Origin of the sequence: Arthrobacter zhaoguopingii (assembly GCF_009828595.1) — a bacterium.
GTDB lineage: Bacteria > Actinomycetota > Actinomycetes > Actinomycetales > Micrococcaceae > Arthrobacter_D > Arthrobacter_D zhaoguopingii.
Map to the genome: position 1 here is coordinate 56,183 of NZ_WPNY01000007.1, position 161,527 is coordinate 217,709.

Below are 161,527 nucleotides of genomic sequence, written 5' to 3' on the forward strand. Positions count from 1 at the left end.
CGCCTCGCTGTCGACCAACAGCCTGCATCGGGTCATCGACGGGGCCACCCATGCGTCGCTGGTCACCGACCGGGAGGACGCGGCGGCGACCGCCCGGGGGATTCTCGACGTCGTCTCTGCCGTGCGGACCGGAAGCCCCATGGATTCCGGGCGCTCGGCGGAGAGTGAGCGATAAGCTCAGAGAGCCAATGAGCTTCCGCAGCCCGTCGGGCGCGGGGCGGTAATCGGCGACCACGGCGTCCGTGGGCTACCGTGCGATGGCGCCGAGGATCTCCTCGTTGGAGAGCCTGCGTTCTCCAACGTAGAACAGGACAGCGCTTTCGGGCAGCCGCGTCTCCCAGCCGGGGTTGATGATGGCGCCCTCGTGCTGCACGGCGAGCACGGTGGCGGTGAAGCTGCGTCCGAGGGCTTCCTGGATCTGTCCGAAGTTCACCGGCGGCAGCGCATCGGGCAGCCGCGTGCTGTAGGTGTTGCGGCCGCCGTGGCTCATGAGGTCGGCGTACACGACGGCGATCCCGGGATCTTCGAGCTCCTCGGTGGCGAGGCGGGGCGAGTGCCACTGGACGCAGCGCACGTTGTCGTCGACGTAGGAGAAGTTGCGGGCCCGGCCCATATCGCGCAGCGTCACGACCGTGTGCGCGGTGGGGTTCACATGCGTGACGGCGACGGTGACTGCGAGCGCTTCATTATCGTCGCGGGCGTCGATGAGCACGCGCGCGGCCCGGTGCACCCCGGCGCGCCGCAGCACGCCTTCATCGGCGAGGTCACCGCGGACGAAACCGAGATCGGCCTGCTCTGGCATGGGATTCTGCCCAACGTCCTCCGCGGCGCACAGGACAACCGAATGGGCATCGTCAGCGGTGATTTCCTGGATCAGCCGTTCGGTGCGTCCGGGCGTGTAGCCCACGATCACGAGGTGGTCCGAGAGCTCCACAGCCCGGTTGCCCTTCATGCGTTGTCCTTTTGCATTCTCGATCGCCACGGCGATCCTGGTGAACAAGGTGGTCAGGGTGACGATGCCGCCGACAATGACGTAAATCCCGACGAGGCGGCCGCCGACCGTGGTCGGGAAGAAATCTCCGTATCCCACCGTGGCGGCGGTGACCAGGAACCACCACCAGTAACTCTCAGCGGAGGTGATGGAGTTGCTCGACGGCTCGGCCCAGACCATAAGGGGCCAGCTGGTGAGGAAGACCGCGGCGATGATGAAGGCCGGCAGGATCCAGATACGTGCACGCCCGAGCTGGCGGATCAGGCGGAACAGTACAAATGGCACCTCTGCGTTCCTTTCCGAGTCGCGGGACAATGTCGCTGCACAATACCGTCTGACCCTACCCTCCAATCTCCGTCCGGCCCGCTGCCCTTCAGCCAGCGCCTCCGCGGAGTACGTCCACGTGGACGTGGTCGAGGTGGCGCAGGATCTCGTTGCCGGGATCGGGTGCGTCGTAGTCGTGCCACCGGCCTCGGGGAAGATGTGCGCTCCAGAACTGGTCGTCGAAGATGACGTACTGGATCTCGAGGTCCTCCGCATGGGCGACGAGCCAATGCGCGAGTATCCACCCCTGGCGCCGGTTCTCCTCGCTCACCGGGCGGAAGAAGACGTCGATGGCGCGCCCGTCGTAGTGAGTCGATTCCGCCCCGTGCCCCCGGTCGACACCGCCCGGAAGGAATCCACCCAGGCTCTGCTCACCGAACACCTCGGTCATCGCCGTCCGCACCCGCTCGGCGCGCGGCGTCAGGCCGGCGGCAGTCAGTTGCTGTTCCGGCAGGCCATCGGCGGCGGAGCCCCGGCAGCTCAGACTTGGACCGGCATCCTCGGACGGCCCCTCGGCCAGCCGCTGCAGCACCGCTTCGTCCATCCCCGAGGTGTCCGGGGCCTCAGCCCCGCGCGCCCGGAGTGCCACCGCAGTCGTCGCCAGCCGCGCCTCCTCCCGGTTGAGCCCGATCCCTCCCTCCGGAGTCTGCACATTGCACTCCGGGCCCGCGAGCGGCGAGCCGTCCCCGTTGCGCAGACCGCTGAGCAGACCGGGCCCGAGAAGGACCAGCACGGACAGCAGGATCCCGAGCAGGAGCAGGCCCACTATCGGCCGCGTGCGGCGGCGGAGGGGTTTGCTGGTGTTCACGGCTGTGTCCGCCCGCGAACCGGATTGCAACCTCGTGCACCGCCCAGATCTCGGTGACTTCTCCGCTTGTCCGGGGCAGCTCGCGTACCAGCCTGCCTACCCGGGAATGCCGGCCGGTCCGACGAGAGTCTCACCTCCCTCGGGCGCAGCCCGTCAGAGCGGGAGCGGTTCAGAGCTGCGAGGGCGTGGCGGTCCATGCTTCAATCATGAACCGTTCCTGTGGGCGAAGGGCCCTCGGGGAGAGAATGCGTACGCGGCGAACCGTTCTCCGATCATCTGATGGGTGGCCGTATCGGGATGGAGCGCATCCGGCAGCGGATGCTCGACGGCATCGTCTTGACCGTACAGGCGAAGGCCGTCGAGGAAATGGAGGTTTCCGTCGTCGGATCGGCGTTCAACCACTGATGCAAGGCAGGCCCTGATCGTGCGAAGTGTGAGGCGGCCCTGCGCGGACTCCGCCTCGTCGCCGGTCGCCATGAACCGGATCTGGTCCGTGCCGAAGCTGGCAGGATCGATGGCTCCCGGGCCCGGGGTGTCCTCGTGGATGCCGCAGAAGATAGGAGAGATAAGCAGGAGCGGTGTTTTGGGGTGCCCGTCGCGGATCGTATCGAGGAACCCGTGAACCGCGGATTCGAACGCCCTCATCCTCATCACGTCCAGATTCACCAGGTTGATGCCGAGCTTGACGCTGATGAAATCAGCGGGGGTGTCACGGATCACCCGGGCGACAAAAGGATCAGCGAGTGCACTTCCACCGAAGCCGAGGTTGTGAAGCTGGGCTCCGCCTGTGCGCGCCGCGACTGCCGGCCAGGTCCCTGTCGGAGTACTCGAGTTCGAGCCCTGGCTGATGGAGCTGCCGTGGTGAACCCAGACCGGACCGGCCGGGGCCACTGCAGCAAAGGGAGCGTCCGCCCGAAGTTCCACCAATTCGACGGACTCATTGTGAGGCAGCCACAGCTCAATCAGCTTGTCGCCCTCTGGCAGGTCCGCGAAGACCGAGACATGCGAGACGCCTGAAGTGAAGCTGGATGCCCCCGTCTGTAGGTCCACTTCTGTCACATCGCCTCCGGAGAGAACGTCACTTCCAACCACGATGCCGTTGCTGGTGAGGTCCACGTGTCCGCGCGGGCGATCAACCCCGCGATAGGCAAGCCGCGTCGAATGCGTGACAAGTTCCAGATGACCCGCGGACGTTTTCCCCACCACCCTGATTCCCGAAGGCTGCGCCTCCATCATCATGAGCTGCGGGTCCGGGAACCGCGTGCGTATCCACGCCGGCAGGCGGTGCGGACGAAGACCGCGGGGCGTGCTTTCCACTTCCTGCGCGCCGCGCAGATGAGCTGGGGTGAGAGGGATGCTGATCAATGAAGCTTCCTTGCAGGGTCAGGGTCATCAATGGATGGCCAACTTGAAAAGAGGGCGTGCATAGCGTCGATCGCAATGTCCCACGACGATTCCGGTCCGGGACTACGGTGACTGAAGCTGCCTGATCCAGCCAGCGCAATGAAGCCGTTGATGAAGCTTCCGAGCATTCGAGTGGCATGCACCTGCCACTCGGGATGCAGCGCGTACCGGTGCAGCACGGATTCGGTCAGAGCGACAAGGCGTCCCACCGCAGCGGAACCGGCCATCCCGCCATCGGTGAGATGCTGAAGAGATTGCCACCGCCCGGGTGAGCGCGACGCATACAGCCGGTGTGCTTCGGCGAAGCCGAAAAGGGCTTCCCGCCCGCTTCTGCCGGCTATCCGGGTCGAAATAGCGTCCGACAGCTCCTCCAAGGCCAGAGCGGAAACGCCCGCTCTAAGCGCTGGAAGGTCCCGGACATGGGAATACAGACTCGGCGCCGCCACTCCCAGACGGCGGGCAACGGCAGAGATCGACAAGGAATCGAAGCCCAGCTCGTCAGAGAGGTCAGCGGCGCAGAGGATGACGGAGTTCGTGGTGAGACCTGAGCGCATAAGACCAGCCTATACCCTATAGGCAGTTGCCTACTAACTATAGAGTGATGGTCCAGTCGGATCATCGGACCCGGATGGGAAGCAGCGACCTGGTTGACGCGAATTGAAATTCATCTTGTCCGCGGCACCGACCGCGGCACGGCAGTCAGTGCGGGCTCGCGATGACCGCCGGCTTCTCGCGATGACCGCCGGCTTCAGGTCTGGCCGAACGAAACAACAATCACTTGCTTCGCGGGTGCGCGGCCCGGACCCCAGCACCAATAATGGAGGAGTGGGCAAACGCCGGGCGTGGTTGGTGTGGGGGACCGGTGTGGTCGCCTACCTCATCGCCGTGACCCAGCGGACGAGCTTCGGCGTCGCGGGGCTTGAAGCGACCGAACGCTACTCGGCCACCGCCTCCGCACTTTCCATCTTTACCGTGGTGCAGCTGCTCGTGTACGCGTCGCTGCAGATTCCTGTCGGGGTCCTGGTCGACCGGGTCGGCCCGCGGCTGCTCATCCTCGCCGGAGCCGTGCTGATGGCCTCGGGCCAGGTGCAGCTTGCTCTTTCGGAGACCGTCGCCGGAGGGATCGCGGGAAGACTGCTCGTAGGCGCCGGCGACGCCCTGACCTTCATCTCGGTGCTGCGGCTGCTTCCGGCCTGGTTCGAGTCCCGCAAGATCCCCGTGCTGACCCAGTTCACGGGCATCATCGGACAGCTGGGCCAGGTGGTGTCGGTGGTGCCGTTCGCCGCGCTGCTCGGCGCGGCCGGGTGGAGCACAGCGTTCCTGTCCGCCGCCGGGCTGTCGGCGCTCGCCGTCGTCCTCGCGGTGGCCGTCATCAGGGATGCCCCGCAGCGCCAACCCCGGGCAAGGACCGGGCTGCGCCAGACCGGGATCTCCCTCGCGCAGGCCTGGCGCCAGCCCGGAACCCGCCTCGGGCTGTGGTCCCACTTCACCGTGCAATTTCCCGGCACCGTGTTTGTCCTGATCTGGGGCTACCCGTATCTGGTGCGGGCCGAAGGGATCGACCCCGTGGCTGCGTCGGCGCTCCTGACGCTGTTCGTCGGCGTGGGCATTGTGTCGGGACCGATGCTGGGACTCTACGTGTCCCGGCACCCCCTGCGCCGCTCGACCATGGTTCTGGCCATCGCGTCCGGGATAGCCGGCTGCTGGCTCGCCGTCCTGTTCGCGTCCGGGCCCGCACCCCTGTGGCTGCTCACACTGCTCATTGTGGCGCTGGCCCTCGGCGGTCCCGGCTCGATGATCGCGTTTGACTTCGCACGCACCTTCAACCCGTCGTCGCGGATGGGAACGGCCACGGGCATTGTGAACATCGGCGGATTCGCCGCGTCCCTGGTCGCGATGTACGGAATCGGGGTGATTCTCGACGTCCTGTACGCGCGGGGACTGTCCGGGGGCGACCTGTATGCCCTCGGCTCGTTCCGGATCGCGATGGCTTTCCAGCTTGTGATCCTTGCGGCAGGAGCTGCGGCGATCCTGATTGTCCGGCGCACCGTGCGGCGGCGGATGGCGGAGCAGGGCGTGGTCGTGCCGCCGCTCCGTGAGGCGCTGGCGCGGGAACGAGCACGACGGCGGGCCGCCCGGTCCGAGCGAACCGATGATGGCAATTCCACCTAGGCCGGGTGTGGGGCGACCATTGAGGCCGCAGCAGGCAGGGAACCCTAGACCGGTGGGTGCGCAGACAGTGCCAGCACACGCCGCCCCTCGGTAGTGGTGACCGGGGCCCGCGTGTACGGAAGCAGCCAACCGAGTACCGGGTCCACTTCGCCTGTGCCAAATTCGCTTGTGCCAAACTGGGCCCAGCGAGAGCCGAACCAAGGGGGGGGAGACGTGGCGGGTACGGTCGGCAAGGGGGCAGAGCGGCGGTCCGTTCCTGTGAGGGACAACGGCATCGGGCAGGCGCTCCGGATTCTTACACCCGGTACCTGTTGATCGGCAGACCGCTCCTCCTGACCGTAGGGGCCGCCGGCTCGTACCTGCTGTTCGACGACGGGGCAAACCGGTGGGACCGGCGGCAGGGCCGCTTCCTCGAGGGAACCGCTCATTCCGACTCCCGTTAGGAGAACCAGCTGCAGTCCATTCCCCTCAATACCGGCGCCGAAATGCCGGTCCTCGGCTTCGGCGTGTACCAGATCCCTCGGGCGTCTCGGCCTGGACTACGTCGATCTGTACCTGATCCACCGGACGGCATTGACAGGCAGGTCTTCCGGGCGCACCCTTCGCATACAGGCGTCGCCGGCGGGATTTCTCCATCAGTGCTTCAACTGATGGGGGCCTAATCTGGGCGCAGAGCTTTCTCGGCCGTCCTGCCAGCCGAGAGACAAACGTAAGGACCACGGCATGTCATTCCAGGCGTACCTCGACACCATCGAAGACAGGACTGGGCTTACGCCCCGCCAGCTGCTGGACATCGCGAACAGCAAGGGGTTCGACGAGCAGAACGGGAAGGCCGGCGAGATCCTCGAATGGCTGAAGGCCGACTACGGGCTCGGGCGGGGCCACGGCATGGCGCTGGTTCACGTTCTAAAGAAGGGCCCCGGAATCGACAAAAAGCACGTGGGAACGACCGGGACGCACAGGGACGAGTCCGAAACCCTGTGGCTCGATGGAAAGGAGAACAAACCCTCATGACCTCGATTACCGACCGTGAGCAGCTGCGCCGAAACACCACCGGGACGGCGTTGTTCGTTGGGGCAGACCACGGCGCCGGCGTTTCTTTCTTCTGGGTGGACACGCCGCCCGGCGGAGGGCCGGAAACCCACTGGCACCCCTACACCGAGACGTGGGTGGTGCTCCAGGGTGAGGCAGTCATCGAGTCCGACGGCGAAGAGCTCCGCGCGGGCGCCGGCGCGATTGTGACGGTCCACCCTGGCGCACACCACCGCTTTCGAAGCAGCGGTACCGGAAACCTGGAGATGATCTGCATTCACGCCTCTCCCGAAATCATCCAGGAGTTCGTGGCCACCGCACCCGGTGCAACCTAGGCCGTCCACCCGCCGTGTGCCCGCATGTTGACTCCGGCATGCGCCGGTCAGGCTGTATCAAGGCCTCCACGCGGCAGGTGAAAGCACATCAGCATCACGGCTGAGCATGCGGGATGCATCCCTGGTCTGTCAGGCCCGGACAGCAGGACATCATCTCCTTTTCCGTGCGGCAACAAGTTGTCCTAGACCGCCATGGGTGGCGGGCTTTAACCTTCAAAAGTACGGCTTCGTCGTGGCTCCTGAGTTGCTGGGCCGGGGATCCGACGACTGTATAAGCGCCAACACGGTGTTCCTGGCGGGTGGCGTTTACATTCGCCGGATCTGCATACAGCAAAGAGGCAAGTGGTGAGGCATGTGCCTGTTTCAGTCCAGCTCCCGTCTTCGATAGCTGCCCGGCCCGTAGCGCCGGCATGTTCCGGAGAGGCGAATCTTCGGGCGGTCCGGAACGGGCAGGCGCCGGGGATGATGATCCGTGAACGCCTCATGAGGGCGGGATGAAATGCCCGACGTCCCATTCCCCACCGTGACAGTGGTTATCTGCGCCTATACGAGCGAGCGTTGGGACTGGCTGCTGAAACTTCTCGAGTCGCTACGCACCCAAACCCACTCCCCAAAAAAAGTCGTTGTGGTCATCGACCACAACGAGGCACTCTACAGGCGGCTCGCAGGAATCGTCGATGACGTCACCGTCCTAAGGAACACCCGTCCGCGCGGACTCTCCGGGGCACGCAACACCGCGCTGGACGCGGTGGACTCCGACATCGTGGCGTTCATCGATGACGATGCTGAGGCCGCGCCGGATTGGCTCGAACGCCTCACCGCCCTGTATGACGACCCTGACGTGCTGGCGGTCGGCGGAAGAGTGGATCCGATCTGGGAGGTAGGACGCCCTGGTTTTTTCGGCCAGGAACTCGACTGGATCGTGGGATGCAGCCACCGGGGTATGCCAAGGGTTGCCTGCGAGGTCCGTAATGTCATCGGCGCGAACATGTCCTTCCGCCTCAGCGTCATCCGCCAGGTGGGCGGGTTCAATCTTTTCCTGGGCCGGCAGGGTTCTGTCCCCTCGGGCTGTGAGGAAACTGAAATCTGCATACGGTCGACAATGGGGGCGCCAGGTTCCCGGATTGTCTATGAGCCTGCAGCAGTGGTGCGCCATCATGTGCCAGCGAACAGGGGGACTTTCCGCTACGTGCTCGCCAGGTCCTGGGCCGAGGGCGTTTCGAAAGCGCGGGTCAGCCATGTGGTGGGCTACAAGCGGGCGCTGGGTCCCGAACGCCGGTACGTCCGCAGCGTCCTGCTCCGTGCTTTTCTTGCTGGTTTGTATGACTGGGCTCGGCATGGGAAATTCGTCGGGCTCGGACGCGCAGGGGTGGTCCTCACGGTACTGGTCACCGCAACCGCCGGTTATCTCTGGGGCCGCCGGCTTGTGCATGTGTCAAGGAGGCGCCCACGCCACCCTGCCCAACCATGGCGCGACGTGCAGTAGGCTGCCCGAGCAGGAGCACTGCTGTACCAGCAGGTGACGCCGGCGGACCGCTCGGACGTCGTAACTGCGCACCGGGGGAGGGGTTCCGGGTGGCCTGCGCGCACGGGCGGGCGTTCCGATGGAACATGGCGTTGAGCCGCATCAGCGGACAGTTTACCCGCAATTCTCCGACGGAACCCGAAATCCTCCGGCGCCAGGCAGGCAGACTCCTTCGATAGCCAGAACGGTGTTCGCCGTGCATCCTGTAATTGTCCGTTCTCCGCGGACGGCTTTTCCGCCCGGTGCTGGTCTCCCGAGCAACTCGGGCTCACCTTGAGGAGGTTGCTTCTGCCCGTGTCGCAGCCCAGCGGGTGGTGTCTCGAACCACGTTCCGCGGTTGCTGCGTTGAATGCAGGATCTGGAAGGGACGTGCGCCTTGAAGCCGGATGCGCTTGATGTCTCGGTTGTAATTCCCGCGCGCAACGCCGCCCGGTGGTTGCCCCAATGTCTGGAATCGGTGTGGACCCAGCGGCCGCGGGAAGTGATCGTCATCGATGGGTGCTCCGAGGACTCAACGGTGGAGATTGCGCGTTCCTACGGCGCACTAGTCCTTTCCGACGAGGGACGCGGCCTGTCGGCTGCGAGAATGCTCGGCGTCAATAATGCAGCCTGCCCGATTGTGGCCCTGATTGATTCCGACGTAGTGCTGCCGCGCGACTCTCTGAAGCAACTGGTCGCTGAATTCGAGCAGGGTGGCTACGACGGACTCCAGTCGGGCTTGGTGAGCGAGTCCGATGGAGCCGGGTACTGGGGGGAGGCACTGGCATGGCACCACAATCGCAGCCGGGCCCGCTTGCGGTTCGGAGTCTGCGCCACACTGCTGAGACGCGATGTGCTTCTGCAGGCAGGCTTCGACGAGGAGTTCGCCTCTGGGGAAGACATAGACCTGCGGTTGCGGCTACGGGAAGCCGGGCGGCAGTTGGGCGTGTCCACCTCCACGTTCGTGAGACACCGCTTTCGTGACGACTTCGCTTTTGCCCGCGACCAATGGCTTCAAGATGGCGCTGGACTGGCTCTCAACATTCGAAAGCACCCGCGCTGGGCTGGTTTGCTGGCTGCTTCACCACTCCTCGCAACCGCACGTGGTGCAGGGCTGGCGCTGTTGGGAGCCCCCCGCTTTCTGCCTTATTGGGCGGCGTTCCTCTTTTACACCTACCGCGCCATGTTCAAGGAACTTTCCCGTCCGGCCGACAGCGGTCTCTCCCTCGGCGGCAACGCACTGTGGTTGACCGCAGCCAGAGTCGCGCCCATGGCCGCGGGCTTCCTCTTCTGGATTCTGGCCGCACTGCTCCTGGCCCCACCTCAGCTCGGTTTGGGTTCTGCAGTAGTGGCGTCGGCACTGTTGACAGTACAGATCGGGATGCTCGGAGTTGGCCCGGCCACGCTAACGCTGCTGCCTGCCCAGAACGACCGGCGGCGCCGGCTGATAGCCACAGGACTGCTCACGGTGGGACTCGCGTCATTGATTGTTGCTATAGCGCTGCTCAACATCACGCGTGCCCTCGGTCCCGGCGTCGGTCAGGCCTGGGACGATCCAGCGGTCACGGTGGCGTTCCTGGCTGCCGCCGTCTTTGCCAGTACCGCGTACCAGCTTGATCACATCAGTGTGGCATTGTCGCGTGCCGACCTGGTGTTGGTGCGCAGCGTGCTGCAGGCTCTCATCCAGCTCACGGTTCTCATTGTCTGCCTGACGGCGGGGTACCGCAGTGTGATCGCCGTCGTCGGCGCCGTCGCCCTTGGAGCGGGGGCCAGTGTGGTACTCGGCATGCGCCAAATCCGTCGCGCCGGTCTCGGCCCCCAGTGGTGGGCCGGCGCCCGGTTCGACGAAGTGGTGCGTCTGTTGCGCCCGGCTTTGCGAAACTATCCCCTCGTGCTCGCCGACCGCGCGCCTGCCTACCTCCTGCCCCTGATTGTCGCCGCGACACTCAGCACCTCGGCCGCGGCGACCTGGTACGTGGTCTGGATGCTGACGACGGCAGTGTTTTTCGTCCCTCAATCCGCCGGTTATTCCCTTCAGGCAAAACTTGCCGAGTCGGGACCCGTCTATTTGCTGATCAACCGGGCCCTGAGAATCAGCCTGTTGCTCACCTTCGCAGCCGGAGGGATACTCCTGGCGGCGGGCCCCTCAATCCTGCAAGTGCTCGGCCCGCAGTATGCCCCGCAATGGGTGCTGCTGCCGTTGCTGGTCCCGGCGGTAGTACTGAGCTGTGTGACTCAGGTCTATTACGCCGTGTGCCGGGTGTATGGCTACTTCACGGAAGCCACGGCGGTTGCAGTTCTGGCGGCCGCCGTCGGCTTGGTGCCGGCGGCAGCCGTAGTTCAAAATTCGGCCCTACCCGGACTGGCCGCGCTGTGGCTCCTGGCCCAATTGTCGGCTGCAGTTGTTGCCGCGTTGCGTCTACGGCGTCTGGTCAACGGGACGGGACGTCTGGGTCCCCCAGAAGATCTCGACTCAGCCTTCGGGGCGCGAACGGGTTGAGAACGCAACGATGCGAAAGAAGTCGAGGGCGCCGGGCCTCGCAGTCGACTGCCTCCCTCGGCGCGTGCGGTTGCTCAGCCGGACGCGCATTGCGGCCGACAGGTCGCCGGAGGGATACGGTGTCCACGCCTGAGAAATCCGGATACACCTAGTCCTTGGCCCAGATCGCCACCCAGTCGACGTAGACATGGCCGCGGGTGTCCGGATCGGGACAGGTCGTCAGGCAGGACTCGGTCTGCAGGATGTAGTGCATCGGGGTGTCTGGTATCGCCGACGTGCTGGTGCCGATCAACTTTCCGTCGAGGAAGAATTCCACGCGGTCGGGGCTCCACTCGATAGTAGCTATATGCCAAGAGGTGAAGGTGGACGTGGTACGGAACTGATCGAGCATCGTGTCCTCTTCACCAGGTCCGTGCAGGGCAGCGTAAATGGTTTTCGACAGATCCCCTTCCGGAAAATCTATCTCGCCGTCCTCCGGCCATTGCTTACTATCAGGCCACAACAGCCACGCTAGTTTGAATCCCTTCAATTCGTCGGCCTTGAAACGCACGGAGTACCGGCCGTAGGTTTGGCTGTTGAAGGGCCGCTTACCGCCCTTCTCGAATCGAGGAGATGGTGCGGCACCCATCGAAATCCCATTTTCAGTGTGAAGATACATGTCCAAGAGACCGTCATGAACACTGAGGACCTTGGAGGGATAATATCCAGACTTTGTCTTGAGAGTCTGAGCAGCTGTATCCGGTGTGCCATCGAAATAATTTGCGCTCCATCGCGCCCTGTAGGTCCGGTCAGGAAATTCGCCGATTGGGACATCTCCGTCGGTGAAGTCTTCGGTGAAGACCTGTCTCCAACCCGGCAGATCACCGACCGGCATGGCCGCCGTGGCAGCAGAGATGTCGTCGAGGCGGTCTTCGGTTGGCTGCGACGAGTTCGAAGCCGCGCTTGGGCGGTCCCTTGCTTCCTCGTCAGAGCTTTGGCCCGGCATTGAATCCGAGACGAAACCGACCAGGGCGTAGGTGGCTGTGAACAGAACGACTATTAAGACGACGATGCGAGCCCGCACGTGATGTCCAATCCTCTTCAAGGTGCCGCTCCGAAAAGGAGGTCATCTCTTCGATCTGAAACGATTGGTATTATCCAGTCGCTCGGGAGGGACTCCCTCATCGTGCGGAAGCGGAGCATCCAACCTGTGTTGCACGCCCCGCACCACCCGAGCTCTTCGTGCCGCGGGGAGCATTGTCATGCTCCTCGTGGCAGATGCATCCAGGCCGATTTGCAACGGCCCGATGTTAGTAATTTACCGAAGCGGCCCGAAGTGGAACAGTAGCGGCCGGTACTGGAAAATATTCGAGCCTACTCGGATGGAGCGGCAAGCACAGCTCAGCTGCTCAACGGCCTCGGCGGTGTATCTCGGAAAAGGATGCGACCCTGCGGGGATCAGTTGCGGATATCGGCCACGCCGCCGGGTTCCGGGCCGCGCCGCGGTAGAAACGGAATTCGGTCGAGGTCGTTGGCGGCAATGACCGATGCAGACCCTGCCGTGTCCTGCGCCTGCGCAGCCAGGACGCCGGCGTCATCGTAGCGGGCCGAAAAGTGGGTCAGCACCAGCGTTCCCGCGCCCGCCGTGCCTGCCAGGGCGCCCGCCTGCCCCGCCGTGAGGTGGAGGTATTGCAGGGCCAGGGCGGCATCTTCATCCCTGAAGGTGGACTCGGACACCAGCAAGTCCACCCCCTCCGCGAGCTCCTCGGCACCGCCGCATGGTGCGGTGTCCATCACGAAGGCGAAACGCCGGCCCGGCCGGTGCGCGCTGACATCCTCGAATCGAACGCCTCGGAGGCTTCCCCTGCGCTGAAGGTCCCCGACATCGGGCCCCGCAATGCCGGCTGCAGCGAGCCTGTCGGGCAGGAGGGTGCGGCCGTCGGGCTCAGTGAGCCGGTAGCCGTACGCCTCAATGCGGTGCAGCAGGGGCCGCACCTCGAGGCCCTCCGCAACAGCGCCCTGAGAACCGTGCGGGTGGAGCCGGAGGTCGAGACCCGGCGTGGCCAGCGCGACGAGCGCCCGGACGACGTCCTCGCCGGATGCGGGGTAGTGAAGGTGGACCGGGTGGGCCACGCCGTCGAGCACCATGCGCGACAGCACGCCCGGCAGGCCGAAGCAGTGGTCGCCGTGAACATGCGTGAGGCAGATCCGCGTAATGCGGCTCGCTGATACGCCCGCCCGGATCATCTGGCGCTGCGTTCCCTCGCCCGGATCGAACAGGAACCCTTCGCGCTCCCAGCGCAGGAAGTAACCGTTGTGGTTGCGGGTCCGGGTGGGCACCTGGGATGCGGTGCCGAGAATGACGAGCTCACGCATCGCCCCAGTCTGCCATCGTGCCGGTAGTCGCTGCGACGCCGGGCCGCCCAGCCCTGCCTGATGCCGTTCCAAAAGGCCCACCCACGATTGGTCAGCCCTTACCTGTATCAGGAAATCTGATGGAACTGCGGGTGCAGGAGGCGTTTACCGGGCGTACCGTAATTCGTACCGCACTTATTGCGCCTCCCTTGCTCCCGGAAGGAGATTGATGCTCGTATCATTCGCAGCGGCGTATAGGGATCTAGCGGCGATGATGATTAACGCCTTATGGGCCGCGCGAAATTTCGAGCAAAAAGGGGGAGTTGATCGATCAGGAGCGAAGGCTTCGGATTACCATCACTCTTCTCGGGGCAGGGCCGTTCATTCCCCTTTTCTGTCGCTGGCGAGCGTCTGCGGGGCCGCGTGAGGGTCGATAATGCCGGACCGTGGCTGATGACCAATGGGCTCATCCTTTTGCTCATCGGGTTGTGGTGGCTGGCTCTTCCCGGCACGTCGCAGGGAGCAATCGTTGTCCTGGTGGGCGGCGCCCTGCTGCTGACTGGAGGCAGTGTGAAGTGGCGTGCCGACCGCCGGCGTCGCACAAATGAACGTTAGGGACCGCGGACGTCACGACGGCAGGGTGGTCGTTGGTCCTTCGGTTCCTTCCCACGTCGCGCTGTGTGCTGGCGAACGGGGTACCCCTGCGCTGGCCGTGGATTCTGACAGCGGTGCTCGCCGTCGTTCCCGTCGTCGCCGCTCTGATTGTCTTGCGGCTGGCGGGGAGACGGTACGCGGTTTCCGGGGACCGGTTTGCGATTTCCTCACGCCTTGCCCAGAGTTCAGGACACCTGGTGCTCGACGTCAGGGCCGCTGATGTGCCGAGGATCCTCCGTGCCGCAGTGGTGGAGCTTCCCCGGTTCCAACTGCAGACGGCTGACCCGGGTGGCGCTGAAATGTTCACCAGAGCGAGCATCAGGACCTGGGGCATCGTCGTCGGCTTGGGGTTCGAGCCGATGGACGCGGCAAGAACCCGGATCAACGGCGTCGGCGGCGCCGTTGATCACTCCACCGGTTCTGGACTACGGTCAAAGCCGGGCTAATCTGCGTGACTTGTTCGATGCCCTCACACGCTGCGCGGCAAAGGCGGAACCATGACAGGCAGTGGCCGGTGCCGATCCACCACTTTCCTGCGAACTGGAGGCGTGCTCCTCCCGTCAGTTTCTCATTGGGACGGGACCTGGCGTTGTCGACTCCGTCTCCCGATAACTGGTCGAGGCGGACCTGAAGGTACTTCCTAATCCGGGCATTAGGTGGGCTGGACGCCTGTGGATATCTTCCGGCCCACTCTTCCTCCACAATCGCCCTTCCCGGGGGTAAATAGAACACCTGTTCGATAGAATGGGGGTATGGCAACGGCACCGGTCGAGGAGCATGCGGGCACCGGGGAGTCTCTTCCCGGTACCGGGGAGCTGCTTTCCGCGGTCCACGCCGGACTCAGGGGATTTGCGGCCGATTTTTCCGGGCGGTTCCTGCTGCTGGGGCGCCGGGAGGTGGCCGATACGGTGGCCCGCATCGAGGAGCTCTCCCGGATCGTGGACCATCTGCAGGTCCTGGGCGCCCATGCCGCCGAGCAGCACCGGCTGGCCTGTGCCGGGGACGGTCCGTGGCCCACTCCCGGCGGCGGTCCGTGGCCTGCTCCCGGCGGCGGGCACTGGGCTGCTCCCGGCGCTGCTTCCGGGGCGGCTCCCGGCACCGGGCCCGGGGGCGGCGGTGCTGCCCGGGCGGAGTTTAGGGATACCGCCGATTACCTGCGGGGCCGGCTGCGGATCAGCCGCGGCGAGGCGGCCCGGCGGCTGCGCCTGGCCGCGGCCATCCTGCCGGCGGTGCCCGCCGGCGGGCTGGAGGCGCCGGCCGCGCTGGAGGTCCTCGGCGCGGCCTGCGGCGCCGGAGAGGTCAGCGGGCGGGCCGCGACCCTGATCCGCGATGCCATCGAAAGGACCAGGCCCGCCGCCGCACCGCCGGACCTTGAGGCGATGGAACGCCACCTCACCAGTCAGGCAACCCAGAGCGATGAGGACCTGCTGCGCGCGCTCACCCGGCGCTGGGAGAGCGTCCTGGACCAGGACGGGGACGAACCCTCGGAGAAGCTGCTGCGGGCCCGCCAGGGCGTGTTCCTGCGCGGGCGCCGCAACGGGCTGCACTTCCTGGAGATCGGGGCCACGGATGAGCAGTTCGAACACCTCGCCACGGTGATGAACACCGCCACCAACCCCCGCCTCCCCGGCACCGGTGCGGGCCCGGACACCGGATCCGGTGACGAGCCCGGCGGTGGAGGTACCCGTAACGACATAACCGGTGACACCCCGGATAGTGGATCACACCGCGCCTCCCCGTTTGGCGCAGACGAGCGGCCCACCCGGGCGCAGCAGCTGCTGGCGGGCCTGGTGGGCGCCTGCAGGATCGCCCTGGCCACCGACGGCCTTCCGGCCGCCGGCGGGCACCGCCCCCAGATCATGGTCACCATCGATTACCGGACCCTGACCGGCGAGCTCGACCACGCCGGCGATGCGGTGTTCGCCCAGCAGATCCCGGCCCGCAGCATCCGCCGGCTCGCCTGCGACGCCGACCTGATCCCCCTGGTCCTGGGCGGCAAAGGCCAGGTCCTGGACCTTGGCCGCGCCCAGCGGCTGTTCCCACCGCACCTGCGCCGGGCCCTGGTGGCCCGGGACAAGGGCTGCGCCTTCCCCGGCTGCACCATCCCCGCCACCTGGTGCGAGGCCCACCACATCACCCCGTGGGAAAAGGGCGGCACCACCACCCTCGGCGACGGGGTGCTGCTGTGCTCCCACCACCACCACCGCATCCACGACGGCTCCTGGACCGTGCACTCCCGGCACGGCATCCCCTTCTTCCTCCCACCCCACCACCTCGACCCCGACCAAAAACCCCGCCGAAACAGCTACTGGACAGCCCGACCCCCCAAGAGAACCACCGACCCCCTACGTGAATGAGCAGGAGAGCACCTCCTCGCCGTCCCACCCGGCCAAGCGGCCCGACGGCGCGGCTCATCCAAGCGGCTCATCCCAGTGGCCCGATCACGCCGCCCGACGGCGCGGCTCATCCAAGCGGCTCATCCCAGTGGCCCGATCACACCGCCCGACGGCGCGGCTCATCCAAGCGGCCCGACGGCGCGGCCCGATCACGCCGCCCGATCGCCCCGCCCAACCAGGAGACTTTCCCGGTTTCGGATGCAGTCCATCGATCCAGCTTGCGGCGCAAGTCAGAACCCGCCCTAGGGTAAAAGACATGAGTGCCGCCGCCGACTTCATCGACGACTCCCTTCAGTACGAAAGCACCGAGGAACGCGCGGAGGACTACACGCGGCGCCTGGGGGAGTCCCTCGAGTTCTATGGAGCGTCCGCGGGCGCCATCCGGGGCACCATCCGCAACGCCTCCCGGCGCTACCCGGAACTCCAGCACGACGCAGTCACCGCCCTCGCGTCCGAACTCTGGAGCCGGCCCGTCTTCGAGCGCCGGCTCGCGGCCGTGGTGATCCTACAGTCGAACCTCAAACTGCTCCACGTTTCGGACCTCACCCGCGTCGAGGGATTCCTGCGCTCGGCCGCCGTGCGCGACCTTGCTGATCCGCTCGCGGTCGACGTCGTCGGAGCACTCCTCCTTAGGCTTGGCGGGCAGGACGCCCTCCGGGCACGGGCGGTCCTCGAACGCTGGGCGGCCTCGGAGAACATCTGGCTGCGCCGGGCGGCGGTGCTGGTACACCTGCCCGCTTTCCGGAAGGGCGAGGGCGACGAGGCGGTCTTCCGCCGCACGGTCCGGCTGGTAACGGGGGCGCAGGACGGGCGGGTCGAGGAGGTAGAGGAGGTGATGCGGCTCGTCCGTGAGGCTATCGGGTCTTGAACAGCGGTGGTGTCACGGCGCCGCTGCGGCGCTCGTCCGAATCATGATGCTCGTCCGTAAGATGAGGCATGACCTTCTCGGACGCGGTCTGGACGGCGGCGGGTGCCGGGCTCATCCTGCTGATGCTCGCCGACGTCCTTTACACCCTCCTCTACCCTCACGGGTCCGGTCCCGTGTGCCGGGCCATCATGCGGGGGTTCTGGCACGTGTCACGAACGGTGAGCGGGCGGTCCTCCGCCTTTGCCGCCCCCGCGGCAATGGCTGCCGTCATTGCGGCGTGGGCTGCGCTGGCGGTCGTGGGGTGGGCCTTCCTGTACCTACCGCACCTGCGGGACGGATTTGTCTACGCCGATGGGGTGCCGCAGGAGGGAAATTTCAGCGAGGCGCTCTACATTTCCATGGTCGCACTCTCCACCGTTGGATTCGGCGAGATTGTTGCGGAGGACGCCGGCCTCAGACTGCTCACCGCATCCGAGGCGATTACCGGCTTCGGCCTGTTGACGGCAGCGGTGTCCTGGATCCTGCAGGCCTATCCGGCGCTGGGCCGCCGCCGCGCGCTCGCCCATGAACTGAACCTACTCCGGGAGGCGAGCGGTCCGGAGGGTCTGACTCCTCTGGACCCACACCATGCTGCCGGCCTCCTTGAATCGCTGGCCCGGCAGGTCTCGCTGGTAAGCATCGACCTGCTGTCGTTCTACGAAAGCTACTACTTCCATGAGGTGCAGGAGAGGGGCTCCCTGCCCGACACCGTCTCCTATGCCCAGCAGCTCGCCGATGATGCCCAACGCAGTGGTGACCCCGAACTCCGCTTCGCGGGCAGGATGCTTACCTCGGCCTTGGATGACCTCGCCCAGGTTCTCCGCAACCGGTTCGGCCATTCCGGGGCGACCTCCTCGGCGGTCTTTGACCACTACGCCGTGCACCACCGACACCGCCGGGTCCGCGCCGGGCGCACCCCGTAGCAGTCGGGCGCACCCCCATAGCAGCCGGGCGTGCATCCGGGTCCGCGCCGGGCGCACCCCGTAGCAGCCGGGCGGCGCCAGCAACAGTTGCTACACCCCGTAACCGCCAGCGCACCCAGGAGCAGCCCGACGCCTCCGGTCAGCGGCGGAGAGCCGTGTTCAGTCGGGCGGCCTGCCGCGTCAGGTGATCCCGTTCCGGGAGGTTCGGTGCCTGCCGTGCCGCCTCCGTGTAGAGCCGTGCCGCGGCCACCCGATCGCCGTCCCGCTCGTGGAGGTATGCAGCGGCGGCAGTATGACGGGGGATGGCGGGATCGAGCGACGCCAGCGCGGCCAGGCCGGCCCGGGGCCCGTCGGCCTCGCCCACCGCAACGGCCCGGTTGAGCCGGGCCACCGGGCTGTCTGTGAGGCGCACCAGTTCGTCGTACCACTCCACGATCTGCACCCAGTCGGTCTCGGCGGCCGTCCGGGCATCGGCGTGCAGCGCGGCGATGGCTGCCTGCGCCTGATACTCGCCCAGCCTGTCACGGGCCAAGGCTTTCTGCAGCACATCGACACCCTCGGTGATCAGTCGGGTGTCCCATAGGCTGCGGTCCTGCTCCGCGAGCGGCACCAGGCTGCCGTCGTTCCGGGTCCGTGCGGATCGCCGGGCGTGGTGGAGCAGCATGAGCGCCAGCAGCCCGGCGACCTCCTGGTGGTCAATCCGGGCTGCGAGCTGCCGGGTCAGCCGGATCGCCTCGGCAGCTAGGTCGAGCTCGCCCGAATAGCCCTCGTTGAAGACGAGGTAAAGGACCCGCAGCACGGTAGCCACGTCACCGGGCTGGTCGAACCGGATGCCGGCGACGGTCCGCTTGGCCCGGCTGATCCGCTGCGCCATGGTGGCCTCACCGACCAGGTAGGCGCGTGCAATCTGCCCGGTGGTGAGACCTCCAACAGCGCGCAGCGTGAGCGCAACCGCCGACGACGGTGTGAGGGACGGGTGGGCGCATAGGAAGTAGAGCTGAAGCGAATCGTCCCCGCCCGGGCCGGAGCCGGGGGAGGGCTCGGCCACGACCCGCTGCTCCCGCAACCGACGCGAGGCATCGGCCCGCACAGCGTCGAGGAACTTCCGCCATGCCACCGTCACCAACCAGCCCTTCGGGTCACGCGGCGGTCGCTCCGGCCAGGTGTGCAGGGCCTCGATCACGGCCTCCTGCACCGCATCCTCGGCCGCCGCGAAGTCGGCTCCGCGGCGGACGAGGACGGGGATCACCTCAGGGGTGAGGCTCCGAAGGAGGACCCCATCCATGGGTTACTCCGTCACGGTGGGAGGCATGGCAAGGAACGGACGCAGCTCGAGCCACTCATGAATCGGCCGGCCGCCGGCCCCCGGAGCCGCTGACAGCTCCCCGGCAAGCTCGAGCGCGCGGTCGTAGCTGTCGACGTCGAGCACCATCCACCCGGCAATGAGGTCCTTGGTCTCCGCGAACGGGCCGTCGGTGACCGGGGGTCGTCCCTCGCCGTCGTAACGGACCCAGGTGCCCTCGGGCGACAGCGCCTGGCCGTCGATGTACTCGCCGGTTTCCTGAAGCCGCGCGGCGAAATCGTCCATGTACTGCAGGTGGGCCGAAATCTCCCCGGGCGTCCACTGGTCCATCGGCACGTCATTCACCCCGGTCGGTGCCCCGCGGTAGTGCTTGAGCAACAGGTACTTGGCCATCGTCGTCTCCTTCTCGTTCCTAGAACACAGCCCATTGTGGCTGTATTCACTCCAGGGACGAAGCAGCACGGGAAATCTCGACATCCGTCTGGAAATTCTCTTCGGTACGGTGCTTCCGCCCGCGGGGGACCGCGGCTACGGCATTCCGGATCCGACGTCGGAGCTGCTGTGAACGGTGACATCTCCATAGGAGGAGTTGGCGCGCACCTGAACCGCCGCGTGGCCGTCGTCGGGTGCATCGGCCGGGTCGAGCCCGCTGCGGACCTGCCCAAACTTCGTGGTCAGTCCCAGCCAAACCGCAGTGCCCGGCCGCACGCCGATATCAATCGACCCGGCGGAGGTGTGCGCGGTGATGACTCCGCGGTGCACCTCCTGAATCCGCACTGCACCGTTGGAGGCCCTGGCGTTCACATTGCCGCCGGCTCTGTGAATCAGGATGTCGCCGTTCGCCGCCTTCACCTGCAGGTCTCCGGTGACCTCGCCGACGAAGGTCTCGCCGTTTGAATTTCGAATGCTGCCGGACCCCTCAAGGCTGTCGACGTCAATCCTGCCGGTACCGCTGGTCAGTTCCGCTGGGCCGGTTGCCCGCAGGACCGTTATATCGCCCATTCCGGTCTTGGCCCTGAGGGCGGCGCAGGTGCCGACGCGGATCTCGCCCACACCGGTGGACAGCGAAACGTCACCGAACTCCCCGTCCACGCGGAGGCTCCCCATCCCTGAGGACACCTCCAACGACGAGCCGATCGGGACCTCGACGGCGGCGACGACGGCGCCCCCGTCGCTGAACCAGCTGTGGCGGCGCCATTGCTTCAACTTCACGCTCAGCCGGCCGTCGACGAACTCCACCGTTGTCTGTTCGGCGGCGTCGATGTCCAGGGACCGTGACGGGTTCCGCGGGCGGACGTCGACGGTCACCTCCGCCCGGTCGGTGGCGCCGACCCAGATGTCACCCCGGGCGCCAATGTCGATGCGCGCTCCAACGGGTCCGGAGGTTTCAAAGAGCGTCATGAGCGTGCCCATCCTGTGATGCTTCGGGTGCCGGGAATCGGCCTGGAAACGGGCCGTCCTGCACTGGAATCGAGTGACGCGGCGACCGCGCGTACCAGCCAGGTGTTCACCGACAGGCCCTCACGGCCCGCCGCGGCTTCAACCCTCGCCTTCAGGTGGTCGGGCAGCCGCAGCGTCGTCCGGGTGGAGCCGCCCTCCTCGGATAGGGCCGGGATGCCGGCCTCCACTCCCGCTGCTGGACCGGCAGGTTCGTCCGGCAGGCTGACGACGAACTCTGGATCGACGCCCCGAAGGCGGACCTCGACCGAACCCGGTGCCAGGTCATCGGTGATCTCGCCGGCCGCGTTGGACAGGGCATCGAGAAGCATCAGGCGAGCGGCGGATTCGAGCGGAGTCACCAGGCGTTCTGCGACATCCCGGGCATCCCCGCCCCCTGCCTCCGCTGCGACGAGCAGCTGTTCACGGAGCCGCTCAAGATAAGGGAGAAGGTTCATGACACCAGTATGACACCATGTGGTGTCAGCGTAAGGGCTCGGGAAAATAGTCCGCCGGGCCGGCGGGCTATTCTTCGCGTTCAAACGTCAAGGAGCCGCGGTCATTGCTCAGAATAAGGGTCTGTCCGTCCCAGCTGTAGCTCAGCGGCCGCTCGATGAGGTGGTGCAGCCACAGGTCGTAGTCGCCGACCGGCGGCGCGCAGTACTGCGCCTCTATGGACATCCTGCGGGTGTCAACGACCAACCTGTCCTCGGTCACTCTGACAGGGGCCTGGAGCCCGCTGCACGGCGGCCGGATGGAGGCGGTTCCCTCCCCTCCGGCGTTTGTCATCCGCCAATGGATCGGATGATCCCCAAGCCACTGGAGGTCACCGGCGGGATCCGTGCCGGAGACGGTGCGGAACTGGATATCGTCCAATCCATGGGCGGCCGGGCCACCACAACCCGATACCGCGCCGGCGAAAACCGCCAGCATGCCGAGCAGGATCCGCCGCGCTGGAATTCCGACCAGAGCGATCCCGGTGCGGGGGCGGCGGCGATCCGGCGGTCCTGCCACCGGCTAGAACCGCGACACGTTCAAAATCGGCTCCGGGAAGCCATCGAGGTCGTTCAGGAGAGGCCCGGGCTCCCCGGAACTGACCAGCGCGCCCTGGACCTGCTCGGGCGGAGCGCCCGGATTGTTGGCACGGTACAGCGCGGCACCGCCTGCGACCAGGGGAGCGGAGAAGCTTGTTCCACTACTGGCTGCGTACTGGCTATCGAGAAAGGTGGAACTGAGGCAGGTGCCCGGTGCGGTGATGTCGACGGCCGGACCAAAGTTCGAGTAGAACGCAAGAGTGTCGTCCGTCACACCGGGTATGCAGGCCTCGGTGGGTCCGAGGCCGCCCGGCCGACCGTCGGTGTCGGACATTGCGGAGACGGTGATGACTGAGGAAAAGGCGGCCGGTTCCAGGAAGCCCGCGTCGCGGGCCTCATTTCCTGCCGCTGCCACCACGGTGACACCGGCGGTCGTGGCTGCACAGACGGCCTCGAGGATCATGCTGTCGTTCGGGGGTGCGCAGTCGACGTCATAGCCGCGCAGGGGTCCGCCGAGGCTGAGGTTGGCGACGTCGACGGTGGCGGCGTTGGCGGTGACCCAGTCCAGCCCGCACAGGAGGCTTGAGTCGGTGACGATTCCCTGCGGGTCGGCCACCCGGACCGCCCACAGCCGCGCGCCGGGTGCTGCTCCTACCCGTCCAATCGCATTGTCAAGGGCGGCGGCAAGACCGCCGACCATCGTGCCGTGGCCGACGACGTCCTCGTGCCCGTCCCCGGGCGCACAGTCAGCGCCGCCGACGACGTTGAGGTCGGGATGATCCGACTGTAGGCCGGTGTCGAGGACCGCGATGTCGGCGTCGACCCGCTCGTCGATGCCGTCGATCCTCGCCGTCGGACTCTCCAACGCGCCGATCCGCTTCACGCCGTTCGACACGAGCTGGGCCGGCTGCGGCGGATTCTCAACCGCGCCGATCTGGGGAGCAGCAACGGTCCGGTCCGGCAGGATTTCGCTGACGCGCGGATCGGCCTGCAGCTGCCGGGCCTGGGCCTCGGACAGCACGGCCGAATAGCCCTGGAAGGCTGAGCTGTAAACGATGTCCGGCTGGACTCCCGAGGTCTGTGCATGCTCTGCCGAGACCTGGCCCGCATCAACGCTCGAATTGAGGATGACGATGACCGGCCCGGCAGCGGCCGGTTCACTGGGCTCCACACCGCCCGCCGGCGAGGGTCCAAGGGTTACGGCGAGCAGTGCCGTGAGGATAGTTCCGAAAATTCGTGAAGCGTTCACAAGACGCCTTCCTGGCCTGCAGATGGGGCAAGGTTCGGGGAGGATCGCTCACCGTTGTGCCCATCTTAGGTGCGCCGGGGCCATGCAACAACGGGCGAAAGGCCCGCTGGTTTCCCTGGACCGCCTTCAGAACTTCCCCGCGGACGGCGTGCCAGCACGCCGCCGGGCCCGACGACGGGGACGTCCACGCCCTGCCGCTAGGCCGAATCGGCAAGTTGCCGGGCGAAAAACCGCGCCTCGGCCTCGATTTCGAACCGCGGCACGGCGGTGTGGCCGCCGGCGTTCGCATGAAGCGACTTTTCGGTGGACGCGAGGGCGTCATACACCCCGAGGCCCACCGCACGGTCCACGAATTCGTCATCCCATTGCAGCAGGAACTGGACGGGCACCCGGATACGGCGGGCCTGCTCCCTCAGCTGATCGCTGCCGGTGAGTCCCAGGACGGCGGCGGTGATCCGCCGTTCCCCGGCGACGAAGGGGATCCCGATCGTTGCCCCCAATGACAGTCCCCAGAACCCGATGCGGACGTCTGCGCCGATCTCGTCGAGCGCCTGGACAGCGGTGAGCACCTCGAATAATTCGGGCAGGGCCTGGGTGGCGATGTCGGCGTTGTATCTCTCCATCAGGTTGCGCACCGGGGTGCCGTCGCGTCGCGCTTGCGTCAACTGCTCGATGAACAGCGTGTCGCGCGCGCTCCGTTCCCGGTCACCGTGGCCCGGGGCGTCGATGGCGACGATGGCGGCATCCAGCTCCTTCAGGTACTGCCGGGCGCGGCCCGCCACGGCCGGTGCGCTCTTATGCTGGCCGCCGCCGTGGGCCAGCAGCACCAGCGCCGTTCGCTGGCCCGGCTGGTCCCGGGTCCACATCACCCCCGGGACCGCCCCGAGCCGGAAAGGACGTTCGAGGATGCCGTCGGCCTGGGTCCCTCCGATGAATTTCATGGGTTCTCCCGCTCGGCGATCAAGGTAACTCCCGGTGCGGGGTCCAGCCAATAGGGAGCGGGCCCGTGATGTCCGCGCGGCGCCGGTCGGCGGCCGCCGACCAGCCCTGCGCCTCCCGGGCGCCCGGTTCACCGACCGCCCCCCGCGCCACCCGGAAACCAATATCTTCAAGGACAGCGTCCGGGGCGCTGCCCCGGCGGACCGACGCGCGGGTGCTCCACGCCTTGTCGGCCCACCCACCTCCACGGAGGGTCCGGTAGTCGCCGTACCGGGCAGTGTCGGCATAGTCCCAGCACCATTCCCAGACATTTCCGATCATGTCGAACAGTCCAAAGGCGTTTGGAGCCTTCAAGGCCACTTGCCTGGGTGCTTCGACCCGGTCCGCCGCCGTCCACGCGATGTCCGGGAGCGGCCCGTAGGTCGGGGTCAGCGTGCCCGCCCGGCAGGCAAACTCCCACTCCGCTTCGGTGGGGAGCCGGTAGCCGTCCGCACCAACGTCCCAGGTGACTTCCCGCGAAGAGATGGTGTAGGCCGGCCGAATCCCGGTCCGCGACGACAGGTTGTTGCACCACCGAATGGCGTCGAACCACGTTACCGGGTGAACGGGAACCAGTCCCGCCCGTTCCGGGGCTTCCGGTGAACCGCTGGCCTGCGCCCACTCGGCCACCGTGATCTGCGTTCTTCCGATCGAATACGGAACCAGGGTGACCGCGCGGAAGGAGCCGGACCGGGCATCGCGCATTTCGAGGGTGCCCCCGGGAACCAATACCAGCGGGACAGCCCCGGCGGGCGCGGCAGGAAAGTCTGGCTGTGCCGGGAGGGCGGGATTCTGCCGGTGGAGGGCAGCGCCGTCGTCCTCATTCGCCGTCGTCATCATTCACCATCGCTCCCATTCGCCCCCCCTCATCCGACTGTCCTTTGTCGCCATGGCCCTCATTGTCCACCGGATTTCCCTTGTCCACCCGGATTCACCCAGGCGTTGGATGCCTGTCTCCGGCTGGCCACCTAGAGCCGGAAGAGTCTCGTGGGTCAGCTGTTACGGCTGAACACAACGAGAACCTGCTTGTCGACCAAGGAGATTGCCTGTGACGCATCCCACCGCGAAAGTAAGCACACCCCGGCGGAAGGAACCCCTTCGGGCCCTCCTCACCGGCGTGATGACCCTGGCGACCCTCGCCGCAGGCATCAGCGGAGCCGCCGCCGAATCCGCAAAGGAAGGCCGCACCACCGTGATCGCCCACCGCGGGGCCTCAGCAGACGCCCCGGAGAACACGCTTCCCGCCGTCGACCTCGGAGCGGCTGTGAAGGCCGACTTCGTCGAGATCGATGTCCAACGCACCCTCGACGGCGAACTCGTAGTCATCCACGACACCACCCTCGGACGCACCACGGACGTGGAAACCAAGTTCCCCGGCCGGGCCCCCTACCGCGTCGCCGACTTCACCTATGCGGAAATCTCGACGCTCGATGCCGGATCCTGGTTCGGTCCGGAATTCGCAGGGACACGGGTTCCGACGCTACAGCAGGTCCTCGATACCCTGCATGGCCGGGCGGGGTTGCTGCTCGAGGTCAAGAGTCCCGAGCTCTACCCGGGGATCAGCGCCGATATCGCAGCCGAGCTTGACTCGGAGGGTTGGCTGAACGCCGACGAGCGGGCCGGACGCCTCGTCGTCCAGTCGTTCAACTGGGACTTCATGAGGGAGTTCAATGCCCTTGCTCCCGAGGTCCCGGCCGGGCTGCTGGGTGGCCCGCCCGCACCGGCCGAATACGCCGAGCTGTCCACCTGGGCCGATCAGATCAACCCCAGCCACACCCGGCTCACCAGCGGGTTCGTGGATCTGGTCCACCAGTACGGAATGGAAACCTGGCCGTACACCGTCGATGACCCGCAGCGCATGCGCGCCCTGACCGCCCTCGGCGTCGACGGCATCATCACAAACAAGCCCGCCCTCCTCAGTGACCTGCTGAAGGTGGACGCCGTACCCACCCGTTAGGCCGATGCCACCGGTACGGGGATCCGACCGCCCCGTACCGGTGGTTCCACCGGACGTCCCGCGGTGCTGCGGTTACGACCGCAGCCGGATGCTGCCGTCATGACCGCAGCCGGAGGCTGCCGTTGCGGCCGCGGCCGGATGATAGCCTTCACCACCGCGGTGCGGAAGGCTATCATCCGGGAAAACGCCGGATCGAGGAGGGCATCACCAATGAGGACTGCTGCCGACTTCGAAGCCGCGCTCCGTGCGCTCGCCACCGAGGACCAGCGGGTCAAGTACAGGCGGTTCTTCCCCGGGGACAACTCCTTCATCGGCGTGCGGATGGGAGACGTCTTCAGCCTGGCCAAGACCGCCCTTGACCTGCCGGTAGCGGAGCTGGAGGCACTGCTTGAAAGCCCCACCCACGAAGTACGCGTGGGCGCCTGCTCGATCATGGGAAAGGCGGCCATGGCCAGGAAGATCCAGCCCGGGCGCCACCTCGAGTTATATGAGCTGTACCTGCGGCGGCACGACCGCATCGACACCTGGGACCTGGTGGACCTCGCCGCGCACCAGGTTCTCGGCACGTGGCTCCTCGACAAGCCCCGGACCCCGCTCGACCGGCTGGCCGAATCCCGCTTCTGGCCCGAACGGCGCAGCGCCATCGTCGCGACGGCCGCGTTCTTGAAGCGGAAAGAGGTGGATGACACGCTGAGAATCGCTGCAGTGCTCGCAGGGGATCCCGAAGAGCTCGTGCAGAAGGGGGTCGGGTGGATGCTCCGCTATGTCGGAGACATCGATCGGGCGAGGCTGCTGGCCCACCTCGACCGGTACGCGGGCGCGATGTCACGTACAGGAGTCCGGGCGGCCATCGAGAAGCTCGATACCCCAACCCGCGACTCCTACCTCCGATCCCGCTGACGCGGTGGGCGCCTATCCGGAATCAGCACGTCTGCCCGTGGAAGGCCGCGGCCTGCTCCACCCCTGCCACTCCCACCCGGCCACTGCCAATCCGGCCACTGCGATCCGCTACCCTAGCCCGCTACCCCAGCCCGCTACCCCAACCCGCTACCCCGACCGGACATACGCACCCCGGCTCCTACCCGCCCCAGCCCGATGCGCCCAGCACGCCCAGGGTCTGCAGCGCCGGGTTATCGATCCTGAGGAGCGATGCACCAATCCCGCCCACCGCATACAGCGAGACCGGCACCAGCAGGCACCACTCCCGGAGGGATCCCGCGTTGCCCAGGATGGGCACGGCGAAATGGCCGTTCCGCTTCCACATCCAGCCCACCACCGGCAGTGACGCCACGACCCGCGGCGGTCGAATCCGAAGCGGGTAGAGGAGGTTGCAGCCCCCCGTCGTCATCATGTCGCCGGCGATGTGCACGACGACGCCGAGCCCGACCGCGATCGGGAACCAGAACTGCTCCTCGGGTGCGAAGGCGGTGACGAAGGCGCCGGCGGCCAGGCCCACCGCCCAGGGGAACTTGCGCATGGTGTCCGGGATGATCTTCAGCGCCTTGGCGGCGAAGGAGACCAGCAGGACGGTCAGCACGCCCGCTCCGGGATAAACAGTCCCATACGCTGCGGTTTCCGCGGTCCACATGCCTGCCAGCCAGGCCACGCCCACGAAGGCCAGCACGCCGAGCAGGGAGTGGGTACCGCGGCGGTGCCCACCGGCGATCCTGCCGATGCCGGTGCAGACGAGGTTCGACACCGGGGGCAGTGAGTTGGCGATCGTTGCGCTGCGGTGGTCCGCGTCCGGGAGAAGTGCGGCCCCGGCGGTCACCAGGGCGCCCGTCACGACTCCGATGGGGCTGACGTCGAGCAGGCCGAGCCCGAGGCTGAGGGATCCGGGTGCACCGGCAAGCAGCCCGGCCACCTCAATCCGGGTGGTCACAGCGACCCAGGCGGCTGCGCCGCAGGCTGCGTGGTGGGCTCCCATCATGGAGCGGTCCCTTCTGGAGAAACTTCGCCTTGCCGCAGATCTGCGGGCCGGGCGTTTGGCCTCACCATCGTTGCCGCTGCCACTGTCATTGTGCCCGGCAGGGCCATTGCCGGTCGGGCGGCGGGCTGGCATTCTTGAGGGAACCGCGGCCGCCAGCAGCACATGGGAGGAACCGAGGATGCCGCTCTACCTGTCGAAATTCAGCTACACCCCCGATGCCTGGGCCCGGCTCATCGGCAACCCGGAGGACCGGCGGGAGGCCGCCCGGACCTACATCGAATCGGTTGGTGGAAGCCTCCACGGCTTCTGGTACGCCTTCGGATCCTCCGACGGCTACACTCTCTGGGAGGCACCGGACAATGTGTCGATGGCCGCGGTGGCCATGGCTCTTAGCGGAGGCGGCGCCCTCAGTTCGCTGGACACGACGGTGCTCATGACGATCGACGAAACCCTCACCGCCCTGCGCCGCGCCGGGGATGTCCGATACCGCCCGCCCGGCGCCTGAGCTCACCCGTAACCGAGCCGCCGGTGGGCCCGCCGTCTGAGAGGCGGAGCTACCGCTCCTGCAGCACGGACAGCACGTTTCCCGACGGATCCTTGAACCAGGCGATGAAGGGCCCTCCGCCGCGGTGGACGCCGGCGTCATCCTGCTCGATGCCGTCGTAGCGTTCGAGGCGCACTCCGCGCTCGGCGAGCGCGCCGACGGCGGCGTCAATGTCATCCACCTCGAAATTCAGGACCGTGTAGCTCGCCGGAGTGGAGTCGGGTTGTTCGTAGACGAGGGTGTCCCGTCCTCCGGCGAGGTGGAGCCACATCAGGCCGTGCTCCTCGGAGGTCCTGAGCCCGAGGGTGTCACCGTAGAACCGTCGGGCATCCTCAAGGCTGCGGACCGCCAGGCCGCTGAAGGCCTTGGTATCAGCGAACATGGTTCATCTCCTCCTCATTGGGGCCGCTGCACCGCGGCCGGTAGCCCCAGAATGGCACTGTGCGCGCCCGCGCAACAGGGGAGACTGCGCAGCTCCCGTGCCCCGCGGCCCGCAAGGGGCAGGCGTCATCCAAAATTTCGGCCATTGCTTGTTGCCAAGGGGCCCGCAAGGGAGTGAAGTAGGTCCCATGTTCACGCCGGGGTCCGGCCGCTGTCCGGTGCCGGAACCGCGCACCCGCTAGGGAGGTCACCATGAGCACGACTTCTGAACCAGTAACCGAGCCGGCCCGCGAGGGTGAAGAGCCGGCGCTTAAACGGGTCCTCGGGCCAAAACTTCTGCTCCTGTTCATTGTCGGGGACATTCTGGGAGCAGGGGTCTACGCCGTCACCGGCACCATGGCCGGGACGGTCGGCGGCATCGTCTGGCTGCCGTTCCTGCTGGCCTTCATCGTGGCGACGATGACCGCGTTCTCCTATCTCGAACTGGTCACCCAGTACCCCCAGGCGGCCGGTGCGGCGCTCTACTGCCACAAGGCGTTCGGGATCCACTTCGTCACCTTTCTGGTCGCTTTCGCGGTCGTCTGTTCGGGCATCACCAGCGCCTCGACCTCGGCCAACGTACTGGCTCAGAACTTCTTCGGGGGCCTCGAGATCAACGGCTGGATGGATGTGCCCGGCCAGGGCGTGATCACCGCGGTAGCGATGGGCTTCATGCTGCTGCTCGCGGCGATCAACCTTCGCGGGGTGGGGGAAAGCGTGAAGTTCAACGTCCTGCTCACCCTCGTCGAGATGATCGCCCTGTGCATCGTGATCGGGGTCGGCTTCTACGTCATCGCCCAAGGGGAGGGGAACCTGCAGCAGGTCACCGTCTTCTCCGACTACCAGGACAAGGGACTCTTCCTTGCGGTCACAGCGGCCACCTCCATCGCCTTCTTCGCGATGGTCGGCTTCGAGGATTCGGTGAACATGGTCGAGGAGGTCAAGGATCCTGAGCGGATTTTCCCGCGGACCATGCTGACAGGCCTGGGCATCGCAGTGATCCTCTACATGCTGGTGGCGGTCTCCGTGGTCACTGTGCTCACCCCCACGGAGCTCGAAGGGATCCGGGAGGCCGAAGGCGCCGCGCTCCTCGAGGTGGTGGAGAAAGGCTCCCCGGACTTCCCAATCGACAACATCTTCCCGTTCCTTGCTGTCTTCGCAGTCGCGAACACTGCCCTCATCAACATGCTCATGGCAAGCCGCATGATTTACGGCATGGCCCGCCAGAACGTCCTGCCGCGGCCTCTGGGGAAGGTTCTCCCGGGACGCCGTACCCCGTGGGCCGGTATCGCGTTTTCCACGATTCTCGCCCTTGGGTTGATCTGGTACGTCACAAGCGACCCGGACAGCAACGTCGTCGCAAACCTGTCCGGCACGACCGCGTTCCTGCTGCTGTGCGTGTTCACCGTGGTCAACGTCGCCTGCGTCATCCTGCGCCGCAAGCGGGACCCCAACCGCAAGGTATTTTTCACCTCGCCGGGGCCGCTGCCCCTGATTGCGGCGGTACTGTGCGCCTTCCTCGCCGGACCCTGGGTCGGCCGGGACGTGATCCAGTACCAGATCGCCGGCGGACTGCTGGCGATCGGCGTGGTGCTGTGGGCTATCACCTGGTTCGTCAATAAGAAGACGAACACCGGCGCCTCCCAGCGGGGGTGACGTCCTGACGGACAACTGACGGCGATGGCGCGGCACCGCGGAGGCTGGGCGACCAGTACCGCGCAGGGGGGCTAGACGACGAGGAACACTGCCAGTGCCGCCATGAGGACGGCGATTCCCCCGTCCAGGACGCGCCAGGCGCTGCGGCGGCGGAAAACGGGTGCGAGGAACCGGGCGCCGACGCCGAGGGCGGAGAACCACACGATGCTGCCCACGCCTGCACCCGCGGCGAACCACCACCGGCCGTCCGGGCCGTGGGAGCTCGCCAACGACCCGAGGAGAAGGACCGTATCCAGATAGACGTGCGGGTTCAACCAGGTGAGCGCCAGACAGGTGCCCAGGGCGGCCTTCCAGGTGCGCTTCTCCTGCGCGCCGACGACGTCGAGGTGCTCCCCGCGGATGGCCCGGACGGCGGCAAGGACCGCGTACCCAAGCAGGAATGCGGCACCGGCCCACCGGACGACCTCGAGAAGCAGCGGGGCCCGCTCGATGGCCACGCCGAGCCCGCCCACGCCCAGCATGATGAGAAGAAGGTCCGACAGGGCGCAGACTGCGACCACCAGGGCGACATGGGAACGTTGCAGCCCCTGCCGCAGGACGAAGGCGTTCTGGGCCCCGATGGCAATGATGAGGGACAGGCCGGCGGTCAGGCCGGCTGCAGCAGGAAGAATCACCCTTCCACGGTAGGCACCACACCAAAATTAGGACAGCTCAGCTTTCTAAAGAATGATAAGAAGAGCTAATGAGGGAGATCGACCCGCACCAGGCCCGCACGCTGGCCACCATCATCTCCACCGGCAGCTTCGAGGCGGCTGCGGCGGCCCTGTCCGTAACGGCGTCAGCGGTGAGCCAGCGCATCCGGGCCCTCGAAACGGCCGTCGGGCGGCCGGTGCTCCGGCGGACCCGTCCGGTCGAACTGACCGACGCCGGCCAGGCCGTGGTGCGCTTTGCCCGGCAGCTCGAACTGCTTTCCGCCGATGTCCTCACCGAACTGGGATCGGACGATCCGGCCGCGGGACGCGGCCTCACGATCGTCATCAACGCCGATTCGCTCAACACCTGGGCCCTGGCGGCCCTGGCGCCGCTGGCCCTGACACTGCAGCTTGAGGTGCTCCGTGAGGACCAGGAACACTCGCTCGAGCTGCTGCGCAACGGTGCCGCCGCTGCCGCCATCACCTCCACAGGCGCCCCGATCCCGGGATGCTCCGCCCAGCCGCTGGGCGTCATGCGCTACCTCCCGGTGTGCACCGCGGAGTTCCGACGGGAGTGGTTCGCGGACGGAGTTACTCCCGCGGCGCTCACCCGCGCCCCGGTGATCGTTTTTGACCGGAAGGACGATCTGCAGGACCGATACCTGCGGGGGCGGGGCGTCCTGTCAGGCACCCCGCCCCGCCACTACATTCCGGCTGCCCATGAATTCGGGGAGGCCATCGCGTTAGGCATGGGGTGGGGGCTGCTTCCGGAACTGGAGCTGGCCCGCGATTCCCGCCGACGGAGCCTTGCCGCCTTCGACGCCGGAACATTCGTCGACGTTCCCCTGCACTGGCAGCAATGGCGCCACGGTTCGGCGGCGCTCGACGAGGTGGCTGCGACCATCCGAGGGGCCGCAGCGGTACTGCGCTAGGGGGACGGTGCGGCGCGGTCCGGGTTGCGGGGCGGTCCGGGTGCTGCGTCGTCCGCAGCGCGGCCGGGCGAGGGCTCGGGAGGCCGTGCAGCCCGCCCGCACCAGGAAGCGCCGTAACAGTACGCCGCCGTAACAGTACGCCGCGGTTCGGGCGGTGCTTGGGATCCTCCGAGGGGCGGCGGAGGATGGATCGGAGACCACGAAGGCCGGACCACCGAAGCCCGGACCACCGACGAGAGGGAGCAGCAGATGGTGCGTATCACCGTACTGGGCGGAACCGGCTACACAGGAAGCGCCGTCGCCAGGAAGGCGCAGCGGCGCGGCCACGAGGTCGTCGCGGTGAGCCGGAACCGGCCGGCGGACCCGCTTCCGGGGGTCACCTACACTCCCGGGTCGGTGCTTGACCCGGACTTCCTTGAAACGGTCGTGGCCGGCAGTGATGTTGTCTTCGAGAGCGTGGCCCCCCGCGGGGAGATGGCGGGCAGGGAGGAAGGCGTGGTGGAGCGCCTGATCGCCCTGACCGCCGGGACCGGGATCCGCCTCGGCGTCATGGGAGGCGCTTCCTCGCTCCTCGTCGCACCGGACGGGCCCCGGCTCTACGATGTCAGCACGGTACCCGAGCCCGTCCGCCCGGAGGTGGAGACCGGCATTGCGCTCCTTGAGATGCTCAAGACTTCCCCGGAAAACGTCGACTGGTTCTACGTCAGTCCTCCGGTGACATTCGGCGTCTGGGCCCCCGCGGAGGAAAAGGGCAGCTACCGTCTCAGCGACGACGTCCTGCTCGCCGATGCCGAGGGGAAATCGACAATCTCAGCGGCGGACCTCGCCCTCGCGGTCCTCGACGAGATCGAGGAGCCCCGGTACCGCCGCCGGCGCTTCCACGCCGCCCACTGATCGCGTGGCCCGGTGCGCCGGCGGTGCGTGAGCGCGCAGCGGGGAAGAGTTCCGGGCATCGGTGCTCAGGCGCAAAGTTCCGGGGCAAGAGTTCCAGGCACCGGTCCCGCCTTCAGTCCGGGGCGCTGTAGTCGATTCGGAAGTTGCCGATGAAGGTGAGGGTGTTGCCGTCCGGGTCCTGAAGGGAGCACAACGTCACGTTCCTGTTCGCGGTGACGACCGGGCCCGGTTCGATTCCCTGTGCCGCAAGCCCGGCGATATGGGAGTTCAGGTCATCGACGGCGAAGTTGAGCAGGCCGGATCCCGCCCGCACAGGGTCGAGCGTTACCTGGACCCATCCCTGGCCGGTGATCCGCCACTCCACCAGGGACTCCGGCATCGGGACATTGGTCGGGGGAGTTCCCAGCACCCGCTCGTACCAGGCGCGCGCCGCAGCAAGGTCTGAAACGGGAACGACGGCGAGGACGTGCTGGATCGCCACGGCCTCTCCTTCCGATAACGGGGTCCGCGGGCCGGACCGGCTCGGGCGCAGCCGGACCGCCCCAGTATCACCCCCGTTCGGGGGTATCCGCTAGGTGCCGTTCGGCCAGGTCTCCATCTCGCGCCCATGCCTGCCCTCGTGCCCTGACGGTTCGCTCTGGGGCTGGTGGGCCCGGTCCGACCAGCGGTGCTTCGCGGCAGACTTTTCCGCAGGCACTGGTCCGGCGGAAATCCGGTGGCTACCGTGGTGGGCACAAGGGAACCGGTACCGCCGGCCTGCGGTACCCGCGGCCAGGACGCAAACGGAGCCGCGACGCGCCCGCGACAAGAAGGAGTAGACCCATGAGCACCATCGCCGCAATGCTTGAGACGTATCCCAAGGACCTGGGCGGTATTGACCGGGATCGGCTCATCGAATGCATCACGGCGTGCTTCGAGTGCGCCCAGGCCTGTACCGCATGCGCCGACGCGTGCCTGAGCGAGGACTCGGTGGCCCACCTCACCAAGTGCATCCGTACGGACCTCGACTGCTCCGACGTCTGCGTGTCGACCGGCAAGGTGCTGTCCCGCCACACCGCCTACGACGCTAACCTCACCCGGGCGGTCCTCGCGGCCTGTGAAGCGGTGTGCCGTGCCTGCGCCGACGAATGTGAATCCCACGCCTCAATGCATGAGCACTGCAGGATCTGCGCCGAGGCCTGCCGACGGTGTGAGAACGCCTGCCGGGAACTGGCCGCAGTGCTTGGCTGATCCGCTCCCAGGCCCCGCACTGGGGCGCGGGAGCGGATCCCGGCCGGCGCAGGCCCGCCGCCGAATTGGGCGGTCACCGTCCCGCCGGTGTGACGCGTCCGGTCCGGCCGCGCTCAGGAGAACCCGAAGAGGGGCGGGAAGGCCAGGACCACGACGGCCGCCCACAGGGCATACACCGGAAGGTACCGGGTCTGCCAGCGCTCGAGGGCGGTGAACGGACGGCGTCCGCGGAGGAATCCGACCGTGAGCCAGCCGGTGCGGACAAGATGGACAAGCAGCAGCAGGTTCAGCCCGAGCGCCGCGATCTTGTTGGGACTGAGACCGAACTCCGCGATGCGCGTCAGCATCGCCGTCAGCATCACGGCGTCAACGGCGAGGGCCGCGGCGACAAGCACCAGCTGCAGCACGTCGAATACGCCGGGGGGCGCCAGCGAGTTCCGGGCCGAGATCGCGTAGAGCAGCAGGCAGAGCACCAGCACGAGGATCGCATCCATGAGGATCAGCAGGCCGCGGTCGACTTCCGCAAGTCCGCCGACGGCGGCGAGCACGGCCAGCACCGCCAGCAGCATGGCGATCGTCAGGGGGGTGAAGACCCGGGTGAGGACCGGGGCGATGTTCTCGACGACGTTCTGCTTGGCCTCCACGAGCCAGGCCGCGACGACGAGCGCCCCGGGAACGGCAAACGGCAGGATCCAGTTTTCAAGGACCGGTTCGAGGTCGGCGCCGACCAGCTGCAGGACGGCGAAGGTGAGCCCGGTCAGGACGGCCCCGCCGAGGGCCAGCAGGACGAAGTAGATGACGAGCTCGCCGGTGAACCGGGCGAAATCCATGCGCCGGCCGTCGGAGCGCCACCTGCCGCCGACGTAGGCGATTCCGGTCAGCAGCCACAGCACTACCGGTGCGTGAAGCACGGCCAGCAGTTCGGTGGAGCCACCGGGTGCGAACGGATAGGCGTTGAGGACGACCGCCAGGACGGCGAAGGGGACGAGGATCCCCACCACCACCTGGGCGCTCAGCCGCCGCTTCCAGGCGAAGTACCCGGCGAGGAACGGGAGGACGAGCAGCCCAAGGTTCCGGGCCAGCACTCCACCACCCTCGATCCAGGCCAGGCCCGCCTTGACCGCGAGGCCGGCGCCGACGGCGAGCGCGAGCACGATTGCCAGTTCACGCCACGGCGGCGCCCCGGCGTCCGCCGGGTCCTCGGGCATCAGGACCAGCTGTTTCCAGAGCCGGTCGGAGTGTTCCCGCGCGAATTCGCGAGAGACGGCATCGAGGTTGCCCAGGCGCTTGATGGCCACCAGGAAGGCCTCCTCGTCGTCCAGCCCGGTGGCCTGCCGGTCGGCGACCTGTTCCCGCAGGTGGTCCTCCAGTTCGTCGACGTCGGCGGGTGAGATGGCCTGGCGCCGCTGGACGTAGCCGCGCCACCTGTCGATCTGGGCCTCAAGCTCCGCGTGCTCCATCACGCCCACCCCTGCGCGACGGCGGGCGGGCGCTGCGCGGTGTGCCAGACCTGGCGCAGTGCCTCGGCCACGACCGTCCACTGCTCCTGCCGGTCGGCGAACGCCTCCCGGCCCGCGGGGGTGATGGCGTAGTGCTTGCGGCGGCGTCCGGCCTCCGAGGTGCCCCACGACGATGAGACGTAACCGAGCCGTTCCAGCCGGTGCAGCAGGGGATAGAGCATCCCGTCGGTCCACTGCATGCCGCCGCCGGACAGCTCGCCCACGCGTTTCAGGATCGCGTACCCGTACAGGTCACTGTCCGACAGGATCCCCAGCACCAGTGGGGTCGCCGACGCGGCGACCAGGTCCTTATCAATGCGCATTGCGCCTCCATACCTAGAAGTAAAGGGTATCGAACCATAGCAGTGCTAGGTATGACAAGTTGGGGCGGTTGCTCCTAGCCCGGAGCACCGGCCGGAGGCAGCGCCTCGACGACGGCGCCTTCCTGCGGCAGGCCGGAGTCCCGGATCCGGGAGGAGCCCGGCCCGCGGGGCCATTCCCGATACCGCGCGAACGCCATCGGAATGCCGCGGGCGGTGGCGGCGTCCGGCCCGTCCATCACCTGGAGGTGTACGTGCGGCTGGGTCGAGTTGCCCGAGTTCCCGCATGCGGCGATGGGTTGACCGGCGGCAACCTCCTCACCGGGCGTCACAACGATGGATCCGGCCCGGAGATGCGCCAGGGCGACGAAGGCCGGTGGATGCCTCAGGCGGATTACGACGTGGTTGCCCGCCACTGCGGCCACCCCCTCGCGCAGGCGCGCAGGCTGCCCCAGGGCGTAGGGCAGGAGCGCAAGCTGCGAGCGCCGGGCGGCGTGGTCCGGTTCGCCGTCGTGGACTCCGACAACGACGCCACCGGCAGGGGCGAGTACCGGCTGCCCCCAGGCGACAAACCGATCGGGCGGTTCGGTGGCGGCAAGGGTCCGCCAGTCGCTGGCGAACGCCGTCCGGTGGCGCGGGTCGACGCCGATGAAGTCGATGGCGTACCGCCCGCCCAGCAGGTCGGTGCCGTGGCTCGGCACCCGCCGTGCGGGACTGTTCCGTGCCAGCCACCTGCCCTCAAAGGGCAGCCGGAGCATTACCGGCGCACCGGGGCCGCCGGGCCGATTCTCCTCGTTCATGGACGGAAGTCTAGGTCCGCCGCGCCCCCGGCGCCCGTCCTCATCCTGCAGGACCCTTCCGGCTGCCGGTCTCAGCTCCCGCCGGAGCCGTCGGTGACGGGGGAGTAGGCGCTGCCGGTCCGGGTCCTTTCGAGGAGTTCGGAATCCACCAGGTAGCGGCGCAGCGTGACGGCGTCGGAGGTGTACCTGCCGAGGCGTTCATTGACGTCCTTCTCCGACAGTTCCTCTCCGGGGGTGAACGCCTTCCCGGCGATCCACCGCAGCAGCTCGTAGCGCTGGCGCTTGTTCGCCGGGTACTGATCGATCCTGCCGGCCACGAGGAAACGCTCGACTCCCTCCCTGCGTCCGGCACCTCCGGAGGCCTCCAGCAGCGTGCGGAAGATCGAGGGATTGGGGGACCAGCCGTCCTCCCGGACAGCCAGTCCGGCGGCAGCAAGCTGGTCCAGCGCCTTGGTGCGCTTCGGCTCGGACACCACAATGCCCCGTCGGCGCGCGTCATCGAGCACCAGTTCAGCAAACACAATGCGGAGCTTCTCGTTGGCCAGGGCGGCCAGGACCTGTCGCCAGCTGTTCACCGTGGATGACCCGTTCCTGGAGTGCTCTTCCCGCCCGGCGGTCCGGCGCGGCATCACCGGCCGGTTGCCCGGCGTGGTGCATCCCGTTAAATGTCCGGCGGCCCGGCGGGAAAGTAAAGCGGCGCGCCGCATGCGGGACTCAGCATGCGGGACTCCTGCCATTGCCTGGGCGCCGCGGCAAGGGAAATCGCGTCCACCCGGCGCCCGGACCTGATCGCTTTCGGCGTGCGAGGCTGGGAGAGCGCCGGCCCCCGGCGGGCGGCCGGGAGGAGCGCCCTTGTGGTGCGGTCATCGACACAGGCTCCGGAGGGAGAACATGGGACTGCCAACCGATGCCCAGGCAGACCGGCCGCTGCGCCGCGACCGCACGATGTGGGCTGGAGTGATGATCGGGCTGGGGTTAATGGCCGCCGTCGACGAAATCGTCTTTCACCAGCTGCTCGCCTGGCACTCCTTCTACGACCGGGCCGGAGGCACTGTCGGCCTGGTCTCGGACGGTGTGCTGCACGCCGCTGAACTGTTCCTGCTCATCGCCGGGTTCTTCCTGCTGGCCTCAACGCTCCGCCGTGAGACGGCGTCGGCCGGCGCCGCCCTGGCCGGACTGTTCCTTGGTGCCGGCGGGTTCCAGCTGTTCGACGGGCTCATCAACCACAAGGTGCTCCGATTCCATCAGATCCGGTACGGCGTCGACGTGCTTCCCTACGACCTTGCCTGGAACGCGGCGGCCCTGGTGCTGCTCCTGGTCGGCGCCGTCCTTGCCGGAGTTGTTGCCCGCAGGCGGCGGAGGAGCGGAAGCGGCACGACGGCGGACCGGCCCGATGCATGAGCACCCCGGCGAGGGCCTCGGCGTCCTGCTGCTTGGGTCACTCCCGTTCCTGGCCGCGCTAATGCTCTACCTTGCAGCGGCCGCCGGATCCCGGCGCGCCGGACGGCCCTGGCCGGTGAACCGCAGCGTGCTCTGGTCGACGGGGGTGGGGGCGGCCGCCCTCGGCTTCCTCGGCCCGGTTCCCGGGAGCTTTCCGGCCCATATGAGCGCCCACCTCCTGGTGGGCATGGCCGCCCCCCTCCTGCTGGTTCTGGCCGCACCGGTCACCTTGGCCCTGCGGACGCTCGCCGTCGGACGCGCCCGCCGGCTCTCCCGCCTCCTCAGGTCTCCGCCCCTGCGCCTGCTTGCCCATCCGGTTCCGGCCGGCGTCCTGAACACCGGTGGGCTTTGGCTTCTGTACACCACCCCGGCCGCGGAGGTCCTCGGCTCCGGTGCCGGGCATGCGGCGGTGCAGCTCCATTTCCTCCTGGCCGGCTGTCTTTTCACCAACGCCATTATCGGCGTCGACCCGAATCCGCACCGGGCCGGGTTCGCCCTGCGGACGGCGGTGCTCCTTGCCGCGCTCGCCGGGCACGGCATCCTCGCAAAATACCTCTACGCGTATCCGCCCCCAGGGGTTCCCGCCGGTCAGGCCGAAACCGGGGCCTCCCTGATGTACTACGGCGGCGCACTGGTCGAGACCGCACTGATCACCGTGTTCTGCGCCCAGGAGTATGCCCGCGCCCACCGGGGTGGCCGCGGAGCCGGCGGTCTGGTCAGCTCCAGGGCGTCCGGCGGCGCGGCTGCGGCACGCCGTCCAGCAGCAGGTCCGCCCTTTCCTCGAAAAAGCAGACGAGCCCGTGAAGATCGGCGGTTTCGATGAACGGCTCCGCATAGGTCCAGGCGAAATCGGGGTAGGTCTGTTCGGGCAGCTCGACGTTCCAGTACCGGGCCCGGCCCTTGTACGGGCAGATCGAGCGGGTGTCACTGGGGACAAGCGGCACCCGGACGGCGTCCGCCGGGAAGTAATAGCGCACGGGCAGCATCGTCTCGAACACCAGCAGCGGGCGGTTCGTCGAGGCGAGCGTGTGCCCGTCGAGCCGCAGCTCGACCTCCTGGGAACTGCGGCGCCGGTCGACCCGCCAGTAGGGATCCCGGGGATGCCCGATGATCTCCTCATCCTCTTCAAGCCACGCATCGAGTGAGTCGAAGGAAAAAAGAACGTAGTCCCGGAGGTCGGCATCGTCCGGGCGGAACGCCTCGGCGGCCACGGAGCTTCCGGGCATCCACGCCTTCAGGGCAACGCCGGCACCGGCGTGGATCCGGAACGGGACGGCGGGACTCAGCACCGGAGCGCTCGTCGCGACGTCGGGAAGTTCAACCACCGCCTCGGTGCGCGATGCAGCCGGCGCGGCGGCCTCCGGCACCAGCTCGCAGGCGACGTCCGCCACCGGGACGGCATAGGTGGGAAGGACACGCCGTGGTTCCCAGACAAGCAAGGCCTTCCGGCTGTCGAAGAGGGTCTGGCCATCGAGCATTCCCCGGATGCGCTTGGCGGTCGGTTCATACCGCAGCTCGCCCAGGTGCCTGCCCAGGAGGTCCCTGATGCGTACGCCCATCCTTCTTCGCCACCCTCCGCGATGATGGTGCTGGGCCCGGGAAGCCGGAGACCGGACCGCAAAATAAGCCTACGCCGGTTCCTCCCGGTGTGCCCCGATGGGGCGTTCGCTACCGGGCGGGCTCAGGAGCACGCACCGGCCGCGAGGGTGATCCCGAAGTCGTACGTCAGCGTGTAGCTGCGGAATCCGGTGGAGTAGGTGATCCGGGCTCCGTCGGTGACGCCGCCGCCACCGGCACCATCGGAGACCGCCAGAATGAGGTTCCCGGTGGCCCCGGCAGGAATTTCGCCGCCCACGGCCGGCTCGGCCGCGTCCCACCACCGGCGGTGCTGGTCGTCGGGCGGAACTGTCGACCCGGCACCGAAGGTGGCACCGGCGCCCTCCGGCACCATCAGCAGGTGCGCCTCGACGAGGTCAAGGCCCTGCGGCTCCTGCAGTTCGACCTTCTCCAGCGTCACGGGGTGCCGCGAGCTGTTCGCCAGGAGGATCTGGCCCGCCGCCGCATAACCCTCGGCCTGCTTCGGCATGCACACACCGGCACCCGAGTCATGGGTCCTTCCCAGCGGTCCGGGATCGAGCAGCCAGGCGGCGGCGGCCAGGCCCCCAGCGGCAAGCCCCACTGCTGGGAGGAACCTTCGGGACAGGTCCTTTCGCGATGGGGCCTTTCCGGATTGGGCCTTTCGGAAGGGCGGAGGAGGGGGCGCCGAGGGAGCGCCTGGGGCCCCGCCAACCGTTGAAGCCGTGTCGGTCCCGTACCCTGCGCTCATGGCTTCCCCTCGTGCCCGGATGAGTCGGCGGTACGCGCCGGACGGCCACCGGACCGCCTGGTGTGCTGAAGCATAACGGCACAGGCGCCGAAAGCCTATGGTCCGGCCCGCCGGCCCCTGACTCCCGCCGCGGGGAGCGGGTATCGTGTGGCGGGTGGAGATGCCGACCCATTCAGCCTTCCCCGCAGGGACCGCATCCGGCGGCCGGCCGGGCGGCACCTACGCGGCAGCACCGCCGCCCTCCGAAGGCCGGCGGATGCTCCTGGCCCGGCGGATCCGTCTCCTGGTGGCGGCCACCATCACCTATAACGCAATTGAAGCGGTGGTGGCGCTCGGCGCCGGAACCGTCGCCTCGTCCGGAGCGCTGTTGGCGTTCGGGCTCGACTCGGTGGTCGAGGTGCTCTCCGCAGCGGCCGTGGCCTGGCAGTTCGCCGGACCCGATCCCGAGGCCCGCGAACCGAAGGCGCTGCGGTTCATCGCGTTCTCCTTTTTCGGATTGGCCGCCTTCGTGACGATTGACGCGGTGCGCGCGCTCGCCGGCGGCGGCGAAGCCCAGCACTCGCCGGTCGGCATCGCCCTGGCGGCGGCCAGCCTCGTCGTCATGCCGTTCCTCTCCCTGGCGCAGCGGCGGGCCGGACGCGAGCTCGGGTCCCGCTCCGCCGTGGCGGACTCGAAACAGACCCTGCTGTGCACCTATCTCTCCGCGGTCCTGCTCGGAGGGCTGTTGCTCAACTCCACGCTGGGGTGGTCCTGGGCCGATCCGGTCGCCGCGCTGATCATCGCGGCGATTGCCGCAAAGGAGGGCCGGGAGGCGTGGAAGGGGGACACCTGCTGCGCGGCCCCGATGGCGTCGGCGGCGGTACCGGCGGCCCGAACAGCCGCCGGCCCAGGGGAGCGGGCGGTCCCGGCAGCCGCCGAAGCGCCGTCGTGCGCATGCTGCTCCGCCAAGCCGGCGGAACCTTCCGAATGAACGCCATCGGTCCCGGGTCGTCAGGAGTCTGGTGCTTCCGCGACGACGTGGACACCGTTCTGGCGCTGGCCCGGTCGGGTTTCGACTGGGTGGCCCTTGACGCTCAGCACGGCAGGTTCGACCGGCGCTCGCTGATCGACAACGGGCGCGCTCTGGCCGGTGCCGGTCTCGCCTTCGCGGTCCGCACTGGGGGCCCGGACCCGGCCGGCATCGGACTTGCCCTGGATGCCGGCGCTTCCGCGGTGATCGTTCCCCAGATCGACACCCCCGACGAGGCACGCCAGGTGGTGGACGCCGGCAGGTATCCACCGCTGGGTTCCCGCAGCTGGGGCCCGTTGGCACTGCTCTGGGGCCTCGAGGCGGCACCGCCAGCTGCTGCTGCTGCCCAGCTCGGTGTCATGATCGAATCCGCAGCCGCGTTGGCAAACGTCGGCGCGATTGCCGAGGTACCCGGCGTCGACCTCCTGTTCATCGGGCCGTTCGACCTCGCGCTGTCCCTGGGCACCACCGTTGACGCCCTGCTGGCCGAAGGGGACGGGCCCCTGGCCGAAATCGCCGCCGCGTCGTCCGCGGCCGGGAAGGCGGCAGGCATCTTCGCCGGCGATCCGGACCGCGGCCGAATCCTGCGAGCCCGCGGCTTCGACCGAATCGCGGTGGCGACGGACTCCGGCGTCATCGCGGCAGGGGCGCGCGCCGTCCTCGGCGGACCCTGACCGGCCTGTCCTGACCGGCCAGTCCTGACCGGCCCGTCCTCGGCGGGCCATCCTGACCAGGCCGCGCTGATTGGACCGCGCTGATTGGACCGCGCTGATTGGGCCGCGCTGATTGGGCCGCGCTGATTGGGCCGCGCTGATTGGACCGCGCTGATTGGACCGCGCTGATTGGACCGCGCTGATTGGACCGCGCTGATTGGACCGCGCTGATTGGACCGCTCTGATTGGACCGCGCTGCTAAGGCCGGGCTGATTAGACCGCGCTGATTAGACCGCCGGACCGCGGAAGCGGGCCCGGATCTCAGCCGCAGGACCGGGTGGGGCCCGTCCTCAACCGGAGGGCGCCGCGCCGCCGATGGCCAAAGATATGAATGCCAAAGTGCGCCCTCAGGTGCAGTAAAACCAGCCGGGCGGCCGCCACCCGGAGGGGACCTCGTGGCCGCCCGCCGACCCGCAGCGCGTACATGTGTAGAACGTCCGTGCCGGCTCCGTACCTCCGTCCGGCACCTTTGCGGGCGGCAGGTAGGAGGAGTAGATCAGGAAGTCGTCCGTGCCGCACTGGGGGCAGGAGGGAATCCGTGCCTGCGGCGTCGGGCTTTGTTGGGTTGGGGCGGGCCGGGTGCGTGGCGCTGTGAGAGCGCCGTTGGAGGAGGGCATGGAAGCGGCGTCCGATCCTATGGTTTTTCGGTTCTGCGGGTCCGGGAATCCAGGACCCGCACTGGAGTGTCGACCAGCGGCCCGGTATGAGACCGGACCGGTCCCCTGCATCAGTATGGTCTTCCCGGGCGGCAGACAGGAGGGCCATTGGTCCCGATTCGCCATCCACCGGCCGGCGCCGGCGGACACCGGCTTGCGGGGATCGGTGACCTTCGGCCCTAGGCGGCGATGTGCGACGGGGTCACCCTGTGAGGACGGGTCACCGTGGACGGAAAGTCTGCTGCGGAAGGAACAGTCATGGAGCGTGGGGTTCGGGGACGTGTTGTGGTGGGCCTTGATGGCTCCGCTCAGTCGGTGAAGGCGCTCCGTCTTGCCGCGCGGATTGCGCCCGCCCTGGATGCCGACATTACGACGGTGGGCGCCTGGGAGTACCCGGAAGAGTATGCCGGGTACGTCCCGCTGGGCAGCGACAACTTTGCCGAAGTGACGAAAAAACGGATGGACGACGCCATCGCCGAGGCCTTCGGTGCGGAGGTCCCCCCTCAGCTTGAGCGGAAGGTGGTGTTCGGGCGGCCGTCAAAGGCCCTGGTGCGGGAGGGCAGGGATGCCGACCTGCTCATCGTGGGGCGCCGCGGACACGGCGGCTTCCGAGGCCTGCTTCTGGGCTCGGTCAGCGCCGCCTGTGTCTCGCACGCAGCGTGTCCGGTGTTGGTCGTCCACGAGGATTCTGACTAGCGCTTCCGCGCCGGCCCGGCGGAGGGACACCACCGTGATTTCACTGGTCGGCAGACCCGGTGGAGCCCTCCGGGCGGTCGAAGGGGTTGGGGAAGGCCGCGGTAGGGGCGCCGGTGATGGCCTGGCGGTTGGAGGAGGGCAGGTTGCCGTCCTCGTCGCGCACCCCGTAGGCCGCGGCCGCCTCGGCGGCGACCAGGGCGAGGCCGCTGAGGCGCAGCACGTCCGGGTCGGCGGCCAGCGCGGCGACAGTCCGTCCGACGAACAGCGGAGTTTCCCGGTTGGTCTCGTGCTCAAAGTACTGAAGGTTGGCCACCACGCTCTCGGTGAGGACCAGCCCCGGATAGAGGGCGATTGAAGCGACACCGTGGTCCCGAAGGTCGAAGGCCATGCCGGCGGCCAGGCGGTCGATGGCCGCATGGGCGACGCCGTAGGGGACCGGAGGAACGAAGACCTGCCCGGCGAAGGAGGAGAGGGTGACGATCAGGCCCTTCCCGGCGCGGACCATCAGCGGGGCGGCGAGCGAGGAGGCGGCGTAGTGCGCCCTCAGGCCCGCGCGGTGCATGGAATCCCAGAGGCCGAGCGGCTGTTCCCAGAACGGGCCGGGATTGAAGTCGCTTCCATCGGTGAACCGCTCGTACCCGCCCCAGGCGGTGTTGGCAAGGACGTCAAGCCGGCCCTGCTCCGACTCGATGCGGGCGAACGCCTCGGTGAGTTGGGCGTCGTCGGTGACATCCAGACGCAGCGGGATGCCGGTGCCGCCGGCCTCGGTGACGAGCCGTGCCGTTTCGGCAATGGTCCCGGGCATCCGCGAGGGCGCGGTCCCCTCCTCGGTGGTGCGCCCGCCGACGTACACCGTGGCACCTGCCTCACCGAAGGCGGAGGCGATGCCGCGGCCCACGCCGCGGCTGGCTCCCGTGACGAAGACGATCTGCCGGTCGGTGCTGGTCATGGGGCTCCCTCGTCGGTGCTGCTGGCTACCGCACCAGCATGGCGCACCTCAATCCGGGGACCAACCCGGACGGGTCAGAGCCCGGTGTTGAGGGTGGTCCCGGCCACCGGTGCGCCGCCGGAGAGCACGGTGGCCAGGTCGAAGCTCACGGGCTCCTCAAGCTGGCCGAAGGTGCAGGAGGCCGGATCCCGGTCCGGCCGCCAGCGGTTGAACTGGGCGGTGTGGCGGAACCGGGCGCCTTCCATGTGGTCGTAGCGGACCTCGAGGACCCGCTCGGGGCGCAGGGGAGTGAAGGACAGGTCCCGGCCGGCGGCCCAGCGGCTGCCTTCGGCGTTGAACGGCGTGCGGATTCCGTCGTCCTCCCGGGCGGCGGCCCAGGGGTGCTCCTCCGGCGAGGTGACCAGGGGCTGCAGTTCCTGGAACAGCTCACGGCGGCGGGCTGCGGTGAAGGCGCCGACCACCCCGACGGCCATCAGGTCCCCGTCGTCGGTGTAGAGCCCCAGCAGCAGGGAACCGATCCCTGCTGCGTCGGCCTTGTGGGTGCGGTAGCCGGCCACCACGCAGTCGGCGGTGCGCTCGTGCTTGACCTTGAACATCGAGCGCTTGTTCGGCTCGTAGGGCCCGTCGAGCGCCTTGGCGACGACCCCGTCCAGGCCGGCGCCCTCGAACTGGGAGAACCATTCACCGGCCACGGCGGAGTCGGTGGAGGCGGGCGTGAGGTGCACCGGCGGACGGGCGGCGGCCAGGTGCTTCTCCAGCAGCGCCCGGCGTTCCCGGAAGGGCCTTCCCGTGAGGTCCTCGTCATCGAGGGCGAGCAGGTCGAACGCGACGAAGTGGGCGGGGGTCTCGCGGGCAAGCAGCGCCACGCGGCTTGCAGCGGGATGGATGCGCTGCTGGAGCGCTTCGAAGTCGAGCCGTGCCCCGCTGACGACGATCAGTTCGCCGTCGAGGACGCAGCGCGCCGGAAGGTTGGCCCGGACCGCCTCGACCACCTCGGGGAAGTACCGGGTCATCGGATTGCCGTTGCGGGAACCGATCTCAACCTCGTCCCCGTCGCGGAAGACGATGGAGCGGAACCCGTCCCACTTCGGCTCATACAACAGCCCGCCCTCGGGGATCCGGGCAACTGACTTGGCCAGCATCGGGCGCACCGGCGGCATCACGGGTAGGTGCATGCTGATCGTTCTCCTCGGAAGATGGGGTTCAGTGGTCAGGGGGTCAGGGGGTCAGGGGGTCAGGTCCGGTGCCCGGAAAGTGTCGCAGGCGTTGATGTCGCCGGCGCGGTAGCCCCGGAGGAACCAGGCCTGGCGCTGTTCGCCGGATCCGTGCGTCCACACCTCGGGATTGACCTGGCCGGTTGCCGCCTCCTGGATGCGGTCATCGCCGACGGCCGACGCCGCCGACAGCGCATCGCGCAGGTCCTCGGTGGTGAATTCCCGCAGGAAAGGCTCACCCGTCTCGGGGTCGGGGGTGCTTGAGGCGTGCGCGGCCCACAGGCCCGCGTAGCAGTCGGCCTGAAGCTCGACCCGGACGGCCCCGGACTCCGGCCCCTGGGGATCCTGCCGGCCGGCCTCGAGGGTGTTGGTGAGGTTCTGGATGTGGTGCCCGAACTCGTGGGCGATCACGTACTCCTGTGCCAGCGGCCCCCCGGAGGATCCGAACCTGGTGACGAGGTCGTCGAAGAACGCGGTGTCGTAGTAGGTCTGCTGGTCCACCGGGCAGTAGAAGGGACCGACGGCGCTGGTGGCGCCGCCGCACCCGGTATCCGTCTGGCCGCTGAACAGGGCCACCCCGGGTGCGCTGTACTCGACGCCGTACTGGTCCAGGTAGGGCAGCCAGAAGCTGTCGAGGCTTTCAGCGGTGGCAAGGATACGGCAGTCGAGGCGTTCGTTGGCGTCGGCGCCGGTCTGGCACGACGTGATCGCCTCCGGCGCGCCGGCACTGCTGCCCTGGCCCTGGCCGGTTCCGTCGTCGAGGCCGAGCTGGCCCACCACCTCGGGTCCGAACAGGAGGGAGAGGATCAGCACCAACCCTCCGCCGAGACCGCCGCCCACCGCCAGGCCGCGGCCGCGGCCGCGCCCACGCCGGTCGCTTACGCGTGAAGGGTCAAGGCGGACGTTGTCGTTGAAACTCATGGAACCAACCATAAGCCAACTGATGATTCCGTGAAGGGAGAAGGAGGAGGAGAAGTTGTGCGGCAACCGCGCGGCAAGGCAGCGGCATTGTGCCAGTGCAGCTTCGTTGCTCCAAGGGAAATTTAGCTTCGGTCCGGCGGCTTGCGGCACCGCGGGCGCCACGGACAATAGGGGTTACCGCCCTGCGGTTTCCCGGCTCGAGGGAGCCCTGCGTGCGCCGCCGACCAGAAGGAGATCCCCGTGAACCTGCTGCACTCGATGGTCGAAGCCCTTGAGAATTTCAAGCCCCTCGATACTGTCGCTGCGCCGGTCGCCGCGGCCGTTGAGAAGACCCTGAGGCCGCGGGTCCTGCGCAACGCCCTGAGCGGCAAGGCCCTGGGGCACCGACTGCACCCGGTGATGACCGACATCCCCACCGGGGCCTGGACCATGGCGACCCTGCTTGACCTGGTGGGCGGCCGGGACTCGGAGCACTCTGCGGACCTCCTCGTGGGAGTGGGCATCGCCTCGGCCCTGCCGACGGCGCTCACCGGAGCGAACGACTGGGCCGACACCGTCGGCAAGGACAGCAGGGTGGGCCTCGTCCACGCCGTGGGGAACAGTACCGCCCTGACCCTCTACAGCCTCTCGGCGGTGGCCCGGCGCCGGGGCAGCCGCACCGCCGGCACCCTGCTGGGTGTCGGCGGGTGCGGGGCCCTGCTGTTCAGCGCCTATCTCGGCGGGCATCTGAGCTATGCGCGCGGGGTCAACGTCAACCGCACCGCCTGGCGGGAAGGCCCAGAGGCATGGACGCCTGTGCTGACCGACGGTGAGCTGGCCGACGGCGAGCGCCGCGTGGTGGAGGCCGACGGCGTCTCGATCCTGCTGTACCGCGACGGCGGCACGGTCCGCGCCATGGACAGCGTGTGCAGCCACCTTGGCGGACCGCTTGAGGAGGGCGAAATCTCCGATGGCTGCGTCACCTGTCCCTGGCACGGCAGCACCTTCAGGTTCGACGACGGGACCGTGGTCCGCGGCCCGGCGAGCAACCCGCAGCCCGTGTACGAGGCGCGGGTCGACGACGGCATGATCACCGTCCGCCGGGCCGGTGCGGAGGAGAGCATCAGCTCCTCCTAGGCCGGAGCCTAGTGCGCCGGCACGGCCGAGGGGTCCGGCGCGTTCTCGGGCTTGCGCACGAAGATGGCCGCAATCACCGCGCCGAGGGAGATGACGGCTCCCCAGACGAAGGCCACCTGGATGCCGCCGGCCAGGGCTGCTGTCTCCGACTGCCCCGCGGCCGCCAGGTTGCCCGCGACGATGGTGGTCACCGAGATGAACAGTGCCGTGCCGACGGCGCCGGAGATCTGCTGCACGGTGCCGAAGACGGCACTGGCGTGGGAGTACAGGCTCGGCTTCACCGAGCCGAGCGCCGAGGTCAGCAGCGGGGTCAGCATCAGGGCAAGGCCGAGGCTCCAGACGATGTGGGTGATCAGCACGAAGTAGATCGGCGTGGTTTCCGAGGCGAAGCTCAGGGCCACGAAGGAGACCCCGATGAGCAGCGCCCCGGGTACGAGCAGGACGCGCGGTCCCCGGCGGTCGAAAACCCGTCCCGCCCACGGTCCGAGGACACCGATCAGGACGCCGCCGGGAAGCAGCAGCAGGCCCGCGACCAGCGGTGACTCACCCAGCACGCTCTGGACGTAAATCGGCAGGAGGATGATCGTCCCGAACAGGCCCATGAAGGCGAGGAACGTGGTCAGGATCGCGAGGGTGAAGTTGCGTGAGGAGAAGGTGCGCAGGTCGAGCAGTGCGCGGTCGGCGCGCTGAAGCCGGATCTGGCGTGCGATGAACAGCGCGAGGAGGACGATGCCGGCCGCCAGGGGAATCCAGGCGGGAACCGCGGCTTCGGCGCCGGCCTCTCCGAGCTGGCTGAAGCCGTACACGATGCCGCCGAAGGCCAGGGCCGAGAGAATCACCGACAGCACGTCGATCGCACTCTTGTGGGGGGAGGTGACGTTTGTCATCTTGGTGGCGCCCAGGATGAGGGAGACCAGCGCGATGGGCAGGACGAGCCAGAACATCCAGCGCCAGTCCAGGACGCTGAGGATGGCGCCCGCGGTGGTGGGGCCGACGGCGGGGGCCACGGAGATCACGATCGAAATGTTGCCCATGGTGCGCCCGCGGGAGGCGGCCGGCACCAGGGTCATGACGGTGGTCATCAGCAGGGGCAGCATGATTGCGGTACCGCTGGCCTGGATCACCCGGCCTGCCACAAGGGTGCCGAAGCCCGGCGCGAGGGCGGCGAGCAGAGTGCCGGCGCTGAACAGCGACATGGCGACCAGGAACAACGGACGGGTGTTGAAGCGCTGCAGGAGGAAGCCGGTGATCGGGATAACGACTGCCATCGTCAGGAGGAACGCGGTGCTGAGCCACTGCCCGGCGCTCACGGTGATGCCGAGATCCTGGACCAGGCGCGGAATGGCGACGCCGGTGATCGTTTCGTTGAGGATGACGACGAACGCCGAGATGATGAGGAGGCGGATGACCAGGCGGTCCTTCGCCGAAACCCCGGGTTCGGCCGGCAACGGTGCCGGTTCCGCCGAAGGTGGATCTTGGGACACCTGTGGTGACGTGCTGCGAGGCATGAGTTCTCTTTCTTCTAAGACGGCGCCTACTTTTGCTTCTGCCGCGCATACCGCGGCGGCCCCACTACTCCCGGGCGGGAGCGCCGGCGCTTGGCTGGGCCTAATTCTCGATAACCCGGCAGTCCTCCGCTCTATTCCGACGATGGAGAACGGTTTTCCGGCGCTGCGGCATCCGCGCCGAAGCCCCGCCCGGGCGGCGCGCGGGTGAAACGGTGGGCTGCACTAGCATGGTGCGGGTGCGCCGGAGCAGGGCTTGGCGCCTTCCACCTGCAGATGCCCGAAGGAGTAGCGCATGTCCGGCTCGTATTACCGCTCGTTGGGGGAGGGCCGGTTCGAGTCGACCGTCCACGCCCAGGGGGCCTGGAACCCCGGTGAGCAGCACATGGCGCCCGTTGCGGGACTGCTCGTGCAAAAGCTGCTGGACTGCGAGCCCCGTCCGGACCTGCAGCTGGCCCGGGTGGGTTTCGACATCCTGGGAATGATTCCCGGCGGCGAGTTCGAGGTCTCAACCCGGGTCCTCCGGCCCGGACGCACGATCGAGCTGCTCGAGGCCGAGCTGCGTGCCCAGGGCCGCACTGCGGTCACCGCGAGGGCGTGGCGGCTGGCCAAAACCGACACCGCCGAGGTCGCCGCCGTCGAGGATACCGGCATGCCCGGGCCCGACGAGGCGGGACCCTACGACGGCATGACACAGTGGCCCGGCGGCTTCATCGAATCCCTCGAGTTCCGCGTGGTGCCCGGCCACCGCCCGGGCCGCGGCCGCATCTGGCTGCGGACACCCTTGGAGCTCGTCGATGACGGGCCGACGCCGGACCTCGTGCGCCTGTGCGGCATGGTGGATGCGGCGAATGGGATCGCCGCCAGGGTCCGGCCGGGCACGGGCAGCTGGATGTTCCCCAACGTCGACCTCCAGCTGCACTTCCACCGCCCGCCCTCCGGGCCCTGGCTGGGCCTGGATACGAGGGTGACGTTCGGGGCGGACGGGGTGGGGCTCACCTCCAGCGTCCTGCACGATCAAGACGGGCCTTTCGGCCGGTCCGAGCAGATCCTCACGGTCCGCCCGCTGTAATTCCGGAATGGTCGGTGCCGTCCGGTCGTTGGGACAAGTGGGCCGGAACGGTCCGTGCGCACTAACCGCAAAGGAACATGAACTATGCCAAAGGCAGTCTGGAACAACCAGGTCATCGCGGAATCCGCAACTACGGTTCTGGTCGAGGGTAACCACTACTTCCCGAAGGACTCCGTCAACGAAGAGTTCTTCCGGGCAAGCCCCACGCAGACCACCTGCCCGTGGAAGGGCCAGGCCCACTACGTCACCCTCGAGGCGGACGGCAAGCAGAGTGTCGACGCCGGATGGTTCTACCCGCAGCCCAAGGACGCGGCACAGAACATCAAGGACCACTACGCGTTCTGGCGCGACGTCGTCGTCACTGACTAAGGTCGGAAGCAGCGGGAACGCCCGGACCCAGCCCGGGCGGTCCCCTCGCACCGCCTGCACCGCCCCGGTCCCAGGGCCGGGGCGGGGCTATGGTGCCGCCCGCAGGACCAGTGCAATGGAAGGGATCGCATGGAGTACCGGAGACTTGGCAGCAGTGGCACCTCAGTATCGGCGCTGGCCCTTGGCACGATGACGTTCGGGGCGGAAGCCGACGAGGCCGAGTCCCACCGCATCCTCGATGCCTACGCCTCCGCCGGCGGAAACCTGATCGACACCGCCGACGTCTACACCGCCGGGATGTCCGAGGAGATCATCGGGCGCTGGCTGGCTCGAAACCCGGCCGGGCGCGACTCGATGGTGATCGCCTCCAAGGGCCGGTTCCCCATGGGCAAAGGGGTCAATGACCTGGGCCTGTCGCGCAGGCACCTGCGCCGGGCGCTCGAGGCCTCACTGACCCGCCTCGGCGTTGACCACCTCGACCTCTACCAGGTGCACTCCTGGGATCCCCTCACACCGCTCGAGGAAACCCTCGGGTTCCTCGACGAGGCGGTGCGCAGCGGCAAGATTTCCTACTACGGCTTCTCAAATTACACCGGGTGGCAGCTGACGAAGGCCGTGATGCTGGCACGGGCTTCCGGGTACAGCGCGCCGGTCACGCTCCAGCCGCAGTACAGCCTGCTGGTGCGCGAGATTGAGGCCGAGATCGTCCCTGCCACTCTTGACGCCGGCATGGGTCTGCTGCCGTGGTCACCGCTCGGCGGCGGCTGGCTGAGCGGAAAGTACTCGCGGGACACCCTGCCCACGGGAGCCACCCGGCTGGGGGAGAATCCTCAGCGCGGGATGGAGGCCTGGGAGCAGCGCAACGCCCAGGAGCGCACGTGGCGGATTGTTGACGCCGTCGGAGAGACGGCGAAGGCCCGCGGCGTCAGTGCCTCGCAGGTGGCCCTGGCCTGGGTGGCGGGCCGGCCGGCTGTCACCTCGGTCATCCTTGGGGCGCGGACAGTGGACCAGCTTGAGGACAACCTCGCCTCCGCAGGGCTTGAACTGACGCCGGAGGAGGCCGGCCGGCTGGACGCCGTCAGCGCGCCCCAGCTCAGCGACTACCCCTACGGCGGACCGGCGCTGGAGCAGCGCAGCCGGGAGCTCGACGGAGGGCGCTGAGCCGAGCGCAGCGGGTCCGCCCGCTGCGCCGGTCGACGCCTACCGCGGCCCGGCCGTGCCCGGTTCGCCGGCCAGGTCCACGAACTTTCTTTCGCGCCCGTCCGCGCGCCGGGCCGGACCCCGGCTTAGCCGAGGACGGCCAGGGCGCGAGGGGCGGCCTCGACCAGAACCTTCGTCTCTGCCGGAGCCGATTTGACCTCGCCGTCGAGCTGGTAGGGCATGGGCTTGACGGTGGTGAACTCGTACCTGCTGACGCTGGGCTGCTTGCCGAGCCCCTTGGAGGCGGCGCGCAGGGCTGTCAGCAGCACCTTCCACTTCGCCATATGGGGGAAGACCACCACTTCGAACTGTCCGTCGGACGGGTGGTCCTCTGCCTCGCTGAGGGTTGCGTACTTCGCCATCTCCGGGATGTTCGCCAGCACGAGGCTGTCGAATCTGCGGTGGACCCCGTCGGTCTGGCGGATTTCGAAGGGCTTGAACTTCGCGAAGGTACGCACCACCGTCACCATTTCCTTGAAGGCGCCCTTGCTTCCCTTTTCGAGGTCGATCGCCACCACGGGCGTGAGCCCGAAACCGATGTAGGAGTGGGCGTAGTGCGTCTCGGCCTCCGCTTCCTCGCCAATCGTGATTTTCAGGAGGTCGAGGCGCCGCACCTCGCCCTCGGCAATCGCCTCGGGAAGGGATTTGGTCCCGGTGGTGCGGCGGTGGTCGTTGGCGTTCCCCGCGGCCATGACGGCGCAGACGGTGTCGCTGCTGCCGCTCTGCATCACCCCGTTGACCACCTCGTTGTACCCGCCGTCGCCGCTGACCGAGACCACGAGGGCATTGCCCTGCCGGGCGGCCTCCCGGGCGAGTTCCACGGCATGACCGGCGCGCTCGGTGGGCCGCAGGGTGATCTCCGGAGCGTAGGACAGGAGCCGGGTCAGGTCATTGTGGAGCCCGTCGGCGAGCCGTGGCGCGTCCCCGGTGCTGTTCGGGTTGAAGATGATCGAAACGGAGTCGAAGCTGCGCGCTGAGTCCATGAAGTGCCCCCGGTGGAGTTCGGTGCTGCGAGACGGTTCCGGTGCGCCTCCGGCAGTGCATCGGGGCGGTCCAGACCTTACAACTCCAAGAGTGTCATATAGATTGGGCGCGGGGCACGCTGCCGGGCGCAGGCCGCCTCGGGGCGGGTTGATCCGCCCGCGGGAGAGCCGGAGCGCCGGTGCACGACGCGGAACGGGACGACGCGGAACGAACGGACGGAGCCGGAGGCCATGGGGAACCCCTGGGAGGGAGCGGACACGCTTGAGGTGTATCAGCAGCGCCGCACGTCGGGTGCCTCCGAGGACCTCGACGCGGGCATCGCGCTCCTGAGGGAGGTGGCCGCAGGGCGGCGCAGCCCCACGCTGCGTCTGTACCGCCCGGAGCCGACGGTGGCCTTCGGACAGCGCGACGCGCGGCTTCCGGGATTTCCCGAGGCCGGCGGCAAGGTGCGGGCGGCGGGATTCGAACCGGTGGTGCGCCGAGCCGGCGGAAGGGCCGCCGCATACCACCGGGGCTGCCTGGTGGTCGACCATATTGAACCGGCATCCGATCCGGTGGCCGCCACGCGCGCGCGCTTCGAATTCTTCGGAGGCCTCTTCGCCCGGGCGCTGCGGGACGCCGGTGTCCCCGCCGCCGTGGGCGAGATCCCGGGGGAGTACTGTCCCGGGGAATTCAGTGTCCACGGCCCGGCGGGCGGGCGGGGGCAGGTCAAGCTGGTGGGAACAGCGCAGCGGGTGGTGGCCGGGGCGTGGCTGTTCTCCTCGGTGCTGATCGTTGTGGATGCGGCGCCCCTGAGGGCCGTGCTCACCGACGCTTATTCGGCCCTCGACCTGAAATGGGACCCGGCCACCGCGGGAGCGGCCGAGGATCTTCGCCCGGGCATCCGGGTCCGGGACCTTGAGGAGACGGTACTTGGCGCCTACGACCGGCACGTGCGGCTCGTTCCGGCGCCGGATCTGTAGGGCTGGATCAGTTGGGCGGCCTGGACCTGCTGGACCGGCAGGCGGGGGCAGGAGCGGCAGCCGGCGGGACGCGCCCGCCGGCCGGCCGCTGCGGCCTAGACGCCGAGGCGGGTCTTGACATCCGCCACGGACGGGTTCGTCGCCGTGGAGCCATCGGGGAAGATGACGGTGGGGACCGTCTGGTTTCCGCCGTTGAGCGAAGCGACCAGCTCGGCCGTCCCCTCGGTCTCCTCGATGTTGATCTCGCGGAAGCCGATGCCCTGGGCTGTGAGCTGGGACTTCAGCCGGCGGCAATAGCCGCACCACGATGTCGAGAACATGGTGATGGTCCCGTTTTCTGGTGTGTAATCCACGGTGCTCCTCCTGGGATGGCTGCAAAAAATGGTGCTGTTGTGGTTTCAGTACCTACAGGTGCAACGCCGCTGCACGGGTTTCGATTCCGTCAGGCGATTTCGACGATGGAAACGGTGCCGTCCGGCTCGACCCGCAGGCCGGGGTTGTAGCAGACCTCCCACCGGAATCCGTCGGGATCCGCGAAGTACCCGGAATAGCCGCCCCAGCTCATCTGGGTGCCCGCCGCCACGATCGACCCGCCGGCGGCTGCGGCCTCGTGGAGCACCGAATCGACCGCCTCCGGTGAGTCAACATTGTGGGCCAGGGTGAACAGCTGCGGATTGCCATGCCCGCCTCCGCCGGCCTCCGCTGCGAGGTGGTCAAGGCGGAACAGGGACAGCAGCAGTCCATGGCCCACCTGGAAGAAGGCCACCTCCTCGGGAACGTGGAGTTTGGGCGTCCATCCCAGCCCGTCCGCGTAGAAGGCGAGGGAGGCCCTGAGGCTGCGCACCCCGAGGGTGATCACATTCACCGTTGAATCCATTCCCCGATCCTCTCACCGCCACCGCCCGGTCCCCGGACGGACGCCCGGGCGTGGCGCGGCGGTTGTTGGTCGCGCCCGAGCGCAGCGGATACGATCAGAGGACCGCGGCGACGCCCGATTCCGGGTGCGCCTGCCCCGGATGCACGCCAGTCATTAGCTCGTACCACTTTCGCAAGGAGACCACTGTGTCAGCGCCCCTACCTATCACCCTCATCGTCGATGGCGAAGAGAACCAGGTGACCGCGGGCACGACCGGTGCCGATCTCTTCCGGGAACGCCGCGACGTCGTCGTGGTCCGGGTCGACGGTGAACTGAAGGACCTCGACCAGCCGCTGCCCGAGGGCGCGCAGGTCGAGGCCGTCACGATGGAGTCGCCCGAGGGCCTCCAGGTGCTGCGGCACTCGGCCACCCACGTGCTCGCCCAGGCGGTGCAGCAGCTGCGTCCCGGTGCCCGGCTCGGCATCGGGCCCTACATCACCGACGGCTTCTACTACGACTTCGACGTCGACGAGCCGTTCACCCCCGACGAGTTGAAGCAGCTCGAGAAGATGATGCAGAAGATCGTCAACGCGAACCAGCTCTTCGTGCGCCGCGAGGTGTCCGAGGATGAGGCGCGTCTGGCCATGGCCGACGAACCCTACAAACTCGAACTGATCGGGCTCAAGGGTGATGCCTCCGACGAGGAGGGCGCCTCCGTGGAGGTCGGCGCCGGCGGGCTGTCGATCTACGGCAATGTCGATCGGAAGTCCGGCGACGTTATCTGGGAGGACCTGTGCCGTGGTCCCCACCTGCCCAACACCAAGCTGATCTCCAACGCCTTCGCGCTGACCCGCTCCGCGGCCGCGTACTGGCGCGGCAGCGAGAAGAACAAGCAGCTGCAGCGGATTTACGGCACCGCCTGGCCCACCAAGGAGGACCTGGTGGCCTACCGGGAGCGCCTGGCCGAGGCCGAGCGCCGCGACCACCGCCGCCTCGGCACCGAGCTCGACCTCTTCTCCTTCCCGGACGAGCTCGGCTCGGGGCTGCCCGTGTTCCACCCCAAGGGCGGCGTCATCCGCAAGGCGATGGAGGACTACTCCCGCCAGCGGCACACCGAGGCCGGGTACGAGTTCGTTTACACCCCGCACATCACCAAGGGCCACCTCTACGAGGTGTCGGGCCACCTCGACTGGTACCGGGACGGCATGTTCCCCCCGATGCACGTTGACTCGGAGCTCAATGAGGACGGTTCGGTGCGCAAGCCCGGGCAGGACTACTACCTCAAGCCGATGAACTGCCCCATGCACAACCTGATCTACAAGTCGCGCGGGCGTTCCTACCGGGAACTGCCGCTGCGGCTCTTCGAATTCGGTTCGGTGTACCGGTACGAGAAGTCAGGCGTCATCCACGGCCTCACCCGGGTCCGCGGCATGACCCAGGACGACGCCCACATCTACTGCACGCGCGAGCAGATGAAGGAGGAGCTCACCGGGACGCTGAACTTCGTCCTGGGGCTCCTCAAGGACTACGGGCTCGATGACTTCTACCTTGAGCTCTCCACCCGGAACGAGGAGAAGTCCGTCGGTGCCGACGACATCTGGGAGGAAGCGACCCGCACCCTCGCCGAGGTGGCCGAGGAGTCCGGCCTCGAGCTGGTTCCCGACCCGGGGGGAGCCGCGTTCTACGGCCCCAAGATCTCCGTCCAGGCCAAGGACGCCATCGGCCGCACCTGGCAGATGTCGACCATCCAGCTCGACTTCAACCTGCCCGAGCGCTTTGAGATGGAGTACCAGGCCGCCGACGGCACCCGCCAGCGCCCCGTGATGATCCACCGCGCCCTGTTCGGCTCGATCGAGCGGTTCATGGGCGTGCTCACCGAGCACTACGCTGGTGCCTTCCCTGCCTGGCTCGCACCGGTGCAGGTCCTCGCCGTCCCCGTGGCGGAGGCATTCAACGACTACCTGTACGACGTCGTCGACCGGCTTAAGGCCGAAGGCATCCGCGCCCAGGTCGACGCCGGCACGGACAGGTTCCCCAAGAAAATCCGCACGGCGAGCAAGGAGAAGGTGCCCTTCGTCCTGATCGCCGGCGGCGAGGACCAGGAGGCCGGCGCCGTCTCGTTCCGCTTCCGCGACGGAAGCCAGGAGAATCAGGTGCCCGTCGAGGATGCCGTGAAGCGCATCGTCGATGCGGTCCGGACCCGGGATAAGTCTCTCTGATGGAGCGGACCCCAGACGCCGGAATGGACTATCCCGGGGACGCGGCGGCGACGGATGACTTCCAGCTCGCCGGGGTGCCCGATGCCTTCCAGCGCCTGTGGACCCCGCACCGCCTCGCCTACATCAAGGGTGGCCAGGACCAGGTCACCGGCGAGAACGACTGCCCGTTCTGCGTGGCTCCGACCCGCAGCGACGAGGAGTCTCTGATCGTCCACCGGGGCGAGCATTGCTACGTGGTGCTCAATCTCTACCCCTACAATCCCGGCCACCTCCTGGTGGTTCCCTACCGCCACCTTCCCGACTACACCGATATCGACGGGGCCGAGACGGCGGAGTTCGCCGACCTGACCCAGACAGCGATGCGGGTGCTTCGGACGGTGTCCAACCCCACCGGCTTCAACATCGGCATGAACCAGGGCCGCACCGGGGGTGCGGGCATCGCGGCGCACCTGCACCAGCACGTCGTCCCCCGCTGGGGCGGGGACGGGAACTTCCTGCCCATCATCGCCCAGACCAAGGCGGTGACGCAGACCCTGGACGAGGTGCGCCGGCAGGTGGCCGAGGGCTGGCCCGCCTCCGGGGCCGCCGCGGGTGCGCGGAATGCCAATGCTGCGGAAGGGCGTGCCTGAACCATGCTCAACAAGTACGCGAGGACATTTTTTACGACCCTGTTCACCCCGCTGGCTGCGCTGCTGCTGCGGTGGGGGGTCAGCCCTGACGCCGTGACCATCGCCGGCACGGCGGGCGTCGCCGTCGGCGCGCTGGTCTTCTACCCGCAGGGCGAGCTCTTCTGGGGCACGCTGTTCATCACCGCGTTTGTCTTCTCCGACGTGATCGACGGCATCATGGCCCGGCTGCGGGGACCGGGCGGCCCCTGGGGGAGCTTCCTCGATTCCACCCTCGACCGGGTGGCCGACGGTGCAGTGTTCGCGGGCCTGGCCGTTTGGTACTTCACCGGCGGGGACTCAGTCCCGACGGCGGTCGCGGCCCTGCTGTGCCTCGTCCTCGGAATGCTCGTCTCCTATGCCCGGGCCAAGGCCGAGGCGCTCGGCTTCGACGCCAGTGTCGGCATCGCCGAACGCGCCGAGCGGCTCGTGTCGGTGCTCGTCACCGCAGGACTGACCGGCCTGGGCCTGCCGGGGGAGTTCCTCCTCGGCGTCCTGGTCCTGCTTGCCCTTGCGAGTATGGTCACCGTGTTTCAGCGGGTCGCCGCCGTGCGGCGCCAGTCGATGGACCCCCGCCCGGCCGGGCAGGGCTGAACCCGGTGCCTTCCAACGGCCGTACCGCCCTGTGAGCGTGCCGCCGGCCGCCGCGCCCGCCCCGCTGCGGGCCCTGCTGATCGTCAACCCGACCTCCGGCCGCGGCCGGAGCCTGAGATTTCGGGCCCGGGTCCGGAGTGCCCTGGCCGCGCAGGGCTATGACGTCGTCGAGCATGTGACCGAAGGGCTGGCCGACGCCCGCGCGGCCGCCGCCACCGCCGGCCCGGGCACGCTCGTCGCCTCCCTCGGCGGTGACGGGCTGCACGGGGCCGTCGCCGCCGGCGTCCGGGGCACCTCCGCGGTGCTGCTGACCCTTGGCGGCGGGCGGGGCAACGACACGGTCCGCCGGCTCGGGCTGCCGGTCAACCCCGTCAGGGCCGTCCGCTCGGTGCCGGCCCTGACGGTGCGCCCCCTCGATCTCGGTTGTGTGAACGGGGTGCCGTTCCTCGGCGTCGCCCACATCGGGTTCGACGGCTTCGCCGCGGAACTGGCCAACGCCGCCCGGGTCGGACTGGGCCCCCTGAGCTACCTCGCCGGGGGAGTGCGGGCACTTCTCACCTGGAAGGGCGTCGGGTTCGTCGTCGAGGTCGACGGCGACCGGGAGGAGTTTCCCGGCTGGTTCGTCGCCGTCGGCAATGTCGGCCAGTACGGCGGCGGCATCCGCATCGCCCCCGACGCCGTCGCTGACGACGGCCTACTCGACGTCGTCCGGCTGCGCGGCGGCGGCAGGGTCCGCCTCGCCTCCGTGTTCCTCTGCGCCTTCCGCGGCGCCCACGTCACCCAGCCGGGCGTCGCCTCCTCCCGGGGCCGGCGGATTCGGCTGACCGCGGCGCCGGGCCTGAACGTCTACGCCGACGGGGAACTGGTCGGGCCCGCCCCCGCCGAGGTCACGCTGCTTCCCTCGGCCGTGCTGGTCATGGTGCCGCGCTCCTCCCCGGCGCTTCGGGAAAACTCGGCGGCGGCACCCGGGCGCCCGCGCGCCGGCGCGGGAGGGTAGCCTCCCTTTCCAGACGGCGCGCCGAACCAGCGGAAGGGGCCGGAACGGGCAGCGGTGCGCCGGCCCGTCCGGGCGTATTATGGGATGCGTTACCTTTTACCAATCTTTAGGGGCTTTCTGTGTCCACCGTTGACGACAATTCAACAACCGCCGCTTCGACCGGCGGCAGCCGCGTCAAGCGCGGAATGGCTGAAATGCTGAAGGGCGGCGTGATTATGGACGTCGTCACGCCGGAGCAGGCCCGGATCGCCGAAGATGCCGGCGCGGTGGCTGTCATGGCCCTCGAGCGGGTTCCGGCCGACATTCGCGCCCAGGGCGGGGTCTCGCGCATGAGCGACCCCGACATGATCGACGGCATCATCGACGCCGTGTCCATCCCGGTGATGGCCAAGGCACGGATCGGGCACTTCGTCGAGGCGCAGGTGCTGCAGTCGCTCGGCGTCGACTACATCGACGAGTCCGAGGTGCTGACCCCGGCGGACTACGCCAACCACATCGACAAGTGGAAGTTCACGGTGCCCTTCGTCTGCGGCGCCACGAACCTGGGGGAGGCGCTGCGCCGCCTCAACGAGGGTGCGGCAATGATCCGGTCCAAGGGCGAGGCCGGCACCGGCGACGTCTCCAACGCGACGATGCACATGCGCAAGATCCGCTCGGAGATCGCCCGGCTCTCCTCAATGGCCGAGGACGAACTCTACGTCGCCGCCAAGGAACTGCAGGCGCCCTACGAGCTGGTCAAGGAGGTCGCCCGGGAGGGCCGCCTGCCGGTGGTGCTCTTCACCGCCGGCGGCATTGCAACCCCCGCCGACGCCGCCATGATGATGCAGCTCGGCGCCGACGGCGTGTTCGTCGGTTCGGGCATCTTCAAGGCCGGGAACCCCGCCGAGAGGGCCGCCGCCATCGTCAAGGCGACGACCTTCCACGACGACCCCGACATGGTCGCCAAGGTCTCCCGCGGCCTGGGTGAAGCCATGGTCGGCATCAACGTCGACGAGCTGCCGCAGCCGCACCGCCTCGCCGAGCGCGGCTGGTAGCCACCGGCGCAGCAGGCTCAAGGCACAAAAGAAGGGGCACCGCCACCAGGCGGTGCCCCTTCTGCGTTCCCTCTGGGGGCGGGTGGGTCAGTGCCGGCCGCGGCCGAGGTCGCCGTCGGCCTCGATCTGCTCCTTACGGACCTCCTCGTTGACCGTGTGCTGCTCGGTCACTGTCTCCTTGTCGAGGCGGACCCGTTCGACCGGAACGGCTTCCTTCTCCACGACGGGCCGCTCCTCGTGCAGGACGACCTCGTGCTCCTCTTCGCTGATGGCCGGACCGGCCATTGCGGCATCGCGGTTGGCATCGGTGATCGGCTCACGCTCGAGGCGGACCTCTTCGCGCGACACCGGAACCGTCTGGGACACGTTCTCGGAGACGACGAACTTGCGCAGGCGCACCCGGCCGGCTTCGCGCGACTCGGTGCCCACGCGCAGCTGCTCCTCCGAGCGGGTCATCGCCTCGTCGGTGGTGGGGCCGGAGGTGTCGTGGCCGACGGCTTCACGGCCGGTGGTGGTGCCGGTGGTGTCGTAGTCGGCGCCGCGGGTCCCGTCGGAGCCGCCGTTGAGGCTGTAGTGCCGGTAGAGGCGGTCCTCCTCCTCGGGGCTCAGGTGGCCGTCCTTCTCCACCTTGGGAGCGTCCTTGACGAGGTCCTTGGAGTAGGGGACGCGGACGTCGTTGCCGTCAACCGATGCGGCCTGGAGCGGAACGAAGGACTCGGAGGTGCCGAACAGGCCGGTGTTGACCGTGACCCAGCTGGGCTGCCCGGTCTCGTCATCGACATACAGCTGGCCGATCGAGCCGAGCTTGCTGCCGTCATTGGTGTACACGTTTCCGCGGCCGGCGGCCAGGTCGTTCAGGTTTTCCTGGGAAATCATGTTTCTCCTTGGTGTTCACGAAGGTGTTCACTGGCTCCGCCGCGGTGGGCGGCGCCGTAGTGGAGGTCATGGGCGCGGGGCCCCGGGCTGCTTGCACCGCCCACTCTAGGGGCCCCGGAAATAATTGGCAAGCCTGCTTACTACTAGGCGATCTAGCGGTAGAATACTGGCGTTGAAACGGCGATCGGCACCCTGCGTCCCGGACGGATCTACCCGCATCCACCGCAACGTTCGAGGAGAGTTTCATGGCACAGCACAACACTTCCGGGCCGAGTACGCCGGAGGGTAGACGTGACGAGATCGCCGCCGAGGAACGGCGGCAGTTCGGCGGAATGAAGTTCGGCTCGGCATTCTTCGGCTGGATGACGGCCACGGGCATCGCGGTGGTCCTGACCGCACTTCTCGGCGCCGTCGCCGGCAGCCAGTTCAACGTCCTCGGGGGCCTTAACGGCTTCCCCCGCATCCCCGTCAATGAGGGTGCGCTGACCACCGGTGGGATCATCGCCCTCGTCATTGCCGTCATCGTCCCTCTGATCGGGGCCGTGCTCGGCGGCAAGGCCGGGATGCGTTTCCGCGGCAAGGTCGACCAGGTCGACGCGAACTCTGCGGCCGGCCTGAACGTTTAGCTGACACGGCCGGTGGCAGCTCCGCCGGATCGAGGCACTCCGGCAGGCCGGTGAAGCAGCAGCAGGCTAACACTTTGGAGGATTTGAATGGCGCGGTTCGCGGGACGGACTCGACCCCGGGGCGCAAAACGCGTGGCCGGGCTGGTCGTGGGCTGGCTCCTCGTGGCCATTGGGCTCGCGGCCCTCGTCCTCCCCGGCCCCGGGCTGCTGGCACTCGTTGCCGGCCTCACCATGCTCGCCCAGCAGTACGAATGGGCCCGCCGGTGGCTGCAGCCGGTCAAGACCCGGGCCTTCGCGGCCGCCGCCCGAGGCGTTCGGACCCGGCGCAACATCGCGCTCAGCTTCGCCGCCGCCCTGGTGCTGGCCCTCGTCGGCGTGCTCTGGTGCATCAAGCCGGCCGCACCCGGCTGGTGGCCGCTTGAAGCGCAGTGGTGGCTACCCGGCGGTTGGAGCGTCGGCTCGGGGCTGATTCTGTCGGCACTGCTCGCGGCGGCGTTCATCGCCTACAGCATCCGGCGGTTCCGTCCCCGCAGTGCCCCGGACGCCGCCTAGGGTCGCCGTCCGCCCTGCCGTCCGGAGCTTAGAGTGCCATCCACAGTGTCTTGCCCCGGCCCACGAGGTCGAAACCCCGGGCCGCGAAGAACTCCGACCCCGAGGGCGCCGCATTGACCGCCAGATGCCGGGCCCCGGATGCGGCCGCCGCCTTGGCAGCGCGGCTCAGCAACGCGGTGCCGAGGCCGCGGTGGCGGTACTCCGGCAGGACCTCGAGGGAGAAGATCCCGCCGAGACCCCGGAGCCCCGGGACCCCCGAGGGGTAGAACGCGTACGCCGCGCCGACGACGTTCCCGCCGGCCCTCGTCTCGGCGTGCCAGGCCTGCCGGGGCTGGGACCGTACCACCCGCAGTTCCCGGGCCAGCGGCCCGAGATACTCAGGCACCTCCGTCGACAGTTCGGCGGCGCCGTCCTCATAGGCGGCCGGTACCCCGACGGGCGCGGCCATCCACCACGGCTGCCACCCCGGCGAGAACCCCAGTGACGACAGGGCGCTGCTGCGCACCGCGCCGTTCAGCCAGACGCCCACCGTCTTCGCTCCCAACCTGCTGCCCTCGGCGAGGCCCGGGCGGATGCCGGCCAGCGAGACCTCCTCCGGGAACAGGAGCAGAAGCTGCGACCGCGCCGGAAGCCACGCCCACGTGCACCCGTGGGTGGAGAAGGTCTTTCCGCCGGTGGCGGTGGCAAGCGCCGCGAACCAGGCGGTGTGCAGGCGCTGGACCTGGGCAATTGTGACCATCCGGGCTCAGGCCAGGCCCCGCCGCTTCAGCAGCGGCTCCAGTTCGGCATCCCGGCCCCGGAAGTTGCGGAACGCCTGAAGCGGGTCGATGCTGTTACCGCGTGAGAGCAGCTCGGTGCGGAAGGTGTCGCCGTTGGCCCGGGTGAGCCCTCCTGAGGATCGAAACCACTCGACGGTGTCGGCGTCGAGGACCTCACTCCAGATATAGGCGTAGTAGGCGGCGGCATAGCCGCCGGCGAAGATGTGCTTAAAATAGCCGGTCCGGTAGCGCGGGGGAACCAGTGCGAAGTCGACGCCGGCCTCCTGAAGCGCCCGCTGCTCGAAGGCCGACGGGTCCTCAACGGTGGTGCCGGGCGGCAGGGAGTGCCAGGCCAGATCGAGCAGGGTCGCCCCGAGGTACTCGGTGGTAGCGAAGCCTTCGCCCCACGTCGACGCCGCCGTGACGCGGTCGATGACCTCCTGCGGGAGGGCCTCCCCGGTCTCATGGTGGCGGGCGTAGTTCGCCACGACCTCGGGCCACAGCATCCACATCTCGTTGACCTGCGATGGATATTCGACGAAGTCACGCGGAACGCTGGTGCCCGAAAAGGTGGGGTAGGTGACGTTGGAGAACAGGCCGTGCAGGGCGTGTCCGAATTCGTGGAAGGCGGTGACCACCTCGTCGAAGCTGAGCAGCGTCGGCTCCCCGGGCGGGGGCTTGGGAATGTTCAGGTTGTTCACCACGACCGCGCGGGTGCCCTGGAGCGCGGACTGGTCAACGAAGGAGTTCATCCAGGCGCCCCCGTTCTTCGTGTCGCGCGTGTAGTAGTCGCCGAGGAACAGGCCCAGCCCGGATCCGTCCTCGTTGAAGACCTCCCACACCTGCACCTCGGGGTGGTAGCCGGTGAGGTCGGGTCGTTCAGTGAAGCGCAGCCCGTACAGCTGCCCGGCCGCGAAGAAGATGCCGTCCTTCAGGACGCGGTTCAGCTCGAAGTAGGGCCGGAGCGCGGCGAGGTCGACGTCGTACTTCGAGCGCCGGACCCGCTCCGAGTGGAAGGCCCAGTCCCACGGCTCGAGCGGGTGCCCGGCGTCGGCCCCGAGCTCGGCCGCCTCCGCCCGGGCGTTGCGCACGGCGGGACCGGTGAGGGCGGCGAGGCGCTCCCGGATGGCCCCGAGCGAGGGTGCGGTCTGGTCGTCCGTGGCGGCCGCGGCGTACGTGTCGAAGCCCAGCAGGGCAGCGCGGTCGGCGCGCAGGGCCGCCATGCGTGCGGCCAGCTCCAGGGTGTTATCCGGGCCGTCGCTGAAGCCGCGGTTCACCGACAGTTCATACAGCCGCCGGCGCACCGCGCGGTCGGTCAGCAGCGCCATCGCCGGCTGGTTGGTGGGAAGGATCAGGGTGAGCAGGTACCTGCCGGGGTGGCCCGCCGCTTCGGCTGCCGCCGCGGCGGCGGCGATGTCATCGGCGGGGAGGCCGTCGAGCTCGGCCGCGGTGTCGAGCAGGAGCGCGGAGGCATTGGTGTCCCGCAGCAGCCGCTGCTGGTACTCGGTCGAGAGTTCGGACAGCTCTGCGTTCAGCGCCCGCAGCCGGGCCTGGGCGGCGTCGTCGAGTTCGGCGCCCGCGGCCGTGAACCGCCGAAGGTACTCGGCCAGCAACCGGGCCGGTTCGGCGTCGAGGCCGTCCGCCGGGACCGCCTTGAGGCGCTCGAAGAGGGCGCGGTTGAGGTGGATATTGTCCTGGTGCTCGGCAAGGCGCGGCGCGATGCGCGTCTCAATGTCCTGGATGGCGGCCGTGGAGTCGGCCGAGGAACGGTTATGGAAAGCGGCGGCCACCCGCTGCAGGACCTGCCCCGAACGCTCAAGGGCGGTGATGGTGTTCTCGAAATCCGCGGGTTCCGGGCTGGCGGTGATGGCCTCGATCTCGGCAAGCTGCTCCGCGAATCCCGCCTCGAAGGCCGGCAGGTAGTGGCCGTCCTCGATGCGGTCGAAGGGCGGCAGCTGGTAGGGGAGCGTGCTCGGCTCGAAGAAGGGGTTGCTCATAAGCCTTAACTTTTGCATGCCGCGCCACCGGCGGGGAACTGGTTCCCCTCCGGGGCCCGTACCGGCCGGTTCAGGACCGGATGACCAGCCCGGACCAGCCCGCTGAACTATCGGGCGGGGCCGGCACGAAGGTCAGTGCGGACCGAGGTCAGCGCGGGCGGCTGCCCGCCTGGCGCCGGGCGAGGTCGGCGAGGGTGTCGTCGACCTCGCCCGGCTCGAAGATCCCGTACTTCCGCTCGACCGCGGTCCGGATGAGGAAGTCCGCGATCGCCGGGTTCTTCGGGAGCAGCGAACCGTGGAGGTAGCTTGCCACCACGTTGTGGCGGCGCGCGCCCTCGTGGTTGTCCCGGGCGTTGTTGCCCTCGCCCTTGGTGACGGTGGCCAGCGGCGTCACTCCGGCGCCCAGGAAGGTCTGCCCGCTGTGGTTTTCGTACCCATGGATCTCGCCGAACTCCCCGCTGGTGGCGACGACGTTGCCGATGAGGCGCTCCTTTCCACCGTGGGTCTCAAGGTCAAGCACCCCGATGCCCGGGATCACCGTGCCGTCCACGGTCTTAAAGAACCTGCCGAACAGCTGGTAGAGCCCGCAGATGGCGAGCATGGGCTGTCCATCCTCGGCCAGCCCACGCAGGCGGGGCCCGATGGCCTGCAGGTCCTCCTGGATCACCAGCTGCCCGCTGTCCTGGCCGCCGCCGCCGATGATCAGGTCGGCGTCGTCGGGGAAGCTGTCTCCTGCGTTGTGTTCGGAGATGACGGCGTCGTACCCGTGCCAGGCCAGGCGCTGCTTGAGCACCAGGACGTTGCCCCAGTCGCCGTAGATGTTCATCTCCCGGGGGTACAGCTGCAGGATGGAAATCGTGCCCTTGGACATCAGGAAACCACCTCGACGGTCGTAATTTTGGCGAGTTCGCGCCGCACGGCGAGCATCGCCGTGTAAGTGCAGAAGATGCGCTTGGGCTGCCCGGGGCTGGCGGCGATGAACGCCTTGAGCGCCGCCGGGATCTCGGGCTCGATGCCGCGGACCTCGACGTCGTCGTATTTCAGGCGCAGCGCCATGTCGTAGGCGCGCACCCCGGTGACGTGGTCGACGCCCGCGGCGCGCAGCGAGTCGAAGTCAACGTCCCACAGCCACGACATGTCGCGGCCGTCGGCGTAGTTGTCGTTGATCGCGATCATCGTGGCAGTGCCGGCCGGATCGAAGGACTTCAGTCCGAGCCGGAAGCCGCTGGGGTTCTTCACGAGCACCAGTTCGAGGGGCTGGCCGTCAACGGTGACGCTCTCGCCGCGCCCAAAGGCCGGTTCGACGGCCGACAGCGAGGCGAACAGGGCATCCTGGTCGGCAGCCCCGCCAAGCACGGTGCGGGCCGCGGCCAGGGCAGCGGCCGCATTGAAGATGTTGTAGACCCCGCGCAGGCGCAGGTCGGCCGGCACCGATGTCCCGCCGACGCCGAACACCGCGCCGTTGCCTTCGACCTGCTCCAACACGACGTCGGCAGGGAGGTCGGAGGGCGCCGGAACGCCGGTGGCGCCGCGGAGTTCGTCGTCATTCGGGAAGGTGCTCCGCAGCGAGGGGTCGAGGCCGAAGTAGACCACGCCGGCGTCCCGCACCGTCGGCGCGAGGCCGGCCACGCGCGGGTCCTCGCGGTTGAGGATCACCGTGCCGGTGGTGGCGGCGGCGATCTTGCCCAGCAGGCGGGTGGTCGCGTCGATCTCACCGAACCGGTCGAGCTGGTCCCTCAGGACGTTCAGCAGCAGGGAGTACTTCGGGCGGACAAGGTTCACGAAGTGCACGGCGTGGGCCTCGTCGAGTTCAAGGACGGCGATGTCGGCATTCAGGCGTCCGCGCCAGTCCACCTCGCCCAGCAGGGCCGCAGCGACGCCCCGGGTGAAGTTGCTGCCGGTGCGGTTCGTGAAGACCTTCAGGCCCTGCCCCTCGAGCAGCTCAACGACCATCTTGGTGGTGGTGGTCTTTCCGTTGGTGCCGCTGACCACCATCACGCCGTGCTCAAGGGTGGACAGGGCCCTTCCCATGAAACCCGGGTCAAGGCGTTCCACCACAAGGCCCGGCAGTGCGGACCCGCCGCCGCGCAGCCTCGAGGCGCGGCGCACCGCTTTTCCAACCAGCACGCTCAGGGGATTCATGCCTTTAAACCTAGCGCAAGCACCGGAGGGAACCGGTCAGTGGGCCCGCGCCCGGCGCGGAATGGGACAACCTAGAATTGGACCATGGCCTCTTCCTCACCTTCGCCCTCCTCAGGCGTGCGCATCGGCGTGCTGGCCGTCCAGGGGGACGTGCGCGAACATATCCGAACCATCGAGTCGCTCGGCGGTACCGCCACCGCCGTCCGGCGGCCCTCCGAGCTGGAGGGGATCGACGGGATCATTCTTCCCGGCGGCGAATCCACGACGATCGACAAGCTCACCCGGGCCTTCGACCTCGCGGAACCGCTGCGCGCGCGGATTCTGGGCGGGCTGCCGGCCTACGGTTCCTGCGCCGGCATGATTATGCTCGCCGACGTCATCGCCGACCCCTCCACCGACCGCCAGGGCAACCCGCAGCAGACCCTGGGCGGGCTCGACATCGTGGTGCGGCGCAATGCCTTCGGCCGCCAGCGCGAATCCTTCGAGACCGACCTCGCCTTCACCGGGCTCGCCGACACCGCCGGCGCTGGCGGAGACGACCCGGTGCGGGCCGTGTTCATCCGCGCCCCCTGGGTGGAGAAGGTCGGGCCCTCGGTGGAGGTCCTCGCCGAGGTGCCGGCGCCCGCGACGCCCCCGCCCGGCGGGTCCGGCGACGGCGGCCCGGATAAGTCCGGGACGGTCGCTAGAATTGTGGCAGTGCGGTCGGGCAACCTGCTCGCGACGAGTTTCCACCCGGAAGTCACCGGCGAGCGGCGGGTCCACGAGTTGTTTATTCGAATGATCAGAGGAGAAGCGTAGGCATGTCGGGGCACTCTAAATGGGCTACAACCAAACATAAGAAGGCCGCGATCGACGCCAAGCGCGCGAAGTCCTTCGCCAAGCTGATCAAGAACATCGAGGTGGCGGCGCGGGCCGGGGGCGCGGACCTCGCCGGCAACCCGGGCCTTGAGCTCGCGGTGTCCAAGGCGAAGAAGACCTCGGTCCCGATCGACAACATCAACCGCGCCGTCAAGCGCGGCGCCGGGCTCCTCGGCGACGCCGTCGACTATCAGACCATCATGTACGAGGCGCGCGGGCCCCAGGGCTCGGCCCTGCTCATCGAGTGCCTCACCGACAACAAGAACCGGGCCGCCTCCGAGGTCCGCCTCGGCATCACCCGCAACGGCGGCAGCGTCGCCGATCCGGGGTCGGTCGCCTACCTGTTCACCCGCAAGGGCGTCGTCACCCTGCCCAAGAACGGCCTGTCCGAGGACGATGTCCTGATGGCGGTCCTCGATGCCGGCGCCGAGGAGGTCAAGGAGTCCGCCGACACCTTCGAGGTGGTCTCCGAACCCCAGGACCTGCGGGCCGTAGTGGCCGCGCTCGAGGAGAACGGCATCGAATACGACACGGACGAGGCTGAATTCGTCCCCTCGATGCAGGTCCAGCTCGACGTCGACGGCGCGAAGAAGTTCCTCAAGCTCGTTGACGCCCTCGAAGAGCTCGACGACGTGCAGAACGTCTACTCCAACGCCGACCTCTCCGAAGAGGTCCTCGCCGAACTCGAGACCGACGATTAGCAGCTGCCGGGAAGGCCTCGGGGAGGAGGCGCCGTGACGATCCGCGTTATGGGCATCGACCCCGGGCTGACCCGGTGCGGACTGGCCGTCGTCGACGTCGAACCGAACCGGCACTCGACGCTGGTCGCCGTGGGCGTGGTCGGCACGGAGGCCGGACGCAGCCTCGACCAGCGGCTTCTGGTCATCGCCGAGGCCGTCGATGAGTGGCTCGACCTTCACTCCCCTCATGTGCTGGCCGTCGAACGGGTCTTCAGCCAGCTCAATGTCAGCACCGTGATGGGAACCGCCCAGGCCTCCGGAGTGGTCATCGCCGCCGCGGCCCGGCGTGGAATCCCCGTTGCACTGCACACCCCCACCGAGGTCAAGGCCGCGGTGACCGGCAACGGGCAGTCCGACAAGGTGGCCGTCACCAAAATGGTCACCAAGATCCTGCGGCTCGACGCCCCGCCGCGGCCGGCCGACGCCGCCGACGCCCTGGCCCTGGCCATCACCCACGCCTGGCGCAGGGGGGTGGGCCTGCAGGGTGCGGCCGCCGCCGCCGGTGCGGGAGCCGCCACGCCTGCCCAGCGCATGTGGGCCGAGGCTGAGGCGAGGGCCCGGCGTCGCTGACTGGCACCGCGGAGGACCCGCCGGCCCACGGACGGACCGGTGTGGCGTTGCACGCCCGGGGCCCCGGACCGGTAACGTAATAGAAAGTATGTTCGGACGCTGGTTCGGGCGATCGATCCCAACACCTCTCTGGAGCTCCCCGACATGATCAGTTCCCTCCGCGGCACGGTGGCCTCCGTGGGCCTGCAGTCCGCCGTGCTCGACGTTCACGGTTTCGGCATGCAGGTCCAGGCGACGCCGCAGACCCTGGCCACGCTCCGGGTGGGCGGCGAGGCCCAGGTCTTCACCACGATGGTCGTACGCGAGGACTCGATGACCCTCTTCGGCTTCGAGGACGCCGAGCAGCGGGAGGTCTTCGACACGTTGCTGGCCATCAGCGGCGTCGGCCCGCGGCTCGCCCTGGCCGTGCTCGCCGTGCACACCCCCGAAGCCATCCGCATCGCCGCATCCTCCGGGGACGACAAGGCCTTCAGCAAGGTGCCCGGCATCGGGCCCAAAGGGGCGCGCAGGATCGTCCTCGAACTCGCCGGCAAGCTGGTGCCCCTCGAAGCGCCCGGCGTGCCGAAGAACACCTGGCAGGGCCAGGTGCTCACCGCCATGATCGGCCTTGGCTGGTCCGAGAAGGACGCCGGGGCCGCCATCGACGCCGCCACCGCCGAGGCGCCAGAGGTCGCGGCCACCGGCGACGTCGCCCAGATCCTCAAGCTCACCCTCCGCCGGCTCGGCTCCGACGGCGCGCGGAGCTCGGCCCGGGCGAAGAGCCTCTGATGGCACCCGCGCAGCAGCCCGGCGACGCTCCGCTGGTCGCGGCCGGCTCCGACCCCGAGGACCGCGCCGTCGAGGCTGCGCTCCGGCCGAAGAACCTCGACGACTTCGTCGGCCAGAAACGCGTGCGCCGGCAGCTGTCCCTCGTGCTCGAGGCCTCACGGCTCCGGGGCCGCAGCGCCGACCACGTGCTGCTCTCCGGCCCGCCCGGGCTGGGCAAGACCACGCTCGCCATGATCATCGCCGCCGAGATGAACGCCCCGCTGCGCATCTCCTCGGGCCCGGCGATCCAGCACGCCGGAGACCTCGCTGCGATCCTTTCCTCGCTCACCGAGGGCGAGGTGCTGTTCCTCGACGAAATCCACCGGATGTCCCGTCCGGCGGAGGAGATGCTCTACATGGCGATGGAGGACTTCCGCGTCGACATCGTCGTCGGCAAGGGCCCCGGCGCCACGGCCATCCCGCTTGACCTCCCCCCTTTCACCCTCGTCGGCGCCACCACCCGGGCCGGGCTGCTGCCCGGGCCGCTGCGCGACCGCTTCGGCTTCACCGGCCACCTCGAGTTCTACTCCACCGACGAGCTCGAACTGGTGCTGCGCCGCTCGGCCATGCTCATGGACATGAAGGTCAACTCGGCCGCCTTCGCCGAGATCGCCGGCCGCTCCCGGGGCACCCCGCGCATCGCGAACCGCCTGCTGCGCCGGGTGCGCGACTGGGCGCTCGTCCACGGCATCGACCTGATCGACGCCGGCAGCGCCGGGGCGGCCCTGGACATGTACGAGGTTGACGAGAAGGGCCTGGACCGGCTCGACCGCTCCGTGCTGACCGCCCTGATCACCAAGTTCAACGGCGGACCGGTGGGCCTGTCGACGCTCGCCATCGCCGTCGGGGAGGAACCGGAGACCGTCGAGACGGTCGCCGAGCCGTACCTGGTGCGCGAGGGCATGCTCGGGCGCACCCCGCGCGGCAGGATCGCCACTGCCGCGGCCTGGCACCACCTCGGGCTGGTGATGCCGCCCTCGGTGGCCGCAGCGATGCCCGAGGACCTCTTCACCGCCGCGCAGGAGGAGGAGGTTTCCGGCGGGGACCCGGCCGGGGACTGGATGACCTGACCCCGCCTGACCGGCCGGGGGCCGGTTTCCCTTTACACTGGGAGGACACGCGGCGTGAGCCGGCTGAATCTGCGCCGGCTGTGCCGACCCCAGTTATAGGAACGGAACTTTTCTGTGTTCGCAAACGTAGTAGCTTCGACCGCCACGGAAGCCGGCGATGCCGCCGGTTCTTCGTTCGACATCTTCAACCTGATCCTGCCGCTCGCGCTGGCGTTTCTGATCTTCTCCATGTTCCGCCGGCAGCGCAAGGCCAAGCAGCAGGTCACCGAGATGCGTTCGCAGATGGAGCCCGGCACCGAGGTGATGACCCAGTTCGGTCTCTTCGGGACCATCGTGTCGATCGATCAGGAGAACAACAAGGCCGTCATCGAACTCTCCCCGGGCAACACGGCCACCGTGCACACCCAGGCCCTGAGCAAGGTCGTCCGGCAGGAGCCGGCAGAGGACCTCGCTGACGAGCCCTCGGTTGCCGCGCCGGACACCATCGCCACCACCGGGGCCGCCGGCACCGGGGGAAGCACCGCCGCCGAAACCCCCGAGGAAACCGTGGCGCGCCTCAACCGCGAGAACAACAGGAACAACGACAACTAGCACGCGGCCCCGGCCCCGGGCAGTCCCGGCGGCCGGGTCCCACCGGCACGGCGCGGACACCGCGCTCCACTCCTAAGGACAATCGACAATGCCACGTACCGGCCCCGGCACGGCAGCCAAACGAACCCTCGTCTGGCTGGGCGTACTTCTTGCTCTGCTCGCCGCGCTGCTGGGCGCCGGCTCCGTCTGGAGCAACGCAAGCTGGACCCCGAAGCTCGCCCTCGACCTCGAGGGCGGCACGCAGCTGATCCTCTCGCCCAAGCTCCAGGGCGGCGGCTCCGAGATCAGCCCCGAACAGCTGAACCAGGCCGTGGAGATCATCCGCCAGCGGGTCGACGGCAGCGGCGTGGCAGAAGCCGAGATCTCCACCCAGTCCGGCCGGAACGTCATCGTCTCCCTCCCGGGGACCCCCGACTCCGAGACCCGTGAGCTGATCCGGGCCTCGGCGCAGCTTGAATTCCGCCCCGTGCTCGCGGGCGGACCGGGCCAGGCGCCCGCCGCGGAGACCCCCACGCCCGCCGACCAGCTGCCCAAGCCCACGGCCGAGCCCACCAACGCCAGCGACCCCAACTGGATCACCCCGGAGATCTTCACCGCGTTCGAGACCCTTGACTGCCTCGACCCCGCCGCGCTTGAGCCGAGGACCGAACCGGCTCCCGCCGACCAGCCGATGGTCGCCTGCGAGCCCGAAACCCAGGGCAAGTACATCCTGGGGCCAGTCGAGGTGCCCGGCACCGACATCGACGGCGCGACCCACGGGCTCGCCCGCGGCCAGCAGGGACAGTCCCTCAACAGCTGGGTCGTCAACATCGACTTCAACGACGACGCCACGAAGGTCTTCCGTGACGTCACCGAGCGGCTCTTCGCAATCGGCCAGGGCGACCCGCGCAACCAGTTCGCCATCGTCCTCGACGGCCGGATCGTGTCCGCCCCGACGACGAACGCCGTGATCCCCGACGGCAACCCGAGCATCAGCGGCAGCTTCACCGAGGAATCGGCCGCCACCCTCGCCGAGCAGCTGAAGTACGGCGCCCTGCCGATCAGTTTCGAGATCCAGAGCGAGCAGCAGATCTCCGCGACCCTCGGCGCCGACCAGCTGCGCCTTGGCCTTATCGCGGGCCTGATCGGCCTGGTGCTCGTGGCCGTTTACTCGATGTTCCAGTACCGTATGCTCGGCCTGGTCACCATCGCCTCGCTCGTCGTGGCCGGCGTGCTGACCTACCTGGCCATCGCGATCCTGGGCTGGACCGAGAACTATCGGCTGTCGCTGGCGGGTGTGGCGGGCCTGATCGTGGCCATCGGACAGACCGCCGACTCCTTCATCGTGTACTTCGAGCGGATCCGCGACGAACTGCGTGAGGGCAGGGGCATGATCTCCGCCGTGGAGAACGGGTGGCGCCGCGCGAAGCGGACGGTGCTCGCCTCCAAGGCGGTCAACCTCCTCGCCGCCCTTGTCCTCTACTTCGTGGCCGTTGGCAACGTCCGCGGCTTCGCCTTCACCCTGGGCCTCACGGCCATCGCGGACCTCATCGTCGTCTTCCTGTTCACCCACCCGGTCCTGCGCCTGCTGGCACGGACCCGGTTCTTCGGAGAGGGCCACAAGTGGTCCGGGCTGGACCCGGAACGGCTGGGCGTGGCGTCGCTCTACCGCGGAGCCGGACGCTTCCGCAGCCCCGCCGAGACGGCCGCCCGGCCGGCCGTGGCAGCCAAGACGAAGAACAAGGCGGCCGCCGGCGAGGCGGAACGCCGCATGACCATTGCCGAGCGTCGCATCGCGGAGCAGCAGAAGGCATTGGCCGGACGCGGCCCCGCCGAAGAGAAAGAAGAAAACCGATGAAGCGCAGCAGCTTCGCCGACTTCGGTAACGAGCTCTATTCCGGCAAGCGGTCCTACCCCTTCGTGGCCAAGCGGAAGCTCTGGTTCATCATCGCCGCAGCCGCCGTGCTCCTCTCCCTGATCATCCCGGTGGTCAAGGGTGGGTTCAACCTGGGCATCGACTTCCGCGGCGGCTCCGAGTTCACCGTCTCCGATACCGAAAACACCGACATTGCGGTGGGGGAGCAGGCGGTCACCGACGTCGTCCCCGGGGCCGTCCCGCGGGTCACCAACATCGCGGCCGAGACCATCCGTGTCCAGACCGAGCGGCTCAGCGACGACCAGACGCTGAGCGTGCGGGACAACCTCGTGGAAGCGTACGGCGTGGGGCCCGAACAGGTGACCTCGAGCTTCGTCGGGCCCACCTGGGGCGAGGACGTCAGCCGGCAGGCGCTGATCGGCCTGGTGGTGTTCGTCCTGCTGGCCGCGGTGCTCATGGCCCTGTACTTCCGCACCTGGAAGATGTCGCTGGCCGCCATGAGCGCCCTGGTGGTCGTCATGGTCGTGACCGCCGGCCTGTACTCGCTCAGCGACTTCGAGGTGACCCCCTCGGCGATCATCGGCTTCCTCACGATCCTCAGCTACGCCCTGTACGACACGGTGGTGGTGTTCGACAAGATCCGGGAGAACACCGCGGAGCTCTCCGTGACCTCCAAGCGCACCTTCGCCGAGCAGGTGAACCTCGCGGTCAACCAGACGCTGGTGCGCTCCATCAACACCTCGGTCGTGGCCGTGCTGCCGGTCGCCTCCATCCTGTTCATCGGCGCCTACCTCCTCGGCGCCGGAACGCTTCGGGACCTGTCCCTGGCGCTGTTCATCGGCATCATCCTGGGCACCCTGAGCACCATCTTCATCGCCGCGCCGATGTACGCGTGGCTGCGGCTGAATGAGCCGGAGATCAAGGAGCAGGAAAAGACAGTCCGGCAGCGGCGGGCCCTCGAGGCCGCAAACGCCTGATCCGGAGGTGCCGGCGGTGCAGCTCGTGCGCCGCCGGCACCGCTAGACTTAACGGTGTGCACTCCCGAAGGGCATGAGAGGTAGCCGACGCGCTGAGGATAAGGGCTGAAATGGCTGAAGCGGTAACACCCGCAGAGCGGTCCACCACCGGCCGGACACCACCGCCGGCCGCTTCGCCGCGTCCTGTTCCCGGTCCGCCGTCCGCCGCTCCGGCCGCCGGACCGAACTGGAGTGCGGCGCCGGTCGCTCCGGCCGCTCCCGCAGCCGCACCGGCCGCTCCCGCAGCCGCATCGGCCGCTCCCGCAGCCGCATCGGCCGCTCCCGCAGCCGCACCGGCCGCTCCGTCCCGCATGCCCGGGTCCGAACCGCCCACCCCCGGCCGCCGCGGGCGTACCCGCGCCCGGATCGCCCGGCTGACCGGGCGCGGATCGAGCGGCTACTCGCCGGTGCTGGAGCCGCTGCTGCGCACGGTGCGGGCCAACAACCCCAAGGAGGACCTGGACCTCATCCAGCGCGCCTACCTCGTCGCCGAGCGCAGCCACGAAGGCCAGATGCGCAAGAGCGGGGACCCGTACATCACCCACCCCGTGGCCGTCGCGACGATTTTGGCCGAGCTCGGCATGTCGGGGACCACCCTGGCCGCGGCGCTGCTCCACGACACCGTCGAGGACACCGCCTACACCCTCGATGAGCTGCGCCGGGACTTCGGCGCCGAGGTCGCCATGCTCGTCGACGGCGTCACCAAGCTGGACAAGGTCTCCTTCGGCGACGCGGCGCAGGCTGAAACGGTCCGCAAGATGGTCGTGGCCATGGCCAAAGACATCCGGGTGCTCGTCATCAAGCTCGCCGACCGCCTCCACAACGCCCGCACCTGGCGCTTCGTCTCACCCGAATCCTCGGCCCGGAAGGCCCGGGAAACCCTCGAGATCTTCGCCCCGCTGGCTCACCGGCTCGGCATGAATACCATCAAGTGGGAGCTCGAGGACCTTTCCTTCGCCGCCCTCCACCCGAAGGTGTACGAGGAGATCGTGAGGATGGTCGGGGACCGCACCCCCGAGCGCGAAAAGCACCTCAACCTGATCCGCGACCAGATCGACGAAGACCTGCGCGCGGTGAAGATCAAGGCCACCATCACCGGCCGGCCCAAGCACTACTACTCGATTTACCAGAAGATGATCGTCCGGGGGAAGGACTTCGACGACATCCATGACCTCATGGGCGTCCGTGTCCTCGTGGACAGCGTCCGCGACTGTTATGCCACCCTCGGCTCGCTGCATTCGCGCTGGAATCCGCTGCCCGGCAGGTTCAAGGACTACATTGCGATGCCGAAGTTCAACATGTACCAGTCCCTCCACACCACGGTGATCGGCCCCGGCGGCAAGCCCGTCGAGATCCAGATCCGCACCCACGACATGCACCGGCGGGCCGAGTACGGTGTGGCGGCGCACTGGAAGTACAAGAACGGGGCAGGAAAGGCCGCCGAGGCCCCCGACAGCGGAGACCTCGGCTGGCTGCGCAGCCTGGTCGACTGGCAGCAGGAGACGGCCGACCCCAACGAGTTCCTCGATTCGCTGCGCTTCGAGATCAACGCCCGCGAGGTGTTCGTCTTCACCCCGAAGGGCGAGGTGATGGCCCTGCCGGCCGGCTCGACCCCCGTCGACTTCGCCTACGCGGTGCACACCGAGGTGGGGCACCGGACGATCGGCGCCCGCGTCAACGGCAAGCTGGTGCCGCTAAACAGCGAACTGAACCACGGTGACTGGGTCGAAATCTTCACCTCCAAGGCCGAGGGCGCCGGGCCGAGCCAAGACTGGCAGGGCTTCGTCAAGAGCCCGCGGGCCCGGAACAAGATCCGGCAGTGGTTCACGAAGGAGCGCCGCGAGGAGGCCATCGACAAGGGCAAGGACCTGCTCACCCGCGCCATGCGCAAGCAGAACCTGCCCCTGCAGCGGATGATGACCCATACCGCGCTGCTCTCCGTGGCCCAGGAACTCCACCACCAGGACATCGCCGCCCTGTACGCAGCGGTCGGCGACGGGCACACCTCCGCGCAGAACGTCATCGAGCACCTCGTGGCACTCATGGGCGGCCACCAGGAGGCCGAGGAGGACCTGGCCGAGCCCGCGGTCGCCAGCCAGCCGCGCCGGCCCAAGTTCTCCGACTCCGGGGTGACGGTGCGCGGCGTCGGCGACGTCTGGGTGAAGCTCGCCAGGTGCTGCACGCCCGTTCCCCCCGATCCGATCATCGGATTCGTCACCCGCGGCTCAGGGGTGTCGGTGCACCGCTCGGACTGCCGGAACGTCCAGGAGCTGCGGGACCAGCCGGACCGGATCGTGCCGGTCGAGTGGGCGCCGACCCAGTCCAGCGTGTTCCTCGTGGAGATCCAGGTGGAGGCGCTGGACCGGAAGAGTCTGCTCTCCGACGTGACCCGGGTGCTTTCGGAGAACCAGGTCAACATCCTCGCCGCGAGCGTCAACACCTCCTCGGACCGGGTTGCCATGTCGAAGTTCGCCTTCGAGATGGGCGACCCGAAGTACCTCAACCACGTGCTGGCCGCCGTGCGGCGGATCGACGGCGTATTCGACGTCTACCGGACGACCGGCTCGCAGCGCCGCACCTAGGACCGCCTGCCGCGGGCCCGGCCACCCGGCGCCCGAGACTGCGTGACGGATGCCCGGTGACGGATGCCTGACGACGGCTGCCTATGCCCGGCGCCGCGCAGGAGGCGTTCCGTGGGGGGAGGCCTCCCGGACACCCGTGCCGCCGGCCTGCCCGAGGCGGGCGAGGGCACGGGCCTTGCCCGGCACCCTGCGTGTGCTCGCCAGAGCCGCCTCCACCAGCCGCAGGGGACACTCGAGACCCGGCGCGGAGGCCAGGGCGGCCAGGATGTCGATGGCGGTCGCCTCGGGACCGTGGATTGCGATGTCGAGGGCGGTGCGCAGCGGCGTCGTCACCGGCACGCCGCCGACGAGGTTGACGTCGAAGGGCCCCAGCGCCACCTGGTGCATCGTGGTGGCACCGAACGCAGGGACCGCGGTGGTGCGCCGGCGGTGGTCCGTGACCACGCTCAGGAGCGGCGGCGGCGGTGCACACCCGTACACCCAGGCTGCGCACTGGCGGGCCAGCGCCACCCGGCCGCGCAGCGGTCCCGGAAGCGCGTTCGCTGCGGCACAGGCGCGCGCCACCGCATCCTCCGGGCAGTCGGTGCGCCGGTAGGTGTCCCGGTAGACCCGCCGGACCAGGCCGTCGAAGGTCATTCCCTGAAGCTCGACTGCGCTGAAGAAGTCCCCGGCGTGGAAGAGCACGGCCTCACCCTGCGGCTGCCGCACCGCGGGCCCGGCACGCGCCCACGTGTCCCGGACGACCCGGACGGGTGGAACAGCGGAGCCGGTGCTCAGCGGTGACATTGCTCAAGCATTCCGAATCCGGCACGGCAGACAAAAGCCCCCGGGTCCCGATGTGGAAAACCGGGCTCCAGGGGCTTTCGTTCGGACCCGGGTTAGGAGAAGTCCTGGGCCGACCGCTGCAGCATCTCGAGCCACTGCTCGCGGGCGGAGAGGGCTTCCTTCGCGGTGGAGATCCGCTTGGCATCCCCTGCCTTCTCGGCCGCCGCCAGGTCATCCTTCAGTGTGGCGATGGTGGACTGCAGCTGGCTCAGCGCACTGTTGGTGCGGGCCTTGGTCTCGGGATTCGTCTTGTGCCAGTGCTCGTCCTCGGCGGCCTTGACGGCGTCCTCAACGCGGCGCAGGCCGGCGTCCATCCTTCCGATGTCGGCGCGCGGCACCTTGCCCGCCTCCTCCCAGCGGTCCCGGATCGACTGCAGCGCCTTTTTGGCCGCGGCGACGTCCTTCACCGGCAGAAGCGCGGCGGCCTCCTTCAGGAGGGCCTCCTTGGCCACCAGGTTCGCGCCGTACTCCTCGTCGACCGCTTCGTTGGCCGACTTGCGGGCCTCGAAGAAGCGGTCCTGAGCGGCGCGGAACCGCGCCCACAGGGCGTCGTCGTCCTTGCGGCTGGCCCGCTTCGAGGCCTTCCACTCGTCCATCAGGCGGCGGTATTCGGCAGCCGTTGCACCCCAGTCGGTTGAACTGGAGAGGCTCTCGGCGCGGGCGATCAGCGTCTCCTTGGCTCGCTTGGCCTCGGCGTTATCGCTGTCCAGCTGGGAGAAGTACGCGCGGCGGTGCCGGTCGAAGATCGTCCGGGCGGAGCGGAACCGCTTCCACAGGGCATCCTCGGTGCCGCGGCCCAGCCGCGGGCCGTTCTTCTGCGCGGCCTTCCACAGCTCGAACAGCTCGTTCATGCGCGTGCTGCTGACCTTCCACTGGACGGTCGCCGGGTCGCGGCCCGCCAGTTCCTCCGCCTCGGCGACGATCGCCTCGCGGGCAGCGAGTTCCTTGGCCTTGAGCTCGTCCTGGACGGCCCGCTCGGCCTTCTCAAGGCCCGAGATGGCCTCGGTCAGCATGTCGATCCGCGCCTCGAGGGCCGCGACGTCGCCGACGAGCTTGTGCTCGGACACCTGGCTGCGCAGGTGCTTGGCGGTCTTCAGCATGTCCGCCGACGGCGCCTTGCCCCTGACTCGCTGCTCAAGCAGCGCGACCTGGCTGACGACGTCGTCATACTTCTTCACGAAGTAGGCGAGGGCCTCCTCGCGGGAGGCATCGGGGTACTGGCCGACCGGATGCTCCTCGCCGTTGAGGAGCAGGAAGACGTGTCCGTCATCCTCGACGCGGGCGAACTTCTCCGCCTCGGCCAGCGGAGTGCTGTGCGCCGGGGGGACCGCCAGCGGGGTCTGAGCCTTCTTCAGCGGCCGCGGCGCCATCGCTGTCGGCAGGGGAGCGCGCGGGGCGGCCGGTGCGGCTGGCCTTGCCGGGGCGGCGGCCGGTGCAGGAGCTGCGGGGCTTTCCGCAGCCGGGGCGGCCGGGGTCTCCTCGGCTGGGGTCTCTGGAGCTGACGGGGTGTCCTCGGCTGCCGGGGTGTCCGTAGCGGCCGGCGTCTCCGGAGCTGCCGGGGTGTCCGCAGCTGTCGGTGTCTCCGGAGCTGCCGGGGTGTCCGCAGCTGCCGGTGTCTCCGGAGCTGTCTGGGTGTCGGTGGCCGGGGTCTCACTGTCCGAGGTCACCGCAGCTGCCGGGACGGCTGCTGCGTCGGTTCCCGGTGCTGCCGCGGTCTGCTCCCCGGCGGCCGGGGCGGCGTCGGCCGGACCCACAGCGGCGGGGGTGTCGGCGCTGGCGGTCTCCTCCGCTGGCTCGTCAACGGCCGAATCCACGATGGGGTCCTGGGCCACTGATTCGTCGTTGATGGTCATTTCGTCGGATTGCTGACTGTCTGTCACCGCTATAAGTCTTTCGCTCGATGGATGGCACGGACCGGTCCGCCGCCATTTCGTTCAGAGATAAGGAGTCTATCGTTCCGGGGGCCGCAGGGGTTCCGTGTGTAGCGGTGCACTTCCAGGGGCCTTCACCGCGTTTTCGCCGGGCACCCGGTCAGCCCCTAAAATGAGTGCCGCACCGGTGGAAGCGCCTCCCTGGCTGCATCGAGCAAGGAGAAACGCCCATGGCCCGTAAGGCATCACTGTCCGGCTTCCCGGAATGGCTTCCGCAGGAGCGGCTGATCGAGCTGCATGTGCTTGACACCCTGCGCCGCGTGTTCGACCTCCACGGCTTCTCCAACATCGAAACCCGGGCCGTTGAGACCGTTGACCAGCTGCTGCGTAAGGGCGAGATCGACAAGGAGGTTTACGCCGTCTCCCGCCTGCAGGCCGACGAGGCCTCCGCATCCGAGGCGGGCCTGGCCCTTCACTACGACCTCACCGTGCCGTTCGCCCGCTACGTCGTCGAGAACGCCGGCCACCTCGCCTTCCCCTTCCGACGGTCGCAGATCCAGAAGTGCTGGCGCGGGGAGCGCCCGCAGGAGGGGCGGGCCCGGGAGTTCACCCAGGCCGACATCGACGTCGTCGGCGACGGTGTCCTGCCGTTCCGGTACGACGTCGAACTGGCACTGGTGGTCGTCGAAGCGCTTGGCGCGCTGCCGATTCCCGACTTCACGCTGCGGGTCAATAACCGCAAGCTCGCCGAGGGGTTCTACCGTGGCATCGGGCTCACCGATACGGCCTCGGTGCTGCGTAGCATCGACAAGCTTGAGAAGATCGGCGTCGCCAAGGTGGGGCAGCTGCTGCGTGAGGAGCTCGGCGCCACCGACGCCCAGGTCGACGCCGCCCTCGCCCTTGCCGCGATCCGCACCCCGGATACGTCCTTCGTGGCCCAGGTCAGGGCGCTCGGTGTGTCCGACGACTTGCTGGAGGAAGGGCTGACCGAGCTTGAGCAGGTCATCGCCGAGGCGTCCAAGCGGGCGCCGGGGCGCGTCGTGGCGGACCTGAGCATCGCCCGTGGCCTCGATTACTACACCGGCACCGTGTACGAGACCGTCCTCAACGGCCACGAAAGCCTCGGCTCCATCTGCTCCGGCGGGCGCTATGACAGCCTCGCGGCGAAGGGCAACCGCACCTTCCCCGGCGTCGGGCTGTCCATCGGCGTCACCCGGATCGTGTCGCGAATCCTCAGCCAGGACTTCGCGGCCCCCTCCCGGCAGGTTCCCACGGCCGTCCTGGTGACCCTTGCCGATGAGGACTCCTGGTCGGCCGCGCAGGACGTCGCCGCGTCCCTGCGGGCCCGGGGCATCTCGGCCGAGGTGGCTGCCAGCGCCGAGAAGTTCGGCAAGCAGATCAAGTTCGCCGACCGCCGCGGCATCCCCTTCGTCTGGTTCACCGCTGCCGACGGCACCCACGAGGTCAAGGACATCCGCTCTGGGGCGCAGGAGGCCGCCGATCCGGATTCGTGGACGCCGCCGGCCGAAGACCTGGTCCCGCAGGTGCTGCAGGTCTCCTAGGGCGGCCGCCGCACCCGAAAACGACAGGAACGCCCGAAAACGACAGGTACGCCCGAAAACGACAGGCGAGCCCGTTATTTCCGGTCCGAAAGTCGCTTTCGGGCGCGATTTCCGCCGTCGGGACGTTCTCTCCGGAAGGTCGGCCCGCGGCCGGGTCAGCCGCGGGCGGAACGCCGGTTCCGCCGCCGGAGCACGACGGCTCGGCCCGCAACGCCGACCGCGAGGATCGCCGTCATGGTCAGCACCGACGCCCCGGGCAGCGTGAACGCCAACAGCAGGCACCCCGCGGCGCCGACGACGTTGAGGATCTTCGGGGCGTACCACTGGCGCTCGGCGAGGGTGAAGGCCGCCGCATTGGCCACCGCGTAGTACAGCAGCACGCCGAAGCTCGAGAAACCGACGACGGTGAGCACATCCGTCGTCAGCAGCAGGACAATCACGACGGCGGCGGTTGCGGTATCCGCCGCCCACGGCACCCCGAACCGGGACCAGATCCCGGCGAGGGCCCGGGGCAGGTCGCCCTCCCGGGCCATGGCGAGTGTCGTGCGGCCCACCCCGGCGATGAGCGCCAGCAGGGCACCAAGGCTCGCCAGGGCGGCGGCGAGCGTCACGGCCAGCACCGCGGTTCCGGCGGCGCTTCCCCCGGGCCCGCCGCCGGCAGCACCGGCCGCGAGGACGGCGTCGCGCAGGGGTGCCGCGGAATCGCCCAGCCGCCCGGCGCCCAGGGCCGTGAGCAGCGCGGCGGCGAGGACGAGATAGAGCACGAGCGTGAACCCGAGGGCACCGAAGATCGCCCGGGGAATGTTCTTGCCGGGCTCGCGCACCTCCTCGCCCATGGTGGCGATGCGGGCATACCCGGCGAACGCGAAGAACAGCAGGCCGGCCGCCTGAAGCACGCCCCACGGCCCTCCGGCCGGTGGCGTCCACGGCTGCGGGGCCGTCGGTCCGGCGAAGGCCACGACGGCGGCAAAGGCCAGGACCGGCACCACCAGGGCGACGACCGCCCGCGTCATCAGGGCGGTGCGGGTGACGCCGAGCAGGTTGACCGCCGTCAGCCCCACGACGGCGGCAACAGCGGCCGGAGTCTCGTACCCGGGGGCGGCGTACAGCCCGAAGGTGAAGGCCATGGCGGCGCAGGAGGCCAGCTTGCCCGTGACGAAGCTCCAGCCGGCGATGAAGCCCGGCCACGGCCCCAGCTGGCGCCTGCCGTAGATGTAGGTGCCGCCGCTCGACGGGTGCACGGTGGCAAGGGCGGCACTGGCGGCGGCGTTGCAGTAGGCGATGAATCCGGCCAGGACGACGGCGGCGGGAAGCAGGCTGCCTGCCGCCGCCGCGGCCGGGCCGAAGACGACGAACACGCCGGCACCGATCATCGACCCGATGCCAACGGTCGTGGCGTCGAATCCGCCCATTGAACGCCGCAGCCCCGGAATGTTGCTCATCTTCAGTGCCCTCTCGTGGGATGCGGCCCGGTGGCCGCCGTACCGCCGTGCCGGGCCGGACCGCCGGTCGGAGGTGCGGCTGCTGGCCGGGACAGCCGCGGTGGACCGGTAAACTCGGACACGTTTGATCTAACACTAAGCAGGTGAAGCTCCGCCTGCGGTACTTCGGTAGGAAGGAATGCTGTGCTGCGCACGCATGAACTCGGCTCGCTCGGATCCGGGCATATTGGACAGACCGTCACCCTGACCGGCTGGGTGGCCCGGCGCCGGGACCACGGCGGCGTCGCCTTCCTGGATCTCAGGGACGCCTCCGGCGTGGCCCAGGTCGTCGTCCGCGAGGAGGAGGTCTTTTCCACCCTGCGCAACGAGTACGTCCTGCAGATCACCGGCACCGTGCAGAAGCGGCCCGAGGGCAACGAGAACCCCGCCCTGGCCACCGGTGAGATCGAGGTGATGGCCGATCAGGTCGTCGTCCTCAACACCGCCGATCCGCTGCCGTTCCAGATCGACGAGCACGTCGAGGTCGGCGAGGAGGCGCGCCTGAAGCACCGCTACCTCGACCTGCGCCGCCCAGCGCCCCAGAAGAACCTGCGCCTGCGCTCCGAAGCCAGCCGGGTGGCCCGCGAGCTGCTTCACGCCGACGGCTACGTCGAAATCGAGACCCCGACCCTCACCCGCTCCACCCCCGAGGGTGCGCGCGACTTCCTGGTGCCCGCCCGTCTGGCCCCCGGTTCCTGGTATGCCCTGCCCCAGTCGCCCCAGCTGTTCAAGCAGCTGCTGCAGGTCGGCGGGTTCGAGAAGTACTACCAGATCGCGCGCTGCTACCGCGACGAGGACTTCCGCGCCGACCGCCAGCCCGAGTTCACCCAGCTGGACATCGAGGCGAGCTTCGTCGAGGAGGACGACATCATCGCCCTGGGCGAGCAGCTGATCACCCGGCTGTGGAAGCTCATCGACGTCGAAATCCCGACCCCGATCCGCCGGATGACCTACGCCGACGCCATGGCCAAGTACGGCTCCGACAAGCCCGACCTGCGGTTCGGGCTCGAACTCACCGAGCTCACCGAGTTCTTCAAGGACACCGGCTTCGGCGTCTTCAAGGCACCCTACGTCGGCGCCGTCGTCATGCCCGGGGGAGCCTCCCAGCCCCGCCGCACACTCGACGCTTGGCAGGAATTCGCCAAGCAGCGCGGCGCCAAGGGCCTCGCGTACGTCTTGATCGACGACGACGGCAGCCTGCGCGGACCGGTGGCTAAGAACCTCAACGACACCGAACGCGAGGGCCTCGCCGCCGCGGCCGGGGCGAACCCGGGTGACTGCATCTTCTTCGCCGCCGGAGAGAAAACCTCCTCCCGCGCCCTGCTCGGCGCCGCGCGCGTCGAGATCGGTCACCGGACCGGGCTGATCAAGGACGGCGACTGGGCCTTCGTCTGGGTGGTCGACGCCCCCATGTTCGAACCCGCCTCGGCCGCCGTGGCCGCGGGCGACGTCGCCGTCGGCGCCGGCGCCTGGACGGCCGTGCACCACGCGTTCACCTCGCCCAAGCCCGAGTTCATGGACACCTTCGACACCGATCCCGAGAACGCGCTGGCGTACGCCTACGACATCGTCTGCAACGGCAACGAGCTCGGCGGCGGCTCCATCCGTATCCACCGTCGCGACGTGCAGGAGCGCGTCTTCGCCGTCATGGGTTTGAGCGCCGAGGAAGCCCAGGAGAAGTTCGGGTTCCTGCTCGAAGGCTTCAAGTACGGCGCGCCTCCCCACGGCGGCATCGCCCTGGGCTGGGACCGGGTCGTCTCCCTGCTCGCCGGCACCGACTCGATCCGGGACGTCATCGCGTTCCCGAAGTCCGGCGGCGGCTACGATCCGCTGACCGCCGCTCCGGCGCCGATCACGCCGCAGCAGCGCAAGGAAGCCGGGGTGGACGCCCGTCCTAAGTCGGCCGAACCGTCGAAGCCGGCCGAGGGGAAGCCCGCACCGGCGGAGGCCTAGTTCCGGTCTCCAGGGCCAGCCCACTCGATTCCGCAGCTCACCACGTTTTCGGCCCCCGAAGCGTGGTGAGCTGCAGTTTCGGTGGGCATTCCTGCGTCCGGCCGTCGCCCGCCGTCGCCCGCCGTCGCCCCGCGCCTCGCCCCTCGCCTCGCCTCGCCGAGTATGCAGTTCACCACGTTATGCGGCCGGGAAAGCGTGGTGAGCTGCAGTTTCAGTGGGGTTGGGGGTGTGGGGACTCCTTGCGGCCCTCGAAGGCGCCTGCAGGACCCCCGGCGCGCCCGCATTCCGCGCGTCACGGGTGTGCCGTTCGCCACATCTCCACGTCGGAAAAGGGGGAGCGCTGCCGTTTCGGGACGTAAGAGGGTGGAAGGCGGCCGGATTTCGCGCGGTTTTTCCGGCTTCACCGGCCGCGGTCCGTCGGAACCCCCCGGCCGGTGATCGCCGGGAGGGAAATAACGCGGCCAGGTCGCGCGTTGTGGAAGAATCATACAAGTACGTGCTCCGGGGTCGGTGTAATTCCGAACCGGCGGTTATAGTCCGCGACCCGGTGGTGACTGCGCATCCGCGCGGGAGCCCTCGGTTGAGCCGGTGAAATTCCGGCACCGACAGTTAAAGTCTGGATGGGAGAAGCACGAACAGCAGGACGTCGCGGATGCGTCCCCTCCTTGGGGGACCATGCCGCGGAGGTCCACGCTGGCGTCTCCGCCACGCGTGGCCTGAGTCCTTCCAGCTGTCGTCACCCCGAGCCGTTGAGACGGTTAGGAACGACATGGATCTAATTCAGTGGCTCTTCGAAGCCCGCATCCCCGTAGGCAGCAGTTCCCTCCTGCTGCGTGAGGTCATCGGAAACGTTTTCGGTCTGCTCAGCGTCCTTGGCGGCATGCGCCGGCGCGTCTGGGCCTGGCCCGTCGGCATCGTGGGCAATGTCCTGCTCCTGACCGTCTTCCTCGGCTCTGCCTTCGGCGGAGCCGGCACCGTCGACCTCCTCGGCCAGGCCGGCCGTCAGGTCATGTTCATCGCCGTCTCGGTCTACGGCTGGCGCCAGTGGCAGGCAGGCCGGCAGGCCGCCGGTTCGGCCGTCACCCCCCGCTGGGCCTCCGGCCGGGCGCGCATCGGGCTGGTCGCCGGGATGATCCTCGGCACCGTGGCTCTCACTCCGGTGTTCCGTGCCATGGGCTCGTACGAGCCGGTGTGGGCCGACGCCTGGACCTTCGTCGGCTCCCTGCTGGCCACCTTCGGCATGGCCAAGGGCTGGGTCGAATTCTGGCTGATCTGGGTCGCCGTTGACATCGTCGGTGTTCCCCTGCTCTTCAGCGCCGGCTACTACGCAAGCGCCGTCATGTACCTGATCTACGGTGCCTTCACGATCATTGGATTCGCCGTGTGGACCCGCGAGCGCCGGCGGGCGGAGGCCCGGCTGGTGTCCGCGGTCGATGCCCCGGTGAAGCAGGCGCTGTGACGTCAGCAGCACAGGATCCGCAGGCGCTGGATCCGGCCGGGGTGAACCCGGCCGAGGTCCGGGCCATGGACCGCGCCCTCGAACTCGCTGCACAGGGAGTGCGGGGGGCCAACCCCCTGGTCGGCGCGGTCGTGCTCAGCCCCGAGGGGCAGGTGCTCGGCTCCGGGTATCACCGCGGGGCCGGTACGCCCCACGCCGAGGTCGCCGCCCTGGCCGACGCCCGCTCCCGCGGCGCGGATCCGGCCGGCGGCACCATGGTGGTCACCCTCGAGCCGTGCAACCACCAGGGCCGCACCGGACCCTGCTCCGCGGCCATCCACGAGGCGGGCATCCGCAGGGTGGTCTTCGCCGCCCCCGACCGCACGGCCCAGGCCGCCGGAGGCGCGCGCTGGCTGCAGGACCACGGCATCGAGTGCGACGGCGGCCTCCGCCAGGCACAGTCGGAACACCTCAACGGCCGGTGGCTGCGCGCCACCGCCGAATCGCGGCCGTTCGTCACCCTGAAGACCGCGTCGAGCCTCGACGGCCGGGTCGCGGCGGCCGACGGGACGAGCCAGTGGATCACCGGCAGCCGGGCCCGCGCCGACGGCCACGCCATCCGGGCGAGGGTCGACGCCGTGCTCGCCGGCACCGGCACGGTGCTCGCCGACAACCCGCGCCTGACCGCCAGGCCGGTCCCGACGGACGAGGCCGGAGCGGCCGGAGACGCCGGCAGCCCGCCCCCGGCCCAGCCGCTGCGCGCCGTGATGGGACTGCGCCCGGTACCCCAGGACGCCGCCGTGCGCGGACCGGGCTTCCTCCAGCTGGCCACCCACGATGTCCCCACGGCCCTGGCCGAACTGCACGGCCACGGCGTCCGGCACGTCCTCGTCGAGGGAGGCCCCGGAATCGCCGGGGCGTTCCTGGCGGCGGGGACCGTGGATGAGCTGGTCAGCTACATCGCGCCGGTGGTGCTGGGGGCGGGGACGCCGATGTTCCCGCCGGTCGGCGTGCCGACGCTGACCGCCGCGCACCGGTGGGTCCCCGACCCGGCCGGTGGCGGCGCCGTCACCCAGCTCGGGCCGGACGTGCGCCTGCGCCTGCGCCCCGCCGACGGGGACGACGGCGACGACGCCGCAGCCGACGGCACCGCAGCCGACCGCACCGCAACCGGTCGTACCACCGCCGCAAGTACCACCGCCGCCGCACCTACCTCCGCCGGCACCGCGACCGGCATACCGGTAAACCCGTCCACCCCCCAGCACAACCAGGAGTAAGCCATCTTCACCGGAATCGTTTCAGAACAGGGACGCGTCGTCTCCCTCGACCTCGCCGCCGACGGGGAAAGCGCGGTGCTCGTCTTCGAGGCCGCCGCCACCGGCACCGACCTGACCCCGGGTGCCTCGATCGCCGTCAACGGGGTCTGCCTCACGGCGGTTCAGCTCGACGGCGCCCGGGTCGCGGTCGATGTCATGGGCGAGACCCTGCGCCGCACCACCACCGGCGCCCTCACACCGGGGGCAGCGGTGAACCTCGAACGCTGCGTCCCCGCCGGAGGCCGGCTCGACGGGCACGTCGTCCAGGGCCACGTCGACGGTCTCGGCGTGCTGCGCGAACGCGAGGACCTCGGGGCGTGGCACCGCCTCCGCTTCTCGCTGCCCGCCTCCCTGGCCCGCTATGCGGCCGAGAAGGGTTCAATTGCGATCGACGGCGTCTCCCTGACGGTCACCGCGGTCAGCGCCCCCGAGGAGCAGGACCCGTGGTTCGAGGTGGGCCTGATCCCCACCACCCTCGCGGAGACCGGCCTCGGCACCAAGGTTCCCGGAGACCCGGTCAACCTGGAGATGGACGTGCTGGCCAAGTACACCGAACGCCTGCTCGGCTTCGCCCGCGGAGCGACAACGTGACCTTCGGAGCCGCCATGGTGCGGCTCGACGGGATCGACGAGGCGGTCGCGGCCATCGCGGCCGGGGGAGCCGTCGTCGTGGTCGACGACGCCGACCGCGAAAACGAAGGCGACATCATCTTCGCCGCCGAATCGGCAACCCCCGCGCTGATGGGCTGGACCATCCGGTACACCTCGGGCGTGCTGTGCGTTCCGCTCGAGCAGGCGGCCGCGGACCGCCTGAACCTGCCGCCCATGACCGCGGTCAACGAGGACGCCAAGGGCACCGCCTACACCGTCTCCTGCGACGCGGCGGCCGGTGTCACCACCGGGATCAGCGCCGCCGACCGGGCCCGCACCGCCCGCGTGCTCGCCGACCCGGCCAGCTCCGCCGGAGACCTCACCCGCCCGGGCCACGTCTTCCCGCTGCGGGCCGCGCCCGGCGGGGTACTCCAGCGCCCCGGCCATACGGAGGCGGGGATCGACCTGTGCAAGCTGGCAGGCATGCAGCCGGCCGCGGTCATCTCCGAGCTGGTCCACGACGACGGCGGCATGATGCGCCTGCCGGCCCTGCGGGCCTTCGCCGACGAGCATTCCCTCCCCCTGATTTCCATCGAGGACCTGGCCGTTCACCTGCGGTCCGCGGCCAACACCGCGCCGTCCCCAACCCCCACAGAAACACCAAGGAGAACCCCATGAGCGGCCACGGAGCACCGGTTATCGACATCAGCGGCGTCAGCACGCAGGAGGCCCCGCTGAAACTGGCGGTCATCGCGGCGAGCTGGCACACCGAGATCATGGACGGGCTGCTCGACGGCGCCCGCCGCGCCGCTGCGGAGGCCGGCGTGGAGACCACCGAGGTGCGGGTCCCGGGCAGCTTCGAACTGCCGGTGGCAGCGGCGCGGATGGCACCGCACTTCGACGCCGTCGTCGCGCTCGGGGTCGTCATCCGCGGCGGCACCCCGCACTTCGAGTACGTCTGTTCCGCGGCCACCGACGGCCTCACCGAGGTCAGCGTGCGCACCGGCGTGCCCGTCGGCTTCGGCGTGCTCACCTGCGACACCGAGCAGCAGGGCCTGGACCGCGCCGGGCTGCCCGGGTCCAAGGAGGACAAGGGCCACGAGGCGGTCACGGCGGCCCTCGCCGCTGCGGCCGCCCTGCGCCCCTGGAAGATGTAAGCGCGGCCCCGGGGGCGGAGGTTTTTGTCACACCCCGCCCCCCGGATGCGGAACCCGGCGGGGAACCCAGTAACGTTGGCATGGTGAAAACCTTTGATTCCCTCTTCGAGGAGCTCAGCGCGAAGGCCACAGCCCGCCCCGCCGGGTCCAAGACCGTGGCCGAACTTGACTCCGGCGTCCACGGAATCGGCAAGAAGGTCGTCGAGGAAGCCGCCGAAGTGTGGATGGCCGCCGAGTACGAGTCGAACGAGAATGCCGCCGAAGAGATCTCCCAGCTGCTCTACCACCTGCAGGTCCTTATGCTCGCCAAAGGCCTGACGCTCCAGGACGTCTACAAGCATCTGTAGCCGCACCGCGGCGCTGATCCCAGACCCTCATCCTCTTCGAGCGAAAGACTCCCCAATGCTTCGAGTAGCAGTTCCCAACAAGGGCGCGCTGTCCGAATCGGCAACCGCCATGCTGGCCGAGGCCGGCTACCGCCAGCGCCGCGATCCGCGCGAGCTGGTCCTTGTCGACCCGGACAACGACATCGAATTCTTCTTCCTCCGCCCACGCGACATCGCCGTCTACGTCGGCTCAGGCACCCTCGACGTCGGCATCACCGGCCGCGACCTGCTGCTCGACGCGCAGGTCAAGGCCGAAGAGCTCCTGCAGCTCGGCTTCGGTGCCTCCACCTTCCGCTTCGCCGGGCCGGTGGGCGATTTCTCCTCCCTCGAGGAGCTCGCCGGTAAGCGCCTGGCCACCAGCTACGACGGGCTGCTGCGGGACTACCTCACCGAGCGGGGCGTGGACGCCACCGTGGTCCGCCTCGACGGCGCCGTGGAGTCTTCGGTCCGCCTCGGGGTGGCCGACGCCATCGCCGACGTCGTCGAAACCGGGAGCACCCTCAAGGCCGCCGGGATGGAGATCTTCGGCGAGCCCATCCTGCGCAGCGAGGCGGTGCTGATCGGCCGGGCCGAGGGCGAGGCGCCCGCCGGGCTCGACGTCCTCCTGCGCCGGCTGCAGGGCGTGCTCGTGGCCCGCCAGTACGTGATGATGGACTACGACATCCGCAAGGAACTCGTCGACGAGGCCGCCGCCCTCACCCCGGGCCTGGAGTCGCCCACCATCTCCCCGCTGCGCGACTCCGACTGGGTCGCCGTGCGCTCCATGATCAAGCGCAACCAGACCAATCAGGTGATGGATGAGCTCTACGAGTTGGGCGCGCGCGCCATCCTCGTCAGCACCATCCACGCCTGCAGGATCTAGGGGGCTCCCATGGCTGTCGCAATCCGAGTCATCCCCTGCCTCGACGTCGACGCCGGCCGCGTGGTGAAAGGCGTGAAGTTCGAGGACCTCCGCGACGCCGGCGACCCGGTGGAGCTGGCGCACCGATACGACCGAGCCGGGGCGGACGAACTGACCTTCCTCGACGTCACCGCGTCCTCCTCCCAGCGGGAGACCACGTTCGACGTCGTCGGCCGCACCGCCGAGGAGGTCTTCATCCCGCTGACCGTCGGCGGAGGGGTCCGCAGCACCGCCGACGTCGACCGGCTGCTGCGCTACGGCGCCGACAAGGCCTCGATCAACACGGCCGCGGTGGCCGAGCCGGCCCTCATCGACGACATCACCCGGCACTTCGGCTCCCAGGTGCTGGTCCTCTCCCTCGACGCGCGCCGCACGCGGGACACGCAGACGCCGTCGGGCTTCGAGGTGACCACGCACGGCGGGCGCACCGGCACCGGGATCGACGCCGTCGCCTGGGCGCGGGAAGCCGCCGACCGCGGGGTCGGGGAGATCCTGCTCAACTCGATCGACGCCGACGGCACCAAGGACGGGTTCGACCTCGAACTGATCCGCGCGGTCCGCGCGGCGGTCGGGGTGCCGCTGATCGCCTCGGGCGGCGCGGGCGCACCGGAGCACTTCCCGCCGGCCGTGGCGGCCGGGGCCGATGCGGTGCTGGCGGCCTCGATCTTCCACTTCGGGCCTCCCGACGCCATCGCGCAGGTCAAGAAGGCCATCCGGGACGCCGGGTACCCCGTCCGCTAGGACCCCGGGCGGTTGCCGGCGGGCCGGGAACCCGGGACCGTCAGACCGGGATCCGTCAGGGCCCGACGTCGGCGCTTTCGAGCAGCGCGACGGCGTCGGGCCGGCCCTCGAAGGTGACCAGCGCCTGCCGCCGCCGTCCGTGGGCGTGGAGGAGCAGTTCGGAGGGTTCGCCGACGATCGCCACCGACACCGGCGCGCGGCGCGCCACGTGGCGGGGCCCGTCGGGGCGCACCAGCACGACACCCACGTCCACGCCCCGGTAGAGCAGGGCGGCGCGCTTGATCAGCTCGGTCCACAGCGTCGATGAGTACCCCTCATCGAGGGCCCGCGGCGCCCACCGGCTTCCGGCCCGCCGCACATCCTCGGTGTGGACGAAATACTCGACGAGGTTCGCGTTCCGGGCGATCCCGCCGATCCGCAGGGGCGACAGCGCGGGAGGGCCGGCCCGGAACTTCTCCACCAGGGCGGCGTAGTCCTCGGGGGCCGCCGCGGCCTCGGCCGTCCTGCGCACCGCCCGGTCCGCGGCCGGCGCCAGCGGCTTCACCATCAGGCCCAGCCCGTGGGCCGGCCGGTGCTCCCGCAGGTAGAGGTGGGCCGCGAGTTCCCGGGTCCGCCACCCGTCGCAGAGCGTAGGGGAGTCAGGGCCTGCCGCCATCAGCGTTTCGGCCAGAACCTCGCGGGACGGAGTTACGTAGCGCATCACTGGAAAAGCTAGCATGAAGCGGCCTCCGTGGGGACGCTGCGCGGGGCGCGTTGGCGCGGCACTAGAATTGGTTCCGATGTCTTCTCCACAGTCCGGCCCCCCGACCGCCGCGGACCCCGCCCTCCGCCTCGACCCCGGTGTCGCCGCCGCGCTCAAGCGCGACGACGCCGGACTCGTCGCCGCCATCGTGCAGCAGCACGACACCCTCGAGGTGCTCATGCTCGGATGGATGGACGAGGAGGCCCTGCGGCGCACCCTCACCACCGGCCGCGTCACCTTCTACTCCCGTTCCCGCCGGGAGTACTGGCGCAAGGGGGACACCTCCGGACACACGCAGTGGGTGAAGTCGGTGTCCCTCGACTGCGACGGCGACGCCCTGCTCGTGGCCGTCGACCAGGTCGGCGCGGCCTGCCACACCGGCACCCGCACCTGCTTCGACGGCCGGGAACTCGACGCCGTGACCGGCAGCAGGGACGACGCCGTCGCCGCCGGAAGCAGCGCCGACGGAAGCAGCGCCGACGGAAGCAAGGAAGGCTAGGCGGATGCAGCAGCTCGGAACGATTAGCCCCACCCTCGAGGAGTTCCGCCGTCTGGCCGCGGACCGCCGGGTCATTCCGGTCTCAGTGAAGGTCCTGGCCGATGCCCACACGCCCATTGGGGTGTACCGGAGGCTGGCCGACGGCCGGCCGGGCACCTTCCTGATGGAGTCGGCCGCCGGCGGGGGAGTCTGGTCACGGTATTCGTTCATCGGCTCCAAGTCCCGGGCCACCCTGACCTCCCGCGGCGGCGAAGCCCACTGGCTGGGCGAACCTCCCGCCGGGGTGCCCACCTCGGGCAGCCCCGTGGAGGCGGTCCGGCTGACCGTCGAGGCGCTGCGCACCGAACGCTTCCCCGGGCTTCCCCCGTTCACCTCCGGCCTCGTCGGATTCGTCGGCTGGGAAGCGGTCCGGCACTGGGAGCGCCTGACCAGCCCGCCCGAGGACGACCTCAACCTGCCCGAGCTGGCCATGTGCCTCGTCACCGACATGGCCATCCACGACAACTCGGAGGGCTCCCTCACCCTCGTCGCCAACGCCATTAACTTCGACGACTCCGACGAGCGGGTGGACGAGGCCTGGCACGACGCCGTGGCGCGCATCGAGCGCATGCTCGCCGCCCTCGCCGAGCCGGCCGACCAGCCGGTCTCCGTGCTCGACGCCGCACCCGCGGCGGAACTGATGCAGCGGGTCCGCGAACGCTGGGACGAACCGCTCTACCTTTCGGCCATCGAGCGCGGAAAGCAGGCGATCGTCGACGGCGACGTCTTCCAGGTGGTGATCTCGCGCCGCTTCGAACTCGACTGCGACGCTTCGGCGCTCGACGTGTACCGGATCCTGCGCACCACCAACCCGAGCCCCTACATGTACCTCTTCAGCCTTGAGGACGCCGACGGCAGGGAGTACTCGATCGTCGGGTCTTCGCCCGAGGCCCTGGTCACGGTCACCGGGGACGAGGTCATCACCCACCCGATCGCCGGATCGCGCCCCCGCGGGGCCGGCCAGGAGGAGGACCGGGCGCTGGCGGAGGAGCTAAAGGCCGACGATAAGGAAAAGGCCGAACACCTCATGCTCGTGGACCTGGCCCGCAACGACCTCTCGAAGGTCTGCCGGCCGGGCAGCGTCGACGTCACCCAGTTCATGGAGATCGAACGGTTCAGCCACATCATGCACCTGGTCTCCACCGTCGTCGGGCGCCTCGCCCCGGGCCGGAGCGCCTACGACGTCCTCGCGGCCACCTTCCCCGCCGGAACCCTCTCCGGGGCGCCCAAACCGCGGGCCCTGCGCCTGATCGATGAGCTCGAACCCCATCGGCGGGGCATCTACGGCGGCGTCGTCGGCTACCTCGACTTCGCCGGCGACATGGACCTGGCCATCGCCATCCGCTCCGCCCTGCTGCGTGACGGCCGGGCGTTCGTGCAGTCAGGCGGCGGCATCGTCGCCGACTCCGTCCTGGCCGACGAGGCCCTCGAAACCGTCAACAAGGCCGCCGCCCCGCTCCGGGCCGCCCTGGCCGCCTCCGGCCTCCGCCCGGCCGGCAGTTCCGTTCCCGTCTCTCCGGCGGCCGGGCGATGAGCGCCGACCGGCCCCCGCGGGGCCAGCGCCGCGGGACGGTGGTGCTGGTGATCGTGGCGGTGGCGCTGCTGGCCTTCGGCACCACCACCCAGACCTGGCTCGAGGTGCGCCTGCCCAGGGAGGCGGTGCAGACCCCTGACCTCGCCGTCCCCGGCAGTGAGGCCGCCACCCCGGTGAGCGCCTTCGCGCTGGTGGCCCTGGCCGCCGCCCTGGCCGTCTCCATCGCCGGACGGGTGGCCCGGTGGTTCGTGGCGGCGATCCTGCTCATCGCCGGCGGAGGCATCCTCCTGACCAGCATCCGCATCGCGCTCGACCCCGCCGCGGCCGCCGCCCCCGCCATCGGCGAGGCCATCGGCATCAGCGGCGGCGCCGGCGCCACGGCCGCCGCCACCGCCCTGCCCTGGCTGGCCGCCGGCAGCGGGCTGCTCCTGGCCGCCGCAGCGGTCTGGGTGGCCCTGGCGGGCCGGCACTGGGAGCGGGCCCGGCGCTACGAGAGGACCACCGGGCCGGCTCCGGCGGCCCGGGCGGCGTCGTCCCACGCTACGGACATCGACAGCTGGGACCGGCTCACGCACGGGGAGGACCCGACCCGCTGACTCCGGTCCCGGAGGCCGGACGTGCAGGGGTGCGGCGGGTCGGTGGACCGGCGCCAGTAATGGCAGAATGTACGAAGACACCCAGAAGGAGAATCACCATGGCAGAGAACACGACCGCAGCCACGAACCGGAACTCGCCTGAGAGCCATGCCCAGATGGGTGATGAGACGATCGGCCATGGCAACAGCCCGGCGGCGTGGACCTGCGTCCTGGTCATGATCCTCGGCGCTGCCATCTCCTCGTTCGCCTACATTTTCGCAAGCACCGAGGGGAACTTCGAGACCGGAACCGTGCTGTTCTGGATCGGGATCGTCGTGATGTTCGCCGGCCTGCTCGTCGGCTTCGTCATGCGCAAGGCCGGCTACGGCGTGGGCGGATCGAAGCTCAAGAACAACGGCCACTAGGTGAGCGTTCTCGACGACATCATCTCCGGCGTCCGCGAGGACCTGAGCGCCCGGACGGCGGAGGCGCCCTTGGCGCAGGTGCGCGCCCGCGCCCTCGACCGGGCACCGGCGGCCGACGCCCTGGGCGCGCTGCGCGGCGACGGACGCACCCTTTCGGTGATCGCCGAGGTCAAGCGCAGCAGCCCCTCCAAGGGTGCGCTGGCCGCCATCGCCGACCCGGCCGCCCTCGCGGCACGCTATGAGGCCGGCGGCGCCGCAGTGGTGAGCGTCCTGACCGAACAGCGCCGGTTCCACGGCTCCCTGGCCGACCTCGACGCGGTCCGGGCGAGTGTGCGCATCCCCGTGCTCCGCAAGGACTTCACCGTCGAGGACTACCAGATCTGGGAGGCACGCGCGCACGGCGCGGACCTGGTCCTGCTCATCGTCGCTGCCCTGAGCGACGCGCAGCTCGAGCACTTCCTCGGCCTGACCCACGAACTGGGCATGAACGCCCTCGTGGAAACTCACACCGCCGACGAAGTCGAACGCGCCACGGCCGTGCGATCCCGGATCATCGGCGTCAACGTGCGCAACCTGAAGACGCTCGACATCGACCGGTCGGTCTTCGCCGACCTGGCCCGCCGGATCCCGCAGGACGCCGTGACCGTCGCGGAGTCCGGTGTCCGCGGCATCGGCGACGTCGAGGAATTTGCCGCCCAGGGTGCCCGGGCGGTCCTCGTGGGCGAGGCCCTCGTCCGCGGGGAGGACCCGGAGGCCGCGGTGGCGCAGTTCCGCGCGGTGCCGGTGCGCGATCTCCCCGGACTGCAGCAGCGATGAGGCGCCCGCCGCTCTGAGGCGGGCACAGGAGCCCCCGCCGGGGCCCCGCGGAAGCGAATCCGGCCGGCAGCAGCCGGCCCCGATGGATCCAGAACAGGAAAGCTCATGACACACCAGCACACCGGCGGCCGGGCATCCGAGCCGGCCGCGCAGATCGACGGCGACGCCGCAGCGGCCTTCCTGAGCCACGAGGGCCGTCCGGAGAGCCTGCGCCACGCGCCCGGACCCTACTTCGGGGACTACGGCGGACGCTGGATGCCGGAGTCGCTCATCGCCGCCCTCGACGAGCTGCAGGAGACCTTCGAGGCGGCCAAGGCCGACCCAGAGTTCACCGCCCAGGTCGCCGAACTCAACGCCACCTACGCCGGCCGGCCGTCGCTGCTGACCGAGGCGAAGAGCTTCGCCGCCCACGCCGGCGGCGTCCGGGTCTTCCTCAAGCGGGAGGACCTGAACCACACCGGGTCCCACAAGATCAACAACGTGCTCGGGCAGGCCCTGCTGGCCAAGCGCATGGGCAAGACCCGCGTCATCGCCGAGACCGGCGCCGGCCAGCACGGGGTCGCCAGCGCCACCGCGGCCGCCCTCCTCGGACTCGAATGCGTCGTCTACATGGGTGCCGAGGACACCCGGCGGCAGGCCCTGAACGTGGCCCGCATGCAGCTGCTCGGCGCGGAGGTCATCCCCGTGACCAACGGCTCCCAGACGCTCAAGGACGCCATCAACGACGCCCTGCGTGACTGGGTGGCCAATGTCGACACCACGCACTACCTGCTCGGCACCGCCGCCGGTGCCCACCCGTTCCCGGCGATGGTCCGCTACTTCCACGAGGTGATCGGCGAGGAGGCCCGCGCGCAGATCCTGAAGCAGACCGGCAAGCTTCCCGACGCCGTCTGCGCCTGCGTCGGCGGCGGGTCAAACGCCATCGGCATCTTCCATGGCTTCCTCGACGACCCCTCCGTGCGCCTCTACGGCTTCGAGGCCGGCGGCGACGGCGTCGACACCGGCCGCCACGCCGCCACCATCACCCTCGGCCGGCCCGGGGTGCTCCACGGCGCCCGCTCCTACCTCATGCAGGACGAGTACGGCCAGACGATGGAGTCCCACTCCATCTCCGCCGGCCTCGACTACCCCGGTGTGGGCCCCGAGCACGCCTACCTCGCGGACATCGGCCGGGCCTCCTACGAGCCGGTCACCGACCGCGAGGCCATGGACGCGTTCCAGCTGCTGTGCCGCACCGAGGGAATCATCCCCGCCATCGAAACCGCTCACGCCCTGGCCGGGGCGCTGAAGGTCGGCCAGCGCCTGGCCGCGGACCTCGCCCCCGGCGAACAGGCGGGCGACAAGGTCATCATCGTCAACCTCTCGGGGCGCGGCGACAAGGACGTCGCGACGGCGGCGGAGTACTTCGACCTGCTGCCCGACGACAGCGCCGAGCAGGAAATCGCCCAGGAAGGGGAGCAGCTGTGAAGACCCTGTCCTCCAAGGCCGCAGCGGCGGTCGAGAAGGCGCGCACCGAGGGGCGCGCGGCCCTGATCGGCTACCTGCCCGCCGGGTTCCCCGACGTGCCCACCACCGTTGAGGCAGCCCTGGCCATGGCGGCCAACGGCGTCGACCTGATCGAGATCGGCATCCCCTACTCCGACCCGGTCATGGACGGCCGCGTCATCCAGGACGCCACCGTCCAGGCCCTCGCCGCGGGGTTCACCGTGCCCCAGATCTTCGACGTCGTCCGCGGCATCACCAGCGCCACCGATGTCCCGGTCCTCGTCATGACCTACTGGAACCCAGTGATGCGCATGGGCGTGCGCGAGTTCGCCTCCCGCCTGGCCGAGGCCGGCGGGGCCGGACTGATCACCCCGGACCTGATCCCAGACGAGGCCGCCGAGTGGATGGCCGTCTCCGACGAGTTCGGCCTGGACCGCGTGTTCCTCGTGGCGCCCTCGACCTCGCCCGCCCGGATGCGCAGCACCGTGGAGGCCAGCCGCGGCTTCGTCTACGGCGTCTCGGTCATGGGCATCACCGGCGCGCGCACCTCCGTGGGCGCCGCCGCCCGCGCCGTCGTCGATGACGCCCACGCCGCCGGCGCCGAGCGCGTCTGCGTCGGCCTGGGCGTCTCGAGTGCCGCGCAGGTCGCGGAGATCGCACGCTACGCCGACGGCGTCATCGTCGGCACCGCGCTGGTGGCAGCACTGCGCGACGGCGGGGTGCCCGCCGTGGCCGCCCTGTGCAAGGACCTCAGCACCGGAACCGGAAAGAACCCCTCATGAACGCCGCCTCTGCCCTTCCCCTGCCGGTCCCGGCGTCGATCCCCAGCCCGCCGGCGGAGTGGGCGAGCTTCAGCCTCGGCCCGCTGACCATCCACCTTTACGCCCTGTGCATCCTGCTGGGCATCATCCTGGCCCTGTGGCTGACGCAGAAGCGATTCGCCCGCTACGGCGGCCGGCCCGAGGCCGTCTGGGACGTCGCCGTCTGGGCCGTGCCCTTCGGGATCATCGGCGGCCGGCTTTACCACGTGTTCTCCTCGCCCGACGCCTACTTCGGCCCCGACGGGGACCTCTCGCTCATTCCCCAGATCTGGCTGGGCGGCCTCGGCATCTGGGGCGCCGTGGCCCTCGGCGCCGTCGGGGCGTGGATCGGCTGCCGCCGGGCGGGGATCCGGCTGTCGGCCTTCGCCGACGCCGCCGCCCCCGGGGTGCTGCTCGCCCAGGCCATCGGCCGCTGGGGCAACTGGTTCAACCAGGAGCTGTACGGCGCGCCGACCGACCTGCCGTGGGGGCTTGAGATCGACGCCGACAACGCGTCGTTCCCCGCCTCCGCCGAGCCCGGCACCCTGTTCCACCCCACCTTCCTCTACGAGTCCCTGTGGAACCTCGCCGGGTTGGCGCTGCTGCTGCTGGCCGACCGCCGCTTCGGGCTGCGCGGCGGGCGGATGTTCTGGCTGTACGCCGCGTACTACACGCTCGGACGGGTCTGGATCGAGGCGCTGCGGATCGACGACGCCGAGATGATCTCCCTGTTCGGGATCACCGCACGGCTCAACGTCTGGGTCTCCATCGTGGTGTTCCTCGTCTCCGTGGCCATCCTCGTCTACCTCAGCCGCCGCCTGCGCGGGGCCGGCACCCCCTCGGTGTACCTGCCCGGCCGGGAGCCGGCCGCCGACGCCGTTGGCGACGGGACGGCCGGAGCGAACGCCGCCACCGACGCGAAGGCCACCGACGCGGAGGGCACCTCCGGCGCCGCGGACGACGCGGATGTCCACGGGGCGGACGGTTCGGCGACGCCGGAAAATGACCGTGGTAATCTTTCGGAAACACATGGCTCCTCAGTGACCCTCGAGTCGCAGGACCCCGCGAAGGCGGAGCCACGGGACTCGGCCTCCCGAATCCAGTCCCCGGGCCACCGCCCCTAAAGGACGCTTCCGGACCACACCGACGTGGCTCACCGGGTACCGGCCGGGCCACCCCTCCGGCGCCGCTACCTACGGCTTGCCAGCGCGGCACGGCGACACCTGTCTCCGCCCGCGCCACCGCCTGCCCGGAACACTCGATCAACAAGAACTACCGGCGCCCGCCGGCTCCCGTGGGCGCCCTGGGGCCAAGGCCGTCCCCTCCCGACGCTCCATTCTGGGGGAAGGACTCTTCGAATGACCGCTGAACACCCGAACACCGCTCCCGTTCCGGGGGAGGCCACCGGCTCCGCTCCGTCCGACGGGGAGACCGGCACCGTTCCATCGCCCTTCGAGCGTTTCGCCGCGCTTCCGCCGGTCTCGGGGCTGTACAACCCGGAGAACGAGAAGGACGCCTGCGGGCTGGCGGTCATCGCCACCCTGCGCGGTGTACCCGGCCACGACATCGTCGACGCCGCCCTGACCGCGCTGCGCAACCTCGAACACCGCGGCGCCGTGGGCGCCGATGAGGGCACCGGAGACGGAGCCGGGCTGCTCACCCAGGTCCCTGACGAGTTCTTCCGCGCCGTCGTCGACTTCGACCTGCCGCCGGCCGGCTCCTACGTCGTCGGGACGGCGTTCCTCCCGGCCGAGGACAAGGAGCAGGAAACGGCGCGCGCCGGCATCGAGTCGATCGCCGCGTCCGAAGGGCTGGCCGTGCTCGGCTGGCGGGTCGTGCCCATCGTCGCCGACCTCGTCGGCGCCATGGCCCGGGCGTGCATGCCCCACTTCGAGCAGGTGTTCCTCGCCCCCGTCGACGGCGCCGGCACCGACCTCGACGCCATGGCGTTCCGGGTGCGCAAGCGGGCCCAGAACAAGTACGGGGTCTACTTCCCCTCGCTCTCCTCCAAGACGATGGTCTACAAGGGCATGCTCACCACCGCCCAGCTTGAGCCGTTCTACCCCGACCTGTCGGATTCCCGGTTCAAGACCCGGCTCGGCATCGTCCACTCCCGGTTCTCCACCAACACCTTCCCCTCCTGGCCGCTGGCCCAGCCGTTCCGCACCATCGCGCACAACGGGGAGATCAACACCGTCAAGGGCAACCGCAACTGGATGCGGGCGCGGCAGTCGCAGCTCGCGAACCCGCTGCTGGGGGACTCGCCCGAGGAGCTCTTCCCGATCTGCACCCCCGGCGCGTCCGATTCGGCCTCCTTCGACGAGGTTGCTGAACTGCTGACCCTCTCCGGCCGGCCGATCACCCACTCGATCATGATGATGATCCCCGAGGCGTGGGAAAACCACGCCACCATGGACCCCGCCCGCCGGGCCTTCTACCAGTACCACTCAATGCTCATGGAGCCCTGGGACGGACCGGCCGCCGTGTCCTTCACCGACGGCCGGCTCGTCGGGGCCGTCCTTGACCGCAACGGGCTGCGCCCGGCGCGGTACTGGGTCACGGAGGACGGCCTCGTGGTCCTGGCCTCCGAGGTGGGCGTAGTCGACATCGCCCCCGGGCGCGTGGTCCGCAAGGGGAGGGTCTCCCCGGGCAAGATGTTCCTGGTGGACACCGAGATCGGCCGCCTGATCGAGGACGAGGAGATCAAGGCCGAGGTCGCCGCCGCGAACCCGTGGGCCGACTGGGTGCGCGAGAACCTGATGTCCCTCGAGGACCTGCCCGAGCGCGAGCACGTCGTGCACACCAAAGCCTCGATCAACCGCCGGCAGCGGACCTTCGGCTACACCCAGGAGGAACTGAGGATCCTGCTCGGGCCGATGGCGAGGACCGGCGCCGAACCGCTGGGCGCCATGGGCTCCGACACGCCCGTGGCGGTGCTCTCCAAGCGGCCCCGGCTGCTGTTCGACTATTTCGTGCAGTCCTTTGCGCAGGTGACCAACCCGCCCCTTGACTCCATCCGCGAGGAACTTGTCACCTCCATGGGCCTGTCCATCGGCCCCGACGGCAACCTGCTCTCCACCGGGCAGGTCCGCTCGAAGCAGGTGGCACTGAAATTCCCGGTGATCAACAACGACGAGCTCGCCAAGATCGCCAACCTCGAATCCGACGACGGGGACCGCCTCACCGTCCGGGTGCGCGGGCTCTACCGGCACGACGGGGGAGAGGCTTCGCTGCGGGCGCGGCTGGCCGAGATCTGCGAGCAGGTCTCGAGCGCCCTGAACCGCGGCGTGCAGTTCGTCGTCCTCTCGGACCGCGACTCCAACGCCCAGTGGGCGCCCATCCCGTCGCTGCTGCTCACCAGCGCCGTCCACCACCACCTGCTGCGCAGCGCCAACCGCACCAAGACCTCCCTGGTGGTCGAGGCGGGCGACGTGCGCGAGGTCCACCACGTCGCGGTCCTCATCGGCTACGGCGCCTCCGCCGTGAACCCCTACCTCGCCATGGAAAGCTGCGAGGAACTGGTCCGCAACGGCGACATCACCGGCGTCACCGCCGAGGCGGCCGTCGCGAACCTCATCAAGGGCCTGGGCAAGGGCGTCCTGAAGATCATGTCGAAGATGGGCATCTCCACAGTGAGCTCCTACTGCGGCGCGCAGACCTTCGAGGCGCTCGGACTCGCGCAGGAGCTCGTCGACGAATACTTCCACGGCACGCAGACCCAGCTGGGCGGCGTCGAACTCGACGTGATCGCCGCGGAGGTCGCAGCACGCCACGCCGCGGCCTATCCGGAGGACGGCATCGAGGACCCGCACCGCGGCCTCGACAACGGCGGGGAGTACCAATGGCGCCGGGAGGGCCCGCCGCACCTGTTCAACCCGGAGACGGTGTTCCGGCTCCAGCACGCCACCCGTGAACGCCGGTACGACATCTTCAAGACCTACACCCGCGGCGTCGATGACCAGTCACGTGAGCTGATGACCCTGCGCGGGCTGCTGAAGCTGCGCGGCGGGGAACGCCCGCCGGTGCCGCTCGAGGAGGTCGAGCCCGTCTCGAGCATCGTGAAGCGCTTCTCCACCGGCGCCATGAGCTACGGCTCCATCTCCAAGGAGGCCCACGAGACCCTGGCCATCGCCATGAACCGGCTCGGGGCGAAGTCGAACACCGGCGAGGGCGGGGAGGACACCGACCGCCTGCTCGACCCCGAGCGCCGCTCCGCCATCAAGCAGGTGGCCTCCGGCCGGTTCGGCGTCACCAGCCTCTACCTGACCAACGCCGACGACATCCAGATCAAGATGGCCCAGGGAGCCAAGCCCGGCGAGGGCGGACAGCTGATGAGCCAGAAGGTCTACCCGTGGATCGCCCGGACCCGGCACTCGACGCCGGGCGTCGGACTGATCTCGCCGCCGCCGCACCACGACATCTACTCCATCGAGGACCTCGCGCAGCTGATCTACGACCTGAAGCGCTCGAACCCCTCGGCCAGGGTGCACGTGAAGCTCGTCTCCGAGGTCGGCATCGGCACGGTGGCCGCCGGAGTCACCAAGGCCAAGGCCGACGTCGTGCTGGTCTCCGGCCACGACGGCGGCACCGGCGCCAGCCCGCTGAACTCCCTGAAGCACGCCGGAATGCCGTGGGAGCTCGGGCTTGCGGAAACCCAGCAGACCCTGATGCTCAACGGGCTGCGCGACCGGGTCGTCGTGCAGGTGGACGGTCAGCTGAAGACCGGGCGCGACGTCGTCATCGCCGCCCTGCTGGGAGGCGAGGAGTTCGGCTTCGCCACCGCGCCGCTGGTTGTCTCGGGCTGCGTCATGATGCGCGTGTGCCACCTCGACACCTGCCCGGTGGGCGTCGCGACGCAGAACCCCGAGCTGCGCAGCCGCTTCACCGGCAAGCCGGAGTTCGTGGTGAACTTCTTCGAGTTCATCGCCGAGGAGGTCCGCGAAATCCTCGCCGAGCTCGGCTTCCGTACCCTCGAGGAGGCCATCGGCCGCACCGAGGTCCTCGATCTGAAGCAGGCGCTCGACCACTGGAAGGCCGACGGGCTCGACCTCGAGCCGATTCTGCGCGGCGGCGAAACCGGCCCGGACACCCCGCGGCGGAACCTCACCACCCAGAACCACGAGCTGGACAAGCACTTCGACAATCGGCTGATCAGCATGAGCGCCGAGGCTCTAGCCAACCGCTCACCGGTGCGCATCTCCGTGGACGTCGTCAACACCGACCGCTCGGTGGGCACCATGCTCGGGCACGAGGTGACGCGGCGGTTCGGCCTCGACACCCTGGCCACCGACACCATCGACGTGACCCTCACCGGGCAGGCCGGGCAGTCCCTGGGCGCCTTTCTGCCCGCCGGGATCACCCTGCGGCTGCTGGGGGACTCCAACGACTACGTCGGTAAGGGCCTCTCCGGCGGCCGGATCATCGTCCGCCCGGACCGGGCCAACCTCTTCCACGCCGACCGCAATGTGATCGCCGGCAATGTGATCGGCTACGGCGCCACCAGCGGCGAGATGTTCCTCCGCGGACAGGTGGGGGAGCGGTTCCTCGTGCGCAACTCCGGGGCCACGGCGGTGGCCGAAGGCATCGGGGACCACGGCTGCGAATACATGACCGGCGGCCAGGCCCTCATCCTGGGCCGCACCGGCCGCAACTTCGGTGCCGGCATGTCCGGCGGCACGGCCTTCGTCCTCGACCTCGACCGGACCCGGATGAACAAGCAGAGCCTCGACAGCGGGGAACTGCTGCTCGTTCCCCTTGACGCCGAGGACATCGAGATCGTGCGCCGGCTGCTGATCCAGCACTCCGAGGAGACCGAGTCCGCCCTCGCGGCGAGCCTGCTGGAGCGCTTCGACGAAACCGTCGGGCGCCTCACTAAGGTGCTGCCCCGCGACTACGCCGCCGTCCTCGATGCCAGGGCAAGCGCCGTCCAGCAGGGGCTCGACCCCGACGGCGAAGAAGTATGGACCAAGATCCTGGAGGTAACCGGTGGCTGACCCACGTGGATTTCTGAAGGTACGCGACCGCGAGACCCAGCCCCGCCGCCCCGTTCCGGTGCGCATCATGGACTGGAAGGAGGTCTACGAGGCGCAGGAGAAGGGGGTGCTCAAGAGCCAGGCCGGGCGCTGCATGGACTGCGGCATCCCGTTCTGCCACCAGGGCTGCCCGCTCGGGAACCTGATCCCGGAGTGGAACGACCTGGTCTACCGGGACAAGGGCCGGGAGGCCGTCGAGCGCCTCCACGCCACCAACAACTTTCCCGAGTTCACCGGCCGGCTCTGCCCTGCCCCGTGCGAGGCCTCGTGCGTGCTGGGCATCAACCAGCCAGCCGTCACCATCAAACAGGTCGAGGTGTCGATCGCCGACCTCGCCTTTGCCGAAGGCATGGTGGAGCCGCACCCTCCCGAGCGCCTGACCGGGCGCACCATCGCCGTCGTCGGCTCCGGCCCCGCCGGCCTCGCCGCAGCCCAGCAGCTCACCCGCGCCGGGCACACCGTGGCCGTCTACGAGCGCGACGACCGCGTCGGCGGGCTGCTGCGCTACGGCATCCCCGACTTCAAGATGGAGAAGATCCACCTCGAGCGTCGCCTCGACCAGATGCGGGCCGAGGGCACCCGGTTTCGCACCGGCGTCGACGTGGGCCGGGACATCAGCTGGGACCAGCTGCGGCGCCGGTACGACGCCGTCGTCGTCGCCACCGGGGCCACCGTGCCCCGCGACCTGCCCATCCCGGGCCGGGAGCTCCAGGGCGTGCACTTCGCCATGGACTACCTGGTGCAGGCCAACCGGGTGGTGGCCGGGGAAACCGTCGACAACCAGATCTCCGCCGAGGGCAGGCACGTCGTCATCCTCGGCGGCGGCGACACCGGTGCCGACTGCCTGGGCACCGCCCACCGCCAGAAGGCGGCCTCCGTCACCACCCTCGCCATCGGGCAGCAGCCGCCCTCCGAGCGGCGGCCGGACCAGCCCTGGCCGACCTTCCCGAACCTCTTCGAGGTGGCCAGCGCCCACGAGGAGGGCGGGGAGCGCACCTACCTCGCCTCGACCGTGGAGTTCCTGGGCGAGAACGGGAAGCTGACGGCCCTGCGGGTCGCCGAGACCGAAGTCGTCGACGGGCGCCGCCGCGCGAAGGCCGGCACCGAACGGGAAATCCCGGCGGACCTCGTCTTCCTCTCCCTCGGGTTCACCGGCCCCGAACCGGCGGGACTCACCGAGCAGGTGGACGCGGCGTTCGACGAGCGCGGCAACGTCGCACGGGACGGGTACTACATGACGAACACCCCCGGCGTCTTCGCCGCGGGCGACGCCGGCCGCGGGCAGTCGCTGATCGTGTGGGCCATCGCCGAGGGGCGCGCCTGCGCCGCCGCCGTCGATCAGTGGCTCATGGGCTCGACGCGCCTCCCGGCGCCGGTGGCCCCCACCGACCGCTCCATCACGCTCATTTTAGAGCGCCCCTGACATTCGACCCCCCAAATCACGACTAGGCTAGGTTTTATGAGACGCGCGAAAATTGTTGCAACATTCGGTCCGGCTATTGCCAGCTATGAGAACACTCTCGCTGTGCTTGAGGCCGGGGTGGACGTGGCCCGGATGAACATGAGCCACGGGGACTACGAAGTCCACGCCAAGACCTACGAAAACGTCCGGAAGGCCTCGGCCGAGCTCGGCAAGCCGGTCGGTATCTTCGCCGACCTCCAGGGCCCCAAGATCCGCCTCGGGCGGTTCTCGGACGGCCCGCACGCGCTGTCGCGCGGAGATGTGTTCACCATCACCACCGAGGACATCCTGGGCACCCAGGAAATTTCCTCCACCACGTTCAAGGGCCTCCCGCAGGACGTCAACGTCGGGGACCTGCTGCTCATCGACGACGGGAAGGTCTCGCTGCGGGCCACCGCCGTTGACGACGTCAAGGTGGTCACCGAGGTCGTCGTCGGCGGCATGGTCTCGAATAACAAGGGCATCAACCTGCCCGGCGTTGCCGTCAACGTGCCGGCCCTGAGCGAAAAGGACGAGGACGACCTGCGCTGGGCCATCCAGACCGGCGTCGACATGGTCGCCCTGTCCTTCGTCCGCAACGCCTCCGACGTCAACCGGGTCCACGAGATCATGGACGAGGAAGGGCGGCGCGTTCCGGTCATCGCGAAGATCGAGAAGCCGCAGGCCGTCGAGGCCCTCGAGGAGATCATCGACGCCTTCGACGCCATCATGGTGGCACGCGGAGATCTGGGCGTCGAACTGCCGCTGCAGGAGGTGCCGATCGTCCAGAAGCGCGCCATCGAACTGGCCCGCCGCTGGGCCAAGCCGGTCATCGTCGCCACGCAGGTGCTCGAGTCGATGATCGACAACCCCCGCCCCACCCGCGCGGAGGCCTCCGACTGCGCCAACGCGGTGCTCGACGGCGCGGACGCCGTCATGCTCTCGGGTGAGACGAGCGTGGGCAAGTACCCGATGGAAACCGTGAAGATCATGAACGACATCATCGAGTCCACCGAGCAGCACGGCCTCGAGCGCGTTCCCGCCTTGGGCAGCAAGCCCAGGACCCGCGGCGGCGCCATCACGCGTGCCGCCGTCGAGATCGCCGACCAGCTGGACGCCAAGTACATCTGCACCTTCACGCAGTCCGGCGACTCCGCGCGCCGGCTCTCCCGGCTCCGCCCGAAGAAGCCGATGATCGCCTTCACGCCGGTCCAGTCGACGCTGAATACCATGTCGCTCATCTGGGGCATCCAGCCGCTGCTCGTCGAGTTCGTCGCCCACACCGACGAGATGACCGCGCAGGTTGACCGGACCCTCTTTGAATCCGGTCTCGTCGAGGTCGACGACCTGGTGGTCATCGCTGCCGGGTCTCCTCCCGGACAGGCGGGGTCGACCAATTCGATCAAGGTGCACCGTGTCGGCGACATCACCGACGCCGGGCAGCGCCCCGACGACCACACCTCGCCCAGCAAGGAGAAGGTCGGCCCCTGGCCGGTCAAGGGCAAGAAATAAAGCCGCCTGACCCGGTAAAAACGGAAGGACCCCGCCCGGTGGGCGGGGTCCTTCTGCGTCGCAGGTCGTTCTGCGTCGTTGGAGGGCCGGCAGATCCGGGCCGGGTCAGTTGACCTGGTTGATGATCGTCTCGGCGACCTCGCGCATGCTCAGGCGGCGGTCCATCGAGGTCTTCTGGATCCAACGGAAGGCCTCGGGTTCGGTCAGGCCCATCTTCGTGGTGAGCAGGCTCTTGGCGCGCTCCACCAGCTTGCGGGTGGCGAACTGCTCCTGCAGGTCCGACACCTCGTTCTCGAGCGCACGGATCTCATCATAGCGGGACACGGCGATCTCGATGGCCGGCATGAGGTCCGCCGGGGTGAACGGCTTGACCACGTAGGCCATGGCGCCGGCCTCACGGGCCCGCTCAACGAGTTCCTTCTGGCTGAACGCGGTCAGCAGCACGACGGGGGCGATGCGCGCCTTGGCGATCTGCTCCGCCGCGGTGATGCCATCCATGACCGGCATCTTGACGTCCATGAGCACCAGATCCGGCTTGTGTTCCTTGGCGAGCGCCACGGCCTTCTCGCCGTTGTCGGCCTCTGCCACCACCTCGTAGCCTTCGCCCTGCAGGATCTCCACGATGTCGAGCCGGATCAATGTCTCATCCTCTGCGACGACGACCCGTCGGGCGGGACGTGAGGCGGGCGATTCCTTTGATTCAGACACGGTTGCTCCTTGGCTACTACTTCGTACCGACCGGTCGGAGGCGTCCCAACCGGTTCTCCGATCCAGCCTATCGGCATGTAGAGTTGTTTCGCGCACCGATGAATATGTGACTCCCTCGAATGGGGGTCTGCCGGGCGTGGTAGAGGCCCGAATGGCGGAATTGGCAGACGCGCTGCACTCAAAATGCAGTATCGAAAGGTGTGTGGGTTCGAGTCCCACTTCGGGCACCGTATTCCCGCAGGTCAGGGGCTTTTTCAGCAGCAAGTGTGGACAAAAGGCCCGAAAGTGTGGACAGCGGCGTAGCATTTTTCCTATGGCCAGCATCCGGAAACGCACGAAGAAGGATGGATCGACGTCCTTCATGGTGTGCTGGCGGGATCCGGTCAGCCGCACGGAACAGGGCATCACGCTGCCCTCGGAATCCGAAGCAATCACTCTGAAGCGGCTGCTCGACGCCAATAACCAGTCCTTCGAAATTGCCCAGCATGCGATGGTGACCAATCAGACAAAGGCTCCCACCGTAGCGGCGGTGATTCAGGAGCATATTGGCCTTCTGGTCCGGCCTTCCGTTGGCACGATCGACACGTATCAGTCCATGCTGAACCTGCACATCGCGGACGTGATCGGGCATATCCCAGTGGACAAGCTCGATTACCGGCATTTGACCTACTGGATCAAGACGATGCAGACCAAAGGACGTTCGGCTAAGACCATCAAGAACAACCACGGACTGATCTTCTCCGCAATGGAAACTGCGGTTCGTCTTGGGTACCGGAAGGACAATCCTTGTCGGGGCGTGCAGTTGCCGTCAGGCGAAAAGGCTGAGGACGAGGCCAGGTTCCTCACCCATGCGGAGTTCGGTCTGATCCTGGAGTGCATGGGGGAGCGATACAAAGCCTTCACAGAATTCCTGGTCATGACCGGAACCCGTTTTGGTGAGGCCACGGCGGTGACTGTTGCGGATGTTGATTTGATGTCCCGGCCGGCAACCATGCGGATCAACAAGGCCTGGAAGCGCGGGTCCGAGTCCGAGTACTACATCGGTGCCACCAAGACCGGCGCCGGGAAGAGGACAGTTTCTCTCAATCCTCATCTGGTGGAAGTCCTAATCCCGCTGGTGGCCAGCCGACCAGGGTCGGATCTCCTGTTCACTACGCCCAAGGGCGAGCGTGTCATTCACAAGCTGTACTGGCACCACTACTGGATTCCCGCAGTAGCCGAGGCCCAGGCCCGTGGCCTTAAGAAGTCACCCCGGATTCACGACCTGCGCCACACCCATGCGTCCTGGCTGATCCAGGACGGCGTACCGCTCTTCACTGTCTCCCGCCGCCTGGGGCACGCATCCACCCGAACAACGGAGCAGGTGTACGGGCACCTGATGCCGCAGGCGCTCCAGGATGCCGCCGACGCCGTCGAGCGTTCCGCCGTTGTGTGGCGGGGGTAGCGCATGGGCGGAGGGCTAGTCTAAGAAGAGATGCTGCGGCCCTGCGCTCGTGTCCCGATCACCCGGACGGACTGCGCCGTAGGGCCACTGGTCCGGACTTCCCGTAACGCTGCAATCTCCCTGAGGTGGGCAGAGGTGAAGATGATCTTCCCCTTGCCCCAGACAGCGTGTGGGAACTCACGTCTGGCGGCCCCGTCTCTGAGCCACGCCTCGGAACACTTCAGAATGCTGGCGGCCTCGGCTGGTTCAAAGAACTTTAGTTTCATGGCCCTGTCCGATCCCTCCGTGATTCTGCGGTGACGGTCCACGCTAGTCCTACCCCAGTTCATGGCACCCGGGAATCAGTGCGGCATGACGTGGAAGCTGGCTTCCAGGGCCGCGGTATGAAGCCGAACCTGTTCGGCGGATGCACTAAACCGAGGCGATGAGTGCTGCACCAGTCCGGCATCGCGGAGCAGGCCGAGCTGCCTGCGGATGGCCGAGGGCGAGGCAGATAGTCCATGGCTGATTTGGCCACAAGTGGAGGGCCCGTTCCTGAGCAGGAAGCGAACGACTCGGCTTCGCGTTTGATTCATCAAGATGCTCGACATGGGAGCTCACAACTCGGAACGGGGAACGAGGGCCTTGTAGACGGGTCTACAGTCGAAGGGTACTCCGGATAATCTGGTGTTGGAAGACCGCAGCGCGTAAGTGAAGTCTCGAGGGGATCGGACATGGGCCTATAGAAAACCAACCGCAGATCAGCGAAGTCAGTGATGTGGCCGAGCTTGTCCTAATGCTTTCCCTAAGCCTTCAGACCAGGCAGTCGATTGCCGCGTCGGACTACTCCCGCGATACTGGGGCGGAAGGGAGTCGTGGCGCCTGACCAGGCTTTCGGCCCGAATGACATCGAGAGGGGGACAGTGAGAATGGACGAGACAGACCGCGGGGACCAGTTGCCCCCTCAGGCCCAGTTGGCTCGTCGTCTCAATCTGTTGCTTGATGTCGTGGCTGCCGAACGTGGCAGGCCTGTGACCTTCCGTGAGGTCCAGGCCGAGCTCGACGGGAGGGGAATCAAGTTGTCCCGCGCGCGCTGGTTTTATATGAAGGAGGGTACTGGGCGCCTGGTTAGCGATCCGGTGCTCTTGGCAGAGCTGTGCAACATCTTCAACGTCGACCCCTCGTATCTGGCCGGCGACAGCGCCGATCTACCCCAGCGAATCGATTCGCAACTCGAGTTCGTGAAGGCCCTCCGTGCTGCCAGAGTGAAAACCTTCGCCGCGCGGACGTTGGGGGATGTCTCCCCGGAAACCCTGAAAGCCATCACTGAATACCTTAACCTGGACATTGATCGCCATCCTGGAGCGGACAAGGGTGCAGCTAGTCCTCCAGAAGATACTCAAGATGGGCCGCCAGCAACTCCTTGATCCGCGTGGGATTGGCCGAATAGCGCGGTGACCGCCCGTGCCGTCGGCCGGGCTCGAGGTCCACCGCGATGGCGCCGGTTTCCTCGAGTGCAAGCAGGTGTTTGGCCACGCTCGGCTCACCGGCGCTCACTGCTGCCACAATGTCACCGCGGGTCGCCGGACCGTGCGACGAAAGGTAGCGGAGGATCTCATTCCGTGACCTGTTGCCAAACGTCGCAACAGCGGCTTCGACGTCACTCGACCAAGCGTCGTCGTGAGGCTGCGTGATCCTAGGCATGGATCCATTCTGGCCGAACGATCCGAAAAAAGTAAGACCGGCAGTCTTGACGATACTTAAAGTATTCTCGACAATAGGTTGCATAGCGTTCTCACGGCAGTGGCCGGCCGCAGTTGGTGCCGCCACTCTTCGGGCGTTGCTCGTGGCGACGCTGAAATTTATCGGAATCGTTTAGTTAAAGCGGTGAACACCATGCGAGTCGAAGCCAGAGCGAGTCAAAAACCACCAGATCAGCCCTCCATAGCAAATATTGATATCTCGCTGCAGGGTGCTCCCGAGCCTGCCGCAGCTGCAGTCCCGGTAGATCGAATCATGATTGCCGTCGACGGCGTTCAACCGTATGTGGTCTCGCGTCTGCGGCGGATCGGTCGGGTTAGCGACGTAGACGACGTCATGCAGGACGTCCGGATCGCGGTATGGGATGGCGTGGCCCGGGGGCGTTATCGCCAGCTCCCCGGTGTTCCCTTCGAGGCATGGGTGCAAGGTGTGTGCGCGAATGTATGCGCCGCCCACGTACGTCGGGAGCTGAACCACCAAACGCTCCCGCTGATCGTCGAAGCGGGGAATGCAGACGGGCCGACTTCCTTTGTTTCTTCAGCGGTGCTGGGTATGGACCGGAGCGACGGTCGAAGTGCTGAATTGATAATTGACCAGCAGTGGGCACGAACGATCATCGAACTGACCCGGGTCAGCGTGCCGACAGGGGTTTGGGACCTTGCCGCCGATAGTCTCACCGGGCCGCGGCAATACGGTCCGCCATCACCGCAGGACCGCCGGCGCTGGCACGCGGTGACCGTGGTGCGCCAGACGGCGAGAACTGTTCAGAACGCACTCGAAGTTGAGCCTATGGCCGTCCGGAACATCGGAGACCTTTGCCAGCAGGCAGCACGCTGCCTGCCCACACCGGTACTCCGCAGAACAGCCGAATGTATCGTTCGCCCCGGTCTACAAGGAAGCGACAGAAAGAGGGCTCTGGAGGCGTTGGCACTCGAGTTGGGCGTCACCGAGCGCTATCTGGCTGTCCAGATCGGCTCAGCGCGCCGGTTGTATCAAGCGGCATGGAGAGTTATCCGGGCCGGAACGCGGGCTGCCTTCTAAGTCACGTTGTGGACCAGTTCTTTCGCCATGAGCAGGCGAGGAGGACATCCGAATGCTCGTATTGCGAAGAAGGGTTCTGCACGGTCCCATCGGGCGGCACAGGTGGTGGATCGCAGTGATCGCGCTGCTCAGTGTGATCATGGTGCTTTTCGCTTTTGCGGGGCCGGCGACCGGGCCCTCAGCGGCTCCGGTTACACCGCCGTCGCCTGAACCCACTCCATCAAGTGCAGCGAGCGCTTCCACGGCCGCGAAGGCGCCATCCCCGACGGTGGCTCCTGACCCTGTGATTGCTAATCCAGGGGACCCACCTCGCACTGCTGACTTCCGCACGCTCGCCGCCGCGGCAGCGACGGCGATCTACACCTGGGACACGCGAACGTCTTCCTATTCGGAAGTCTATTCACGGCTCCGTGACTGGTGGGAGGTGTTGCCGGGCGGGTCCAATCCCTTGGCGGTTCTGGTTCAGGAGTTCGAAGCCACCGGAGTCAATGCGGGAAGCTACGCGACCTTGGTGGATCAACAGGCGTTCCGGTCGGCCACGGTTGAATCCCTGCATTGTGACAGTGAGCTCGCCGAAGTTCAGGAGCGGCCGGCGCCCTGGGCGGGACTGCATGTGTGCACGGCCTCTGTACGCGTTCTGGACCAATCGACTTCTGCTCGCATTACCTACACGGCCCCTGTCAGCGTCATGGTGAACTGTCCGCCGGCGGTGACGGCCCCTACCGACCACTGTGCAATGGTCGGCTTTTACACCACGCCGAGCAGGATTGTTTACTGATGTCAGCTGCGGTGGTGTCTGCTGGCGTGGTCAAGCGACGGGCCATTAGACGGGTCTCGCTGGCCGCGGCCTCGATTCTGATCCTGATTCCTTCCATGGCGTTCAGCGCTGCCGTGGCAATGATCGGTCCGGGCATGGCCGACGTTCCGCCCGTCTGCTTGGAGGGCGGCTCGCTTCGACCACTTGTGCCTGAGGCGGGCGCACCGAGTGACCGCACGCGAAGCCGGGCCCCGGTCAGTGTGACAGCCAGGCAGATGGCCGTTGCAGGGGATTACGTCTCCATCGGCCGGCAATTGGGGGTTCCCCGAGAAGGCCAGATTATCGCCATCATGATGGCTCTGCAGGAATCCGGCCTCAGGGTCCTCGCTAATGTGAACGTTCCTGCCTCGCTCGAATATCCGCATGACGGTCTCGGCAGTGACCACGATTCGCTCGGCACCGCCCAACAACGTCCCGCGGCTGGCTGGGGCACGGTTGAGCAGTTGATGGATCCCACGTACAACGTGCGCGCCTTCTACGGGGGACCAGCGGGCCCCAATCGGGGCAGTCCACCTGGGTTGTTGGATACACGAGGTTGGCAGTCCATGGAAAAAGGCCAAGCTGCACAAGCTGTTCAAGTGTCGGCGTTTCCGGAGTTGTACGCGCGGTGGGAGGCCGAGGCAACGGCGATCGTTGAGGCGCTCGACGGCAGGACAGCACCCGCAATGTGCACTCGCACGGCGGATTCCGCGACGGACATGGTCGCGCCCGCAGGCCTGAGCGAAACCCGTCAACAGATCCTTCGGTTCACCGAAGAAGGAGTTGGGGGCGACTACGTATGGGGAGGCACGGCTTTCAAAGCATGGGACTGCTCCGGTTATGTTCAGTGGATCTACAGGCAGGCTGGGGTCAACCTGCCACGGGTTGAGCAATGGAGGGTCGGAACACGGACCGAGAGCCCCCGCCCGGGGGATCTGGTGGTCCAGAACGCAAAGGGTCCGGGCGATTGGGGACACGTTGGCATCTACGCGGGTGACGGGATGATGTACAGCGCGCTGAATCCGACAGTGGGTACGCTGCTGCATCCGATTGCGTGGAATAGCGATACTGCGTATTTCGATCTCTTGGCATGACGTGCAGATATTCCAAGCACCTGAAACCGATCTGAGCTCGCATGGGTCCGGCTTGATCAGTAGACAGCTGGTGGTGCGTGGAGCTTCCGCCCTTCAGCGCCAGTGCCTTCAATCGGGAACGGGATCGGCACGCCCTCACACATAGCGGGGGCGACGTATCTCGACCGCAGGTAGTCCCTCTCAATGGATCTTCGGCGAAGCTCCCGTGCGGGGTGTCCGGGGCGGTCATGTCGCCCCGCGGCGCAGCCCCTATGTACTCGTGAACCCAAAAGATTCATTCCCTGCGACGACAGATGGAGCGCGCCATGTTGATAGCAGCTGTTGATCCCGGAATTGTCCCGAACCCCAGCTTCCCGTTCTTGGAGTCGCTGAAACAAATTGGTGGCGGCATACTCGTCGGTGCCTTTATAGTCATCGCGATTGTGGCGATCATCGGAGCCGCGATGCTGTTGGCGGGCAAGCTGAGCCAATCGTCGCGCCTGGCCTCCGGCGGGGGCATGATCTTGCTCTGGACGGGGCCCGTGGCAGCTATCCTGGGTGGCATTAACGGCTACATACTTTGGTCTCAGTCTGCGTTCAATCTGGGATTCTAGGTCCGAGCTGTCATGCCGCTCGAATGTGATCTCAATGGATGGTGGCCGCCCGGGTGCGGGCTCGCCTCCCAAGCAAACGATGGGATCCAGGGTTCAATCACATCGCTCTTCGCGAACATTCTCCAAAATATTGCTTCCTGGATCTGGTCCTTCATCACGGGCGCGTTCAGCTCCTCAGACGTGGACGACTCACAGTGGACCGCCATCGAAGGACTCACGAGCTGGTGGGTCGTCGTCATGATGACACCCCTTGTCGTGGTCATGACCCTCCAGCTGGTGTCCGCTTTCATCAGCCAACAACCCCGCCGTCTTGTGCGTGCCCTGATAGGCGGGGCTGCCGCTGTCCCCATGGTGGCAGGTGCGGTGTACTTGGTCCGCCAGCTCACCAAGGTCAGTGATTCGGCGTCGGAGGCGCTTCTTGGCTCAATGGGAACGGATCCCTACCTGCTGTTCATGAGGCTTTTCGGCTTCGAGAAGGCTCCTCCCGGCACCGGCAGAGACTGGAACGTCATCGCGTTGGCTCCGGGGTCGAGTCAAGGCGCGGTCGGAGCGGTTGTCGTCACCGCCATGGCAGTCATCGTTGTCTGGGTTCTTGCGTTCATCCTCATGTGTTCAATGATTTTTCGGTCTTTTGCACTCATCGTGCTCGCCGCAGTCGCGCCGGTCGCTCTGATGCTCATACCGTGGGAAAGGACGCAATCGTGGGCTAGGCGGTGGTGCGAGATTGTCGTCGCGTTGCTCCTCGCGAAACCCTTGGCCGCAACCGTTCTGGCAGTAGCCATCAAGCTCTTTGCCGAGTCGGAGTCATTCGCTGGACTGGCAGCGGGCGTCGTGGGTATGGCCGTGGCATGTGGTGCTCCGCTCATGGCGTTACGCCTGGTTAGTTTCGCCGGCGGTGAGCTTGCAGCAGCCGCACAAACTGCGGGAGGCGGTCACGTACTCTCGCGAAGCTCGGGCTTTGCCGCCCGGCAGATCAGCAGACAGGCCGGCGGCCGCTTCACGCTTGCGGGCCTGGCATCGCACTCAACTGCGACTCGTCCAATACAGTCGAGCCGACCGCAGTTTCCCACTCGCGTGCTGCCACCCCCGGCGCCACCGCCGCAAACACAGGCTGGCGCGATGTCGCCCCAGACCCCCGCGAGCAATGGCGCCGCATTGATGCTCGACGCCAGCACCGCAGCTAAGGAGCGACCGTCGCCCCCTGCGCGCGGAGGCGGCCGTGGGACGTATGCGAGTTCGGGTGCACCGAGCGCTGGAGCGAGTTCGCCTGCAATCGACGAGCAGCCCCACCAGTCGAGCCAGTCGGCTGATCCGGCGGCCACTCGCGCGACACCGCCGCCAGCCTCCCCGCCGCCACCTCCAATGGCAACACCGGCCCGCCCGCCCATCCGACAGCAAGCAGTTGTCCAGCACCTGAATGACGGTGATTCCCATGTCTGACAATTCACGCGCCCTCGAAGCCGTCAAGTTCCCCAGGCACGAGCGCCGCGGCTTGTTCCTGGGCTTGAAGTGGTATCAGCTGTTGCTGATGGCGGCCGGGGTCCTAGTAGCCAGTACGGCCTCGGCAGTCCGCGGACCGGTCGGGCTCTTCGCATCGGGACCCCTGTGGGTGTCGCTCATCCTCCTGGGGTTGCTCCAGTACTCGAGGATTCCCTTTCCGGTATGGGCCGGGCATGCAGCCGTGTTCTCCTACCGGTTGGCCGTCAAACAGACCCGCTTCCTGGTCCGGCCGGAGCGCCCCGCCTTGCTGGGGTGTTTGGCGTTGCCGGGAGGACTGGGAAACCTGGAATTTCGTCAGACCTCAAGCGGTGAGTCGTTCATTGTGGACGCCCGTGGCAGGGAAGCGATCGCCGTGCTGCGCTGCAGCACCAGGTCATTTGCGCTCCTAGACTCCGATGACAAGGCTTGGGCGGTTCAAGCCTGGTCCCGTGTACAGGCAGGCATGGCCCAGCGCAGCAGCGTCGCGCGAATAGCAGTACAGGACTATACCGTCCCGTATCCCTCGTCAGCGTTGCGGGACTTCTATGAACGTACCGCCCCAGAGCAGGTGGCAAATACCGGCAATCCCAGCTGGGGGCAGCGCGCGTATGAGGACCTCATTGCTGCAGCGGGGTCGGCGATGAGCCATGATCTCCTGCTCGCCCTTGTCCTAGACACCGGCAAAGCGCGACGTCGAATCAGGGAGTCCGGCGGAGGATTGGCCGGCATCGAACAGGTGATGCGGCTGGAGGTTGAGGCTATGACCACCGCGTTGCGAACTCACAATGTGAGGGTCGAAGAGTGGCTTTCGGAGACAGGCCTCCTTGATGTCGTGCGTGACGCCTTTGACCCCGCCGCCCCAGCCCGGCAGCCCGTACTCGGCACGACGCCCCGGGGGGCCCAAAACGATACGGGGTCCAAGTCACCGGGAGGGGCTGCCGCGCCAATGGCGGTCGATGAGCACTGGACGTATCTGCGCACCGACTCCGGATTCCATCAAACGTTTTGGATTGCCGAATGGCCGCGGCAGAAGGTCTTTCCAGGATTCCTCCACCCCCTGATCTATGTCGGCGAATTCCGCCATACGGTCACCGAGGTGATCCGGGCCGTACCTACAACCGAGGCGCTGCGGGACATTCGCTCCGCTCAGGAGGCCCACGAAACGCGTCGGCGGATCAACACCCGCTTTGACAGACCGCTCACCCGGGAGCAGCGAGCAGAGGAAGAAGAGGTCACCCAGCGGGAGGAAGAAATCGTCGCAGGTCATGGAGACGTACGGCCCGCCGCCTACGTCACCATCACGGCGGGCACCCTCGAGGACCTAGCTCGACACCGGCAGGAGCTCGAGTCGGCGGCGGCGGGAGCCTTCGTCGAACTGCGGTTGCTGGCCGGTCAGCAATGGGCTGCCTTTGTTGCCGCTGCACTCCCGTTTGGGCGGGGACTGCGGTGAAGAGGACAAGCCAATCGGTTCAGTACGTGCCGGCGGGCAGGAACGGCCAGGAGCGGAAGGAACGACGCCGACAGGACGCCTACGCCCACAACCAGCCATGGAAATCCGCACTCCGCAGCGTAGGAGAGACGGTCGTCGCCAGCCTTGACAGGCGCGAGCCCGGTGGCGACTGGGGGAGCCGTGAAAGGAATTCCCTGCGCGGGCCGCACCGCCTGCGCCTGGCACCGCACCGGGCGTCCACCATGACCTTCGCCGCGGCATACCCGTTCATCACCGAATCCGGCCTGGGTCACGAGGGGACCTACATTGGTACAGACGTCTTTGGCTCAGGTGCGTTCTCCTACGATCCGTGGATTCTCTATGACAAGGGAGTGATTAGCGGCCCGTCGATCGTCGTTATTGGCACCGTGGGAACCGGGAAATCCATGTGCGGAAAGTCCCTGGTGGCCCGGTCGATCACGCTGGGGCGGAAGGCTGCGGTCGCCTCTGACCCTAAGGGTGAGTGGGTTGCCGTCGCGAACGCCGTCGGTGGGAAAGTCATCTCTGTAGGTCCTGGCCGGGCTGCCCGGGTCAATCCTCTCGATGCCGGCCCGCGGTCCAGTGCGCTGAGCGAAGCTCAGTGGCAGGCCGTGGTCCGTCAACGGCGCCGCTACCTGCTGGTGGCGCTTGTGTCCCTCATGCGGCAGGGGACGCCGCTGCATCCGGTCGAACACACAGCCCTGGACATGGCGCTTATGGAAACCGTGGCCGAGAATTCGAATCCCACCCTGCCAATGGTGCTGGACCACCTGCTGAACCCTTCCAGGGAAACCATTGGGCTGGTCGGCAAGGACGGAGGACAGGCCGTCAGCCACTCGCTGCGGCGGACAGTGTCCGGCGACTTGGAGGGTATGTTTGATGCCCCCTCCACGGTCTCCTTCGATGCCGATGCTCCGATGATGGTCATGGACACATCGGCGCTGATCGGGGCCTCGGAGCAGGCGCTGTCCCTCGCCGCGGCGTGCGGCGCCACCTGGCTGGAGGCCGCTGTCACTAACCCCGACGGCGGCAAGCGGCTGGTGGTCTACGACGAAGGTTGGCGCATGCTGGCCGACCCCTACATGCTCGCCAAGATGAGCGAACAATGGCGGCTGGCCCGTACGTACGGCATCGCGAATCTGCTCATCATGCACAAGGTCGCCGACCTCAACGAAATCGGAGACAGCACCAGCGGCCACCGCCAGAAGGCACTCGGCCTGCTCACGGAAGCCGACACCAGGATTATCTACCGCCAGAAGCACGATGCAATGCGCCTGACGAAGGAGGCCCTGGGGCTGTCCGAAGCCGAATGCGAGCACGTGGAGAACCTTCCCAAGGGCGTCGGCCTATGGAAAGTTGGGAACCGTTCCTTCATCGTCGCCAACCGCGTCACCACCGATGAACTCGCGGTCTTCGGCACCGACGACCGGATGATCTGACGACCGGTATGAATCGGCGTGCGGGAGACAGCACACCATTCGTCACGGCCGGCCTTATCGCAACCTCCGGCTACGTAGGCCTGTGTGTCATCGTCCAGAGCGCAGCGCACCTCCAGATGCTCTGGCGCTGCGGCGGCAGGCCGCCACCGCAATTCAACCCGGCCGCCGCCGTCGGGCTTGTTGTGGGCCGTATGGATTGGATCAGCGGTGAACCAGAGGGATGCGACGTCGGCGTCGCCGGGGTCTGGTGGGTGGTCGGTCCGATGCTCCTTGTGATGGCGGCGCTCGCCGTCGGCTCCGTCGTGGCGTGGCGGCGGTGGAAGCAATCAGGCGCGTGGCTGCGCCAGGACATCCTGAACCGTGAGGGTATCGCCCGGCGCTCCGAGATCCTCCACGACTTCGGAGCACGGGCCGTCCGAAGGCGGGGAAAATTCACCCGGCCAGGTTTGGTCAAACCCCGGATCGAGGACGTGGCCTGGACGTTGGGCCGATCCCGCGGTGTAACGGTTCACGTCTCCACGGAGGAGTCCATGGTCATCCAAGGCGCTCCACGATCCGGCAAGGGCCTTTACGTGGTCATCAATGCCATCCTTGACGCGCCGGGGGCCGTAGTGACCACGTCTACCCGCGCCGACAACCTGGTAGTCACCATGAAGGCCCGGGCCAAGGGGAGCAGGCCGGTAACAGTCTTCGATCCGCAGGGCATGTCCGGGCTGCCTTCGACGCTTCGTTGGTCTCCCGTCCGTGGCTGCCGGGACCCGGATATTGCTACCCGCCGCGCACTCGTCATCTCCGCCGATACCGAGATGAAAGGCGAAAACGCGGCCTGGCAAAAGCGCTCGCTGATTATTCTGCAATGCCTCTTGCATGCTGCGGCACTGTCCGGGGAAGGCGTCCGCGCGTTTCGCCGGTGGTCCTCGAGTCCTGTACTGGCACGTGAGGCTCTGGAGGTACTCAGCAGTGCGGAGGCGGCGATGGGATGGCAGGCCGATCTCATGGGCATCCTCGAAGATGACCCGAGGAATACATCGAACTCCTGGATCGGCGTTTCGGCGGCTGTTGCGCCGCTGTCATCGCCGAAAGTACTGGCAGCACTTGACCCGTTGGACGAATCTGAGGAATTTGATCCAAAGTCATTCATCAGGGATCGCGGCACCCTGTATCTGATTGGGACCCGCGCCGGAGCCGCCGCGGCGGGTCCGTTCCTTTCAGCCCTGATCGACGACATCGACAATGCTGCCCGCGAGATGGCCTTCATCGCCCCTGGGGGCAGGTTGGATCCCCCGCTGTCCCTCATTCTGGATGAGATTGCGAATCTGGCACCGTGGCCAGGCTTGCCCATCGCACTCTCTGACGGTGGCGGCATCGGCATTTCCACTCTTGTGGTCTTGCAGTCCCTGTCCCAGGCGCGGACAGGCTGGTCGATCGAGGAGGCCGCAACCATCTGGGATTCGGCCATCATCAAGGTGATCTTTGGCGGCGGCTCGGACGAGCGAGACCTTCGTTCGCTCGCCGGGCTGCTGGGGGAGCGGAGCTTGATTCTGAACACCCGATCTTGGTCCGCTCAGGGCCGCCAGGACGGCGAACAGATCAGGGAGAGCCCAGTCCTGGCGCTGCATGAGATCCGGCGCCTGCCGACTGGCACGGCCCTCATGCTGGGGCGGCGAACCCGCCCTATCCTTTTGGATCTTCGCGAGTGGCACAAGCGCAAGGACGCGGCCGAACTCGGCCGGTCGAAGCTGGAGCTTGAACAAGCTCTCGCGGCCGGACACCGGCTCCGGCAGCAAACGCCGGTGGAGGTGGGCGATGGCGAGCCGGGATGACCCCGAACGCTTCGAAATTCCCTCTGCGGGAGGCGAGGACGACGACCTGACGGCCGAGCTTTTCCGATCCGCATTCCGGCCGCCCGGGAGCGTGGCCGGCGTGACCTACCGTTGGCGGGACCTAACGGCTGCGCAGGCCGTGATCGTGTGGAGCGACCTGGCGGTGTGGGTCAGATGGTTTGTCGCCACGTATCAGCTGACGACGTCGGTGGTTCCGGATTGCTGGTGGCGACACACGGACATCGTTGCAGAGCTCTACGCGCTGCACCGGGCGGAACTTGCCTCCTACGCCAGCGACGATCCCGGCTTCGGTCCGCTCGCCTTTCACGAGCGGCTGCCCCACGCCGTCGAGCGTCTGCGGACCCATGCCCGGACGGCAGGCTGCGTCGGCCTTCAAGCGCACAAGGAGCCCACATTGAGAATCCTGCGGTTGAATGCGCCTGGCTTCGTCGAGTGGCAGGCCGATTCCCACCAGTTCGGTGACGACCACTGAAGTCATGCTGTTCGGGCCTTACAGGACATGAACAGGTATCCGCACGGTGCTCCGGCGGTACTTCTAGAAGTATGGAGGGCGCCCGTCATGGCCCCTGGGACTGATCACGCGCCCCGCGATGGGACAGTGAATGCCGCCCTCCACGGTGGCGATACCGGCAATGCCCATATTAGACCGGAAGAACGCATCGCGGCCTTGACGGACGGTCTCCATCTGATGATGGACGAGGCCGTTGAATGTCCGTCGCACTGGCAGGTGCTGTTGGACGCTTCAGCAACATTGTGGCGTTACTCGGGCGGCAACGTCGCGCTGCTCATGATCCAGATGGCCCAGCGCGGCACCGAAGAACCAACCCTGGTGGCCGGCTATAAGGAATGGGCTCGCCACGGCCGCACCGTGTCACGGGGTGAGCGCGCACTCTGGGTGATCGCTCCCCGCACGGCCAGAGTTCAGCAGGCGACACCTCCCGACGGTACCCAGCAGCGTGTTGCGGTGGGGGATCAGTTGCCGCGGGGCGCGGTCGACGATGGAAAGAAGACCGTCATTACCGGTTGGCGCGGGCAGGCAGTCTTCGACGTTTCGCAGACGCAGGGCAAACCGCTGTTGGTACCACGCGGCGTTGCCGCTGCTGGTGCGGACGTGAGTGAGCTTTGGCAATCCCTTGCTGCCGTAGCTGACAGACACGGGTTCGAAGTCGATGTAACGGACGCTCAGCATGGCCTGACAAGCGGCTTCACTGACTTCGCCGGACACCGGGTTCAAGTGGGTGGCTGGCTGGGCCAGCAAGAGCGCACCGCGGTCCTTGCCCACGAACTGGGGCATGTGCTACTACATGGACCGGACGACGAGATCGGGCGACTCTACGGCAGCGGCGCGGACCACCGGGGGTTGGCCGAAGTCGAGGCGGAATCCGTCGCCTACACGGTGCTGAGGGCCCATGGGATCGACCGCGGCCCGCAATCCGCCACCTACCTGGCCGGGTGGGCTGACGCCGTCATCGAGGCGGAGAATGACGCAATCGCTCACGACGCCGGCTATAGGCGGCCAAGGTCTCGTGCGGATATTGCCAAGTCAGTGCTGGGTCGCGTCACCGGCGCCAGCAAGGGAATTCTCGAAATCTCCCATCCGCCGGGATTCGGAGGCAAGATCTCTGCATCTGACGTGGAACCCCGCATCGATCCCGCAGTGTCCTACCTGGGCATGGAACAGCCCGTGCCGTCTGTAGACGGGCCAGGGATGGCCGGGCCGTAATGACGGCCGTACCAATTCTGTCCGGCAGGAGAGTCCCGCCGACAACTGAAAGGACAAGGGCAATGAGCACCAAGATCCCGGTCAACATCGCAGGCAATCTCGTCGCCGATCCCGAACTGAGCTTCGGCGAAAGCGGCGTGGCCCACGCTAAGCTTCGTGTCGCCGTCAACCAGCGACTCCAGGGGGCAGACGGCTCTTGGCACGACGGAGAACCCGTCTTCCACAACGTCTCCGCCTTCCGCGCGTTGGCAGAAAACGCGGCGACCTCGCTGAAGAAGGGCGACCCCGTCACTATCGCCGGGGAGCTGGAATTCCGCTCCTACGAGAAGGACGGTGAGCGCCGCGAAGCCCGCCGAATCCTCGCCGACACCATCGGACCGGACCTTCGCTTCGGCACCGCGGTGTATCAACGCTCTTCTCACGCAGCAGTGGTTGGGCCAGACGCTGAAGTTCAGTTCGGTTCCGGGACAGCGAGAGTGGAGAAACCTGCGTCCCCGGCCTACAACTTAACTTCTAAAGGCCCAGTGGCGGCGCCCACTTTCGGCGTAGCGGCGGGAAATGAGATGACCTAGTGAACTTGGGAGGCCTTACCGAATGACGGGGCTCGAAGGTATACACAGCGAGTGAGGCTGAAGTTCGGCTGTGTTTACATGCCCCGATCCCGGCGGCGCGGGAGTCGATTCGGGGGCGAATCGGAAGCTTTTCGAGATGTCAGGCGATCGCTGGCAAGCTGCAAGAGCACAACATGATGTCGGTTATGTTGTGTCGTTGACGTCGCCCTGCTCGTTGGAGGAGCGACCCCCTTGCGCTCGTCGACCAACTAACAGCCAACCATCATATTGGAATCGGTCAGTCGGAATAATCGCGCCGCCGGTGACAGGTTTTTTGGAAGGCGTTTCGTGGCGGACTCGCGGTACCGGTGTCAGTCGTCGTCCGCACGGAACCCCAAAGTCGTCATCACTCCAGTCGGGTGCCGCGGGCGGCCCTCACGGGCAGCTAACCGTCAGACTCCATGCCTGAGCTTCAGAATCTAAGGAACGCGTTGATCCTCTTTATTAGAAGCTCTGCGCGGTCCAAGGTGGCGGATGGGATCTTCAAGGAGTTTTGCTTTTGAAGAAGATGCTTGGCCGGAGAGTAGTGGTTCAATCTGCCCTTATTGATGCCGCGTTCCTTGAAGACGCTGGCGATTCGATGGGTGACTCGGTCCCCCGTGGGCAGGTCCGCCACCTTCAAAGGCTGGTCATTCAGTTGGTCGGCGTAGGCCCCGTTGACCAGTTTGAGGTAGAAGCCAGTGTCGAGGATATCTTCTACATCAGCCTCATCCCGTCCCACCACTTCACTGATTAGGACGATGCCAGCGTTGGCGAGTTTTCCTGCTGCTCTGAGTTTTTGGACGGCCTCTTGATCGTTGAGTGAGGCGTCGGCTAGGACCGCGATGTTGAGTTTGTTTGCGCCCAAGAGAGTAACGAAAGCAGGTAGCTTGGTGATGCCGCCAATTGGAGCGAGGGCCCATCGAGGGTCTAGACCCTCACGTCCGGCTGCTTCCAGAGCGCTTGATAGGACTTCTAGGTAAATGATGTCGGACGGTCCCTCGACAACGAGAGTATCAGGGGCGACGAACAGCGTTTGTGCAAGGTCTATACCCATTGCTGCATGAAGGGGAAACGAAGTCTCCGAGTCGGCGTACATAACGTCGGAAGAGACCTTGGTGCCAGCTCCATCCTGGTCGATAACCGTTCGCACTCTTCCAAAGGCATGAGGATTAATCATGAAGGGCGAGTGCGTTGTGAAGAGCACCTGATGCTTCGGGGCCAGGCGCTCATCAATAAAGCGAAGGAGGTCGGCTTGAGCGGACGCATGAAGATTGATCCCTGGTTCGTCCAACAGCAAGATGAGAGGCTGCTCGGACTCCGACTCCAGGTGTGAGAAGTATGCGAGAAACGAGAAAAACCAAACGAAGCCCCTGGACCTCTCATCAAAAGGGACAGTGACCCGGTGCCGCTGATTTTCAACACGGATTTGGAGCAGTGGGACCGAATCTAAGGGGGCGACGGCACCCTTCTCAGCCTTCTCGATTAGGTTGATTTTCACAGCTAGGTTCTGGTTTTGAGACCAGTACTGGAATACCTCCTCTGAAATACTGTTAGAGGCATTCTCGGAGTCCCTAATCAGATGTTCGTGACTCTCGGGGGATAGGAAGTCCTCCAGTTCAACGTCTGCAGCATCGAGCAGAGAAACTACTGCTTGCTCACTTCGCGTCAGGGTCTCTTCATCGCGCTTTGCAACAAGGTCCGGGATCGAAACCATACCCGGCATTGAGTCGTAGTCATCGAAATAGACGAACTTCGGGCGTCGCACACTCAAAGTGTCGATGGCCTTCAAGGACGCCCGTGAGTCTCGCCAGCTCCTGATTGTCGCCAGGACCTCTGTAGCAGCGGCAGTTTGCGCCTCTACTGACGACAAAATCTGGAGGAGGCTCTTGGCATTGGTGGCTGCTTTGAGACGGGCTTGGTCCGAGGGCGGCAGCTCGATATCTCGCGTCAAATGGGCGACAACAGCCGCGTCATTGATGGAGACATCCCACGTTGTGCTTGCGTTGTAGTTGTAGCCCGTGGTTACCTTCACGACAGTGGATTTAAGGGCACCCTTGCCGAGGTGAGACTCGACGGCAGCTATGTCGGCTGCTTCCAGTTCGTATGAAAGAACCGTTACCTGGATTTTGTCAGCGTTCTTGCGCTCTCGGGCCTTCGTCGTCGGGTAATCGAGACCAATGTCGAAGGTTGCCTTTTTCTCGATGGGATTGCTTTTGTAGAGTGCCTGCAGCACTGCAGATTTGCCGGACTCGTTCTTGCCCACGAGGGCAGTGACATCACGTTCGACGCTGAACGAACTTCCGTCTTCGATGCTTCTGTATCTTCTGACATTGGCGTTGATAAGTTTCATAGTTCCCAGCCTTCGTTTTAATCAGGTTATCGGATGGGTCGCGCATTGGCCGAGTGTGAGCCGCCAAGGTCAGCTGTCCCGACCACTGTAGCTGGGGACTGCCCAACTTTTGTAGTCTCCTCGGCTTAGCGAGCTGAGTCTTTCAAATGTGCAGCACCCGCAACAATTCAATTCGCGCAGGCAAACTGTCATCAAACCCTCAGGAGCCCCGACTAACGGGCGCGAAGGCATGCATCCGTTTCAAGGTGGGCCGCGGCAGGAGGTGCCCGCCCGGCCCGGCTGGAACAGATGACTACCTACGGCGACGCGCCGATCAAGTTCGGGATTTCGGTCTTAACCCTGGTCACGGCTCTCGTCGCTCTGCCATGCACGCCGAACACGCTCCTGAGGAGCGAAGACTTCTGGTCGCCGTTCGGAAGCGCAAGCGTCAGCCACGGAAGGTGCAGATACACCTAATGGGTTGTCGTAACCGCATGGCATTTGACATGGGTCTTTCTCCTAGCCGAGCAGCACCCGGCATGAGGAATCCGCTACAAAACGGCTGGCCGTCGTGCAGCTGTTGCCGGAACCTCTGGCCGGCCTCCATCTCCTAAGGCCGACTGGGCCGTGATTGAGGGGTGAATCGGCCGCCTCGGTTCACTACCCAGGCGTCGGCTAGCCGCGAGGTTTTGAGATTGATTTGGCTACGCTGCCCGGCGCCCACGCGAGGCAGTCTTGAGCTCTTATCTGGTAGGTCAACGGCCATGGTTCCCCTGGCATCACCTGGGCAGGGTCCGGTGCAATCAATAGTATGGATCCGGTCCATAGCGGGTCGGGCAACGCTTCTATCCATGCCCGTTGAACGTGGTCGAACCGGTTCCACCTTATGGTGATCCAAGACCCTGTTGGGTCGAGGGAATCCACGCTGAGGAGAGTGATTTCTGTCGTCGTCCCGCGCGTTCGCCTCATGTCGTCGAAGTGGAGCCACATTTCGTTCGCAGCTACCGTCCAATCACGCCGCCGACGGGCTCGGGCGAACCAGATCGCGCCGATCACTGCCGCAAGAAGGCATGAAACCAAAGTGGCTAACCCGAAAATCAAGGAGGTCTGCCTGCTGGCTGTCACGGATTCGATAGAGAAGACGACGCAGCAGGTGATTGCCACGCTACTGAGGACCAACGCGGGTGTTGCAAGTTTCGGCTTCAGGGCTGGGTTTGCATCCATGACTACCTTCTCGACCAGTTTAGATTTGCCAGCCGACATTGATAAGCCGGGCCTTCCCCTCAATCGGGTTATGAAGCGACTTCGAAGTCTGGTGGTAACTGGCTGACGATGGAGCCGTTTGGTGAAGAAGGCGGGTGATCCTTGCGCGCTGCTCCTGTTGTTCCCAGTCGTAGGATTCAGGAAGCGGCCCGAGCGGAAGGGGGGAGTCATCAATACCCCACCGGTCCCTGTGGATGGCGATCTGGCGAATAACGTTCGTCGCGTGCGCGGGAAGTGTGTCTGGACCCAAGGCCTCTATGAGCGCTTGTTTCCATTTGGTGTCACCCATCAGGGCGTTGCGGGAGACATGGTTCATTCGTTGCTGGATCCTGTCTTGGACCTGGTCAATCATGTTGGCGAGTTCGGGGCGAGAGGTGCGGACAGGTACAGCCAAAGGATCTTCGCCAATGGTGGGCATCTCAGTTAGAAATTGACGGAGTCGGGAGTGTACGACGGCCGCCATGTCTCCCACGAGCTCCTTCGAATCCAATGCGGTGGCGACAATACGCTTCGTGCTTGGACGGCTAATGCAAATCGAACGGCGCCACGCCGCGACCGTTGCTCCCCACGAGGGCGACTGCTGGAGTTCGGACGCCCTGCCGGGCGAGTAGGCCTCAAGGAACTCGGTCATGTCTTCGGAGGCTGCGATTTGGGAGAGGTAGTCAAATTCAGAACTCAGGCGCTCCAGGCTGTCCGCCTTCGAACGCTCTGTGTCGCGGACTTCGTGGGCTGTTCTTTCCGCGCCCTCGGCGGCTAGGACCTCGCCAAGGATCTGGCGCCATGAGGTTTGCGCTCCGGAATCCATGGGCTCATCGTCCGAAGGATCGTTCCCACTGACATACGCATGGTTTCCCGATCGTCCGCGGGTCATGCTCACGTACAGCAGCTCACGCGTGAGCCGGCCCTGAGTAACAACGGTATGTCCGGTGTCCACGGTGATGCCCTGCGAACGGTGGGCAGTCGTCGCATATCCCAGTTCAACCGCGGCCTCAACGTATTCCCGGCCTAGTGCAATCGTGGCGCCGGTGTCACGGCGCACCGCCGTGAGCGTGCCGTCGCGCCTACCAGTACGGACGACGTCGAGCATGGTCCCGTTCCGGATGAAGTCGCGGCTGCTGTCGGTGATGCTGCGGTCATTTTGGCGGGCAATGACGGTGTCGCCAGGGCCGGCCCGTGATCCGTCGCTGAGCGGCACAGTGTGTTCCGCGTCGACGGAACCTTGCATGACGCGGTCGGCCTGGGCGCGCTGGTTGAGCATACTGACCGTGTCGTTGTCGGCCGCGATGAGAATGGACGACTTGCCTGCTCGGAGGTCGGAGTGCCAGCTCAGGTAGGCCTCGTCGACCATTTCGACGTACGAGCCGTGTTCGATACGTTGGTGTTGGTCATAGTCGGCGATAGCCCCGAAGTCCCCGGCACGCAGTCTGAGCGACGCGTCCTGCTCCCACTCCTGTTCGAACCGCCAGATCGTGCTAAGGCGCACCGTCTTGTTCTGCCTGTCGAGCCACCCGAGCGTACCGCCGGCGTCGATGGCATCCAGTTGCCCGGGATCTCCCACCAGCAGCACCTTCGCCCCGGCCTCCCGGGCCTGCTGTACCAACGCAGCCAGCTGAAGGGTTGAGACCATGGAAGCCTCGTCGACGACCACCAACTGGTTCGGATGGAACCTCCACCTGTCCTGTTCGGCAGTGAGTCGGGCGGCTCTCTGTGCGAGCCGAAGGGCCCGAGGACCGGGAGTAGCACCGGAGGCGAGCTGATACTCCGTGTCGAAGAACTGCGCCGCCCGATGTCCAGCTCCCTGTCCGACCGACTCGTAGAGCCACTTCGCGACGTTTTCTGTGGCCAACGACAGTTCGCGCCCGAGGACCTCAGCGCTCGCCGCAGCGGGCGCCAGCCCGACGACGGAACCGGCCCCAAATTCCGCCTCCCACGCAGTCTGGACTGCGCCGAGAGTGGTGGTCTTGCCGGTGCCGGCTGGACCGACGACGGCATCAAGCCGGTTGCCGCTGAGCAGCACCTGAGCCGCCGCCGCGCGCTGGTCGCTGTGGAGCTCGAACCGACCGCGGTGTTTATAGCCGGCGAGCAATTCCAAAGCGACGGCCGCACTCACGGCCGGTCCGCCGTCGTCGTCCCTTGCCGCCATGACGACACGCTCGTTAGCGAGGGTCGTCGTGTCCGTGTAGAGAAGGGAGCCGTGGAAATCGAAGATGCTCCGGTTTGCGAATCGAAGGTCGGGCGGGGCGCTGACGGGAACGGTGTAACGGTAACCGTTGAGTGGAACTGACTGGTTTTCAGCGGCGGTGGCAACGGCATCGACCATGGCGTTGCGGTCTGCCGGCATATCACAGCGGATCTCGGCGCAGACCCGTTCCGCTTCAGCCAGAAGGTTCCATCGGTTCCAGGTAGCGCGTTTCGTTGCTACACGCTCGCGGGTCAGGGAGCCGACCGCGTCGATCCAGGCGGCCGTGAAGTCATCCATGCGGTACGGGGTTGCGTGAGAGCGTCGCACGGTGTTCGCGAGCACGAGACTGGGCTCGAAGCCTTTGGCGGCTGCGCGGGTGCGCCACTGTGCAGAGAGCTGATGGAGTGGTGTGGGCGATTTCGGTTTCGAGGTGCGGGTGGAAAGAGTTGCCTGCTGGCGAAGCTTGATGGTGGTGGTAGAGGTTGGGGGAGTGCCGTGGCTGGCGGTCCATTCGCCGATGAGACGGTCGGTTTCAAGATCGATGAGGCGGGAGCGGTTGGAAAATTCGCTAATCAGTATCTCGTCAACACCGGTGAGTTGCTGGCTGGGGTTGTGTGTATTCATGGCGGGCTTACGGATGTCTGTGTCGGTGCCGAGATTCCGGTGGAGTGCGTCGAAGAGGAGCCCGTTGTAATGCTCGCTGGCGGCGACAGCGGCCTTGTAGAGCGTCCGTGAATCCAGTGTGGCCCACGCACCGTCGGTGACCCGCTGGACCCGGTTGGCGACGACGAGGTGAGTGTGAAGCTGCGGATCCCCGTCACGTGATTCCCAGTGGTCGAAGGCAGCGGCAATGGCTCCCTGGGTGCCGAGGCGGGCGACGCCGTTGCGGCCGGCCCGCGTATGGATCACCGATTCCTCAATCCATTGCAGGGTCGCCTTCACTGCGTCGTGGTGGGTCTGGAGGATGTGATCCTGGATGCTTCTGGGGCTCAGAGCCCAGACGACGGACACGGATTTGGGAACGCTGAAGGTGAGGTCGAAACCGACGACAGCGTGACGCGTTTCGGTTAGGCCGTGACTGTTCTGGGCGAGAGTGGGTGGGCTGTGCGGACGCCCTAGGGAAGCGCCGGTATCCGGGTGGACCGCGTGGTCGAAAAGCGCTTTGGCGTCGGATTCCGAGACGACCTCCCCGCTGGTGCGACTGATGCCCGGCAGGCCGGAGCCAAGCCAGTGTCCCTGTGGCGTTCCCGCCTTCGTGTAGTAGGCGGTGACATCTGTGGGAGTGACCGTCAGGTCGTCCACCATGGTGGTCTTGAAAAGATACTTCAGGCCCGACTGGGCGGACAGTCGGGCGATGGACATGGTCATCGTTTACGTGCTTCCTGATGGCGGCCGGTAGCTGTCCACCCGCGCCGGCGGAATATCGCTTTGGAGGCGCTGTCGAGTTCAAGGCCGGTGGCCCGGGCGAGAGCCAAAAGCTTGCCCGCGAGGTGGACCAACTCCTGGGAATCGGATGTGTGGACGCTTCGGGAGCGGTCGAGGTCGACGCGGAGACTCTTGATGATGCCTCGTAGTTCCGCGTTGTCGGCCGCCAGGCGTTCGCTGTCTACGGCTTGGAACCGGAGCTGCGCCTGCAGCGATTCCTGGAAGCTGTTTCTTCTCGCGAGGGCCGCATCGATGCGGGTCTCGGCGCTGTGCGGACGTTCCGGGTGGGGCGATGCGCTGGCGCCCGAGTTGAGCGCAACATCCGCACCGGGCGCGGGCAGCGCCCTCTTTGATCCTTGTCGCCGTCGACGATCACGCTGCCGGTTGGCGCAGCGCGTGGAGCAGAACCGTTGCACCGCGCGTGACGGCTCGAAGCGCTCGCCGCATGACTCGCAGATCTTTCCGCTCACAGTCGTTCATCAACGCCGATGCACCCTGCAACATGACTTGCCGTGAGTACGTGCTCACGGCGAGTGCCTTGGATGCCAGAGGTGTGAGGGTGGTGGATTGTAGTGCTCTGGACATGTCCAGAGCACAGGCGTTCAATGGTGGTAGCGATTCTTTTGCCCCATATGACCGAGTTGATCGTTGAAGGGCAGCGGCATCGATACGAGCCAGCAGTCCAGACGATGGGATCTCCATGGGACGTTTCGCTGATTCTGAAAATTCGCCAGGGCGAAGCGCTGCGGAAGGCTTTCGAGCGCTGAGATTGCCCGGCCGCCTTTCCTTGGACCGTCTGATCTCGATCATCGAGACAGTCCGCGGACGGCGGATTGAGATTGACGTGTTTGAGTCGCTGAGCAGCGGAACGATCTGTGGACTGTGGCTGTCGACGAACACTCGGGAGATCATCCTGCACGCGCCAACACAGTCGGCGCTTCACCGCCAGCAATTCATCCTCCACGAACTTGGACATATGGTGCTCCGCCACGATGAGGCCGTCGTGTCCGCGAACTACGCCGAGACACTATTTCCCAATCTTTCCGGGGAGAAGGTCTCACGCATTCTCGGGCGCAGCGACTTCCTGGATCACATCGAAGCCGCTGCCGAAACCCTGGCGGATCTCTTTGCCGCTGCAATTCGGGACAGCACTATCGAACCCCGGTCGTTTGAAAGGATCCTGGGGTGATCCAACTCTTTGTTGCCGCAATGATTTGGGGCCTGGTCCTTTGCCTCCTTCCGCGCATGAAGCGGCGCAGCGACCACAGCGTCATGGCGGCCGCCGTGACCATTGCCACCGCACTAACCCTGAACGTCGACGTTATCTACCTCGAGGGGGACCGGCTTCTCGGCGCCCGCAATATCTTGGACCTGGTGTCCAACATCTTTCTGGTCGTGGGGATCTTCTTCCTGTCCCAGGCGGTCCTGCGGGCTGCCGATCCCGGCGAGACGTCGCAACGCCGGAACAGGGTCGGCCTCATTTTTCTGGGACTGGTCGGCGTGGCACTGATTATCAGTTTCAGCTTGGTTGATGCCTCGCGGACGTCCACCTCTTTTATGGAGGACTTTGGCAGCCAGTGGGCGGCTGCCGCGTATTCAAGCATCCAGTTCCTCTACCTTGGGGCTGTTGTGACCGTCACCGGCTATACGTGCTTCAAGTTCCGCGGCGAAATGGCAAGACCGTATTTCCGCCTCGCACTCACCTTCATTGGTATTGGCTGTTGCCTGGCCGTGGTGCTCGTTCTTGCGGTGCTGGGCATGAATGTCCTGCACCTGATGGGAGAGATTGACCCGATGCGGCGGCTCTCTTACGTGTACGACGCCGCACTATTCGGAGCCATGACGTTCCTTTGCATCGGACTTGCCATGCCGCCCGTCGCACGTGGCCTCGAACACAGGTCCGATTCGCGGACCGCCGCTGTCCTCCTCGACCGCCTGGCTGAACCCTGGGAACGAATCACCGCGGCTCGCGCCGGCGTCCGGCTCAACGTTTCGGCGGCCGGTTGCCCGCGTGATGTCGCCAAGCAGCGTCTCCACCGGACGATAGTCGAGATTCAGGACGCCCTTTTGGTCGACCCAGAGCTCGTGAAGTCATTAGGGGAGGGAGACATTCATGCGTTGGCTGAAGCGGAGGCGTATCTCGGAACCCGGGAGTCCAGACCCGGGCAGGAGAGAGTCGGTACTTCGATCAAAAGGGTGTTGAAGTCGTGACAGCCAACGACGGCGGGCTCGCCGAAACGCCGCAAGCACGCCTTGCGCGGAAGTTGAATCTCCTCCTTGATCTTTTTGAGGCTCAAGGCTCGTCACCGTTGACCTATCCCCAAGTCAGCCGGCATATGGAGGAACGGGGAACACCCTTGTCCCGCTCCCGGTGGGCCTACATGCGCAGTGGTGACGGTCCCATGGCGACGGACACGGCGCTTCTGCGAAATTTAGCCGAATATTTTGGCGTTGACTCCCGGTATCTCCTCGACGACACCGGGGAGATTCCAGACCTGATTGATGCCCAACTACAGCTGTTGCGGACGCTAAGGGAAAACCGGGTCCGAAATTTTGCAGCCAGGCAACTCCAAGAGATTTCCCCCGTCACGCTCCTGCGTCTGCGCCAAGTAATCGACGACCGTATGAAAGAACCAGAGGACGACGGCGGTGCGTAGGGTCATCGCGGGTGTGGTCATGGGTGGTGTCGTGGCGGGCGCCGCAGTACTTCTCGCGTCGGCCTATTTCGCGCGTCAAGTCGTGTTGCCCACCTCGCGGCGAGTCGAGGATCTGCCAATCCGTAGGGTTTTCCGCGATAGCAACGATTCGTTGTTGATCGAACTGCCTGCATCGGCCCGGACCACGGTCCCGGGCCGCTACAGCATCTGGTTTGCGAATGGAGCCGGTCACGCCTGCATCGGAGAGATCGTGGCCACCGACGACGGCGCAGGGCCCGCTCCCGCCGGAACGGTGACGCGACTGGTTGAACGGGTTGACTCGGGGGACCTGACGAGCGCCAAGGCCGGGATCTGGAGCGGGTACGTCTACCCAACGCCCGATCCGCTGGGCCTTCCCTTCCACGACGTGGTCATTCCAGTAAAGAACGGCAGTGCGCCTGCCTGGCAGTTCTCACCAAATGCGACGCCAAAAGGAGATTCCGGTATGTGGGCCATTCATATTCATGGCTTAGGGGGCACGAAACCTGGTGCGCTCCGTGGGGTACCCGTGGCGAATCGGCTGGGTTACACCTCGCTGGTAGTGTCATTCCGCAATGATGGGGAAGCGCCGGCGTCGGCGGATGGCCGCTACCACCTGGGGCAGTCCGAATGGCACGACGTGGAAGCAGCAGTGTCGTACGCCATGGATCATGGCGCGAGCAGGATTGTGCTGTTCGGGTGGTCCCTCGGCGGCACCATTGCACTTCAGCTCACCCTGAAGTCGCAGTTCCGGGACCGCATTGCCGGGCTCGTTCTCGATGCGCCGGTCGTCGACTGGACGAGCACGCTGATGGCCAACGCCCGATCCAGCAAGCTTCCGCGCTGGAGTGCAGACCTCGGGCTGCAGATTCTGAAGTCACCTCGATTGCGTTGGATCACCGGGCTGGAAACACCGCTCAATTTGAAGGCTTTGGATTGGGTGGGACGAACCGACGAACTTCGCCTTCCCGTACTGGTGATCCACAGCGAGAAGGACCGGTCAACTCCCTTCGCGGTTTCCCGCCGGTTCGTCGACCGCCATCCTGATTTAGCCACCATGGTGACGTTCCCCTCTGTGGAGCACACTCAGGAGTGGAACGTCGACCCGGAGGGGTGGGACAGTGCGGTTTTCGAGTGGCTCAGAAATCGTGTGGCGTCAGTCTGATTTCGGGTTCCGCGCGTGATTCGACTTCTCGGTGCGTGCTCACGAGGCGCCAAGTCCGCGATTCCGGTACGCCGTGTTCCTGTCCATGGTCCAGCCGGCCACCGTTCCTCGACCGATCACCTGGTCACCGAGCCTGGCCAGGCGGTAGTCAGGGTCGGCCTCGAGGGCGAGTTGCAGGTACTGATGAGCCTTGCTTCCTCTGCCCTCCCACCAGCTAATGAAGGCAATAGCGGTCAGGATTGGGGCGGAATGTGGGGTGCTGCTGCGCGTGTATGCGTGCAGTAGCAGTTGCTCTGCCCACTCGACCCGTGCCCAGTGCGGTTTGCTGTTCGTCTGGGCTAGGAGAACGCGGTCCATGGGTTCGTCGATTCCGGGGATGTCCGCCATGAGTTGATCCCGAATAGTGGGGAACTGGAGGCTCGCGATCAGCCTGATGATTCGCTCATCGGTCGGAAAGGATTTTGCTTCCAGCATTTCTTTCCAGAGGGCCCGCGCTCTGTCCGTGGCATCTCGGACACCCAGTTTCTGCATCGATTTCGCGCAACTCTCGACAGCGTCCGCCGTCTGGAAGTCTTCGGTCGAAGCCGGCAAAGCAATGCGATTGGTTGGGGCGATGGTGCTGCCGCGGTAGACGAACTCGGCGTTGATCTGGCTGGCCTGCATCGATGTTAGGGGCAGGGACGGTTTGCCCGGGGGATCACTGTCGTACGGCGACACTGTGTCGTCTCCTACGAGGAGCCCGTCACGGATGGACATTCCTTGCTCGGCCAGGGAACCGGTGAGTGCCGCGATGGTTGCGGCGTGTGGCCTTGCCTGTCCGGACTCGGCGGGCATCGATGTGTATAGTGCAAAAATCACGCCAACCGCATGACCGTCGTGTGCCAGGTATTCAGCGATGGTTCGAGCGTGGCTGATCTCCGCTCCCGGCTTCGGCAGGTCAACGCGCAGGGTGGCCCCGACGTGGTTGTCGACGAGGGTGACGCAGACGAGGCTCTCGTGGGGCCAGAACCCCAGGGTGTGTCCGATGAAGCTGAGTACGTCTGCAGGCGTTTCGATCGTGAACCTTTCCATGTTCCTTCTCCTTCACCGACTGGGCGAAACGGTCTACGCCCGTTCAATCTGGGCGTCGTTCTGATAAAGGAATTACCGCTGGGTATGAGGGGCCGGAGTGCAACTTGGGGAACCGGGAGCGATCCAGAAGTTCGCGAGGAAATAAGCGACGCAGGAGCGCCGAGTGCAACTTTGGGATGGAAACCGGCGCAGGGCGCCCTGGTTGCGCGAAGGGCCCGCCCAGCGATGATGGGTATCAGAATGACAAACAGCGGAGATGCGTCTGTTCGTTCATGGGTGGTTCTCGGTGACGCGGCATGACGTCGACGGCTATTTGAATGCCTCCAACAACATAGACCGCTCCTGGTTTCATCAACGAGAGTCCGGGCCTACTTGTAGGCCCGACACACCAGGAACCACCACGTCAATCGAACGAACCTGTGAACCCGGTCGGCTCCCTCGGGAACACCGCTCTCTTCCTTCACCGGTTTCCGGGCCGCGGCTCCTCTGGCGGGGCCGGGGTGACTGCACCCCGCCATACCCATCCCTCGCGTTGGATCATGATCAGCGGCTCGAAGAACCGAATCTTTAGCGCCGTCCTGGTGTAGGCCAGGGCGTGCGCTTAGACCCGGATGGCCTTGGAGGGGTAGCGGATCCACGCGTACACCCGCCGAGGCCCGGGGAAGTCCACGGGTGGGGTGTTGTCGAGGTCGAGTTCGGCCGCGGTGAGCATGATCAGCTCCTCACGCATCACGAATTCCTCGATCCGGGCATCCATCAGTTTCGCGTAGTAGGCGCGGTACCTTTTGCTGGAACCCATGACCGGTACCCGCCCACCAGTTGCCGCCCGGTCAGAAGCCGGTGGGGCCGGCGACGCGGTGCAGCCGCCAGCCCTGCCAGCGCGGATCGGCGCTGATATCGAACTCCAGGACCGGGGAGGCCGGCCCGGTCTGGGCACGGAATCGCCAGGACCGGGTGGTGATCACGCTGCCGCTTCCGCCCAGGGGCGTGGTGTCTGGTTCCCACCAGCTGTTCGAACTGGACCACTGCATTGGCTCGCCGATGACCTGCCAGATGCTTCCCCGCCACCGCAGGGCCAGCGGTACTCCGGTGCCGGTGAACCGCACGGCCGCCGGTTCATCGAGCGTCTGCCGGTCGGTGCTGGGGGTACCCATGGATGGACCCGATGGTTGTGCTGTCATCGCCTCTTGTCCTTCACCTCAACGCTCGTACTTCCGGGTCAAATAGAACACAGATTCGATTTTTTTGGAAGCCGGCAGGCCGGGCGGTGGCCTCCGAAGCGAGGGTGCCCGTTCGGGCCTGCGCTGAGAATGCCTCCGCTTGGGGGTCCGCGACGTCCCGGAACTGGATCTCCTGTCACCGGCAGATGGATCGTGGTCAGGACATGATCCCCGACAGCTAATGCGGGATGGTTGCTCTGGTCGACGATACCAACAGTGAAGTCGAACATCGCGTCGCCGATGTCAAGGGGGAGTGGTCGCTGTTCGCGTTCCCCATAAGGATCCCATTGGAGGGGTCCAAGGAGACCAGGGTCTTCCGCACGGGCACCTGCCCCTGGGCCGGGACAGGCGCCCGTCCGTCCTCGATCCTGAAGTTGCTTCCCTTCGGATTTCCATGCGGTCGCGCTGCGAGGACGAGGCGTCGATTCACCTGCGGGCTCAAATGCGTTCCTTTCATGAAGGAGGGCCGTAGTGCCGCTATCTGAGAAAGTCATGGCAGTGATCCCAGCCAGTACCCTCGAAGACCCGGGTAGTGGCAGGGCCCTCCCTCATCGTTCCCAGCGCTGGGTACCGTAGCGGTATGACCGACAACGCCAACCACCTGGGTGAATACCTCAAAGCCCGACGAGAACTCGTGACCCCCGAACAGGCGGGCATTCCCGATCACGGGAAGCGGCGGGTACTGGGGCTGCGCCGTGAAGAAGTTGCCATGCTCGCGGGCATCAGCGTCGAGTACTACCTGCGCCTCGAGCGAGGACGTGACCGTAAACCCTCGGTGCAGGTGCTCGAGTCCATCGCCCGGGTCCTCCGTCTCGATGACGAGCATCTGGCCCATCTCCTGAGCCTGGCCGCGGACCAGCCGAGCACCCGCCGGAAGGGCGGCACCGAGGCGGTACCCGGCGGCATCAGGATCCTGCTGTCGACGCTGCCTTACCCGGCCTTCGTCGAGGGACGGTACTTCGACATCCTGGCGGCGAACGCCCTGGCCGCAGCGTTGTCACCGCGCCTGTCAGTCGGGCGTAACCAGCTTCTCGACGTGTTCCTAGACCCAGCCGAGAAGTCCCTCCATCTCAACTGGGACGGCACCCTCAAATGCTACGTGGCGAGCCTGCGTCAGGCCGTCGGCCCGGACACCGGGGACCGCCGCTTCATTGACCTCGTCGGCGAGCTTTCCCTCGCCAGCCCGCGCTTCCGCGACCTGTGGAACCGCCACGACGTCGGCGCCCAACGCGGCGCGTCGGTTCTTTTCGACCATCCGGAAGTCGGAGAGATCACCCTGCACCGCGAGCGGCTCACGATCAGCGGAGCCAATGGAATGACGCTCGTGGTGTACCACGTCGAGGCGGATTCCGAGGATGCCGATAAGCTGGCGCTGCTGGCCTCCTCCATGCTTGAACCTGCGGACGGCAGCGGGCCGGACCGCCGGTCGCCCATCCGACGCCCGGCATCTGACAGGCGGGACTAAGACCTTCTGACGTTTGCGCAGGCATATTCGTCTGGGCAACCGTCAGACTTGCGTACCGAACGGTGCGCGGCACCCGCCTCCACATCCCTTGTGTTCTATGGCGCGGCTCGCAACACGTCACAGGTGGTGCCTTAATGCGCTGAAATTGCGGAAGGCGATCAGATGAGCCCTCTGGCCGCTCGGGATTGAGCCGGAGCACTCCCGCCTTAATTCTGAGGGCGGTTGGAGGCGGGACGCGGCTTTTCCGACCAGGCTTGATGCAGGGCATCCCCGTTGTCGCGTTCCGGCCCCACCCGGGAGCCAACAACGCCCCCTCGGTGGGAACGGCGAATGCTCTCGGCGCGTATCTGCGCGCCCGACGGGAACTGATCAGCCCTACGCAAGCAGGTATCCCGATGTCGGGGTCCGCCGTGTGCCCGGACTGCGCCGGGAGGAAGTCACCATGCTCGCGGGCATCAGCGCCGACTACTCCCTGAGGCTCGAGCGCGGACGTGACCGCCGTCCGTCCTTGCAGGTACTTGAGGCCATTGCCCGCGTCCTTCAACTCGACGATGACCACCTCGCCCACCTGCTGTCCCTGGTCGCCGAGGTCCCGCGCCGGAGCCAGCGCCGCCCGGGCGCTCAAACCTCTCGAGTCCCTTGCCCAGCCTGCATTTATCGAAGGGCGGTACTTTGACATTCTGGCGTCCAATACCCTCGCGAGGGCACTCTCGCCGCGACTCGACGCCGGGGGCAATCAGCTCAGGGATATGTTTCTCGACCCTGCAGAACAGGCGGTGCAACCCGACTGGAAATTCGTTGCAGAATGCCTCATCGCCAACCTCCGGCGATCCGTCGGCACCGACATCGACAACCCCAGGTTCGTCGGGCTCGTCGGCGAGCTTTCGCTGGCGAGCCCTCTGTTCGGCCAGGTTTGGGCCCGCCATGAAGCCCGCGGGCAGCGAGGAACCCTGATGCGGTTCAACCATCCGCAGGTGGGCGAAATGATCCTCAACCGGGAGAGACTGAGCATCGGCGGTGCCGAGGGCCTGATGCTTGTCGTGTACCACCCGGACGCCGATTCCCGGGACGCACACAAGCTCCCGCTGCTCGCTTCCGCCGGCCTTCCGGCCACATCACCGCGAACGGTTCCTCAGTAGACACTGACGGGCGTACGCACGAAAAACACCGGCGGTCAGGCCGGAACGATGCGGAGAGCAGCGCCCGAAGTTCACGCCGGCCGCTCACCGTGACCGCCCTCCGGCCCTCGACGATGGATCCCCAAGGATAAGTACGGCCGGTGCGTGGACCTCGTCGAACCCTGCCGGTGCGGCGATCAGTTCGGCCACGCCCTCCGCCCGGCCTGGGCGCGCCGGACGGACAAGGGCGGCCCGGACCTGTGCCCGGCCGGGCGATCAGGCTGGGCAGGATCCACGGCGGAGGAGCGCAGGGGCCGCAGCACACATACGCCCGCCCTTCCAGGGAGAAGGACGGGCGCCTGCCTGTGGTGACGAAGAATCACTCGGTGCCGGAGAGCTCCGAGATTTCCTCGGCGGAGAGTTCCAGTTCCGATGCCTTCGCGGAGTCCGAGATGCTTGCCGGACGCGTAGCGCCCGGGATCGGGATGACCGTCGGGGCCAGCGCGAGCTCCCACGCGAGGCAGACCTGCTGCGGGCTGGCGCCATGCCTGTCGGCGACCTGCTGGAAGGATGCGAAATGGGTACCCAGTCCACCGGCGTTCTGAATGCCGCCGAGCGGGCTCCACGGAAGGAAGGCGATACCGTTCTCGCCGCAGTAGCGCAGCTCGCCCTCGCTGGAACGGAACGCGGGGGAGAACTGGTTCTGCACCGCGACGAGCCGTCCGTCCAAAATCTTGTTGGCCTTCCTGATCTGGTCCACGGTGGCGTTTGAGACGCCGGCCATACGGATCACGCCCTCGTCGAGCAGGTCCTTCAGGGCGCCGACCGAGTCCTCGTAGGGGACTCCGGGATCTGGCCGGTGGAGCTTGTAGAGGTCGATGGCGTCGCCGCCGAGCCGCTTCAGGGAGGCCTTCGCGGCTTCCTTGAGGTAGTCCGGGTGGCCGTTCTGCGTCCACGAACCGTCACCGGGGCGCAGGTGTCCGCCCTTGGTTGCCACGAGAACACCGGTGGAGTCCGAGCCGTAGCTTGAGAGGGCCTCAGCGATGAGTGACTCGTTGTGGCCGACTTCGTTCGCTTCGAGGTGGTAGCAGTCCGCGGTGTCGATCAGTGTGACGCCGGCATCGAGCGCGGCGTGGATCGTTCGGATGGAACGGTCCCGGTCGGGGCGTCCCTCGATCGACATGGGCATCGCGCCCAATCCGAGGGCGCTGACCTTGGTTCCGCCGAGTGAGCGTTGCTGCATTGTCGTTCTCCTTTGGGTGGATGCGCGCGTGCGCGTGGTGGATTGGTTCCGATGCTACGGTGTGGACTGCCGGGTAACTCCTGAGTGAATCTGAACGGAGCCCCGCCCCGGGCGGAGCGCACCAGCTGCGGTCGTTCCCGGGGCGTGCAGGATGCTCCGCTGCACAGCCGCCGGCCGGAATGCTCGCCCGAAGCTGAGCTGGCTCATGGTTCACAGCTGCACTCGTCGGCCCGTCGCGGCCGAACGTAGGACCGCGTCGAGGAGTCGGTGCCGCCTGACCGCGTGGGCGAAATCAGGCACGGCCGGTGTGCCGCCCCGGAAGACGTCGCCGATACCTGAATAGGCGTGTGTCAGGGAGTGGATTGCCGTGTCAGCCAGATGCGGATACCGGTCATAGCTTTCCGGAAGCATCAGTGGGGCCAATCGATCGCGGCCGCGGCCGCCCCGAACCTTGACCGGGCCAATATGGGCGTGGTGGGGCGCCGAGATCTCCAGGGTCCCGTCGGTGCCGTCGATCACCATGAGGAACCCTGAGCCCGACGCCGTCCCGCCGCGGTGGTGAGCCGACAGGACGGCGCCCCCGGCAAGAGTGCCCACCACAGCGATCTGGTCCTCGGCTGTCATGGCGACCATTCGCCCGGATTGGGCGAGCGGGACCTCGGGGTGCCGTACTGCGGTCGCCGCCATCACATCCTGAAGTTCGCCGACAACGAGCGCCGCGGTATCCATCGCGTGGCCGAAGCCAATGCCCAACATTGTCGCGCCCTGGTCGCGGTCCAGCATGTAGAGCGACTGCTCGTGAACGGGGCCGCCCCACTCGTCAAAGGTCGCAAGCACGGTCGCCGAAAGGACCTGACCCACATAGCCCTGCGCCACGAGATCAGCCAGCCAGCGAAACTTTGGTGACGATCTACCCTGCAGACCAACGAACGTCGGGATGCCCTGGGCAGCCCGGGCCATCTCCTCGGCCTCCGGCAGGTTGACGGCGAAGGGCCATTCGCCGAGCACCGGCTTTCCGGCCGCAAGCACCGGAAGGATGAGCTCGCGGTGGCGGGGCGTCTTGACGGCCACCACGACAAGGTCAATGTCAGCGGCCCCCGCAAGCGCCGCCGCTGAATCATAGGCATCCACCCCGAAAACCTCGCTTGCAGCCCGGCCTGAAGCTGAAGAGCTTCCCACAAGCCCGCGGACTTCGAAACCGCCGACGGCTGACATGGCCGGCAGGTGTGCTCCGGCCCCCCAACCGCCGCCCGCGCTCAATCCTATGACTCCCACACCGACCATCCGGCCAAGTCCTGCCGGGGGATGTGCCGGGCGCGTCTTATTGGCCATTTCCGTCCTTCCAGGTTCCATTAAAATTCCTCCTTCGACCGCATTGCCCGCGTCATGCCAGTCAGGCCGGGGGAGATTCGGCTGTGGCCGTGTTCCGTCCCGGCCGCAGGCAGCCGGTCGGAGGAGCCGGCCGGGTGCGCAGGGCGAGATCCGGAACTTCCCATTTTTCACCTGCGTGAACCGTTGCCTGCGGGATGAGGTGGAGGCTGTCCGTTCCTCCGCTGGGCTGGCACGCGGCCGTGACAGCCGGCGGGATCGCGGGCGGGTTCATGGGATTCCAATCGTGGGGCAAATCAATCGATGCCTCCAGTAGATCCGTATCCATGATCTCCAACCAGTTCCCTGCGGGACCCGGGTAGCGGCAGGGTCCCCTTCACCGGCGGTGCGCACCCCAACGGGACCCGGCGATAAGACGGACCCGACGGACCCGACGGACCCGACGGATCGAACCAGAGCGGGCCGGACCGTGGTGCCGAGCGGGCGCCGCCCGGGCCGCTGGTGCGCCGAGGTTCCTGTCAGTCAGGGTGATCACGATCTTGCCGGTCCCGCCCGCGGACGGCCCGTGCGCCGTGCTCATCGAGCCGGGAGGCAGCGCGTGGTCGACGCGGGGGCTGCGCGGGTCATCCATTTCTCCGGGACAGCACCTCGTCACCTGTCTGCGGGCTTGCTACGCCGAAAGGGTCAACGCGGCGCCGGGTCACAACATTCAATCGTTGCGTCGTCGTGGAATCATCCCGACTAACCGGGAACGCGTATCTGGCGGTAATGGCGAGCTTCCCCGGAGCCGCGGACACTACCCCGGAGTTTTCCATTGCGAAGCTGCGGTCAAGGCCGGCGACAGAGGCCGAATCCTCGTATCCGGCGCCTGCCCCCGTTACCTTTTTCGTAGCCCGGGTCCTGTTGCAGGATGAGGGTGTGTTGGCCGGTCGGTCCCGGCATGGTTGCTGCCCCCAGTCATAAATGATCCGGGGGGTGTTGTCACCGGGACCGGCTTGGGCGGCAGCTGATCGCTGATAGAGGCACGACGAGGGTCCTTCGTAACGTGGATGCCGACACCTGCCGCCGCTGACCGGCCAGCACGCGACTGTGACAGTGACAGACGAACGAGGGAGCGGGCATGGCGGTGATCGTGGATCAGCAGGACGTGGACGTATTCATCGGTTTGGACGTCGGCAAGTCCGGCCACCATGCGGTGGCCGTGAACCGGTCCGGCCGGAAGCTTTTCGATAAGGCCCTGCCCAACGATGAGGCGAAGCTGCAGGAGATCCTCGCCGGGCTCACCGGGCACGGGAAGATCCTGCTGGTGGTGGACCAGCCGGCGACCATCGGGGCGCTGCCGGTCGCGGTCGCCCAGGCCGCCGGCGCCGCCGTGGGCTACCTCCCGGGCCTGGCGATGCGCCGGATCGCGGACCTGCACCCGGGCCAGGCCAAGACCGATGCCCGGGACGCGATGATCATCGCTGAGGCCGCCCGCACCATGCCCCACACGCTGCGCTCGATCGCCCTGGATGATCAGCTGCTGGCCGAACTCGGGGTCCTCTGCGGCTTCGATGATGATCTCGCCGGGCAGATCACCGCGGTCTCCAACCGGATCCGCGGGCTGCTCACCCAGATCCACCCGGCCCTGGAACGGGCCCTGGGCCCGCACCTGGACCACCCTGCCGTGGCGGACCTGCTCACCCGGTACCCCACACCGGCCGCGCTGCGCACCGCCGGACGAGGCCATGTCCGGGCCCGGCTGAAGAAACACGCACCCCGGGCCGCCGAACGCCTCACCGAGGCCGTCTTCACCGCGCTCGGGCAACAATCCGTCGTGGTCGTAGGCACCGGCGCCGCCGGGATCGTGCTGCCGAAACTGGCCGAGCAGCTGCTGTCCCTGCGGCGCCAGCGCGATGAGATCACTGCCCAGGTCGAGGCCCTGGTGGAGGCCCACCCTCTTTACCGGGTCCTGACCTCGATGCCCGGTATCGGCGTCAGGACCTGCGCCCGGATCCTCACCGAAGTCACCGGCAAACACTTCGCCAGCGCCGCCCACCTGGCCTCCTACGCCGGCATCGCCCCGGTCACCCGCCGCTCCGGGACCTCGATCCGCGGCGAACACACCAGCCGGCGCGGAAACAAGAAACTCAAACGTGCCTTGTTCCTCTCGGCCTTCGCCGCCCTGCACCACCCGCCCTCACGGGCCTACTACGACCGCAAACGCGCCGAAGGCAAACGCCACAACCAGGCCCTCATCGCCCTAGCCCGCCGACGCTCCGATGTCCTCTTCGCCATGCTCCGCGACGGAACCCTCTACCAAGACCCACAACCACGGAACCTGCCATCAGCGGCTTGACGAAAACCATAGAGGCACCCCCCGGGGCCGGTTCGGAACGCCGATCGAGGAAACGGCAGGGGCTGCCGCCGAGTTGATCAGCGAGGGCAGTGCTGCAATTCGGGTTGTCCGAAGCATCCCCCGCCACGATCCGCCCCGCCCACGCCGTGCTGCCGGTGACGGCGCTGCAGACAGAGTACTCGCTGTGGACGCGCGACGTGGAAGAGGAGATCCTGCCCCTGCTGCGCGAACTTCGCGTCGGTTTCGTTCCCTACTCACCACTGGGACACGGCATACTCACTGGGCAGATCCGGACCGTCGAGGACTTCGCCGACGACGACTGGCGCAAGACCAAGCCCCGCTTCACCGGGGAGAACTTCACCCGGAACCTCCGCATCGTCGATGAAGTCCAGAGCGTCGGCGCCGAGATCGGCGCTACCCCCGCCCAGACCACCCTGGCCTGGATCCTGACCCGAGGCGACGACATCGCGCCGATCCCACCCGCCGTGTCTCCCGAGTCGAGGAGAACACCTCGGCCCACGCCGTCGAACTCAGCGCAGACCAGCTCCAACACCTGAACTCACTGCAGCCCGCAGCGTTTCCCTTAGCAGTGCTGCCGACCTCACCCGTGGTCGTCGAATACGCCATCACGCCTCTTGGGGAATCGCTGCGAGAACTATTCGGGCATGCCTACGACTGGACTGTGACCAACGCCCCGTCAATCCGCCGCAAGCAGATCGCCTATGACCAGCGCAAAGAATCCGGTGCAACCTGATTCGTCCGCTGGAAGGCCCCACCCGAAACCGTTCGAGCCGCCTCACGGTGGCGCGCATGCAGTATGTAAGGCGGTTGAAAATCGACGGGCACAGGGTGCAGGAGAACCACGCGGACGCCACGGCGGCAAGGGACCGGCTTCCCCGTCAGGGCCCTTCCCTGAAGAGGAGCTGAACCCATCCGGAGGATTTCCCTATGCGGTTATTGCACAACCCATCTACCGGTCCATCTACATTACGGAGCGCGAAGCCGTCGCACGGTGTTTAGGCCGTGCGTCGCGGTATCTGCGGCCGGGCGCACGATGGGGGGGGCGCGGCCCCGCGTGTAAGCAAGCACGGGCGTTGTAGAACGTGGTCTCCATCCACCACCAGCCAGCACATATAGCGGAGCGGTCCGAGGGGGCTATCTGGGAGGGAGACCTTGTAATGGGCAGGCGCCCGTGGGCTGTCATAACCTTGGTTGATCGGAAGACCCGGTATGTGCAGCTGGTCGAGCTGCCGGCGGTAATCACAGCCGACGTCATCCGACAAGCACTAGCGTTGAGCTTCCGCGGGTTACCAGCCCGGCAACGCCGCTCGCTGACCTGGGATCGGGGCCGGGGACCGACTGCTCATCAGGGCTCACATCGGAGCTGGGTTTGTCGGGCTACTTCTGCGACAAGCGCAGTCCCTGACAGCGGGGCACGATCTAGAACACCAGCCGGCTACTGCGCTCGTATCTGCCGAAGAACAGTGACCTGCGCCGGCTAACCCAGCAGGACCTTGAAGAAATCGCGGACAGGACCTGCACCAGCGCGCAACGTCCTGGACTGGAAGATGTCCGCAACCGCTGTCCAACCCTCTGCGCGGCCCGCCGCCGGTGTTTCATAGACAGCGTCCGACTGATGCCGGAGTGGGTGACACCGGAATCGATAACCTGCCGGTTCCGTGTCCGCTCGGTCAGCCGCGCCCCCGTGGCAAGAAGGCGGGCAGTTGTCCACCGCCGCGTATCCATCACGTAGCGACTTTCCTTCTCAACCGGAACCCCGAGTGTAAGAAGCCTACCAAGTTTGGATGGCAGCAGCGGCCGACCATCCTCCACGCCATCTGCTTCGTATTCGCCGCGAGAATATATTGTCCAGCAATTCCAGCACAGCGTTCGTCAGCGGATTGCTTACGGGCACCCAGACTCACGTCATGGTCTGCTAGTGCGCCTCCGACCAAGCAATAATCTCGTCCTCGGGATAGTAGAGCTGCTGTTGTCCCGTGAATCGCACGAGATACTTCTGCTGGTCCTCGTAAAAGCCGATGATGATGCCATAAAGCCCCTTCAACGGCCCTTCCGTCACACTTACGCTGTCTCCAGGGCTGAACTTGTGCATAATTCTCTCCGATTGTATTGGTTCCGAATCCGGCTTCACTTCATCTTCCACACCACAACCATTTACAGCGAGCATTCCGGCGAAAATCGACCCAGCCACTGCAAACCCACGGATCTTCACGATAACTTACAACCTTCCCCCAATATTCCTAGCCAACACACGGCCTCCAAGATGCATCATCACCTGATGCCCGCTCATCGGTGCCGCGGCTCCTAGCCTTACGTTCAGGGTGCCCGCGTTGTACAGAGAAGGCCGGGAGGTCCCGCTGTCATTCAGTGTCAGTATTGCCCGCACGCCCCAACATGCGTGGCGCCCAGTATCAACCAAGGACCGATCGACATCTCATCGTGTAGTGCGTCTGTGCCTTCTGACGCCTAGCGAGGCGTGTCGGCGGCCCGAATGGCAGGTGCCGTGGTCCCAGCAAGGAAGTCACGGAGCTGTGATCGGGAAGTGATTCCAAGCTTGGGAAAGACACGGTATAGATGTGAACTGACTGTGCGGGGTGACAGGAAGAGTTTCTCGCCGATCTCACGGTTGGTAAGCCCAAGCGCAGCAAGCCGGACGACCGGCCATTCCTGGGGGGTGAGCCCGGTAAGCACATCGGGGGCGTGGCCAGTGACATCCATCCCCGCGGCGCGCATCTCCGCCTGAACCCGTTCGATCCAGGGACGGGCGCCGAGGCGGCTGAAGATCTCCAGAGCCGCGGTGAGCCCTGGCCGGGCTTCGGCAATGCGGCGACGGCGCCGCAGCCACTCCGCGTAATCAAGGAGCGTCTGAGCCCATTCAAAAGGCCACTGTCTGAACGCACGATCGGCCAGAGCGGATTGAAACCAGGTTTCGGCATCTTCCGGATCGGAGAGCAGCGCCCGGGCACGGTCGATCAGTGCCTCCAGGCGCAAGGAGGCGCCGCCGCCGAGCTGGTGCGCGGCGCGCTCGACAATAGCGGCGGCCTCGCTGCTGTGGCCGCTGCGAGCAGCTGCGGCGGCCAGTTCGGCCAGGGCTGCGTAGGAGGCGTGGTAGTGCAGCGGTGCACCGTCGGAACGAAACACCTGGCGTAGCTGCTCGAAGGCGGTGCCATAATCGCCTTCTGCCACCGCGGCTGCCCCGAGGGCCCGCCGGGCGTAGACGGCGACCGACCGGCTCACGAGCGGGTCGATGAGGGCAAGGGCGTTTCTGGCCAGCCCGCGGGCCTTGCCTGCGTCGCCTTCCAGCGCGCACACCATGGCCTCCACGGCCGACGCGCAGGCCCTCGCGTGGTGGAGCCCGGTCACCGCAGCCACGGAGGCGACCTCTATGCACACGGCCCGCGCCTGAGACCACCGGCCGTATTCGAGGTATGCCAGGGCGGCAGCACACGTCAGGCCGTGCGGCAGAGGCTCCCGGCTCCGCCACTGGTCGAACGTCACATCAAATGTCCGCACCGCGAGAGGGGTTTCGTCCAACAGCCACGCCGTGATGGCAAGAATCAAAAGACGCTCGGGGCGGTCTGTCTCCGCCCGTATCATTACCGGCAGGTCCGGTGCGATGCCTGCCGCGCTTCCGAAAGGATCGGTGAGCGCGCTCACCCACGCCCGCAGTGGGGCGTCGGGAGGCTCCTCGGCGATTGTGGAAAGGAGCTCCTCAACCTGAGGGCGGTGCGTTTCCTCGCCCGCGTAGAACTGAGCCACGACGGCCTCACCCAACACATTCAAGGCCTCTCCCGGTTCCGCCTGTGACAGGTGCACCGCGGTACGCCTGAGCTCAGCGAAAGCCAAGGAGTGATGCATGGTCATGGTCATCAGCCTTGCCGCCTGGTGCGAGGCCGCCCCCCGAAGGGCCGCGTCATAGGTGAGGGCCCGGGCTCTGTCGGTCAGTTCCTTCACCCATGCGAGTTGTCCGGTGAAGACGGCAGCGCGGGCGGCCGCCACCAGCAGCCGGGCGCTCTCTTCCCGTTCCGGGGCGAGCTCGGCAGCCCTCTCCAGTGCCTTGGCCGCTGCCACGTGCCCACCGCGGCGTCTGGCCCGGTCCGCCGTTTGTTCGAGCGCAGCGGCAACGTCCGCGTCCTGCCGGCTGGTAGCCGCAGCCAGGTGCCAGGCACGCCGGTCGGGCTCGGCCCGCAGCGTTTCGGCGAGCCTCAGATGGGCGTCGGACCGCGCGTCGAATGACGCTGCGTGATAAACCGCGGCGCGGATCAAAGGGTGTCGAAACGTGATCTGCCGGCCAACCTGCCGGATCATGCCCGCCCTCTGGGCGGGAAGCCATGCCTTGTCTCCAAAGTCGGGAAGCCCCTTGGATATGGCTGTTGCCGGGTCCGCCGCATCTGCAGCGGCCAACAGCACCAGAGCACGTTCCGTGGCTTCGGGCAGCTCGTCCAGGCGCGCGGCGAACGTCCGTTCCAGCCGCAGGGTCAGTGGCAGCGGGCCGCCTCCCAAAGCGTCCGGCAGACCCTTCAAAAGCGGCTCCGCACCTGCAAGCTCCAGCAGTGCGAGAGGATTCCCGGCCGCCTGATCGAGAATCTGCATGCGCATCCGGCCGTCAGGCACGCGGGGTCGACGTGCATCGAGCAGACGGCTGGCCGCTTCTTCATCGAGTGGCTTCAGCAGCAGTTCCGGATACCCCTGGAAGCCCGCGATCGGATTGTCACCATCGACAGTCAGCAGCATGGTCACCGGCTCGTGGGCCAGCCGCCTGGCGACGAACGCCAGGATGTCCAGGGAAGCACGGTCAATTAAGTGAGCGTCGTCCACCAAGATCACAAGGGGTTGTCGGTCAGCCAGCTCAGACAGCAGGGCAAGGACCGACACGCCCAAGAGCATGATGTCCGGCGGCTCCGGCGCAGGTTCGAGGCTGAACACCCCCAGCAGGGCTTCGCGCTGCCGGACCGGCAGATCCGCCGCTGCGCGCATAAGGGGCCGCAGTATCTGATGCAGTCCAGCGAAGGCCAGGTGAGATTCTGTTTCGCTGCCGACCGCGGTAAGCACGCGGTAACCGGCCGCGCGTGCACGACGGCCGGTGCCGTTCATGAGGGTGCTCTTACCTGCCCCGGTATCGCCGACCGTCAACAGGACCTGGCTCGCTGATGGGACGCGCTGCATCAGAATACCGAGTCGTTCGGCCTCTTCCGTCCGCCCGACGAGCGGGTGGCTGAGGCCGCACTCTGCTCCCGTGATTGCACCGTGGTGGGACAGGTGGTCATCCACGAGGGCCTCCAAAAAACTGCAATGTCAGCAAGCACCCATCATAGCCAGCCGCCGGGGAACGTCGGATGCAGCACAGTGCAGGCAGGATAACCTCACCCACCACCAGTGAGTACGAGGTGACCATTCTGCCCAAGTCCTCCATCTCCGTTGGAACTGAACATGTGCTGCTGCGAAGGTGCGAGCTACAATCGCCGCCGGTGAAATCCGCTGTGCAGCCCCAGTTCCTAACGCCGACGCCTCCACTCCCGCGCCAGGGCCTCGCGGAGGGGAGGAACGACGACGCCCTGCTGGGCCATCTGCTGCCGTACGCGGCGCCGAACGACAAAAATTGCGCTCGACCCCGCTGCGAGGATAACGAACTGCACAGCCAATGCGAGGCGGAACGACGGGAGCGCATACAGGTCGCCCCCGGAAAAACCGCTGTCCAGCAGCAAGTCCAGGACGATCCCAACGGCAAACATGGCCACGAGCGAGGCCAGGAATCCGCCGATGTTCACAATGCCCGTCGCTGTCCCCATCCTCGCTGCGGGGTTGAAGGTACGTGCGAAGTCGAAGCCGATGATCGAACCGGGTCCTCCGACGGCCAGCGCCACCACGAGGAAGATGAGCAGCGGCAGGGGGGCGGGACCCGGGTAGAGCAGCACGGCGAGCCATGCCACGGCAATGACGGCGGCAATGCCCAACACTATGGTGGACCGACGGAGTGGATGAAGGGCGACGTACCTGCCAAGGAGCGGACCGCACGCGATCCCGACAAGCACGAAGAGCGTCAACAGGGCCGACGCCATTCCCTCCCCGACCTTCTCGGCACGGACAAGGTAGGGGTAGCCCCACATGAGGGCAAAAACCGTGCCGGGAAACTGAACCGTAAAGTGGGACCACAGGCCAAGCCGCGTGCCCGGTTGTGTCCAGGCGGCGGCGAGCGACGCACCGGTCTGGCGGAGCGTCTGGGACACCCTGCCGCCTCCTGGAAGCGGTGAATCCCGGATGATGGAACCGGCGAGGACCGCGGTGAGGACCGACAATGCGGCGGCCGACATAAAAGCGGTCTGCCATCCGAGCGCCGAGAGCAGGGCGGCGAACGGGATGACCGAAACCACCTGACCGAGCTGACCGACAATATAGGTCCACTGTGTGAAGACTGGCATGCGGCGCGGCTCGAACCAGGCGGGCAGCAGCCGGATGACGCTGACGAACGTGGTCGCATCACCAGCCCCGACGAGCAGGCGGCCAACAATTCCGGCACCGACTGAGTCCGCGATGGCCAGCTGAGTCTGACCAATGGCCATGAGCGCGGCGCCGGCAACTATAAGCGTCCGAGGCCCCCAGCGGTCGACGAGGATACCGACGGGTACCTGCAACGCGGCGTACACGAGCAGTTGCACCACGGTGAATATCGACAGCTGGGATGCCGAGGCACCGAATCGTTCCGTCGCGTCGAGTCCGGCGACGCCGAATGTAGTGCGCTGTGTTACCGCCACGAGGTACGCCAGTACTCCGACTGCCCATACCAAGAGTGCATTCGAGGGATTTACCACTTCTTTTACCTGCCTGCAGGGGTCCTCACCTCCTCGGGGAGGTGGATGCCATCGGCGCGGTCCCGCAGACCACGCCGATGGCCTTCCTGGTGCCTACGTCACACTGACGTGAAGCCTGTTGTCACGCGGCGGAGAGGCCGCTGTCCCAGCAATCCTCCCGCAAAGTCGGCCAGCACCGATTGTAGGCAGTGGCCGGGTTGGTGCACCGTGTCTAGTCGGTGAGCACCGCCAGGGCATCGATCTCGACCAGCAGGCCGGGAGGCAGCTCCATGTAGACGGTGGTGCGAGCGGGGTAGGTTTCGCCCACTCCCAATGCGTAGGCGTCGTTCATCTCCGCCAAATGAGCCGGATCGGTGAGATACACCCGCAGCATGACGACGTCTTCCATGCCCGAGCCGGCCGCGTCCAGGACCGCGGTGATGTTCCGCAGGACCTGGGCCGTCTGCTCAGCAACCGTCGTACTGACGATTGCGCCTGTGTGCGGATCGAAGGGCAGCTGCCCGGACACCTGAAGAATTGGGCCCTTGCGCACGCCCTGGGCCAGGGGTGCGTTCAACTTCGGCGCGTGGTCCGTGCTAATGATGGTTCTGCTCATGTCAATCTCCTTCGAGGGGAGTAGATGGAGGTTGCGGCTGCCGTCCTGATCCGACGGGCGGACTGCACCGGATCAGGACAGCAGGCCAATCAGCGCCAGGCGATACGTTCGCTGCCGCGGGGGTCTTCCTGGACGTCCCATGCGTCTGCGTCCATGACGAGCGTCGCACGCCGACGTGTGTCGTAGCGGCTCCAACCGGGATCACCGGTGGTGGCGAAGGCCACCCATGCGGCGTGAGTGCGCGCCGCCAGGTCCGCAGGCGGCTGCTTCGACCCAAGGAGTGCTTCACTGCCGTGCAACCGCGGAAGCCCGATCACATCGAAAACGAAGGGCAGCTCCATGGTGTGGGCAGCCCCGAGCTCACCCCCAAGGCTGTCAGAGCGCCAGGCAAACAGGTAAGCGTACGTGGCAGAGGTGGAACCCGCAGCGTGCGCATCGGCAAGCCGCCAGCTTCCGGCTTCGAAAAGGGCGGCGCCCATGATGGCTGAGCGCAGCTCGCCGAAGCTCGCCCCGGGCCGGGCCTTACGGTAGATCTCCACAAGCCGTTCCGGGTCATGATGGGAGCGCTCCGCCGCCGCCTGGAGATCCGCCTGCGTCGACGTCGAAAGATTGCCGAACGGTGCCAGATAGAGGTTTCCCTCCTCCGCGGTGGTTCCCACCATCAGATCGACAGCGCTTCCGCCTCCGGCGGCGACCGCCTCTGCCGGCTGCTGGTCAAGTACGACGCTGAACGGGCTGAGGCCGATCAACGGGTCTCCATCGGTTGCGGTGCGAAGATCGATGCCCGACAGCCTGGGCATGACGGCCACCAGGTCCTCATCGGAAACGGCGGCAAACGCACCAACCGTCGGCTCGATGCCCAGCGCCTCGGCGGCCACCCCGGTGACCCAGGCGGCCTGCTCGGGCGTGAAGGCGCCCAAGCCACTGCCGCTCTGAACGATCGCTCGTGTGAACAAGCCCTCAGCCGTCGGGTCTGCCAGGATGGCGCCGACAATCGTGGCTCCGGCGGACTGCCCGAAGATGGTTACGCGGCCGGGGTCTCCGCCGAATGCGCCGATGTTGTCCCGCACCCAGCGTAGGGCCGCGATCACGTCGAGCATCCCCCGGTTCGCCGGTGCGCTGGGAAGGTCGAGAAATCCATGAATGCCCAACCGGTAGTTGAGTGTCACCAGCACGACGTTGTCCCGTGCGAAGGTGGTGCCGTCAAACAGCTCGGACTGGGTGGACCCCGCGACGAAACCGCCACCGTGCACGAAAACCATCACCGGCAGTGGCTCGCCACTGGTCCGGGGCGTCCAGATGTTGACGGTCAGGTAGTCCTCCCCGCGGATCCAGCCCGGTCCGAAATAGGCGGACATATCGACCGACCCGAGCCTGCGCTCGGCCTGGGGCGCATTCGGACCCTGATGGGTCGCGTCCCGTACGCCCTGCCAGGGCAGGTGAGGCTCTGGAGCCGAGAAACGGCCCGCTCCCACCGGGGGGGCGGCGTATGGGATGTCGAAAAAGGCAAGGACTCCGTCGTGGATCGATCCCTGGACCGCACCCTGCGCGGTGCTCACGGTGGTGCCGGTGCCATTCAGAGCGGCATCAATGGAATCTTCAGGAGCGTTGTGGCGTGTTCGCTTCATAGTGTGCTCTCCGCGGTCTCGGCAGGGGCGTAAAGGTCAAAAGGAGCCCAGCCCTTGATGGCAAACTTATTCCCGTCACGGCTCACCTCGGCGGCACCCTGACCGCCAAGATGCGCAGGAACGACCAGTGCGTTGTTGTCGGCAGCCCATCCGAGAATTCTGCGGCGCGTCGCCTTGGCGCCGGCGGGGTCCTCGCAGAAGCAGCTGTTCGAGTCCGGCTCGATGATTTGAACCGGGTTGTGCAGCATGTCGCCGACAAACACAGCCCGGTCCGATCCGGAAGCCAAAGTGACCACCGAAGACCCCGGGGTATGTCCCGGTGCTGTATCCAGCCGAAGGTTCTCGTCGATGGTGTAACTGTCCTCCCACAGCACCGACATGCCCGCCTCATGGACGGGGGCCACGCTGTCTTCGAACACGTTCTGATTGCCCCGTCCCAGCAACGGCTTATAGCCATTCACCGGGTTCCAGAAGTCGAAGTCACGCTTGGGCATCAGGTACGTCGCGTTCGGGAAGGTCGGAACCCACGCCTTGCCGTCCAGATACGTGTTCCACCCGACGTGGTCGATGTGGAGATGCGAGTTGATGACGATGTCCACCTCCTCGGGCAGCACGCCGGCGCGGGCCAGATTGCCGAGGAAATCGGTGTTGAGGTGGCTCCAAACCGGGGCGTAGGGCCGCTCCTTATGGTTGCCCACCCCGGTGTCGATGAGGATGTTCTTGCCCCCGCTGCGCAGCAGCCAGGTTTGGATCGCGGAATTGACGATCTGCGTCTGAGAGTCTAAGAAGTGCGGTTCCAGCCACGCGGCATTTTCCGTCCACGCCTCCGGTGGACTTCCCGGAAAAAAGACATCGGGTTTCATGTCCACCGGTCCGAAATACTCCCACACCCGCGTGACGGTCACATCGCCCAACGTGATCTGATTCATGACTGATCCTTAATTTTTGCACCGATACTCACGGTCTTCTCCGGCTGACAGTTGCTACTCGATCCAGCACCCGGGAGGCTCCCGCGTACCAAGGGAATGTCGTCCTTCGATCATGGTTCACCGGGAAGGGCACGGGTATCCGTCAGGTGACTGCAACCGGCCGCCCTGGCTCGGGCACCAATGCGGCGAGGCACTCCCCGGTGCTCGGGTACAAATCCACCGCTGGTGAAGGAATCAGACTAGGTTGCAACCCGGCCTTCCCTATCACTCCATGTCTGAGCACTTTCTGAAGGATGGCGGTATATCCGCGCGTTCGATAGGGGAGGGGTGGATGCGGACCTCATCGCGCTGCTTACTGACCTGGGCCCGTGGATCGGACAGTGATTTATGCCGGCGATACCCGGGGGTTCGGGCTCCATGTGGGCTCGAGGAAGCCCGCGCCGTCGTTGGGATTCCCGTCATCGGGGCAGGTTCCGCCGCAGCAGCGGCTGCCCTCGCCTACGGTGGCCGCGTCGGCGTGCTCGGACTGAAAAGCCCGGTGCCCGCCCCGATTTCCAGCGCGCTGGTGGAGCGGATGATCCTTCTCGATGGATCCGATGGTGTGGAGATTTCCGATGGCTTCCTGCTGCCCACCGGCATCCTCGGCTCCCCGTCAGGAGCGTAGATGCTTGCCGAGGCGGGAGCAAGTGTCATTTTGCAGGCGAGAACAGGCCTGTGCAGCGTCGGCATGGCAGAGGTACTGCGCGGTAAGCTCGGCCTTCCGGTCATTGACGCTGTGACGGCCGCCGGCTCCATGCTGACCGCAGCCGTATCGACGCGCCCCCCCGCCCGTGGAGGAAGGACCCCCGGCAGGTGCGCCCCCATCCTGCAACACGACCCGGGCTCTGGCATGGTCCAATTTCAGAGGTGGTGCGGCCCGCGGGCGGAATTCTACCGGGTAGATATGAGCGGAGGGGTTTGCTTGGGGCTTGGTTCAGCGTCGGAGGAGGCGTCCACCGGTCTCGTCGGCGAGGGCCGAGAGGAGCCTGTCCGGGAACGCCGTGCCATAGAGGGAGGGGTGGGGCTCTCGTCGGTGCTTCGCAGCACCGCAGCTGCGGTGTCGGGAGGGAGGGACGGCAGCGGGGCTGTCCCTCCCTCAGGTGCGCTGGCCTCAGGGGCGCTCGATCACGGCGGTGGCCTGTACCTCGATGCGCAGGCCGGAGAGGACCAAGTCGATTCCTCCGAGAATGGCGGTCGGAGCGAAGTTCTCGTCCATCAGTTCGCGGCAGATGTCGATGAATTCGAACGCATCGCGGGCATCGGCCAGGTACACCGTCAGACTGACGATGTTGGCCAGGTTCGTGCCGGCGGCCCCGAGAGCCAGTCCGACGTTGCGGAGGGCCTGACGGGCCGGGGCACCGAATTCGGGCGAAACGATGTTGTATTCCTTCCTGCAGGACGCCCTGCTGGCGCGGATCTGTGACTACATGTTCCCCGGGGACCCGATCCGTGATCATGCGCTGTCCGCACGGGACCGTCTGGTGGCGTGCCTGCGGCAGATCCTCGCTCCGACCGGGGTGGGGGCCGAAGCCCGCAAAGCCTGGGAAACGGTATATAAGGCCTTCATCGAGCCAGAACAGACCACGGACCTCCGCTCAACCTACGCGGGGATCGAGCGGCAAGGAATGCGGCGCGTCAGGTACGGGCTTTCAGTCCTCGCCGAGGAGGGCGCCCTCCAGCGGGCCGATCACACCCCGCAGGCTCGGTTTCTCCTCACCGTCCTGAACAGACTCTCGTGCGAGCGGGCACTTCCCTCGAGCGGATCGCTCCTGCAGGCCGAAACCGCCACACTTCATCTCGCCGTCGACGCGGTGCTTGGAACCCACCACACCGGCGAAACCTCAGAAACGACGAGTGCTTCGAGTGGCCAACCCGCCGGCGACACTGGTGGTGTCCCTTAGCCCTGTGCCGCCAAGGCAGTCTGCACGGCAACAGGCAGACGGGGCCGCCGGCCGACACCGAGAGGGTATGCGAGTCCCTTTCCGGTGATGCTTCAGGCACTGCCGCGGCATCGGGTAGTAATCCGGATCCGTTGATCCCGTGGCGGCCGGCGCGGATCGGTTACGTCTTGGCCTTCAGGAACTCCTGGAAGCTGTCTCCTTAGTCGGCCATACCGTCGAGCAGCCAGTGGTACTTCAAGCGGAGTCCGCGCTCCATGCTTCCGAGCACGGCGGCAAATCCGAGGCCGACGTTCATCCAGACCGGCAGGTGGACGGGTGAGGTGAAGGTGCCGAAGCGCTCCATCAAGGGGGGTATTTCCGAGATGGGTTCGGCCAGCTGCAACAGATTGAGGGTCACACCAATGATGAGCATGAGTGCCGCGACCGTCCCGATGACACGGCTCGCCTGCGGGTGCTCGCGCTCTAAACGCAAACGGCGTCCAATGGGGGAGGAAGGGTCTGCGACGAGCTGCGCCTCGGTGCCGTCGGCGCTGACAAAGTGGGCCCGCTTCAGCCCGAATTTTGTCTGCGCCACCTCGAAGTACCCACCGGCGGCAGGCATCACGGCGGGCATCGGCGACTGCGCGGAATGCCTTCTGTCGGCGAACAGGTGCGCCATGACTCTTTCGCTGCCCGGGCGCACGTCCACGGCATATTCAACCTGCCGGCCGTCCTGCCAAAGGTGCAGGTACAGCAGCTTGCGCCCGGTGAGGAAATGCCACCACCGGAAGCGTTGCAGGGCGCGGCCGTCTCCGGGCCGAACTCGCCCGAGCGCCCACTGGCGCTTCACATTATCGAACATTCATGCCTCCCGGCCGTATCACAGAGCGCAGCCGCCATGGCCGCCACCCCCGGACCGCAGTACCGTTATTCACGTCAGCCATGACGGACGGGGCCACAACAGACTAGCACGCCGTACTAGTACGGTGTGCTGAGGGAGGATTTGGAGTTTCCTGTAGACCCTTGGAGGGACGTAACCCCCTCGCGCCCAAGGCCCCTGAATGCAGAGCAGACCAGGCTGGTCCGGTCCGCGATGTCAACGGGTAGCGGACCCAGCCCACGCAATCCGTTGAACCTCATTCTCGAGGTACACAACGCCAGACACCGGAACCAGCACCCCAACACCCAGTCAGCGTTCTACCAAGGCGCGCCTGTAGCGCGGACCGGCACCCAACACACCCCTCGAGGAATAACCCCAGCGACGCCGCCCGGCACGAGCGCGATGCCCAGGCCCGCGGACTCCAGACCGATCGAGCGGGCCAGCCACGCCCCGAGAATGCGATCTTCGGGTCGGGCAGGTCCGGTCAGGCTCCGAACTCGGGCGAGCCGTTGGTGCTCGCGCCCACGATCGACCGTTGGTGCGGAATTTGGTGCGCCATCGCGGTGGGGTAGCCGCCCAGAACCAGGCGCCTAGCGAGCCGGTCGTGTATCCCGGCCAGTTCCTGCTTAGCGGCTGCTAAGCGTTCAAATACCTGTCCGGCATGCCTGACCAGCCCTTCACCCGCTGCTGTTGGACGCACCCCCCCGCGCCCGCCGTTCGAACAAGGGCCCGCCAGTTGCCCGCTCGCTCGCCGCGACCTGAGGCGAGACCGCGGACTGGCTGTAAATAAGGGTCTCGGCGCATCCTCCCTTCAGCGTCGATCAGTTCCGGGAAATAAACAAGAGTCCTTGATAAAGATTCCTTAATGAAGGAGTCTTTAGCTATGGAGATCGAAAAACACTCGCTACCGACCGCCACTCCGCGTGATGGCATCAGCTACCGTGGGCCGTCCAACGAGCAGGTTGTCAGTGACCCGGTGCGCATCCGGGCCCTTGCCCATCCTGTCCGGCTGGAGCTCCTCGATTACCTGGATGATGAAGGGCAGGCAACGGCGACGCAGTGCGCAGTGGCGACTGGTGAGTCGGTGGCAAGCTGCTCTTACCATCTGCGCATGCTCGCGAAGCATGGGTACATCGAACAGGTCGACCAACCGGGCCGAGAAAAGCCCTGGAAGGTCGTCTCGCATGGCAGGTCATCCGTCACCGACCGGAACGCAGAAGGGTCAGTGCACGCTGTGTCCGCCCTGGCGAGCATCTTCGTACATCGTCAGTTGGACCGCATCCAGTCGTGGCTGCAGCGCGCGTCGCAATTACCAGTGGAGGACATCGATGTCTCCACGGTCACCACGTCTAGTTTCTATGCCACTCATGATGAGATCCGCCAGTTTCGGGAGGACCTCTGGGAACTGGCCCGCCGCTTCAACGGACGATGGCAGAATCCGGAGTTGCGGCCCGAGGGATCAGTGCCGGTTCAGCTTTTCTCCGTCATGAATGTAGACCCGGACCGGCCAGCGCACCGGGCCGATCGTGAGGGCAGCTGAGCATGGCTGCAGATGATCCGAGCCCTCAGCAACCAGTGCTCGCAGCCGGCCTCATTACGGAAGAAGAATCGACTCCTCGGCCTAACGACGTCGGCACGAACCGCGACGTACTGAAAGTTCCGACCTTCCGTCGCCTCACCCTGGTGTGGATATTCACGAACTTCGGTGACTCGGCCCTGTTCCTGACAGCCGCCATCTGGGTGAAACAACTCACTGGAAGTGACGCCGCCGCCGGAGTCGTGTTCGTCGCCCTCGGCCTACCGGCTCTCCTGGCACCTCTGATAGGGCAACTTGCAGACCGGTTCAAGCGAAAGCCGCTGCTGATCATCAACAAACTGTGCGCGGCAGCAGTGGTCCTGGTCCTCTTGGCCGTTCAGACAGCTGACCACCTATGGCTGGTCTACCTGGTCGTGTTCACCTACGCGACGTCCAACTACGTGACCTCCGCAGCCCAATCCGGACTCCTCCGCGACATGCTCACGGACCGCCTACTCGCGCCGGCGAATGGGCTCCTGAGCAGCATCGACCAGGGTCTGCGAATCATCTCTCCCCTCATCGGAGCGGGAATGCTCGCCCTCTGGGGAATGCACGCAGTAGTACTGACCACCAGCGTCTGCTTCATCCTGGCCGCGGTGATTCTTACAGCGATCAAGGTTCAGGAATCGGAGCCCGGCACAAACACCGACGAAAACTTCTGGCAAAGCACGACAGCCGGCCTGCGCTTCCTTGCCCGCCATCACCTCCTGGCACCAGCGATGTTGGCCCTCAGCATCGCCATCGGCGCCTCCGGGATCTTCAACGTCACCATCTTCGCCACCATCGAACAAGGCCTGGGCATGCCCCCTGAATTCCTCAGTGTCCTCGTCAGCGTTGAAGGAGCCATGGCGATCGTCGGCGGGCTCACCGCCAGCACTCTCATACGCAGGATCGGTATTCGCCCCGTCATCATCCTCGGCGTACTCCTGCTCGGCATCGCAGTGCTTTCATCTGCCGTGCCATCGACGCCCGTCGTCCTGGCCGGTTCGGTCCTCACAGGCCTCAGCGTCACGTGGACTGTCATCGCCTTCATGACCCTCCGACAGACCGAAAGCCCTGCCCGCCTGCAGGGAAGAACCTCAGCTGCAGCCAGCATGCTCATCAACGTCCCCCAGGTTGGAGCGAACATGATCGCAGCAGCACTCATCGGCACCATCGACTACCGGGCCCTCATCATTACAACAAGTATTATCTGCATGGCAGGAGCACTTCCCCTCCTACTGCGCCGCACTGAACCATCAACATACGAAGCCGAACTGCATGAGAGCTGACCCACCTTAATGTTCTGCTGTACACAGCCCACATGAAAGGGACTGCTGAAGGTTTGGTTGATTCCTGACCTGTGAGGATGAGACTCGCGGGTGGAAGGATGTTCATCATGCCGAAGGCTTTTCCCGAAGAGTTCCGCCGTGACGTGGTCGCGGTCGCCCGTAAGGGCGAAGCACCCCTGACCAGGATCGCCAAAGACTTCGGCGTTTCACCAGCCGCCCTGCATCGGTGGCTGAAACAGGCCGACGAGGACGACGATCCCGGAGCGCGGGCAGCGAAGGAGGAGTCCGCCGAGCTGCGCGAGGCCCACAAGCGGATCAGGCTCCTCGAGCAGGAAGCCGAGGTGATGCGCCGGGCCGTCGCGTATCTCTCCCGAGACGTCAACCCAAAATGATGTTCCCGCTGGTCCGCGAACTGGCCGCTGACGGTGTCCCCGTCACGGTGACTTGCCGGGTACTTGGCTTCTCCACTCAGGCCTTTTACAAGTGGAAGGCCCACCCCGTTCCGAACCGGGACTGGGAGGAAGCGTATCTGATCAACGCCGCCTTCGATGTCCACGCCGATGATCCGGCGTTCGGGTACCGGTTCATCGCCGATGAGCTCAACTCCGGCGCTACCCGGGTCGCCAGCGAGCGGCGGATCTGGCGGCTGTGCTCGATGAACGGCATCCTCTCGGTCATCCACCGCAAACGGGTTGGTGGACGCCAGGCGGGCCCGCCGGTCCACGATGACCTGCTCGAGCGGGACTTCACCGCCGCTGCCCGGAATACCCGGTGGGTCACGGACATCACCGAGCACCCCACCGGGGAGGGCAAGCTCTACCTCTGCGCGATCAAGGACCTGCACTCGAACCGCATCGTGGGCTACTCCATCGATGGACGCATGAAAGCCTCCCTCGCCGTGGCAGCGCTGGCCCACGCCGTAGCGCTTAGAAATCCCTCGGGAACGATCGTCCACTCGGATCGAGGCAGCCAATTCAGAAGCCGGAAATTCGTCTCCGCGCTGCACGCCAGCGGGCTGCAAGGCTCGATGGGCAGAGTCGGCGCGTGTGGTGACAACGCAGCCATGGAATCGTTCTTCGCCCTGCTGCAGAAGAACGTCTTGAACCGCAAACGCTGGGACACCCGACAGGAACTCCGCCTGGCCATCATCACCTGGATCGAACGGACCTATCACCGCCGGAGACGGCAGAAAGCACTCGGCAGACTCACGCCGATCGAGTTTGAGACAATCAACAACATGGCGCTGGTCGCCTAGAAACTATCAACCCCACGAGTCAACCAAACCGTCGGCAGTCCC

The 161,527-nt window shown here is 67.1% G+C and carries 152 protein-coding genes, 1 tRNA gene, 1 pseudogene and 1 riboswitch (1 of these 155 only partly in view); of the genes and pseudogenes, 93 read left to right on the forward strand and 61 right to left on the reverse strand.

All coding sequences use genetic code 11. The features are described from left to right. Positions 1-175: the final stretch of an alpha/beta fold hydrolase gene (locus tag GVV86_RS10700; RefSeq protein ID WP_159802792.1), read on the forward strand. 1,145 nt of this gene lie to the left of the window's left edge; only the last 175 of its 1,320 coding nucleotides appear in the window; the start codon falls outside the window, past its left edge; its stop codon occupies positions 173-175. Between the two features lie 72 nt (positions 176-247). Here the strand turns inward: GVV86_RS10700 and GVV86_RS10705 are convergent, their stop codons facing one another. From GVV86_RS10705 to GVV86_RS10720, 4 genes are all read right to left on the reverse strand, one after another. Then, complete coding sequence (locus GVV86_RS10705) at positions 248-1,276, reverse strand: ion channel (protein WP_159802793.1); 1,029 nt, start codon at positions 1,274-1,276, stop codon at positions 248-250. Positions 1,277-1,364: 88 nt separating this feature from the next. After that, positions 1,365-2,123: a VldE C-terminal domain-containing protein gene (locus GVV86_RS10710; RefSeq protein ID WP_159802794.1), complete on the reverse strand. Its 759-nt coding sequence runs from the start codon at positions 2,121-2,123 to the stop codon at positions 1,365-1,367. Positions 2,124-2,327: 204 nt separating this feature from the next. Beyond that, on the reverse strand, positions 2,328-3,488 hold the full coding sequence (locus GVV86_RS10715; RefSeq protein WP_159619770.1) for an SGNH/GDSL hydrolase family protein: 1,161 nt from the start codon (positions 3,486-3,488) through the stop codon (positions 2,328-2,330). Continuing rightward, a complete protein-coding gene (locus tag GVV86_RS10720) occupies positions 3,485-4,081 on the reverse strand; it encodes a TetR/AcrR family transcriptional regulator (RefSeq protein ID WP_159802795.1) in 597 nt (198 codons plus the stop codon). The genes GVV86_RS10715 and GVV86_RS10720 overlap by 4 nt, the downstream gene beginning before the upstream one ends. A gap of 271 nt (positions 4,082-4,352) precedes the next feature. Between GVV86_RS10720 and GVV86_RS10725 the strand changes: the two genes are divergently transcribed. The 5 genes from GVV86_RS10725 (at position 4,353) to GVV86_RS10745 (ending at position 11,070) form a co-directional block, all read left to right on the forward strand. Beyond that, positions 4,353-5,699, forward strand: a complete 1,347-nt coding sequence (locus GVV86_RS10725) for an MFS transporter (protein ID WP_159802796.1) — start codon at positions 4,353-4,355, stop codon at positions 5,697-5,699. Positions 5,700-6,422: 723 nt separating this feature from the next. Then, a complete protein-coding gene (locus tag GVV86_RS10730; RefSeq protein WP_159619767.1) occupies positions 6,423-6,713 on the forward strand; it encodes a DUF4287 domain-containing protein in 291 nt (96 codons plus the stop codon). After that, the gene (locus GVV86_RS10735; protein WP_159619766.1) at positions 6,710-7,066 is read left to right on the forward strand and encodes a cupin domain-containing protein; all 357 of its coding nucleotides are present in this window, start codon (positions 6,710-6,712) and stop codon (positions 7,064-7,066) included. The genes GVV86_RS10730 and GVV86_RS10735 overlap by 4 nt, the downstream gene beginning before the upstream one ends. Before the next feature lie 499 nt (positions 7,067-7,565). Beyond that, entirely contained in the window at positions 7,566-8,552 is a 987-nt protein-coding gene (locus tag GVV86_RS10740) for a glycosyltransferase family 2 protein (protein ID WP_159802797.1), read from the forward strand. 388 nt (positions 8,553-8,940) lie between these two features. Next, on the forward strand, positions 8,941-11,070 hold the full coding sequence (locus tag GVV86_RS10745; protein WP_159802798.1) for a glycosyltransferase: 2,130 nt from the start codon (positions 8,941-8,943) through the stop codon (positions 11,068-11,070). 148 nt (positions 11,071-11,218) lie between these two features. Here GVV86_RS10745 and GVV86_RS10750 read toward each other — a convergent pair whose 3' ends face one another. Beyond that, entirely contained in the window at positions 11,219-12,133 is a 915-nt protein-coding gene (locus GVV86_RS10750) for a glycoside hydrolase family 16 protein (protein ID WP_246669957.1), read from the reverse strand. 374 nt (positions 12,134-12,507) lie between these two features. Then, complete coding sequence (locus tag GVV86_RS10755) at positions 12,508-13,425, reverse strand: ribonuclease Z (RefSeq protein WP_159802799.1); 918 nt, start codon at positions 13,423-13,425, stop codon at positions 12,508-12,510. A gap of 626 nt (positions 13,426-14,051) precedes the next feature. Between GVV86_RS10755 and GVV86_RS10760 the strand changes: the two genes are divergently transcribed. The 4 genes from GVV86_RS10760 to GVV86_RS10775 all read left to right on the forward strand — a co-directional run bounded on the left by GVV86_RS10760 (position 14,052) and on the right by GVV86_RS10775 (position 18,284). Then, complete coding sequence (locus GVV86_RS10760; protein WP_159802800.1) at positions 14,052-14,504, forward strand: hypothetical protein; 453 nt, start codon at positions 14,052-14,054, stop codon at positions 14,502-14,504. A 306-nt stretch (positions 14,505-14,810) separates the two neighbouring features. Then, the gene (locus GVV86_RS10765; protein WP_159802801.1) at positions 14,811-16,415 is read left to right on the forward strand and encodes an HNH endonuclease signature motif containing protein; all 1,605 of its coding nucleotides are present in this window, start codon (positions 14,811-14,813) and stop codon (positions 16,413-16,415) included. A 295-nt stretch (positions 16,416-16,710) separates the two neighbouring features. After that, positions 16,711-17,322: a DNA alkylation repair protein gene (locus tag GVV86_RS10770; protein ID WP_159802802.1), complete on the forward strand. Its 612-nt coding sequence runs from the start codon at positions 16,711-16,713 to the stop codon at positions 17,320-17,322. A 68-nt stretch (positions 17,323-17,390) separates the two neighbouring features. After that, positions 17,391-18,284, forward strand: coding sequence for a potassium channel family protein (locus GVV86_RS10775; RefSeq protein WP_159802803.1), 894 nt, complete (start codon positions 17,391-17,393; stop codon positions 18,282-18,284). A 139-nt stretch (positions 18,285-18,423) separates the two neighbouring features. Here the strand turns inward: GVV86_RS10775 and GVV86_RS10780 are convergent, their stop codons facing one another. The 8 genes from GVV86_RS10780 to GVV86_RS10815 all read right to left on the reverse strand — a co-directional run bounded on the left by GVV86_RS10780 (position 18,424) and on the right by GVV86_RS10815 (position 25,125). Further along, positions 18,424-19,569, reverse strand: coding sequence for an RNA polymerase sigma factor (locus GVV86_RS10780; RefSeq protein ID WP_159802804.1), 1,146 nt, complete (start codon positions 19,567-19,569; stop codon positions 18,424-18,426). 3 nt (positions 19,570-19,572) lie between these two features. Then, a complete protein-coding gene (locus tag GVV86_RS10785) occupies positions 19,573-19,980 on the reverse strand; it encodes a YciI family protein (protein ID WP_159619282.1) in 408 nt (135 codons plus the stop codon). Between the two features lie 135 nt (positions 19,981-20,115). Continuing rightward, complete coding sequence (locus tag GVV86_RS10790; protein WP_159802805.1) at positions 20,116-21,000, reverse strand: DUF4097 family beta strand repeat-containing protein; 885 nt, start codon at positions 20,998-21,000, stop codon at positions 20,116-20,118. Further along, positions 20,985-21,482 (reverse strand): hypothetical protein, encoded by a 498-nt coding sequence (locus GVV86_RS10795; RefSeq protein ID WP_159619278.1) that lies wholly within the window; start codon positions 21,480-21,482, stop codon positions 20,985-20,987. Before GVV86_RS10795 ends, GVV86_RS10790 begins: the two co-directional genes overlap by 16 nt. 67 nt (positions 21,483-21,549) lie before the next feature. Further along, complete coding sequence (locus GVV86_RS18550) at positions 21,550-21,813, reverse strand: META domain-containing protein (RefSeq protein ID WP_159619276.1); 264 nt, start codon at positions 21,811-21,813, stop codon at positions 21,550-21,552. Between the two features lie 228 nt (positions 21,814-22,041). Continuing rightward, positions 22,042-23,307 carry a S8 family peptidase gene (locus GVV86_RS10805; RefSeq protein ID WP_159619274.1) on the reverse strand — a complete coding sequence of 422 codons (1,266 nt, stop codon included), beginning with the start codon at positions 23,305-23,307 and terminating at the stop codon, positions 22,042-22,044. 197 nt (positions 23,308-23,504) lie between these two features. After that, the gene (locus GVV86_RS10810; RefSeq protein WP_159619272.1) at positions 23,505-24,248 is read right to left on the reverse strand and encodes an alpha/beta fold hydrolase; all 744 of its coding nucleotides are present in this window, start codon (positions 24,246-24,248) and stop codon (positions 23,505-23,507) included. Between the two features lie 19 nt (positions 24,249-24,267). Further along, complete coding sequence (locus tag GVV86_RS10815) at positions 24,268-25,125, reverse strand: formylglycine-generating enzyme family protein (RefSeq protein ID WP_246669958.1); 858 nt, start codon at positions 25,123-25,125, stop codon at positions 24,268-24,270. Positions 25,126-25,333: 208 nt separating this feature from the next. Between GVV86_RS10815 and GVV86_RS10820 the strand changes: the two genes are divergently transcribed. Both GVV86_RS10820 and GVV86_RS10825 read left to right on the forward strand, forming a co-directional pair. Then, the gene (locus GVV86_RS10820; protein ID WP_246669959.1) at positions 25,334-26,242 is read left to right on the forward strand and encodes a glycerophosphodiester phosphodiesterase; all 909 of its coding nucleotides are present in this window, start codon (positions 25,334-25,336) and stop codon (positions 26,240-26,242) included. A 210-nt stretch (positions 26,243-26,452) separates the two neighbouring features. Continuing rightward, positions 26,453-27,142, forward strand: coding sequence for a DNA alkylation repair protein (locus tag GVV86_RS10825; protein ID WP_159802807.1), 690 nt, complete (start codon positions 26,453-26,455; stop codon positions 27,140-27,142). Positions 27,143-27,320: 178 nt separating this feature from the next. Here GVV86_RS10825 and GVV86_RS10830 read toward each other — a convergent pair whose 3' ends face one another. Further along, positions 27,321-28,172 carry a metal-dependent hydrolase gene (locus tag GVV86_RS10830; RefSeq protein WP_159802808.1) on the reverse strand — a complete coding sequence of 284 codons (852 nt, stop codon included), beginning with the start codon at positions 28,170-28,172 and terminating at the stop codon, positions 27,321-27,323. Positions 28,173-28,350: 178 nt separating this feature from the next. Here GVV86_RS10830 and GVV86_RS10835 point away from each other — a divergent pair, with 178 nt between their 5' ends. Continuing rightward, a complete protein-coding gene (locus GVV86_RS10835) occupies positions 28,351-28,677 on the forward strand; it encodes a GYD domain-containing protein (RefSeq protein WP_159802809.1) in 327 nt (108 codons plus the stop codon). 49 nt (positions 28,678-28,726) lie between these two features. Here GVV86_RS10835 and GVV86_RS10840 read toward each other — a convergent pair whose 3' ends face one another. Continuing rightward, positions 28,727-29,098, reverse strand: a complete 372-nt coding sequence (locus tag GVV86_RS10840; RefSeq protein ID WP_159802810.1) for a VOC family protein — start codon at positions 29,096-29,098, stop codon at positions 28,727-28,729. Between the two features lie 251 nt (positions 29,099-29,349). On the opposite strand from GVV86_RS10840, the gene GVV86_RS10845 reads away from it, so the two are divergent. Further along, a complete protein-coding gene (locus GVV86_RS10845; protein WP_159802811.1) occupies positions 29,350-30,792 on the forward strand; it encodes an APC family permease in 1,443 nt (480 codons plus the stop codon). A gap of 71 nt (positions 30,793-30,863) precedes the next feature. Here the strand turns inward: GVV86_RS10845 and GVV86_RS10850 are convergent, their stop codons facing one another. Next, positions 30,864-31,466: a LysE/ArgO family amino acid transporter gene (locus GVV86_RS10850; protein WP_159802812.1), complete on the reverse strand. Its 603-nt coding sequence runs from the start codon at positions 31,464-31,466 to the stop codon at positions 30,864-30,866. Positions 31,467-31,534: 68 nt separating this feature from the next. On the opposite strand from GVV86_RS10850, the gene GVV86_RS10855 reads away from it, so the two are divergent. Then, positions 31,535-32,416, forward strand: a complete 882-nt coding sequence (locus GVV86_RS10855) for an ArgP/LysG family DNA-binding transcriptional regulator (protein WP_159802813.1) — start codon at positions 31,535-31,537, stop codon at positions 32,414-32,416. A gap of 249 nt (positions 32,417-32,665) precedes the next feature. Further along, the gene (locus GVV86_RS10860; RefSeq protein WP_159802814.1) at positions 32,666-33,310 is read left to right on the forward strand and encodes an NAD(P)-dependent oxidoreductase; all 645 of its coding nucleotides are present in this window, start codon (positions 32,666-32,668) and stop codon (positions 33,308-33,310) included. 112 nt (positions 33,311-33,422) lie between these two features. On the opposite strand, the gene GVV86_RS10865 is transcribed toward GVV86_RS10860, so the two are convergent. Then, the gene (locus GVV86_RS10865) at positions 33,423-33,791 is read right to left on the reverse strand and encodes a VOC family protein (protein WP_159802815.1); all 369 of its coding nucleotides are present in this window, start codon (positions 33,789-33,791) and stop codon (positions 33,423-33,425) included. 341 nt (positions 33,792-34,132) lie between these two features. Here GVV86_RS10865 and GVV86_RS10870 point away from each other — a divergent pair, with 341 nt between their 5' ends. Continuing rightward, a complete protein-coding gene (locus GVV86_RS10870) occupies positions 34,133-34,540 on the forward strand; it encodes a four-helix bundle copper-binding protein (protein WP_159802816.1) in 408 nt (135 codons plus the stop codon). A 113-nt stretch (positions 34,541-34,653) separates the two neighbouring features. On the opposite strand, the gene GVV86_RS10875 is transcribed toward GVV86_RS10870, so the two are convergent. The 4 genes from GVV86_RS10875 to GVV86_RS10890 form a co-directional block, all read right to left on the reverse strand. After that, positions 34,654-36,000 carry a permease prefix domain 1-containing protein gene (locus GVV86_RS10875; protein ID WP_159802879.1) on the reverse strand — a complete coding sequence of 449 codons (1,347 nt, stop codon included), beginning with the start codon at positions 35,998-36,000 and terminating at the stop codon, positions 34,654-34,656. Then, positions 36,000-36,362 carry a PadR family transcriptional regulator gene (locus tag GVV86_RS10880; RefSeq protein ID WP_159802817.1) on the reverse strand — a complete coding sequence of 121 codons (363 nt, stop codon included), beginning with the start codon at positions 36,360-36,362 and terminating at the stop codon, positions 36,000-36,002. Before GVV86_RS10880 ends, GVV86_RS10875 begins: the two co-directional genes overlap by 1 nt. A gap of 74 nt (positions 36,363-36,436) precedes the next feature. Further along, on the reverse strand, positions 36,437-37,159 hold the full coding sequence (locus GVV86_RS10885; protein WP_159802818.1) for a M23 family metallopeptidase: 723 nt from the start codon (positions 37,157-37,159) through the stop codon (positions 36,437-36,439). Between the two features lie 71 nt (positions 37,160-37,230). Next, a complete protein-coding gene (locus GVV86_RS10890; RefSeq protein ID WP_246669960.1) occupies positions 37,231-37,734 on the reverse strand; it encodes a DUF2087 domain-containing protein in 504 nt (167 codons plus the stop codon). Between the two features lie 316 nt (positions 37,735-38,050). On the opposite strand from GVV86_RS10890, the gene GVV86_RS10895 reads away from it, so the two are divergent. Both GVV86_RS10895 and GVV86_RS10900 read left to right on the forward strand, forming a co-directional pair. Next, positions 38,051-38,560 (forward strand): DUF2243 domain-containing protein, encoded by a 510-nt coding sequence (locus tag GVV86_RS10895; protein ID WP_159802820.1) that lies wholly within the window; start codon positions 38,051-38,053, stop codon positions 38,558-38,560. Further along, entirely contained in the window at positions 38,553-39,422 is an 870-nt protein-coding gene (locus tag GVV86_RS10900) for a cytochrome c oxidase assembly protein (protein ID WP_201291435.1), read from the forward strand. The genes GVV86_RS10895 and GVV86_RS10900 overlap by 8 nt, the downstream gene beginning before the upstream one ends. Here the strand turns inward: GVV86_RS10900 and GVV86_RS10905 are convergent. After that, positions 39,316-40,158, reverse strand: a complete 843-nt coding sequence (locus GVV86_RS10905) for a DUF427 domain-containing protein (RefSeq protein ID WP_159802821.1) — start codon at positions 40,156-40,158, stop codon at positions 39,316-39,318. The genes GVV86_RS10900 and GVV86_RS10905 overlap by 107 nt on opposite strands. A gap of 122 nt (positions 40,159-40,280) precedes the next feature. Continuing rightward, a complete protein-coding gene (locus GVV86_RS10910; protein WP_159802822.1) occupies positions 40,281-40,778 on the reverse strand; it encodes a hypothetical protein in 498 nt (165 codons plus the stop codon). Positions 40,779-41,181: 403 nt separating this feature from the next. Here GVV86_RS10910 and GVV86_RS10915 point away from each other — a divergent pair, with 403 nt between their 5' ends. From GVV86_RS10915 to GVV86_RS10925, 3 genes are all read left to right on the forward strand, one after another. Then, the gene (locus GVV86_RS10915) at positions 41,182-41,895 is read left to right on the forward strand and encodes a cation efflux transmembrane domain-containing protein (protein WP_246669964.1); all 714 of its coding nucleotides are present in this window, start codon (positions 41,182-41,184) and stop codon (positions 41,893-41,895) included. Continuing rightward, entirely contained in the window at positions 41,892-42,608 is a 717-nt protein-coding gene (locus GVV86_RS10920; protein ID WP_159802824.1) for an HpcH/HpaI aldolase family protein, read from the forward strand. The genes GVV86_RS10915 and GVV86_RS10920 overlap by 4 nt, the downstream gene beginning before the upstream one ends. Positions 42,609-43,561: 953 nt before the next feature. Beyond that, the gene (locus GVV86_RS10925; RefSeq protein ID WP_159619231.1) at positions 43,562-43,999 is read left to right on the forward strand and encodes a universal stress protein; all 438 of its coding nucleotides are present in this window, start codon (positions 43,562-43,564) and stop codon (positions 43,997-43,999) included. Between the two features lie 40 nt (positions 44,000-44,039). On the opposite strand, the gene GVV86_RS10930 is transcribed toward GVV86_RS10925, so the two are convergent. The 3 genes from GVV86_RS10930 to ypfJ form a co-directional block, all read right to left on the reverse strand. Further along, positions 44,040-44,948 carry an SDR family NAD(P)-dependent oxidoreductase gene (locus GVV86_RS10930; RefSeq protein ID WP_159802825.1) on the reverse strand — a complete coding sequence of 303 codons (909 nt, stop codon included), beginning with the start codon at positions 44,946-44,948 and terminating at the stop codon, positions 44,040-44,042. 74 nt (positions 44,949-45,022) lie between these two features. Beyond that, positions 45,023-46,123, reverse strand: coding sequence for an ATP-dependent DNA ligase (locus GVV86_RS10935; RefSeq protein ID WP_159619227.1), 1,101 nt, complete (start codon positions 46,121-46,123; stop codon positions 45,023-45,025). Positions 46,124-46,174: 51 nt separating this feature from the next. Continuing rightward, positions 46,175-47,083, reverse strand: coding sequence for a KPN_02809 family neutral zinc metallopeptidase (ypfJ, locus tag GVV86_RS10940; protein WP_159802826.1), 909 nt, complete (start codon positions 47,081-47,083; stop codon positions 46,175-46,177). A 240-nt stretch (positions 47,084-47,323) separates the two neighbouring features. Between ypfJ and GVV86_RS10945 the strand changes: the two genes are divergently transcribed. After that, positions 47,324-48,199 carry a Rieske (2Fe-2S) protein gene (locus tag GVV86_RS10945; protein WP_159619223.1) on the forward strand — a complete coding sequence of 292 codons (876 nt, stop codon included), beginning with the start codon at positions 47,324-47,326 and terminating at the stop codon, positions 48,197-48,199. An 8-nt stretch (positions 48,200-48,207) separates the two neighbouring features. Here the strand turns inward: GVV86_RS10945 and GVV86_RS10950 are convergent, their stop codons facing one another. Further along, a complete protein-coding gene (locus tag GVV86_RS10950; RefSeq protein WP_159802827.1) occupies positions 48,208-49,707 on the reverse strand; it encodes an MDR family MFS transporter in 1,500 nt (499 codons plus the stop codon). 292 nt (positions 49,708-49,999) lie between these two features. Between GVV86_RS10950 and GVV86_RS10955 the strand changes: the two genes are divergently transcribed. From GVV86_RS10955 to GVV86_RS10965, 3 genes are all read left to right on the forward strand, one after another. Then, entirely contained in the window at positions 50,000-50,776 is a 777-nt protein-coding gene (locus tag GVV86_RS10955) for a thioesterase family protein (RefSeq protein ID WP_159619219.1), read from the forward strand. Positions 50,777-50,860: 84 nt separating this feature from the next. After that, positions 50,861-51,145 (forward strand): DUF427 domain-containing protein, encoded by a 285-nt coding sequence (locus GVV86_RS10960; protein WP_159619217.1) that lies wholly within the window; start codon positions 50,861-50,863, stop codon positions 51,143-51,145. A 129-nt stretch (positions 51,146-51,274) separates the two neighbouring features. Continuing rightward, the gene (locus GVV86_RS10965) at positions 51,275-52,306 is read left to right on the forward strand and encodes an aldo/keto reductase (protein WP_159619215.1); all 1,032 of its coding nucleotides are present in this window, start codon (positions 51,275-51,277) and stop codon (positions 52,304-52,306) included. Between the two features lie 125 nt (positions 52,307-52,431). Here the strand turns inward: GVV86_RS10965 and GVV86_RS10970 are convergent, their stop codons facing one another. Then, on the reverse strand, positions 52,432-53,328 hold the full coding sequence (locus GVV86_RS10970; protein ID WP_159802828.1) for a diacylglycerol/lipid kinase family protein: 897 nt from the start codon (positions 53,326-53,328) through the stop codon (positions 52,432-52,434). 231 nt (positions 53,329-53,559) lie between these two features. On the opposite strand from GVV86_RS10970, the gene GVV86_RS10975 reads away from it, so the two are divergent. Further along, a complete protein-coding gene (locus tag GVV86_RS10975; protein WP_159802829.1) occupies positions 53,560-54,291 on the forward strand; it encodes a lipoate--protein ligase family protein in 732 nt (243 codons plus the stop codon). Positions 54,292-54,386: 95 nt separating this feature from the next. Here the strand turns inward: GVV86_RS10975 and GVV86_RS10980 are convergent, their stop codons facing one another. Both GVV86_RS10980 and GVV86_RS10985 read right to left on the reverse strand, forming a co-directional pair. After that, positions 54,387-54,644, reverse strand: a complete 258-nt coding sequence (locus tag GVV86_RS10980) for a mycoredoxin (protein WP_159619209.1) — start codon at positions 54,642-54,644, stop codon at positions 54,387-54,389. 89 nt (positions 54,645-54,733) lie between these two features. After that, positions 54,734-55,168 carry a VOC family protein gene (locus GVV86_RS10985; protein WP_159619207.1) on the reverse strand — a complete coding sequence of 145 codons (435 nt, stop codon included), beginning with the start codon at positions 55,166-55,168 and terminating at the stop codon, positions 54,734-54,736. A 185-nt stretch (positions 55,169-55,353) separates the two neighbouring features. On the opposite strand from GVV86_RS10985, the gene thrS reads away from it, so the two are divergent. From thrS to pdxS, 5 genes are all read left to right on the forward strand, one after another. Next, entirely contained in the window at positions 55,354-57,366 is a 2,013-nt protein-coding gene (gene thrS, locus GVV86_RS10990; RefSeq protein ID WP_159802830.1) for a threonine--tRNA ligase, read from the forward strand. After that, complete coding sequence (locus GVV86_RS10995; RefSeq protein ID WP_159619204.1) at positions 57,366-57,995, forward strand: HIT family protein; 630 nt, start codon at positions 57,366-57,368, stop codon at positions 57,993-57,995. The genes thrS and GVV86_RS10995 overlap by 1 nt, the downstream gene beginning before the upstream one ends. A 3-nt stretch (positions 57,996-57,998) precedes the next feature. Further along, positions 57,999-58,625, forward strand: coding sequence for a phosphatidylinositol phosphate synthase (gene pgsA / locus GVV86_RS11000; protein WP_159619203.1), 627 nt, complete (start codon positions 57,999-58,001; stop codon positions 58,623-58,625). A gap of 31 nt (positions 58,626-58,656) precedes the next feature. Continuing rightward, positions 58,657-59,622 carry a diacylglycerol/lipid kinase family protein gene (locus GVV86_RS11005; protein ID WP_159619202.1) on the forward strand — a complete coding sequence of 322 codons (966 nt, stop codon included), beginning with the start codon at positions 58,657-58,659 and terminating at the stop codon, positions 59,620-59,622. Between the two features lie 119 nt (positions 59,623-59,741). Further along, positions 59,742-60,656 carry a pyridoxal 5'-phosphate synthase lyase subunit PdxS gene (gene pdxS, locus GVV86_RS11010; protein WP_159619201.1) on the forward strand — a complete coding sequence of 305 codons (915 nt, stop codon included), beginning with the start codon at positions 59,742-59,744 and terminating at the stop codon, positions 60,654-60,656. An 87-nt stretch (positions 60,657-60,743) separates the two neighbouring features. Here pdxS and GVV86_RS11015 read toward each other — a convergent pair whose 3' ends face one another. Beyond that, positions 60,744-61,532: a DUF2382 domain-containing protein gene (locus GVV86_RS11015; RefSeq protein WP_159619200.1), complete on the reverse strand. Its 789-nt coding sequence runs from the start codon at positions 61,530-61,532 to the stop codon at positions 60,744-60,746. Positions 61,533-61,777: 245 nt separating this feature from the next. Here GVV86_RS11015 and GVV86_RS11020 point away from each other — a divergent pair, with 245 nt between their 5' ends. Together GVV86_RS11020 and GVV86_RS11025 are read left to right on the forward strand one after the other, a co-directional pair. Then, the gene (locus GVV86_RS11020) at positions 61,778-62,158 is read left to right on the forward strand and encodes a hypothetical protein (protein ID WP_159802831.1); all 381 of its coding nucleotides are present in this window, start codon (positions 61,778-61,780) and stop codon (positions 62,156-62,158) included. Positions 62,159-62,245: 87 nt separating this feature from the next. Next, the gene (locus GVV86_RS11025) at positions 62,246-62,710 is read left to right on the forward strand and encodes a PGPGW domain-containing protein (protein WP_159619198.1); all 465 of its coding nucleotides are present in this window, start codon (positions 62,246-62,248) and stop codon (positions 62,708-62,710) included. Positions 62,711-62,738: 28 nt separating this feature from the next. Here the strand turns inward: GVV86_RS11025 and GVV86_RS11030 are convergent, their stop codons facing one another. The 4 genes from GVV86_RS11030 to GVV86_RS11045 all read right to left on the reverse strand — a co-directional run bounded on the left by GVV86_RS11030 (position 62,739) and on the right by GVV86_RS11045 (position 67,607). After that, on the reverse strand, positions 62,739-63,449 hold the full coding sequence (locus GVV86_RS11030) for a GNAT family N-acetyltransferase (RefSeq protein ID WP_159802832.1): 711 nt from the start codon (positions 63,447-63,449) through the stop codon (positions 62,739-62,741). A gap of 6 nt (positions 63,450-63,455) precedes the next feature. Beyond that, positions 63,456-65,465, reverse strand: coding sequence for a M3 family metallopeptidase (locus tag GVV86_RS11035; protein WP_159802833.1), 2,010 nt, complete (start codon positions 65,463-65,465; stop codon positions 63,456-63,458). A gap of 148 nt (positions 65,466-65,613) precedes the next feature. After that, positions 65,614-66,336, reverse strand: a complete 723-nt coding sequence (locus tag GVV86_RS11040) for a type 1 glutamine amidotransferase (protein WP_159802834.1) — start codon at positions 66,334-66,336, stop codon at positions 65,614-65,616. Beyond that, entirely contained in the window at positions 66,336-67,607 is a 1,272-nt protein-coding gene (locus GVV86_RS11045; RefSeq protein WP_159802835.1) for a Mur ligase family protein, read from the reverse strand. The genes GVV86_RS11040 and GVV86_RS11045 overlap by 1 nt, the downstream gene beginning before the upstream one ends. Positions 67,608-67,691: 84 nt before the next feature. On the opposite strand from GVV86_RS11045, the gene pdxT reads away from it, so the two are divergent. From pdxT to GVV86_RS11090, 9 genes are all read left to right on the forward strand, one after another. Further along, entirely contained in the window at positions 67,692-68,405 is a 714-nt protein-coding gene (gene pdxT, locus GVV86_RS11050; protein ID WP_159802836.1) for a pyridoxal 5'-phosphate synthase glutaminase subunit PdxT, read from the forward strand. 2 nt (positions 68,406-68,407) lie between these two features. Further along, entirely contained in the window at positions 68,408-69,166 is a 759-nt protein-coding gene (locus tag GVV86_RS11055; RefSeq protein ID WP_159619192.1) for a YebC/PmpR family DNA-binding transcriptional regulator, read from the forward strand. Between the two features lie 33 nt (positions 69,167-69,199). Continuing rightward, a complete protein-coding gene (gene ruvC / locus GVV86_RS11060; protein WP_159802837.1) occupies positions 69,200-69,775 on the forward strand; it encodes a crossover junction endodeoxyribonuclease RuvC in 576 nt (191 codons plus the stop codon). A 144-nt stretch (positions 69,776-69,919) separates the two neighbouring features. Next, on the forward strand, positions 69,920-70,543 hold the full coding sequence (gene ruvA / locus GVV86_RS11065; protein ID WP_159619190.1) for a Holliday junction branch migration protein RuvA: 624 nt from the start codon (positions 69,920-69,922) through the stop codon (positions 70,541-70,543). Continuing rightward, complete coding sequence (ruvB, locus tag GVV86_RS11070) at positions 70,543-71,652, forward strand: Holliday junction branch migration DNA helicase RuvB (RefSeq protein ID WP_159802838.1); 1,110 nt, start codon at positions 70,543-70,545, stop codon at positions 71,650-71,652. Before ruvA ends, ruvB begins: the two co-directional genes overlap by 1 nt. A gap of 114 nt (positions 71,653-71,766) precedes the next feature. Next, on the forward strand, positions 71,767-72,243 hold the full coding sequence (gene yajC / locus GVV86_RS11075; protein WP_246199818.1) for a preprotein translocase subunit YajC: 477 nt from the start codon (positions 71,767-71,769) through the stop codon (positions 72,241-72,243). An 88-nt stretch (positions 72,244-72,331) separates the two neighbouring features. Next, on the forward strand, positions 72,332-74,080 hold the full coding sequence (gene secD / locus GVV86_RS11080) for a protein translocase subunit SecD (protein ID WP_159619188.1): 1,749 nt from the start codon (positions 72,332-72,334) through the stop codon (positions 74,078-74,080). Then, complete coding sequence (gene secF, locus GVV86_RS11085; protein WP_159619186.1) at positions 74,077-75,075, forward strand: protein translocase subunit SecF; 999 nt, start codon at positions 74,077-74,079, stop codon at positions 75,073-75,075. The genes secD and secF overlap by 4 nt, the downstream gene beginning before the upstream one ends. Positions 75,076-75,425: 350 nt before the next feature. Further along, positions 75,426-77,696, forward strand: coding sequence for a RelA/SpoT family protein (locus GVV86_RS11090; protein WP_159619298.1), 2,271 nt, complete (start codon positions 75,426-75,428; stop codon positions 77,694-77,696). Between the two features lie 81 nt (positions 77,697-77,777). Here the strand turns inward: GVV86_RS11090 and GVV86_RS11095 are convergent, their stop codons facing one another. Both GVV86_RS11095 and GVV86_RS11100 read right to left on the reverse strand, forming a co-directional pair. After that, positions 77,778-78,482 (reverse strand): hypothetical protein, encoded by a 705-nt coding sequence (locus GVV86_RS11095; RefSeq protein ID WP_159802839.1) that lies wholly within the window; start codon positions 78,480-78,482, stop codon positions 77,778-77,780. A 92-nt stretch (positions 78,483-78,574) separates the two neighbouring features. Beyond that, complete coding sequence (locus tag GVV86_RS11100; protein ID WP_246669961.1) at positions 78,575-80,401, reverse strand: DUF349 domain-containing protein; 1,827 nt, start codon at positions 80,399-80,401, stop codon at positions 78,575-78,577. 221 nt (positions 80,402-80,622) lie between these two features. Between GVV86_RS11100 and hisS the strand changes: the two genes are divergently transcribed. Next, positions 80,623-81,954, forward strand: coding sequence for a histidine--tRNA ligase (gene hisS, locus GVV86_RS11105; RefSeq protein ID WP_159802840.1), 1,332 nt, complete (start codon positions 80,623-80,625; stop codon positions 81,952-81,954). A gap of 155 nt (positions 81,955-82,109) precedes the next feature. Here the strand turns inward: hisS and GVV86_RS11110 are convergent, their stop codons facing one another. Then, complete coding sequence (locus GVV86_RS11110; RefSeq protein WP_159802841.1) at positions 82,110-83,396, reverse strand: APC family permease; 1,287 nt, start codon at positions 83,394-83,396, stop codon at positions 82,110-82,112. Between the two features lie 183 nt (positions 83,397-83,579). Here GVV86_RS11110 and aspS point away from each other — a divergent pair, with 183 nt between their 5' ends. The 9 genes from aspS (at position 83,580) to hisF (ending at position 91,917) form a co-directional block, all read left to right on the forward strand. After that, positions 83,580-85,388 (forward strand): aspartate--tRNA ligase, encoded by a 1,809-nt coding sequence (gene aspS, locus GVV86_RS11115; RefSeq protein WP_159619178.1) that lies wholly within the window; start codon positions 83,580-83,582, stop codon positions 85,386-85,388. 493 nt (positions 85,389-85,881) lie between these two features. Next, a riboswitch (FMN riboswitch) is annotated at positions 85,882-86,024 on the forward strand. 133 nt (positions 86,025-86,157) lie between these two features. After that, positions 86,158-86,847, forward strand: a complete 690-nt coding sequence (gene pnuC / locus GVV86_RS11120) for a nicotinamide riboside transporter PnuC (protein WP_159802842.1) — start codon at positions 86,158-86,160, stop codon at positions 86,845-86,847. After that, a complete protein-coding gene (gene ribD, locus GVV86_RS11125; RefSeq protein WP_246669962.1) occupies positions 86,844-88,103 on the forward strand; it encodes a bifunctional diaminohydroxyphosphoribosylaminopyrimidine deaminase/5-amino-6-(5-phosphoribosylamino)uracil reductase RibD in 1,260 nt (419 codons plus the stop codon). Before pnuC ends, ribD begins: the two co-directional genes overlap by 4 nt. A gap of 3 nt (positions 88,104-88,106) precedes the next feature. After that, the gene (locus GVV86_RS11130) at positions 88,107-88,733 is read left to right on the forward strand and encodes a riboflavin synthase (RefSeq protein WP_159802883.1); all 627 of its coding nucleotides are present in this window, start codon (positions 88,107-88,109) and stop codon (positions 88,731-88,733) included. A gap of 14 nt (positions 88,734-88,747) precedes the next feature. Beyond that, complete coding sequence (gene ribB / locus GVV86_RS11135) at positions 88,748-89,410, forward strand: 3,4-dihydroxy-2-butanone-4-phosphate synthase (RefSeq protein WP_159802884.1); 663 nt, start codon at positions 88,748-88,750, stop codon at positions 89,408-89,410. Then, positions 89,407-89,889, forward strand: coding sequence for a 6,7-dimethyl-8-ribityllumazine synthase (gene ribH, locus GVV86_RS11140; protein WP_120169162.1), 483 nt, complete (start codon positions 89,407-89,409; stop codon positions 89,887-89,889). The genes ribB and ribH overlap by 4 nt, the downstream gene beginning before the upstream one ends. A gap of 83 nt (positions 89,890-89,972) precedes the next feature. Next, positions 89,973-90,236, forward strand: coding sequence for a phosphoribosyl-ATP diphosphatase (locus tag GVV86_RS11145; RefSeq protein WP_133404667.1), 264 nt, complete (start codon positions 89,973-89,975; stop codon positions 90,234-90,236). A 55-nt stretch (positions 90,237-90,291) separates the two neighbouring features. Then, positions 90,292-91,137: an ATP phosphoribosyltransferase gene (hisG, locus tag GVV86_RS11150; protein WP_159619172.1), complete on the forward strand. Its 846-nt coding sequence runs from the start codon at positions 90,292-90,294 to the stop codon at positions 91,135-91,137. A gap of 9 nt (positions 91,138-91,146) precedes the next feature. Then, positions 91,147-91,917 (forward strand): imidazole glycerol phosphate synthase subunit HisF, encoded by a 771-nt coding sequence (gene hisF, locus GVV86_RS11155; protein ID WP_120169168.1) that lies wholly within the window; start codon positions 91,147-91,149, stop codon positions 91,915-91,917. 55 nt (positions 91,918-91,972) lie between these two features. On the opposite strand, the gene GVV86_RS11160 is transcribed toward hisF, so the two are convergent. After that, a complete protein-coding gene (locus tag GVV86_RS11160) occupies positions 91,973-92,617 on the reverse strand; it encodes a TIGR03085 family metal-binding protein (RefSeq protein WP_159619170.1) in 645 nt (214 codons plus the stop codon). A gap of 79 nt (positions 92,618-92,696) precedes the next feature. Between GVV86_RS11160 and hisI the strand changes: the two genes are divergently transcribed. The 11 genes from hisI (at position 92,697) to pyk (ending at position 107,817) form a co-directional block, all read left to right on the forward strand. After that, on the forward strand, positions 92,697-93,158 hold the full coding sequence (hisI, locus tag GVV86_RS11165) for a phosphoribosyl-AMP cyclohydrolase (protein WP_159802843.1): 462 nt from the start codon (positions 92,697-92,699) through the stop codon (positions 93,156-93,158). A gap of 4 nt (positions 93,159-93,162) precedes the next feature. Then, positions 93,163-94,731 (forward strand): anthranilate synthase component I, encoded by a 1,569-nt coding sequence (locus GVV86_RS11170; RefSeq protein WP_159802844.1) that lies wholly within the window; start codon positions 93,163-93,165, stop codon positions 94,729-94,731. After that, a complete protein-coding gene (locus GVV86_RS11175) occupies positions 94,728-95,327 on the forward strand; it encodes a Trp biosynthesis-associated membrane protein (protein WP_159619165.1) in 600 nt (199 codons plus the stop codon). Before GVV86_RS11170 ends, GVV86_RS11175 begins: the two co-directional genes overlap by 4 nt. A gap of 155 nt (positions 95,328-95,482) precedes the next feature. Next, on the forward strand, positions 95,483-95,731 hold the full coding sequence (locus GVV86_RS11180) for an HGxxPAAW family protein (protein WP_246199824.1): 249 nt from the start codon (positions 95,483-95,485) through the stop codon (positions 95,729-95,731). Then, positions 95,732-96,547, forward strand: coding sequence for an indole-3-glycerol phosphate synthase TrpC (trpC, locus tag GVV86_RS11185; RefSeq protein WP_159802845.1), 816 nt, complete (start codon positions 95,732-95,734; stop codon positions 96,545-96,547). It begins immediately after the preceding gene. Positions 96,548-96,652: 105 nt separating this feature from the next. Beyond that, positions 96,653-98,014: a tryptophan synthase subunit beta gene (gene trpB, locus GVV86_RS11190; RefSeq protein ID WP_159619159.1), complete on the forward strand. Its 1,362-nt coding sequence runs from the start codon at positions 96,653-96,655 to the stop codon at positions 98,012-98,014. Continuing rightward, positions 98,011-98,814 (forward strand): tryptophan synthase subunit alpha, encoded by an 804-nt coding sequence (trpA, locus tag GVV86_RS11195; RefSeq protein ID WP_159619157.1) that lies wholly within the window; start codon positions 98,011-98,013, stop codon positions 98,812-98,814. The genes trpB and trpA overlap by 4 nt, the downstream gene beginning before the upstream one ends. Further along, entirely contained in the window at positions 98,811-99,956 is a 1,146-nt protein-coding gene (gene lgt / locus GVV86_RS11200) for a prolipoprotein diacylglyceryl transferase (RefSeq protein WP_159802846.1), read from the forward strand. Before trpA ends, lgt begins: the two co-directional genes overlap by 4 nt. A 234-nt stretch (positions 99,957-100,190) precedes the next feature. Then, positions 100,191-104,825, forward strand: coding sequence for a glutamate synthase large subunit (gltB, locus tag GVV86_RS11205; RefSeq protein WP_159802847.1), 4,635 nt, complete (start codon positions 100,191-100,193; stop codon positions 104,823-104,825). After that, the gene (locus GVV86_RS11210) at positions 104,818-106,287 is read left to right on the forward strand and encodes a glutamate synthase subunit beta (RefSeq protein ID WP_159802848.1); all 1,470 of its coding nucleotides are present in this window, start codon (positions 104,818-104,820) and stop codon (positions 106,285-106,287) included. The genes gltB and GVV86_RS11210 overlap by 8 nt, the downstream gene beginning before the upstream one ends. 36 nt (positions 106,288-106,323) lie before the next feature. After that, complete coding sequence (gene pyk / locus GVV86_RS11215; RefSeq protein ID WP_159802849.1) at positions 106,324-107,817, forward strand: pyruvate kinase; 1,494 nt, start codon at positions 106,324-106,326, stop codon at positions 107,815-107,817. A gap of 105 nt (positions 107,818-107,922) precedes the next feature. On the opposite strand, the gene GVV86_RS11220 is transcribed toward pyk, so the two are convergent. Then, a complete protein-coding gene (locus tag GVV86_RS11220; RefSeq protein WP_159802850.1) occupies positions 107,923-108,525 on the reverse strand; it encodes an ANTAR domain-containing response regulator in 603 nt (200 codons plus the stop codon). 145 nt (positions 108,526-108,670) lie between these two features. Between GVV86_RS11220 and GVV86_RS11225 the strand changes: the two genes are divergently transcribed. Together GVV86_RS11225 and GVV86_RS11230 are read left to right on the forward strand one after the other, a co-directional pair. Beyond that, positions 108,671-108,752, forward strand: a tRNA-Leu gene (locus tag GVV86_RS11225). Between the two features lie 86 nt (positions 108,753-108,838). After that, entirely contained in the window at positions 108,839-109,969 is a 1,131-nt protein-coding gene (locus GVV86_RS11230) for a tyrosine-type recombinase/integrase (protein WP_159802851.1), read from the forward strand. A gap of 341 nt (positions 109,970-110,310) precedes the next feature. Here GVV86_RS11230 and GVV86_RS18970 read toward each other — a convergent pair whose 3' ends face one another. Further along, the gene (locus GVV86_RS18970; RefSeq protein WP_159802852.1) at positions 110,311-110,559 is read right to left on the reverse strand and encodes a winged helix-turn-helix domain-containing protein; all 249 of its coding nucleotides are present in this window, start codon (positions 110,557-110,559) and stop codon (positions 110,311-110,313) included. 318 nt (positions 110,560-110,877) lie between these two features. Between GVV86_RS18970 and GVV86_RS11240 the strand changes: the two genes are divergently transcribed. After that, the gene (locus GVV86_RS11240) at positions 110,878-111,375 is read left to right on the forward strand and encodes a hypothetical protein (RefSeq protein WP_201291436.1); all 498 of its coding nucleotides are present in this window, start codon (positions 110,878-110,880) and stop codon (positions 111,373-111,375) included. On the opposite strand, the gene GVV86_RS11245 is transcribed toward GVV86_RS11240, so the two are convergent. After that, positions 111,329-111,652 (reverse strand): ArsR/SmtB family transcription factor, encoded by a 324-nt coding sequence (locus GVV86_RS11245; RefSeq protein WP_159802853.1) that lies wholly within the window; start codon positions 111,650-111,652, stop codon positions 111,329-111,331. The two genes, GVV86_RS11240 and GVV86_RS11245, sit on opposite strands and share 47 nt — an antisense overlap. Positions 111,653-111,964: 312 nt before the next feature. On the opposite strand from GVV86_RS11245, the gene GVV86_RS11250 reads away from it, so the two are divergent. The 11 genes from GVV86_RS11250 to GVV86_RS11300 all read left to right on the forward strand — a co-directional run bounded on the left by GVV86_RS11250 (position 111,965) and on the right by GVV86_RS11300 (position 123,758). Then, a complete protein-coding gene (locus tag GVV86_RS11250; RefSeq protein WP_210252877.1) occupies positions 111,965-112,750 on the forward strand; it encodes an RNA polymerase sigma factor in 786 nt (261 codons plus the stop codon). 283 nt (positions 112,751-113,033) lie between these two features. Next, the gene (locus GVV86_RS11255; RefSeq protein ID WP_159802855.1) at positions 113,034-113,528 is read left to right on the forward strand and encodes a hypothetical protein; all 495 of its coding nucleotides are present in this window, start codon (positions 113,034-113,036) and stop codon (positions 113,526-113,528) included. Then, a complete protein-coding gene (locus tag GVV86_RS18680; protein ID WP_159802856.1) occupies positions 113,528-114,640 on the forward strand; it encodes a C40 family peptidase in 1,113 nt (370 codons plus the stop codon). Before GVV86_RS11255 ends, GVV86_RS18680 begins: the two co-directional genes overlap by 1 nt. A 305-nt stretch (positions 114,641-114,945) precedes the next feature. Beyond that, positions 114,946-115,233: a hypothetical protein gene (locus GVV86_RS11265; RefSeq protein WP_159619133.1), complete on the forward strand. Its 288-nt coding sequence runs from the start codon at positions 114,946-114,948 to the stop codon at positions 115,231-115,233. A gap of 261 nt (positions 115,234-115,494) precedes the next feature. Then, on the forward strand, positions 115,495-116,673 hold the full coding sequence (locus tag GVV86_RS18975; RefSeq protein WP_425513930.1) for a type IV secretion system protein: 1,179 nt from the start codon (positions 115,495-115,497) through the stop codon (positions 116,671-116,673). After that, complete coding sequence (locus GVV86_RS11275; RefSeq protein ID WP_159802858.1) at positions 116,666-118,162, forward strand: SCO6880 family protein; 1,497 nt, start codon at positions 116,666-116,668, stop codon at positions 118,160-118,162. The genes GVV86_RS18975 and GVV86_RS11275 overlap by 8 nt, the downstream gene beginning before the upstream one ends. Beyond that, complete coding sequence (locus GVV86_RS11280) at positions 118,159-119,619, forward strand: ATP-binding protein (protein WP_159802859.1); 1,461 nt, start codon at positions 118,159-118,161, stop codon at positions 119,617-119,619. Before GVV86_RS11275 ends, GVV86_RS11280 begins: the two co-directional genes overlap by 4 nt. A gap of 191 nt (positions 119,620-119,810) precedes the next feature. Beyond that, on the forward strand, positions 119,811-121,442 hold the full coding sequence (locus GVV86_RS11285) for a type IV secretory system conjugative DNA transfer family protein (protein WP_159802860.1): 1,632 nt from the start codon (positions 119,811-119,813) through the stop codon (positions 121,440-121,442). Continuing rightward, positions 121,426-121,935, forward strand: a complete 510-nt coding sequence (locus GVV86_RS11290) for a hypothetical protein (RefSeq protein ID WP_159619123.1) — start codon at positions 121,426-121,428, stop codon at positions 121,933-121,935. The genes GVV86_RS11285 and GVV86_RS11290 overlap by 17 nt, the downstream gene beginning before the upstream one ends. Positions 121,936-122,061: 126 nt before the next feature. Then, positions 122,062-123,186, forward strand: coding sequence for an ArdC-like ssDNA-binding domain-containing protein (locus GVV86_RS11295; RefSeq protein WP_159802861.1), 1,125 nt, complete (start codon positions 122,062-122,064; stop codon positions 123,184-123,186). 62 nt (positions 123,187-123,248) lie between these two features. Continuing rightward, the gene (locus GVV86_RS11300) at positions 123,249-123,758 is read left to right on the forward strand and encodes a single-stranded DNA-binding protein (protein WP_159619119.1); all 510 of its coding nucleotides are present in this window, start codon (positions 123,249-123,251) and stop codon (positions 123,756-123,758) included. A 451-nt stretch (positions 123,759-124,209) separates the two neighbouring features. Here the strand turns inward: GVV86_RS11300 and GVV86_RS11305 are convergent, their stop codons facing one another. The 3 genes from GVV86_RS11305 to GVV86_RS11315 all read right to left on the reverse strand — a co-directional run bounded on the left by GVV86_RS11305 (position 124,210) and on the right by GVV86_RS11315 (position 131,448). After that, the gene (locus GVV86_RS11305) at positions 124,210-126,129 is read right to left on the reverse strand and encodes an ATP-dependent nuclease (protein WP_159619117.1); all 1,920 of its coding nucleotides are present in this window, start codon (positions 126,127-126,129) and stop codon (positions 124,210-124,212) included. A 1,222-nt stretch (positions 126,130-127,351) separates the two neighbouring features. Continuing rightward, positions 127,352-130,921: a MobF family relaxase gene (gene mobF / locus GVV86_RS11310; RefSeq protein WP_159802862.1), complete on the reverse strand. Its 3,570-nt coding sequence runs from the start codon at positions 130,919-130,921 to the stop codon at positions 127,352-127,354. Next, positions 130,918-131,448 (reverse strand): hypothetical protein, encoded by a 531-nt coding sequence (locus tag GVV86_RS11315; RefSeq protein ID WP_159619113.1) that lies wholly within the window; start codon positions 131,446-131,448, stop codon positions 130,918-130,920. The genes mobF and GVV86_RS11315 overlap by 4 nt, the downstream gene beginning before the upstream one ends. Before the next feature lie 230 nt (positions 131,449-131,678). Here GVV86_RS11315 and GVV86_RS11320 point away from each other — a divergent pair, with 230 nt between their 5' ends. From GVV86_RS11320 to GVV86_RS11335, 4 genes are read left to right on the forward strand one after another with little or no spacing between them, the layout of a single operon-like run. Then, the gene (locus GVV86_RS11320; protein WP_159619111.1) at positions 131,679-132,167 is read left to right on the forward strand and encodes a hypothetical protein; all 489 of its coding nucleotides are present in this window, start codon (positions 131,679-131,681) and stop codon (positions 132,165-132,167) included. Beyond that, positions 132,164-133,189, forward strand: coding sequence for an MAB_1171c family putative transporter (locus tag GVV86_RS11325; RefSeq protein WP_159619109.1), 1,026 nt, complete (start codon positions 132,164-132,166; stop codon positions 133,187-133,189). Before GVV86_RS11320 ends, GVV86_RS11325 begins: the two co-directional genes overlap by 4 nt. Then, positions 133,186-133,635, forward strand: a complete 450-nt coding sequence (locus tag GVV86_RS11330) for a hypothetical protein (RefSeq protein ID WP_159619107.1) — start codon at positions 133,186-133,188, stop codon at positions 133,633-133,635. Before GVV86_RS11325 ends, GVV86_RS11330 begins: the two co-directional genes overlap by 4 nt. Positions 133,636-133,654: 19 nt before the next feature. Continuing rightward, positions 133,655-134,818, forward strand: coding sequence for an alpha/beta hydrolase family protein (locus GVV86_RS11335; protein ID WP_210252878.1), 1,164 nt, complete (start codon positions 133,655-133,657; stop codon positions 134,816-134,818). Positions 134,819-134,857: 39 nt separating this feature from the next. Here GVV86_RS11335 and GVV86_RS11340 read toward each other — a convergent pair whose 3' ends face one another. The 4 genes from GVV86_RS11340 to GVV86_RS18980 form a co-directional block, all read right to left on the reverse strand. Then, complete coding sequence (locus GVV86_RS11340; RefSeq protein WP_159619103.1) at positions 134,858-135,889, reverse strand: DUF4192 domain-containing protein; 1,032 nt, start codon at positions 135,887-135,889, stop codon at positions 134,858-134,860. A 601-nt stretch (positions 135,890-136,490) separates the two neighbouring features. Beyond that, complete coding sequence (locus tag GVV86_RS11345; protein WP_159619101.1) at positions 136,491-136,688, reverse strand: hypothetical protein; 198 nt, start codon at positions 136,686-136,688, stop codon at positions 136,491-136,493. Positions 136,689-136,719: 31 nt separating this feature from the next. Beyond that, complete coding sequence (locus tag GVV86_RS11350; RefSeq protein ID WP_159619099.1) at positions 136,720-137,043, reverse strand: hypothetical protein; 324 nt, start codon at positions 137,041-137,043, stop codon at positions 136,720-136,722. Between the two features lie 244 nt (positions 137,044-137,287). After that, a complete protein-coding gene (locus GVV86_RS18980; RefSeq protein WP_425513929.1) occupies positions 137,288-137,566 on the reverse strand; it encodes a hypothetical protein in 279 nt (92 codons plus the stop codon). A gap of 123 nt (positions 137,567-137,689) precedes the next feature. On the opposite strand from GVV86_RS18980, the gene GVV86_RS11360 reads away from it, so the two are divergent. The 3 genes and pseudogenes from GVV86_RS11360 (at position 137,690) to GVV86_RS11365 (ending at position 139,713) form a co-directional block, all read left to right on the forward strand. Further along, positions 137,690-138,574: a helix-turn-helix domain-containing protein gene (locus GVV86_RS11360; protein ID WP_159618869.1), complete on the forward strand. Its 885-nt coding sequence runs from the start codon at positions 137,690-137,692 to the stop codon at positions 138,572-138,574. A gap of 442 nt (positions 138,575-139,016) precedes the next feature. Further along, positions 139,017-139,085 (forward strand): annotated as a pseudogene (locus GVV86_RS18985) (hypothetical protein); the annotation flags it as partial. A 40-nt stretch (positions 139,086-139,125) separates the two neighbouring features. After that, positions 139,126-139,713, forward strand: coding sequence for an MmyB family transcriptional regulator (locus GVV86_RS11365; protein ID WP_201291437.1), 588 nt, complete (start codon positions 139,126-139,128; stop codon positions 139,711-139,713). A gap of 358 nt (positions 139,714-140,071) precedes the next feature. On the opposite strand, the gene GVV86_RS11370 is transcribed toward GVV86_RS11365, so the two are convergent. Continuing rightward, a complete protein-coding gene (locus tag GVV86_RS11370; RefSeq protein ID WP_159802866.1) occupies positions 140,072-140,935 on the reverse strand; it encodes an aldo/keto reductase in 864 nt (287 codons plus the stop codon). Positions 140,936-141,145: 210 nt separating this feature from the next. Then, positions 141,146-142,288 carry a Gfo/Idh/MocA family protein gene (locus tag GVV86_RS11375; RefSeq protein ID WP_343206293.1) on the reverse strand — a complete coding sequence of 381 codons (1,143 nt, stop codon included), beginning with the start codon at positions 142,286-142,288 and terminating at the stop codon, positions 141,146-141,148. Between the two features lie 1,096 nt (positions 142,289-143,384). Here GVV86_RS11375 and GVV86_RS11380 point away from each other — a divergent pair. From GVV86_RS11380 to GVV86_RS18690, 3 genes are all read left to right on the forward strand, one after another. Next, complete coding sequence (locus GVV86_RS11380; RefSeq protein WP_159802867.1) at positions 143,385-144,602, forward strand: IS110 family RNA-guided transposase; 1,218 nt, start codon at positions 143,385-143,387, stop codon at positions 144,600-144,602. Between the two features lie 104 nt (positions 144,603-144,706). Continuing rightward, the gene (locus GVV86_RS18685) at positions 144,707-145,159 is read left to right on the forward strand and encodes an aldo/keto reductase (RefSeq protein ID WP_159618863.1); all 453 of its coding nucleotides are present in this window, start codon (positions 144,707-144,709) and stop codon (positions 145,157-145,159) included. After that, positions 145,042-145,356 (forward strand): winged helix-turn-helix transcriptional regulator, encoded by a 315-nt coding sequence (locus GVV86_RS18690; protein ID WP_159618900.1) that lies wholly within the window; start codon positions 145,042-145,044, stop codon positions 145,354-145,356. Before GVV86_RS18685 ends, GVV86_RS18690 begins: the two co-directional genes overlap by 118 nt. 1,182 nt (positions 145,357-146,538) lie before the next feature. Here GVV86_RS18690 and GVV86_RS11395 read toward each other — a convergent pair. From GVV86_RS11395 to GVV86_RS11420, 6 genes are all read right to left on the reverse strand, one after another. Continuing rightward, positions 146,539-146,835 carry a KOW domain-containing RNA-binding protein gene (locus tag GVV86_RS11395; protein WP_159802868.1) on the reverse strand — a complete coding sequence of 99 codons (297 nt, stop codon included), beginning with the start codon at positions 146,833-146,835 and terminating at the stop codon, positions 146,539-146,541. A gap of 254 nt (positions 146,836-147,089) precedes the next feature. Continuing rightward, complete coding sequence (locus GVV86_RS11400) at positions 147,090-149,894, reverse strand: helix-turn-helix transcriptional regulator (protein ID WP_159618859.1); 2,805 nt, start codon at positions 149,892-149,894, stop codon at positions 147,090-147,092. Positions 149,895-150,118: 224 nt separating this feature from the next. Next, on the reverse strand, positions 150,119-151,408 hold the full coding sequence (locus tag GVV86_RS11405) for an MFS transporter (RefSeq protein WP_246199794.1): 1,290 nt from the start codon (positions 151,406-151,408) through the stop codon (positions 150,119-150,121). A gap of 235 nt (positions 151,409-151,643) precedes the next feature. Further along, entirely contained in the window at positions 151,644-152,027 is a 384-nt protein-coding gene (locus GVV86_RS11410; protein WP_159618855.1) for a RidA family protein, read from the reverse strand. A gap of 89 nt (positions 152,028-152,116) precedes the next feature. Beyond that, entirely contained in the window at positions 152,117-153,655 is a 1,539-nt protein-coding gene (locus tag GVV86_RS11415; protein ID WP_159618853.1) for a carboxylesterase/lipase family protein, read from the reverse strand. Continuing rightward, on the reverse strand, positions 153,652-154,584 hold the full coding sequence (locus tag GVV86_RS11420; protein ID WP_159618851.1) for an MBL fold metallo-hydrolase: 933 nt from the start codon (positions 154,582-154,584) through the stop codon (positions 153,652-153,654). Before GVV86_RS11420 ends, GVV86_RS11415 begins: the two co-directional genes overlap by 4 nt. Before the next feature lie 517 nt (positions 154,585-155,101). On the opposite strand from GVV86_RS11420, the gene GVV86_RS11425 reads away from it, so the two are divergent. Next, positions 155,102-155,248 carry a hypothetical protein gene (locus tag GVV86_RS11425; protein WP_159618849.1) on the forward strand — a complete coding sequence of 49 codons (147 nt, stop codon included), beginning with the start codon at positions 155,102-155,104 and terminating at the stop codon, positions 155,246-155,248. Between the two features lie 486 nt (positions 155,249-155,734). Here GVV86_RS11425 and GVV86_RS11430 read toward each other — a convergent pair whose 3' ends face one another. Next, positions 155,735-156,040 carry a Rid family hydrolase gene (locus tag GVV86_RS11430; protein WP_159618899.1) on the reverse strand — a complete coding sequence of 102 codons (306 nt, stop codon included), beginning with the start codon at positions 156,038-156,040 and terminating at the stop codon, positions 155,735-155,737. Here GVV86_RS11430 and GVV86_RS11435 point away from each other — a divergent pair. Continuing rightward, positions 156,000-156,524, forward strand: coding sequence for a TetR/AcrR family transcriptional regulator (locus GVV86_RS11435; protein WP_159802869.1), 525 nt, complete (start codon positions 156,000-156,002; stop codon positions 156,522-156,524). The genes GVV86_RS11430 and GVV86_RS11435 overlap by 41 nt on opposite strands. Before the next feature lie 199 nt (positions 156,525-156,723). On the opposite strand, the gene GVV86_RS11440 is transcribed toward GVV86_RS11435, so the two are convergent. Continuing rightward, a complete protein-coding gene (locus tag GVV86_RS11440; RefSeq protein WP_159618846.1) occupies positions 156,724-157,365 on the reverse strand; it encodes a hypothetical protein in 642 nt (213 codons plus the stop codon). Between the two features lie 695 nt (positions 157,366-158,060). Beyond that, positions 158,061-158,198 carry a LysR family transcriptional regulator gene (locus GVV86_RS18990; RefSeq protein WP_201291444.1) on the reverse strand — a complete coding sequence of 46 codons (138 nt, stop codon included), beginning with the start codon at positions 158,196-158,198 and terminating at the stop codon, positions 158,061-158,063. 68 nt (positions 158,199-158,266) lie between these two features. On the opposite strand from GVV86_RS18990, the gene GVV86_RS11450 reads away from it, so the two are divergent. The 3 genes from GVV86_RS11450 to GVV86_RS11460 all read left to right on the forward strand — a co-directional run bounded on the left by GVV86_RS11450 (position 158,267) and on the right by GVV86_RS11460 (position 161,485). Further along, positions 158,267-158,923, forward strand: coding sequence for a winged helix-turn-helix domain-containing protein (locus GVV86_RS11450; RefSeq protein WP_159618844.1), 657 nt, complete (start codon positions 158,267-158,269; stop codon positions 158,921-158,923). Between the two features lie 2 nt (positions 158,924-158,925). Continuing rightward, positions 158,926-160,230, forward strand: coding sequence for an MFS transporter (locus GVV86_RS11455; RefSeq protein WP_159618842.1), 1,305 nt, complete (start codon positions 158,926-158,928; stop codon positions 160,228-160,230). A gap of 107 nt (positions 160,231-160,337) precedes the next feature. After that, a protein-coding gene (locus GVV86_RS11460) for an IS3 family transposase (protein ID WP_246669963.1) occupies positions 160,338-161,485 on the forward strand; the annotation gives its coding sequence in 2 pieces (ribosomal slippage) (positions 160,338-160,617 and positions 160,617-161,485; 1,149 coding nt in all). Positions 161,486-161,527 lie beyond the last annotated feature (42 nt).

What these genes read in the sequence shown, in the direction of transcription:
- GVV86_RS11285 (WP_159802860.1), top strand. Translation starts at nt 119,811, where the DNA reads ATGGATTGGATCAGCGGTGAACCAGAGGGATGCGACGTCGGCGTCGCC.
- GVV86_RS11345 (WP_159619101.1), bottom strand. Translation starts at nt 136,688, where the DNA reads ATGGGTTCCAGCAAAAGGTACCGCGCCTACTACGCGAAACTGATGGAT.
- GVV86_RS11320 (WP_159619111.1), top strand. Translation starts at nt 131,679, where the DNA reads ATGGGACGTTTCGCTGATTCTGAAAATTCGCCAGGGCGAAGCGCTGCG.
- GVV86_RS10960 (WP_159619217.1), top strand. Translation starts at nt 50,861, where the DNA reads ATGCCAAAGGCAGTCTGGAACAACCAGGTCATCGCGGAATCCGCAACT.
- GVV86_RS18980 (WP_425513929.1), bottom strand. Translation starts at nt 137,566, where the DNA reads ATGAAAGGAACGCATTTGAGCCCGCAGGTGAATCGACGCCTCGTCCTC.
- GVV86_RS11350 (WP_159619099.1), bottom strand. Translation starts at nt 137,043, where the DNA reads ATGGGTACCCCCAGCACCGACCGGCAGACGCTCGATGAACCGGCGGCC.
- GVV86_RS11365 (WP_201291437.1), top strand. Translation starts at nt 139,126, where the DNA reads ATGACCACCTCGCCCACCTGCTGTCCCTGGTCGCCGAGGTCCCGCGCC.
- GVV86_RS10995 (WP_159619204.1), top strand. Translation starts at nt 57,366, where the DNA reads ATGGAGCGGACCCCAGACGCCGGAATGGACTATCCCGGGGACGCGGCG.
- GVV86_RS10790 (WP_159802805.1), bottom strand. Translation starts at nt 21,000, where the DNA reads ATGGGCACGCTCATGACGCTCTTTGAAACCTCCGGACCCGTTGGAGCG.
- GVV86_RS10860 (WP_159802814.1), top strand. Translation starts at nt 32,666, where the DNA reads ATGGTGCGTATCACCGTACTGGGCGGAACCGGCTACACAGGAAGCGCC.
- GVV86_RS10770 (WP_159802802.1), top strand. Translation starts at nt 16,711, where the DNA reads ATGAGTGCCGCCGCCGACTTCATCGACGACTCCCTTCAGTACGAAAGC.
- GVV86_RS11180 (WP_246199824.1), top strand. Translation starts at nt 95,483, where the DNA reads ATGGGTGATGAGACGATCGGCCATGGCAACAGCCCGGCGGCGTGGACC.
- gltB (WP_159802847.1), top strand. Translation starts at nt 100,191, where the DNA reads ATGACCGCTGAACACCCGAACACCGCTCCCGTTCCGGGGGAGGCCACC.
- GVV86_RS11415 (WP_159618853.1), bottom strand. Translation starts at nt 153,655, where the DNA reads ATGAAGCGAACACGCCACAACGCTCCTGAAGATTCCATTGATGCCGCT.
- GVV86_RS10720 (WP_159802795.1), bottom strand. Translation starts at nt 4,081, where the DNA reads ATGCGCTCAGGTCTCACCACGAACTCCGTCATCCTCTGCGCCGCTGAC.
- hisS (WP_159802840.1), top strand. Translation starts at nt 80,623, where the DNA reads ATGGCCCGTAAGGCATCACTGTCCGGCTTCCCGGAATGGCTTCCGCAG.
- GVV86_RS10765 (WP_159802801.1), top strand. Translation starts at nt 14,811, where the DNA reads ATGGCAACGGCACCGGTCGAGGAGCATGCGGGCACCGGGGAGTCTCTT.
- GVV86_RS11020 (WP_159802831.1), top strand. Translation starts at nt 61,778, where the DNA reads ATGGCACAGCACAACACTTCCGGGCCGAGTACGCCGGAGGGTAGACGT.
- GVV86_RS10895 (WP_159802820.1), top strand. Translation starts at nt 38,051, where the DNA reads ATGGGACTGCCAACCGATGCCCAGGCAGACCGGCCGCTGCGCCGCGAC.
- GVV86_RS11160 (WP_159619170.1), bottom strand. Translation starts at nt 92,617, where the DNA reads ATGCGCTACGTAACTCCGTCCCGCGAGGTTCTGGCCGAAACGCTGATG.
- GVV86_RS10840 (WP_159802810.1), bottom strand. Translation starts at nt 29,098, where the DNA reads ATGTTCGCTGATACCAAGGCCTTCAGCGGCCTGGCGGTCCGCAGCCTT.
- GVV86_RS11370 (WP_159802866.1), bottom strand. Translation starts at nt 140,935, where the DNA reads ATGCAGCAACGCTCACTCGGCGGAACCAAGGTCAGCGCCCTCGGATTG.
- GVV86_RS11275 (WP_159802858.1), top strand. Translation starts at nt 116,666, where the DNA reads ATGTCTGACAATTCACGCGCCCTCGAAGCCGTCAAGTTCCCCAGGCAC.
- GVV86_RS10885 (WP_159802818.1), bottom strand. Translation starts at nt 37,159, where the DNA reads ATGAACGAGGAGAATCGGCCCGGCGGCCCCGGTGCGCCGGTAATGCTC.
- GVV86_RS11170 (WP_159802844.1), top strand. Translation starts at nt 93,163, where the DNA reads ATGCAGCAGCTCGGAACGATTAGCCCCACCCTCGAGGAGTTCCGCCGT.
- GVV86_RS11420 (WP_159618851.1), bottom strand. Translation starts at nt 154,584, where the DNA reads ATGAATCAGATCACGTTGGGCGATGTGACCGTCACGCGGGTGTGGGAG.
- GVV86_RS11380 (WP_159802867.1), top strand. Translation starts at nt 143,385, where the DNA reads ATGGCGGTGATCGTGGATCAGCAGGACGTGGACGTATTCATCGGTTTG.
- GVV86_RS10845 (WP_159802811.1), top strand. Translation starts at nt 29,350, where the DNA reads ATGAGCACGACTTCTGAACCAGTAACCGAGCCGGCCCGCGAGGGTGAA.
- trpB (WP_159619159.1), top strand. Translation starts at nt 96,653, where the DNA reads ATGACACACCAGCACACCGGCGGCCGGGCATCCGAGCCGGCCGCGCAG.
- GVV86_RS11300 (WP_159619119.1), top strand. Translation starts at nt 123,249, where the DNA reads ATGAGCACCAAGATCCCGGTCAACATCGCAGGCAATCTCGTCGCCGAT.
- GVV86_RS11455 (WP_159618842.1), top strand. Translation starts at nt 158,926, where the DNA reads ATGGCTGCAGATGATCCGAGCCCTCAGCAACCAGTGCTCGCAGCCGGC.
- ribH (WP_120169162.1), top strand. Translation starts at nt 89,407, where the DNA reads ATGAGCGGCCACGGAGCACCGGTTATCGACATCAGCGGCGTCAGCACG.
- GVV86_RS10880 (WP_159802817.1), bottom strand. Translation starts at nt 36,362, where the DNA reads ATGCGCATTGATAAGGACCTGGTCGCCGCGTCGGCGACCCCACTGGTG.
- GVV86_RS11410 (WP_159618855.1), bottom strand. Translation starts at nt 152,027, where the DNA reads ATGAGCAGAACCATCATTAGCACGGACCACGCGCCGAAGTTGAACGCA.
- GVV86_RS11030 (WP_159802832.1), bottom strand. Translation starts at nt 63,449, where the DNA reads ATGGTCACAATTGCCCAGGTCCAGCGCCTGCACACCGCCTGGTTCGCG.
- GVV86_RS10920 (WP_159802824.1), top strand. Translation starts at nt 41,892, where the DNA reads ATGAACGCCATCGGTCCCGGGTCGTCAGGAGTCTGGTGCTTCCGCGAC.
- GVV86_RS11335 (WP_210252878.1), top strand. Translation starts at nt 133,655, where the DNA reads ATGGGTGGTGTCGTGGCGGGCGCCGCAGTACTTCTCGCGTCGGCCTAT.
- GVV86_RS10950 (WP_159802827.1), bottom strand. Translation starts at nt 49,707, where the DNA reads ATGCCTCGCAGCACGTCACCACAGGTGTCCCAAGATCCACCTTCGGCG.
- hisF (WP_120169168.1), top strand. Translation starts at nt 91,147, where the DNA reads ATGGCTGTCGCAATCCGAGTCATCCCCTGCCTCGACGTCGACGCCGGC.
- GVV86_RS10830 (WP_159802808.1), bottom strand. Translation starts at nt 28,172, where the DNA reads ATGATGGGAGCCCACCACGCAGCCTGCGGCGCAGCCGCCTGGGTCGCT.
- GVV86_RS11375 (WP_343206293.1), bottom strand. Translation starts at nt 142,288, where the DNA reads ATGGAACCTGGAAGGACGGAAATGGCCAATAAGACGCGCCCGGCACAT.
- GVV86_RS11055 (WP_159619192.1), top strand. Translation starts at nt 68,408, where the DNA reads ATGTCGGGGCACTCTAAATGGGCTACAACCAAACATAAGAAGGCCGCG.
- GVV86_RS10810 (WP_159619272.1), bottom strand. Translation starts at nt 24,248, where the DNA reads ATGAAATTCATCGGAGGGACCCAGGCCGACGGCATCCTCGAACGTCCT.
- GVV86_RS11095 (WP_159802839.1), bottom strand. Translation starts at nt 78,482, where the DNA reads ATGTCACCGCTGAGCACCGGCTCCGCTGTTCCACCCGTCCGGGTCGTC.
- GVV86_RS11360 (WP_159618869.1), top strand. Translation starts at nt 137,690, where the DNA reads ATGACCGACAACGCCAACCACCTGGGTGAATACCTCAAAGCCCGACGA.
- GVV86_RS10785 (WP_159619282.1), bottom strand. Translation starts at nt 19,980, where the DNA reads ATGGCCAAGTACCTGTTGCTCAAGCACTACCGCGGGGCACCGACCGGG.
- GVV86_RS10730 (WP_159619767.1), top strand. Translation starts at nt 6,423, where the DNA reads ATGTCATTCCAGGCGTACCTCGACACCATCGAAGACAGGACTGGGCTT.
- lgt (WP_159802846.1), top strand. Translation starts at nt 98,811, where the DNA reads ATGAACGCCGCCTCTGCCCTTCCCCTGCCGGTCCCGGCGTCGATCCCC.
- mobF (WP_159802862.1), bottom strand. Translation starts at nt 130,921, where the DNA reads ATGACCATGTCCATCGCCCGACTGTCCGCCCAGTCGGGCCTGAAGTAT.
- GVV86_RS10970 (WP_159802828.1), bottom strand. Translation starts at nt 53,328, where the DNA reads ATGGACTCAGCGCGCAGCTTCGACTCCGTTTCGATCATCTTCAACCCG.
- GVV86_RS18975 (WP_425513930.1), top strand. Translation starts at nt 115,495, where the DNA reads ATGACCCTCCAGCTGGTGTCCGCTTTCATCAGCCAACAACCCCGCCGT.
- pyk (WP_159802849.1), top strand. Translation starts at nt 106,324, where the DNA reads ATGAGACGCGCGAAAATTGTTGCAACATTCGGTCCGGCTATTGCCAGC.
- GVV86_RS10815 (WP_246669958.1), bottom strand. Translation starts at nt 25,125, where the DNA reads ATGATGACGACGGCGAATGAGGACGACGGCGCTGCCCTCCACCGGCAG.
- GVV86_RS11450 (WP_159618844.1), top strand. Translation starts at nt 158,267, where the DNA reads ATGGAGATCGAAAAACACTCGCTACCGACCGCCACTCCGCGTGATGGC.
- GVV86_RS10930 (WP_159802825.1), bottom strand. Translation starts at nt 44,948, where the DNA reads ATGACCAGCACCGACCGGCAGATCGTCTTCGTCACGGGAGCCAGCCGC.
- GVV86_RS10825 (WP_159802807.1), top strand. Translation starts at nt 26,453, where the DNA reads ATGAGGACTGCTGCCGACTTCGAAGCCGCGCTCCGTGCGCTCGCCACC.
- ypfJ (WP_159802826.1), bottom strand. Translation starts at nt 47,083, where the DNA reads ATGAGTTTCAACGACAACGTCCGCCTTGACCCTTCACGCGTAAGCGAC.
- GVV86_RS11175 (WP_159619165.1), top strand. Translation starts at nt 94,728, where the DNA reads ATGAGCGCCGACCGGCCCCCGCGGGGCCAGCGCCGCGGGACGGTGGTG.
- GVV86_RS10735 (WP_159619766.1), top strand. Translation starts at nt 6,710, where the DNA reads ATGACCTCGATTACCGACCGTGAGCAGCTGCGCCGAAACACCACCGGG.
- GVV86_RS11340 (WP_159619103.1), bottom strand. Translation starts at nt 135,889, where the DNA reads ATGGAAAGGTTCACGATCGAAACGCCTGCAGACGTACTCAGCTTCATC.
- GVV86_RS11245 (WP_159802853.1), bottom strand. Translation starts at nt 111,652, where the DNA reads ATGCCTAGGATCACGCAGCCTCACGACGACGCTTGGTCGAGTGACGTC.
- GVV86_RS11040 (WP_159802834.1), bottom strand. Translation starts at nt 66,336, where the DNA reads ATGTCCAAGGGCACGATTTCCATCCTGCAGCTGTACCCCCGGGAGATG.
- ribB (WP_159802884.1), top strand. Translation starts at nt 88,748, where the DNA reads ATGGTGCGGCTCGACGGGATCGACGAGGCGGTCGCGGCCATCGCGGCC.
- GVV86_RS11090 (WP_159619298.1), top strand. Translation starts at nt 75,426, where the DNA reads ATGCCCGGGTCCGAACCGCCCACCCCCGGCCGCCGCGGGCGTACCCGC.
- GVV86_RS11440 (WP_159618846.1), bottom strand. Translation starts at nt 157,365, where the DNA reads ATGTTCGATAATGTGAAGCGCCAGTGGGCGCTCGGGCGAGTTCGGCCC.
- GVV86_RS10775 (WP_159802803.1), top strand. Translation starts at nt 17,391, where the DNA reads ATGACCTTCTCGGACGCGGTCTGGACGGCGGCGGGTGCCGGGCTCATC.
- GVV86_RS11250 (WP_210252877.1), top strand. Translation starts at nt 111,965, where the DNA reads ATGATTGCCGTCGACGGCGTTCAACCGTATGTGGTCTCGCGTCTGCGG.
- GVV86_RS11045 (WP_159802835.1), bottom strand. Translation starts at nt 67,607, where the DNA reads ATGAATCCCCTGAGCGTGCTGGTTGGAAAAGCGGTGCGCCGCGCCTCG.
- GVV86_RS18550 (WP_159619276.1), bottom strand. Translation starts at nt 21,813, where the DNA reads ATGACAAACGCCGGAGGGGAGGGAACCGCCTCCATCCGGCCGCCGTGC.
- hisG (WP_159619172.1), top strand. Translation starts at nt 90,292, where the DNA reads ATGCTTCGAGTAGCAGTTCCCAACAAGGGCGCGCTGTCCGAATCGGCA.
- GVV86_RS11015 (WP_159619200.1), bottom strand. Translation starts at nt 61,532, where the DNA reads ATGATTTCCCAGGAAAACCTGAACGACCTGGCCGCCGGCCGCGGAAAC.
- GVV86_RS10875 (WP_159802879.1), bottom strand. Translation starts at nt 36,000, where the DNA reads ATGGAGCACGCGGAGCTTGAGGCCCAGATCGACAGGTGGCGCGGCTAC.
- GVV86_RS11290 (WP_159619123.1), top strand. Translation starts at nt 121,426, where the DNA reads ATGGCGAGCCGGGATGACCCCGAACGCTTCGAAATTCCCTCTGCGGGA.
- GVV86_RS11110 (WP_159802841.1), bottom strand. Translation starts at nt 83,396, where the DNA reads ATGAGCAACATTCCGGGGCTGCGGCGTTCAATGGGCGGATTCGACGCC.
- hisI (WP_159802843.1), top strand. Translation starts at nt 92,697, where the DNA reads ATGTCTTCTCCACAGTCCGGCCCCCCGACCGCCGCGGACCCCGCCCTC.
- GVV86_RS18970 (WP_159802852.1), bottom strand. Translation starts at nt 110,559, where the DNA reads ATGTCGAGCATCTTGATGAATCAAACGCGAAGCCGAGTCGTTCGCTTC.
- GVV86_RS11305 (WP_159619117.1), bottom strand. Translation starts at nt 126,129, where the DNA reads ATGAAACTTATCAACGCCAATGTCAGAAGATACAGAAGCATCGAAGAC.
- GVV86_RS10835 (WP_159802809.1), top strand. Translation starts at nt 28,351, where the DNA reads ATGCCGCTCTACCTGTCGAAATTCAGCTACACCCCCGATGCCTGGGCC.
- GVV86_RS10755 (WP_159802799.1), bottom strand. Translation starts at nt 13,425, where the DNA reads ATGCGTGAGCTCGTCATTCTCGGCACCGCATCCCAGGTGCCCACCCGG.
- pdxT (WP_159802836.1), top strand. Translation starts at nt 67,692, where the DNA reads ATGGCCTCTTCCTCACCTTCGCCCTCCTCAGGCGTGCGCATCGGCGTG.
- GVV86_RS10745 (WP_159802798.1), top strand. Translation starts at nt 8,941, where the DNA reads ATGCAGGATCTGGAAGGGACGTGCGCCTTGAAGCCGGATGCGCTTGAT.
- GVV86_RS10870 (WP_159802816.1), top strand. Translation starts at nt 34,133, where the DNA reads ATGAGCACCATCGCCGCAATGCTTGAGACGTATCCCAAGGACCTGGGC.
- GVV86_RS10855 (WP_159802813.1), top strand. Translation starts at nt 31,535, where the DNA reads ATGAGGGAGATCGACCCGCACCAGGCCCGCACGCTGGCCACCATCATC.
- GVV86_RS18680 (WP_159802856.1), top strand. Translation starts at nt 113,528, where the DNA reads ATGTCAGCTGCGGTGGTGTCTGCTGGCGTGGTCAAGCGACGGGCCATT.
- ruvA (WP_159619190.1), top strand. Translation starts at nt 69,920, where the DNA reads ATGATCAGTTCCCTCCGCGGCACGGTGGCCTCCGTGGGCCTGCAGTCC.
- GVV86_RS10985 (WP_159619207.1), bottom strand. Translation starts at nt 55,168, where the DNA reads ATGGATTCAACGGTGAATGTGATCACCCTCGGGGTGCGCAGCCTCAGG.
- GVV86_RS10740 (WP_159802797.1), top strand. Translation starts at nt 7,566, where the DNA reads ATGCCCGACGTCCCATTCCCCACCGTGACAGTGGTTATCTGCGCCTAT.
- GVV86_RS11435 (WP_159802869.1), top strand. Translation starts at nt 156,000, where the DNA reads ATGTTGTATTCCTTCCTGCAGGACGCCCTGCTGGCGCGGATCTGTGAC.
- GVV86_RS10965 (WP_159619215.1), top strand. Translation starts at nt 51,275, where the DNA reads ATGGAGTACCGGAGACTTGGCAGCAGTGGCACCTCAGTATCGGCGCTG.
- secD (WP_159619188.1), top strand. Translation starts at nt 72,332, where the DNA reads ATGCCACGTACCGGCCCCGGCACGGCAGCCAAACGAACCCTCGTCTGG.
- pgsA (WP_159619203.1), top strand. Translation starts at nt 57,999, where the DNA reads ATGCTCAACAAGTACGCGAGGACATTTTTTACGACCCTGTTCACCCCG.
- GVV86_RS11265 (WP_159619133.1), top strand. Translation starts at nt 114,946, where the DNA reads ATGTTGATAGCAGCTGTTGATCCCGGAATTGTCCCGAACCCCAGCTTC.
- GVV86_RS10975 (WP_159802829.1), top strand. Translation starts at nt 53,560, where the DNA reads ATGGGGAACCCCTGGGAGGGAGCGGACACGCTTGAGGTGTATCAGCAG.
- secF (WP_159619186.1), top strand. Translation starts at nt 74,077, where the DNA reads ATGAAGCGCAGCAGCTTCGCCGACTTCGGTAACGAGCTCTATTCCGGC.
- GVV86_RS10955 (WP_159619219.1), top strand. Translation starts at nt 50,000, where the DNA reads ATGTCCGGCTCGTATTACCGCTCGTTGGGGGAGGGCCGGTTCGAGTCG.
- GVV86_RS11230 (WP_159802851.1), top strand. Translation starts at nt 108,839, where the DNA reads ATGGCCAGCATCCGGAAACGCACGAAGAAGGATGGATCGACGTCCTTC.
- GVV86_RS10915 (WP_246669964.1), top strand. Translation starts at nt 41,182, where the DNA reads ATGCTCCTGGCCCGGCGGATCCGTCTCCTGGTGGCGGCCACCATCACC.
- GVV86_RS10935 (WP_159619227.1), bottom strand. Translation starts at nt 46,123, where the DNA reads ATGCACCTACCCGTGATGCCGCCGGTGCGCCCGATGCTGGCCAAGTCA.
- GVV86_RS11035 (WP_159802833.1), bottom strand. Translation starts at nt 65,465, where the DNA reads ATGAGCAACCCCTTCTTCGAGCCGAGCACGCTCCCCTACCAGCTGCCG.
- pnuC (WP_159802842.1), top strand. Translation starts at nt 86,158, where the DNA reads ATGGATCTAATTCAGTGGCTCTTCGAAGCCCGCATCCCCGTAGGCAGC.
- GVV86_RS10900 (WP_201291435.1), top strand. Translation starts at nt 38,553, where the DNA reads ATGCATGAGCACCCCGGCGAGGGCCTCGGCGTCCTGCTGCTTGGGTCA.
- GVV86_RS10925 (WP_159619231.1), top strand. Translation starts at nt 43,562, where the DNA reads ATGGAGCGTGGGGTTCGGGGACGTGTTGTGGTGGGCCTTGATGGCTCC.
- GVV86_RS10905 (WP_159802821.1), bottom strand. Translation starts at nt 40,158, where the DNA reads ATGGGCGTACGCATCAGGGACCTCCTGGGCAGGCACCTGGGCGAGCTG.
- ruvB (WP_159802838.1), top strand. Translation starts at nt 70,543, where the DNA reads ATGGCACCCGCGCAGCAGCCCGGCGACGCTCCGCTGGTCGCGGCCGGC.
- GVV86_RS10795 (WP_159619278.1), bottom strand. Translation starts at nt 21,482, where the DNA reads ATGAACCTTCTCCCTTATCTTGAGCGGCTCCGTGAACAGCTGCTCGTC.
- GVV86_RS11025 (WP_159619198.1), top strand. Translation starts at nt 62,246, where the DNA reads ATGGCGCGGTTCGCGGGACGGACTCGACCCCGGGGCGCAAAACGCGTG.
- GVV86_RS11240 (WP_201291436.1), top strand. Translation starts at nt 110,878, where the DNA reads ATGGACGAGACAGACCGCGGGGACCAGTTGCCCCCTCAGGCCCAGTTG.
- GVV86_RS10780 (WP_159802804.1), bottom strand. Translation starts at nt 19,569, where the DNA reads ATGGATGGGGTCCTCCTTCGGAGCCTCACCCCTGAGGTGATCCCCGTC.